Origin of the sequence: Marinomonas algicola, from assembly GCF_014805825.1 — a bacterium.
GTDB lineage: Bacteria > Pseudomonadota > Gammaproteobacteria > Pseudomonadales > Marinomonadaceae > Marinomonas > Marinomonas algicola.
The window spans coordinates 3344950-3575635 of the sequence record NZ_CP061941.1; the positions used below are offsets into that span (position 1 = coordinate 3344950).

Annotated in this window: 196 protein-coding genes, 4 tRNA genes and 3 rRNA genes; 64 read left to right on the forward strand and 139 right to left on the reverse strand. The window is 41.1% G+C overall.

Annotated elements, in window-relative coordinates; translation table 11 throughout:
* The first annotated feature begins 607 nt into the window (after positions 1-607).
* The 4 genes from IEZ33_RS15335 (at position 608) to IEZ33_RS15350 (ending at position 5386) form a co-directional block, all read left to right on the forward strand.
* Positions 608-1699 carry an ABC transporter ATP-binding protein gene (locus IEZ33_RS15335; protein ID WP_191600896.1) on the forward strand — a complete coding sequence of 364 codons (1092 nt, stop codon included), beginning with the start codon at positions 608-610 and terminating at the stop codon, positions 1697-1699.
* Between the two features lie 110 nt (positions 1700-1809).
* Positions 1810-2904, forward strand: coding sequence for an extracellular solute-binding protein (locus IEZ33_RS15340; RefSeq protein ID WP_240009553.1), 1095 nt, complete (start codon positions 1810-1812; stop codon positions 2902-2904).
* Positions 2905-2969: 65 nt separating this feature from the next.
* Positions 2970-4526, forward strand: coding sequence for an ABC transporter permease (locus IEZ33_RS15345; RefSeq protein ID WP_191600898.1), 1557 nt, complete (start codon positions 2970-2972; stop codon positions 4524-4526).
* Positions 4527-4531: 5 nt separating this feature from the next.
* The gene (locus tag IEZ33_RS15350; RefSeq protein ID WP_191600899.1) at positions 4532-5386 is read left to right on the forward strand and encodes an ABC transporter permease; all 855 of its coding nucleotides are present in this window, start codon (positions 4532-4534) and stop codon (positions 5384-5386) included.
* Between the two features lie 203 nt (positions 5387-5589).
* On the opposite strand, the gene IEZ33_RS15355 is transcribed toward IEZ33_RS15350, so the two are convergent.
* From IEZ33_RS15355 to IEZ33_RS15395, 9 genes are all read right to left on the reverse strand, one after another.
* A complete protein-coding gene (locus IEZ33_RS15355) occupies positions 5590-6357 on the reverse strand; it encodes a cobalamin biosynthesis protein (RefSeq protein WP_191600900.1) in 768 nt (255 codons plus the stop codon).
* 68 nt (positions 6358-6425) lie between these two features.
* On the reverse strand, positions 6426-7295 hold the full coding sequence (gene cobI / locus IEZ33_RS15360) for a precorrin-2 C(20)-methyltransferase (protein WP_420844864.1): 870 nt from the start codon (positions 7293-7295) through the stop codon (positions 6426-6428).
* Positions 7296-7304: 9 nt separating this feature from the next.
* Positions 7305-8651, reverse strand: a complete 1347-nt coding sequence (gene cbiE, locus IEZ33_RS15365) for a precorrin-6y C5,15-methyltransferase (decarboxylating) subunit CbiE (protein ID WP_240009554.1) — start codon at positions 8649-8651, stop codon at positions 7305-7307.
* Positions 8651-9292, reverse strand: a complete 642-nt coding sequence (locus IEZ33_RS15370; protein WP_191600901.1) for a precorrin-8X methylmutase — start codon at positions 9290-9292, stop codon at positions 8651-8653. The genes cbiE and IEZ33_RS15370 overlap by 1 nt, the downstream gene beginning before the upstream one ends.
* Positions 9289-10068: a precorrin-6A/cobalt-precorrin-6A reductase gene (locus IEZ33_RS15375; protein ID WP_191600902.1), complete on the reverse strand. Its 780-nt coding sequence runs from the start codon at positions 10066-10068 to the stop codon at positions 9289-9291. The genes IEZ33_RS15370 and IEZ33_RS15375 overlap by 4 nt, the downstream gene beginning before the upstream one ends.
* A gap of 166 nt (positions 10069-10234) precedes the next feature.
* Positions 10235-11365, reverse strand: coding sequence for a cobalt-precorrin-5B (C(1))-methyltransferase (locus IEZ33_RS15380; RefSeq protein ID WP_191600903.1), 1131 nt, complete (start codon positions 11363-11365; stop codon positions 10235-10237).
* A 12-nt stretch (positions 11366-11377) separates the two neighbouring features.
* Positions 11378-12715: a cobyrinic acid a,c-diamide synthase CobB gene (locus tag IEZ33_RS15385; protein ID WP_191600904.1), complete on the reverse strand. Its 1338-nt coding sequence runs from the start codon at positions 12713-12715 to the stop codon at positions 11378-11380.
* Positions 12716-12718: 3 nt separating this feature from the next.
* Positions 12719-14485 (reverse strand): ATP-binding protein, encoded by a 1767-nt coding sequence (locus IEZ33_RS15390; protein ID WP_191600905.1) that lies wholly within the window; start codon positions 14483-14485, stop codon positions 12719-12721.
* Between the two features lie 187 nt (positions 14486-14672).
* Entirely contained in the window at positions 14673-15359 is a 687-nt protein-coding gene (locus IEZ33_RS15395) for a nucleoside/nucleotide kinase family protein (RefSeq protein WP_191600906.1), read from the reverse strand.
* Between the two features lie 156 nt (positions 15360-15515).
* Between IEZ33_RS15395 and IEZ33_RS15400 the strand changes: the two genes are divergently transcribed.
* Both IEZ33_RS15400 and IEZ33_RS15405 read left to right on the forward strand, forming a co-directional pair.
* Positions 15516-17030, forward strand: a complete 1515-nt coding sequence (locus IEZ33_RS15400; protein WP_191600907.1) for an adenylyltransferase/cytidyltransferase family protein — start codon at positions 15516-15518, stop codon at positions 17028-17030.
* A 74-nt stretch (positions 17031-17104) separates the two neighbouring features.
* Complete coding sequence (locus tag IEZ33_RS15405; protein WP_191600908.1) at positions 17105-18058, forward strand: D-2-hydroxyacid dehydrogenase family protein; 954 nt, start codon at positions 17105-17107, stop codon at positions 18056-18058.
* Positions 18059-18145: 87 nt separating this feature from the next.
* Here IEZ33_RS15405 and IEZ33_RS15410 read toward each other — a convergent pair whose 3' ends face one another.
* The gene (locus tag IEZ33_RS15410; protein WP_191600909.1) at positions 18146-20425 is read right to left on the reverse strand and encodes a YgiQ family radical SAM protein; all 2280 of its coding nucleotides are present in this window, start codon (positions 20423-20425) and stop codon (positions 18146-18148) included.
* A 335-nt stretch (positions 20426-20760) separates the two neighbouring features.
* Between IEZ33_RS15410 and IEZ33_RS15415 the strand changes: the two genes are divergently transcribed.
* The 4 genes from IEZ33_RS15415 to rsmS all read left to right on the forward strand — a co-directional run bounded on the left by IEZ33_RS15415 (position 20761) and on the right by rsmS (position 23385).
* Positions 20761-21906: an iron-containing alcohol dehydrogenase gene (locus IEZ33_RS15415; protein ID WP_191600910.1), complete on the forward strand. Its 1146-nt coding sequence runs from the start codon at positions 20761-20763 to the stop codon at positions 21904-21906.
* Between the two features lie 184 nt (positions 21907-22090).
* Positions 22091-22660 carry a DJ-1/PfpI family protein gene (locus IEZ33_RS15420; RefSeq protein WP_191600911.1) on the forward strand — a complete coding sequence of 190 codons (570 nt, stop codon included), beginning with the start codon at positions 22091-22093 and terminating at the stop codon, positions 22658-22660.
* A gap of 163 nt (positions 22661-22823) precedes the next feature.
* On the forward strand, positions 22824-23192 hold the full coding sequence (locus tag IEZ33_RS15425) for a ribbon-helix-helix domain-containing protein (RefSeq protein ID WP_191600912.1): 369 nt from the start codon (positions 22824-22826) through the stop codon (positions 23190-23192).
* A gap of 28 nt (positions 23193-23220) precedes the next feature.
* The gene (gene rsmS, locus IEZ33_RS15430) at positions 23221-23385 is read left to right on the forward strand and encodes a pleiotropic regulatory protein RsmS (RefSeq protein ID WP_191600913.1); all 165 of its coding nucleotides are present in this window, start codon (positions 23221-23223) and stop codon (positions 23383-23385) included.
* A gap of 132 nt (positions 23386-23517) precedes the next feature.
* Here rsmS and der read toward each other — a convergent pair whose 3' ends face one another.
* The 18 genes from der to iscR all read right to left on the reverse strand — a co-directional run bounded on the left by der (position 23518) and on the right by iscR (position 40871).
* A complete protein-coding gene (der, locus tag IEZ33_RS15435) occupies positions 23518-24855 on the reverse strand; it encodes a ribosome biogenesis GTPase Der (RefSeq protein ID WP_191600914.1) in 1338 nt (445 codons plus the stop codon).
* 85 nt (positions 24856-24940) lie between these two features.
* A complete protein-coding gene (bamB, locus tag IEZ33_RS15440) occupies positions 24941-26077 on the reverse strand; it encodes an outer membrane protein assembly factor BamB (RefSeq protein WP_240009555.1) in 1137 nt (378 codons plus the stop codon).
* Positions 26077-26718, reverse strand: coding sequence for a YfgM family protein (locus IEZ33_RS15445; protein WP_191600915.1), 642 nt, complete (start codon positions 26716-26718; stop codon positions 26077-26079). Before IEZ33_RS15445 ends, bamB begins: the two co-directional genes overlap by 1 nt.
* 63 nt (positions 26719-26781) lie before the next feature.
* On the reverse strand, positions 26782-28056 hold the full coding sequence (gene hisS / locus IEZ33_RS15450; RefSeq protein WP_191600916.1) for a histidine--tRNA ligase: 1275 nt from the start codon (positions 28054-28056) through the stop codon (positions 26782-26784).
* Between the two features lie 11 nt (positions 28057-28067).
* Positions 28068-29180, reverse strand: a complete 1113-nt coding sequence (ispG, locus tag IEZ33_RS15455; protein ID WP_191600917.1) for a flavodoxin-dependent (E)-4-hydroxy-3-methylbut-2-enyl-diphosphate synthase — start codon at positions 29178-29180, stop codon at positions 28068-28070.
* Positions 29181-29188: 8 nt separating this feature from the next.
* Positions 29189-30208: a helix-turn-helix domain-containing protein gene (locus IEZ33_RS15460; protein WP_191600918.1), complete on the reverse strand. Its 1020-nt coding sequence runs from the start codon at positions 30206-30208 to the stop codon at positions 29189-29191.
* Positions 30208-30933, reverse strand: a complete 726-nt coding sequence (locus IEZ33_RS15465; protein WP_191600919.1) for a tetratricopeptide repeat protein — start codon at positions 30931-30933, stop codon at positions 30208-30210. The genes IEZ33_RS15460 and IEZ33_RS15465 overlap by 1 nt, the downstream gene beginning before the upstream one ends.
* 52 nt (positions 30934-30985) lie before the next feature.
* On the reverse strand, positions 30986-32101 hold the full coding sequence (rlmN, locus tag IEZ33_RS15470; protein WP_191600920.1) for a dual-specificity RNA methyltransferase RlmN: 1116 nt from the start codon (positions 32099-32101) through the stop codon (positions 30986-30988).
* Between the two features lie 145 nt (positions 32102-32246).
* Positions 32247-32654 (reverse strand): nucleoside-diphosphate kinase, encoded by a 408-nt coding sequence (gene ndk / locus IEZ33_RS15475; RefSeq protein WP_191600921.1) that lies wholly within the window; start codon positions 32652-32654, stop codon positions 32247-32249.
* A gap of 223 nt (positions 32655-32877) precedes the next feature.
* Positions 32878-34026: an IscS subfamily cysteine desulfurase gene (locus IEZ33_RS15480; protein ID WP_191600922.1), complete on the reverse strand. Its 1149-nt coding sequence runs from the start codon at positions 34024-34026 to the stop codon at positions 32878-32880.
* Positions 34027-34046: 20 nt separating this feature from the next.
* Positions 34047-34460 (reverse strand): SufE family protein, encoded by a 414-nt coding sequence (locus IEZ33_RS15485; protein WP_191600923.1) that lies wholly within the window; start codon positions 34458-34460, stop codon positions 34047-34049.
* Between the two features lie 158 nt (positions 34461-34618).
* Entirely contained in the window at positions 34619-35149 is a 531-nt protein-coding gene (gene sufT / locus IEZ33_RS15490; protein WP_191600924.1) for a putative Fe-S cluster assembly protein SufT, read from the reverse strand.
* 6 nt (positions 35150-35155) lie between these two features.
* Positions 35156-35518, reverse strand: a complete 363-nt coding sequence (locus IEZ33_RS15495) for a HesB/IscA family protein (protein ID WP_191600925.1) — start codon at positions 35516-35518, stop codon at positions 35156-35158.
* A gap of 9 nt (positions 35519-35527) precedes the next feature.
* On the reverse strand, positions 35528-36745 hold the full coding sequence (locus IEZ33_RS15500) for an aminotransferase class V-fold PLP-dependent enzyme (RefSeq protein WP_191600926.1): 1218 nt from the start codon (positions 36743-36745) through the stop codon (positions 35528-35530).
* A gap of 47 nt (positions 36746-36792) precedes the next feature.
* Positions 36793-38055, reverse strand: coding sequence for a Fe-S cluster assembly protein SufD (sufD, locus tag IEZ33_RS15505; protein WP_191600927.1), 1263 nt, complete (start codon positions 38053-38055; stop codon positions 36793-36795).
* Positions 38052-38825 carry a Fe-S cluster assembly ATPase SufC gene (gene sufC, locus IEZ33_RS15510; RefSeq protein WP_191603669.1) on the reverse strand — a complete coding sequence of 258 codons (774 nt, stop codon included), beginning with the start codon at positions 38823-38825 and terminating at the stop codon, positions 38052-38054. Before sufC ends, sufD begins: the two co-directional genes overlap by 4 nt.
* A 44-nt stretch (positions 38826-38869) precedes the next feature.
* Positions 38870-40306, reverse strand: a complete 1437-nt coding sequence (gene sufB / locus IEZ33_RS15515; RefSeq protein ID WP_191600928.1) for a Fe-S cluster assembly protein SufB — start codon at positions 40304-40306, stop codon at positions 38870-38872.
* Between the two features lie 70 nt (positions 40307-40376).
* Positions 40377-40871, reverse strand: a complete 495-nt coding sequence (gene iscR / locus IEZ33_RS15520; protein WP_191600929.1) for a Fe-S cluster assembly transcriptional regulator IscR — start codon at positions 40869-40871, stop codon at positions 40377-40379.
* Positions 40872-41216: 345 nt separating this feature from the next.
* Between iscR and IEZ33_RS15525 the strand changes: the two genes are divergently transcribed.
* On the forward strand, positions 41217-41753 hold the full coding sequence (locus tag IEZ33_RS15525; protein ID WP_191600930.1) for a hypothetical protein: 537 nt from the start codon (positions 41217-41219) through the stop codon (positions 41751-41753).
* A 62-nt stretch (positions 41754-41815) separates the two neighbouring features.
* On the opposite strand, the gene IEZ33_RS15530 is transcribed toward IEZ33_RS15525, so the two are convergent.
* Positions 41816-43834: an oxidoreductase gene (locus tag IEZ33_RS15530; RefSeq protein WP_191600931.1), complete on the reverse strand. Its 2019-nt coding sequence runs from the start codon at positions 43832-43834 to the stop codon at positions 41816-41818.
* Between the two features lie 116 nt (positions 43835-43950).
* Here IEZ33_RS15530 and IEZ33_RS15535 point away from each other — a divergent pair, with 116 nt between their 5' ends.
* Positions 43951-44571, forward strand: coding sequence for a TetR/AcrR family transcriptional regulator (locus tag IEZ33_RS15535; protein ID WP_191600932.1), 621 nt, complete (start codon positions 43951-43953; stop codon positions 44569-44571).
* Here the strand turns inward: IEZ33_RS15535 and IEZ33_RS15540 are convergent.
* Positions 44553-45431 (reverse strand): DMT family transporter, encoded by an 879-nt coding sequence (locus IEZ33_RS15540; protein ID WP_191600933.1) that lies wholly within the window; start codon positions 45429-45431, stop codon positions 44553-44555. The two genes, IEZ33_RS15535 and IEZ33_RS15540, sit on opposite strands and share 19 nt — an antisense overlap.
* A gap of 111 nt (positions 45432-45542) precedes the next feature.
* On the opposite strand from IEZ33_RS15540, the gene IEZ33_RS15545 reads away from it, so the two are divergent.
* Both IEZ33_RS15545 and IEZ33_RS15550 read left to right on the forward strand, forming a co-directional pair.
* Positions 45543-46496 carry a LysR family transcriptional regulator gene (locus tag IEZ33_RS15545; protein WP_191600934.1) on the forward strand — a complete coding sequence of 318 codons (954 nt, stop codon included), beginning with the start codon at positions 45543-45545 and terminating at the stop codon, positions 46494-46496.
* Positions 46497-46542: 46 nt separating this feature from the next.
* Positions 46543-47658: an MbnH family di-heme enzyme gene (locus IEZ33_RS15550; protein ID WP_191600935.1), complete on the forward strand. Its 1116-nt coding sequence runs from the start codon at positions 46543-46545 to the stop codon at positions 47656-47658.
* A gap of 1 nt (position 47659) precedes the next feature.
* Here IEZ33_RS15550 and IEZ33_RS15555 read toward each other — a convergent pair whose 3' ends face one another.
* The 14 genes from IEZ33_RS15555 to IEZ33_RS15620 all read right to left on the reverse strand — a co-directional run bounded on the left by IEZ33_RS15555 (position 47660) and on the right by IEZ33_RS15620 (position 63698).
* Positions 47660-48658 carry an oxidoreductase family protein gene (locus tag IEZ33_RS15555; protein WP_191600936.1) on the reverse strand — a complete coding sequence of 333 codons (999 nt, stop codon included), beginning with the start codon at positions 48656-48658 and terminating at the stop codon, positions 47660-47662.
* A 449-nt stretch (positions 48659-49107) separates the two neighbouring features.
* Positions 49108-50976 (reverse strand): Lnb N-terminal periplasmic domain-containing protein, encoded by a 1869-nt coding sequence (locus IEZ33_RS15560; protein ID WP_191600937.1) that lies wholly within the window; start codon positions 50974-50976, stop codon positions 49108-49110.
* A gap of 120 nt (positions 50977-51096) precedes the next feature.
* Positions 51097-51582 carry a DUF3015 domain-containing protein gene (locus IEZ33_RS15565; protein ID WP_191600938.1) on the reverse strand — a complete coding sequence of 162 codons (486 nt, stop codon included), beginning with the start codon at positions 51580-51582 and terminating at the stop codon, positions 51097-51099.
* A gap of 238 nt (positions 51583-51820) precedes the next feature.
* Positions 51821-51935 (reverse strand): 5S ribosomal RNA (gene rrf, locus IEZ33_RS15570).
* Positions 51936-52195: 260 nt separating this feature from the next.
* Positions 52196-55082 (reverse strand): 23S ribosomal RNA (locus IEZ33_RS15575).
* A gap of 374 nt (positions 55083-55456) precedes the next feature.
* Positions 55457-55532: transfer RNA gene (locus IEZ33_RS15580), tRNA-Ala, on the reverse strand.
* Positions 55533-55665: 133 nt separating this feature from the next.
* Positions 55666-55742 (reverse strand) — tRNA-Ile (locus IEZ33_RS15585).
* A gap of 96 nt (positions 55743-55838) precedes the next feature.
* Positions 55839-57376 (reverse strand): 16S ribosomal RNA (locus IEZ33_RS15590).
* The 16S, 23S and 5S rRNA genes sit together here with 2 tRNA genes alongside, the layout of an rRNA operon.
* A 295-nt stretch (positions 57377-57671) precedes the next feature.
* Complete coding sequence (locus IEZ33_RS15595; protein ID WP_191600939.1) at positions 57672-58277, reverse strand: protein-methionine-sulfoxide reductase heme-binding subunit MsrQ; 606 nt, start codon at positions 58275-58277, stop codon at positions 57672-57674.
* A gap of 18 nt (positions 58278-58295) precedes the next feature.
* A complete protein-coding gene (msrP, locus tag IEZ33_RS15600) occupies positions 58296-59282 on the reverse strand; it encodes a protein-methionine-sulfoxide reductase catalytic subunit MsrP (RefSeq protein WP_191600940.1) in 987 nt (328 codons plus the stop codon).
* 124 nt (positions 59283-59406) lie between these two features.
* Positions 59407-60177, reverse strand: coding sequence for a CDP-diacylglycerol--serine O-phosphatidyltransferase (gene pssA, locus IEZ33_RS15605; RefSeq protein WP_191600941.1), 771 nt, complete (start codon positions 60175-60177; stop codon positions 59407-59409).
* Between the two features lie 15 nt (positions 60178-60192).
* A complete protein-coding gene (gene hemL, locus IEZ33_RS15610) occupies positions 60193-61494 on the reverse strand; it encodes a glutamate-1-semialdehyde 2,1-aminomutase (protein ID WP_191600942.1) in 1302 nt (433 codons plus the stop codon).
* A 25-nt stretch (positions 61495-61519) separates the two neighbouring features.
* Entirely contained in the window at positions 61520-61942 is a 423-nt protein-coding gene (hemJ, locus tag IEZ33_RS15615; protein WP_191600943.1) for a protoporphyrinogen oxidase HemJ, read from the reverse strand.
* Positions 61943-61946: 4 nt separating this feature from the next.
* Complete coding sequence (locus IEZ33_RS15620) at positions 61947-63698, reverse strand: chloride channel protein (RefSeq protein WP_191600944.1); 1752 nt, start codon at positions 63696-63698, stop codon at positions 61947-61949.
* Between the two features lie 465 nt (positions 63699-64163).
* Here IEZ33_RS15620 and IEZ33_RS15625 point away from each other — a divergent pair, with 465 nt between their 5' ends.
* Positions 64164-65051, forward strand: a complete 888-nt coding sequence (locus tag IEZ33_RS15625; RefSeq protein WP_191600945.1) for a DMT family transporter — start codon at positions 64164-64166, stop codon at positions 65049-65051.
* Positions 65052-65100: 49 nt separating this feature from the next.
* Here IEZ33_RS15625 and IEZ33_RS15630 read toward each other — a convergent pair whose 3' ends face one another.
* Both IEZ33_RS15630 and IEZ33_RS15635 read right to left on the reverse strand, forming a co-directional pair.
* Positions 65101-65562, reverse strand: a complete 462-nt coding sequence (locus tag IEZ33_RS15630; RefSeq protein WP_191600946.1) for an Lrp/AsnC family transcriptional regulator — start codon at positions 65560-65562, stop codon at positions 65101-65103.
* Between the two features lie 39 nt (positions 65563-65601).
* Positions 65602-66030, reverse strand: a complete 429-nt coding sequence (locus IEZ33_RS15635; protein WP_191600947.1) for an Lrp/AsnC family transcriptional regulator — start codon at positions 66028-66030, stop codon at positions 65602-65604.
* A 141-nt stretch (positions 66031-66171) separates the two neighbouring features.
* Here IEZ33_RS15635 and yjeH point away from each other — a divergent pair, with 141 nt between their 5' ends.
* Positions 66172-67446 carry an L-methionine/branched-chain amino acid transporter gene (yjeH, locus tag IEZ33_RS15640; RefSeq protein ID WP_191600948.1) on the forward strand — a complete coding sequence of 425 codons (1275 nt, stop codon included), beginning with the start codon at positions 66172-66174 and terminating at the stop codon, positions 67444-67446.
* 62 nt (positions 67447-67508) lie between these two features.
* Entirely contained in the window at positions 67509-68021 is a 513-nt protein-coding gene (gene luxS / locus IEZ33_RS15645) for an S-ribosylhomocysteine lyase (protein WP_191600949.1), read from the forward strand.
* A 58-nt stretch (positions 68022-68079) separates the two neighbouring features.
* Here the strand turns inward: luxS and IEZ33_RS15650 are convergent, their stop codons facing one another.
* Positions 68080-68697 (reverse strand): UPF0149 family protein, encoded by a 618-nt coding sequence (locus IEZ33_RS15650; RefSeq protein ID WP_191600950.1) that lies wholly within the window; start codon positions 68695-68697, stop codon positions 68080-68082.
* Positions 68698-68791: 94 nt separating this feature from the next.
* On the opposite strand from IEZ33_RS15650, the gene IEZ33_RS15655 reads away from it, so the two are divergent.
* The 3 genes from IEZ33_RS15655 to IEZ33_RS15665 are packed head-to-tail and all read left to right on the forward strand — an operon-like array spanning position 68792 to position 72516.
* Entirely contained in the window at positions 68792-70972 is a 2181-nt protein-coding gene (locus IEZ33_RS15655; RefSeq protein ID WP_191600951.1) for a reprolysin-like metallopeptidase, read from the forward strand.
* 13 nt (positions 70973-70985) lie between these two features.
* On the forward strand, positions 70986-71615 hold the full coding sequence (locus IEZ33_RS15660; RefSeq protein ID WP_191600952.1) for a rhomboid family intramembrane serine protease: 630 nt from the start codon (positions 70986-70988) through the stop codon (positions 71613-71615).
* A gap of 40 nt (positions 71616-71655) precedes the next feature.
* Positions 71656-72516 carry a PA4780 family RIO1-like protein kinase gene (locus tag IEZ33_RS15665; protein WP_191600953.1) on the forward strand — a complete coding sequence of 287 codons (861 nt, stop codon included), beginning with the start codon at positions 71656-71658 and terminating at the stop codon, positions 72514-72516.
* A 90-nt stretch (positions 72517-72606) separates the two neighbouring features.
* Here IEZ33_RS15665 and nrtS read toward each other — a convergent pair whose 3' ends face one another.
* From nrtS to IEZ33_RS15695, 6 genes are all read right to left on the reverse strand, one after another.
* The gene (gene nrtS, locus IEZ33_RS15670; RefSeq protein ID WP_191600954.1) at positions 72607-72831 is read right to left on the reverse strand and encodes a nitrate/nitrite transporter NrtS; all 225 of its coding nucleotides are present in this window, start codon (positions 72829-72831) and stop codon (positions 72607-72609) included.
* A gap of 156 nt (positions 72832-72987) precedes the next feature.
* Positions 72988-74886 (reverse strand): DNA topoisomerase IV subunit B, encoded by a 1899-nt coding sequence (gene parE, locus IEZ33_RS15675; RefSeq protein WP_191600955.1) that lies wholly within the window; start codon positions 74884-74886, stop codon positions 72988-72990.
* Between the two features lie 70 nt (positions 74887-74956).
* A complete protein-coding gene (locus IEZ33_RS15680; protein ID WP_191600956.1) occupies positions 74957-75529 on the reverse strand; it encodes a YqiA/YcfP family alpha/beta fold hydrolase in 573 nt (190 codons plus the stop codon).
* Positions 75530-75550: 21 nt separating this feature from the next.
* Positions 75551-76006, reverse strand: a complete 456-nt coding sequence (locus IEZ33_RS15685) for a DUF1249 domain-containing protein (protein WP_191600957.1) — start codon at positions 76004-76006, stop codon at positions 75551-75553.
* A 52-nt stretch (positions 76007-76058) separates the two neighbouring features.
* Complete coding sequence (locus tag IEZ33_RS15690; RefSeq protein ID WP_191600958.1) at positions 76059-76706, reverse strand: NUDIX domain-containing protein; 648 nt, start codon at positions 76704-76706, stop codon at positions 76059-76061.
* Positions 76706-77539, reverse strand: coding sequence for an energy-coupling factor ABC transporter permease (locus IEZ33_RS15695; RefSeq protein ID WP_191600959.1), 834 nt, complete (start codon positions 77537-77539; stop codon positions 76706-76708). Before IEZ33_RS15695 ends, IEZ33_RS15690 begins: the two co-directional genes overlap by 1 nt.
* 130 nt (positions 77540-77669) lie before the next feature.
* On the opposite strand from IEZ33_RS15695, the gene IEZ33_RS15700 reads away from it, so the two are divergent.
* Entirely contained in the window at positions 77670-78224 is a 555-nt protein-coding gene (locus IEZ33_RS15700; protein ID WP_191600960.1) for a DNA-3-methyladenine glycosylase I, read from the forward strand.
* 48 nt (positions 78225-78272) lie between these two features.
* Here the strand turns inward: IEZ33_RS15700 and IEZ33_RS15705 are convergent, their stop codons facing one another.
* The 32 genes from IEZ33_RS15705 to IEZ33_RS15860 all read right to left on the reverse strand — a co-directional run bounded on the left by IEZ33_RS15705 (position 78273) and on the right by IEZ33_RS15860 (position 111463).
* Positions 78273-79583 carry an NAD(P)-binding protein gene (locus tag IEZ33_RS15705; protein ID WP_191600961.1) on the reverse strand — a complete coding sequence of 437 codons (1311 nt, stop codon included), beginning with the start codon at positions 79581-79583 and terminating at the stop codon, positions 78273-78275.
* A gap of 16 nt (positions 79584-79599) precedes the next feature.
* A complete protein-coding gene (locus tag IEZ33_RS15710; RefSeq protein WP_191600962.1) occupies positions 79600-80409 on the reverse strand; it encodes an SDR family oxidoreductase in 810 nt (269 codons plus the stop codon).
* The gene (locus tag IEZ33_RS15715) at positions 80393-81118 is read right to left on the reverse strand and encodes an acylneuraminate cytidylyltransferase family protein (protein WP_191600963.1); all 726 of its coding nucleotides are present in this window, start codon (positions 81116-81118) and stop codon (positions 80393-80395) included. Before IEZ33_RS15715 ends, IEZ33_RS15710 begins: the two co-directional genes overlap by 17 nt.
* Positions 81111-82085, reverse strand: a complete 975-nt coding sequence (locus tag IEZ33_RS15720) for a Gfo/Idh/MocA family protein (protein ID WP_191600964.1) — start codon at positions 82083-82085, stop codon at positions 81111-81113. The genes IEZ33_RS15715 and IEZ33_RS15720 overlap by 8 nt, the downstream gene beginning before the upstream one ends.
* A complete protein-coding gene (locus tag IEZ33_RS15725; RefSeq protein WP_191600965.1) occupies positions 82085-83137 on the reverse strand; it encodes a nucleotidyltransferase family protein in 1053 nt (350 codons plus the stop codon). The genes IEZ33_RS15720 and IEZ33_RS15725 overlap by 1 nt, the downstream gene beginning before the upstream one ends.
* 51 nt (positions 83138-83188) lie before the next feature.
* Complete coding sequence (locus IEZ33_RS15730) at positions 83189-83854, reverse strand: class I SAM-dependent methyltransferase (RefSeq protein WP_206696863.1); 666 nt, start codon at positions 83852-83854, stop codon at positions 83189-83191.
* 52 nt (positions 83855-83906) lie between these two features.
* Positions 83907-84917, reverse strand: a complete 1011-nt coding sequence (locus IEZ33_RS15735; protein ID WP_191600966.1) for a hypothetical protein — start codon at positions 84915-84917, stop codon at positions 83907-83909.
* Positions 84914-85936 carry an N-acetylneuraminate synthase gene (gene neuB, locus IEZ33_RS15740; protein ID WP_191600967.1) on the reverse strand — a complete coding sequence of 341 codons (1023 nt, stop codon included), beginning with the start codon at positions 85934-85936 and terminating at the stop codon, positions 84914-84916. The genes IEZ33_RS15735 and neuB overlap by 4 nt, the downstream gene beginning before the upstream one ends.
* A 22-nt stretch (positions 85937-85958) precedes the next feature.
* A complete protein-coding gene (neuC, locus tag IEZ33_RS15745) occupies positions 85959-87119 on the reverse strand; it encodes a UDP-N-acetylglucosamine 2-epimerase (RefSeq protein ID WP_191600968.1) in 1161 nt (386 codons plus the stop codon).
* 13 nt (positions 87120-87132) lie between these two features.
* Entirely contained in the window at positions 87133-88284 is a 1152-nt protein-coding gene (locus IEZ33_RS15750) for a LegC family aminotransferase (protein WP_191600969.1), read from the reverse strand.
* Positions 88281-89279: an NAD-dependent 4,6-dehydratase LegB gene (locus IEZ33_RS15755; protein ID WP_191600970.1), complete on the reverse strand. Its 999-nt coding sequence runs from the start codon at positions 89277-89279 to the stop codon at positions 88281-88283. Before IEZ33_RS15755 ends, IEZ33_RS15750 begins: the two co-directional genes overlap by 4 nt.
* Positions 89269-91422 (reverse strand): motility associated factor glycosyltransferase family protein, encoded by a 2154-nt coding sequence (locus tag IEZ33_RS15760; RefSeq protein ID WP_191600971.1) that lies wholly within the window; start codon positions 91420-91422, stop codon positions 89269-89271. Before IEZ33_RS15760 ends, IEZ33_RS15755 begins: the two co-directional genes overlap by 11 nt.
* Positions 91415-91726 carry a hypothetical protein gene (locus tag IEZ33_RS15765; protein ID WP_191600972.1) on the reverse strand — a complete coding sequence of 104 codons (312 nt, stop codon included), beginning with the start codon at positions 91724-91726 and terminating at the stop codon, positions 91415-91417. Before IEZ33_RS15765 ends, IEZ33_RS15760 begins: the two co-directional genes overlap by 8 nt.
* Positions 91723-92145 (reverse strand): flagellar export chaperone FliS, encoded by a 423-nt coding sequence (fliS, locus tag IEZ33_RS15770; RefSeq protein WP_191600973.1) that lies wholly within the window; start codon positions 92143-92145, stop codon positions 91723-91725. The genes IEZ33_RS15765 and fliS overlap by 4 nt, the downstream gene beginning before the upstream one ends.
* Positions 92146-92165: 20 nt before the next feature.
* A complete protein-coding gene (gene fliD / locus IEZ33_RS15775; RefSeq protein WP_191600974.1) occupies positions 92166-93527 on the reverse strand; it encodes a flagellar filament capping protein FliD in 1362 nt (453 codons plus the stop codon).
* Positions 93528-93578: 51 nt separating this feature from the next.
* A complete protein-coding gene (locus IEZ33_RS15780; protein ID WP_191600975.1) occupies positions 93579-94025 on the reverse strand; it encodes a flagellar protein FlaG in 447 nt (148 codons plus the stop codon).
* Positions 94026-94085: 60 nt separating this feature from the next.
* Complete coding sequence (locus tag IEZ33_RS15785) at positions 94086-95000, reverse strand: flagellin N-terminal helical domain-containing protein (protein ID WP_191600976.1); 915 nt, start codon at positions 94998-95000, stop codon at positions 94086-94088.
* Positions 95001-95523: 523 nt separating this feature from the next.
* Positions 95524-96441: a flagellin N-terminal helical domain-containing protein gene (locus IEZ33_RS15790; RefSeq protein ID WP_191600977.1), complete on the reverse strand. Its 918-nt coding sequence runs from the start codon at positions 96439-96441 to the stop codon at positions 95524-95526.
* Between the two features lie 246 nt (positions 96442-96687).
* The gene (locus IEZ33_RS15795) at positions 96688-98220 is read right to left on the reverse strand and encodes an HD-GYP domain-containing protein (RefSeq protein WP_191600978.1); all 1533 of its coding nucleotides are present in this window, start codon (positions 98218-98220) and stop codon (positions 96688-96690) included.
* An 8-nt stretch (positions 98221-98228) separates the two neighbouring features.
* Positions 98229-99449, reverse strand: a complete 1221-nt coding sequence (gene flgL / locus IEZ33_RS15800; RefSeq protein ID WP_191600979.1) for a flagellar hook-associated protein FlgL — start codon at positions 99447-99449, stop codon at positions 98229-98231.
* Positions 99450-99453: 4 nt separating this feature from the next.
* A complete protein-coding gene (gene flgK, locus IEZ33_RS15805) occupies positions 99454-101433 on the reverse strand; it encodes a flagellar hook-associated protein FlgK (protein ID WP_191600980.1) in 1980 nt (659 codons plus the stop codon).
* Between the two features lie 116 nt (positions 101434-101549).
* The gene (flgJ, locus tag IEZ33_RS15810; protein WP_191600981.1) at positions 101550-102551 is read right to left on the reverse strand and encodes a flagellar assembly peptidoglycan hydrolase FlgJ; all 1002 of its coding nucleotides are present in this window, start codon (positions 102549-102551) and stop codon (positions 101550-101552) included.
* A gap of 37 nt (positions 102552-102588) precedes the next feature.
* Positions 102589-103674, reverse strand: a complete 1086-nt coding sequence (locus tag IEZ33_RS15815) for a flagellar basal body P-ring protein FlgI (protein WP_191600982.1) — start codon at positions 103672-103674, stop codon at positions 102589-102591.
* A 54-nt stretch (positions 103675-103728) separates the two neighbouring features.
* Entirely contained in the window at positions 103729-104391 is a 663-nt protein-coding gene (gene flgH, locus IEZ33_RS15820) for a flagellar basal body L-ring protein FlgH (RefSeq protein WP_191600983.1), read from the reverse strand.
* A 19-nt stretch (positions 104392-104410) separates the two neighbouring features.
* Positions 104411-105196: a flagellar basal-body rod protein FlgG gene (gene flgG / locus IEZ33_RS15825; RefSeq protein ID WP_191600984.1), complete on the reverse strand. Its 786-nt coding sequence runs from the start codon at positions 105194-105196 to the stop codon at positions 104411-104413.
* Between the two features lie 67 nt (positions 105197-105263).
* Positions 105264-106007, reverse strand: a complete 744-nt coding sequence (gene flgF / locus IEZ33_RS15830; RefSeq protein ID WP_191600985.1) for a flagellar basal-body rod protein FlgF — start codon at positions 106005-106007, stop codon at positions 105264-105266.
* Positions 106008-106145: 138 nt separating this feature from the next.
* Positions 106146-107846, reverse strand: coding sequence for a flagellar hook protein FlgE (locus tag IEZ33_RS15835; RefSeq protein WP_191600986.1), 1701 nt, complete (start codon positions 107844-107846; stop codon positions 106146-106148).
* A gap of 12 nt (positions 107847-107858) precedes the next feature.
* Positions 107859-108551, reverse strand: a complete 693-nt coding sequence (locus IEZ33_RS15840; RefSeq protein ID WP_191600987.1) for a flagellar hook assembly protein FlgD — start codon at positions 108549-108551, stop codon at positions 107859-107861.
* 10 nt (positions 108552-108561) lie between these two features.
* The gene (gene flgC / locus IEZ33_RS15845) at positions 108562-109011 is read right to left on the reverse strand and encodes a flagellar basal body rod protein FlgC (protein ID WP_191600988.1); all 450 of its coding nucleotides are present in this window, start codon (positions 109009-109011) and stop codon (positions 108562-108564) included.
* 2 nt (positions 109012-109013) lie between these two features.
* Complete coding sequence (gene flgB, locus IEZ33_RS15850; RefSeq protein WP_191600989.1) at positions 109014-109418, reverse strand: flagellar basal body rod protein FlgB; 405 nt, start codon at positions 109416-109418, stop codon at positions 109014-109016.
* Between the two features lie 225 nt (positions 109419-109643).
* A complete protein-coding gene (locus IEZ33_RS15855) occupies positions 109644-110468 on the reverse strand; it encodes a CheR family methyltransferase (RefSeq protein ID WP_191600990.1) in 825 nt (274 codons plus the stop codon).
* A gap of 59 nt (positions 110469-110527) precedes the next feature.
* Positions 110528-111463 carry a chemotaxis protein CheV gene (locus IEZ33_RS15860; RefSeq protein ID WP_191600991.1) on the reverse strand — a complete coding sequence of 312 codons (936 nt, stop codon included), beginning with the start codon at positions 111461-111463 and terminating at the stop codon, positions 110528-110530.
* A gap of 145 nt (positions 111464-111608) precedes the next feature.
* Between IEZ33_RS15860 and flgA the strand changes: the two genes are divergently transcribed.
* The 4 genes from flgA to IEZ33_RS15880 all read left to right on the forward strand — a co-directional run bounded on the left by flgA (position 111609) and on the right by IEZ33_RS15880 (position 113478).
* On the forward strand, positions 111609-112304 hold the full coding sequence (gene flgA, locus IEZ33_RS15865; protein WP_191600992.1) for a flagellar basal body P-ring formation chaperone FlgA: 696 nt from the start codon (positions 111609-111611) through the stop codon (positions 112302-112304).
* A gap of 125 nt (positions 112305-112429) precedes the next feature.
* Positions 112430-112747: a flagellar biosynthesis anti-sigma factor FlgM gene (gene flgM / locus IEZ33_RS15870; protein ID WP_191600993.1), complete on the forward strand. Its 318-nt coding sequence runs from the start codon at positions 112430-112432 to the stop codon at positions 112745-112747.
* 36 nt (positions 112748-112783) lie between these two features.
* A complete protein-coding gene (locus tag IEZ33_RS15875; protein ID WP_191600994.1) occupies positions 112784-113260 on the forward strand; it encodes a flagella synthesis protein FlgN in 477 nt (158 codons plus the stop codon).
* Between the two features lie 142 nt (positions 113261-113402).
* A tRNA-Arg gene (locus tag IEZ33_RS15880) sits at positions 113403-113478 on the forward strand.
* Between the two features lie 428 nt (positions 113479-113906).
* On the opposite strand, the gene IEZ33_RS15885 is transcribed toward IEZ33_RS15880, so the two are convergent.
* Positions 113907-114473 carry a BON domain-containing protein gene (locus tag IEZ33_RS15885; RefSeq protein WP_191600995.1) on the reverse strand — a complete coding sequence of 189 codons (567 nt, stop codon included), beginning with the start codon at positions 114471-114473 and terminating at the stop codon, positions 113907-113909.
* Positions 114474-115032: 559 nt separating this feature from the next.
* Between IEZ33_RS15885 and IEZ33_RS15890 the strand changes: the two genes are divergently transcribed.
* The 7 genes from IEZ33_RS15890 (at position 115033) to IEZ33_RS15920 (ending at position 122161) form a co-directional block, all read left to right on the forward strand.
* Positions 115033-115614, forward strand: a complete 582-nt coding sequence (locus IEZ33_RS15890; protein WP_206696864.1) for a porin family protein — start codon at positions 115033-115035, stop codon at positions 115612-115614.
* 461 nt (positions 115615-116075) lie between these two features.
* The gene (locus tag IEZ33_RS15895; protein ID WP_191600997.1) at positions 116076-117044 is read left to right on the forward strand and encodes an endonuclease/exonuclease/phosphatase family protein; all 969 of its coding nucleotides are present in this window, start codon (positions 116076-116078) and stop codon (positions 117042-117044) included.
* Between the two features lie 293 nt (positions 117045-117337).
* A complete protein-coding gene (locus tag IEZ33_RS15900; RefSeq protein ID WP_191600998.1) occupies positions 117338-117907 on the forward strand; it encodes a DedA family protein in 570 nt (189 codons plus the stop codon).
* The gene (locus IEZ33_RS15905; RefSeq protein WP_240009556.1) at positions 117904-119028 is read left to right on the forward strand and encodes a D-alanine--D-alanine ligase; all 1125 of its coding nucleotides are present in this window, start codon (positions 117904-117906) and stop codon (positions 119026-119028) included. The genes IEZ33_RS15900 and IEZ33_RS15905 overlap by 4 nt, the downstream gene beginning before the upstream one ends.
* A 3-nt stretch (positions 119029-119031) precedes the next feature.
* Positions 119032-120849 carry a lysophospholipid acyltransferase family protein gene (locus IEZ33_RS15910; RefSeq protein WP_191600999.1) on the forward strand — a complete coding sequence of 606 codons (1818 nt, stop codon included), beginning with the start codon at positions 119032-119034 and terminating at the stop codon, positions 120847-120849.
* Positions 120846-121379, forward strand: a complete 534-nt coding sequence (locus IEZ33_RS15915) for a DinB family protein (protein WP_191601000.1) — start codon at positions 120846-120848, stop codon at positions 121377-121379. Before IEZ33_RS15910 ends, IEZ33_RS15915 begins: the two co-directional genes overlap by 4 nt.
* A 2-nt stretch (positions 121380-121381) precedes the next feature.
* Positions 121382-122161, forward strand: a complete 780-nt coding sequence (locus IEZ33_RS15920) for an NRDE family protein (protein WP_191601001.1) — start codon at positions 121382-121384, stop codon at positions 122159-122161.
* A 116-nt stretch (positions 122162-122277) separates the two neighbouring features.
* Here IEZ33_RS15920 and IEZ33_RS15925 read toward each other — a convergent pair whose 3' ends face one another.
* From IEZ33_RS15925 to IEZ33_RS15955, 7 genes are all read right to left on the reverse strand, one after another.
* A complete protein-coding gene (locus IEZ33_RS15925) occupies positions 122278-122685 on the reverse strand; it encodes an OsmC family protein (protein ID WP_191603672.1) in 408 nt (135 codons plus the stop codon).
* Positions 122686-122779: 94 nt separating this feature from the next.
* The gene (gene trpC / locus IEZ33_RS15930) at positions 122780-123595 is read right to left on the reverse strand and encodes an indole-3-glycerol phosphate synthase TrpC (RefSeq protein ID WP_191601002.1); all 816 of its coding nucleotides are present in this window, start codon (positions 123593-123595) and stop codon (positions 122780-122782) included.
* Positions 123596-123626: 31 nt separating this feature from the next.
* The gene (gene trpD / locus IEZ33_RS15935; protein ID WP_191601003.1) at positions 123627-124649 is read right to left on the reverse strand and encodes an anthranilate phosphoribosyltransferase; all 1023 of its coding nucleotides are present in this window, start codon (positions 124647-124649) and stop codon (positions 123627-123629) included.
* 126 nt (positions 124650-124775) lie between these two features.
* Complete coding sequence (locus tag IEZ33_RS15940; RefSeq protein ID WP_191601004.1) at positions 124776-126041, reverse strand: glycosyltransferase; 1266 nt, start codon at positions 126039-126041, stop codon at positions 124776-124778.
* Between the two features lie 42 nt (positions 126042-126083).
* On the reverse strand, positions 126084-126875 hold the full coding sequence (locus tag IEZ33_RS15945) for a SapC family protein (protein WP_191601005.1): 792 nt from the start codon (positions 126873-126875) through the stop codon (positions 126084-126086).
* A 51-nt stretch (positions 126876-126926) separates the two neighbouring features.
* On the reverse strand, positions 126927-128339 hold the full coding sequence (locus IEZ33_RS15950; protein WP_191601006.1) for a phosphomannomutase: 1413 nt from the start codon (positions 128337-128339) through the stop codon (positions 126927-126929).
* 24 nt (positions 128340-128363) lie between these two features.
* A complete protein-coding gene (locus tag IEZ33_RS15955; protein ID WP_191601007.1) occupies positions 128364-129929 on the reverse strand; it encodes a hypothetical protein in 1566 nt (521 codons plus the stop codon).
* A 133-nt stretch (positions 129930-130062) separates the two neighbouring features.
* On the opposite strand from IEZ33_RS15955, the gene IEZ33_RS15960 reads away from it, so the two are divergent.
* Positions 130063-131178 carry a hypothetical protein gene (locus IEZ33_RS15960; RefSeq protein ID WP_191601008.1) on the forward strand — a complete coding sequence of 372 codons (1116 nt, stop codon included), beginning with the start codon at positions 130063-130065 and terminating at the stop codon, positions 131176-131178.
* Positions 131179-131326: 148 nt separating this feature from the next.
* Here the strand turns inward: IEZ33_RS15960 and IEZ33_RS15965 are convergent, their stop codons facing one another.
* On the reverse strand, positions 131327-132307 hold the full coding sequence (locus tag IEZ33_RS15965) for an IS110 family RNA-guided transposase (RefSeq protein WP_191601009.1): 981 nt from the start codon (positions 132305-132307) through the stop codon (positions 131327-131329).
* Positions 132308-132443: 136 nt separating this feature from the next.
* Between IEZ33_RS15965 and IEZ33_RS15970 the strand changes: the two genes are divergently transcribed.
* Positions 132444-133636, forward strand: a protein-coding gene (locus tag IEZ33_RS15970; RefSeq protein WP_191601010.1) for an IS3 family transposase whose coding sequence is annotated in 2 segments (ribosomal slippage) — positions 132444-132749 and positions 132752-133636 — 1191 coding nt in all. Because the reading frame shifts where the segments join, the coding sequence is not laid out codon by codon here.
* Positions 133637-134022: 386 nt separating this feature from the next.
* Here the strand turns inward: IEZ33_RS15970 and IEZ33_RS15975 are convergent.
* From IEZ33_RS15975 to IEZ33_RS15995, 5 genes are all read right to left on the reverse strand, one after another.
* Positions 134023-135444, reverse strand: coding sequence for an MBL fold metallo-hydrolase RNA specificity domain-containing protein (locus IEZ33_RS15975; protein WP_191601011.1), 1422 nt, complete (start codon positions 135442-135444; stop codon positions 134023-134025).
* Between the two features lie 716 nt (positions 135445-136160).
* Positions 136161-136928: a 3'(2'),5'-bisphosphate nucleotidase CysQ gene (gene cysQ / locus IEZ33_RS15980; protein WP_191601012.1), complete on the reverse strand. Its 768-nt coding sequence runs from the start codon at positions 136926-136928 to the stop codon at positions 136161-136163.
* Between the two features lie 289 nt (positions 136929-137217).
* Positions 137218-139128 carry a sulfate adenylyltransferase subunit CysN gene (gene cysN / locus IEZ33_RS15985; RefSeq protein WP_191601013.1) on the reverse strand — a complete coding sequence of 637 codons (1911 nt, stop codon included), beginning with the start codon at positions 139126-139128 and terminating at the stop codon, positions 137218-137220.
* The gene (cysD, locus tag IEZ33_RS15990; protein ID WP_191601014.1) at positions 139128-140030 is read right to left on the reverse strand and encodes a sulfate adenylyltransferase subunit CysD; all 903 of its coding nucleotides are present in this window, start codon (positions 140028-140030) and stop codon (positions 139128-139130) included. The genes cysN and cysD overlap by 1 nt, the downstream gene beginning before the upstream one ends.
* 142 nt (positions 140031-140172) lie before the next feature.
* Complete coding sequence (locus IEZ33_RS15995) at positions 140173-140910, reverse strand: helix-turn-helix domain-containing protein (RefSeq protein ID WP_191601015.1); 738 nt, start codon at positions 140908-140910, stop codon at positions 140173-140175.
* Between the two features lie 223 nt (positions 140911-141133).
* On the opposite strand from IEZ33_RS15995, the gene IEZ33_RS16000 reads away from it, so the two are divergent.
* The 11 genes from IEZ33_RS16000 (at position 141134) to IEZ33_RS16050 (ending at position 159438) form a co-directional block, all read left to right on the forward strand.
* The gene (locus IEZ33_RS16000) at positions 141134-142879 is read left to right on the forward strand and encodes an SLC13 family permease (protein WP_240009557.1); all 1746 of its coding nucleotides are present in this window, start codon (positions 141134-141136) and stop codon (positions 142877-142879) included.
* A 284-nt stretch (positions 142880-143163) separates the two neighbouring features.
* Positions 143164-144396 carry a mannose-6-phosphate isomerase, class I gene (manA, locus tag IEZ33_RS16005; protein WP_191601016.1) on the forward strand — a complete coding sequence of 411 codons (1233 nt, stop codon included), beginning with the start codon at positions 143164-143166 and terminating at the stop codon, positions 144394-144396.
* A gap of 42 nt (positions 144397-144438) precedes the next feature.
* Positions 144439-145854: a mannose-1-phosphate guanylyltransferase/mannose-6-phosphate isomerase gene (locus tag IEZ33_RS16010; RefSeq protein WP_191601017.1), complete on the forward strand. Its 1416-nt coding sequence runs from the start codon at positions 144439-144441 to the stop codon at positions 145852-145854.
* 171 nt (positions 145855-146025) lie between these two features.
* Positions 146026-147681 (forward strand): hypothetical protein, encoded by a 1656-nt coding sequence (locus tag IEZ33_RS16015; protein ID WP_191601018.1) that lies wholly within the window; start codon positions 146026-146028, stop codon positions 147679-147681.
* A gap of 113 nt (positions 147682-147794) precedes the next feature.
* The gene (locus IEZ33_RS16020) at positions 147795-150857 is read left to right on the forward strand and encodes a PEP/pyruvate-binding domain-containing protein (protein WP_191601019.1); all 3063 of its coding nucleotides are present in this window, start codon (positions 147795-147797) and stop codon (positions 150855-150857) included.
* The gene (locus tag IEZ33_RS16025) at positions 150854-151501 is read left to right on the forward strand and encodes a gamma-glutamyl-gamma-aminobutyrate hydrolase family protein (protein WP_191601020.1); all 648 of its coding nucleotides are present in this window, start codon (positions 150854-150856) and stop codon (positions 151499-151501) included. The genes IEZ33_RS16020 and IEZ33_RS16025 overlap by 4 nt, the downstream gene beginning before the upstream one ends.
* The gene (locus IEZ33_RS16030; protein WP_191601021.1) at positions 151498-152274 is read left to right on the forward strand and encodes a phosphocholine cytidylyltransferase family protein; all 777 of its coding nucleotides are present in this window, start codon (positions 151498-151500) and stop codon (positions 152272-152274) included. Before IEZ33_RS16025 ends, IEZ33_RS16030 begins: the two co-directional genes overlap by 4 nt.
* 120 nt (positions 152275-152394) lie before the next feature.
* Positions 152395-153429 (forward strand): GDP-mannose 4,6-dehydratase, encoded by a 1035-nt coding sequence (gmd, locus tag IEZ33_RS16035; RefSeq protein WP_191601022.1) that lies wholly within the window; start codon positions 152395-152397, stop codon positions 153427-153429.
* Positions 153413-154315, forward strand: coding sequence for a GDP-mannose 4,6-dehydratase (locus tag IEZ33_RS16040; protein WP_206696865.1), 903 nt, complete (start codon positions 153413-153415; stop codon positions 154313-154315). The genes gmd (IEZ33_RS16035) and IEZ33_RS16040 overlap by 17 nt, the downstream gene beginning before the upstream one ends.
* Positions 154316-154414: 99 nt before the next feature.
* Entirely contained in the window at positions 154415-155275 is an 861-nt protein-coding gene (locus tag IEZ33_RS16045; protein WP_191601024.1) for a hypothetical protein, read from the forward strand.
* 455 nt (positions 155276-155730) lie between these two features.
* On the forward strand, positions 155731-159438 hold the full coding sequence (locus tag IEZ33_RS16050; RefSeq protein WP_191601025.1) for a glycosyltransferase family 4 protein: 3708 nt from the start codon (positions 155731-155733) through the stop codon (positions 159436-159438).
* Between the two features lie 73 nt (positions 159439-159511).
* On the opposite strand, the gene IEZ33_RS16055 is transcribed toward IEZ33_RS16050, so the two are convergent.
* The 16 genes from IEZ33_RS16055 to IEZ33_RS16130 all read right to left on the reverse strand — a co-directional run bounded on the left by IEZ33_RS16055 (position 159512) and on the right by IEZ33_RS16130 (position 183964).
* Entirely contained in the window at positions 159512-162283 is a 2772-nt protein-coding gene (locus tag IEZ33_RS16055) for a glycosyltransferase (RefSeq protein WP_191601026.1), read from the reverse strand.
* 271 nt (positions 162284-162554) lie between these two features.
* Positions 162555-163157: a class I SAM-dependent methyltransferase gene (locus IEZ33_RS16060; RefSeq protein WP_206696866.1), complete on the reverse strand. Its 603-nt coding sequence runs from the start codon at positions 163155-163157 to the stop codon at positions 162555-162557.
* Positions 163154-165778, reverse strand: coding sequence for a glycosyltransferase family 2 protein (locus IEZ33_RS16065; protein WP_191601027.1), 2625 nt, complete (start codon positions 165776-165778; stop codon positions 163154-163156). The genes IEZ33_RS16060 and IEZ33_RS16065 overlap by 4 nt, the downstream gene beginning before the upstream one ends.
* 1 nt (position 165779) lies before the next feature.
* Entirely contained in the window at positions 165780-168608 is a 2829-nt protein-coding gene (locus IEZ33_RS16070; protein WP_191601028.1) for a glycosyltransferase family 2 protein, read from the reverse strand.
* A gap of 562 nt (positions 168609-169170) precedes the next feature.
* The gene (locus tag IEZ33_RS16075; RefSeq protein ID WP_191601029.1) at positions 169171-170295 is read right to left on the reverse strand and encodes a DUF4214 domain-containing protein; all 1125 of its coding nucleotides are present in this window, start codon (positions 170293-170295) and stop codon (positions 169171-169173) included.
* Positions 170296-170720: 425 nt separating this feature from the next.
* Positions 170721-171839, reverse strand: a complete 1119-nt coding sequence (locus IEZ33_RS16080; protein WP_191601030.1) for a DUF4214 domain-containing protein — start codon at positions 171837-171839, stop codon at positions 170721-170723.
* A 120-nt stretch (positions 171840-171959) separates the two neighbouring features.
* Positions 171960-173225 carry a hypothetical protein gene (locus IEZ33_RS16085; RefSeq protein WP_191601031.1) on the reverse strand — a complete coding sequence of 422 codons (1266 nt, stop codon included), beginning with the start codon at positions 173223-173225 and terminating at the stop codon, positions 171960-171962.
* A gap of 332 nt (positions 173226-173557) precedes the next feature.
* Positions 173558-174073 (reverse strand): NAD-dependent epimerase/dehydratase family protein, encoded by a 516-nt coding sequence (locus IEZ33_RS20875; protein ID WP_191601032.1) that lies wholly within the window; start codon positions 174071-174073, stop codon positions 173558-173560.
* The gene (locus IEZ33_RS20880) at positions 174061-174522 is read right to left on the reverse strand and encodes an NAD-dependent epimerase/dehydratase family protein (RefSeq protein WP_191601033.1); all 462 of its coding nucleotides are present in this window, start codon (positions 174520-174522) and stop codon (positions 174061-174063) included. The genes IEZ33_RS20875 and IEZ33_RS20880 overlap by 13 nt, the downstream gene beginning before the upstream one ends.
* A gap of 69 nt (positions 174523-174591) precedes the next feature.
* Positions 174592-175623, reverse strand: a complete 1032-nt coding sequence (gmd, locus tag IEZ33_RS16100; protein WP_191601034.1) for a GDP-mannose 4,6-dehydratase — start codon at positions 175621-175623, stop codon at positions 174592-174594.
* On the reverse strand, positions 175620-178355 hold the full coding sequence (locus IEZ33_RS16105; RefSeq protein ID WP_191601035.1) for a glycosyltransferase family 4 protein: 2736 nt from the start codon (positions 178353-178355) through the stop codon (positions 175620-175622). Before IEZ33_RS16105 ends, gmd (IEZ33_RS16100) begins: the two co-directional genes overlap by 4 nt.
* On the reverse strand, positions 178355-179671 hold the full coding sequence (locus IEZ33_RS16110) for an ABC transporter ATP-binding protein (protein ID WP_240009558.1): 1317 nt from the start codon (positions 179669-179671) through the stop codon (positions 178355-178357). Before IEZ33_RS16110 ends, IEZ33_RS16105 begins: the two co-directional genes overlap by 1 nt.
* Entirely contained in the window at positions 179668-180462 is a 795-nt protein-coding gene (locus tag IEZ33_RS16115; protein ID WP_191601036.1) for an ABC transporter permease, read from the reverse strand. The genes IEZ33_RS16110 and IEZ33_RS16115 overlap by 4 nt, the downstream gene beginning before the upstream one ends.
* A 43-nt stretch (positions 180463-180505) precedes the next feature.
* The gene (locus tag IEZ33_RS16120; RefSeq protein WP_240009559.1) at positions 180506-181714 is read right to left on the reverse strand and encodes a glycosyltransferase; all 1209 of its coding nucleotides are present in this window, start codon (positions 181712-181714) and stop codon (positions 180506-180508) included.
* Entirely contained in the window at positions 181711-183198 is a 1488-nt protein-coding gene (locus IEZ33_RS16125; RefSeq protein WP_206696867.1) for a mannose-1-phosphate guanylyltransferase/mannose-6-phosphate isomerase, read from the reverse strand. The genes IEZ33_RS16120 and IEZ33_RS16125 overlap by 4 nt, the downstream gene beginning before the upstream one ends.
* A gap of 184 nt (positions 183199-183382) precedes the next feature.
* Complete coding sequence (locus tag IEZ33_RS16130; protein ID WP_191601037.1) at positions 183383-183964, reverse strand: anthranilate synthase component II; 582 nt, start codon at positions 183962-183964, stop codon at positions 183383-183385.
* Between the two features lie 460 nt (positions 183965-184424).
* Between IEZ33_RS16130 and IEZ33_RS16135 the strand changes: the two genes are divergently transcribed.
* From IEZ33_RS16135 to IEZ33_RS16145, 3 genes are all read left to right on the forward strand, one after another.
* Positions 184425-186137: a potassium/proton antiporter gene (locus IEZ33_RS16135; RefSeq protein WP_191601038.1), complete on the forward strand. Its 1713-nt coding sequence runs from the start codon at positions 184425-184427 to the stop codon at positions 186135-186137.
* Between the two features lie 437 nt (positions 186138-186574).
* Entirely contained in the window at positions 186575-187906 is a 1332-nt protein-coding gene (gene mgtE / locus IEZ33_RS16140) for a magnesium transporter (RefSeq protein WP_191601039.1), read from the forward strand.
* Positions 187907-187938: 32 nt separating this feature from the next.
* Positions 187939-189081 (forward strand): mechanosensitive ion channel family protein, encoded by a 1143-nt coding sequence (locus IEZ33_RS16145; protein WP_191601040.1) that lies wholly within the window; start codon positions 187939-187941, stop codon positions 189079-189081.
* 101 nt (positions 189082-189182) lie between these two features.
* Here IEZ33_RS16145 and IEZ33_RS16150 read toward each other — a convergent pair whose 3' ends face one another.
* The gene (locus IEZ33_RS16150; RefSeq protein ID WP_191601041.1) at positions 189183-189863 is read right to left on the reverse strand and encodes a phosphoglycolate phosphatase; all 681 of its coding nucleotides are present in this window, start codon (positions 189861-189863) and stop codon (positions 189183-189185) included.
* On the reverse strand, positions 189860-190534 hold the full coding sequence (gene rpe, locus IEZ33_RS16155; RefSeq protein WP_191601042.1) for a ribulose-phosphate 3-epimerase: 675 nt from the start codon (positions 190532-190534) through the stop codon (positions 189860-189862). The genes IEZ33_RS16150 and rpe overlap by 4 nt, the downstream gene beginning before the upstream one ends.
* Before the next feature lie 68 nt (positions 190535-190602).
* On the opposite strand from rpe, the gene IEZ33_RS16160 reads away from it, so the two are divergent.
* Positions 190603-191628 (forward strand): DUF3530 family protein, encoded by a 1026-nt coding sequence (locus IEZ33_RS16160; protein ID WP_191601043.1) that lies wholly within the window; start codon positions 190603-190605, stop codon positions 191626-191628.
* A 19-nt stretch (positions 191629-191647) separates the two neighbouring features.
* Here the strand turns inward: IEZ33_RS16160 and djlA are convergent, their stop codons facing one another.
* A complete protein-coding gene (gene djlA / locus IEZ33_RS16165) occupies positions 191648-192436 on the reverse strand; it encodes a co-chaperone DjlA (protein ID WP_191601044.1) in 789 nt (262 codons plus the stop codon).
* 93 nt (positions 192437-192529) lie between these two features.
* Here djlA and IEZ33_RS16170 point away from each other — a divergent pair, with 93 nt between their 5' ends.
* Genes IEZ33_RS16170 through IEZ33_RS20885 form a run of 8 tightly spaced genes read left to right on the forward strand, consistent with a single transcriptional unit; the run spans position 192530 to position 200530 of the window.
* Positions 192530-194812, forward strand: coding sequence for an LPS-assembly protein LptD (locus IEZ33_RS16170; protein ID WP_191601045.1), 2283 nt, complete (start codon positions 192530-192532; stop codon positions 194810-194812).
* Between the two features lie 2 nt (positions 194813-194814).
* The gene (locus tag IEZ33_RS16175) at positions 194815-196062 is read left to right on the forward strand and encodes a peptidylprolyl isomerase (RefSeq protein ID WP_191601046.1); all 1248 of its coding nucleotides are present in this window, start codon (positions 194815-194817) and stop codon (positions 196060-196062) included.
* A 39-nt stretch (positions 196063-196101) separates the two neighbouring features.
* The gene (gene pdxA, locus IEZ33_RS16180; protein ID WP_191601047.1) at positions 196102-197097 is read left to right on the forward strand and encodes a 4-hydroxythreonine-4-phosphate dehydrogenase PdxA; all 996 of its coding nucleotides are present in this window, start codon (positions 196102-196104) and stop codon (positions 197095-197097) included.
* Positions 197098-197895, forward strand: a complete 798-nt coding sequence (gene rsmA, locus IEZ33_RS16185) for a 16S rRNA (adenine(1518)-N(6)/adenine(1519)-N(6))-dimethyltransferase RsmA (RefSeq protein WP_191601048.1) — start codon at positions 197098-197100, stop codon at positions 197893-197895. It abuts the gene before it with no gap.
* 1 nt (position 197896) lies between these two features.
* A complete protein-coding gene (gene apaG / locus IEZ33_RS16190; RefSeq protein WP_191601049.1) occupies positions 197897-198268 on the forward strand; it encodes a Co2+/Mg2+ efflux protein ApaG in 372 nt (123 codons plus the stop codon).
* Positions 198269-198277: 9 nt separating this feature from the next.
* Positions 198278-199111 carry a symmetrical bis(5'-nucleosyl)-tetraphosphatase gene (locus tag IEZ33_RS16195; protein ID WP_191601050.1) on the forward strand — a complete coding sequence of 278 codons (834 nt, stop codon included), beginning with the start codon at positions 198278-198280 and terminating at the stop codon, positions 199109-199111.
* Positions 199101-199418 carry a thiosulfate sulfurtransferase GlpE gene (gene glpE, locus IEZ33_RS16200; RefSeq protein ID WP_191601051.1) on the forward strand — a complete coding sequence of 106 codons (318 nt, stop codon included), beginning with the start codon at positions 199101-199103 and terminating at the stop codon, positions 199416-199418. The genes IEZ33_RS16195 and glpE overlap by 11 nt, the downstream gene beginning before the upstream one ends.
* Positions 199419-199438: 20 nt before the next feature.
* Positions 199439-200530 carry a tRNA nucleotidyltransferase/poly(A) polymerase-related protein gene (locus IEZ33_RS20885; RefSeq protein WP_191601052.1) on the forward strand — a complete coding sequence of 364 codons (1092 nt, stop codon included), beginning with the start codon at positions 199439-199441 and terminating at the stop codon, positions 200528-200530.
* Between the two features lie 170 nt (positions 200531-200700).
* Here IEZ33_RS20885 and folB read toward each other — a convergent pair whose 3' ends face one another.
* Positions 200701-201054: a dihydroneopterin aldolase gene (gene folB / locus IEZ33_RS16210; RefSeq protein ID WP_191601053.1), complete on the reverse strand. Its 354-nt coding sequence runs from the start codon at positions 201052-201054 to the stop codon at positions 200701-200703.
* An 8-nt stretch (positions 201055-201062) separates the two neighbouring features.
* A complete protein-coding gene (gene tsaD, locus IEZ33_RS16215; protein WP_191601054.1) occupies positions 201063-202091 on the reverse strand; it encodes a tRNA (adenosine(37)-N6)-threonylcarbamoyltransferase complex transferase subunit TsaD in 1029 nt (342 codons plus the stop codon).
* 388 nt (positions 202092-202479) lie between these two features.
* On the opposite strand from tsaD, the gene rpsU reads away from it, so the two are divergent.
* From rpsU to IEZ33_RS16240, 5 genes are all read left to right on the forward strand, one after another.
* On the forward strand, positions 202480-202695 hold the full coding sequence (gene rpsU, locus IEZ33_RS16220; protein ID WP_191601055.1) for a 30S ribosomal protein S21: 216 nt from the start codon (positions 202480-202482) through the stop codon (positions 202693-202695).
* A gap of 154 nt (positions 202696-202849) precedes the next feature.
* Positions 202850-203296, forward strand: coding sequence for a GatB/YqeY domain-containing protein (locus tag IEZ33_RS16225; RefSeq protein WP_191601056.1), 447 nt, complete (start codon positions 202850-202852; stop codon positions 203294-203296).
* Between the two features lie 19 nt (positions 203297-203315).
* Entirely contained in the window at positions 203316-205319 is a 2004-nt protein-coding gene (dnaG, locus tag IEZ33_RS16230) for a DNA primase (RefSeq protein ID WP_191601057.1), read from the forward strand.
* A 111-nt stretch (positions 205320-205430) separates the two neighbouring features.
* Entirely contained in the window at positions 205431-207266 is a 1836-nt protein-coding gene (gene rpoD / locus IEZ33_RS16235; RefSeq protein WP_191601058.1) for an RNA polymerase sigma factor RpoD, read from the forward strand.
* A gap of 313 nt (positions 207267-207579) precedes the next feature.
* Positions 207580-208989, forward strand: coding sequence for a PhoH family protein (locus IEZ33_RS16240; RefSeq protein ID WP_191601059.1), 1410 nt, complete (start codon positions 207580-207582; stop codon positions 208987-208989).
* Positions 208990-209159: 170 nt separating this feature from the next.
* Here IEZ33_RS16240 and IEZ33_RS16245 read toward each other — a convergent pair whose 3' ends face one another.
* The 4 genes from IEZ33_RS16245 to IEZ33_RS16260 all read right to left on the reverse strand — a co-directional run bounded on the left by IEZ33_RS16245 (position 209160) and on the right by IEZ33_RS16260 (position 213479).
* Positions 209160-209789 carry a bifunctional 4-hydroxy-2-oxoglutarate aldolase/2-dehydro-3-deoxy-phosphogluconate aldolase gene (locus tag IEZ33_RS16245; protein ID WP_191601060.1) on the reverse strand — a complete coding sequence of 210 codons (630 nt, stop codon included), beginning with the start codon at positions 209787-209789 and terminating at the stop codon, positions 209160-209162.
* Between the two features lie 31 nt (positions 209790-209820).
* On the reverse strand, positions 209821-211299 hold the full coding sequence (gene zwf / locus IEZ33_RS16250) for a glucose-6-phosphate dehydrogenase (protein ID WP_191601061.1): 1479 nt from the start codon (positions 211297-211299) through the stop codon (positions 209821-209823).
* Between the two features lie 44 nt (positions 211300-211343).
* Positions 211344-212315 carry a glucokinase gene (gene glk / locus IEZ33_RS16255; protein ID WP_191601062.1) on the reverse strand — a complete coding sequence of 324 codons (972 nt, stop codon included), beginning with the start codon at positions 212313-212315 and terminating at the stop codon, positions 211344-211346.
* A gap of 99 nt (positions 212316-212414) precedes the next feature.
* Positions 212415-213479, reverse strand: a complete 1065-nt coding sequence (locus IEZ33_RS16260) for a diguanylate cyclase (RefSeq protein ID WP_191601063.1) — start codon at positions 213477-213479, stop codon at positions 212415-212417.
* Between the two features lie 308 nt (positions 213480-213787).
* Between IEZ33_RS16260 and IEZ33_RS16265 the strand changes: the two genes are divergently transcribed.
* Entirely contained in the window at positions 213788-214114 is a 327-nt protein-coding gene (locus tag IEZ33_RS16265; RefSeq protein WP_191601064.1) for a hypothetical protein, read from the forward strand.
* Between the two features lie 7 nt (positions 214115-214121).
* On the opposite strand, the gene IEZ33_RS16270 is transcribed toward IEZ33_RS16265, so the two are convergent.
* Positions 214122-215141 (reverse strand): DUF3080 family protein, encoded by a 1020-nt coding sequence (locus IEZ33_RS16270; protein WP_191601065.1) that lies wholly within the window; start codon positions 215139-215141, stop codon positions 214122-214124.
* 55 nt (positions 215142-215196) lie between these two features.
* On the opposite strand from IEZ33_RS16270, the gene IEZ33_RS16275 reads away from it, so the two are divergent.
* Complete coding sequence (locus tag IEZ33_RS16275) at positions 215197-215415, forward strand: VF530 family DNA-binding protein (protein WP_191601066.1); 219 nt, start codon at positions 215197-215199, stop codon at positions 215413-215415.
* Between the two features lie 143 nt (positions 215416-215558).
* On the opposite strand, the gene IEZ33_RS16280 is transcribed toward IEZ33_RS16275, so the two are convergent.
* The 14 genes from IEZ33_RS16280 to ftsH all read right to left on the reverse strand — a co-directional run bounded on the left by IEZ33_RS16280 (position 215559) and on the right by ftsH (position 230633).
* On the reverse strand, positions 215559-216155 hold the full coding sequence (locus tag IEZ33_RS16280; RefSeq protein ID WP_191601067.1) for an LPP20 family lipoprotein: 597 nt from the start codon (positions 216153-216155) through the stop codon (positions 215559-215561).
* Positions 216156-216285: 130 nt separating this feature from the next.
* On the reverse strand, positions 216286-218400 hold the full coding sequence (pnp, locus tag IEZ33_RS16285; protein WP_191601068.1) for a polyribonucleotide nucleotidyltransferase: 2115 nt from the start codon (positions 218398-218400) through the stop codon (positions 216286-216288).
* A gap of 184 nt (positions 218401-218584) precedes the next feature.
* Positions 218585-218854, reverse strand: a complete 270-nt coding sequence (gene rpsO / locus IEZ33_RS16290; RefSeq protein ID WP_191601069.1) for a 30S ribosomal protein S15 — start codon at positions 218852-218854, stop codon at positions 218585-218587.
* Positions 218855-218945: 91 nt separating this feature from the next.
* The gene (gene truB / locus IEZ33_RS16295) at positions 218946-219872 is read right to left on the reverse strand and encodes a tRNA pseudouridine(55) synthase TruB (RefSeq protein ID WP_191601070.1); all 927 of its coding nucleotides are present in this window, start codon (positions 219870-219872) and stop codon (positions 218946-218948) included.
* Positions 219873-219880: 8 nt separating this feature from the next.
* Positions 219881-220270, reverse strand: coding sequence for a 30S ribosome-binding factor RbfA (gene rbfA, locus IEZ33_RS16300; protein WP_191601071.1), 390 nt, complete (start codon positions 220268-220270; stop codon positions 219881-219883).
* 12 nt (positions 220271-220282) lie between these two features.
* On the reverse strand, positions 220283-222850 hold the full coding sequence (gene infB, locus IEZ33_RS16305) for a translation initiation factor IF-2 (protein WP_191601072.1): 2568 nt from the start codon (positions 222848-222850) through the stop codon (positions 220283-220285).
* Between the two features lie 23 nt (positions 222851-222873).
* Positions 222874-224364 (reverse strand): transcription termination factor NusA, encoded by a 1491-nt coding sequence (gene nusA / locus IEZ33_RS16310; RefSeq protein WP_191601073.1) that lies wholly within the window; start codon positions 224362-224364, stop codon positions 222874-222876.
* Between the two features lie 31 nt (positions 224365-224395).
* Entirely contained in the window at positions 224396-224857 is a 462-nt protein-coding gene (gene rimP / locus IEZ33_RS16315; RefSeq protein ID WP_191601074.1) for a ribosome maturation factor RimP, read from the reverse strand.
* A gap of 255 nt (positions 224858-225112) precedes the next feature.
* Positions 225113-225198: transfer RNA gene (locus IEZ33_RS16320), tRNA-Leu, on the reverse strand.
* A gap of 37 nt (positions 225199-225235) precedes the next feature.
* On the reverse strand, positions 225236-225598 hold the full coding sequence (secG, locus tag IEZ33_RS16325; protein ID WP_191601075.1) for a preprotein translocase subunit SecG: 363 nt from the start codon (positions 225596-225598) through the stop codon (positions 225236-225238).
* 4 nt (positions 225599-225602) lie between these two features.
* Positions 225603-226355, reverse strand: coding sequence for a triose-phosphate isomerase (gene tpiA / locus IEZ33_RS16330; RefSeq protein WP_191601076.1), 753 nt, complete (start codon positions 226353-226355; stop codon positions 225603-225605).
* A gap of 90 nt (positions 226356-226445) precedes the next feature.
* The gene (glmM, locus tag IEZ33_RS16335; RefSeq protein WP_191601077.1) at positions 226446-227786 is read right to left on the reverse strand and encodes a phosphoglucosamine mutase; all 1341 of its coding nucleotides are present in this window, start codon (positions 227784-227786) and stop codon (positions 226446-226448) included.
* A gap of 2 nt (positions 227787-227788) precedes the next feature.
* Positions 227789-228622 carry a dihydropteroate synthase gene (folP, locus tag IEZ33_RS16340; protein ID WP_191601078.1) on the reverse strand — a complete coding sequence of 278 codons (834 nt, stop codon included), beginning with the start codon at positions 228620-228622 and terminating at the stop codon, positions 227789-227791.
* A 22-nt stretch (positions 228623-228644) separates the two neighbouring features.
* Complete coding sequence (gene ftsH, locus IEZ33_RS16345; protein WP_420844865.1) at positions 228645-230633, reverse strand: ATP-dependent zinc metalloprotease FtsH; 1989 nt, start codon at positions 230631-230633, stop codon at positions 228645-228647.
* Between the last annotated feature and the right edge of the window lie 53 nt (positions 230634-230686).

A 230686-nucleotide genomic window follows, 5' to 3' on the forward strand; every position in this document is an offset into this window, starting at 1 on the left:
TACAATTACGTAATTTTAATAATATTAAAAATAACAAATGTGATTCATTATAAAAATACCAACCATGAAAATATAAAGGTCAAAAAAAATAATACAATTTATATAGTTTTATGTCATAAATTAATAAATAAATTTATCACTCACATACACCGTTTCTACTTATCTTTTCAAACCAACAAAACAAAACGCTGTTCATGTCCTTCTAATTTTCATTTTTTTATGTTTTTCGGCTTATTTCATGCCTGATTTGACTAAAAAAATGCTTTTCCCCTAAATTTTTCATCAACATAAATTTTTTATCGGGACCTAGAGCGCCTAAAAAAAAACCATTTAAAACTGATTTCAGATTATTCTTTATTACCGATAAAATCAGTCTCGATCCCTTTAATAATGCACTGTTTCATAGGAATTGATATTTCTTAAAATGATCTAAATAACGCTTTATTAACTATAATTACTTGATACTTAATATTTATTTACAGCATCTACCCGCCCTATAAGGTTAACTCGTAGACTTGAAATCAATTTTTCATAAGGTTAGTGTAAAAGGAGTATTACAAAGACATTCTTATTTAAAAATAGCAACTAGATAATCAGGAGAGAATCAGTGACAGGTTCAAATGATGATCGGTTTGTTGTATTTGACCGTGTTCAGAAAAGTTACGATGGCCGAAATCTTGTCGTTAAAGATCTTAATTTAGAAATAGCTAAAGGTGAGTTTCTTACTATGTTGGGGCCTTCTGGCTCAGGAAAAACAACCTGCTTAATGATGTTAGCGGGATTTGAAACAGCAACCCATGGAGACATTCTTTTAGATACACAACCCATTAACAATATCCCTCCTTACAAGCGAGGCATTGGCATGGTATTTCAGAACTATGCATTGTTTCCTCATATGACGGTTGGTGAAAATCTTGCCTTCCCACTATCAGTTCGAAAAATAGGTAAATCTGAACGAGAAGAGAAAGTAAAGCGAGCACTGGAAATGGTGCAAATGGGAGATTTTGCAAATCGCCGCCCTGCTCAGCTTTCAGGTGGTCAGCAGCAACGAATAGCCCTGGCAAGAGCTCTGGTTTTCAACCCTGAGTTAGTATTGATGGATGAGCCTTTGGGCGCTCTAGATAAACAATTAAGAGAGCACATGCAGTTTGAAATAAAACACCTACATGAACAGTTAGGTATCACCATTGTTTACGTCACCCACGATCAATCCGAGGCCCTTACCATGTCTGATCGCGTTGCGGTATTTGATGATGGTCGTATCCAACAGCTCGCCACGCCAGAGGAACTCTATGAACGACCACACAACTCGTTTGTGGCCCAGTTTATTGGAGAAAATAACCGGTTAATGGGGCATGTAGATAAATTTGACGGCGAAAGCAGTGTTATCACCCTAGATAGCGGAGAAAAAAGCAGCGCCTTAGCCGTAAATTGCGGTCAGGCTGGCTCTAGAACAATGCTGTCCATTCGCCCTGAGCGCATACGTATCGGTGACCAAGCGACGGAAAACGTAACCAACGCTAAAGTGCTTGAGCTTATTTATCTTGGTGATCATATCCGTTGTCGGATGGACGTTCATGGTGACAAACAGTTTATCGCAAAAATCCCAAACTCACCTGAAAGCCAAAGAGTTCATGTCGGTCAAAACATTAAAATAGGCTGGGCAGCCAGAGACTGCCGAGCACTCAATGCCGACTGACATAACCGTCATATCTATTAAAAAGTCATAAAAGAAATCCGCTTTCATACTCCCCAATTGAAGCGGCTGTCATTAAAAGATGGGGATAACAGAAGAGAGGAACTATGGAAATGTCAAAATCTCTAATGGTGGTAAGTACGGTAATGATGTTTACGGCAACAGCCGCTATCGCCAAAGACTTAACTATTGTGTCCTGGGGTGGTGCGTATTCGGCATCACAACAAAAAGCGTATCATGACCCTTACATGGTAGCTCATCCTGATATAAATATTATTAATGATGAAAGTTCCGCTGAAGCCGTCGCAAAATTGCGAGCCATGAATGAAGCCGGAAACGTAACTTGGGATCTAGTTGATGTTGTGGCATCAGATGCCTTACGTTTATGTGATGAAGGGCTCGCAATGGAACTTGATCATGATGATATCTTAGCAAAAGCACCTGATAATACTGAAGCATCTGATGATTTTGGCGACCTTATTGTTTCAGAGTGTTTTGTACCGCAAATCGTTTATTCAACTACCGTGGGCTACCGTACCGATTTAGTAGGCCGTACTCCACCAACAGATATTTGCGCCATCTTTGATACAAAAACGTACCCAGGTAAAAGAGCATTAGAAAAACGCCCCATTAATAATATGGAATGGGCTCTAATGTGTGATGGTGTTAAAAAGGAAGACATCTATTCTGTATTGGAAACAACCGAAGGCCAAGAGCGAGCATTAGCAAAACTAAATACAATTAAAGACGATGTGATTTGGTGGTCTGCTGGGGCGGATACACCACAACTGCTGGCGGATGGTGAAGTAGTGATGGGGTCCACATACAACGGGCGCCTATTTTCTGTTATAGAGGAACAAGGTCAGCCTGTCTCAATGCTTTGGGATGCACAAGTGTTTGATCTTGATGGTTGGATTATTCCCGCAGGCCTTCCAGAAGACCGATTAGAACGTGTTAAAGACTTTTTGTACTTTGCAACGGACACTCAACGATTAGCAGATCAAGCGAAATACATCTCCTATGGTCCTGCTCGCCAAAGCTCGGCACCATTGGTTGGCAAACATGCAGAACTAGGTATTGATATGGCACCTCATATGCCAACAGACCCTAATAACGCTAAAAATACCTTCCTCTATAACTATGAATTTTGGGCTGATTATCGCGATGATATCGATGCAAAATTTCAAGCATGGTTAGTAAGAAACTAAACCATTCCTTAATTGGGCACGCTTGCGTGCCCATGTCTTAACCCAAGAAGAAGCGATTATAGAATATGACTAAATCTGAATCTTCAACAACGCCTCTTTCCGCAGATGGCCAGCCTCTAGAGCAAAGCTTGCAACGCGCACTACGCCGGCAGAAATTAAGAGCGCTAATGCTGGTTTCACCTTTATTACTATTCGTTGCATTAACATTTATTGCCCCCATTGCTGATATGCTCTATCGTTCTGTTGATAATCGTATTGTCATGGAGACACTTCCTAGAACGGTTACTACCTTAACGGATTGGCAAGAAAGCGCAGGAAAAATACCTGGAGAGGAAACTTTTGACGCCTTATATTTTGATCTGTTTTTTGCCGCCGAGTATAAGATTCATACTCGGTTAGGTTCCCGCTTAAATTACCAACAAACAGGAATATCCTCACTATTTCGCAAAACTGGCCGCCGCGTAGGTCGTTTCGATACGGATGAAATTACGGATCAATTTATTAACTTAAACCTTCAATGGAAACAATCTGAGTTCTGGGTTGCATTAAGCCAAACCTCTGACTTCACTAAAAAGCTGCCATTGACAGCCTCTATTTGGACAGATTGGAAACAGCTGCTTATTCATGATGAAAAAGATGTTTCAAAAGAAAAACCAGAAGATGTACTTTATTACGCACTGTATTTAGATTTAATAAAGGCTGGGAATGAAAACCTTAGAGCCGACTTCTCTTGGTGGTCACAAACAGTGGCCGCCGCCAAAGGTTTCGAATCCATAAATATGATTGAACAATTCCAATCGGCAGACAAGGACTGGACTTCAAATGAAGTATGGGGGGCTATAAAACGCTTTTCCCCTGCCATAACAGATGGTTATTTCCTCAATGCATTAGACATGAAAAAAACCATCGATGGTGCTGAAGCAAAACCAGAAAATGTACAAATTTATAAGCTACTTTTTGTTCGAACGTTAGTGATGTCTATGGTCATTATGATCTCTTGTATCTTACTGGCTTATCCTTTGGCATATTTGCTGTGCAACTTATCCATGCGCAAAGCCAACTTAATTTTAATATTAGTCTTATTGCCGTTTTGGACATCATTATTAGTACGCACATCAGCATGGAAGGTTTTATTACAGCAACAGGGCGTCATTAACGATTTATTAATTTGGATGAATTTCATTGATGAAGCAAACCGATTAGTAATGATAAATAATCAGGTGGGTACTATCATTGCTATGACGCATATCTTGTTACCCTTCATGATACTGCCTATGTATTCAGTAATGAGAACCATTCCCCCGAGTTATGTTCGTGCAGCAAAATCCCTTGGTGCGACAAACTGGACAGCATTCTGGCGAGTATACTTTCCGCAGTCTGTACCAGGAATCGGTGCTGGGTCTATTCTAGTATTCATCATGGCGATTGGTTACTACATTACACCGGCAATTGTTGGTGGCACCTCAGGCATTATGATTTCCAATCGAATTGCTTACCATATTTCAAGCTCCCTTAACTGGGGATTGGCTTCTGCATTGGGTGCAATTTTATTGATTGTTGTGATGGTTCTATACTGGCTTTATGACAAATACGTCGGCATTGATAACTTAAAATTAGGATAATCATTATGAAAACACTACCGTCCTACGCCTCTACAAGGGAACGACTTTGGTACTATGGCTTTCGTGTGATTTGTGGGTTCATACTATTTTTTTTGGTAGCCCCTATCATGGTCATTATCCCGTTATCGTTCAACGCTCAAGATTTTTTTACCTTTACCAAGGAAATGTTGGCGTTTGAGCCTTCGGGGTATTCACTCAAGCACTATGAAGACTTTTTTACCAACAGTGATTGGACAAATGCAATATGGAATTCGGTTCGTATTGCGCCCATGGCAACACTCTTATCCGTCGGTTTGGGGACGCTAGCGGCCATTGGGCTAAGTCAACCACATGTTCCATTTAAGCGCTTAATAATGGCAATTCTCATCTCACCAATGATTGTGCCTCTGGTAATTTCAGCCGCTGGAATGTACTTCTTTTTTAGCCGTATCGGTTTACAAGGAACATACTGGGGGGTTGTGTTGGCGCACGCCGTCTTAGGAATTCCATTTGTCATTATTACAGTGACGGCAACATTAGTTGGTTTTGACCACTCCTTAACAAGAGCGGCAGCTAGCCTAGGTGCAAATCCAGTTGTAACTTTTTGGAAGGTACAAATGCCCTTGATTCTGCCGGGCGTAATTTCTGGCGGTTTATTCGCATTTATCACCTCTTTTGATGAAGTAGTGGTCGTGCTATTTGTTGGTTCTTCAGCTCAAAAAACGCTGCCATGGCAAATGTTCATAGGTTTAAGGGAACAAATCAGTCCAACTATTTTAGCCGTAGCTACCATTTTAGTTGCGCTATCTATTTTGCTGTTAACCGTCGTAGAGTTGCTTCGTCGACGCACAGAACGCTTAAGAGGCTTAACACCTGAGTGAGCCTTATAAACGGCTATAATCCATGCTCTTAGAGGAATAAAGGTTACCAATATAACTAGGCCAATCCTCTTAACATTAGATTTTGGCTTAGTCATAACCTATGCACTCGGCTGTTTAACCCATTTCTTTGTTAAACCTTTTATTCTGCCTGCGGCTGAACTCAATTATTGACTTATGAATAGTCTAGGAGTGTATGCTTTAAGCTATCGAGTAGCAGAAAAACTCCGTGCAATGGCACAAGTTGCTTTTGAGTTTTTCTGTTTTTTTACTATTAATTCTGGTGTTGTACCCAGCCTCTGCTGAGCACCATATAACGCCGCCGATTCCGCCACGCCATAAACCCCGACCACACTAAAGACATAATCAGAGCGACTACTAAGCAAATGCTCTACCTCTCTTAAAGAAAAAGTATCCCAGGTTATAAAGGTTTTTTGAAATTTTTCAGACAAGCGAATTAAATTCACCTCGTCCGCTTTAATCGAAATGCTGTGGATACTGTCAATTTGATCGATCGTTAAATTAGCCTTGGATAAACAGTCTAAAAGCAAGGTTTCTAAATGCTCTAATGGGCAATTACGCTCGCACCCCATACCAATCGTATAAACGGGCTGAACATAAGATTTTGCTGTCGTAATCACGCAGTAGGCGGAGAGTTTACCGCTGAGTTCTTTCGCCCAATTATTAGCGCCTCCCTCATGACCAGATAGTAATGGAATAACAAACTGTCCTTGTTCGTCCATTACCAATACCGGTGGGTCTTGAAATTTATTCTGTAAAACAGCCGCCAGTGTACGAACAACAATGCCAGTAGCACAGATGAAGATGAGTTTATCACCTTTTAAAAATGCGTCTTGTACTTGTTGTTTAAAAGGCTGAGGTTTAAACCATACGTAACCATCAACAAGCTTTTCATCAACGAGTTTATTTGCAAGCATTAAACCCGGCTCTGTTAGAGCAATAATTCGAATCATACCCGTCTACTTAGCCTAGTGAATAAGCGTCGTTATTCCATCTCAATCATTCGACTGAGCATTGAATTTTACACGGCTTCCTCAATTCTTTTCTGCATCGTTTTAGTCACTACAAACAAAGAAAAATATGGACCGGCGTCATCGGCTAGCATACTAACGTCTTTGCAAACTAATTCATTTTCACGACCAATGTATTCAAGGTATTGGGCCTCTTTAATACGACCTGTTGCGTGCAATAACGATAAGATACGTGATCGCTCACGACCTGCTTTCATAATAACCACGGAATCATGTTGCTTTAACGCTTGTTGAATTTGCTCGTCAGAATGTCGACCACTCACAACAGAAAAAGACTCTTTTAGCATGGTAAGAGGGCGCTTTAATGCGGATGCGGCGGCATGAATAGAAGACACGCCTGGCACTACTTCACATTCATAAATGGCTTCTAGACGTTCCATTAAATAAGCAAAGGAGCCATAAAACAAAGGATCGCCTTCACATAAAAACACCACATCTTGGCCTTTATCAAGCACTTTTCGAATTGCGAAGGCACCGGCATCATAAGCAAGATTGGCCGCGTCCCGATCCATCGACATAGGCATTATAATACCAATATGTTCTTGGTCATGTTTTACGGATTCAAAAGCTTCTGTCGCAATCTCTTTTGCCTGAGAAGCCCCTTCCGAATTAGTCAAATAACTCACAACCATGGTCGATTGAATATATTTTAACGCTTTTAAGGTAATAAGTTCAGGGTCACCAGGACCGACTCCAACACCAATAAAACGGCCCTTGGGGGTCTGCTTTTTATCAACATTCCCAATTGAATCTGATAGCGGCCAATCCAATTTAGTCTTTTCTATTTGGTCGATACCTAAACTGGCTTGTAAAGAAGCTATATCAGCTTGACTTAACTCAGATAAACACAACTCTGGCACAAAAATTCCTTATCGTTTACTAAATTTAAAAAGGGTTACAGGAAGCGAAGGTCGGTAAACACAATGATTAGCAAGCGTTTCTTCTTTGGCTATAGACAACTGTACAGAGAGCGCGTCACCTTGCCATTCACTTTCGCTCGCTTGATAAGAACGTATTCTTTGAGCAAAGTCCAATAAAATGCGTTTCGAGTTTTCCGTAACAGCCGTAGCAACCAATATTCCATTGGTCGGTAATCGTCTCCATGAAATAGTAAGAACCTCACTTAGAACCCCATCACTGCCGCCAATAAAGACTTTATTTGGATCCGGCAACGCCACTAAGCCATCGGGTGCTCTTGCAGGAACAATGGTCATATTCGATACACCAAAACGCTCTTTATTTGACTGTAAACAAGCTAACCGTTCTGTGTGATGTTCAATAGCATAAAGACACGCCGTGGTATTCCAATAACTAATTTCAACAGCAACACCACCGCAACCAGCACCGATATCCCAAACCGTATCATTTACGTCAACTTGCAAATACGACAGAATCGCCACCCGCACGTCGCGTTTCGTAATCATGCCTTTACCTTGCACTTTATCGGTAATAAATTGATCGTCTTCGATACCAATTGAAGAGGGGAAAAAGCTCTGCTGAGACGACGTTTCTAAGACAACAACATTTAGGGGAGAAAAATCCAGATTTTCTGGCTTTTGAGCGGCTGGTATTGATTCTTTTAAGGGCCAATCAACGAGTTCATTGATCGAAAAAGATCGTATTCTTTGAGAATCGTAACCGAGGTTTTCACACACCGTTATTAACGACTGATCCAAACCTGCACCATGGCATTCTTGAGCAATAGCAAAAGGATTACTTAGCGCATCCGTTAATATCACTAGGGTTCGATTCGGTTGTAAATAGCGCCTTATATTGAGTAACGGTCGCCCATGCAAGCTGATTACCGTCGTATCTTGCAATGATAAACCTAAAACATGACAAGCCACTTGTATACTGGATATAGCGGGGTAAAAGTGCAGTTGAGATAGGTTGAAACGCTGACGAAACCAACGCCCAATACCAAAATAAAGAGGGTCACCTGATGCCAATATAACTAAGCTTTGCACCCCCTCCTTAACTAAATCAGAGATGACCTGTAGAAGGTTTTTTAAGCTTGGCAATAAAGTAACTTGGGCGTCCGCCGTAAATCGAGCCACAGTTTCCAGCTGTCGTTCCGAACCTAATACACAATCCGCCTCTAATAGAGCCATTTGCGCTTTAGGGTCCAGTAGCGCTTCTTGATGCACACCTAAACCAAGAATGTGAATTTTTAGATTATGGCAGGCTAACCCTCTCTCTGTCATGATTGAAACCATTAATAGTATTCCCCAATATTACAACGCAATAAGGCGTTGCAAGTGGCCGACGTAACGGCACTGCCGCCCCAGCGTCCTAGCAAGGAAATACACTCAATGCCTAGGTCTTGATGCCGTTCCCATAGCGCCTCTTTCGACTCAGCCGCTCCCACAAAGCCAACAGGCATCCCAATTACTAACGCTGGTTTCGCCGAGCCTTGTTGAATCATTTCTAATAATCGAAATAACGCGGTTGGCGCATTACCAATAACCACGACACTGCCTTCTAAAGACGCTTGCCAGAGAGTCAAAGCCGCCATTGAGCGCGTTTCTCCTCTTCGCTTCGCCAGTGCAGGCGTTCTTGTATCATTGAGAAAACATAATGGTTCACGCTGAATCATACGCTTAGTGATGCCTTGTTTGACCATTTCAACATCGCATAGAATAGGGCAATTCTTTGCTAATGCGGCGCGTCCAGATTGACAGGCCTGTTGACTAAAACGCACCGCATCAACCACTTCTGGCAATCCCATACTGTGCACAATACGCAGGACCACTTGCTGTTCATCAAGGGAAAAATCCGATAATTTTGTCAATTCTCTAATTTGACGAAAGCTTTCTTTTTCAATAGTTTGAGGGTTCATTTCATAAGAAAAACTCATTGCTGGCTGGCTCCTACTATGGGCTTTTTAGAGACACTAAAAGCCTCAATACAAGCGCATACACAACTTTCGACATCATGAAATTCTCGCTCTGCAGGCAATAAAACCGGACGACGATGTAAATACACCGGCAACCCTTTATCTCGTGCAACGGCTAATTTAGCGTAGGTTGAATCACCCCCGCTATTTTTACTAATAATAGCGTCAATATTATAGTGCTCAATTAACGACAATTCTTGCTGATAATTAAAGGGTCCTATGGCTTTTAACCACGTCACGTTCCCCGGAATATCAAACTTTGGCGCTACCGCTGTACGCCAAAACATACGTTCTATATTCGCTAATTCAGCCCAATGCCAAAGTCGTTCGGAGTCAATTTGACCAGCACTTAACAGCGGTCTTTGGTGCCTTTTTAAAATATCTGATAGCTCAATATCACTTGCATACTCAGTCCAATTATCCCCAGGTATCGCTTCCCACTTAGGACGATTTAAACGCCAGTACGGTATATTGCGTTCTTTGGCTACCAACACCGCTTTATTGCTCATATTTTGTGCATAAGGGTGGGTGATATCCACAACCGCTTGCACATTATGCTTTTCTATGTAGTGAGATAAGCCTCCCCTTTTAGAGAATCCACCCACCAATAAAGAACAATCCACCTTTGGAACTCGAACCAATCCAGCTATACTGTAAATAACGTTCAACCCGGCTAGATGCAAGGCATCGGCTGTATAACGCGCATCGGCCGTACCGCCTAATAGTAAAATTTTCATCCAATTTTCCCGCAATACTTTAGCTGGTAAACACCCAAAAAATGTTTTAAACGGCCGCTTGAAATAACAACACGGCCAGCACGAACCACCCTATTTCTATTTAAATGACCAACAAAGCATTTTTACCTTCATTTCCTTTACTTTCTTAAGAGAGTAAAGCCTTTTCTTAATGGGATTCACACCGATAATAACCGACAAAATTACCTTTTCTGTCGATAGCAAACACCTCAATTTCCATATTTAGTGGGATCCAACGACGAGCAAAAGAAGCGGCTCTTTTACAGATTGCATCCCCAAGTGGAATATTAGAAGCCAAACAAAACGCCAACGCTTCCGTGGAGGTGTTCGCCGTTCGGACTTTCGCAGCCAAACTCGTTTCCGCCCCCAATGCCATCGCAAGTTCGGCTAATGCATTTAAATCAATACTTGATGCCCGGCTATTAAGATCCATATTACCAGCCGCTAACTTAGTCATTTTGCCAAAACCGCCACAAAAGCTAATTTTGCTCAATTGCGGTTGCAAGTCTTCTACTTTTTTCACATGTTTTAGTACCGCACCAACAAAATCCCCCATTTCAATCAGGGCCATCTCCGCCAGTCCATAATGGGTTTGAATAGCCGTTTCACTGGCATTCCCCGTCGTCGCCGCAATATGCACAAGGCCATTTGCTCTGGCAACATCAATACCTTGATGAATGGACGCAATATAAGCGGCACAAGAAAACGGCCTAACGATACCTGTCGTACCAAGAATGGATAGCCCACCCACAATTCCTAGACGAGGGTTCATCGTTTTCAAGGCCATTGTGTCACCGTTTTCAACACCAACAGCAACCAAGAACCCGCCTTTGTAGTGGTATTTCTTGGCAATAGATTCAAGGTGCTCTCGCATCATTTTTCTAGGGACAGGGTTGATTGCAGGCTCTCCAACCTCAAGCAACAAACCAGTTCGAGTAACAACCCCAACACCTTGAGCGGCCGAAAAATTCACTCCATCGCAGCCAGCCAAAGAAAGCTCAACAAAAATTCTGGCTCCATGAGTCACATCAGGATCATCGCCGGCGTCTTTAATAGTAGATGCCCTGACAATCACTCGATCACCAATGTCCTTTGTTTCTTGAACAGACTGAATATCCAATCGAACAATCGACCCTTTCGGTAAGAGCACCTCGACTTTTTGAACAGCCTTCCCTGTGAACAACTGAGTCGCGGCCGCGACACAACAAGCTGTCGCACAACATCCTGTGGTCAACCCCGTTCGTAACGTTTTCGGAGTATTGCTGCTCTCAGGCCACATAATAAACCATGACTAACACTCACGACCTTCGACAGTTGAAAACACTTTCCCTATCGCCTCTAAATTTGAAGGAAAATACAAATGTAAGTAGCTGGCGGTTAACCCCTTATTTTGAAATATCGGCTCTCCTGGAGCGGGGTGACGCTGACGTCTCCCATACCCTATGGGTTCAGGTGTATTTTCACTAAGAGAACGATGATGAGCGTGCGCCCTTACTTCTCCTTGAGGTAAACAAGCCGTTTGCATGCCTTGGCAACCCCGCTTACCTCGCATTGCGCCCTGCCCCTCTAAAATCCCTAACAGTGGAAACGTTTGACCATCCAGATCGGTTAAACTGTCTAAGCTATAAAGCAAGCCACCACATTCGGCTAAAATGGGTTTATTACGTTGATGGAAAGCTCGAATCTCCGACAATATAGAATGGTTTTCAGACAGGGCCTGAGCATGCAACTCTGGATAACCGCCTGGCAACCAAAGTGCATCAGCAGCAGGTAAATGTGTATCGTTTAAAGGAGAGAAAAAGACACATCGAGCACCCAATGACGTTAAAGCCAATACATTAGTATCATAAATAAAGCTAAAAGCCGCATCTTTGGCAATGGCAATTACTTTATTCGCTAGTAACGGTTCGACGGTCTCAGGTTTACGCTCAGTAGGGTAAAAAGCAATGGCATTTGGCCACTCTAACAACCCTGTATCTTGCGAGTTCTGTAACCATTGAGAGGCTTTATTGAAGCACTCTTCTAATTCACTCTTTACTTCATTCGCTTGCACTAAGCCCAAATGGCGCTCAGGTAAACGAATCTCTTCATCCCGTTTCAAACTCGACAATAACGGCAAACTTTCAGGCAAAGCATCCCGTATTAGTTCAGCATGACGCTCACTGCCACAACAATTAGCAATCAAGCCTGCAATCAAGACATCATCACGGTAGGTTGCTAATCCGTGGGCAATCGCCGCGGCTGTCTGAGCCATTCCTTTCACATCCATCACAATCACTAAGGGAATGCCAAAACGAGCCGCCAGATCCGCACTTGATGGTTCACCATCAAACATTCCCATAGCGCCTTCAACCAAAATCAAATCAGAGCATTGAGCCGCTTCGTATAAGGTGTTTTGACAGTATTCTTCACCGGCCATCCACATGTCTAATTGTTCAACGGGCTGCCCAGATGCTTGAGCAAGAATTTGTGGGTCAAGGTAGTCAGGACCCGTTTTAAAAACTCGAACAACCTTCCCTTGTTGTGAAAAATAACGAGCCAGTGCGGCGGTAATAGTGGTTTTTCCTTGATTTGACGCAGGCGCCGTTAAAAAAAGAGCTGGACAGTAAATTGGATCTGCAGATGACATGAACTAAGCCTCTAGTAAAAAATATTGAGCCCCTAGGCTGAGCGCTAACTGCTCAGCACGGCCACGTTTAACAGGAATCACTTCTGTATCCAGTACACTACAAGGTGATGGAAAACGCGTTGACGTGCCGTCTAAGGATACCCTACCGTCCGTCACTAAATACACATGACTTTGCAGTTCTGGTTGGTTTCGTTGCCATTGAATAAGTTGCTCACTGGCTTTTTTTATGGCTTCCGTTAATGGTGTCCCACCACCAGCATGGATGGTATTTAACTGCGTCAGGAGCTCTTTTGGTGCTCTCGTTTTTGGCAATAAAGAGACAACTTGGTTATTGCCAAACCCTAGAATCGCTATCTGCTCACGGCGTAAATAGGCTTGCTGTGCAATGGTTAAAATGGCCTCTTTACCGCGTTTTAGGAACGCCTGACCGACTGTGGAAGCCGAGGTATCTAATAAGATATAATGCAACATAGCGCGACCGAGCTTAGCCGGTTGATAACGTAATGTTTTAGGTGCCCATTGATGAGGACTATTGATCACGGTTTCAAACCAATCAATGGCGTTTCCTTGCCGTTTTGTATTGGCTCTTTGATGACCTAATGACACCCCCTTTTGTTTTCCCCCATTTCCTTTATCGTTACCCGCTCCCCCAACCCATTTTGATGATTTAAACATCGTCTCTAGTGGTTTTTTTTCTAATGTTTCACTCATAAAGGGTTGAGCTCCCATCGCCCCCCAGTTGCCTTCTTTTTGACTCTGGTTGGATTCCTCTTGCAATGGAGGTTTATGCGAACCAGCCGGTCGTCTAGCCGATGAGAGTGATGAGCCATTATCATTTGGGGGCGTATTTCTTGAGTGGTTGTCATCATTCTTAGGAGAAGATTTAGAAGGAGGCGGCGTTTGACGCCTATGAGCTAACACCAACGCTTCTACTTTTTCTATGTCTTGCAGCGCCACCTTTGCAGAACCACGCCATACGCAGTGAGCCATGGCCGCTCGAACCCATACAATGTCAGCTCGTACTCCATCTACCTGGGCCAAATGACAACGCTGTGCTATTTCCATACGCATCGCCTCGCTGCATTCCACTTTTGTTAGCTGTTTACGTGCCACTTGAATACTTTGCTTGAGGTTTTTTTGTTTGAAGCGAAAAGCCTCACAAAACGCGGCAGGATCATCATCAAACTTCTCTCGTAAACACACAATTTGCATACGCTCTTCAAGGGTATACTGATTCGTCAGCTGTACCATCAAACCAAATCGGTCTTGTAACTGCGGCCTTAGCTCTCCCTCATCAGGATTCATAGTGCCAACAAGTAAAAAGCGTGCTTCATGTTCGTGACTGATACCGTCTCTTTCTACATGGTTAACACCACTTGCCGCGACGTCTAAGAGTTGGTCAACGAGATTATCGGCCAATAAATTGACTTCATCCACGTATAAAACACCGCCATGAGCCTTACTAAGTAGACCGGGATGAAAAGCGACTTTTTTATCATTCAGCACTTGCTGTAAATCGAGAGTTCCTAATAATCGTTCTTCGCTGGCACCTAATGGCAGAGTCGTAAATGCCGCATCAATTCCATTATCATGTTGCGGTAAAATTCCTGCGACACCTCGTGCTAAAGTGGATTTAGCTGACCCTCTGGGGCCACTCACTAAGACACCACCGATCAAGGGGTTAATAGCCGATAAAATCAACGCTAGTTTAAATTGTTCTTGCCCAGCCACGGCGGAGAAAGGGAACTCTTTACGTACAGATACAGACATGATGAACCTTTTACATGGCAATTTTCATTGTTTGATGCGTCGCTACAACGCAAACACAATCATTCAGTCTCACAGTTTACCTGAGCTTCAAAAAATTACCGAATTAGATTATTCAAGGTTGGATCAATCGCTTTCATGCAAGTTAAAACAGGTGTGAGTAATATACCCGCCACGGCTAAGCAAGAAATCACAAAATAGGATGAATCAACCAATCGGCTTTTTCTTTCGTTTTTGCCACAATCTGAGCGTTTACCCCATCACTCTGATGGATTCTTTCCATCGCATCGCTATAACTCATTCCCCATGACTCAATATGACGTTGAGCCAATCGTTCAATTGATTCCTGCAAGGGAGTATCTAAAAACCAATGCTGATCAAATAGCGATTGAGAACCCTGCCAACCATGATCATTGTGCAATAAATACAGTCCTTCCACTAAAATAACCGGCACTCGTTGGGAGATAAGCACGGCCTCTTCGATAGGGTCTCCTATCTTATGATCAAAACTTGGGCTCAAAACATCCTTTTTTCGGTAGCCAGAGCGAATACGTTCAATAGATCGAATAAAGCCAATTGAGTCAAATGTCCAGGGTGCGCCTCGCCGAGCAAATGCCTCCTCAGCGTTTGGCATCGCACTTAATTGAGATTTTGTCAGATGGAAACCATCCATAGACAGACAAACGATAGAATTTGGTCTATACCTATTTACTTGAGAAACCAAGTACTCAGCAAGAGTACTTTTCCCCGATCCAGGCCCGCCGGTTAAGCCAATCAAGCTTCTTCTAGGCATGTTCGCAAGTGATTGCAATTTTTTAATGGCTTGTTGACTGTCTGCCGACTGAGCAAAGACATCTTTTATAGATGGATTAATCATAATACCTATAACTTATCAAACACGTTAAACACAAATCCATGGGGTTTCTAAATCAATCAATTATTAAAAATCATGGAGAATAGTACAAATATCTAGACTTCCTCCTATTAAGACGAATAAAGTTTATGTCAATTATTAATCATAGACACAAACGAAATGACGATTATAAATCAGCTTAAAAACGCCATATCACTTATCGAACAAGGAGAGCTTGATGCAGCAGAAGAAAAGCTGCAAGCGCTTACCAAACAACATCCAACGCACATTTTAACCCGTTTGTATTTGGCTCAGGTCGCTATTGCAAAAGGGGAAGGAGAGATTTATGTAGACGAGCTAAAATCTATCGTTGAGCACTACCCTCATATTGCGAACTCGCATTTTGTACTTGCCCAACAATACCGACAAAAAGGTAAGTTAGTAGATGCATCCGACGCATTCTACAACGCACTTATGGCAAAATGGAGTTCTGAAAATCACGACATTTATCATGAGCCGACCGAAGAAGATAAGTCAAACCCTTCTTACAACTCAGGTGAGGCTTTGGATTTAATGTGGGACGTGCTGGCCACGTTTCATAAAACGGGTGTCTATGCCTTCCCTACGGCTGGAACGTTGTTAGGACTCGAACGCACAGGAAAACTCCTGCCTAACGATAAAGACATTGATATTGGTATTGATTGGTTACAAATGCCAAAAGCCATAGAAGTAATTGAAGCAAATGGATGGACTGAAGCATCTAGATCCTATGATTTGATGAATCCACGCTGCTTTAAACACATCTCAGGCATTGTGATCGATTTATGTGGTTTTGGAACAGAGGATAAAAGTGGTCAAGCCATTTCTGGCCTTTGGATGAAAGAGGTGCCTTTCCATTGGAACCGCATTACTTATTTCCCATCAATACAACTTGAAGTTCGATCCTCACCTAAAGGTCCAATATATTATTTAAAAGAGCCAGAACCTTTTCTAGAATCGCTTTATGGGAAAGAATGGAAAGAAGAAGACCCATGGTTCGATACTATTATTTGCGCTAAGAATATGCCTGTCTTTTCTCCTCTCGCTCGCTGCTATGCTTACTCTCGTTTGTATGCTCATTGGGGAAGAAATCGCACCCAAAAATGCCTGCGCATTTTAGAGGTCTTAGTCGTAAAACAGCCAAATGATTCTTTTTTAAGTAAGTTATTATCGTACTTTCAACGTCGACTCGAAAAAGCATCTCTCAATAGTAATAACGCGAAAAATACCAAGGTATTGGCTTTAGGCTATTTCGATTTATTTCATATAGGTCACATGAACTATCTGCAGTACGCAAAGCGTCAAGGTAGCCACCTTACTGTCGGAATATCTCCAGATGAATTCAGTATAATAACCAAAGGCTATCAACCTATTCTAACGCAGTCAGAGCGCAGTCATTTCATTGATTCGTTGGACTTTGTTGATCAAGTCGTTTCAGTCAAAGCAAGAATGGATGACACAGATAACGCGGTAAAATGGATAAAAAGTCTGCAAGTTGATCTTGTCGTTTGTGGTGGTAACTGGCGTGACTCTCCCCGTTGGAATAAATTAGAATCGCGCTTAAATACCGTTGGCATTAATGTCATTTACTCGCCTGAAACAGCAGGCATTTCGAGTTCAGAACTGAAGAGAAGAGTGATTCAACAAATGCATTAAGTCAGATAAAGCAAAATTTATTCAGAAAAAATAGCTTTCCCAAGCATGATCAAATAAAAGAGAGAGGTTATGAAATGAAAATAGCGATATTAGACGATTATCAAGATGTGGTTAGAAGGCTAGATTGCTTTGCATTATTGGCTGATCATGACGTCTCTGTACTCACTCAGACTTACTCGGAAGAAGACTTAGTAAAGCAATTACATGATGTTGAGACAATCGTTTTAATTCGTGAAAGAACACAAATTACAGAATCGCTTCTTAGCCAACTTCCTAAGTTAAAGCTCATTAGCCAAACAGGAAAAGTAAGCAATCACATCGACGTTGACCTTTGCAATAGCTACGGTATTGAAGTACTTGAAGGAGTAGGGTCACCTGTTGCGCCATCCGAACTATGCTGGGCGCTTATCATGTCGGCTTCTCGCCATATTCCTTCTTATGTGGAGCATTTACAAAAAGGCCAGTGGCAGCAATCAGGAAACCTTGGATTAGGACGAACCCTGAATGGACTCACACTAGGTATTTGGGGGTATGGAAAAATAGGTCAAAGAATAGCTCAATACGCTAAAGCGTTTGGTATGCAGGTGTTAATATGGGGTAGTGCTAGATCAAGAGATAAAGCCATTGAAGACGGTTTCTCTGCCGCACCATCAAAACCAGCATTCTTTGCTACTTCAGATATCCTGACATTGCACTTACGCCTAAACGATGCTACCAGAAGCTGCGTCGCACTGTCTGACTTAGAGCAAATGAGACCGGATTCGTTATTGGTGAATACCAGCCGATCGGAGTTAATAGAAAAAGGCGCGCTCTTCAACGAATTAAGTAAACATCCTACAAAATGCGCCGCTGTTGATGTTTATGATGTAGAGCCAGCCACGCCTGAAACAGAGCCGTTAATGACTTTACCCAATGTACTTGCACTTCCTCATTTGGGTTATGTTGAGCACAACAGCTATCAGCTCTATTTTAAGATAGCTTTTGAAAATATTATCCATCATACCGCGTCTAATCATAAAATCAGTTAATACAGAATGGCGATACTCAGAAAAAAAAGGTCGACTAAGTGAGTTAAGAAGCTTAGTCGACTTTTTTATTGCACAAGAATGGGTATTCTAACCTGCTGTACGACGTTTAACCTTTGATTTAGGTTTAGGTTTTCTTTTCACTGTACTTGGCGTGCTATTGGCCTCGGCACTGGCAGACTTTTTCCTTGCTTCTGCTTCTTGCTTTCTTTTAGCACGTTCCCTCGCTTCGATATTTTCACGAGTTGGCCGGTTACTGGAATGAGATGCGCCTGTTTGTTGACCCGGCTTTGCTTTGACAGGTCGACGACCTTGCCTATTATCCGCTTCTTCAGCTGGAACAAGCTTATCTTTACCGTTGCCGATTAAATCATCTCTTCCCATTTCACGTAGTGTCTTGCGCAACGCGGGCCAGTTATTCGCATCATGATAACGTAAGAAGCCTTTTTGCGTCACTCGTTGAGCGGCCTCTTTTGTGTTGTGTACCATTTCACTCTTATAAGAAACAGGTTTCAACGGATTTTTGTTCGAGTGGTACATGGCCGTCGCCAATGACATCGGTGACGGATAAAACGTTTGCACCTGATCTGGCTTAAAATCATTTTTCTTTAACCAAAGAGCCAGATTCATCATGTCTTCATCATTGCTGCCTGGGTGCGCCGCAATAAAGTAAGGAATCAAATACTGTTTTTTACCGGCTTCCTTTGAGTACTTTTCAAACATACGCTTGAAGGTATCGTATGTTCCCATACCCGGTTTCATCATTTTAGAAAGCGTCTCTTTCTCAGAATGCTCTGGTGCAATCTTTAATAGCCCCCCAACGTGGTGAGTGACCAGTTCACGTACATATTCAGGGTCTTCTACCGCCAAGTCATAACGTAACCCAGATGCAATAGATACGGTATGTACACCTTCAACCGCTCGGGTTTTACGATAAAGTTCCGTCGTTGGACTATGATCTGTATTTAAATTCTCACAAATAACAGGATAAACACAGGATAGCTTACGACATGTGGCCTGTATCTCATCGTCTTTACAGTTCAAGGTGTACATATTAGACGTTGGACCACCAAGATCAGAAATATGCCCCGTAAATCCAGGCACTTTTGCCTTAATATCCTCTATCTCATTCAAAATAGATTCATGCGAACGACTTTGAATGACACGGCCCTCATGCTCTGTAATAGAACAGAAAGTACAACCACCAAAACACCCTCGCATAATGTTAATGGACGTTTTGATCATGTCATAAGCAGGAATGCGAGCTTTACCGTATTTAGGGTGAGGAATACGTGCATAAGGTAAATCAAATACCCCATCCATTTCCGGAGTTTCCAATGGGATTGGCGGCGGGTTCACCCAAATTTCTTTTTTGCCGTGCTTTTGAATCAACGCCCTAGCATTATGGGGATTCGATTCTAAATGTAAAATACGCGATGTATGGGCATAGAGAACGGGGTCTTTTGATACTTTTTCAAACGACGGCAAGCGCACATAAGTTTTCTCTGGATCTAATTTATTGCCTCGACGCAATGGCGCTGGAATCACTCGAATAGGCATAACATCCGATTCTTCTTCACCGTCTTGGCACTTTCCTTCCGGAATGTATTCATACGGGCTGTAAATCTTTTCAACCTTGCCAGGCCAATCCACACGAGTGGAGTCAATTTCGGTGTACCCACCAGGAGGTGTATTTCGAATAATGGTTGTACCACGAATAGCCGTTAATTCAGACATTTTTCGACCATTAGCAAGCGCGTGCGTCACCTCTACCATCGCTCGTTCCGCATTACCGTACAACAAAATATCGGCGGTTGAATCTATTAATACGGAACGTCGAACTTCATCACTCCAATAATCATATTGAGCAATGCGTCGCAAACTGGCTTCGATACCACCAATCATAACAGGTACTTTATTAAACGCTTCTTTACAACGTTGAGAATACACTATCACCGCACGATCGGGACGTTTACCACCCGCACCATAAGGTGTATAGGCATCGTCATTACGCACTTTCAAATCCGCGGTATAGCGGTTAATCATAGAATCCATGTTGCCAGCCGTGATACCAAAAAATAAATTCGGTTCGCCTAGACGCTTAAAATCTTCCGCACTGCGCCAATCCGGCTGATCAATAATACCAACTCGGTAGCCATGACGCTCTAATAAACGACCCATCACTGCCATCCCAAAGCTCGGGTGATCAACATAGGCATCACCCGTTACAATAATGACATCACAGCTATCCCAGCCTAATTGATCCATTTCTTCTCTTGAAGTCGGCAGAAAAGGCGACACACCGTAGCACTCAGCCCAGTATTGCGGGTATGAGAATAGGTCTGGGGCTGTTTTGTGTTTTTTTATCATGATTTTGCTCTTGATGGGCTTTGATACAAGCCGTAACAATCGATGTTTAGATTAGATTAGTACGGGCTATTATCCCAGAAAAACACTCAGGTATACAGCGTTCAACGATAAGATAAAAAAATAACCAGAGTTGGCTTTTTCCTGTAAAAAGCCTAATGGCCGATCTTAAAGTGTCCAACTTACACATTAGATGACGTATTCAATACTTCAATAATATGAAGAAAACCCCATTAAAAGACAATACATAAAGAGTTATGTACCATAATAAACCTTGTTTCCCATTGCTAAAGAGGTTTCTCTTTTTAATGAATAACTTAATTTAGGAGTTAGTGATAATGAATTTCAGCTATTCAAACAAGACCCAAATACAGTTTGGAGAAGACAGCATCGCCACTGTTAATACTTTAATTCCTACCGATAAGAAAATATTGGTTATTTACGGTGGAGGCTCAATCAAAAAAAATGGTGTCTATGATCAAGTTTGTACAGCCTTAAAAGATCATGCATGGGTAGAATTTTCTGGTGTTGAACCTAACCCAACGGTGGAAACCCTAGACAAAGCCGTAACCTTAGCACGCGATGAAAAAATTGATTTTATCCTCGCTGTTGGTGGTGGCTCAGTGATTGATGGCAGTAAATATGTAGCGGCCTCTATCGGCTATGATGGCGATGGCTGGGACATACTGACAGGTGACCATCAGGTAACTGACGCCATCCCACTTGGTGCTATTTTGACACTGCCGGCTACCGGTTCTGAATCCAACGCAGGGGCCGTTATTACCAAAAAAACAACCCAAGACAAATTGGCCTTTATGGACCCAAAAGTTCTACCTGTTTTTGCAGTACTGGATCCAAATGTCATAAAAACCTTACCTGAACGACAGTTGATTAATGGAATAGTGGATGCTTTTGTTCATGTCTGTGAACAGTATATAACGGTTAAAACGGATGCTTGGGTACAAGAAGGCTATGCGGAAGTATTGCTTCGTAACCTTGTTAAACTTGCTGAAAGCTATGATCAGAGAGACTCATCTGAGTGGCGTAGCAACTTAATGTGGACAGCGAATCAAGCCCTAAATGGGCTGATTGGAACGGGTGGTCCACAAGATTGGGCCACTCATATGATTGGGCACGAACTGACGGCTCATTATGGGGTTGATCATGCGCGAACCCTTGCTTTGGTACAACCCTCTCTGCTGCGCAACCAACTGGCCGTTAAGAAAGATAAACTAGAGCAAATGGGTACAAATGTCTTTGGCCTTCCAAAATCCGATACGCTGGCATTAGACGCCATAGATGCTATTGAATCCTTATATAACGCATTAGGCGTTGCGACGCATTTAAAAGACGCTGATATCAATGCTGATGAAGCTATCCCAGCGATTATCCGCTCTCTTGAAAAGCACGGTGGAGTAGCGTTAGGAGAGCATCAAGCGATTACTTTGGATGTGACTAAGGCCATTCTTAAAAGTGCCGCTTAATATCACCTATCCTTTTATAGAGCCAATGGCTTAACCCTAAAGGAAACGCCTTTTACTTGATAAAAGGCGTTTTTTTCTATTTTTACCCCATTTCGTTTCAATGTATTAATAGAGTAATACCTGCGCGCGCCTATTTGTTGCTACAAATAACCTCCGTACTGATTAACATGAATAGGACGAAACAATGAAAAATAAAAAAATCCTGATGATTACAGGTGATTTCACCGAAGATTATGAAACCATGGTGCCTTTCCAGGCCTTGCTCTCAAATGGTTATGACGTTGACGCTGTTTGCCCTGACAAAAAAGCAGGTGAAAGCATAAAAACAGCCATTCATGATTTTGAAGGAGATCAGACTTACACAGAAAAAGTAGGACATAACTTTGTGTTAAATGCTACTTTTGAAGAAATAGACCCTCTCAGCTATGATGCCTTAGTCATCCCAGGCGGTAGAGCCCCTGAGTATTTACGCTTAAACTCAACCGTTCTTGCGCATATTCGCCACTTTTTCGATGCCAATAAACCTGTTGCCGTCATTTGTCATGGCGCCCAACTACTCAGCGCCGCCGGTGTATTGGAAGGCCGAACCTGCTCTGCTTACCCAGCATGTCGTTACGAAGTCGAAGCCTCTCATGGTAAATACGCCGATATTCCTGTCGATCAAGCCATAACAGACGGTAACCTTGTTACGGCCCCGGCTTGGCCTGCACACCCAGCTTGGCTAGCTCAATTCTATACACTATTAGAAGAGTAAGGCGTCATTCATTCGATGAGCGATTCCATAAGGGCAATGAAGTCCTTAGACAAACCTTTTATATTTGTCAAAAGGACTTCATTGCCTTTACACTCGTCATAATCCAACGAATACGTTATCGATCGGCCAAGTCATCTCACTAACAACAATAAGAGGCGTCGACATGTGTAAACTGTTTATTAATGCAGACCCAGAACTATGGGGAAGTTCAACAAAGTCATTACGTATTGATGGCATGGTCACAAGCATTCGTCTTGAAAATTACTTTTGGACAATACTTGAAGAAATTGCTTCCCGAGATGACATGAATATACCACAAATGATCACTCGGCTTTATCATGAATCCATTGATGCAGGCCATGATTTAGGTAATTTCACTTCCTTTTTACGTGTCTGTGCCATGCGCTACCTATCTTTACAAAAAAGCGGTGATATCCCACTAAATCGGCATAAATCGATTAACTCACTTAATGCAGACGCCATTTTAAAAAGTGAATCTCAGCGTAAGGTAAGCTACCTTGCTAAGCATTAATCTAAGTATCTGGTAAAAAGAGACCCTTATGTCACTTGAAAACGCACCTAAACACATTCAACTTGCTGTTGATTTAATTGATCTTTTAGAAACGAATAATATTGATACTGAGGTGGCGATCCAGGCACTAGAAATTGTCTTAAAGGATTTCAAGCAAAAACACACATCGCCTCAGGGCATCGGTACTAACTGATGGAGATAAGAAAGCAAGCTAAGAATCTATAAAAAGCCACTCTTAGAATTAAGAGTGGCTTTGCACTGCCTAGTAGGCATAGATAGTCTAGTAGTAATAGGTCAAAGACTAGAATATCATCAAGGTATGACGTTACTTTTTAGTAGCAAATGGGTTGTCCGACGATTTAAATTCAAAAGAAATCGGGGTGCCCATGATATTCAGCACTTGGCGAAATTTGTTCTCTAAGAATTTTTTATAGCTTCCCGGTAGAGAGTCCGTTTGATTACCATGAACCACGATTCTTGGAGGATTAGACCCTCCTTGGTGGGCATAACGTAATTTAATACGTCGACCTCTAACCATAGGTGGTTGATGCTCTGCTACGGCGTCTTCAAGAATTCGAGTTAATCGATTCGTTGACCATTTCGCATAACAAGATTCATAAGTATCTTCAATCGTGTCATATAAATCGCCAACCGCCGTGCCATGAAGTGCAGATATATAGTGGACTTTAGCATAAGGAATAAAACCTAAGCGGCGTTCCACTTCTTTCTTGATGTGCTCTCGGTCATCTTTTTTCATGCCATCCCATTTATTAATAGCAATGACGACACCGCGACCAGCATCCAGCACATAGCCAATCATATGCAGATCCTGCTCAACCAAATCCTCTTGCGCATCAATAACAACAATAACGACGTTCGCGTCTTGAATGGCCTTAAGCGTTTTTACAATCGAGAATTTTTCAACGGCTTCTTTAATGTGCTTACGACGACGAACACCAGCCGTATCAATCAAGGTATATTCCTTATCGTAACGTGTATAAGGGATATAAACACTGTCTCTTGTTGTGCCCGGCATATCGAAGACCACAACACGATCTTCACCTAACATGCGGTTTACCAAAGTAGATTTGCCAACATTTGGACGGCCTACCACACCAATACGTATGCCTTTTGACTCAATATCGATTTGATCACGGGCTTCTTGAATGCGCTCAGCAAATGGTAACAACACTTTATCAACAAGGATATGTACGCCTTTACCATGGGAGGCCGCAATCGGATGCAAGTCGCCTAGACCCATCGAATAGAAATCAGCCAATGCAATATCTTCATTGATACCATCGGTTTTATTGACGACTAAATAAATGGGTTTATTGGAGCGACGCAAATGATCAGCAATCATTTCATCTGCCGGATTAAGACCATGACGACCATCGACCAAAAACAACACGGCATCCGCTTCTTCAATCGCTAATAATGATTGGCGAGCCATTTTTTCATCGATACCAACTTCATCACCACTAATACCACCAGTATCAATAACAATAAATTCATGTTCACCTACCTTGCCGTCACCGTATTTTCGGTCACGAGTCAAACCTGGGTAATCGGCTACTAGGGCATCACGAGAGCGAGTCATCTGATTAAACAAAGTCGACTTGCCAACATTGGGTCTACCAACCAATGCAATAACTGGGATCATTCTTTTACCTATAAAATATAAAAAGTGGCCACTGCTTTATTCATTAAGCAGTCGCCACTTAAAAATACCGTTTTCCTACTGACTTTTAGTAAGTAAGTGCGGTTACTTGTTCATTACGTGTAAGTATAAACAATTGTTGTCCATCCGACACCATTCTGCTACCCGGAGGTAAGTTAAGGTCGGCCACTTTTCTTGCTTCAACATTACCGTTTTTACTGTTTAACAAATGTACATATCCAGCTCTATCAATAACAGCAACGTATTCACCTAAAAAAGCAGGCGAACCTAAATCACGGCCTTTTAAAGAGTCATTAGTCCACAATTCTGCGCCATTAAGGGCATTCAAAGCAACGACATTGCTCTCTAAATCAACCGCGATCAACACATCATCTTTGATTGAAACACTTAACGCACTTGGAATACTGCGCTGCCACAACAAGCGACCGTTAGCTAAATTGACGGCGGTTACTGTGCCATTATAAGCCGTTGCATACACAATACCATTTTCAACGACTAAACGGCCATCAACATCGCTCAAACGTTCAATTTCATAACGCCCAGTCGGCTTGCGAACTTCATATGACCATTGCTCTGAGCCATTTAATAAGCTGAAAGCCTTTATTTTTCCATTAGAAAAGCCCGCAATAACCTTTCCATCTTGAATCAAAGGTGAACTGGTACCTCTAACCGTCAAGGCGGGTAAGTCTTCTTTGATCCGCCACAGCGTATCGCCCGTGTTAGCGCTTAATAAACTTAACCACCCATCGGCTGTTTGAACCGCTAGCTTATTAGAGGCGTAAGTCGGTTCTGATAAAATCTCAGAAGTCAGTACCTTTTTCCATAATACCTTTTGCTCAGATAGGGAAATCGACACAAGTTCCGCATTATACGTCCCTAAATAAACGGTATCGCCATTAAGAGCAACACCCGCACTCACATCTAGATCGGATTCAAATGACGCAATTCGACTACCGGAGCTTTTGCGTAATTTATACACTACACCTTTATTAGTCGTGAAGTAGAGGAAATCTCCATGAGGAACGAGAGTAAAACGTTCACTGGATTCTCCAAAGCCACCATTGACACCCTTTCGCCAGTCTGTGCGTAGGTCAACTTTATTAATCATCACTTCTGGCTCAGGCAGAGGTGGATAAGTTAATGCACATCCCTGTAAAAACAGAGAAAACATGGCCACACTTAAGATGAGTTTTTTAAACATCATTAGCTCTTCACCAAATCCTGCAATTTAATATTAAGTAGTGGATGTGACGTATTAGCAGATAAAGCGTTACTGGCCGCCTCATAGGCCACTCTCGCTTCATCTTTTTTACCAGAAGCCAGTAAAATATCGCCTTTTAGTTCTTGCTTTTGCACGGTAAATTCTTCGAACGATACTTTATTAACTTGCGCTAAAGCCGCATCCAATTCTTTACTCTCAAGCAATAGACGTGCAATTCTTAGATCTGCGATTGCATTCAAAGAAGCATCATCGGTCTTCTCTTGAGCTTGTTTTAATGCCGCAATAGCGTTTTCAAATTCTCCGTTTTCGGCCGCTATACGTGCTACATACAGCTGACCAAAAGCCGCATAACCCGTATCGGAATAATCATCAAGTAGTTGACCTGCGATAAAAGAAACCGTTTTTTGATTATTTTCAGTCGTTAAATCGGCGGCCGCTTGTACCATATTTTGATACAAAGCAGAGGCTTCAGTAACATGATTTTCTTGACTTTGAAACCAAGCTTGGGATCCAAAATAGCCTGCCACACCAATTGAGACAGCAAGCACCAAAGAGGTTCCATTCTTTTTCCACCAAGCCTTAAACGCTTCTATTTGTTCTTCTTCTGTTTTTAACTCTGACACAGTTGGCCCCTTATTATGCAATAAACCTATCTAAATACATTTATTTGTTATCTAGACTAATTATTAAACTTGTTGAGAAAGATAACTTGCCACTGAAGCTAAACTGCACTCAGTTTGCTCACCTGTGTTCATATCTTTAACCTGACAAATACCTTTTGCGTACTCATCTTCTCCTATAATTAGAGTAAATCGAGCACCGGACTTATCAGATTTTTTCATTTGGCTTTTAAAACTACCACCACCACAATGACGTAACACGGTCCATTGACTGTTGGCGTCTTTTAATTGTTCAGCTAATGTAAAGGAAGCAAGTTCAGCTTCATCGCCCACACTAACAATAAATGCATCCACTTTTACTTTCGCGTCTTCGGGAATTAGGTTTAATTCGTCTAATAATAAAACAAGTCGTTCAATCCCCATTGCGAAACCAACAGCCGGGGTCGTTTTCCCGCCTAACTGTTCTACCAAACCATCGTAGCGACCACCGGCACAAACAGTTGCTTGAGCACCAAGATGCGTTGTAACCCATTCAAATACCGTTTTCCCGTAATAATCCAATCCACGTACTAAGCTAGGATTAATCGTAAATGCTACGCCATTATTGGTTAATATACGTTGCAAACGCTCAAAGTGTAAACGGGACTCCTCATCGATAAAGTCATCTAAGCTTGGGGCATTACGCAATACAGCCTGAGTTCTTTCATCTTTAGAATCTAAAATTCGCAACGGGTTGGTGTCTAAACGACGCTGACTATCGGTATCTAATTGGTCTTTAAATTCTGATAAATAAGCCACCAGAGACGCTTTAAATGCTTCGCGGGCTGACGCGACACCAATGGTATTAAGCTGCAATTCGACATGTTCTAATAGGCCGAGTTTTTTCCAAAGTCTGGCCGACAGAATAATTAATTCCGCATCGATATCCGGCGTCGCCATACCAAAAGATTCAACACCTATTTGGTGAAACTGTCTATAACGCCCCTTTTGCGGCCTTTCATACCGGAACATAGGACCTGTGTACCACAGACGCTGTATCTGGTTAAATAACAATCCCGCTTGATCAGCCGCACGAACACAACTTGCCGTACCTTCTGGTCGCAAGGTCAAAGACTCACCATTACGATCATTAAAGGTATACATTTCTTTTTCAACGATGTCTGTTGTTTCACCAACGCCACGTTTAAATAGATCCGTGTTTTCAACAATAGGAAAACGAATTTGTTGGTAACCGTAGCCGTGAACCACTTCAGCTACCGTTCTTTCAAGATACTGCCAAACTGAAGACTGGCCAGGCAGAATATCATTCATCCCGCGAATAGCTTGTACTTTACGACTCAAGACTTTATTCCTTATACTTTTAAAATTAGATTCGCCGCTTCAGCTTCTTTTTTAGCTGCTTTTTCACGAATCATTTTTTCTAGTTCATCCACTAATTCTGGATTTTTTACTTTTGTTTCTGGTTTACCGTCAAGGTAAACTAAATTATTAGGCGTTCCGCCAGTTAATCCCAAATCCACTTCTTTGGCTTCACCTGGACCATTAACAATACATCCTATCACCGCAACATCCATTGGCACTGTGATATCTTCTAGACGCTCTTCTAACTGGTTCATGGTTTTAATGACATCAAAATTTTGACGCGAACAGCTTGGACAAGCAATAAAGTTAATCCCTCGACTACGGAGTTTTAAACTACGTAGCATATCCCAACCAACTTTGGCTTCTTGAACTGGATCAGCCGCTAAGGAAACCCTCAAGGTATCGCCAATACCGTCCATTAACAACAACCCAAGTCCAATCGATGACTTAACCGTTCCAGAACGCAATCCACCCGCTTCAGTAATACCAAGGTGCAGAGGATTATCAATTTGAGAGGCAATTTTCCGATAAGCGGCAACAGTCATAAAGATATCAGAGGCTTTCAAACTCAATTTGAAATTTTGAAAATCAAACGTATCAAAATACTCTATTTGCCTAAATGCAGACTCAACTAATGCATCAGGCGTTGGCTCGCCGTATTTTTTTTGCAAATCTTTTTCTAATGAGCCCGCATTAATCCCAATCCGAATAGGAATATTCTTATCACGAGCACAATCAACGACGGCACGCACACGGTCTTTGTTGCCAATGTTTCCTGGATTGATTCGCAAACAATCAACACCATATTCGGCTACTTTAAGCGCTATTTTATAGTCAAAATGAATATCAGCAACCAAAGGCGTCTTTACTTGATCACGTATATGCTTGAATGCCTCAGCCGCATCCATTGAAGGAATAGAAACCCGAACAATATCGGCACCTGCGTTTGCAATTGCACGAATTTGAGCAACAGTAGCATCAACATCACAGGTTTCCGTGTTAGTCATGCTTTGTACGCTTATCGGTGCATCACCACCAACAGGCACATTGCCAACCATTATTTGACGTGATTTGCGACGTTTAATAGGAGATTCAAAATGCATGATAGTCTCTACTTTAGCTCAAAACGAGCTAAATCTTTACGAATAAATGAAGTGAAATCAAAGGCCTTACCTTTATACAATAGCTCGCTCACACCCGGAGCATAGCCAAGAACAACACGATAAGACGATGAATCAGATAAGGTGAGTGTTGACCCGCCTTTTTTAATTCCGGAATATAAAATTTTTCCGGATGGGTTACGAACTTCAGTCCAACAGTCTAAATTAAATTTAATGACTAGGTCATCATTAAAATTAACGGGAGCCTCATCCGTTTGTGTGTCTACAGCGTCTTGAGTAACATCAGCTAATTCAGTATTTTTAGATAGGGATTGAGTCTCTAAAGCCACCGCGTCAACACTTACACCAGCATCTTTTAATAAGGCTTTTGTTTCAGCTGACAGCCCCGTAACAATGTCATTATCCTCTTTGACATCATTTACTTCAGAACGCTCTGTAACATCATTGTTAAAGGGTGCCTTTTCTTCGGAAGCATCAACAGCATCATTAAATTGGCTATCAGTAGAGGGTATTAATAATTCACCTTCCTCTGGGATAACAGCCGTTTCTGTCGGTAGTTGCTCTTCGATAACCGCATCTAGGCTCTCATCATCGGTACTCATTGTGGGCCACCAAAATACCAAAAATACTAAAACAGCAACAAGTACAACAGAGATCAATAACACAATCGGATCCGTTAAATGCGCTTGTTTTTTTACCTTATTAATTGGCTTAAGAACGGTTTTTTTACTTTCTTGCAGACTATCGAAATGCATTAAAAAACCAGCTTCATTTAAACCTAAAGCTCGCAGGTAGCTTTTTAGATATCCTCGAGCAAATACAGGACTTCTAAACATGTCGAAGCGGTTGTTTTCTAACGCTTGAATTTGACTTTGAGGGATTTTTAATTGATCAGATATCTGCCCTTGCGTTAAATTTAAATGTAATCTTCGCGTTTTTAGCTCATTACCTATATCAATTCCTGCGCCATCACCGTCAGTCAGGGCATCAGAAGAAAAATCAGTATTCATTATGTTTTGTACCTTGGTACTATGCAGGCAGAAGGCGGAGTTAAGGAAGATGAAGTAAGGTCAGTTTCACGCGCTAAAACATGCCGTGACAGACATTCATGTTCCTCGTTATACTCGATAATTTGAGTATAATTAGAGTTAGCCTGAATAATTTTGTTTAATTGACTCGCCTCAATATAATTACCCTGTATTAAAACAAGATTGAGCTCTGTCAGCAAACCTATATAGGGTAATTTTGCTATTTCTTTTGCTCTATTTATCAGTATGGTCGCCTTTTTTACATCATCTTTACTTATGAGGCAGCGAGCGTAATTTATTAAGGCACTTTGAGAGCCATTTAAGCTAATTTCAAGTGTTTTCTTAAATAGCCCACAGGCCTTTGTATATTCACCAACCCGAACCAAAGCAACACCAAGATTATTAAGTAAAAAAATATCTCTAGGGAAAGCTTCAAGGCTTTTTTCATGGTATTTAATCGTCTCATCTAAACGACTTGTTCGCATAAAATATAGGGACTTTATCCGGTGAAACTCTACTGTGGTCTTTTGATATCGACTCACTTTATCAAGATAAATTTCAGCTTGTCTTAGCTGGTTGCTAAGGATGTATTCCTGAGCTAATGAAAGCGCCACTCGGTTTTGTTCTTCTTGTACAGGCTGCATAGAACAACCGACTAAAAAATAATAAACCACTACCAATATCTGAATAACTAGATCACGCTTCATAAGACATCCTTGTCTTTAATCATAATTTTATCGTTAAATCACTAAATCGAGTTTAGGAATTCACTTCTCTAAGTTCAATATACTTTTGACTACGACGTGTTTTATCATGGAAATCACCGACCAGTTGCCCACAGGCCGCATCAATATCTTCACCTCGAGTTGTACGTACCGTTACTGTATAACCTTGATCCGCTAAAATTTTCTGGAAACGTCGAGTTTGGTTATTTGACGGTTTTTCATAGCCAGAGTTTGGAAATGGATTAAAAGGTATTAAATTAATCTTACACTCTAGGTTTTGTAATAAATCAGCCAATTCAAAAGCTTGCTGCTCTTGATCGTTTACGCCAGCCATCATAGTGTATTCTATAGTAATGTGGCGCTTATCAGGCAAGCTGTCCAAATAATGCTGGCACGCTTCTAGCAGCTCAGCAATTGGGTATTTTTTATTGATAGGTACAAGAACATCACGTAACGGATTATTTGGCGCATGCAAGGAGACAGCTAAAGAGACATCGGTACGTTTCGCCAACTCATAGATTTTAGGCACAACACCTGAGGTACTTAATGTCACTCTGCGTTTTGATAAGCCATAAGCGTTATCATCCATCATCAATACCATCGCATCGACAACAGGCTCAAAGTTCATCAAAGGCTCACCCATCCCCATCATCACCACATTAGTCACTCGGCGCGGACCATTAGGCTCCATAGGGCCAAATGATTTAATCGCGATCCAAACTTGACCAATGATTTCAGCGGGCGTTAAATTACGATTAAAGCCTTGTTTTCCGGTTGAACAAAAGCTGCAATCTAAAGAACATCCCACTTGAGACGACACACACAATGTGGCGCGGTCACCATCAGGAATCAGTACCGTTTCCACGCAATTGTTGCCCCCCCCTTCAGTCCGAATAATCCATTTTCGGGTTCCGTCTTGAGAAATATTTTGGCTAACAATCTCTGGCGCTCGAACTTCCGCAATATCTTGCAACTTGGCACGTAATGCCTTACTGACATCCGTCATGTCATCAAAGCTTTCTGCGCCTTTCTGGTGAATCCACTTCAGCACTTGAGTTGCACGAAACTTCTTTTCACCAATAGATTCAAAAAATTCCACCATCTTTTTTGGCGGTAAACCGAGCAGGTTCACCTTCTTTATTTCAGTCATAATCAATTCATCACATGTTCAAAATTACATTAAGTGTAAACGAAAAAAGCTTCTGAAAAGAGAATTCTTTTCAGAAGCTTCTAATAAGAAATGGACCAAGGTCCATTTCTTATATTTAGAACTAAATAAGATTAGCTCAGATCAATTACTTACCGAAGAAGTAAGCAATTTCACGAGTTGCAGATTCAACAGAATCAGAACCATGAACTGCGTTTGCATCGATAGATTCAGCGTAGTCTGCACGTAAAGTACCGGCAGCGGCTTCAGCAGGGTTCGTTGCACCCATCAATTCGCGGTGACGCAATACAGCACCTTCACCTTCAAGAACAGAAACAACAACAGGACCAGACGTCATGAATGCAACTAGATCTTTGTAGAAAGGACGCTCTTTGTGCTCAGCATAAAAACCACCAGCCAATTCGTCATCTAGTTGAATCATTTTTGCTTCAACAACCTTAAGACCAGAACGCTCGAAACGAGAGTAGATTTCACCGATTACGTTTTTTGCAACAGCATCTGGTTTAATGATAGAAAGAGTACGTTCCAACGCCATGTTAAACTCCAAAATAATATGTAAAGTAAGCGGTATTATTTTTCATAATCAGCTCATTGACTAAATAATCAAAAAATAACCCACTTAGACCAAAAAAAAGTTAAGCGCGTGGATTATACGCACCTATTTGTTAAAGTTGTATGCTTTTCAACAGATTCTTTAGATAAAATGCACGAGTCTCTTCGCATTCATACATTCATCGAACATTATTAGTCCGCTTTTTTTATTGGCGTAACCCTGAGACAGCTTTAATAATCAATTCAGCGGCCCGATCAATGTCATCTTCTGTGGTAAATCGACCAATAGAAATCCGCAAGGAGCTATGAGCTAACTCATCAGAAAGACCTATTGCCCGTAACACGTAAGAAGGCTCAAGGCTCGCTGAAGTACAAGCAGAACCAGAAGAAACGGCAATATCAGCAAGAGACATCAGTAAGAGTTCACCTTCCACTCCACCAAAACCGACATTCAACACCCCTGCGACTCTCTGAGACGGATGGCCATTAAGATGCACATCCGGTAATGTTTGAATTTTATCCCAAAGACGGTTTCTTAAGGGCAAAATATGGGCAAGATCACGCTGCATTTCAGATTTCGCCAGCGCAAATGACTCGCCCATTCCAACAATCTGATGCGTTGGTAACGTTCCTGAACGCATACCTCTTTCGTGGCCACCGCCGTGTATTTGAGCTTCAAGTTTCACTTTTGGAGTACGACGTACGTACAAAGCACCGACCCCCTTAGGACCATAGGTTTTATGAGAGGTCAAAGACATTAGATCTACCTGCATTTGATTTACATCAATTGCTAGCTTACCTGTCGATTGAGCGGCATCTACATGAAAAAAAGTACCATTTGCACGAGTAATCTGGCCAATTTTTTCTATCTCAGTCACCACACCAATTTCATTGTTAGCATGCATTAAAGAAACCAAAATCGTATCCTCTCTTAAGGCGGCTTTGACAGACTCTACAGAAATAATACCCATATTATCAGGTTGCAAGTAAGTGACTTCAAAACCCTCTTTTTCAAGCTGTTTACAAGGATCTAAAACCGCCTTATGTTCAATTTTAGATGTAATAATATGCTTGCCTTGCTTAGCATAAGCATGTGCCACGCCCTTTAACGCTAAATTATTGGCTTCAGTCGCTCCAGACGTCCAAACGATTTCTCTGGCGTCCGCCCCAATTAAGTCGGCCACCTGCTGACGGGCTTCTTCAACAGCCTCTTCTGCTCTCCAGCCAAAGACATGGGAGCGTGATGCGGGGTTAGCAAAGTTTCCATCCAAAGTCATGCACTCAGCCATGCTCTTTGCAACACGAGGATCAACAGGCGTGGTCGCTGAATAATCTAGATATACGGGCATTGCCATGTACTTTCTCCAGTTAGATGTTATGAATTAGCACTTCTTGCTATTGTTTGTATTTTCGCTACGATGGCTTTTAAACCATTTCCCCGGGTAGGGCTTAAGTGATTCTCAAGATCTAACTCGGCAAAGAAGCCATCAATGTCAAAAGCAACTATTTCTGAAGGTGTCTTTTTATCAAAAGCCACCATCACCAGAGCCAACAATCCCTTAACGATAATGGCATCACTGTCTACTTTAAAAGAAAGCACTTCGGCCTCTTTAGCAAAGTCAATCCAAACGCTACTTTGACAACCTCTAACCAAGCGGTCGTCCGTACGAAGACTCGGATCGAAAGGCGTCAACATTTTCCCAAGGTCAATGATGTATTTGTACCTATCTTCCCAATCATCAAAAAACTCTAAGTCTTCAATAATTTCTGCTTTCGTTGGTAAAGACATAACACCTCAGTATATAAATAAATGGTTATTTTCATATTTAAAAAAACGCTCAGCAACTGTTCAGAAAAAACACGCCAGACAAAAAGTAAGAAAGCCTCGATTGAAAACAAGCGAGGCTTAAATATAAGGATCTCTTAATCGTATTTTATAAACTACAGTTAGAAAAACAAACCCGCTTCGAGCTGAGCTTCTTCACTCATCATTTCTCGAGACCATGGGGGATCAAAAACCAATTCAACATCAACGTCAGAAACATTAGGCGCTTTGCCAACGCGATATTTTACATCACTTACGAGCACAGGACCCATACCACAACCTGGAGCCGTTAATGTCATCTTTACTGAGACAATGTTTGTTGAGTGATCTATATCAACTGAGTAAATCAAGCCAAGAGAAACCAAACTGATGGGTATCTCAGGATCATAGATAGAATCCAACGCCTGCCAAACTTGATCCTCTGAGACATCATCAGATTCAGTCTTTGTAAAACGCAACACCTCAGGCTCTTGCCCTATCGCCGCGGCATCCAAACCATCAATACGCAACATATTACCTTGCCAAGTGACAGTGTAGTTACCACCTAAAGCTTGATTAATAGTAATAAATTGCCCTTCTGGAATGATTGCAGGAATACCACTTGGCACTCTTCGGGCAGGACATTCGGTTTGAGTAACAACCATTTTTTGCATGCTGTATCAACTCACACTGAAGCTTTCGCCACAACCACATTCGGCTACAACGTTAGGGTTATTAAATTTAATCACATGATTAATGCCTTCTTGTACCAAATCAATTTCAGTACCCTTAATCAATTCTATCGCTTTAGCATCAACCGCGACAGTGACATCACCAAAGTGGAGTATTTGATCACTATCTTGAGTTTTTTCTACCATATCAAGCACATACGCAAACCCAGTACAACCACTTACTTTTGTACTCACGCGGATAACTTTCCCCATTTGAGAGGAAAGTTTTTTTGAAAAATACAACTCGGCTGCTGAAGTTAAGGAAACAGTTTGAGCTGAATCAACAGATGGATCAAATGTCGTTGCAGACATATTTTTCTCCTAAGCCAACATGGCTTTCACTTTACGTAACGCATCAAAAAACACATCAATTTCATCTAAGGTATTATAAATTGCAAAAGAAACTCGGGCCGTACCTGGAACGTTAAAACGGTTCATAAGGGGTTGCGCACAATGGTCTCCTGTACGAATAGCGATCCCTTGCTTATCCAATAAAAAACCAATATCCGCAGGATGACCAACATCTAAGACAAAACTTAACACCCCCACTTTATTCCTTGCATCACCGATAATCGTTAGACCGTCAAACTCGTTCGCTTTTTGAGTAGCGTAATCAATCAGTGCCTTCTCGTGCACTTGTAGAGATGGCAAGTCAAATGACGAAAACCAGCGAACCGCTTCACCAAACGCAATCGCATCGCCTACGTTGGGAGTACCCGCTTCCAAACGGAAAGGCAATGTATTCCAAGTTGCTTCAGAATAACTCACAGTAGAAATCATCTCTCCACCAGTTTGCCATACAGGCCACTCTTCCAGAACAGACTCTTTCCCCCATAAGACACCAACCCCCATAGGAGCATAAATTTTATGACCAGAAAAAGCATAAAAATCACACCCGATTGCTTGTACATCCACATCCCCGTGAGCAATTCCTTGAGCACCATCAACCAACACCAACGCATTAACTTCTTTTGCGGCTTTAGTCAGCTCAACAATAGGATTAATCGTTCCTAAGGCGTTAGACACATGTGGGAAAGCCACCAATTTCGTGCGAGCATTTAACATCTTGCGGTATTCGATCAAATCTAACTCGCCTTGATCATTAATAGGGACAATCTTAAGCACCGCAGACTTCCGTGCACAAGCTTGCTGCCAAGTCACTAAATTTGCATGATGCTCCATTGAAGTAACAATCACTTCATCGCCAGCAACCAGTAACTGAGACAATCCATTTGCAACAATATTAATGGATTCTGTTGTACCACTTGTCCAGATAACAGAATTACGCGATGGCGCGTTAATAAAAGTGGCAATGATATCTCTCGCCCCTTCAAAACGACGGGTCGCTTCATCCGCTAATTTATGAGCACCGCGATGCACATTGGAATTACAAGTAGAATAGTAATCAACCAATGCATCAATAACACATTGCGGTTTATGAGTTGTAGCAGCGTTATCAAGATACACCAAGGGCTTCCCATTTACCGTTCTAGTTAAAATAGGGAACTCTTTTCGAACAACCTGAACATCAAAACTCATATCTTTCTCACTAAATCAAAATTGACAACTGCGCGCCACTCAACAACTTATCGAGTGACTTCCATTTGAGCAAAACGGTTACGAATTTGAGGACGAATCCATTCAGACAACACTTGGTTTGGCATTTGATCAATCAATTCGTTAATAAAGCCAAAGTTCAACATAACCTGAGCTTTACGGCGCGATATACCTCGAGATTCAAGATAATACAAAGCATGCTTATCAATCTCAGCAACGGTTGCGCCATGAGCGCAACGCACATCATCCGCATAAATTTCTAATTCAGGCTTAGTATTTATTTCGGCCTTATCTGATAGCAACAAATTACGGTTATTTAACTCCGCTAAGGTTTTTTGTGCATGGCGATGAATATGAATACGGCCATTAAAAACCGCCTTTGCTCGATCAGCCACAATTCCACGGACATTTTCCAGCGTAGTGCAATTTGGCACAGCATGCTCCACTGTTGCATGTAAATCGAACAGCTCTTTACCATCTAATAGATAAAACGCATTCAATTTCGCATTAGCAAATTCACCGTCATAAATAATGTCAGTATCAACACGACTTAAGTCACTACCAAAACCAACAAGCGTACTATTTAAGTCTGCACGTTCACCCAGTTTAAAATGACAACCGCCGATGCTTATGGCCTTCTCTGTTTGTAACGCAAAACGATAATGCTCTAACTGTGCATCAGCACGAATATCGTACTCCACAAACCCCGTATTCAGGCTTTCAACATCACCTTGGTAATGCTCAGAAACCGTTAAACTGGCGCCTTTATTTAATTTTACAAACACTCGTGTATGGGATTCAGCGTGCAGGTTTACCAAGGAAGTAATTCGGATGGCTTGACAAACCGCAACCCCTTCAGCCACTTCAATACGCACAATATTTTGCGCCAGCACATCATTAACTAAACCGAATAAATGGCGCTCTGGTTTAATTTTTGAAAGCTCTTCCAAGCTCGATTGCTTAACGGCATCAGATGCCGCCGGCAAATAAGTAATCGTTAGACCGTCTGGCAGCTCATCCGTTAATGCATTGGCATCAAACACACCATTCCTAAACACTAAGTTTAGGCTGTCATAACCCTCAATCACATCAGGCATGTCTTGATTCGCCACCGCAACGGATGACAAAGTAGCACGTTCAAGAGACTTTAATGAAGTGTACTTCCACGCCTCGGTTTTACGCGTTGGCCAAGATGTATTTTTCAAAACAGCAAGTGATGCTGCCCTAATAGGAGATAACCAATCGCTGGTTGAGTTAGCACGAGCGATGGCATTGTCTAGCCATACACTCATAGCAAATCACCTTCCAGCTCATCTTTAGGTTCATTATGTATCCAAGCATAACCTTCCGCTTCCAACTCCTTCGCAAGAGAAGCATCACCGCTTTTTACAATTTTACCATCGGATAACACATGCACAAAGTCTGGTTTAATGTAATCTAAAAGGCGTTGATAATGGGTGACTATAATAAAGCTACGATCTGGTGAACGTTGGCTGTTTACCCCATTTGCGACCACTTGCATGGCATCAATATCCAAACCAGAATCCGTTTCGTCCAAAATGCATAATTTTGGCTTCAACAAAATCATTTGCATTAATTCGTTACGTTTTTTCTCGCCACCAGAGAAACCTTCATTCACTCCACGCTTTAAAAAGGCTAAAGGTAGGTTAACCTGCTTGCAGGCGTCCTTAGCTAATTTAAGAAATTCTGCAGAGGTGCATGCGTCTTCACCACGAGCCTCTCTTTGTGCGTCAACCGCTGCTTTTAAAAATTCGAGATTACTCACTCCTGGAATTTCAACAGGGTACTGGAAAGCTAAAAATAAACCTGCACGGGCTCTCTCTTCCGCCTCCATATCCAAAATTTCTACCCCGTCTAAGACGGCAGAACCCTTTTCTACTGTGTAACCATCACGGCCAGACAAGACGTAACCGGTTGTACTTTTACCCGCACCATTCGGTCCCATGATGGCATGAACTTCACCTGGCTTAACATCTAGATTCAGTCCCTTCAAAATGTTTTTTTCTTCAACACTGGCATGTAAATCAGTAATCGTAAGCATGCTTTTCTCTGTCGTTGGTGTGTTATTAGACATATTGGGGTTCCTCAACCTACTGAGCCTTCAAGGCTGATTTCAAGTAACTTGCCTGCTTCGACGGCAAATTCCATTGGTAATTCTTTAAATACTTCTTTACAGAAGCCATTTACAATCATGGAAACGGCCTTTTCGGGCTCGATTCCGCGCTGACGACACAAAAACATTTGCTCGTCACTTACTTTAGAGGTTGTCGCTTCATGCTCAACAATCGCCGATGGATTGCGACTTTCCACATAAGGAAAAGTATGAGCACCACATTGATCACCGATTAACAATGAATCGCACTGAGTAAAATTACGTGCACCTTGAGCACCCGGATTCATTCTCACCAAGCCTCGATAACTATTATTACTACGCCCAGCAGAGATACCTTTTGAAATAATCGTCGATTTGGTGTTTTTACCGATGTGTATCATTTTCGTCCCAGTATCGGCTTGCTGAGCACTTCGAGTTAATGCTACTGAGTAAAATTCACCAACACTGTTGTCACCCTTCAAAATACAACTTGGGTATTTCCACGTAACAGCCGAACCCGTTTCCACTTGAGTCCAAGAAATTTTTGCACTCTCATGACAAATCCCGCGTTTTGTGACAAAGTTGTATATTCCTCCTTTGCCATTTTCATCGCCCGGATACCAATTTTGGACAGTTGAATATTTAATTTCCGCATTGTCCAATGCAACCAACTCAACAACGGCCGCATGCAGCTGATTTTCATCTCGTTGAGGGGCCGTACAGCCTTCAAGGTAACTAACGTGACTGCCTTCATCGGCCACAATTAGCGTTCTTTCAAACTGCCCTGTATTTTGTTCATTAATTCGGAAATATGTAGAAAGCTCCATAGGGCAACGCGTACCTTTAGGAATGTACACAAATGAGCCATCCGTAAATACAGCGCAATTCAGAGCCGCAAAATAGTTATCTTTTGTTGGGACCACTGCACCCAGGTATTTCTTCACTAAATCAGGAAAACGATGCACAGCTTCCGAAATAGGGCAAAAAATCACGCCAGCGTCTTCTAGCTTTTCTCTAAAAGTGGTGACAACTGAAACCGAATCAAACACCGCATCAACAGCAATACCAGCAAGCATTTGTTGCTCTATTAGAGGAATCCCTAACTTTTCATAAGTCCGAATCAACTCAGGGTCAACCTCATCAAGCGATTTAGGTTTATCCTTCATACTTTTCGGAGCTGAATAATAAGAAATAGATTGGAAATCAATTTTCGAATAGTTTATGTGAGCCCAATCTGGTTCATCCATTTCTAACCAAACGCGAAACGCTTTTAAACGCCAATCAAGCATCCACTCTGGCTCACTTTTCATAGCCGAGATACGACGAATAATGTCTTCGTTTAACCCAGGCTCAAAGGTCTCTGATTCGATATCAGACACAAAACCCGCTTCATATTCCCGTTCGAGCGCTTTGTCAATTTGTTCAGTCATAACATAAAACCCACTTTTTTAAATAGAACAAAAAGGTGTGTTGCCTATTTCATTTCTACTTTTATAAAATCTAATTAATTATTGATGCATCAATCTTGTCTTTTAAAGACTCTTTCGAGTTTTTGTGCTGTTCATGATTCTGACGATCTGCAACAATGCGCACATCTTGCCTCAAAACCAATTGCTCTAAACTTATCTGACTTAAGAAATCGTGAATTTGATCGCTTAAGTCACACCATAAATGATGCGTCAGACACGTCGCACCAGATTGGCAGTCACTACGACCTTTACATCCAGTAGCGTCAACCGATTCATTTACAGCGTCTACAATTTGAGCGACAAAGATTTCTTGGTTTGGGCGACTTAGTTGATAGCCGCCACCAGGACCTCGAACACTCGTTACTAAGCTTTGCTTGCGTAATTTTGCAAACAATTGCTCTAAGTAAGAAAGAGAAATGCCTTGTCGCTGAGAAATATCAGATAGAGAGACTGGACCACTATTGGTATGCAATGCAAGATCAAGCATTGCTGTTACCGCATATCGGCCTTTTGTTGTCAGGCGCATAGTTCATCCGCTAAGCAATTTAATAGTCGTCTATTCAATCAAAACCTACTATTTTAGTCAAGTATATAACCAACTAAAACAGTAAGGTATGCGGCCAAAAAACCAAATGTCATTCTTATGTCTATTTTACGAGCTGACACCATAAAACAAAACCCCTTAAAAGACAGAAAACAAAGGAAGTCTTTAATTAAAATACTTGGCAAATTCCTCCTTAAAAAATATCCATCTACTATACTTACCGAATAACGATCGTTTTCGAACAAAGCAAGTTTCTTCTTTTGCATAAGCTTTGAATAATCACTCTGAATAATTAGTCCCTGACACCCAAATATGAAGGAACCCTCTATGGCCGATAAAAAAGCCAAAGCAAATACGGCTGATGACACCTTAAACCTAGAACCCAAAAAAGGTTTCTTAAAGCGTTTTAAGACGCTCTTCCTTATATTAGGTGCGACCTGTACCGTTCTATTCTCCATTGGCGCCTCAATAGGAGCCACCCTTTACCTCACTCAAGACAACACATCATCTCAATCTAAAGGCAGAGAAATGCAAGAAAAAATAGCTGAATTAGAAACGAGAATAGTCAAGCAGGACGCCTTATTAGCGACAGTCACAAGCAACACAGAAGAATTAAAAACTTATTTAAGGCACAGCAGTGCCAGCTCAATTAAAAATATAATGCTAAATCAAGAGAAAAACATTCAATCATTTTTAATCATATTAAAAGCCAGTCTAAGAGATTTATCCATTATTGTAGGAAGAGAAGCAGATGATTGGCAACGAGATTATGACACTCAGCTAACCATCGCCATACAGCAAAGCCAAAAAAGAGAGGAACTTTTAAAGCTATTGAAAACAGGCGAGCCACCAGCAAAACAATAAAGCACGATTGCCCATAAAATCGTCATGGGCAATCGCACATTAAACACTCTGCTGGTAAAGTGCTAGATTACCAAAGCTAGTTGAGTTCCTTGATGGATCGCTCTTTTCGCATCCAGCTCTTTTGCCTGATCCGCACCGCCAATCAAGTGATAGGTTTTTTCCAATCCATTCACCAATACGGTGTTGGGATGTTGTCCTGCACAAATAACAACATGATCAACGTCTAAAGTGCATTGTTCGCCATTTATTAATAGATGCAAACCGGCATCATCAATTTTTTGATATTCACACCCTGAGTGCATTTTCACTCCTTTTTTTAGTAAATTAGCACGGTGGATCCAACCTGTTGTTTTGCCTAATTTACCGCCTACTTTAGCGTCTTTACGCTGTAATAAAAATATTTCTCGACTTGGCTTTGTCATAATTACCTCTGACACAACACCGCCCCGAGCTTCCAGCGACATATCTACCCCCCACTCAGACATAAAAGCAGAAATATCCTGACTAGACGATGGGCCTTTATGCAACAGGACTTCACTCAGATCAAAGCCAATGCCACCAGCACCAATAACAGCGACTTTATCTCCTACTTTAGCGCCCTGCATAACCTCCAAATAACTCAGTACTTTTGGGTGAGAAATACCCTCAATATCCGGTGAATTAGGGACTATGCCTGTGGCTAATATGATCTCATCAAAGTCACTGTTATTAAGACTATCAAGAGTCACTTTAGTATTGAGAGATAAGGTCACGCCGGATAATTCAATTTGACGAGCGTAATACCGTAATGTCTCATAGAACTCTTCTTTTCCAGGAATACGTTTCGCGATATTAAATTGGCCACCAATCTCACTAGATGCATCAAACAAGGTCACATCATGACCACGATTTGCCGCATTAGTCGCAAAAGCCAATCCAGCGGGCCCTGCACCGACAACCGCGAGTTTTTTTCTCGTTTCTGTCGGCGTACTGATTAATTGGGTTTCATGGCAAGCCCTTGGGTTAACCAAACAGCTGGTAAGCTTTCCTGCAAAAACATGGTCTAAACAAGCCTGATTACAACCAATACATGTGTTAATTTCATCCGCTCTATTCTCTTGAGCTTTTATAACAAATTCAGGATCAGCTAAAAAAGGTCTGGCCATTGAGACCATATCAGCATCACCTCGAGCCAAAACTTCCTCAGCAACACTAGGCATATTAATACGATTCGATGTAATTAACGGCACCGATAAGGCTTTGCGCATTCTGGCGGTTACCCAAGTAAATGCCGCTCTTGGCACACTCGTCGCTATTGTCGGAATTCGTGCCTCATGCCACCCGATTCCAGTATTAATAATTGAAACGCCTGCCGATTCTATTTCTTTTCCTAAGGCCACTATTTCCTCGAAAGAGCTTCCCCCTTCCACCAAATCTAGCATGGATAAACGATAGATAATAATGAAGTTTTTACCCACTTTTTGACGCACACGACGAACAATTTCTACAGGAAAGCGAATGCGGTTCTCATACTCTCCTCCCCACGAATCCTGTCGATGATTCGTTCTTTGTGCAATAAATTGATTCAGCAAGTAGCCTTCTGACCCCATGATTTCAACTCCGTCATAGCCCGCTTCTTGAGCAAGCACGGCGCTATTTTCAAAGGATTGTATTTGACTTTCTATTCCTTCTTCCGTCAGTTCTTTTGGGGTAAAAGGATTAATAGGCGCTTTAATTGGTGACGGTGCAATCGCTTTTGGGTTATAGGCATAACGTCCAGTATGCAAGATTTGCATACAAATTTTACCGCCTTCTTGATGTACGGCTTGAGTAATCTTTTTATGATTCTCAACATCTTTAGATGACACCATTAAAGCCGCCGATGCATGCACTCCTCCTTCAGAGTTGGGTCCAATACCACCCGTTACAATGAGCCCAACGCCTCCACGAGCTCGCTCTGCGTAAAAAGCCGCCATACGCTCAAAACCTCCTTTCATCTCTTCTAATCCTAAATGCATAGAACCCATTAAGACGCGATTTTTTAACTGAGTAAAACCAAGGTCCAAGGGTTCAAAAAGATGAGGGTATTGGGAATGAGTCATAGGGCTAATCTCTTTTTATTTTAACGGATGACTTAAGTATAAAGAATCAAGTCTTGACACTGTCAAGATTAATGCGGAATTTTGACGCCGTCAAGATCAATTGATATATTTACTCAATGAAAAATATAAAAGCGACTTATCATCATGGCGATCTAAAGCAATCGCTCACTCTTGCCGCCACTCAACTTTTAAAAGAGGATGGTGTTGATGGACTCTCAATGCGTAAACTTGCAGATCGTGTTGGGGTTTCCAGAACAGCGCCTTATCATCACTTTAAGGATAAAACCGCATTACTGTGTTCAATTGCTGAGCAAGGTTTTCTATTACAAAATAAAAGTATTTCGGCATTTATCACCAACTTAGAACAAATTGACAGTTTGACGTTATTCAAAAATTACGTCTACACATACATACAATTTGCAGAAGAACACAGTGAAACCTACGATTTAATGTTCGGTCGTGATATTTGGAAAGCAGACAACATTACGGAATCATTAAAACAAGAATCAAAAAACAGTTTTAAACTGTGGGTTCAATGGGTTGAAATTTTACAAAAAGATCAGGTGTTATCTAAAATCGATCCTCCATTGCGGGTAGGACAGGCGACATGGGCAACACTCCATGGAATGTGCCGACTGCTTATAGATGGAATTTACCTTGAGAAGCAAGATCTTGAGGCAATGGCGGAAAGTGCCATTACCTTACTGACACAAAAGCATCATATTAATGTCTCTTGAGCTAACAATAAGCGTCTTTTCTTATTGTCCCTGTGACTAATATACGCTAATGGTGTAATAATAAAGAAGGCACCAATACCAACAAACAGATCCACATTTTCATCAAATAATAACCATCCAAGAATCATCGCAAAAATGAGTCCAGAGTATTCCGCACTAGCAATCTCACTGGAAGCCACGAAACGGTAAGCTAACAGGCAAGACATTCCATAAATAATCGAGCATATTGATGAGGCCATTGCAAAACGGACTAAAGACCAATTCCAATCCGCACCCTCAAACAATGCTAAACCGCCAGCAAAAGGCAAAGCACAAAGATGAGTTAGCAACATGCCATGAAATAAAGACTGTCCTTTAGGAAGCTTTCGAATCAGCAAACTACTTGCCGCCAGCCCAACAGCAAATAGCAAAGCACTGATCATCCCAATATTCATTACTGTCGGTCTCAAAATAATCAGAATCCCAATAAACCCTAACACCGCGGCAAAAATAATCGTACTAGATAACTTCTCCTTATACACTACAGCCGCTAGTAGGGTGATTAATAATGGAGCCGTATAGAATACGGCGTTAGCCGTCGCTAAAGGGAGCTTAGCTAAAGACATGACTAATAAGATTGTCGTTATGACCCAAAGACAGCCTCGGGTAAAATGCAGTTTCACACCTTCTAACGGATTTGACCAATCCACCTGCCCGATAAAGGGCAACAAGCAAAGCAACATGCAAACACAACGCATAAAAGTAAATTGAAAAATAGGGACATCAGCCCCCGCCATCTTGATGAAAGCATCGCAGAAGGTCGCGGCAAAATTGCCAAGTATTAATAATAATATTGCACTGCTTGCCGTTTTTCCTGACATACACCCCTCCACACCAATAAAATACGTATTGATGGAGAGTATAAAGCTCGAAAAACATAAAATATAATGATAAAAATACACTTACTATTAATTTTTTAGATACTAAGCCTTATGTCTTTACCCCCCCTGAAATCCTTGCCAATATTTGAAGCTGTTGCTCGATTAAACAGCTTTTCTAAAGCAGCAGAAGAACTCCATATAACTCAAAGCGCCATATCCCATCAAATTAAGATGTTAGAAAATTATCTGGGGGAAAGTTTGTTTATTAGACAAGGAAGACACCTTAGAATGACAGAGGAAGGAAAGGTGTACCTAGACAGTATTAGCACCTCCTTGGAACTCATTAGTCGCGCCAGTAACCAGATAAAAGGGCAAGAACAAACTCACATCCGCTTGGCATTATACAGTTCATTTGCGGTCTCATGGTTGATCCCTCGCTTAAATGATTTTAAAAGACTTTATCCACACTTAGACCTTTCTATTGAAATGACGCACTTTACACCTGAATTGTCCGATCGAGTTGCCGATTGTTTTATTACCACGGGAGAGCCGAAAAGAGGGTTTAGCTTTGATACTTTATATGAAGAACGCTTATTTCCAGCCTGTAGTCCGGCTCTCTTTGCTCAAATCCAAGCCGATTTAGGCACCAATGACATAAACAAAATTAAAACGCTATTAACAGATAACCCATTGCTTTTACTAAAATACCCTCTGATTACCACTCACAGTATATATAAAGGTTATACCATAGAGTGGAATTTATGGTTTCAAGAACAAGGTCTAGAACTCCCTAGTGACGTCAGATTACAAAAATTCAGTCACTTACTACTCGCCTATGAAGCCGCTAAGCACAATCAAGGAATTACACTTATTAATGACTACATGCTGAAAGCACCTTCGACTGAAGGCAGCTTAATTGCATTGCCCATACATTCCCTTAGGACTAATGATAAATTTAGTTTTGTTTACAAAACCAGTCGACGAAATGAATTAGGCATAATGCAGCTTAAGCAATGGATACAACAACAAAGTAAACACCTTCAGTGGCAACCTTATATAAAATAAAGAAACATGTTATAAATAAAATCGATAGACGAAAAGAGCATAATATATGGATTATTTTATAGCGTTTTATTCTCTACAACTCAAAAAAACCAATCTTATATTGTTTTTTGTTTTATTGACTGGCTGTTCTTTTGCTTTTTCTAAAGAATATGACTGGTCACTGCCTAAATGGCTTTCACCTCCGCTAGCACCGTTAGAGAATCCTATGAGCGATGAAAAAGTCGCATTAGGAAAACGACTTTTCTATGATGCAAACTTATCTGGACTTGGCTATATGTCTTGCTCCTCTTGCCATATTTTAGATAAAAGTTTCACAGATGAACGAGGAAAAGCGGTCGGAATAAAAGGTGATATCCATTTAAGAGGATCTATGCCTCTTATCAACTTAGCATATTTATCAACGCTAAATTGGGCTGACCCACATACAACTCAACTTGAGCAGCAAGCACTTATTCCTTTATTTGGTCATAATCCTATTATCGAAATGGCCGTTAAAGGTCACGAAGAAAACGTATTACTTTTCTTACAACGAGATCCCATTTACCCAAATATGTTCAAAAAAGCATTTGGAGAGAACTCCGATATTGATTTCTCTAATATCACCAAGGCTCTAGCTTCTTTTCAAAGAACCTTAATTTCTTACCAATCGCCTTTCGACCAATATTATTATGAAGGAGATAAAACCGCCTTATCGTCTGCAGCAATTAGAGGGCTTGATTTATTTTTAAGCGACCTAACGGGTTGCAGCTCTTGCCACACATTACCTCATTTCACAGACGCTACAGAAGGTGCGCTTTTCCATAATACAGGGCTATATAATATGGATGAAAAAGGAGCCTACCCGACCAACAACCAAGGACTTTACGAACACACAAAAGAACCGCACGACAAAGGTAAATTCCGCACTCCCACGTTACGAAACATTGCACTCACCGCACCCTATATGCACGACGGGTCAGTGCTAACGTTAGAAGACACAATTAAGAATTATATGGCGGGCAGTCGTGCAACATTACAAGGAAATCCATCTCCTTTACTTTCAAAAAAAATTAAACCTTTTACCCTCACACAGCAACAGCAAAACGATTTAATCACCTTTTTACAAAGTCTCACAGATCAACATTTTATTACCAATAATCAATTTGCCTCACCTTTTAAGTAGTTTATACACTCATGCGTAGGCCCTTCAACGCCATTTTTCGGCTAAACAAGGTATTTTTCTTGTGGCTAGGGGACCAGCCTAATATAAATCGGTGAAAATCAGCCCAGGCAACAGGAAACAAATCACACCATTCTTTTGCAACCGCTTCAGCCAAATCAGGCGACTCACCCAAGCTGATAATCGAGCCAGACAATGCCGTAAAATACAGATCGAGCAAATAGTCTAGATGCTGTTGAAGTGATTGCTCACTTAAGCAACTACCTAAAAAATACGCTAGATCTTGAACACCAACGCCCTTCCCAACATATTGAAAATCAACCGCTGATACAGTAGAACCGTCATCAGAAAAACAAAAATTAGCGACTTTTGCATCTCCATGCACAAGGGTTTGAAAACGTGCATTATCAAGCTTACTTGTTATCTGCAATGCGGCATTTTTAAACTCTCCTTCCGACATACTTTGCCATTCAGATTGACGAGTCGATAAATGCCAATAGGTCCCTTTCTCCCATAACCCTTGAGGCCAGTCTTTACTAGGCTTTTCCTGAATAAATCGGGCATGAAATGTCGCAAGCCAATGTAAGCAAGGTACGCACTCGAAAACGTTTAATTGCGAATGCCTTTTAGAGAAACCGGCGACATCCAAATCTTCGAGCAGAATATATACCTCGTTGTCTTGGGTACTCAGTACGCCATAACACTCAGCCACAACGCAGCTTGCTGTATCACAGTGCAAAGCCCAATTCTGGTACCAGTTTTTTTCAACTTGATAAGAATGAATTTTCCGATCAGTCGCTTGTTTCGAATCCCACCCTCGAGGGTGAGAGATATGCTCAGGTACAGAGATACGCTTTAGGATGACAGAAGGTATGCCCTCTACACCAGTAACCGAATATCGAACAATGGCTCCGCAGTCACTCCAGAGCGCTTGCAACACCTCAGAGAAAACCACAGAAGAGGCATTAAGTTGCCTTTTGATGTAAATTTCAGGGGTCATCATATTCGATTCACCAAATTAATAAACAGTAGCAAAGATCCTCTCTTTAAAATCGCATATTACGACTTTAACATTCGTCGACTCCCTTTCAAACTCACCTCGCCAACCAATCAACAGCTGAGGAAAGTCATCTATATGATTGCTGCTTTGCCTAGCAATTAAATTACGACGTGCCTTACTATTATAGATCAAGGGAGTACTTAGTCATCAGCTGTGATTTGATCATTTTAAGAGTGTCGGTTAATAACGTCATAGGACAGGTCAAATATAAGATTCTTATTGGCTCTACTATACAGCCTTGTTTGCACAGGCGCTTGGAGCAAAAAACTCTTAGCCGATGTTAATTTTGATGTACCTTAGAAAGCGTAATAGCAACAGTATGCAAAAAAGCCAATTCAGTATGATCATCATACAGAATTGGCGTCAGGCAATTAGAATAGATTTAAAGTGCATTAAAAGTAATGCAGAAGTGTTAGCTGAGTTGTCTTTTGCTCTAATGAATCTTGTTTCCTCTCTGCAAATTTTGCTCTTAACTGCCAATCATTACTAAGCAAATAGGACCACTCTATTTGAGCCACCTGACGATTTTTATTCGCAGCATTTGGATCATCTAAATACTCATAAGAAGCCATTACTCTATGTATTTCACCTGAATATAGCCACTGTAATTGTGGACCCATTTGAAGTTGATAATTGTCATTATAAAATGAACTTGTCGCAGCACTACCATTAATTAATAATGAAAATAAATGATTTCCTTTCTTATTTGTCACACCAGCACCGCCCTTTATTCTAAAAGTGAGCTTATCATCGATTGAAAAGTCCCTTATTAAAGACGCATTAATTTGCCACGATTTGGGTGTAATCAAAGCATTAGAAGGCGCTAGAGAACGAATATTAATAAAAGAAATATGCTCAACCCTTAAATCATCATTTTCGGTTATGCCTAAACTACCACTGAACATAGATAATTCAGCACCTTCAAGGTAGCCTCCTTTTGAATCTAATAAATCATGATAAGAAGGCCGATATTCAAGTTGAGAAAAATACTCACCTTCTGTTTGCCCTATTGTCAGCCCGAGTCGTTGGGTTTTATGACCTTCATCGTCTCGTACTTTTGGTATCACTGTCGGTAAAAAAACAGAAGATGGAGAGTATTTACTTCGTAATGACAACAGCTTAATTGATCGCATATTTAGATACGCGAGTTTAGATTTCTCTCGAGCAGAAAGATACCGACTGTATTGATAAGCCACCTCCAAAACCTGTGCTTGCTCTTCTTCATTAAAATCGGTCAAACCTTCTAAGGAAAGCGTCTCATTATTCACTAACTTTTTAACTTGGGCGATTTGGTCAGTATCTAACTGATTTAGCATCTGTTCCATTTGATTAACAACGGATGGACGATAACTGACGTCTTGTAGGGCATCTGCATTTTTTAACTCACGTACTGTGTCAGCAGGTATTGCCCAATAATTAAAGTTTTTAGTCGTATGTAAGCGATCACTACTGGCATCAATCATCGCCAATAATTGGTAGGAACAGTTTTCTGAGAAAAAATAATATTCCATATGGATATTACGAACTTCCCACACATGTCGAATAAACTGGTTTACTTCTTGTTGAGATAAATCTAATTTGTATTCCCAAATATCTCGACTTTCTAAAAAGTTATACTCTTTTACTTTTTCATAATATGGTGTCACCGATATGACACCTGGATAACCACCAGTTAACCCTTTGTAACTAAAAACTAACTGGTTATCTGCAGGATCAGCATTAGCGGCATAATTTACCGCGTAATCTAATAAGGGGATATCATTATCTTTCTTTTTAATTCGCAACAACGTGTGACCGTACATAGACGACGGGCTATTTAAATACGCGGCAGGAAATACTAGATAGACACTTTCTCCATTCAAACGGTTATACCATGACTGAAATTCGGGACAATCAAGATCTACTAACCCTAAACCAAGCCGTTGTTCTTTTAGCCAATTAAACCGTGCTGGATAAAGACATTGAGATGCATTGTTAGGATTGTCGCCTACAAAATGACTCTGAAAAGATTTTATCGTGGCCGACAATTCTGCTTTAGGATCCAACTTTCCCTGTGGAGATAAGAAAAAATGATCGTCATCTACTTGGCTTTCATTGGGTGCAATTATACCAATTTGATGATAATGCAAAAGATCTAGCCATGGGCTGCTTTTAGCTAACTCAGTGAGTTTGTTATCAAGAGTATCTAACTCCACATCATGTTCTTGAGCTGTCACGGACAAGCCATATAGCATCAAACATAAAAAAATAAATAAACGCATAGGTACTTACTTTTTAAAGAGGCGTACTTAATCTAAACAAAGTAACCTTCTTATAGATAAAAAAATGAGACTAACATCTAAAATAGACGCTAGCCTCATTTAAACGAGTACTAGTAGAAATTAACCTAGGTACTTAGTTAGTTCTTTAGTATTCGACATAACACCAATAACGCCTTCATACGCCGTTGTAGGTGTTACTTCAGCAGAAGCAAAAATTTGATCGAAATTCTGCTTCATTTGCGCATTAAACAATGCTTTATCTTCAGTTTGAACACCAATCAAAGAAGCCAGTGCGTTAAGAGTCTCACCTTCACCTTTAGCCATATCAACAGCTAGAGGCTCAAGATTTTCATTCATAAATACCGCAACACCATTTGCTAATGGGCCATTAGCATCTTCACAACCTAGTGTACCTGAAGTCATACCGAAAGTTTGGTTGCCAGATGTTCCATTTGTTGTTGCAGCTAAAACGTGCTCATACCAAACATCAGCATCTTTAAAAATAACTTCCGTACCTAGACCACAGCCAGCTGGACCATGACCACCGGCTGCAAATGATGTGGCTGACAAACCGGCTAGAACAGCTGATAATACTAATTTTTTCATATACATATCCTTTATATAGAGTTAAAAACTGACTCAAAAAAGCGAGCCAAGTAATACATTTAATTATAAGTACAGAAACCATGTACTCAACAATTATCCTTACTCATTAAAGAAATTTGAAAGAACAAACAATGTAAGCATAGTACTTATATTATTCGTGCTTATAGCTATAATTCTCTTTAAATTTCAGTCATAAAAAAACCCTGATGGCGTGAGCCATCAGGGCTTTCTAATTGAAACTTGACGACGACCTACTCTCACATGGCGAATGCCACACTACCATTGGCGATGACGCTTTTCACTTCTGAGTTCGGGATGGGATCAGGTGGTTCAACGTCTCTATGATCGTCAAGCAAACCGGTTGCGTTCGTTCTGAGTGCCTGTGTTAAGCCCTTAGGCTTAATCCAGCTTGTTCACTCACAACACGCCAGTACGTGCTTGAATCTTTAACAATGCGTTTTTGAAATAGCGATAACCAAGTATCAAACCAGCCACATCATCGCTGATGCGCGTCGTAATCTGTGTCTCTATGATCTTTTCATGATACGTTTGACCCTTCTCTTTTCGAGTTTTCTCAGTCTCTCTTTATCACTTAAAACCACTTTGGTGTTATATGGTCAAGCCTCACGAGCAATTAGTATTGGTTAGCTCAATGCCTCACAGCACTTACACACCCAACCTATCAACGTCGTAGTCTTCAACGGCTCTTTAGGGGACTTATGTCCCAGTGAGATCTCATCTTGAGGGAGGCTTCCCGCTTAGATGCTTTCAGCGGTTATCCCGTCCGAACATAGCTACCCGGCAATGCCACTGGCGTGACAACCGGAACACCAGAGGTTCGTCCACTCCGGTCCTCTCGTACTAGGAGCAGCTCCTCTCAAATCTCAAACGTCCACGGCAGATAGGGACCGAACTGTCTCACGACGTTCTAAACCCAGCTCGCGTACCACTTTAAATGGCGAACAGCCATACCCTTGGGACCGGCTTCAGCCCCAGGATGTGATGAGCCGACATCGAGGTGCCAAACACCGCCGTCGATGTGAACTCTTGGGCGGTATCAGCCTGTTATCCCCGGAGTACCTTTTATCCGTTGAGCGATGGCCCTTCCATACAGAACCACCGGATCACTAAGACCTACTTTCGTACCTGCTCGACGTGTCTGTCTCGCAGTTAAGCGCGCTTTTGCCTTTACACTCTTCGCATGATTTCCGACCATGCTGAGCACACCTTCGTGCTCCTCCGTTACTCTTTGGGAGGAGACCGCCCCAGTCAAACTACCCACCACACAGTGTCCTCGATCCCGATAAGGGACCTGAGTTAGAACCTCAAACATACCAGGGTGGTATTTCAAGTTTGGCTCCACTAGAACTGGCGTCCTAGTTTCAAAGCCTCCCACCTATCCTACACAAGTAGGTTCAAAGTTCACTGTGAAGCTATAGTAAAGGTTCACGGGGTCTTTCCGTCTAGCCGCGGATACACAGCATCTTCACTGCGATTTCAATTTCACTGAGTCTCGGGTGGAGACAGTGTGGCCATCGTTACGCCATTCGTGCAGGTCGGAACTTACCCGACAAGGAATTTCGCTACCTTAGGACCGTTATAGTTACGGCCGCCGTTTACTGGGGCTTCGATCAAGAGCTTCGCTTACGCTAACCCCATCAATTAACCTTCCAGCACCGGGCAGGCGTCACACCCTATACGTCCACTTTCGTGTTTGCAGAGTGCTGTGTTTTTAATAAACAGTCGCAGCCACCTGGTATCTTCGACCGATCAATGCTTACGGAGTAAATCCTTCACACTAACCGGCGCACCTTCTCCCGAAGTTACGGTGCCATTTTGCCTAGTTCCTTCACCCGAGTTCTCTCAAGCGCCTTGGTATTCTCTACCTGACCACCTGTGTCGGTTTGGGGTACGGTTCATGTATATCTGAAGCTTAGAAGTTTTTCCTGGAAGCATGGCATCAACTACTTCGTCCAAAAGAGGACTCGTCATCAGCTCTCGGTCTTAAGAAGGCCCGGATTTACCTAAGCCTTCAACCTACTACCTTAAACACGGACAACCATCGCCGTGCTAGCCTAGCCTTCTCCGTCTCTCCATCGCAATATACATAAGTACAGGAATATTAACCTGTTTCCCATCGACTACGCATTTCTGCCTCGCCTTAGGGGCCGACTCACCCTGCCCTGATTAGCATGGGACAGGAAACCTTGGTCTTCCGGCGGGGAGTTTTTCACTCCCCTTATCGTTACTCATGTCAACATTCGCACTTCTGATACCTCCAGCCTGCCTTACAGCTTGACCTTCAACGGCTTACAGAACGCTCCTCTACCATGCAAGATAAATCTTGCATCCGTAGCTTCGGTGTACAGTTTTAGCCCCGTTATATCTTCCGCGCAGGCCGACTCGACTAGTGAGCTATTACGCTTTCTTTAAAGGATGGCTGCTTCTAAGCCAACCTCCTAGCTGTCTAAGCCTTCCCACATCGTTTCCCACTTAACTGTAACTTTGGGACCTTAGCTGACGGTCTGGGTTGTTTCCCTTTCCACGACGGACGTTAGCACCCGCCGTGTGTCTCCCGTAATTGCACTCATCGGTATTCGGAGTTTGCATGGGGTTGGTAAGTCGGGATGACCCCCTAGCCCAAACAGTGCTCTACCCCCAATGGTGAGATACGAGGCGCTACCTAAATAGCTTTCGAGGAGAACCAGCTATCTCCGAGCTTGATTAGCCTTTCACTCCTATCCACAAGTCATCCCCGGACTTTTCAACGTACGTGGGTTCGGTCCTCCAGTTAGTGTTACCCAACCTTCAACCTGCTCATGGATAGATCGCCCGGTTTCGGGTCTATTCCCAGCAACTAAACGCCCTATTAAGACTCGGTTTCCCTACGGCTCCCCTAAATGGTTAACCTTGCTACTGAAAATAAGTCGTTGACCCATTATACAAAAGGTACGCAGTCACGGAACTAAGTCCGCTCCCACTGCTTGTACGTACACGGTTTCAGGTTCTATTTCACTCCCCTCGCCGGGGTTCTTTTCGCCTTTCCCTCACGGTACTGGTACACTATCGGTCAGTCAGGAGTATTTAGCCTTGGAGGATGGTCCCCCCATGTTCAGACAGGATACCACGTGTCCCGTCCTACTCGATTTCATTGATAAGGCGTTTTCGTATACGAGGCTTTCACTCTCTACGGCCAAGCTTTCCAGCTTGTTCTACTAACACCAAATCAACTTAAGGGCTAATCCCTTTTCGCTCGCCGCTACTTAGGGAATCTCGGTTGATTTCTTTTCCTTCGGGTACTTAGATGTTTCAGTTCCCCGAGTTCGCCTCATTAACCTATGTATTCAGTTAATGATACCCGCAAGCGGGTGGGTTTCCCCATTCGGAAATGTTCGGATCAAAGTTTGTTTATCAACTCCCCGAACCTTATCGCAGATTACCACGTCCTTCATCGCCTCTGACTGCCAAGGCATCCACCGTGCACGCTTGGTCACTTGACCATATAACCCAAAGTAGTTTTTTGATGCCTAACGCTTCTTAAAGAAGAGCCAGTATCAAAACAACACTTAGATCACATACCAACGATGCTTTTGTGTCATCACTGGATTTTACGATTTTAGAAAGTCATCCAGGTTATTCTCAATAAAGAGAAAGATGCTTTCCACCGGTTTGACGCTTGATTATCGTCTATTTCAAAAAGTTACATTGTTAAAGAGCAAGTTTAGTGCAAAGCACTAAGTCAGAAATTAACGCATAAGAATGCCTAAATAATTAACATGAATTATTTAGAGGTTAATGTCTTGCTTAAGGCTTTGACCAGATTGTTAGCAGCAGAATGAATACACTAGGACAGCGAATTCAGTTGAGTAAGTAATGGTGGAGCTATGCGGGATCGAACCGCAGACCTCCTGCGTGCAAAGCAGGCGCTCTCCCAGCTGAGCTATAGCCCCATTTATTACTCTATGTATTTGGTGAGTTAAAGAAGATACCTTCAACTTCATACCAGAACACCAAGAACAAGCTGTTTAACACCGACATTTAGCGAACTAAATGAAAACGTAAACCACACTGCTATTGATATATTGGTGGGTCTGGGCCGATTTGAACGGCCGACCTCACCCTTATCAGGGGTGCGCTCTAACCAACTGAGCTACAGACCCAAATACATAAGAATCAATTGATTCAATTTTCTGTGCTTCTCTATAAATTAGTCATCAGATAATTTGTGTGAACGCTCACCAGAGCTTCGTATCGTTTAAGGAGGTGATCCAGCCCCAGGTTCCCCTAGGGCTACCTTGTTACGACTTCACCCCAGTCATTGACCACTCCGTGGTAACCGCCCTCCTCGAAAGGTTAAGCTAGCTACTTCTGGAGCAATCAACTCCCATGGTGTGACGGGCGGTGTGTACAAGGCCCGGGAACGTATTCACCGTGACATTCTGATTCACGATTACTAGCGATTCCGACTTCATGGAGTCGAGTTGCAGACTCCAATCCGGACTACGACGCACTTTGTGGGATTCGCTTACTTTCGCAAGTTCGCCGCCCTCTGTATGCGCCATTGTAGCACGTGTGTAGCCCTACTCGTAAGGGCCATGATGACTTGACGTCGTCCCCACCTTCCTCCGGTTTGTCACCGGCAGTCTCCTTAAAGTTCCCACCCGAAGTGCTGGCAAATAAGGATAAGGGTTGCGCTCGTTACGGGACTTAACCCAACATTTCACAACACGAGCTGACGACAGCCATGCAGCACCTGTCTCAGAGTTCCCGAAGGCACTAAGCTATCTCTAGCGAATTCTCTGGATGTCAAGAGTAGGTAAGGTTCTTCGCGTTGCGTCGAATTAAACCACATGCTCCACCGCTTGTGCGGGCCCCCGTCAATTCATTTGAGTTTTAACCTTGCGGCCGTACTCCCCAGGCGGTCTACTTATTGCGTTAGCTTCGCCACTAAGTCATTACAACCCAACGGCTAGTAGACATCGTTTACGGCGTGGACTACCAGGGTATCTAATCCTGTTTGCTCCCCACGCTTTCGCACCTCAGTGTCAGTATCAATCCAGAGTGTCGCCTTCGCCACTGATGTTCCTTCCTATATCTACGCATTTCACCGCTACACAGGAAATTCCACACTCCTCTATCGTACTCTAGCCTGCCAGTATCGGGTGCCATTCCAAGGTTGAGCCCTGGGCTTTCACATCCGACTTAACAAACCACCTACGCGCGCTTTACGCCCAGTAATTCCGATTAACGCTTGCACCCTCTGTATTACCGCGGCTGCTGGCACAGAGTTAGCCGGTGCTTCTTCTGAGGGTAACGTCACAACTATTGAGTATTAATCAATAACCTTTCCTCCCCTCTGAAAGTGCTTTACAACCCTAAGGCCTTCTTCACACACGCGGCATGGCTGGATCAGGCTTGCGCCCATTGTCCAATATTCCCCACTGCTGCCTCCCGTAGGAGTCTGGGCCGTGTCTCAGTCCCAGTGTGGCTGATCATCCTCTCAGACCAGCTAGAGATCGTCGCCTTGGTGAGCCTTTACCTCACCAACAAGCTAATCTCACGCAGGCTCATCTAATAGCGAAAGGTCCGAAGATCCCCTCCTTTCCCCCGTAGGGCTTATGCGGTATTAGCATGCGTTTCCACATGTTGTCCCCCACTACTAGGCAGATTCCTACGCGTTACTCACCCGTCCGCCGCTCGACGCCTGTAGCAAGCTACATCGTTTCCGCTCGACTTGCATGTGTTAAGCCTGCCGCCAGCGTTCAATCTGAGCCATGATCAAACTCTTCAGTTTAAGATCTTGTGCTGATAAATCAGCTTGCTTACTCAAATTTAACTCTAACTAAACTTAAATGTTTGTTTGATAAATCAAACAAACAAGAACGAATTGAAAGTGTTTGGACTCTCGTAAGACTTCAAATTTTTCGAAGTCTCCAGCGAGCGCCCACACAAATTATCTGATTAACTATTTTAAAGAGCGTGCTGACCAAAGTAAGACAAAAAGAACACAGTGTTTTGTTTCTTCTTGCTGGGCAGTCACTCGTTGTTCTGAGTGGTTGTCCGTGTCAGCGAGGGCGTATAATAAGGATCTACAAATTTAGTGCAAGTCTTTTTTTAATTTTATTTAAAAAAACTTCTTTTAACCTGATTACCAGCGGAACAATCATAATCAAAGTTAGCCAGATTGCGATTTCAGGACTACTTTTCACTTGCCACCATAAATGAGCAATAACACATAAAGTAGCCAAGTAAAAAAATCGGTGTACTGTCTTCCACTTCTTTCCTAACTTTTTGATCATCCTCTTAGGGCTTGTAATAGCAAGCATTAACAGAATCAAAAAAGCGACCAACCCTACATATATATATGGTCTTTTCAAAACATCTTCACTAATCCAAAGCCAACTAAAACCCGCATGCAATACTAAATAGGCCAATAGATGCAATAAACTATACCCAAAAGCCGTCAGTCCAATGAAACGGCGATATCTAGACACTACCTTTAATCTGGGGTGTTTTACTAAAATAGATAGACTGAGAGTAATACTCATAAATATTGAAGCCCATATACCTGAAAGCGTCATAAATGGCTCTGCAGGGTCAGGAAAATAACGCCCAGAAAATAAAGAGTATAAAAGCCAAAGCAATGGCAAACAAAATACAATAACCACAATTGGTTTCTCTTTCCTATCCCACATACGCTACTCCAGTATTGATCAAAAGTTTTTCACTAAGTTCATACCAGAATACAAATCCGAGACCTCTTCGGCGTAACCATTAAACATTTGAGTTTCAATGACATTAGGAAATAAAATTCCTCCAGGTAAACGCCGCTCTTGCTTCTGGGTCCAACGAGGGTGATCAACGCCTGGGTTTACATTGGCATAAAAACCATATTCTTGAGGGGCCAACATATTCCAAGTTGTTTTTGGCATCTTTTCCACAAAACGAATCTTAACAATTGATTTTATGCTTTTAAAACCGTATTTCCACGGGACGACTAATCTTACTGGAGCACCATTTTGATTAGGTAAGACACTGCCGTACATACCAACAGATAAAAAAGCCAGCTTATTCATTGCTTCTTCGATCGTTAAGCCTTCACGATAAGGCCATTCAATACTCCCGCTTCGCTGGCCTGGCATTTGATTTGGGTCATGCAGGGTTTCAAAGTAAACATACTTAGCTTTTGAATTTGGTTTAAACTTTTGTAACACTGACGCCAAAGAGATACCAACCCAAGGAACAACCATTGACCAAGCTTCAACACATCTTAATCTATAAATTCTTTCTTCTAATTGATTTTCATTAATGATGTCTTCCAACGCAAAAGTACCTGTAATGTCAGCCTCTCCTTCAACGGTTATACTCCAAGGATCCGTTTTTAATAACGACGATTTTTCGGCTGGATCACCTTTTCCATAACCAAATTCATAAAAGTTATTGTAACTGGAGGCCACATCAAAAGGCGCAACCTTTTCCGATGCCCCATAAGGTGTTTCTATAATATTATTGAATGCCGAACTGATTGTGTTAGGGACAGGCAATCCATTACCAACTTCTTTCGCGAATAAAGAGGGTGATGCAACCCCAATCGCAGCAACGGTAGAGGCTTGAATAAACTGTCGTCTATTAAGGTAGGTAGATTGATCCGTTACTTCGTATTCCGCACAGTCTGATTTTTTTCTCGATTTAATTATCATGCCTTACTCCTCAGTAATAGTTAAGTAGACACAACAAAATCCAAAGGGTTCCGCCTAAGTCAAAAAAAAAGGGGACCTGCCAACTCAAAGCAAATCCCCCCGTTATCAATTACGATTCGCTTAACTATCTAAATGGTTTAAAAAATATACCTAGCAGGCCTGACAACCCATAAAAAACAAATACGGCCATCAGTACAATTGCAGGCTCTAGCGCAACAAGCACCAGCACCAAAACAGCACTCAGTAACACCACAAATGGAACACGACCTTTAAGATCCAAATCCTTGAAGCTGCGATACTTCACATTACTTACCATTAAGAGTCCAGTTACTGGAACTAAAAGTGCCATAATAGATGCGAGATCAGCACCCGCTATACCCACTTCATTTGCCGCCCAGATAACACCAGCAACAATTAATGCGGCCGCAGGACTTGGCAACCCAGTAAAGTAGCGTTTCTCTTCAACCCCAAGCATAGTATTAAAACGCGCCAATCTAAGAGCGGCGCCGACTGCGTAGATAAAAGCGGCTATCCAGCCAACCTTCCCTAACGGGGCCAAACACCAAGAAAACGCAACTAAGGCAGGAGCGATACCAAAAGACACCATATCGGATAGAGAATCATACTCAGCGCCGAACGCACTTTCAGTATGGGTTAAACGAGCAACCCGACCATCAAGGGTGTCTAAAATTCCAGCGATAAAAATAGCGGATGCGGCCTGAATAAAGTCACCATTCATAGCTGCAATAATTGAGTAAAAACCAGAAAATAAAGCCGCTGTTGTAAACAAATTAGGTAATAAATACACCCCTTTTCGTGGTTGTTTTCTGGTTGTCATATTCTCATCGGATTCAACTTCTACATCTGGAATAGGATCATTATCTTCAATTGACATTTAGAGCCTCTCTTCCTAATTTGAATTATTTAAAGATTTGATTTTCCGAAAAGCGCGTTCTGCAGCCGCTAGAGTAAAATCAATGTCTTCTTGGGTATGAGCCTGAGAAATAAATCCAGCTTCATAAGCCGCAGGGGCAAAATACACTCCCTCCTCAAGCATAAAATGGAAGAATTGCTTAAAGCGCTCAGTATCACAAGCCATCATTTCTTTAAATGAGGTAATAGCATTAGACTCAGTAAAAAAGAAACCGAACATGCCTCCTACACTGACGGCATGGAAAGGAATCCCTACTTGTCTTGCGGCTTCAATAAGACCGCTGACTAGAGCATTCGCTTTTTCTTCTAAAATAGAGTGAAAGTTTGGTTCACTGATGACATTCAACGCCGTCAAACCCGCTACCATAGCAATTGGATTGCCGGATAAAGTACCGGCTTGATATACAGGACCTAACGGCGCGATATGCTCCATTATTTCTCGCTTACCGCCGAAAGCACCAACAGGCATGCCAGCACCAATCACTTTACCAAGGGTAGTAAGGTCAGGAACAATACCAAACTTCTCTTGGGCTCCTCCTAACGCAACACGAAATCCAGTCATAACTTCATCAAAGATCAACACAGCACCACATGAATCACAAACGTCTCTTAATGTCTCAAGAAACCCTTCTATTGGCGGAATGCAGTTCATATTCCCAGCCACGGGTTCAACAATAATACAAGCTATTTCACGGCCTATGTCACTAAAGCACTGCTTCACTTCTTCAATATCATTGTACTGCAGAGTAATAGTATGTTTTGCAATATCAGCCGGAACGCCTGGCGAGTTCGGCACTCCTAATGTTAAAGCACCAGAACCCGCTTTAACTAATAATGAGTCTGAATGGCCATGGTAACAACCTTCAAACTTTACAATCTTATCTCTACCAGTAAAACCGCGAGCTAAACGAATAGCACTCATTGTGGCTTCAGTGCCAGAACTCACCATTCGAACCATATCCATTGAAGGAACCAGTTCACACACTTTTTCCGCCATAGTAATTTCAACTTCGGTTGGTGCACCAAAGCTTAAACCAAAATCCATTTGCTCTCTAATAGCGTCCAACACTTTTGGGTGAGAATGACCAATAATCATAGGTCCCCAAGAGCCTACATAATCGACATAACGGTTTTCATCTTCATCGTATACATAAGCACCCAGTGCTTTTTGGAAAAATATAGGTGTACCACCTACCCCTTTAAAGGCTCGTACCGGAGAATTAACGCCTCCAGGAATTCGATGTTGTGCTCTTTCAAATAATGTTTCAGATCGACTCATAAAAAATAACCACTACTCAATAATATTAAAACGGTCTAACAATAACCAAGATGACAACTGCTATTAGGATAATGACAGGAACTTCATTAAACCAGCGATAAAAAACATGACTTCTCGTATTTTGATCTAATGCAAACTTCTTTAATAGTCTGCCGCATGCGTGATGATACCCAAATAAAAAGAAAACCAGAGTTAACTTGGCATGGAACCAACCTGAGCTCATATAGTAACTAGGATTATAGGAAACCAACCAGATCCCCAGTACCAAGGTAGCTATTGCAGAAGGCGTCATAATGCCACGGTAGAGTTTACGCTCCATTACTTTGAAGCGCTCTTTACTAATAGAATCCTCACTGGATGCGTGATAAACAAAAAGACGCGGTAAATAAAATAATGCCGCAAACCAGCATATAACAGCAATCAAATGAAACGCTTTAACCCATAACATATGGCTATCTCTCTAACAGTGAATGATACAGTTTTGATTTCTCCACCAACTCTAATTGATGTGTCGTTGGTAATTGAATCAAAGCCTGTTCAATTTTATTTCGGTCAAACCACTTCAACATGGTTTCTAAAGAATCTGGAATTTCAATAACTTGAACACTCTGAAATTCAGTCATCCTCTTTAAATCAAGCAAAATAACATCGTCTTTTTGCATGATCCAAGGTTGAGGACCTAATTCTAATGTTTCAAATGCGTTTAGCAATTGATTCCGACGGACAATTTTGAATTTACCCTTGTCAGTCTTTACGGCTACATAGTCTACCATAGTTGATCGAAGATCTTGTATTTGTTCAATGTTAGAATAGGGTTCAATAAGCATTACGGGGGTAGACACTTTATCTATGGAGTGCTGCCGAAGGAAGCGTGTAGAAGAACTAAGTTGTGACTCTAGCCCCATGTAATGTAAACGCTCAACAAACAAAGACTGCTGCTTAAATAAAATACGAATCACTAAGCAAGACACAGCAATAACCATCATGGCGGGTAACATAACTTCTGGTCTATGAGTCATTTCCAGTATGGCAATAAGCGCCGTTAATGGTGCCTGAAAAGAAGCCGCCATCATGGCAGACATCCCAATTAAAGCAAAGAGAGGAATGGCCATATGAGGGGGCATTCCAGTATCAAATAATAACGCTACTTGAACACCCGCTAAACCACCAATAAAAAATGTTGGGCCTATCATTCCTCCTGGAACACCCAGTCCAATAGACAGCCCCGTCAGAAGCAGTTTAAGCAGTAGTACAATAAACAAAGGCGTTAATAGTGTTCCCCCATCCAATAGGAGAGACAAAGAGTCAAACCCTGTTCCTAATATTTCAGGGTATAACATCCCCAAGGTAGCCGTAATCAAACCAACAATCACAAAACGAACGGAGAAGTGCCAATGAGAAAACAGCCAAAAAATTCTTTGGATCCGATAAAAAGCAAAGGATAAAGTAACGACAAAAAGTGCCAATAAAGCACAAGCGAGATAGAGGTCAAAGGTAAAACTAGGCAAATCAATACTGTTAAAACTAAATATCAACATATCACCTAGTAACCACTTACTTACTAAAGTAGCCGCAACGGATGAGATCAAAACAGGCAAAACATAACTGAGTCGATATTCTAAAAGCACCACTTCAAGAGCGAATAAAACCCCGGCTAAAGGGGTTTGAAACAAGGCTGAGATAGCGCCCGCAATGCCACACGCAATTAACGCTTCAACACTCACAACAGGCAGCTTCACTTTACGCGCTAAAACGCTGCCGAATGTCGCCCCAATATGAACAGCTGGCCCTTCTTTACCGATAGACAAACCTCCGATTAGACAGATGGCGGCCGTTATAAACTGCACCACTGAATTCACAAATGGCAGATTTCCTTGATGGTTATTTAGCCTTTCAATAACAAAAACCACCCCAACTTTTTGGGAACTAGGTGAAAGAAAAAAAGTGACCAAGACAAGAAAAAAAGAAGCGAACAAAGGAAAAAGAAAACGCTCAATCGATGAAAGCGACTCAAACCCTTCAATATTACCACTCATAAAAAGAGTCGCGGGCAAATGAATAATCCAGTATAAGCCGCCCATTACCAAAGCACTTATCCCACCCAAAATCCCTCCCATTAAAGAAAGGGACAACAATGTGTTGTCAGAAACCAATGAAGATAAGAAAAAATCTTTTACATTAACTCGTCTCAGAAAACGCTCCATACTTTCAAAATGATAAGGTTTCGAGCACTATTCAAACAGTAAATTAGCCATTCCGCAAATATCTCTAAATAGGAATGCGTCTTTTACTATTCTTAAGAAAGGTGCGAATAAGTGTACTAAGCCTCAGTCTTTCAGAGAAATCGTCAAATAAGACACGATTCTGCAGGAAGGTTAATCCATTTCAAAGAGTCGTAACGAATCTGGCACAAATTTTCAGGTACAAGTAAGTGCATTCAAACAGGCCAAGCCGTTAGGTATCGTTCCCTCCCACAAAAAAAGACAAAGCGGCACGAAAACGGATAAAAAGCGCAAATTCTAGAACACTTTTTTTTCGAAAGTTAAGAAACCATAGAACCCTGTTTTCATAAGAAATTCTTCCTTTTTTACAGCGATTATCCCTTCTTCATTCGGTAATCGTTACATACAATTAATTAAATATTATCGTTAACTTTAGGACTCAAAACAATGTCAATTTCACATGTTATGCTCTGGTGTACCGCTATTATATGGGGCTTTGCCTTTGTGGCTCAAAGTGCGGGAATGGAAAGCTTAGGGCCTTACAGTTTTAATGCGGCACGCTTTACAATGGCTTCTTGCGCATTAATTCCCTTGCTGTTTCTTTTCCCAAGCAAACTGAATTACTCAATCAAAAAGCTCATCATTGTTGGCTCCATAGCAGGTGTTATTCTATTTATAGGGTCTAGCCTTCAACAAATTGGGCTCCAATACACGACAGCAGGTAATGCCGGTTTTATTACTAGCTTATACATAGTGCTTGTGCCAATTTTTGGATTACTACTTTCACAAAAAACCACCATGAAAGCCTGGGTTGGCATTGCCGTGGCGATCATTGGTTTTTATATTCTTACCATCGAGCCTGGATTCAAAATCAATTACGGCGATGCATTAGAATTTATTGGCGCTATGTTTTGGGCTACTCATGTGTTGGTAATTGGTTACTACTCTCGTCACTTACCCGCCATACCTCTATCCATTATCCAGTGTATTATTACGGCTATCTTATCGTTAATCGCGGCGACAACCTTAGAGAGCCATACTGTAGAAGACTTTAAAGCGGCTTGGCTACCGTTACTTTATGCAGGCGTTGCTTCTTCAAGTATTGCCTATACATTACAAATTATTGGCCAAAAGAAAGTGCCAGCGAGTATCAGTGCATTGATTTTATCAACCGAGTCGGTTTTTGCCGTGATAGGTGGGTGGCTGTTTATGGGAGAAGTACTGAGCTCGAAAGCCTACGTTGGGTGTATGTTTATATTGCTTGGTATGATAATAAGCCAATGGCCACAAAAAAAGAGTAACCGTCTCGATGCCGTGCAAGTAACACCCACTTAAAACAAGAGCGGGATAACCAAGAATGGCTAGGGTAACGTTATCGCCTATCCTAGCCGTCTGACATATCCGCTAATTTTTCAATATTATTAGGGATATTTTCATTAACTGGCATAGACAAAATCATTTTAGTGTTAGTGTCACTTAAATCAATTAGACGCTCTAATAATTGATCTAAAGTCGACATAGAAGTCACAGCAACCTTCAACACAAATGCATGCGGCCCGGTCACGTTATAGCATTCAATGACCTCATCAATTGACATAATTAGAGACTTAAATTCTCTTTCTTTTGTTCTATAGACTTCACATTCTATTAATGCCGTAATTGGAATACCAATTTTCTCTAAATTCAACTGAGGCTTATAACCTGTAATAACGCCTTTTTCTTCTAACTTCTTTATTCTTTCCGCTACAGCTGGAGCGGATAAATGCACTCTTTTTCCCAGCTCAGCATAGGAAATACGCGCATTTTCAGACAATGCTTTCAATAAACTAAGATTAATTTTATCCATCTATTTTCCTGTATAGCGCTATGTTGAAAAGACAATGTGTCATCGCTCAATTCTAGGAATCAGCACAGTATGTGTCATTACTTTTTGGATGTTAGGCAAATGATCGAAACTCTCTCTAATCGCATTTAAACGACTCATAGATTCAGCTTCAACAAACACCATTAAATCGACGTCACCACTAATTGAGTGCGCTAACTTAACTTCAGGAATCGCTGTTAAAGGCGCCAACAGTAAATCACATGATAAAGGAGAAAATGTCATCGCAAAATAAGCGCTCACTTTACTCTGAGAGTTATCAGCCACTTTGGCATGATAACCTGTAATGGTGCCACTCTCTTCAAGTCGTTTAAGTCGTTCAGCAACCGCAGACCTTGATAAATTAATTGATCGACCTATATCCGAAACAGACAAACGAGCATCATCAACCAATAATGCGACTATTTTTTGATCAAAACTATCCAATTTCATTTGAGTACACTATTTCCCTGCAAAATCACTTTTTAAAAGTCAATATCACGGAGAATTCCGTCACATTGATACGCGCTATCTGCCACTAAAAACCTTATCTTTATTACATTAGATTGACCTAGAAACAAGAGCCTAATCACCATGACTGAATTCATCAAAACACTAGGACCATGGCAAGGTATTGCCATGACAGTGACCACCTTTGTCGGAACAGGGTTAATGGTATTACCTGCCATGTCAGTTACCGAAGCCGGCGACTTTGCCTTTTACAGTTGGCTAATCACGGTGCTTATTATCGTCCCCATCGCCATTGTCTTTGCTTTATTGGGATCTCGATTCCCATCTTCCGGCGGTGCGTCACATTATATTGGTCAAGCCTTTGGAGAAACAGCAGAAAAAGCCGTTGGTTGGCTTTTTTTAAGCATATTATTAGTTGGTCCAGGCGTTGCCATAAAAGTATGCGCTTATTATTTAGCTATTGTGCTCAACGTATCGGGCGAATGGGTATTAAGCCTTAGTATACTCACCATTATTGGGTTATTACTATTTGGCATAGTCGGCATTCAAACTTCAGCAAAAATTCAAACCTTGATTGCAATCGTTATGATTATGGCCGTACTTTTGCTGGCATCTCAAGGGGATATTATCTCGTCCACTGAAACCATCCACACCCCTCTTTCTATTCCAGAATGGCAACAAGCCCTCTCAGCGGTAAGTGTTGTTTTCTGGTGTTTTCTTGGAATAGAAGTTATGGCACACATGGGAGCCGAATTTAAAAATCCAGCTAGAGATTTCCCCATTGCGATGTTAGGCGGCATCACACTGGTTGTATTAACCTACTTAACTCTGGTTCTGCTAATCAGTTGGCATCATACCTATGGCTCTGAGATGAAAGACAGCCAATCCATAGCAATATTAGTCGAAAAGCTCATGGGGCTAACGGCCAGTAAATGGTTCTCAGCGGGGGCTTTTTTAATTTCTTTTGCTAACACAGCTATTTATATATTGGGATTCGGCAGGATGGTACACGCGTTATCGAACAAAAACGCCATGCCCAGCTACTTTAAGAAACTAAATAAATACGGTTCCCCAGGTAGAAGCGTGGTACTCGTCTGTATTATTTGTTTATTCTCGACCTTGACAACAGAATTACTCAATTTTGAACTATACTGGATGATTGAAATGACAAACGGCACGTTTTTAGTTATCTACTCATTAGCGACTATAGCGTCATTAAAATTGTTTAAAGGTAAATTAAAAATCCTATCGTATTTATCCCTTATCTCTTGTTTAGTGATCGCTTTCCAAATTGGTTTAGGGATGCTATTTGCCGCCGCCGCAGTGACCCTTGCTTATTTTTGGGAACATTTTCAAGCAACTAAATTAACCTCAACCTCTATTAATGCCAAACTTTAGAGTACAATAGCCAACAGAGAATTTTGGTAACAATCCGTATTTACTTTTAAAGGAGCTCTTTTATGCCATTGCTAGACAGTTTTCGAGTAGACCATACACGCATGCACGCCCCAGCGGTCCGTGTTGCCAAATCAATGTCCACACCAAGTGGAGATCAGATTACGGTGTTCGACTTGCGCTTTTGTGTCCCAAACGAAGAAATTCTTTCTGAAAGAGGCATTCATACTTTGGAACATTTATTTGCTGGATTTATGCGTGACCACCTAAATGGCGACCAAGTCGAAATCATCGACATTTCACCAATGGGGTGCCGTACCGGCTTTTACATGAGCCTCATTGGTACACCATCTGAAGAAAAAGTAGCCAGTTCTTGGAAAGCCGCAATGGAAGATGTGCTGAATGTTGTTGCTAAAGAAGACATTCCAGAGTTAAACGAATACCAATGCGGTACTTATGAGATGCACTCTTTAGACGAAGCCAAAGACATTGCGAAAAACATCTTACAGAGAGATGTACAGGTTAACAGTAATGAAGAACTGTACTTGAGCGAAGAGTTTATTGCGCAACACAGTTAATACAGGCTTTAACAAAGCGACCTAAGATTAATCAACATCAGGTCGCTTCGTTTGCAACTTAATGAATCACTGGGTTCTCATCAAGCTCATTGGAAAATTGTATTTCTGGGTGACAGCTTTGAGCTAACCGAATAACACAAGGCTGAATATTGCCTTTCCAAAACTCAATCTCTTCTTTATTCATTGTTTCTAATTTTTTCCAGCCTTTCTCTGTACCAAATAAACGCATTGGAGCGAATACCTCATCGATGAAAGCTTTATCACTTTGGTAGTTGGCACCGGTTAATAATGCGCCTCTCATAAAACCAACGCACCATTCCTCTACCAACACTTCCGCACTGTCTCCACTGTCGTATTCCATAAAAACAGGTTGGCATTGCCCACTGACAATCGTATCCATCGTTTCAACATAAAGAATAAAAACCAAATGAAGGTATTCATCTTTCTGCTCTATTGACTCCCAATTAGGCTGATCTTCAGAAGTCCCCCAAATAGCAGGTAACCATTCTTCAGGCAAAAGCGTAGTCTGCCCACATGCCAATGATGTAAAAAAGCCGTCTAATTCAGAAACGCATGTAATGGACCGATCAGAACCATAATTAGATAAATAGAAATCCAATCGATCATATAAATCAGCTCCATCTAACTCATTCTCTGAAACTGGCCTATCTTTCATATAATACCCACTCAAATACTTTCAAGAACAACAAAAGTCCTTTACCCTACAGAAACAATTGACATTATAACACGCATTATTAAGGTTACCTTCAATGAAAACATGGATCGCATTGTTTACCTTCGCTCTATCTAGTATCGCATACGCTGAAAATTTCTGGACAGTCGAAACAAGCGAAAAGTTAAATAATTCACTTCAAAGTCAACCCAAAATACGGCAAACACCAGATAATCCAGAACAAGAAACGGTAATTAGCCCAACGCCCATCCCTTTAGAAACAACTGAAAATTCCGCGCTAACCGTAGATTTGAACGGTTTAAAAAGCCGTTTGCTATCGCTACAAGACGCAAACCGTGGTGAGTTTAAGGACATTGAATTACCGCTTCCCAATGGTACATTTGCTACCTACCGATTCACACTGTCTTCCATTGCAGCCAAAGAATTACTCGAAAAATACCCTAGCATGCAAGCCTTCAAAGGTGTCGATATCAACAACCCTAACAATACAGGCCGCTTTGATATTGCCAACCAAGGCTTTAGAGGCATGTTTAACCATAACGGTAAACGTATTTTTATTGACCCAATCGCTGAAAATAGCACTCGATACAGCAGCTATTTTTCCGATGATATTGGCCATATTAGAAAAAACTTTATCGATGAAATTCTTAAATCACAGCAAACCAATAAACCTACCCCTCAATTAAAGGGAAGTTCTTCTGACTCATTGAGAACATTTCGGCTCGCGATAACAGCTAGCTATCCCTATACGGAGTTTCATAGCTCTCAAGCCAGTAACTACTTCTCCGATCCGAAAACCGTCGCATTGGAAGAGATTCATACTTTAGTCAATAGGCTTAATGACGTTTTTCAAAATGATTTAAGCATTAAGCTAGAGCTTATTGGCAGACAAGATGAGTTAATTATCACTCAAGCAAGTAACGACCCCTTTCATGGGAACTCATTTTTAGACCTCAGCGTAAACCAAACCTTTATTGATAATACGGTAGGCAGCCAATCCTACGATATTGGGCACTTACTATCTACTCAAGCTGAGGCAGGTATTGCCGGACGAGCAAAGTTAGGCTCAGCATGCCAACAAGAAACCAAAGCCCAAGGTTTTACAGGAATTGATACACCTACATACGACAGTGAATTCTTTTCTTTTGTCGCCCACGAAATAGGCCATCAATTTAATGCAGAGCATACCTTCAGTAGCACAGGAACGGACTGCATTGACCAACTTAGTCTACATTCTGCTTATGAGCCCGGAAGTGGTTCAACTATTATGAGCTACGCGGGAAGCTGCGGTATAGATAATCTACAAAATGCCTCAGACAACTATTTTCATGCGCATTCCATTGAACAAATCACCAACTACATTACGTCTGGTAATGGTCAATGTGGGACAGTAACCACATCAAATAACGCTCATGCCTTTGTTGATGCGGGCCTTGACTTTGTGATTCCTGCAAACACACCATTTATGTTAAGAGGGACGGCCAACGACAGCGACAATGACTTACTCTCGTATACTTGGGAACAGTTAAATTTAGACTCAGGATTACCCCAATCTACCTCAGGCGATGGGCCTCTCTTTCGCTCATTTCCACCATCAAGCTCTTCCGTTCGCTATTTGCCTAAACTGACCAGCATTGCTAACAATACCCTCACGATTGGTGAATCTTATCCGACAACATCACGTACGCTAACGTTTAGAATAACCGCCAGACAAACCACTGCCGATCCCGCAAATGCAGCATTTGGTACATCTTACGATGATGTTGATGTTATCGTCGATGGGCAATCGGGACCGTTTAGAATCACCCAACCAAGTACGGATGTCGAATGGAAGCTTGGCGAAACCTATATGGTAACATGGGATGTCGCTAATACAGACTTAACACCTGTTATGTGTACCAATGTCGATCTATTACTGTCTTCGAGTAATGGCGAACGTTTTAGTGATGTATTTTTAGAAAAAAATACTCCCAACGATGGACAAACAACCATTCTTATCTCTTCGGATGAGTCACATAAAAATGCCCGCCTTATCATTCAATGCAACGACCAGCGCTTCTTCGCTATGTCACAAGCCAACATCAACTTAAATAAAGCCAGCACAGGCGAAGAAAAAGATCCCTTTAATTTTTCCAACACTAAGTCCGGCAGTGCATCCATTCTATTTCTTGTAGGCTTGGGGCTTATTTTTCGATTAAAAATACTCAACAAACAGAAACAAAACAAACGTCTCAGCGAATCAATTAATGTCAGATGAGAAACATCAGTACATGAAAAAATACATTAGCCCAAATAATACGCATTTTTTATTGCTTATTATCGGGCTAATTTTTTTGTTTATTCTGTGTGCGCCTTATTCTAATGAATGGAAAAGCGTACTGATTCTAAATCTCTCCAAACCGGAACAAGTTTGGCGGTTAATAACAGCTCACTTTACACACTGGTCATGGCCGCACCTCATCGTAAATGCATTTGGATTACTGTTGTTCCACCTTCTCTTCAAAAATGAAGTTGGCTCAAACCCAAGCGAAACAAACTCAACTAAAGAGCATCAAGCTCTTAATGTTAAATCCATCGTTACGGCGTTAATATTTATCCTCTTAATGTCTAATTTTTATATCTTTTTTGCGTATTCATACGAATTTTATCTTGGTTTTTCGAGTATCTTGTATGGTTTATATAGCTATTGTGCGGTACGCTGTTTAGCCGTAGACAAGGTAACAAATGGATTCATATTATTGGCCATTTTTTTACAAATTCAACCTTGGTTTGCGGTGTACAATTCAAGTACATTGATAGGATTAACAGTGGCCACTGACGTACATACAGCGGCCACAACAAGTGGACTGGTATTAGCTGGTTATCACACTGTAAAACAGTGTTTCACGAAACGCATATAAGCAATATAGTATTGTCTTAGATGTAAGGTATAAGGACCCCATGAAAGTACCAAATCGAATACAACCACTAGTGGAAGATGGACTAATAGACGAAGTTATTAGTCGCCTTATGAGTGGCAAAGAAGCCACTGTTTATGTTGTGCGTTGCGGCGATGAAATTCGTTGCGCTAAGGTATATAAAGACGCCGCTCAACGTAGTTTTAAAAATGCTGTGCAATATCAAGAAGGGAGAAAAGTAAAAAACAGTCGTCGTTCAAGAGCGATGGAGAAAGGTTCAAAATACGGTCGATCTCAGCAAGAAGCGGCCTGGCACAATACTGAAGTTGATGCATTGAAAAAGCTGTTAGAGGCTGGGGTACGAGTCCCTGAAACCTTTGGCTGCATTGATGGTGTTCTCATAATGGAACTGATTACTGACGAACAAGGCCATGTGGCTCCAAGGCTAGACGATGTCAGTATGGATGCCGAGCAAGCGATTGAAGATCATCATGTCATGATGCACTACATTGTAAAAATGCTCAGCGTTGGACTCATTCATGGTGATTTATCTGAATTTAATGTTTTAGTCGATGAGTACGGTCCTGTGATCATTGACCTTCCGCAAGTCGTTGATGCTTCTGGTAACAATAACGCTCAATGGATGCTTACCAGAGATGTCGATAAAATAACGGATTATTATGCTCAGTTTGCACCTGAACTAAAGCAAACTAAATACGCTAAGGAAATTTGGGCGTTATATCAATCAGGCGATTTAACTGCGGATTCAGAACTAACAGGCTTGTTTGTTGAAGATGAAACCAACGCCAATGTTGACGATGTTCTAGCTGAAATTCAAGCGGCGATCGCAGAGGAAGAATCTCGATTAGAGCGTATCAGAAGCGCAAATGAAGACGATGATTAAGTCATAAAAGCAATTGTCGTTCTCCCATATGAAGCCATAGCGAAAAATACGCTTCATATGGGAACCCACTTATCTTCTTTTCTCTTCTATCTATATTTTACCGCCCTTTAATGCCATTTGATTTTTTGCGGCACTGTAGCTCGAAACGCAAAAAGGCACTAAGTAATTCATAAAAAGATGCATCCAAGAAATAGAAGCCCCATCCCAAATAGCCGGCCCTTGATTAATTAGGTTCAGTACTGTCCCAACAAACAAAGATACTTTCAATGCCGCTAAAAGGTTTTGCTTTAACATCACTACCTTTAAAAATGTCATCCAACCCCTCAAGACAATAAGCGCATAAAAAATAGAACATACTATTTGTGTGTATCCACAGATTTGAAAAACACATTATCTTTCAAACACCATAACACTAAAATAACAGCTTATTCTTCAATAGAATCCATCACCTGCAAAAAAATAAATAACGAATTAATCGACAATGGCTAAGTTTCCATATGTCTCTAACCAAAATTTTCGGTCACTTGCACGTTTTTTAGACAGCAATTTATCAAGAAGTTCATTGGTATCTGGTAAATCTTCCATAGTGAGTTGAATAAGGCGACGCGTATCCGGCGCCATTGTCGTTTCTCTCAGCTGAGATGGGTTCATCTCGCCCAACCCCTTAAATCGCTGCACGTTTGGCGTTGAGCGTTTATGTTCCATGGCAATTTTATGTAGCGTGATGTCTTTCTCTTCTTCATCCAACGCGTAGTACACTTCTTTGGCTACATCGATACGATATAAAGGCGGCATCGCGACAAACACATGGCCCGCTTTGACCAAATAAGGAAAGTGTCTGACAAATAACGCACACAACAATGTGGCAATATGCAAACCATCCGAATCCGCATCGGCCAAGATACACACTTTGCCATAACGCAAAGAAGACAAATCATCAACACCAGGGTCAATCCCTAAAGCAACAGAAATATCATGTATTTCTTGAGACGCTAATACTTCAGAAGAGTCCACTTCCCATGAGTTTAGAATCTTCCCACGCAAGGGCATAATGGCTTGAAACTCTCTATCGCGTGCCTGCTTTGCCGAACCACCAGCGGAATCACCCTCGACTAGAAATAATTCGCCTCTAGACGAATCTTGACCAACACAGTCGGCCAACTTACCTGGCAAAGCGGGACCTTGAGTAATCTTTTTACGAACGACTTTTTTACTGGCACGCATGCGTTTTTGTGCACTGTTGATCACAATTTCAGCAATTTTTTGCCCATCATCCACATGCTTGTTTAACCACAAACTGAATGCATCTTTTACGGTGGCCGAAATAAAGGCAACAATTTGCCTGGAAGAAAGTCTTTCTTTGGTCTGACCTGAGAACTGCGGCTCTTGTAGCTTTGCCGATAAAACGTAACTGCATCGGTCCCAAACGTCTTCGGCTGTTAACTTAACACCACGTGGCAACAGGCTACGGAAGTCACAAAACTCTCGAATGGCCTCTAAGAGCCCTGTACGTAAACCATTAACATGGGTACCGCCTTGGGCTGTTGGAATAAGGTTAACGTAGCTTTCAGTAACCAGTTCACCACCCTCCGGTAGCCATTGAACCGCCCAATCAACACCCTGTGTTTTTTCCGTTACTCCACCAATAAAAGGCTCATCAGGCAACAAGACAAAACCGGCATTCGCCTGAGCTAAATAGTCTTTTAAACCATCTTGAAAAAACCACTCTTCTGTTTCTTTGGTACTGCCAGTTTGATCGACAAAAACAACATGTAGACCAGGACAGAGTACGGCCTTCGCCTTTAACAGGTGCTTCAGACGGCTAATAGAGTATTTACTTGAATCAAAGTATTTTGGATCGGCTTTGAACTGGACTTTAGTACCCGTATTTTTCTTTCCTACTGTGCCTACTTCAGCTAAATCGGAGGTCTTAAACCCGTCAGCAAAAGCAATATGGTGCAATTTTCCATCACGCTTTACCCATACGTCTAGTTGAGTTGAAAGTGCGTTAACGACAGATACCCCAACACCATGCAAACCACCGGAAAACTGATAATTATCTCCGGAAAATTTACCGCCAGCGTGCAGCTTGGTCAGAATAAGCTCAACGCCAGAAATCCCTTCTTCTGCGTGTATATCAACAGGCATACCACGCCCGTTATCCTCAACACTTAACATTCCGTCTTTTAGCAAAGTTATTTCTATACGGTCTGCATGCCCAGCAAGTGCTTCATCAACAGAGTTATCAATCACTTCCTGTGCTAAATGGTTAGGACGTGTTGTATCAGTGTACATTCCAGGGCGTTTTTGAACCGGTTCTAAACCGCTCAAAACTTCAATGGAATCCGCATTATAATTTTTAGCCGACATGGTTCTCTTCTTAAAAAATCAATTTGATAATAAATGAAATGAAATCAGTGTAGCATTCCAAAATAAGGCTCTATAGTAAATTTGAGAAGGTCAATAGAGTATTGATGTGACGTTCAAAATTCACAAAACTATGATTCCCTAAAGGTTCTAATGTTAAACGTACATCAGGGTACTTTTGAAGCGCTTTACGATAGTCTAATACCTCATCACCTTCTTGTAACATTAACCAATACCGTTCTTCACAGGTAGCAGGAGCATCCATTTTTTGCAATTGAGCAATATGCTCCGCTGTCAGTTGATATTCTTCTTGAGTGTAAGGATTGACTTGCTTACCTAAATAATCAACCAATAATTCATGTGCCGCTATAGCAGGGTTAACCAAGATCGCATTAATCGAATATTTTTCAGCAAGATAGCCTGCATAAAACCCTCCTAATGAACTGCCGATTAATGTAATCCCCTCTGATAAGTGTGACTCGATTAACCGACTCGATTGGGCAATGGCTTGGTCTGGCTCCCATGACAGTCTTGGCATTAAATAAGACTCAGACAATCCCAAACTATGGAGTCGATCATAAATACAACGTGATTTAAAGGAGTGCTCTGAACTATTAAAACCGTGTAAGTACATTAAATAAGGCATGTAACGTCCATAAGCTGATGACTAGGCGTATTGAAAGTCAAATGAATTAATACGCCTATGGCCATGTTTAAGACAAAGCGCTAACAAATCAGCCAACTGCTGATTAAGCCTAAATTTTTCATCTTTATGCAGCATAGCATCGTTAGGATAAGGATAGCTTCCCTGATATTGACGATGACCATCCGTAATTTCGGCTAAGCCCACATCATGATACAGTCGCACCGTCATACTTACTTTAGAATCAAACAATAATGCGGTTTCACCAAGATGACCAAACTCTAACTTTAGTTCGCTGGTATATTGACTCTCACTGACTAAAGCAAGGCTTAAGCGGCTTTCTTGACCGCCAGCAGAGTGAACTTCAAAAAGCCACTCGGCTTCCTCTTCTTGAGTACGCATAAGCTTACCGACTCGACGATAATTTAATTCGCCAAGCAGCTGTAAATTACTTAAATCAGGCACATAACTTTGCCGCATTAATCCTCTCTTTATCTCACTTGTTCATTACTGTCTACGTTCTAGTATAACGCTAAGCCAGCCACCTTGCCCGTAGATCTTCTTTATTCAGGGCTAACCACTGCAAACCCATAATCGTGCTAGCGTTGTCAATATTGGTTTTTAAGAGCCCAATGGCGTCGTCTGCAGAAAATAAGTGCAAACGTATGTCCTCATTTTCCCCTTGTAGGCCATACGATTTTTCTAAATCAACTAGGCTAGAATCAAATTCACCAACATACATTTTCAGGTATTCAACCAGCCCTCCAGGTGATGGAACAAAGTTCATCATCCACTCTAGTCGGTTTACTTGCACACCGGCTTCTTCAAATGACTCCCGACGAGCCACCTCATCATTCGATTCGCCTTCTTCAACCATTCCCGCCACCAATTCTAACAACCAAGGCGAGACATGCTTTACAGCACAGGCTCTGAACTGCTCAATTAAGAGCACCTTATCTTTAATGGGGTCATATAATAAAACGCAAACGGCATCCCCTCGAACCATCATTTCACGCTCAATGTGACCACTCCACCCACCATTGAAAAGACGGTGTTTTAAGGTGACTTTTTTCATTTTAAAAAAACCATTATACAAGGCTTCTTCTTGGATAATTTCAACATCTGAATGATCGTACTTTGGTGTAAAGTCAATAACCTTATCTTCTTTTAACTTAACCATTACTTATCCTTATCTTGTTTATGCGCATCTGATTTTTTCCATGAGGCTGGCGGCCTATAAGCCGCATCAGGGTCAACATCCTCTTCAGAGTTTGATTGCGTTTCATGTTTATCTAGATCCATTGAGTCAGGCAGCGATTCTTCGTCTAAAATCATTTCATTCGGTGGCGGCGCTTTAAAGAAACGTTCATCGTCGAAAGTCACGACCCATTGCGGATGCAAAATGCTAAACCCTGATATAAACATGCCATTAATCACCGCCTCAGGAATAATAAATAAAGGAAGAAAAGCGACGTACTCCCAGGTTTCTCGACCAAACTCAAACTGTCCCCCCAAAAGCAACAAGCCAACACCCACGCCACTTACCGCCAAGCAACCAAGTAAGCAGCCGACAAAACCAGTACCCATAATAAAAATAAAAGGATTGTTTGAATGGAAACTCTCAATAAAACGATGCCAACGCCACGTAACCAAGACAGGTAATGCACCACTTAATAAAAAATTTAATGCGATACTATCAAGCTGATCGACACCGAATAACACAAATCCAAGTTGCGCCACAAAAGCCGCCATCAAGGCAAGCGACCAACCAAACATTAAGGTAATGGTTGTCATGCCTAAAAAATGGATCGCGACCCCCAAACTTAAATCAATATTAATTAACCAAATCAAGGTTAAAGCAAGGCAAGCCGCTAAAAAACGATGCTGTAAACCTGTGTCTCCAACTAATACTTTCCATGGTTTATTGCGCCAGACTAAAACCGCCACGAGTATCATCAGCAAATCGGTAAACCAAAGCAGACCTAATGGAAAAAAATTACCAGTCAGATTCATAATAAACCCATCAAGTTAAAAGGATAAAAAGAATAGTCATAAGCCATCCATTTTTTGCTAATATCAAACGTTTACTAATTACGCTAAAACGCCGTATTTAGTTTAATCATGCATTAAAAAAGGTTCTTATATGTCAGTTCAACGCTGTGGTTGGTGTCTTGGTTCACCTGAATACATCGCTTACCATGATAATGAGTGGGGCAAAGCCGTATACGATGACCGTACTCTATTTGAGTTTATTGTACTAGAAAGTGCTCAAGCAGGCCTTAGCTGGATCACGATTTTGAAAAAAAGAGCCGGTTATGCCAAGGCGTTCCATAATTTTGATGCCGTCAAAGTCAGTCAAATGACAGAAGGTGATATCGAAAGATTGATGCAAGACACGAGTATTGTCAGAAACAAACTAAAAATCAAAGCAACCATTACCAATGCGCACGCATTTTTAAAAATCGCGGAGGAGTTTGGCAGCTTCAGCCGCTATTATTGGCAATACTCTCAAGGCCATCCCATTATAAATAGCTATCAGACCCTAGCAGATGTCCCCGCTGTTACCGATTTAGCTGAAAAAATCTCAAAAGACATGAAAAAAAGAGGGTTTAAATTTTTCGGCCCAACGATTTGCTATGCGTATATGCAAGCCACAGGAATGATGAATGACCATTTGGAAAGCTGCGTAGCAAAATAACCTTTAGACACACTTATACTCAGGCAAAAGGTAGGATTTTTTTATTTTTTAAAAGCGTTCCAAACCGTTAAAGAGATTAATTAATAAATCATTTGTAAAAAAAAGATCGCCCCTCGCTTTTCCACCTAGCAAAATACGACTATTTTTTTCTAAGTGTTGTCGATGTTTTGCTAAGTTTAATTGAAACTCATTCGTCAATATTGGAAATGACAATCCTAGATCAACTATTTTTGAGTACAAAATAGACGTATCCTCAGGAAAGGCTCCCGATTTGATTAAATGCTGAAGCACATGCGTTACCTCTTCCTTTGTTTCATCTGAAAACAGGACTTCACATGTGACTTTATACTCATCATTGCCTGACATATTAGAATAAAAAGTGGTTCTAAAAATATCATCATCTACATTATAACTATAAAAGTAGTGCAATTTAGTAAGCGGTTTCTTATCGAGCACTAAATGAAATAATTTCGTTCTTAAGAATTTTGGTCTATAAGCACTTTTATACTTCTCATCAAGCATATTAATTAAATATATGGCAGGTAGAGTCCATATTATTTTTCTAGCAACAACCTTCTCTTCCCTACCTAAATCAACACTAAATTCATCTCCTTGATCAACAACACTTAAAACCTGAGTGTCTTTATAAACAGACTGTTCACTTAACCCCTTTTCCAAGGATGTTATGACTTTTTCTATTCCACCCACTTTAGGGTAAAAACTTTTTATTCCAGTTAAATTGTACTTGGATGATTCAAACGCAATTCGTTGGTCTAATTCACTAATTCTTTTTATTTTTTGCGAAACGTCATTGTCAAAAAATTTCAATCGACTCACACCAAATAAAGCCCCAGCATTAGGCGCCAGCTCTAAAGAAGGTGTTTTGTATAGATGTTCTAAAACCGGTAAGGTTATTTTTTTAGAAAGAATATCGCCAAAAAGAAGACGGTGCTGATCAAAAAGGGTTGATGGTACTTTATCATGAGATATCGTATTTACTAATTCAAAAAAACCTTGGTACTTATCTCTTTCTGATAGAGCCGTATCCACATTGATAACCGGGCTTTTTTGATCTAATTTATGATAGTAGCAGCCAGCTTTTAAATATTCATACTGGTTCCAATGTTCTTTATCTAGAGCGCCTATAATTAAATTATCAATGTGTTCAACGCCGGTTTCAGTAATCAGATGCGTTCCGTAGTCAAAGTCATACCCACCATAGTTTTCAGTTTTTAATAGGCCACCTAATCTAGATTCTGATTCAACCAAAATATAGCTAGAACCTCTTTCTTCAAGAAGCCTGGCGGCCGCAATACCAACAATGCCTCCGCCGACAATTAAGTAGTCTACTTTTTTCATTTTATTTATCCATTAGTTACCAAGCCGTCCAACCACCATCAACGGCAATATCTTGACCATTGATATAGGCCCCTGCATCGCTTGCTAAAAGACAAACAACGCCAACCAAATCCTCTTCCCTTCCCATACGCCCCATAGGCACTTTCTTGTTATACCTTGCCATAAAGTCTTGCGGTTGCCCTCTTTCTATTCCCCCTGGAGTCACCGTATTCACTCTAAAATGACTGGGAGTAGCGGTAGCCAACCATCGAGTTAATTGCGCCAATCCTGCTTTACTAGCCGCATAAGCCGCAGGGTTTCCCAATTCAGTTCCTTCATATAGATCAAGGTTTGGACCAACTTGCCCGTAAATCGAACTAAAATGGATAATACTTGGTTGAGAACTCTCTTCTAATAACGGCATAAGCCCTTTTACTATCTGAAAAGGGGCGGTCATATTTACATCGACACATTGTCTCCAGGTTTCAACAGATTGTTGTTTAAAAGGTACTCCCCAGCCCTCTAGTTTATCTGTGCCAACAAAGGCAGCACATTGGATCAACACATCTAACACCTGAAGCTCTTCATTCATTTGAAGTAAAAAACGATCAATGCTGTTTGGTTTGGACAAATCCACTTCGTAACCACTTACACGCTGACTGCCTGACGCGTTTTGTAATAATTTTTCAACGGCGTCGTCTAAAGTAGATTGATTCCGATCAAGTAAAAAAACATTTGCACCAAGTTCTATCAAAGCTTGAGCAAGCCTAAAGCCAATGTGCCCAGCACCACCGGTAATCAGTACATTCCGTTTGGTCAGGTCAAATAAGTTAATCACAGATCTCATGATTTCGGTATTCCTCAAATAATAGCTGCGCTAATTTAAAATCAAACTCTGTATCAATATCGATTGCACTAATATGATCTACTTCCAATAAATCAACTTTACCGTCTAAAACACCTTGCCGATTCAAAATATAATCAAAATGACAAATATAACAGACTGTCGTCATATCATAAGTTACAGGAACGTCCTGTCGGCGAACAGCGGATGACGGCAAAACCACACCAAACTCCCCCTCCTTTTCTTGCTTAAGCATATTAAAATAAGGCGAGCGATTAGATTGCATGCCGGTGACTAAAATATCACTGTTATTTTCTGAAAATTGCTTTAATGCACGCTGAATATCGTCTTTGGTTCTAAGAGGAGATGTCGCAGGTAGTGACAGAAACACATCTTCTTTAGACGCCACCTCTTGTTCTATTAAATAACGTACGGCATGTTTCCACGCGTCCCATTCGGAAGCGGTATCGCTCGCCAGAACATCAGGACGGACAATAACATTGGCGCCATGATGCTTTGCTACAGTGGCAATTTTTGTTGAATCTGTGGATACCCAGATGGATTGAATACTGGGTAAACCTTGGGCGAGAGTGATAGACCATCCAATTAAGGGCTTACCCGCTAATTCACGGATGTTTTTATCAGGCACGCCTTTAGAGCCCCCACGAGCAAAAACAAATGCAAACACTTTAGGTTCTATTGGGCTAGTCATATAAGCGTTTTCCCTCTTTTGCTGATGCTTCTATCTTTTCAATCTGATATAAAACCTCTTTGGCCTGATGTAAATCACATGCATTCCAACGAGACGCACTCGTTGACTGAGTTAAATAGAGAATTTCGGCTTGTAAGGCCGATGAGGGTGTCATTAATTGCTTTTCCACTTTTGCACCGTGTGCTTCTATGGTAATGCTATTCTCAAGCCAATCAGCGTTAATACGCCCTTCTTCATATTCAATACATAAGGTACGAAAAGGCGTCTCTGAAACCATATCCATCATCATACTAAGACCGTAAGCCGAGTCACCTAACGCCATATCCCAATGAACGTATGCTTTGTCTTCTACCGGCAGAGAAAGCCACTTACCAGAGACCGTTTTGGCGAGTACGCTTGAAGGTTTGCCAAACAAGGCTAAAGCATAGTCTATCTCATGGCTTAATTCTCTCAAAACCCCACCACCTAATGATTTTATAGCGCTCACATCTTGCCGGAAATCCTCAGAATTACGCCAACTAGGTAAAGCCTGACCAACTCGAATTGACACCCCAATAATCGCGCCTAATTGAGCCTTATTGACAAGACGCTCAAGCTGTAAAAAAAGCGGTGTAAACCTCATATCGTAGCCAACAAAGACCGTTTTATTACCCACTTGAAAGTGAGTGGGGAGCAATGATGTTACAGCGTCACTTATGGGCTTTTCTATTAAAATGGACTGGACAGATTCTAAGGCCATAAAATATTCATACTGTTCAATATGGACACTCGCTGGACTCGCAATAATGACATAGTTTGGACGCCATTCCGCTGCCTTTTTAACATGAACAAACTGACAACAGACTCCAGTAATCTTGTGCGACACCTCTCTTCTCAGTAAGGCGACCTCTGCTGTCGGGTATAACGTCTTGATCGCAAGTAAATGCTGCTGACCAATACTCCCAAAACCCACAATTAAAAATTTCATTAAGAAAAGTGCTCAAGGATATCTGTCTGTGCCTGCTCAAAATCGCCTAATCGACCAATGTCTAACCAATATTCATGGATCGGAAACAGACTCACCTTTCGTTTTTCTTCAATAAGCTCATTTAACAGGTCTGGCATATCAAGAGGCTCATTCGGCTCCAAATCATTCACAACCTCTGGAGATAAAACGTAGATTCCAGCATTAACAAAATAATGTTCAACAGGCTTTTCAGTTATGCCGGTAATTTGGCTTCCTTTTGATTCAATAACGCCATATGGCACCTGCATACTGTATTCTCGAACACACATCGTCGCTTTTGATGCATTACTTTCGTGAAAAGCAAGCAAAGCACTAAAATCGACTTTGGTGAGAAGGTCACCATTCATCACAATTAAGGGTGCCTCGATTTTATTTTCAAGCAGACTCATTGCTCCAGCCGTACCCAAAGGAGATTCTTCTTCAATGTAAGTAATATTGACACCCCAAGCCGAACCATCTAAAAAATGTTCTTTTACTTGGGCGGACAAATAGTGAACGGATATATAAAACGTCTTAAAACCGCACTCAATAAAACTCAGTAAAATACTCTCAAGTAATGGACGTGGGCCAACCTTTAGTAAGGGCTTTGGGCAATTCTGAGTTAACGGGCGTAACCGAGTCCCAAAACCACCAGCCATTAAAAATACGGCCGATTCATGCGATGCTACTGGTGCAGTAGCGTGCATAAAAGTTTCAATACCAACCACTCGGCGGCTTAGATCCAAGATAGGCAGTGCTTGAATCTTTTCACGCCTCATCAATGCCAACATATCTTGTGTCGAGGTTCCAATTCCTGCAAAAATCGGGGTTTTACACATAACATAAGAAACGGGTCCATTCAGATCTACGTGAGATAATAAGGCTCTACGAATGTCGCCATCCGTTATCACGCCCAGCAAAGATCGATCTTGATCACACACTAAAGCTAACTTTGGAACGTTCTCATTAATGACCTTTATGGCATCTAAAATACTGTCTGAAGGAGACAAAATAACACGTTGATATTCTTCCATTGTTTTGCTCCAGTCATAATATTATTAACATAATAAAGCGCTTATACACAGCTACTTCTGCGCGGTTATTAACCATTCAAGCACCGGGTTATCTGTTCTATTGCCTCTGAGCACAATTTGATCTAATTCAATTAAAGACAAAGAACTCGGTAATAAATCTTGGATATCTTCTTCACTGGTATAACGAATATTACCAAGCCCTCCCATCGGACCTGTTGCCGCTTGGTAAAAGTTATAACCTATTTTCTTTCCCGTCCCATCACCTTCACCGCCAGTGGAAAAAGCTCTGCTGTAGAAAAGCCCTTTCGGCTTAAGCACCCGCGCCATTTCCGCATAAATACGTTTTGAGTGTTCAAAACTATTACAACTACATGCTTCTATATCAATTACAGCATCAAAGAAGTCATCATCATAAAACAACGAAGTGATGTCTCCTTGAGAGACATTTCCTTGCCAACCGTCGACCTCTTGATTCAATCTCTGCTGAGTTAATTCAACGCCTGTTAGAGAACCTTCAACACCATAAGCTTGAAACCCTTCACGAGCGATAAACCAAAGGTTTGCGCCAGTACCACTCCCTACTTCAAGAATTTTAATCGCCGATCGGTCTGGAGACTGATAGAAATTACGAGCAACGAAACGAATCAAATCCTCTCCTGGGTATTTCCCCCAAGGCCTTTCTTTAAAAATTGTGTCCCAATTGGTATCCCATGACATTGACATCACTCCTAACGCACCTTTAATTCTAAGTCATTGACCATCATATTCATTAGTTACGGTAAAAAATAACGCGATTAGGAAAAAATACAGCACTATTATTCTGCGACGCCTTCAAAAATTTATAGCGATCACGGTCTAATACATTGCTACCAATATAAAAGTCTAATGATACTTTTCCAATCGTTTGCTTAAATTGCAATAAAGGGTCATCAATATCTGTTGTTCTGCCGCCGCCTAGATGGAGAAAGTCATAATTAGACTCTTCAGAAAGCGTTTCTGAAACAGAGTGCAGTAATAAGTTTGTCGCGCCTAATTGCCGACCCAACGTTGTCGCGGCAGAAAGATGGTACTCGGCTAATCGCCCGGCCAACAAAAAACTACTCGCAGCAATAATAACGTCCCCCTCATGCACAAGAGCCAGCATGACTTTTTGACTCGTATTAAACAGTTCAAAAAAATACTCATCTGGGTATAAGTATTGCTCAGACGCTTCTAACTCAGACATTCGATTGTTGTAAACTTCAATAAAAGAAGCAATCTGCTCCACACTTGGGGATAAAGACAAGGTCACAGAACACCCTGCTTTCATGGCTTTTTTTATATAGCGAACCGATTTTGACCCGTGTTTTTTTATTGAATAATCACCAAGATCAACCGCACTGGTTAAGCGATTAAAAATCCGCTCACCTACAAAGCTTTTTTCATTCCCAATAAGAGGACTTAAACGTTCAAATTCAACTAGGGTATCGTTTGATTTTAGCCAATTGAAAAAGCGCTCAAAGCTCAATATTTTAAACGAATCATCGGCCGAAAACACAATGGGCCCTCCATAACCTCGAGCGCTTTCTGCATCAATAATGTTCAATTCCGGCGAGGTTATAAAATGCAGTGGACAGAAAAAAATTCCGTCCTGTGTTTTTCCACCAAAAAAAACCGCTTTTGCATTCGACTTATATCGTGCATCTAACAGGACAAACTCGGGATGATGATAGGGACTCTGTAGATCTAAGGGTAACTGACGGTAAATAAGTAGAGCCTCACTTAAAGTCAATTCTCTCATAAAGGCATCCAGTCATCTTCCGTCAAAATATCATCTTTAGTCCTATCTCTAGAAGCCGTTTGACCTTCAATATTGGGCCATTGCATTGGAGAAATACCGGCTTGACCGATTCTCTTCGCCATAATATTTTTGGATGAAAGCACGTCTCCTGCCCTTATATTTTCACAAACGACAAGATACTTACGTGCAATATGAAGGTTTTTGGCTTCGCTATTAGTTACCTGTTTAACGCTAGAGCCAAGTGCCGCCTCAATATTTCTGATGGCCGAAACCATAGCCGTTAATTCTTGAGGTTCCAATGACGCTTTATGATCAGGACCTTCCATGTCGCGGCTTATCGTAAAATGTTTTTCGATCACTTGAGCACCTAATGCCACAGCGGCAATAGGCACCTCAATCCCCTGAGTATGATCAGAATAACCTATATTCACATCAAAGCGCTCAGAAAAAGAGTGAAGCACATTCAAGTTAACGTCACACATCGGTGTTGGGTATTCAGTATTGCAGTGCAATAAAGTGACTTTTTCTATAACGGGTTGATACTGGTGAATCGTTGAGAGGGCTAACGCTATGTCTTCTTCAGTAGACATACCTGTTGACAAAATAATAGGGAGTCCTGTTGCAGCGACCGCTTTTAATAATTGAAAGTGGGTAATTTCACCAGAAGGGATTTTTAGACAATTTACCCCAAGCTTTAAGACTTCATCTAAACTAGGTAAATCAAAAGCCGTTGATAAATAACCTATTTTTTTTTCTTGGCAATAGGATGCAAGCGCCTGATGTTCCTTAAACGACAGCGTAAGGTTTGACAACATATCAAGCTGCGAACTTTCTTTACCAATGTTATCAACTTGATAATCGGCTTGTTGAGTGTTTTTTGTCACAGTAAGCTCTGGAACAAATGTTTGAAACTTAACGACATCGGCGCCAGCTTCTGATGCGGCATCGACAAGACGTTTAGCCATGTCCAATGAACCATTGTGGTTAACACCGGCTTCAGCAATGATAAGAACGCTCATTTTTGTCCCTTAAATCGAGTAATTATAAAGTGGGTAAGTTATAAAAAGTTTTTCGGCAGGAGTCAGGAAAAATTGAGTCGTTCTTCAAAATAGACATGATTTTATCTACGACAAAACCATCTCCATAGGGGTTATGCCAATTAATATTGTCTTTTGGTAGCGTTAATACCTCAGCAATCTTAGCGATGATGTCAGTCGTCACACAAGGCACATCGAATACGGTAGCACCTTGCATTCTGCCTTTTTGTCGATCACCAACATTAATCGTTAAGCACTGATACGCTGGCGCTTCATACAGACCGCTAGACGAATTACCGACCACTAAATCGGCATAAGTTAACGCAGAAATATACCGCTGAAAACCAAGACTAGCCGATAAAAACACACGACCAATATGCTGTTTTTGAAATGACTTTAAATGATCGATTAACGCCTGGTAGTCTTTATCGCAATTTGGGTACGTAATCAGTAAATTATGGGTATCCAAGACAGATTCAAGAGCGGTAAGCACCGCTTTCTGTTGAGCTAAAACATCTTTTTTTGACCAAGTTTCTGGGTGATAAGTAACCAATAAAAAAGGTTTACTATTCTCTGCCCACATTTTTTGAGTTAACACGTCATAGTCAATAATTTCAGTTCTTCTTGAGTGCTCCAGACCTAACTCTCCAACATTAAATACTCTGTCTGGGGATTCTCCCATTTGTATCACTCTTGTGCGAAATGACTCATTGGCAACAAAATGCCAATAGCTTAACTTGGTAACAGCGTGCCTCACTGCGTCATCAAGCGCACCTTCAGTCAACTCACCACCACTTAAATGAGCAATGGGAATATCTAGCATTAACGCGGTACTGGCCACACTCAAGAGTTCATAACGATCGCCTAATACGATCAATAAATCTGGAGACAAAGAGGGTAAAGATACAGACAATAGTTTGCTGAATTTTGATAATTGATCGGCAGGGTCAGCGGCATTCTCATCGGTTAAATAAGGCAGCATAGCGCTAACAGGAAAGCCGGACTGTTCAATCTCAGTCAGTGTATACCCCTGATTCTCACATAAATGGGAACCAGCAACGATCAATTGCACCTCAAATGACTTATCGATCATTAGCTGATGAATCAACCAATATAGCAAACCAAATTCAGATCTATTTGTGGTAACAATGCCTATTTTTTTCATATCACTACAAGGATTAAACAATAAGAGATGGGGAGCTTGGTAATGAGATAACCTGTTGAACGGCACTCTGTGAGTTCGATAAATCCCCTTTAAAACACGTTTCATACATTGGTAATGTATGATTTAAATTCCAAAGAGGCCTAACCATAAGCCCGTTATCATTGAGTTCTTGAATAAAGCTGTCTTTACGTTCCGGAGACACTTTAACCGATAACAACCAATGATTGCATTCATGCTCATATCTAGGAACCATAGGCGTCACGTCACTAAAGCGATGTAACAACTGAACCAAATCATTAAATAGCGCTCTTTTTTTTCGAATCTTATCATCTAGTGATGATAATTGACCGACTAATAACGCCGCATTTAAATTAGGCATTCGATAATTAAAACCCACTTGATCATGATAGAAAAAGCCGTCACCTGAGGTTTTCGCAGTGGTACTTAAATGTTTAATCAAATGCATTTTATTGGGATCTTTGGCGATAACCATACCGCCACCACCGCTGGTAATAATTTTATTGCCATTAAAACTAAACGCAGCCACATCCCCAAATAACCCAGTATGAGTCCCTTGAAGTTTTGTTCCCAAGCTTTCAGCACAATCTTCAATTAAAGGCAGGTCAAATTCTTTTGCGATTTGAGCGACTTCTTGAATATACCCTTGAAGCCCAAAAATATGAACATAAACAATCGCTTTAACCCTTTTCCCAGTAAACTTATTCACCCAGCATTGATTTTTACGCACGAGCACGTTTGATAAATGCTCTCGCAATTTTTGTGGACATACCCCTAATGACTCCGTCTCAACATCCACAAAATGAGGGTCAGCATTGCAGTAGCGGATAGCATTCGTAGTGGCAATAAAGGTCAATGAAGGCGTAACCACTTCATCGCCCTCAACAACACCAACACTCAATAACGCCAAATGCAGTGCTGATGTACCATTTACTGTAGCTATCGCGCCCGACGCGCCGACATAAGAGGCTATTTTATCTTCTGCCATAGACACATAGGCACCGACACTCGACACCCAACCAGAGTCCAAACAATCAAGAACAAGCTTTTTATCAAATTCAGAAATACTCGGTTCGTGCAGTGCGACAAGACCTTCAGGCTGTTTATGACGATAGAATTTAACGAGAGATTCAACAAGATGGCTCACAGGTTATAGATTCCAGTTTTATAACGAGAGAGATTTTCAGGCTTAACAAACCATGCCGATGTTTCAGCTAGTCCCTTCTTAAAACCCGATAAGCCTCCATAAGATGGCGACCAATCTAACAGCGCTTTTGCCTTCGCGTTTGTGGAAAATAAACGCTCCACTTCACTGCCTTCAGGCCTTAGCCTTTGATCATCAGTCACGATTTCTATTTCAGCACCCATTACTTCCGCGATAGCCAGTGCCGTATCCAAAATACTAATTTCAAAATTGGAACCCAGGTTTATTACTTCACCAATGGCATCGGCTGCGTTTATCGCTTTTTCAAAACCAGACACAGTATCTTTAACAAAATTAAAGTCTCTCGTTGGGTGTATCGCCCCTAACTTAATGTCTCTTTCACCGCTGGCAATTTGACCAATAATGGTCGGTATGACCGCTCTTGCGGACTGTCTTGGACCATAGGTATTGAATGGACGAATGGTGGTTACTGGCAACTCAAAAGAACTGTAAAAAGAATAGGCCAATTGATCCGCACCAATCTTAGAGGCGGAATAAGGAGACTGACCGACAATAGGATGACCCTCATCAATAGGAACATACTGAGCCGTCCCATACACCTCGCTAGTAGAAGTATGCACTACTCTAACGCCTAAATCGCGCGCGGCCTGTAAAACATTAAGCGTCCCTTTAATGTTAGTATCGATGTAAGTATCAGGCGAATGATAAGAGAAAGGGATGGCAATTAAAGCGGCGAGATGCAAAACAACGTCACAGCCTTTCATAGCAACACGTACACCATTAGGATCTCGGATATCACCAGAAACAACGTCTATTTGAGAAAGAATGTCATCCGAGACGGTATCCAACCAACCATAGCTATTGAAAGAGTTATAATAAACAAACGCTTTGACGGAATAACCTAATTTAATTAAGTGCTCTACAAGATGAGAACCAATAAACCCATCCGATCCAGTAACCAGTACTTTAGTGGACATGCTTATCACCCTCCTCTGATTCTGAGCTTTTTGGCTCTTCAAAAAGTTTCATGCCATCCCAATCATAGGTATCATGCCATCCAACAACATTTGAGTATCTTTCAACCATAGCATCCAAATATTCAACCCAAACCTCAATTATTTTTTTCCCATATTCAACCACTTCTGACTCATCATCATATTGATACACAACAGTAAGTAGAATGGCATTAATAGAGTTTAAACTGCCTATTAATAAATAATATAGATTGGTTTTACCTTTCCCCTGAGCTCTATAAGAGTTAACAAAATCCGTTTGTTTTTTTGAGACACTAGAGAAAGACCTTCTATCTGTATAATCCACGTCTAATATGTCTTTTAGCGATGAAACGACACTTTTAAACCCATCTAAATCGATGAAATCTTTCTCAGATACATCCAAAGGAGGAGCGTCAAAAAAATTATTGTATATATAGTCTAATGTTTCTTTTTTATGGATATTCGGATCTAACAAAAAGACGTCCTCTGGAGGAAGTGGCTTAATTTTGTCGAATTTAACACCATTTGAACAGTTATAATAATAGGCTTTTTTGTCTTTTATGATTTCCTTCATGAGTATATTAATCATATATCGACTTTGATCCATCAAGTTCGAACTAAAAACCTCACCGCCAAAATTTCCTTCTACTGTCACGCCTGAAGCAGTAGTATAATTTTGGATGGCTTCTACTTCATCTGAATCTTTAGAGTAATAAACACTGTGTTTAGAATGATGTAGACCTCCCTTAACATAGCCACCATCAATACCCATTAAATACACGTTTTTAAAACCAAAATAATAAGCATAAGATAACCCCAAATTACCTACCAGTGGGTTACATGCTTGCAATGCTTGGTATACAGAATCTCGGTCTAATTTTTCTTGAAAAGCCGAAGTCATTGCTTCACCAGTTTTTAAACCATATCCTGTTTTTTCAAAATAAGAAAAGTAATCTGGATGCATTACATTTACTGATAATGCTAAAATGTCTTTTAAATAATCAGCTGGCAAAAATTTAAACTTATCGGCTGAATGTTTAGTTCTTTCTACATCTAGTTGAATATCGGGTTTAATACCGTAACGATATAAGGTTGTTATCGTCGTTCCACAAGACATCAAAATAACTTTGTCACGATTCTCCTTGATGACATCAATACAATTATCAAGAGACGGTCCATTGCCAATAATAAAAACGGGTAAATTTTCAATTTTTCTTTTTATTTCTGGTGATATATTTTTATTACTTTTTAGAATAGGCGTTTTGTTTTTTAAATTAGTATAACCATGGCCTATCGAAAAAACACCATCATCAAAGAACCCCCAACCTCCAATTTGTTGATTGTAGTTTTTATGCATTTCCTCCATAGCCACATCAAGCTTCTTACTTTTATAATGAAGATATAAGAAAGTTTTAGACGCACTATAACGACCATTAACATCAACCTGAGAAATATAATCTCTTGGATAATCTAAAGGGTCACTTCCAACATTGATATTTAATGTTGACTTATTTTTATCCACCTTTAAAAATAATTTTTCCCAATCAAAAATAAATAACGATGCAAAAAAAAGTAATGGATCAGGTTCATAGAGGAAGTAGTGATTTGAATTTATTTTTGATATTAATTCATCTAAGTGATATCCAAGCCCAATACCAAAAACCATAAGGCTTGGAACAAATTCAGGAACATTCGTTAATAGTGTAAGGTTGTCTCTTGCATCTAAACTAACTTGTATTGCTTTATTTAAATACTCTGTCTGAATCTGATCCCGAGGATTTTTTTCCAAGCCGTAAACTATCTTAGTAAATGTAGGATGGCTCAAAAAAAATTCAACCTGTTTTTTCGAGTCTTTAACAGGATCATCTCCGTATAACGGAGCATTTTCTGAAGTGTGTAGAATATTTAAGTTTCCAGACTTAGATATAAAAAAGAGGTTCTGATTAAATTCAAAGTCTTTGAAGTCACTTAGAATATGAGGCATATACTTTTCAAATGCTTCCTTATTCTTTTTAAAACATTCATTCAAACTCTCATCTAGTACTATGGCTTGTTCTTTTAGTTCAGCTAGTTTTTGAACAGACCTTTCAGCTTCTGAAATTTTTTTTTCAATATCATTATTCATGATTTAAAGTATCCTTGTACTTGCCTAGAGCTTTACGACTTTTAATGCTGTAGGAAGTTTTTTCAAGAAGTTCATATTGTGACTTTTTCAAAGCAAGAGAGACACTTTCATTCTGCTCCAAAATTTTTTGCCAGAACTCTTTAGGCATTACATGAAAATCTATACTGTAGATCAAGTCATCTCTTTGCTTCACTAGCGTAACCAAATCATAAGCAAAATCAGATGGATCTTTTTTAGAAAGTATAACGGAGATAGCTTGAGCGTTTTGTATCAGTTCCTCCTTTATGTCATTGGAGGCCGTCATAGTGCAGATGAGCGCATGCTCGCCGCTTCTTGTTTATCCGACTCAGTAACCTGATCCCAAGCAGACTTTATCGTTAAAAGCAGAGATGAAACCTCATCTAATATAGACACATCCATTTGTCTACTCGCTTCACTGATACGAAAAATCATATATTCATATAAAGAATCTAAATTTTCAGATAACTCCGGATTAAACTCGGGCTCAAGTGCATCTCTCAAGGCATTAATAATTTCAGTTGCTTTCGTTAAACAAACTGACTTAGTCTCGAAGTCTTTGCGCTCAATCGCTCCTTTACCTTGAGCCAACCGCTCTAATGCACCTTGCATCAATAGCTGAATGACTCGATGAGGATCAGCTGAAGCCAAATCTGAGCGTAATGAGTCTTTTTGATAGGCTTGAATACCTTTTTTCGAATACATCAATGAACCTTTAATAATTTCTAATTATTACTTGTAAAACCAGGTAAATTCGCCAACTGTCCAGCTAAATACGTACTTTGAGCATTAAGAGAAGCCAAGGTAATATCCAAAGAGGTAAACTGCTTTCGAAGCGTTTCTTCGTATTGATCCATTCGATAATTAAACGCCTCTTGGCTTTCGGCCGTATCATCAATTTGTTCTTGGACCGTTTCAGTACGTTTATCGAAAATACCACCTGTTTGAGTATACGGTTCCAGCATACCTGAAACAACGGTAGCAAGGCCATCCTCACCAGCAAACATCTTAGCTAAATCATCATACCCAGAATCTAAGGATTCATTAAATTTAGTAGAATCAATTGACAGATTACCCTCATTATCCATTTCAATGCCAATATCAAAAATCGTTTCGAAATCACCTAGCCCATCAGACTGAGACATCAAGCTTCTGGATAATTGCGCTTCTAAGTTTCGTATAGAACTATCACCGTTTAACGCGGCACCAATCTGTGTAGCTTCATTAAATACGCTCAGCATTTGGTTATAATTACTCACAAAACCTTCAATTAATGATTTTACACCCTCTTTATCAGTCGAAATACTCGCTGACGCGGTTTCACCAGCACTCTCTTTTAGAGCGGTAATATCAACCCCAGAAATAACATTTTCAAACGTATTAGAATCACTTTCAATCGCGAGCCCATCCACAAAGATACGTGCTAACTTTGCTTCATCCCCTGCTTTTATTGTCATTCCAGTAGAGACAGCATCTAAAGAGGCATCATCATTTGTCACGACTAAATCATTACCTGCTCCGGTTACACTGGAAGTGAGCACTAAGCGAACATCAGACCCGGTATCAATAAGGTTAGCAGAAACACCATAATTGTTTTCATCATCATTGATCAACTCCCTTAGCTCTTCCAAAGTAGCCCCGGCTGGAACGGCAAGCGTAAAGCTATCATCAGCACCGGAAGTAAAAGTAAGGTTACCGCCACCAGCTGAAACGACGTCTGATGCAGAGGAAAAAGCAGATGCCGCCGATTCACTACGACTGCCCTGCGCTAGTTGATCGACTGAAATTTGATAACGGCCTGTAGAAGCTGAAGAGCCTGGAGAAACACTAATAATATCACCAATACTCGGTTGAGTAATGGAGGCCGTTCGATTTTGAAAGTCTTCTAAATCATTAAGACTGTCTACCGATGTTTTAAAAGCATCAACCCTTGAATTAATCGCCCCAACAGCAGATAGCTGAATATTTAAATCTTGGGTTTTACTACTAAAAGAAGATGTTTTTGCATCCCTTTCAGCACTGACAAGAGAACTAATTAAACCCTCTAAGTCAAGACCACTACCAATACCTTGAGCTGTTATAGTCATAATGCACCCCCGTCAAGTTTAAATATACCAAGAAAAAAATACTCTATAATATTACACCGAGCTATTGATTAATGCTCCTTTAAATTCACTCAACTGATCGACAAGCTCATCAATTCTTTCAGACATTTTCAAAAATTCTTCGGAAGGCATTTGCCTAACAACCTCTCCACTTTCTTGATCAATCACACGTACAATTCTTTGATTACTTTCTTCAGATACTTCAAATGAAAGCTGGACGTTCAATTGATTCATTTTTTGATTAGTAAGGCTTACATCTTCTTCTTGTATTTGTTCAATACTACTTCCACTAACAAGCGCTCCCTGCTCACTCCCTTGACTTAATCGCCCATCACTCGCATTTGTATCGGCCAGCTCAGTTACTTTTTTAGCATCCATTTCTTTTTTTGCTTGGAAATTTTGTAATAAACTAGCCTCACTATTACTTGAACTAGAGTTCAATAAGGGGGTTTTCAACAAATCATTTAAGCCAATAGCCATAATAACTTCCTCCTGAAACATAAAAGCTGAGGGACTCCTCAGCTTTTATCATATCAGAAATTAACCTAACAAAGACAAAGCGGTTTGAGGCCTTTGGTTTGCTTGGGATAAGATAGACGTACTCGCTTGCTGTAAAATCTGATTACGAGTCAACTCGGCTGTTTCCACAGCAAAATCCGTATCTCGTACACGAGATCGAGCGGCTGAGACGTTTTCAGAAATATTACTCAAGTTACGAATCGTAGAGCTAAAGCGGTTTTGAATCGCACCTAACTCAGAACGTTTCGCATCAACAACTGAAATCATCGCATCAATGGTTGAAATTAAGTCCTGAGCATTAGCGATACTTGTTAATGACAAGCTTGTTGTACTAACAGTAGATCCAACACCGGCCAGACCTGTTACGGCTGATGCCGCACCAGCAATACCCGACATGGTAAAACCACCATTAGCATTAATCGCTATTGAACCACCAGTATTTGTAGTGATTGTAGACATGGAAAAACTGATTGTTTGACCACCTTCTGCACCTACTTGAAAACGAGCAGAGTACGATCCATCCAACAGGTTTTGACCACCGAAAGAAGTTTGCTCTGCAACACGGTTAATTTCTAGGCGCAATTGATCAGCTTCTTGTTGAAGTGCCAAGCGGTCTTGATCATTGTTGGAATCATTTGATGCTTGAATAGACAGAGTTCGCATACGTTGCAACATATTTGTTGTTTCGTCTAATGCACCCTCCGCTGTTTGAGATAAAGATATACCATCATTTGCATTTCGTACCGCTTGATTCAGACCATTGATCTGAGACGTTAAACGGTTAGATATCTGAAGACCTGCTGCATCATCTGCCGCAGAGTTGATTCGAAAACCAGAAGATAAACGCTTGAAAGATGTATCTAGCGCATTTCCAGAATTGGATAATTGACGTTGCGCATTCAATGATGACGCATTTGTATTTACCATAACAGCCATAACAGCCTCCTAAGTATCGCCATGAAAGCCCGTTCCAAAAAACGGTACTTTTATAAAATACTGGTCAATATCGCCAAATATTAAACCAATAAAATAAACCTCTTATGAAGCTTTTCGGCCGAACCAGATAGAGCTTTAGCTAAAAATGAAAAAAACATCCCTTTTACGGCAAAAAAAAACCTTCAAGATGGCAATATAAATCCTTTTTCATATAAAAATCATAAAGATAAAACAATAATTAATTAGATTAATTATTTAAAAAAAACCACAAAACCTACCTAAACATACAATTTGAGAGTACATAAAAATCAAATAGGAAAATGGCATGGATAATGCTTACCTTTAGATGTGGGGCGCCAACCTCACAAAAAAAAACCAAGCACTGACATGCTTGGCATAAAACACTTCTAGGAGTAAGAAGCGAGAATTCGAATATCATCGCCAAACCTCTTGCCTCCGATATTCGAGAACTTTCCTTCAAGCGGCCTGATCAGCCGCTTTATTTTTAACTATTCTTTAAGAATTAACCCCCAAGTAAAGACAATGCCGCTTGTGGGCGCTGATTCGCTTGAGAAAGAATTGTAGTACTTGCTTGCTGCAAGATTTGGTTACGAGTCAATTCCGCTGTTTCTTGAGCAAAATCCGTATCTCTAATTCGAGAGCGAGCGGCCGATACATTTTCAGCGATATTCGATAAATTACGAATTGTAGAACTAAAGCGGTTTTGAATCGCACCCAATTCAGAACGTTTAGTATCCACGACAGAGATCATAGCATCAATCGTAGAAATTAGGTTTTCCGCATTAGCGATGCTCGTTAATGACAAGGTTGTTGTACTAACAGTAGAGCCAAGAGTCGTTAGACCTGTTACGGCTGATGCGGCACCAGCAATACCTGACATGGTAAAACCACCGTTAGCATTAATCGCTACTGCACCACCACTATTTGTAGTAATTGTAGACATAGAAAAACTGATTGTTTGACCACCATCTGCCCCCACTTGAAAGCGAGCAGCATAGGAACCATTCAGTAAATTTTGACCACCAAAAGTAGTTTGTTCAGCAACACGATTGATTTCTAAACGAAGTTGATCGGCTTCTTGCTGAATAGCCAATCTATCTTGGTCTGTGTTTGAATCATTCGATGCTTGAATGGCCAACGTTCGCATACGCTGTAACATGTTGGTCGTTTCATCAAGCGCCCCTTCAGCTGTCTGCGACAAGGAGATACCATCATTAGCATTTCGTACCGCTTGGTTCAAACCATTAATTTGGGAAGTCAAACGATCCGAAATTTGAAGGCCTGCCGCATCATCAGCCGCTGAGTTAATACGAAAGCCAGAAGACAATCTTTTGAAAGATGTATCTAATGAGTTACCTGAATTCATAAGCTGTCTTTGAGAGTTCAAAGAAGACATATTTGTGTTTACGTATAAAGCCATTTCATTTCTCCTAGAATCTGTTAACTAAAGCACAACCTTTTGATTTAATTAATTATTTGGTTGTTTGTGTCTTATTATAGTTATCGTCACCTAAGATTGGATCTTTAATGTTTTTTTAAGTTTTTTTTAAAAGTTTTAAAACCAGGCCTAACAAAAAAATGGAGGGGATATGTATCGTTCGAATAAGATAAAACTTTAGGTTTTTTTCTGTTTTTCGTGGGAATTTTCAATAATATTGCACTAGAGCTACAATAAATGATTTATAAACTGAATTTTATGAATCTGTGGGTCTGTTTCTTCTACTATAAACACATCCACTTGTTTTGAACTAGTTTGATCTACCGAAATATCCGTTACAGGAATAAATGCATTTTGTGACAAGCTAAAAACCTGTCGAACCAAGGCAGGTTGATTCTGTTTATTTAATGTAATAATAAAACCAATTCGATTATTAGATAACAAAACGCAAGCACCAACAGGATACTGCCCCATACTTTTAACAAACGTTTTCACTAACATTTTATCAAACGCCAAACCAGACTCTTTTAGCAAACGCTGACATGCCTTAACTGGCCCCATTGATGTTTTATGCTGCTGCTCAGACGTCATGGCATCATAAGCGTCAATAATAGCCGCCATTTTTCCATAAATAGAAATTTCACTATCTTGCTTACCTTTTGGGTAACCTGTGCCGTCAACCCTTTCATGATGATCATCAACCATCTGATAAATCAATTTAACCAAACCATCCGATTGCTTCACCGCACTCAGAGCAAAATCTATATGCTTACGAAATAAGTCAAATTCATTTGGTGTTAGCTTATCACTTTTTGACGCTAAGGCATCTGGCAAGCGAAAGCGCCCGATATCAAACAGAATCCCTCCCAAAGCGATAGCGGAAACATACCCATCAGACAAACCAATAACTCGTGAAAAATGAATACCTAATACAGCTGAACTCAGTAAATGCTCAGACAAATAAGAGGCAGGCGTTTTAACATGGCGCAATGCCAACAAAGCAAATGGATTTCTATCGTAAGAGGAAATTAATAATTGACAAAATTTTTGTAATGCCAGCACATCAAAAGCGGTTCCAACTTTCATAAACTGGGCTTGCTCAGAAACTAATTTTTTACCTTCAGTAAACAACTTGTTGGCAACAGTAATCTCTAAACTGAAATCCATTAATTTATTTTTTGCGGCTTGAGGAGATGTTTTTTTCTTCACACTTGAAAATACGACGTCTGGTGAGTCCACGTCTTTTAGACCAACATGCTCAACGGCTAACTCATCTATACGCCCATCTTTAAAAGCCAATATATAGTCTCGCGTGTGATCATTTAAAACACTTCGAAAATAACGAAATAAGCTACGCCCACTATTAGATAACATCCTTAAGTCGCAGGTATTATTACTATTTAGTTTTTTTAATCCTTTGATTGATTTACCGACAGAAAGCGAAAGGCATATCTGTAAAAAACGCTCCTCAGAATCATAAAGACGATCTTTATCAGACGACAGGACATCTCGATGCTCAAAGTTACTGATATAAGGCAACACCCCTTTATCAAGGGCCTCTTTTACCAAATCCAATGCCATTTGACGCTTAGCAATTAAAATCACCCGATGATGCTTACCATGCTCTTGAATTAAGTTAAGAACCCTTTTGCTTCGCCTAATTTCCACGCCAATTTGCAACGCATCTAATAGAAGATCCACATCGAAGTAATCAAATGAAATATCAACCCCGAAACAGACATCAACCTTAAATGCCACCATTTATAAACCTATAAGACGTTGAATAATGAAAGACTGGTCAAACGAGTAAACAACAACTGAGACGCACTAATCGCCGCTTCAGCTTGTGCCAATTCCGCCGATGCAGCACCGATATCCAATCCAGAAATATTAGATGAAGCGGATTGATTAGAGAGCTTATTTGTCGCTTGATAGGATTCAATTTGAGTAATGGTATTCAGTCCAGAACCAATATTTGATAATCCAGCCCCCATCGTACTTTGAGTACTGATCATGCTGACACTCGCGTCCCTTAAAGCCGACTGGCGAGCATTGTCATTTAAAGAAGGATCCTTTAATGCGTCAATTGCTTTTTGCATCTCATTTAACACATTATCGCGAACCGGAGGGTCTAAACTGATGTCTATCACAGAACCTGCCACGCCATCCATTGTTACTTCCATGCCAAATACACTAATAGGCTCACCTGAAGTATAATCCCCACTGGCTATCGCTGTGCCAACAGCATCTCGTAATGTAAAGCTATCTGGAGAACCTGCCGTTGTAGTCAATAAATACTGATTTAACGCTGGATTAATCGCATCATAATTATTTTTAACAAATAAATCATACGCACCTTGATCTCCAACCTTAAAATTCGACATAGTGGCTACACCAGAACTAACGACACTGGTAAACGTTCTTCTTGTAGGAACATCTTGAAAAAGTGATTTTCCTGATTCCGAAACCGGGATAGAGACCGTTTCAGCCAACTGCGCAAACTTTTTCCCTTCATTACCAAAATACTCATAACGCCCATTTGATTGAAGTTGAAAAGGTGGGCTTTTAGTGTCTGTACCTGAGAATAGATAGTCACCGTCTGAATTTTTTGAATTCATTAAATCTGCCGCGGTGTCTCTAATAGACGACAGTTCTTGAGCGATTGAATCAAGATCCGATTGGCTATTGGCCCCATTTTCAGATTGAATAACCAAACTTCGAGCTTTATCTAAGAGATCATTCAAACTTGTGAGTGCAACATGTTGGTACTCAAGACCATTCTTTGCAGAGGTACCATTAGACTTGTACTGATCCAAAAGTCTGTTGTTGGCTTCGTAGCGGAGCACCTGCCCAGCACCAACAGGATCATCACTTGCTTTAACAATACTGGATTGTTCAATAATTTTACGGTTTGTATCTAGGTATCGTTCGTTTGATCTTTCTAATCCTTCAGAAGATTGACGGTATATATAGTTATTGGTAATTCTCATCGCTCTACCTCACCGCACTTAACAATGCTTGGAATGTATCTCTTGCTGCCGTTATTACCTGCGCAGAAGCCGAATAGGACTGTTGGAATCGAACCAGTTTAACGGCTTCCTCATCCATACTAACGCCTGAAACCTCGTCTCGCCTATTCAAACTTTGCTGCAACACAATGTCACTTGAATCTAAATTTAATTTTAAAGACCGTGCCTCACTACCGACATTAGTCACGAGAGCGGTATAACTTTGTGTAAAAGATCGACCACCCTCAATCACGCCCTTATTCTGAAGCTCGGCTAATTTTAGACCGTTAAAGTTATCGCCTCGGCCCGCTGTATTAAACGCCATCGCAAAACTATCACCAGGTGTTGGGACAGATGAAATTGAAACATCGTAACCAGAAGCGGCCAATCCGGCTTGATCCAGTAGATTATTATAGTCGGTAACCCCAGAAACGGTGGCCAAAACATTCCCTCCACCATCTAGAACTTCGTATTCATCAGATAAGGTAAATCGAATAGACTGTGGTGCGGCAGGATCGAGCCCCCCACCAAACACAAAGCTTGAGGTTGCTGGGTCGGTATCCGTGATGTTAGATAAACTAATGTTTGCATCAGAAATATTCGCCGACGCGCTGGACACCGTAACAGGGGCATTTAACGCCAGCTGTTCACCCGACCCCATTGACACGTCAAGCCCTCGAGCGGCTCCGCTTGTGGGTGTAAATTGATAAAGGTCACCATTTTCAAAGGGAACAGTAGGGTCGGCCTGTAAGCGAACTTCTATTCCTAGCCCGGGAATCGATACATAGCCATCGGCAGAAGGAACCGCGGTGGCAAGATCGACACTGACCAACACCCCATTCGCCTTCCCATTAGCATCAAACCCTTTAACGTCAAACGTCGTCGCGGACGTCATGGTTAGATTATAAGTATCGGTTGTAATTTCACTCGATTTTCCCGCTTCAGGACGAACTTTAACACTATGGGACAAACTTGAGTTGTCGGCTTTTTGATTTATTTGAACAGCATCAAGTGAAAAAAGATTTTTACCGTATTCACCATTATAATCTAGGCCTAACTTATTTTGCTCATTCATAGTGTCGGCTAGAACAATGGCCTGTTGGCCTAAACGTCGATCCATTTCAGTCAGCATATCATTACGATAATCCATCAGCGCACCAAGCTGACCACCTAAAGAATCGTTATTCAATCCAATTTCATAGCGACCGAAATCCAAGGTTAAATCGTATTCGGTAGGATCAAGCTCATTAGGTGATAACTTCAACGTCTTAGTATCATCTTGTAATACCAAAGGTTGCCCATTTTTCAATTGAAGCTCCATCAAGCCATTACTATCATAAGACAGCTTAACCTCAATCATTTCACTAATGCTTCGCGCCAGCTCTTCCTGCTGGTCTCTTAACTCATTAGCAACACGCCCACCCACCGTTTCTTGAACCAATATCTTTTCATTTAAATTCGCGACTTGAGCCGATAACTGATTAATCTCGTCAATAACAGAATTAAGTTGATTATTCGCCAGCTGATTTTGATCTTCAACAAAACCTGCTAACTCATTGTATTGACTAACCATGTTATTAAAATTGTTAAACGCGCTGTCACGTGTTGCTAAATTCGTCGGATCGGCATTCACCGACTGCAAGGCTGAAAACATGTTATCAAGATACGTATTCAAGGATACCGACTGATCGCCTACAATTTCATCGGCTGTTGAGGCTAATTGATAAAACTTTTCATAATAATGGTTCAGAGAGGTATCCGCGCGAACTTGCTGGTTCAGGAACTGATCAACGACTCGCTCGGTATCTCGTACCTCGACCCCACCATTCAATGTGGAAGATAGAACCGTGGTTTGTCGATTAAAGCCAGCCGTATTAACGTTAGAGGTATTCTGCCCCGTCGTTGTAATGAGAGCATTACTGGCTTGAATACCAGATAATCCAATTGAATATAAGCTTGCAGCCATAATGACTTACCTCGATTTCACTTTGTCTTTTCCAGGCTAGGAACTTAGCAAGGATATTAAGTATATCGGTTAGGCATGCAAAAACTTGACCACTTTATAAAGAATATAAGAGAGACCTAAAGAAGTGTTTTAAACCATTTACTTGAGAGGATATTACCTATTTTTTGACTGTAGTTAGGGTCCGTCGCGTACCCACCTTTCTGCAAATAAGCGGCAAACATTGCCGCATTATCGCCTGCCATTAAGGCATCTTTATACCGCTCACTGTCTTGTAGAAAACGAGCGTAATCATTAAAGCTTTCAGAGAAGGAATTATAAGCTCGAAACGGGGCCTTCTGTTTTTTTGCAACGCCATCTTCATACTCAAGCGTTGTAACAACCGCTCGATCTCCTTGCCAGCGAGAGTCCGCCTTTATCCCAAACATATTAAAGCTTGCACTACCATCCGCTTTGGCAATAGGAAACTTTCCCCAACCTGTCTCCAGCGCGGCTTGAGCTAGAATAGCTTTAGGATCAACCCCAAGTTGCCTACCCGCCTCTTGAGCTAACGGCCAAAGGCGCTCAACAAAGGTTTCAGGGGAATCAAATATCACACTTTTAACCGGCACAGTATCCGCTTGAGATGCATCTAAAGCCCCAACTTTAACCGCCGTTGAGTCAACAGTTTTTGCCGATTCCGCTTTTTCTAACAGGCGCCTCCCTGCCTCTTGCGCCATCAACTGAATCTTTGCCAAGTCTTGTGAAGCAATACTTTGTAGCAATTTGGAGTCACCTTCTACATCACCTGTTGCAGCCGATAAAGAAGCACTACCACGGCCCTCGAATTGACGAATGAGAGCGTCCGCTAAACCCACACCACCGGAGGTCGACATTGATTGAGCCATTTGAGAATCTAACATGTCTTCGTATTGCCTAGTTTGATTACTGGAAAATAAATCTGTACCACCAATAACCTCATTAGCGCTGCGCATATTCTTCAACAACATACCAATAAAAATAGATTCAAACTCTTGAGCCACTCGCTTTAAAGCCGCATCAGGGTCTTTCTGAGCCTGCGTTTTTAAATTCGCTAAAGAGGAAAAGTCGCCATAAAACTCATTAGCATTAATTTTATTCATAACGTCCTCTCACTTGCGAATTCAAAAACATAAAACGCTATATTACAACAAGGTCTGCATTCAAAGCGCCCGCTTGTTTGAGACCCTCAAGTATCGCCATCACATCACCCGGTGCAGCACCGACCTGATTAACCGCTCTTATAATATCATTCAAAGAAGCCCCAGGATCAAAAAGAAACATATGACCACTATTTTCATCAACCGTAATTTCGGTGCGAGGAGCCAAGATTGTCTCGCCACCAGCCAACGCATTAGGCTGGCCGATTTCAGGATTTTCTTTAATGGTTACCGTTAAACTACCGTGCGTCACGGCCGCTGGCGTTACCGTCACGTTTTGACCAATAATAATGGTTCCTGTCCGTGAGTTAATGACTATTTTCGCTCTCTCCTTGCCCAGCTCAACCTCTAGATTTTCTAAAATGGACAAGAATGAAACCCTCTGGCTTGGGTCTCTTGGCGCCGATACCCGGATAGACGTTGCATCTAAGGTTTGCGCAATATTTGGTCCCAATAAATTATTAATACGATCGGCTACGTGTTTCGCCGTCGTAAAGTCGGGGCGATTCAAGTTGAAGGTTAATGTGTCACCTCGATTAAAACTATTCGGCACAACCCGCTCTACAGAAGCACCATTTGGAATACGGCCAACCGTAGGAATATTAATCGATAATCTAGAGCCATCGGCGCCTTGAGCACCTAAACCACCAACCACCAAGTTACCTTGGGCAATAGCATACACCTCACCATCCGCACCTTTTAATGTCGAAAGCAACAGAGTTCCCCCTCGCAAACTACTGGAATTACCAATAGACGATACAGTCACATCAATACTTTGACCGGGTTTTGCAAAAGCAGGCAAGGTAGCGGTTAAAGAAACAGCCGCCACATTATCTGAATTCGTTTGCACCCCTTCCGGCAAGGTTATGCCAAATTGGGACAACATACTGGCAAAACTTTGCTCTGTAAAAGCCGTATTATCACCCGTACCATTTAAACCAATGACCAAACCATAACCAAACAATTGGTTGTCACGAACACCTTCAACCGTAGTAATGTCTTTCAGCCTTTCAGCATAAGACACACTCGCCATCATCAGTAAAATCAGTATAGTTAACAGTTTCATAAGCTCAACCTGACAAAATAAAAAGCGTTCATAGCAAACCGTTCGACAAAAGCATCAAAACGGCATCCAACTTGAGTTAACAAATCGACTCAACCAACCCTGCTTACTGCCTTCTGAAAGTTCACCTGTACCGGAATACGCAATACGAGCATCCGCTAATCGAGTGGAACTTACTGTGTTTTCCGCACTGATATCAGACTCTCTAACCAGACCAGACACTCGAATGTACTCTTGACCACGGTTTAGGGTAATCCATTTTTCACCACGTATTGCCAGCAGACCATTTGGATAAATATCATACACGGTAACCGTAATACTACCGGATAAACTATTACTTTGATTGGCATCAGCACTGCCTGAAAAGTCACTGTTCGTACTGGGTAAATTTGTATCCAAACCAATCGGAATGCCTAATAAAGTAGGATTTGAAATAGTTGATGAGGACGACTTAGACACACTAGCATCATTTGACTTAGTAGACCGAGTACTTTCACTCAAGTTTATCGTCAGAATATCACCAATCCGTCTCGCCTTTTTGTCTCCAAAGAAAATATCCCCCATTCCCGCCTGATAAATACCGCCATCCGCGTTTCGGTTTGCTTGTATATTTTCTTGAATGACAGGCGCATAAAAAGGATCATCAGAGGTCGGGGTTGGCTCCACTACCGCACAGCCCGTTAACCAAACACCTAAAGCCGCCAATATAAACAATCTCATACTTTCACCTATTCACTTATTAGAGCTGCTGAGTAACAAAACCTAACATTGAATCCGCTGTAGAAATGACTTTAGAATTCATCTCATAGGCTCTTTGAGTCGTAATCATATTCACCAGCTCTTCGACCGAATTGACATTCGATGCCTCCAACATCCCCTGACGAAGTTCGCCAAGTGAATCTTCACCAGGAACACCAACAATAGGCGCGCCACTGGCATTTGTTTCCGCAAATAAGTTTTGCCCTAGCGCAGCCAGTCCAGAAGAGTTAATAAAACCGGCGATGTTAATAGCGCCCACTTCTTGGGTATCCGTTTCCCCAGCCCTAAGCACAGAAACGACACCATCGTCACCAATCGTGATTTCCACCACATCGGGATCGATTGTCACGGCAGGCTCAAGAGGCAAACCATTTGGTGTCACGATTTGACCATTGCTGCTCAATTGAAAACTACCGTCTCTTGTATAGCCAATAGAACCATCAGGTTGCAGCACTTGAAAAAAGCCGTCACCCTGAATAGCCACATCCAACTGCCTGTCCGTAACGTTGTAATCCCCCTCAGAAAAGTCCTTTTGAGTCGCCGTAACACGAACACCAGAACCAATTTGCAGACCTGAAGGAAGCTCATTATTCTGAGTACTCAAACCGCCAGGTTGCCTAACCGTATGGTACAAAAGGTCTTCAAATACAGCCCTGTCTTTTTTAAATCCAACAGTCGAAATGTTCGCTAAGTTATTTGAAACAACAGACAATTGCTTATCCATTGCGCTTAACCCAGTTTTACTAATCCAAAGAGCTGAATGCATACTTTCACCTATAAAAAATTCTTTTCAAAACAAACATCCGTTTGCCTTCTCATACTACAATCACTGTTTACGCATTACGCTGCAATATGCGTGCCGATGCATTTTCATTGTTCCTAACGGTGTCCATTACCTTAATATTTAACTCAAAGCGGCGAGACAGACTCATGATATGCGTCATCTCTTCGACAGCATTGACGTTACTGCTCTCTAAAAAGCCCGATATCACTTTCGCATTCGGGTTCTGCTCAAATGTCTGCCCCTCTTTACCGTAAATCAAGCCACTGTTACCCTTCTCTAATTGCTTAGTATCTGGATCAACGATTTTAAGTTGGTTAATAACAGCCGTTTCAGCCAAGCCAGCACCTTGTGGAATAATAGAAATGGTGCCATCGTCGCCAATGGTAATTTTATCGAGAGGAGGAAGGAAAATTGGACCGGCATTGCCCATGACTGGCAAACCTGTACCGGTCACCAGCTGACCAATAGACGTTATTTGCAAATCCCCTGCGCGGGTGTAAGCCTCACGGCCAAGCTCATCCTGTACCGTGATGAACCCCTTATCTTGCACAGCAATATCAAGGTCACGACTTGTTTGAATGAGATTGCCCGCTTCAAATCGGGTTCCAGGGTTTTCCGTCATAGCAAAAACGCGGGACGGAAAATGCTCACCGTTAATTTGCATTGAACGGGCTTGTTCAAAATCAGAACGAAAGCCGGTAGTACTGACATTAGCCAAGTTGTTTGCATGAATCGACTGAGCATGCATTGTCTGCTTGCCGCCGCTCATTGCTAAATAGAGTGCTCTATCCATTAGCCATACCCTCAAAATAAGAATCTAGCTAATACAATACAAAAAATATGCCAATAGGAATGAGCACAAAGAAATACAGAAACAACAGACGCACAAAAGCCCTCCCTATCATAAGGAAGGGCTTGGTATTTCAACCTATTAACGTAAGTTAATTATCGTCTGAGTAACCGTATTCTCTGTCTCTAAGGTTTTAGAGTTGGCTTGATAGTTTCTCTGAGCTTCAATCAAAGCAACCAGTTCAGAGGTTAAATCAACGTTGGACTCCTCAAGAGCGCCCCCACGAATACCACCTAACGTACCTGTATTCGCTCGGCCAATGTTTGCCACTCCGGAGCTTGAGCTTGCCACCCAAGCCGTATCACCAGCAGGACTCAACCCATCCGTATTATCAAATGTAGCCAATGCAATCTGACCTAAAACCGCCGTTTGTTGATTTGTATAGGTCGCCATCAAAAAGCCATCTTCATCAAAAGACACTCCTTGTAACTCACCAGCCGCAAAACCATCTTGCTCAAATCGGTCCGTACTGGTTAACGCGTATTGCGTTGTTCCAGTAAGATCCACAGGAATAGTCGCCGTTGGATCAGTTGGATCAAAACCAGTAATTGAAAGCTGAATAGGTGAAGAGATAGCAAAAGGAGGAAACCCTTCATACGTACCCGATAAATTACCCGCCGCATCAAATGTCACAACCGTATCTTCTGGTACAAAACGCGTCTCAGCCGCCGTAACCGGATCAGTAAACGTTTGCTTACCATCAACCGTCACTTTCAATTCGTACGTATTCGACTCACCTTGCTGAATAAAATAATAACCCACTGTGTGCTTCTCACCCAGTGTGTCATAAATATTCTTCGTATTACCGTAAGTATAGCTTGCTGGGTCGGCAGGATCGAAAGACTTCCTCGCCACATTCGTCGGCTCAATCACATTAGCAACCGTCAATGTATCAGCAATCGCAATACCATTTAAATTGCCTGCTAAGGCAAAATCAGCTTGAACCAAGTTAGTAATATCAGTGACTTCCGGCTCTCCCGCGCCTGAATAAAGAACCTGAGATCCTCCAGGTTGAATAACCCCAACTGAATCTCGATAACCATCGGCACCATTAAAAGTAATATGTTGATCGGCTAACCATTCGTTACCCGCATCATCAACAGGAGACCCATCAACGGTTGCATAAACCTGATACGTATTAGGCAGTTCAGATTTAGCATAAAAGTAAGTAACGATGTGATTTTGAGGAGGCACCTGCCCATCCGCCACCGTCTGTGTTTGAGTATAATTAAAGGTCTCAGGATCCGTTGGATCAAAAATAGCGTCTATGTAAGCAGGAACGTCTTCAGACTCCGAATCTAAGTTAGCCTGAATTGAAATGGCCGTTGTAGCTTGCGGCGCAATACGCTCAGTGGGCACAATTAGATTTTCAAGATTACCACCAATGATACCTTCAACGGCATTATAGCCTTGAACATTTGCGCCATCGTTCGTTACCAGATAACCTTCTTCATCTAATTTGAAGTCACCCGCTCGCGTAAACGCCTGAGTCCCCCCCACATCCAAAACAAAGAAGCCAGTTCCATCAACCGCTAAATCAAGGTTGCTCCCTGTATCAGAAATATTACCAGGAGCAAACTGCTGGGCCACATTATTCACACTGACACCAGAACCGATAGCATTACTACTACCTGCACCCAAGACGCTCGTATTATAAAGATCTCCGAACTCAACACGAGAGCGTTTAAAGCCAGTCGTATCGGAGTTTGCTATATTATTACCTGTAACACTCAAAAAATCCGCAGAAGCTTTGATGCCTGAAAGTGCTGTATTAAATCCCATAACGCCCTCCGATTAACCTACTATTTCCAATTCACCAGACAATTTTAATTTACCATGACCAGCAACATTAAGTTCGGTACCATTAGCACCATTAATTGTGACACCCTGAATCTTCGAAGGAAGCAAGGTAGATAACTCAACCACGTCACCCTCAAAGGTTTGTGAGGACGCAGAAAACTGATAATTGCCAGGTGGCAAAGGATTGCCATCTTTATCCATGCCATCCCATTTAAACTCATTCGACGATAAATCAAACTCATCAATGACACGGCCATTCGCATCAGAAACCGTCAGACGTGTCGATTTCGCATCCTCTGGAATACTGACCCTCACATCAATAAGGCCATTCTCAGAAAGCTCAGCCGACTTCTGCGAAACGAACACAGACTTTCCAACCAAGGTCGTCGCTCCCAAAGCTTGACTTGATGTTATTGAGGCCGCCATGTTTTCTAACCGTGAAGAAATTGTCCCAAGTTGCTCTACTTGATTAAACTGAGACATTTGCGCCACCATGTCATTGGTATCTTGCGGCGCCGTTGGGTCTTGATTTTTAAGCTGCTCAATATAGAGCGTCATAAAGACATCTTGATCCCCAATGCTCGCCTTTTCAACAGCCGTTTGAGAATCAATACCTGCAGACGCCTTAGCCTTATCAGTGCCATACTGGGCAATCAAACTGTTTAAACCATTATTTACTTCAGCCATACATCACCCCTTAAGATTGACCAAGCGTCAAGACTTTCTGCATCATACTTTTAGCAGAGTTCATGATCTCAACGTTTGTTTGAAAAGAGCGAGAAGCAGACATCATATCGGCCATTTCCTCTACAGGGTTTACGTTTGGATAAAACACAAAACCGCTTTCATTTGCCATAGGGTGATCAGGCTCATACCTTGGTTCTAAAGGCGCATCAGACTCAATAATCCCCTTAACTTGAACGCCGATGCCAGCTCCCATGCCATTATCGTTAACATTATTCCAACCATGCGCTTGCATCGATTGATCAAACATTTCAGCAAAAACAGGTTTGCGAGCGCGATAGGTTTGATCGGCAGAGCTTGAGACACTGTCAACATTCGCAATATTACTGGCAACCGTATTTAAACGAACACTTTGAGCGCTCATTGCCGAGCCAGCGATGGCAAAAATATTATTTAAAGACATACTTATTGCCCTCCTGATAGAGCTTTCTTCATACCACTAATCTTCCTATCCAAAAACAGGAAACTGGTATCAAACTGCAGTGAGTTTTGTGCAAACTCAGCCTGCTCTCTTTGCATATCAACCGTATTACCATCAATAGATGGTTGACTTGGCGTGCGATACAGTAATTCATCAGAATCAACAGCGGAAAAACCTGACGACTTTGAAAAATGCTTATCACTTGTCGCCGTCATAGATAATTGATTTCGAGTCGCGTCTTGCATCATAGACTCAAAGCTAATATCACGAGCTTTAAAGTTTGGCGTATCCGCATTAGCTATGTTATTTGCCAGAACGGCTGAACGAGCACTACGGTACAACAATGTTTTATCATGCCCAGCCAACGCGCCTTCAAATGTAATAGCCATATCGATAACCTTATTTATAACTTAATTCAATCTACTATTGATTAAGCAAAATGAATGCCAGAAAATAAAAACCATATATTTCAACAGGTTAGTTTTATTCTATTTTAAAAACGGCAAAAAGCGGCAACAGAGAGGCAGTAGGAAAAAGAAATGAAGCAGAAGATAAAAAACGGACAGAAACAGACAATTTAAGGGCTCAACACGTCACAAGAGAGCCCTTTTTGATCACTTAACTCGGTAGACAATACCAGGATGGCACTGAACAATTTCAAACAAAGATGAGAGCCCACTCAACGCCTCGGAACCACCTAAGAACAGATAACCACCAGGGTTAAGTGCTTTGTGCATTCTAGTGAGAATATCAAGTTTTAACTCGGCGGAAAAATAAATCAGTACATTACGACAAAATATCACATCAAACTTACCCAAACCCGCATAAGAATCGATTAAATTCAAATAACGAAAGTCCACTCTACTCTTTATAGGGGATTTGATTCTCCAAGAGCCACTGTCTAATTTATCAAAGTATCGCTTTTGCATACTTTCGTTTAGACCGCGAACAATGGCCAGACTGTCGTACTCAGCCTGTTTTGCGTGCTGTAAAATATTAGTACAAATATCTGTCGCAATAATTTTTTCGCCCGCTCTAAGCTTTCCAGGATTCATTGACTTGTATTCATCAATAACCATACTGATCGAATAAGCTTCTTGACCCGTTGAAGCCGCCGCTGACCAAATTCTAATTGGTCTATCCGACAACTCAGGTAATATTAATTTTTTCAGGATATCGAAGGGATGGGAATCTCGAAACCATAACGTTTCATTAGTCGTCATAGCATTAATAACTTCTTCTTTCAATTTGCTATTTCTTTCCAATAATGAAACCAGGTCTTCTAATTTAGCAATGCCTTCTCTTTCAATTAATTTTCCAAGCCTACTAGCAACCAAATATTGCTTATTGTCACTCAACATAATACCGCATACTTTTTCCAAGTATTGCCTAAACTTTATGTATCCCTGTGGCGTTATTACACTTGTACTACTTAACATTCTCACTCCCAAAAAGCATAAAACCAAACATAAATGCTATATGTTGACATACCTTTAAATTACTCATCTTCACCTTGAGCTTGGACAGTTTCAATTGCTAAACGAGCCAATTCATCAGGTTGGAATTTTGCCAAAAACCCATCTGCACCCACTTTTTTAACCATGGCCTCATTAAATACTCCACTCAGTGACGTATGTAATAGAATAAACAAATCACTTAATCGACTGTCGTTTCGTATTTGAGTGGTTAACGTATAACCATCCATTTCAGGCATTTCTATATCAGAAATCACCATAGAGAATTCTGTCGTAACATCACCGCCATCATCGGCAATATTTTGAAGGTATTCTAATGCTTCACGTCCATCGCATAAAACAGTGGTCGCAAAACCAACGTCTTCCATACAACGCTTAATCTGTTTACGGGCCACACTAGAGTCATCAACAATCAAAATATGATGCTGCTTAGCATTTTCTGTCACAGAATCCGTAACAATGCCAACAGAAATATCTTGTTTAGTGGGTGCGACTTCAGAAAGAATCTGCTCTACATCAATAATCTCAACCATATGCTTGTCGACTTGGCAGACAGCCGTCAGATAATTATCATGCAGTAAGCCTTTTGGTGGTGGCTGAATATCACTCCAGTTCATATTAACGATACGCTCAACACCTTTCACCAAGAAACCTTGAATCCGACGATTGTATTCAGTAATGATGACAAAACACTGACTGATGTTTTCAATAGGCCTATCACCTGTGGCCAAACCCAAATCCAATATAGGTATTGTTCCTCCACGAATGTGAGCGACCCCACGAACAACAGGGCTACTATGAGGCATTGTTGTTAGCTTTGGGCATTGCAGAACTTCTTTCACTTTAAAAACGTTAATGCCGTAAATTTGTTTTCCATTCAAGCGAAATAACAACAACTCCAGACGGTTCTCACCAACAAGTTGGGTACGCTGGTTAACTGTATCGAGAACTCCGGCCATAACTTTATCTCCTATGAACCTTAATGTGTCGCCAAGGCGAACCTCTAAAAGAATATGTAAATATCATCCAATCATAGAGTGATATTTGCTATTTTACTAATATCTTATGCAAACTTAGAGTCAAAACTGTGAGATATTTACCAATATGATCAAAAAAAAATCGTTTCTCGTCTTTATCATTTACAGTTTTGTCTCTGTTTCCCACGCAACGGATTTACAAACCTATATTGCTGACTTTATTGAACATAATGAAAAGCCTAGGTTGGCCGCACGTTATCCAAATGCCGACATTGATATTGAGTTAGAAAACAGAGCCGACTTCAGCTACTTACCCACCTGCATAGAAAACAACCTTTCTATAACCAATTCCCGACGTGATGCTCGAAAACGGACAACGTACACGGTTGAATGTACGTCCCCCGCTTGGAAGTTTTACGTCCCAGTTAATCAAAAAATACTCTTGGATGCTTATGTTGCTATCAGTCCTATTTCAAGAAAACAAACCATTAATCCAACTAACACCGACTTGATCAAAGTAGATATAACTGAACTGAGAGGCGATATTTATAATGAAAAAAACACACCTTTTGGCTTCATCGCGTCACGTAATATCAATATTAACACCGTTATAACAGACAAATTGACAGAGCTTCCAATTATTGTCAAAAAAGGCGCTCGAGTAATGATAAGAGCCCAAAGCAATACGATTAGTGTTAAAATGAACGGAGAATCACTCGAAAATGGCATTTTAGGACAACAGATTCGAGTAAAAAACATAAGTTCTGGTCGAATAGTGTACGGAAAAGTTGTATCGAGCAACGAGATTCTTGTAAACTATTGAAACGACAGTACGAGATAGCCTATCTAACAAAATGTTAGCGAGAATATTCGATAAAAATCTAAAGTTTCTCATTTAATGGTCGATAATTGCTTTAAGAGACAAATTTTCAGGGGCGGGACTAGGTTATGGCAATTAATATTGGTAATGGTTTAGGTAATCAGGCGAGCATTGGCAAAAATGATCGGTTACAAAAAACGACTGAATCGACCGACAACCAAACAGGGCAAACTGTATCAAGCAAAGAAACACTTGCAGAAGACACAGTGCAACTTAGTGGCGCGGCTCAGGTTTTAAAAGATCAAGAAGCGAAGATATCCAGTCTTCCAGTCATTGATATGGACAAAGTGGAACGAATTAAACAGGAAATTGCGTCTGGAGAGTACAAAATAGATACTCAGAAATTAGCAAGCAACATGCAACACATCGATGCTCTTTTTTCTTAATTAAAAATGTCTCTATTTAACGCTTAAGCTGATTATATGGTCCCTGTCGAACCAATTTTTGCTCGCAACAAAGAACTTTTAGTGTCATTGTCTGAACTATTAGACAATGAACGAGACGCCCTTGCTCAATTAGACCCAGATAAAATTTTAACACTCTCAAAACAAAAGAGCGTCATCCTAGATGAACTCGATGCATTAAACATCAAACGACATTCGTTGCTACTCAAATTTGGCATTATTGATCAGAAAAAAGCGGAAGAAGGCCAATTTAAAAAATGGCTACACACGAAATCATCCAATCCAAAATTAATTGACCTTGTTACTCAATGTGAAGTGTTACTAGAAAACTGTAAAGTTAAAAACCATAACAATGAGCAAGTTCTAAATATTTCGCAACAACGCAACAAAACGCTTCTAGAGATACTTAAAGGCACAGACAAAAAAAGTCGAGTTTACACAGCAAAAGGTGGCACAAACCCTGTAAGCAGTAAACACACGATAGGTCGAGCATAAACCTTTAGCAAGCAAACCCGTATTGTTGAAAAAAATTAAATTCTATTTTATTTGCCGTATATCGAAAAATAATGTATAAAATCAATCACTTCTTATGCAAGTAATCTAGAAGTCTCTACTGAGCTCAAAAAAAACAACATACGTCCTCATAGGTAAACAGGATATACCTGCCGCCTCCTAAGCGGCTATTCCAGGTTCGAGTCCTGGTGAGGACACCATCTTTATCAATACAGGCATGTACTTAATAAAACGTGTATACCTATTGAATGCGACTATTCTCAAATACTTAACTCTTTCACAACCGTCTAACCTAAAAGCCCCCCATCATGTCACTCGTATATGCACATCAAAACGTCGTTTTTTGACACCTTATACCAATATAAAAACACTTTTAGTAAAGCAAAAAGACTTCTTCACGGAAAACGTACACGACGTCTTCGATGCCGTTAAAAACATCGCACTGACCGATAAACCAGAAAAACTATCCTACATTTGAACTCAGCCGTAGCCCACATAGAATAGCGATATTTTGGTCGTTTAAAATTAGAAATTATATGTAGGATCGAATAATTTTATACATTTAAATTTTCATAAATTAAAAGGGACCGCGCCAAGCTAGGCGCGGGTAAACCCAATAATTAACCTATTAATTACTCGCGACTAAGTCTGTTACTTTTAATTTATTAACAACACTCGTTACATCGTTAGTATTTTTAGCCATAGTAAACGCAAGATCTCTTTCAGAATCTGATTCTACTTCACCAACAAGCGTTACAATTCCATTTTTAACTTCTACTTCTATATCTAACCCGCTCACTTGTGAATCAAATAAAAATTTTGATTTAACTACTGTTTCAATTTTTGAATCTTTAAGACTTTGCATCATCTTCGAATCTTCTTCATGTGTTTTTTCGTCAATGACAGTGAGCCTATTATCTACTTTAGTAACACCTTCAAGCGAAGCTACCAGTTCTTCTGCTAAGGCTTTATCTACAAAATTATTAACCTTACCAGTTAAAATAACAGTACCGTTTTTAACGTCGGTATTAATATCGAACGAATTTAAATTTCCATTAAAAAGCAGCGTTGATTCGGCTTTACCATCAATCCAGGCATCTTTAGCGCCACCTTCCCAAGTGTTCTCGGCATTAACATTTAAAGAAGTAGCCGTAATAGCCGTTGCCACAATCATTGAAAGAATTGATTTTTTCATAATGTATTCTCCTATTATTAAAATTCACTAAGGATATATCAAAATTGATGCCAACATTTAATTTTCATAAAAAACAACAAGTTATGAATTTTTATTATCATAATGACAACACACTACTGTAACTATTACCGGTGAACAGGTAATAGTTACACATAATAAAATCAACCTTTAACCCGCGGATTCGATGTGGTACATCCTATTTATAAAAAAATCCTATGTATTATGGAGAAATTCTATCCACTACTTTACCGGAGGTTTCTTTAAAACGAGTAAACCAAGTTATATTAATGAAATCTATTTTACTTTCCATTTCCGGTAAAAATCTATTATATCAACCACCACCAATTACTTACCTTAAACAAACTAAAATACAGCCTAATTAATAGGTAATTTTTTCACAGTCAATTATAAAATTTTCATAATGCACAAGAATTTGATTATTAATCAATCAAAAAACATCATTTAAAGGCGTTTTACCTTGGCATGGAATTTGATTATGAATATATATCTGGATAACAACATTCAGTGTAATTAATGACAAACAACAATGGAGCATGAAATGAAAAAATCATTATTGTTAGGAGCACTTATTACCGCTGGTTTTTTAAACTCTAACGTACAAGCACAAGAATATAATGCCGAAAATGACGCGAAAGGACTTTACATTGGCGCAGGCTATGGTTATTTACGAGCAGACGGTGACGATAATTTTGATGATAATAAAGAGGCCTATCAAGCCTTCTTAGGTTATGGGGCGAATCAGTACTTTGCTATTGAGGGTGGCTTTATTGATTTTGGTCACTACGGGAATGAGTTAGCTAACGCTGATACTAAAGGACTTACCTTAGGTATTAAGCTAGGTATGCCTGTATCAGACAACGTTAGCGTTTATGTTCGCGGTGGGCAGCTCTGGTACGAAACCGATTATTCTGTTCTTGGTGTTAGAGACGACATTGATGATGAAGGTTTGTTCGCTGGTCTTGGTGTTAGTTACCATATTAACAAAGATTTGACGGTTAAGTTAGACTACACTGTATATGACAATGATTTAAATGTAGATAGCGCAACAGATGATATTGATAATGCTGATTTTTCCACAGATTTGAAGCATGCATCTTTAGGGTTCGAATTTAAGTTTTAATAACGACAGTCAATGTGTTTTATCCAGCCTATGGACGTTATTATAGACAAAGGAATTAACCCTTTTTTATAAGAATACAGCTAGACACATTTTATTAATTGCAATTTAAATCATTTCTCTAAACACGTATTTTTTGGATTTGATTTTATAAACGGTTGCACATTTCTAATTAAAGCGAGAGTTTTGCTCAATAATGTTTTACAAAACTCTAAATGCTCAGAATCTAGTTTTGAATTTACTTGTGATGAAAAATTAGATACTGAGTCATTAATGTAACGGCGGAGTAATTACTTTTCTTTTACATACATTATGTGCAAGTCGTCAGTGAAGCTAAAAAATGTACAAGCCGGTAACGTGGGTATTGTATTTATTAACGAGTATCAAGAGCTTACGTTAGCGTTTCAGGAGCACTACATACTTGTTTCACTCCATTTTTATAGTCATCCTAAACAAGGGTAAAAATGTTAGACACTCTGTTAATCATCCTCACCGTCATTATGCTTACCGTAACTTTAGCGCCATTATTGCCATCTAATCACTGGCTTTGTCGAGTATGGGAGTTTCCTAGAGTACAAATTGCCATCATTAACGTATGTATATTAGTCGCTAGTTTTTTCCTCACTTCATCAACAACGCAAATAATGTTAGTTGCCATAAATGGCTTTGCTTCCCTTTATCAATTTTTTTGGATATTTCCGTATACCCCCTTTTGCCCTATTCAAGTACCGAAATCATCTGCAGCGAATCATGAACACGCCATAAAAATAATGACAAGTAATGTATTAATGACAAACCATTCAGCTGAAAAATTAATCTCATTAGTAAGGTTACATCAACCTGATGTCTTAGTGACGCTTGAAACAGATACATGGTGGCAGGACGCTCTTAGCCCTTTACATATTGACTATCCCTACAGAGTCAATCGTCCTCTAGATAATCTGTATGGTATTCATCTGTACAGTAAATATAAATTGGAAGATGTCGACGTGTTAGATCTGATTGAAGATAACGTGCCATCAATTCACTGCTATCTACGGTTAAAAGATGAAACAAAAGTAAAATGCCACTTTCTCCACCCAGCTCCGCCAAGCCCTACTGAAAATCAAAGTTCAAAACCAAGGGATAAAGAATTATTGTTAATAGCTAAAAAAGTAAGGGAGAAAACAGAGCCAACAATCGTAACAGGAGATTTAAATGATGTGGCCTGGTCGCCAACAACGAGAGCGTTTAGACGTATTAGCGGCCTAAAAGATCCTAGAATTGGTAGAGGAATGTTTAACACCTTCCATGCAGACTATTTTTTTATGCGCTGGCCCCTAGACCACATTTTTCATAGCGAACACTTTGTATTAGGTACAATAAAAAGAATGCCTTCAATTGACTCTGATCATTTCCCTTTACTTAGTGAGTTGATTTACATAAAAAAATAGTCACGCATCAAAACCACTGACATTATTTAAATTTTTAAGTAAATTCTTTCACGACGCTTAAAAAGAATAGCACAGAATAGGTAACGCTAACGAGCCAATGCGAGCACACAGTAAATAGAGCAAGTAAGTGTAAAAGAATTAACATTTGAGTAATAAAAAAATCAAGAACCTAGTTATCTATTCGAACGCTAGTGGGAACCCCCTCTATTTTAAAATATTTTAAATTCAATTGAACTTGCCGTCTTTTACTGTGTCTTAATTATTACAGTAGAAACAGACTTAGTTGAATTTTTATGTTCGATACCTTACTTAGTTGGTCCCACAATCCTTATGCGATTGCGTTAGGCATCATCTTAATATCATACCTATTAGAAGATGCGGCGATTGTGGGTGCGGCTCTTCTGTCTGTTGAAGGCACGCTCCCCATTCACATCGGTCTTTTAGCCGTTTTTATAGGCATCGCCTCCGGTGATATTGGCCTCTTTTACATTGGCCGTTACAGCCACAAATTTCATTGGGTACAACACAAGCTAGCGCATTCTAAAGTCATAAAAATCCAAACTAAACTGCAAAAAAATGCTTTTATAAATGTCTTTTTAATTCGTTTTTTACCAGGTTTACGTGGTACAGGCTATTTAGTTTGCGGGGCGTTTCATATCAAGCCCTTCACCTTCTTTATCTCTGTGGGTTTAGCCACCCTCTTATGGTCCATCATAATATATACATCCGTCTTTGCTTTAGGTGATGCTCTTTGGGTCGAGGGTTCCTTATGGCGCTGGGGATTGGCCCCAACTCTTATTATGGCCATCCTCTTAATAAACAAAATGATAAAAGTGTATTTTTTAAAGGAACAAACAATTTGAACATCCGAAAAGTAGCACTGCCAAAGGGTATAAATGAAGGAATGCCACCTCTAGAAGTAACAGATAAGCCGGTCTCCTTCTTTGAGTTCTGGCCTGCGTGGGCTATGTACACACCTGTGGCTCTTCAATGTCTTGTGCTTAGCCTAAAATACAAAAACATCGGCTTACCACTTATCGCCAACCCAAGAATCCCTCTAAGTGGCATGGTAGGTGAATCAAAAGCGGACATTCTTGACCAAGCCAATAAAGCCGTTCGCTGGTCTCTATGCGAATACATTACGTCAACAAAACAGGCTCTACTTGATGACGCAACAAACGCTAAAAACACCTTGTCAGCCTATCATAAAAAAGGCTTACAACTTCCAGCGGTTGCCAAACCAGATTTAGGTTGCCGTGGTGTAGGAGTGAGATTAATTGAAACCGAAACTCAGTTAACTGACTACATTAGCGCTTTTCCTAATGATGCCCGTTTTTTATTACAAGAAAAATCCAAATACCAGGCCGAAGCCGGTTTGTTTTACGTTCGTTATCCAGGTGAAAAAAAGGGAAAAATCACCTCTATAACGCTTAAATATACACCATGGGTCATCGGTGATGGCCGCCGCACATTAAAAGAACTAATCATGGCGGACCCTAGGGCCAGTCTATTATCTCATGTGTATTTGCCAAGACACAAAGCCAATCACGACAAAGTGATTGCTGATGGTGAAGCCTTTCGCATTGCGTTTGCAGGCAGTCATAGCGGCGGCAGCATTTTCAGAGATGGAAACCGCTACATCACACAAGAATTAACCGCATCGCTTGACGCATTTTTTAATGGTATGCCAGATTTCCATTATGGTCGTCTCGATGTGAAATTTAAGCACATTGATGAATTAGTGAAAGGAAAGAATTATCAGATACTAGAAATTAATGGTGCCAGTAGTGAGGCCACTCATATATGGGACAGCAAAACAAAACTTTCCGACGCGATCAAAGTGTTAATGCATCAATATCGAACTTTATATGAAATTGGCCATCTAAATCGTAAAGCTGGCTATAAAACCCCCTCATTATCCTCTTTGTATCGCGCTTGGCGAGAAGAGAAGAGCTGGGTAGTTAATTACCCATCAATGGATTAATTTATGAAAACAACCTCTGAATTCAGCCCTTTTCGATTACCAAGAACCACAACAGCGATGAAGTGGTTGGCACCCATACTAGAAAATATTACCGGACTCAAAAGACTGCACCAGCATTATTTACATCGTCCCGATAATACCGATACCTATGCCTTTTTAACGCATACATTGAATTCTTTGGGCATTCGATTTCACGCCACTGGCGAACCCTTAGAAAACATCCCTAAAACAGGACCACTGCTTATTGTTGCTAACCACCCTTTAGGGGGCGTTGAAGGGGTTATCTTAGCCAAGATGCTAATGCAGTATCGTCCCGATATTCAAGTAATGGCGAACTTGTTTTTAAAACGAATCCCTGAGTTAGACAATTTATTTATTGGCGTGGACGTATTTGAAACCAAAGAAGCACGTCGAACGAATATGAAAGCCATTAAAGACGCAGGACTACACCTCAGTTCTGGTGGCGCATTATTGGTTTTTCCAGCAGGAGAAGTGTCTACTTTTGATGAAGCAAATCAATTACAAGATAAAACATGGGGACGGCTTGTTGGTCGTCTAGCTCGATCAAGTAAAGCCAGTTGTTTACCTGTATTTATAGAAGGTCAAAACTCCCCTCTATTCTATAAAGCGGGAAACATACACCCTCGATTAAGAACCGTATTACTAGGTCGTGAGCTGCTTAATAAAAAGAATAAATCCATTGGTATTCGCTGCGGCTCAGTCATTGAACCCCATGAAATTAGCAAGATGGATAACGACCAAGATATAACCAACTACCTCCGTCTTAATACCTACCTTCTGGAACAGAACCAACCGACGTCTCAAACAAAAAAAATCCCCCCCGGCAAAGCCATGCCAGAAAGAGCAGTAACACCATTAATGGAAGACGTTTCATCCACCCTGCTAACCGCGGATATTGATGGGCTTTCACATGAAAACCGCTTAGTCGAGCAAAAACAATTTCAGGTGTTCATTGCAAGCGCCACAGAAATCCCTGTGATTTTGACCCAAATAGGCATTATACGAGAACGTAACTTTCGAGAAGTTGGAGAAGGCACAGGCAGAGCGATCGACCTAGATCAATTTGATGAAAGCTATTTACATCTATTTATTTGGGATAAAGAACAGAAACGTATTGCAGGAGCCTATAGGTTAGGGCTCGTTGATACGCTCACAAAAAATGCGGGGGTGCAGGGACTCTACAGTCGCACTTTATTTAAGTTTGATAATGATTTCCTAACGACTCAACCTAATGCCATAGAAATGGGTCGTTCTGTCATTGATAAACCTTACCAAAAAAGCTTATCACCCCTTATGCTTCTATGGAAAGGCATTGCCACTTTCGTCTCTCGTCACCCTCAATACACGACCTTGTTCGGTCCCGTGAGCATAAGCGGGGATTATAAAGAACTGACTCATCAGTTAATCGTCAGCTGTTTAACCGCTCATTTTTATGATACTGAAAGATCCGCTTTAGTCGAAGCAACGCACCCTGTCCCGCACGCTAATAAACCTTTTTGGTCTGTCAACCTACTCTCCGGGTTAGCCGACATACAGCTATTATCCAATATTGTCTCTCGACTTGAGAAAGGGGCGGCGGTACCGGTTTTAATACGTCAATACCTCTCTTTACAAGGACGCTTTATTAGCTTTAATGTGGATCCAGATTTTAATCAAACCGTCGATGGGCTTATTACGGTAGACCTTACAAAATTAACCCCAAGGGTTCTAGGAAAGTACATGGGTAGAGAAGCCGCCGAAACGTACCTACAGCATCACCAGGTAGAGGGTCACAGCTCTAACGGCCAGGAGGAAAAATGATACCGATTATCAGAGGTAATATAGAAACCATTAATCAGGCGCAAGATCTACTCGACTCGCTTGACGAAGAATCGTATTGCCATATTTGTTCACCTCATATGAGCAGCAGCATTGGTCAACATATTCGACATATCATCGACAACTACCTTGTGTTAGTAGAGGGCATGCCGAACAAACACATTGACTATAATGGCCGTCGACGAGGTGCAAAAGTAGAAACCTGCTTAGATACAGCCAAAGCTGAATTGAAGCAACTACAACACTGGTTACTCAGTGTAAACCAAGACTTTCTCGACTCATCAATAACCATTATCTCAGAAGTCTGCCTTCAGGAAGAGCAGTCTGAACGAATTAACTCCAACCTTCATAGGGAGCTTCTGTTCGTCGCCAGTCATTGCATTCATCATATGGCTTTAATCGGTGTCGCCGTTAAACTACAAAACAGAGAAACACCTAAATTTTTTGGCTTAGCACCTGCAACGGCCACTTATGTACGCCAACAAGAATTAATTAACGCGGTAAATTCATAGTAATGTGTACCATCAGTTGGCTCTACGAAAGCCATGGCTATCAGGTTTTTTTTAATCGTGATGAGCAGGTAAGTCGGGCAAAAGCAAAACCGCCTGAACCGTTCTCCTGCGATCATCAGAAAAGCACCTATCTCATGCCCATTGACCCTCAGGGTTTAGGCTCTTGGATGGGAGTGACTCAAAATGGCGTTACGGTCTGCTTACTGAACTTTTATCAAGGAGTCACACCAAAGGGGCCATTAGTGAGTCGCGGCCAACTAGTCAAACGCTTACTAGAACAAAGCACATTAGTAAGAATGCTGGATACATTGTCGCATTTGAATGTCTTGAGTTACGCGCCTTTTACTCTCTTACTCTTCTCTAGAGAACAAAAAGCCCCTTATGGCGTCTGCTGGGATGGTAAAACCCACCTCAAGAGGACAGAAGTGAAATCGCCCTTCACCTCCTCAGGAATCGACTTCCCTAGCGTCTCACAACATAGGCAAGACAGCTACCAAACGTTGTTAAAACAACATCAGGGCACGATAACGGCCAGCCTATTATTTGACTTTCACAGATCGCATTTGCCGAGTAAATCAATGAACTCCGTATGCATGCATAGGGAAGATGCTCAAACCGTCAGTTTAAGTCATGTTAGCGTTGAGCAAGATGACGTGGTGTACACATACTGGGATGGACCGCCTTGTGAACAACAAACAAAAATAGCTTCTACTTTAGCGCAACCATCATCAATAATATCAACCTATGGTCAGGTTAAATCAAACGAAAAGGTTGTGCTTTAGCGCAACAATTGTCAAGGAGATCAACATGTTGTCGGCCTGAAGACCGACCTACAGGACAACAAAATGTGCGTTTTGTCGGGATAAATCCCGACCTACATAAGTGAAATAGAAATATTTTATTCGACTTCGATTACGTCAAAACTATGGGTAATTTCAACACCACCACGTTCTAACATCAATGACGCAGAGCAGTATTCTTCTGCCGATAGCTTAACGGCACGCTCAACCATAGCCGGTTTCAATTTACGGCCTGTGACGACAAATTTTATATGAATTTTAGTAAATACAGCGGGAACAGAGTCGGATCGTTCGGCATCCACTTCTGCAACACAAGACACTACATCTTGACGCGCTTTTTGCAAAATTTTCACAACGTCATAGGAGGTACAACCGCCAAGGCCCGCTAAGATTAGCTCCATTGGGCGAGCGCCTTTTTCTTGGTTGCCGTCAATTTCAATTGAAAATCCAGAACCAGTTTGCGCTGTAAAATGCACATCTTCTTGCCAAGCAACACGTGTTTTCATCATCTACTCTCTTTTATTCAGTTTACAGTCTGTTCTGCAACAAATCTAAACAATCAGAACCAGACAGGCCATCATTCAATTAGCATCATATAACTTAAGCTTGAAACAGCTCAGCAAGTTTACTACCGGGTTCATCCGCTCGCATAAAGGCTTCGCCAACTAAAAAGGCATTCACATTTTTCGCCCTCATCGCAGCGACGTCTGCAGCAGTATGAATGCCACTTTCGGTCACAATAAAACGATCGTTAGGAATGCTATCCAGCAAGTCAAACGTATTGTTTAAGCTCAAATCAAAGGTGTGCAAATCGCGATTATTAATCCCCAAAAGCTCGCTGTTCGTGTATTTCAAAGCCAACTCAAGCTCTGCTCTATTATGCACTTCAACAAGCACATCCATACTGAGTTCACGTGCTAATTGATCTAGCTCAAATAACTCATCACCCGATAAGCAGGCGGCAATTAATAGCACACAATCGGCTCCAATCGCTCTGGCTTCGTATATTTGATAAGGGTTAACCATAAAGTCTTTGCGTATTACGGGTAAGCGACACGCATTACGCGCTTCCACTAAAAAATCTTCATGACCTTGGAAGAAGTCCTTATCCGTCAAAATAGACAAACAAGCAGCGCCGCCCTTTTCATAAGACGTGGCAATCTCCGCTGGTACAAAGTGTTCGCGTAGAACCCCTTTGCTTGGAGAGGCTTTTTTAATTTCAGCAATAACGCCAGACTGACCATTTTCTACTTTTGCTCGCAATGCGTTAGCAAAACCTCGAACAGGGTTTTCTTTATTGGCGATTAAGGCCGCCTCTTTAACCTTCTCAAGAGGCGCAGTACTCTTCCTCTCAGCAATCTCTTCGTGCTTTCGTGCAACAATTTTTTTTAATATCGTTGGTGTTTCAACTTGCATGACAAACCTTACCTATTTATTCGAAAACACTTTAAAAACAACGAGTAAAACTCGCAAGTGCGGACAATTTTTCGGTCGCTAAACCACCACCAATCACGTCTTCTGCCATCAAAACCCCTTCGGCGTATGAAGAAGCAATGCCAGAGACATAAATCGCGGCACCTGCATTTAACGCCACAATATCGCGCGCAGGATTCACTTTGCCTTTACCGGCCAATGCCTGCTTAACCAACACAAAACTCTCCTCTGCATCATTTACTTGCAACGGATCGATTGACTGACGAGGAATGCCATATTCTTCAGGAAGAATTTCATATTCAGTGACAACGCCATCTTTTAACTCGGCCACATAGGTTGGCTCGGCAATACTAATTTCATCCAACCCATCTTTAGAATGCACGACCATAGCATGGCGGCTACCTAACAGTTGCAACACTTCGGCCATTGGGCGAACCCATTGTTTATCAAACACACCTAACACTTGATTCTTTACATCGGCAGGGTTAGTTAATGGTCCTAGTAAGTTAAAAATGGTTCTTACAGCCATTTCCTTACGCGGGCCAATGGCATGTCGCATGGCCGCATGATGATTTGGCGCAAACATAAAACCTAAGCCAACTTCATCAATGGATCGGCTCACTTGCTCTGGGGTTAGGTTTAAATTAATGCCTGCAAACTCTAATAAATCAGCACTACCGGATTTAGATGAAATAGAACGATTACCGTGTTTTGCCACATGAGCACCCGCCGCCGCCGCGACAAAAGCGGTAGCGGTCGACACATTAAATAACTTACCGCCATCACCGCCTGTACCACAGGTATCAACAAGGTTTTCTTGTGTAATAATGACTTTATTCGACAGTTCTCGCATCACCTTGGCCGCGGCGGTAATTTCTTCGACTGTCTCCCCCTTCATCCGTAGGGCAATCAAAAATCCCCCTATTTGAGCCTGAGTCGCCCCACCTGTCATAATAATGCGCATCACATCACACATTTCATCTATTGTAAGATCTCTCTTATCAATGACAGCGGCAATGGCCGATTTAATGTCCATCAGGAACTCCTATTGAATTGAATCAAATAATAAATTACCGTCATTCTACACACCCACTTCCTTGCTGTCTTCACATAGAAAGCGCAGTCATTACGAATTCAAAAATCTAAGTAGAATAAGCGGTACTTATAAGACGGTATTCTCAAATAAAGAAAGTTGTTTTGGTAAACAGACTCGAGTTAAATCAAATTGCTGCTGTACCGTTTGACGAGCGCTTACTCTTATAGGTTCGATGACATCAGGATGAGACAGTACCCAGTGAATAGCGTCAGAGAGTGCCTTAGAATCAAAAAAATCGACCAAAAAACCATTCTTCCCGTCAAGAATAACGTCTTCCACCGGTTCCGTTCGCGAGGCAATCACTGGAGCCCCACAACTCATGGCTTCCAACATTGACCAAGAAAGCACAAAAGGGTAAGTCAAATACACATGCGCTCGACTGAGTTGCAATGCAGCAAGATAAACCTCGTAAGACACAGCACCTAAAAAATGCACTCGTAGAGGGTCCAACTGATGTCCGATTTCGTTCAAGAAAAGCTGCCTCCAACTTGTTCCTTCTGGTGGTTGCGCACCGTATCCTCCAGTGTCACTGCCAATAATTAAAATATGTGCATCAGGGTGGAGAGCTAAAACATCGGGTAAAGCTCGCATAAAAGTATGAAAACCTCGATAAGGCTCCAAACAGCGGTTAACAAAGGTGATGACTTTATGAGTTCTGTTTAATAAGGGGCCGTTTTGGCCTAATTGAATGGAAACATTATCATTAAAGCAACAAACGTCGGTATCAATACCTTCATGAATCACGTTAATTTTTGGCCACGCCCATTCAGGGTGTACACGCTTTTGGAATGGCGTTGCACTGACGGCCACATCCACATGCTGTAGCATCCACAGAGGCCATAAATTTTTCAACTCTGCCTTATGAACTTGCTCTATAGCCGTAGGAAATTCAGGGTCAAAACTCACATCGGTTTGTGGTGCACAGTAATAATATTCAAACCACCCAATAACCTTGGCCGATGGATAAATCGTCCGGACACTTTGCATATCGCCCCAACCGGTATGCCCAACAACCAGATCCGGCTCCCACCCCTGATGCTTCCAAGCCATTAAAATTGTACTAGCCGCACGAGCACGCACAATTTTACTGTTGATGTCCATTAACCATGGATCAAGCTGAGTGGAATGGGACGATGGTTTTGCCTGCTCAATTATAATTGGCTGGGTAACGAGCCTTTGAACCGCTACGGGGTCGGCAAAGGTTACCCCTCTGACATCAGCACCACAGGTGACAACCGCTGGCAACATATGTTTGAACTGAGCGGGTAAATTGGGGTGCATAAACAGCACTTTTTTCCCCACTAACCCGGCATAAGGAGCGCCATTCAGCATAGGTTCATTCCATCTTCAGCCATTCCTAAACGAGATAACACATTAAAACTGAAAGGTTTCATCTTCATCTTCACCAAAAACTGCATCAATTGTTGCATTTTTGAACAGGTTTTTCTTCTCGTTAATGTTTCGATACTGAATGCCTAGAAACTCCACACAATGCTCTGAAAACATTTGCCCATAAATCAATGCCATAGAGCCATTCGCAACCAGGGTTTTTAATTGCTCTGGCGCCAGTTCATACAAAGCAGCTTCATCAATATGAAATAAACCCTGTATTTTTTTAGCGGTATCAACATCACCCGATTGTACATAAAGATCCCAAGGTACGATCAAATTCATGGAGTCCAACAACTCGATCAGCTCTTTTGTTTGCCGCAAGCCTTTATCGAACATTTTAACCAGGTCTAATCGTTGAGACATGGCTTCGGTCATCTCGCCCTGATCATCAAATAATCGATGATCACCTTCTTCAAAAGAGGCATTAAAATATGAACCTTGCTGCACACATAAAGCCGTTTGATCACTGTCGACTATCGGCATCATGCAGAAAGGAAAACAGCGATAATACAAGGGTAGATAGCGACCAACCCATCTACCACTGTCATTCACATACAAGTTATAACCCGCGTGTAAAGATTGAATGGCAACCAAACTAAATGCACTCTCTGGAGTGCTTTTTACAAAGGCTAACGTCATGTCTTTTAGCATCATAACTTCTGGAATAACCACGGGCACCAAGGACTCGGTCGACGCAAAAAGGTAAGAATCTGGGTCTTTCCAACCCGCATCTCGATGAGTAACTGGGCTTACAGGCGTAACGTTATCAAACATATTAACTCCATAATGTCGTTTCCATAATCTAATCTTCTTGGTCTCAGCGACTTAACTGTAATGAGCTAACTGAGCCATAACAAAGCAAAGTAAAGTATCCGCTTTTTCAGCGGTACTGGATTCGATATAACAACGTAATTCAGGGGCATTTCCAGAGGGGCGAATATGCACAACGTCTTGATTTTTTAACGTTAGACGTAACCCATCTAACGTATTTACCGAGTGTAACTCAGCCGTCAATGACAAGTCTGTAATCGCTATTTTAGGCGCCGCTACCCACTTAGCCAAGACGGCACTCACTCTTTTTAAATCAATATTTTGCAGGCGATCGCTTGCGGTATAACGAGTAGAAAAAAGGTTAACCAGATGAGACAAAGCCGTCTTTTCTAGGTGTGCTTTTGCCAACACAGCCAAAGCTGGCAAGATGGCATCTCGAGTAGGTAAAGCCGCCAAAGGGGTTCCCCCTAACCTCAACCCATCACCACATAGAAAACCGCCATTCGCTTCATACCCGGCTATTCCTGTGGTTGTTTGAGCTAAGGTTTCCATACCCGCAATCACATAAGGCGAGCCGATGCGCGTCCTTTCTACCAGCTTAAAACCAACCGAATCAACAGCAGAATTGGCATTAATAGGTAATGCTACGGCCGTCGCCGCAACGGCTTTTGCACATAAAACACCCAACACATCGCCTTTTAACCAAATCCCTTTCTCATCCGATAATAAAGGCCGGTCACCATCACCGTCCGTCGAAAAAATAGCATCCAGTTGGTATTCTTTTATCCAACCTAAGGCTTTTTCTTTATCGACATCCGAAACCGCCTCTGTATCAATAGGCACGAAAGTATCAGAACGGCCTAATGAAATAACCGTCGCCCCAAGCGCTTCAAAAATAGCACGGTTAAGATCTCGTCCAGCCGCCGAATGCTCATAGACACCAATACGAAAACCAGAAAACAGCGTATTAGAAAACGCGCCAGTATAACGTTGTAAATACCGCTCTTTTGCCTCAGGCCTTTCGTGCAATTCGGCTAAAGAAAACTCAGGTAAAGTCGCTTCATCCGCCATAATCGCCAATTCATCCGCTTTGGTAATTTCTCCATCAGGTCGATAAAACTTGATACCATTACGATCAAATGGAATATGGCTACCAGTAATCATAATCGCTGGTACGTCATCGGCCATAGATTGCAAAGCCAAAGCCGGCGTGGGTAAGACCCCATAAAAATGCACGTCATAGCCTAAGGATTCAAGCGCTCCAGCACAGGCTTGCGCCATAAATAAACTTGAAGGACGGCGATCCATCGCTAAAGCAACCCGTTTAAATTTATAATCGCCGGCCATGGCATGTATAAAAGCAACCGTAAACGCCGCACAAACTTCTTTGGTAAATTGTGTATTTAAGCCTCTCGCACCACTGGTACCAAAGGCGATACCGCTTTCTTTAATCACATTTTTAATCATGCTTCACTGCACCTTTTGTCGCTTTTATTCATAATATACAGAGTAGAGACTCAGCTGACGAATCAGATAAATACAGGCATCTGAACCAGGATCTAAACGTATGCGGCCGGTAAATTCCGGGTCATCAATTACAAAAGATAATGACTGCTCACCTTCAAGCACATCAATATTGAGCATTTTTTCAGGTGAAAATATCGGATATTGAGTGGTTGTGTAATAGAGCTGTACACAACCCGAAACAGGCACTTGTATCGACAACCAAACCCAACACGCCGTGTTAGACGAATTCCCATCCATTGCAATCAATTCAAAAAAAGGATCATTGCCGATCGATTCAACGACTAGCCCGCCTCCCAACGAAGAACGACTGCCAATATCTTCACTCCAATCCTTTACCGAAAACGGATAAGTATTCCCATCAAGCGTTAATGTAGGAGTCAAAAACACCCTTAATAACCCACATAATTGCAACTCCAAATCGGTCAATTTACCGACACTTAATGATCGCAACCACTCAATCGCCAGTGCATTACGCACAACGCGCTGCACCTTAGAAGCATTATCAATCAATGCCCACTCAGACTTTAAAAATGATTCTAATATAAGCAACAAGACTTGAGGGTTCTGTTGCCACAAAAAAGTCAGTATCTTCTTAATAGCCATCGTACAAAGCGCTTGATCTGCGTCTCCCATTCCGTTGGATGTCGAACGAATCGCATGCTGACCAATTGCGGGAGGTTCTGTCGTCCAAAACGTTTTCCAGAAACGTTCAAAAGCGACTCCGTAGCTCTGTTGTATTTTATGGATGCGCTCTTCATTCAATACCAAACCCGAGCTTGAATATTCAACAGAATATTGGGCTAATAAAGCGTTTATTTGATACTTAAAGCCATCCGATGTAGGAAGAGCACTAAAAGAATTCAACAAAGCACGGAAAGCAAATGCATCTGGGCTTAAGGAAGGGTTTACCACTTTATTTGGTCGTGTCAGTTGGCTTAAATCGACCGTGACACCAATGAGCTGTAAAAAATCAGCATAAATGCCTTCGCCCCCAAATTGCGTTTTGTCATACCAACGAACAGACAAGTTTCCTGATTCGACAAACTGAGCCGCGTGTGACAGAACATCCAGATAATAACAGTCCTCAATAATGTGAGCTAAATTCTCATCATTGACGAGAAAACCATGATTTTTCACCGCTTGATTTAACGAGCTGTCCACTAATTGCACCAGATCACGGGCATAACAAATAACTAAAAAATCATAGCCAGTAAAAAATTCAAAAAAACCTTGGGGATCTTGCTTAAAAGTATAAAACAAGGACTCTGAAGAAATCACGACGGTTGTTTCGTTCAATGCACTAATTGCCTGATCGAAGGCACGTCTGTCTTGGCTAGACATCCATTTCAATAACAGTTCCGCATTACCACCAGAAGTTTGGTAGGATTGAGTAAAACCGTCATACCAAGGAAAAACAATGCCTTTACTCTTAAAGTACGCCTCATTGAGAGCAAACAAAGCCTGAATGGCACTGCTCCCTGTTTTAGGCATACCAATGTGAATGATTAACTTTTTAGACGGCAACCCCATTCGAATACAACCTATTCCTTGAATTTATCATTATACTATTACGCTATAGCACTGAGAAAAAGCGTAAACCTAACAAAGTAATGCTATTCGCTCACCGACACCCTAACGGATTACACATTTAAAAGACAACGACATGACCACACCACAGATTACTCAATACCAAGCAGGCCATCACCATATTTATATAGAAGAAATAGACGACTACTCACCCTTTCTCGTCGTTTTTGCGCCAATGGATCGTCTAATCGCCAAAACAAATACCTTATGGGGCGTTGAGTTTATCAAAAAATCCGCTTTGAAGTGCAACCTTATCGCCATCGGAGCGATCGACGAAGAGACTTGGTACCGCTGTCCTATACTACATCAAGCACTCAAAGAAATAGGTGGACGCATAAAACACCGAACCGTCATTGGTTATGGGTGGTGCATGGGTGGGTATGCCGTGTCCGCTTTTTCAGACATACTTCACATGAACGCGATGCTATTAATCAACCCTATTTCGACACTTAATGACGCGCTTGCCCCTTTTGAAACCACCCCAGCCTACCAAAAATACAAACAACTTGACTGGCACGGAGACTTTCACGATGGTGCAGACAACAATACACCAGGCTATGTTATTTACGACCGGTTAAGCCAAAAAGACAAGCGACACGCCAATCGTTACCCCCACTTAAAAAAGCTCAATTTCACAGGATGTGGGCACGATATTGTGCCGTTAATACAGGCCGACATGATACGTTTCTCCCTTGCTTCATTAATCAAGCACGGCCAGATAAACGAACACATTTTCAACCGCAAGGCACGTAACCGCCGAAAAATACAGGCGTGCTATATTCACTTGCTTACCTACGCCACACAGAAAAATAAAACCAAAGCCATAGAGATCATTGAAAAACACCGTCAATATCTAAACGACCCCACCGCGGTATGGGGGCATTTAGACAGTGTTGATAACGGCATGATTAGCGGCTGGTGTATGCATAAAGACATTCCTTGTAGCAGCCTTAATATCACCATTGAAATGGATGGCGACATAGTTCATACAATGACCGCAAACGACTATCGACAAGATTTAAAAGACAACAATATGGGTAATGGTTTTCACGGTTTTCATTGGAAAATACCTTTAACGTTTCAAGACAAGAAACAACACATGGTGGTTATTTATGTTGAAACAAAGGGCCATAGAGTCCCCTTAATAGGGTGCCCTAAACTCTTTACTCAAGGTGCTGAATGCCACGAATAATCACAAAATAAAAAAATGCCCTACTGTAATTTTTTATTATAAGAACTTACAGTCGAACTAGAAACATTGAGATTTAGTCCGACAAGAGATTGATATTATCGGCAATTGTTGCAGCCTGTAGATACCATCTCTCCCAACTACCCGCAACTTAATTTTTTAGCTGTGGGTAGTATTCATTTTGATGATGAATAACACCAAAACAAATTTGTACAAGCTTTCGCATAGCGGCACCTAAAGCCTGCATTTTAGTCTTTCCATTTGCCAATAATCGTTCATATTGGCTTTTAATATCTGGGTTGTGTCTTATGGCAACAATGGCTGCCATATAAAGTTTTGCTCTGACTTTTGCGGGGCCTCTTTTACTTAATCTGCTTCGACCTTTCCATATACCTGACTCTTGAATTTTAGGAATAAGACCAAGAAAAGCCGACACTTGCCCAGCAGATTTAAATCGATCACTATGAATAATGCTGACCATTATGCGTGATAACACAGGTCCAATTGCTGGTATGCTACAAAGTAGTTCTTGGTTCTTTTTTAGATGAGGATGGCGATTAATGTGATCGTCAATATCCTGCTCTAGCCTTAATTTTTCATCTTTTAAATGCTTCATCATTAAGCCTAGAGACTCAATAATACGTTCAGATTCCAGGCTAACCTGAGCTTTCTCTAAGCGATTGAACTCTCTTTGATAATCCATTTCAAGTGCTTGTAGGCGAGAAATTAAAGATCTTAACTCTTTGATTTCTAATGGTTCAGGTTTCCATGCGTCAGGATTCATTGCCTGCCCAAATAAGGCTAGAGCCAAACTGTCTTTAGCATCTGTTTTATGTTGATGGCCTAAGCTCTTTGCAAACTCCTTCGCTCTAGCTGGGTTTACTATGCAAACGATAAAGCCTTGTTGGTGAAGTGAATACGCAACGGCTTCGTGATAAACACCTGTCGCTTCTAATACGACTCTTATATCAGACGCATCTGCCTGAATTTGGTCTAATAGCCAACGCCCTAAACGCTGATGCTCATCAGGCGTATTTTTAAATACCTTTGTTTTCACTTTATTGAGTTGAGGGTCTTTTAGCCACAAGCAATCTAATTTATGTTTACTGATATCTATTCCAATATTATTCATCTTTTATTACCCTTGTTCATGCGGCGTCACTAATCAATAGGCACCTGGATACCATTCAATATAACAAGATGAAGAACCCGGGAGTGCTCTTCCCCCGTTTTAGTAGACACCTCCTCACTACATTGAGGAGGCTTAAATGCCCAAGTATACCCAACCTAGAAAAACATGGTTTTACCCTGTTAGTTTCAAAATCAAAGCAGTAGAACTAAGCTTACGAGACGATATCATGTCAAAGGAGGTTGCTGAGGCGCTTGATATTCACCCGTTAATGCTTAGTCGTTGGAGAAAAGAATACCGAGATGGTAAGTTTTTAACGACGTCGCGCTATCAAGACCGCAATGAAATCATGAGTAAAGTCCCTACCAAAAAAGAGTTGGATAGTATCCAAAAGCTTAAAAAAGAAAATGAGCGCCTTAAGCAGGAGAACGATCTTCTAAAAAAGTGGCAACGGTATCTGGCGGAAGTACATCAGAGCGATTTGGATTCATCCAAAAGTTCGGGCAAGCCTTAGGCGTCAAATACCTATGTTCATGGCTTAATGTTTCACGCAGTGGTTATTATGCTTGGTTAAAACGACCAATATCAGCACATGAGATATCTGATACAGAGCTACTGTCTAAAATTCAGAGAGTATTTAATGCTAACCATCAAACCTATGGTAGCCCCAGAGTGTTTCATGCGCTTAAACGGCAAGGCATTTGTACGAGTAGAAAACGCGTTGCTCGATTAATGCGAGAAAGCGGCTTGAGAGCGAGAGCATTAAAGACATATAGCAAACCTGCGAAAGTAAAGTTCTTCTACAAAGAAATAGAGAATAAACGTAAAAATGAAGACAAACCAACCACCATAAATCAACAATGGTCAGGGGATGTGACTTACTTAAAAGTTGGGGTTAAGTGGCATTATTTGGCGGTTGTTATCGACTTGTACTCGCGTCGAATTATCGGCTGGGCGTTTGGTAAAAATAAGACAACGGAACTCACTCTCAAAGCGCTTAGACTTGCCATCAAGAAAAGGCAACCAACAGACTCAGTGCTATTTCATACTGACAGAGGAGCAGAGTACCGTGCGCATGTGGTTCAAGCATTTTTGTCTAGGCATAACATTAAAGCAAGTATGAATAGACCTGGATGTTGTACTGACAACGCAGAAGTAGAGTCGTTTTTCCATTCACTTAAAGCAGATTTAATACGAGGTAATAAGTTCGAAACGAGTCATAAATTATATTCCAAATTAAAGACTTATCTAAATTATTTTTACAATAGACAGAGATTACATTCGAGTTTAGGATATAAAACGCCAGCTGAATTTGAATTAGCAAAAAATTGAAACGTGGACGGTGTCCATTTTATCGGGTGAAGATCAGAGCGTAATCTACAGGACAGCATTTAGTGCTAAGGTCGCGCACGGCTTCACCGGATTCTTAGAGCCTCTATTAGCTAAACAGAAACTCTAGGAGAGATACAAGGTCGCGGCTTTAGCCCGACAACAAGGTGATATCCTTGACAGTTGTTGCGGCCTGTAGGTCGCGGCTTTAGCCCGACAACAAGGTGATATCCTTGACAGTTGTTGCGCTAAAGCACAACCTACTTTTCGCTTTTTTATACCCCGACAACGAGGTGATATCCTTGACGATTGTTGCGCTAAAGCACAACCTACTTTTCATTTGCTTTACCCCTACAATCCGCGTATTTAACTCAAATATTGTCAGCCTACTATCGACCTATTTCTATGTCACATTCAGGCAGAAGAGTGTGATAAAGGCGCTTTAGCTCCTTCTTAGCATTATCATCACCATGCACAATACGGATATGCGTCGGCTGATGGCGCATACGTTTAACAAAATTCAATAAATCCTTTTGGTCTGCATGGGCACTGTAACCACCAAGAGTATGAATTTGGGCATTAATATCAATACGCTCACCATCTAATAGCACATAACCACCGCGAGGACCGAAGGTTTGAATATCTCTCCCGGGCGTACCTTTCGCCTGGTAACCGACAAATAAAATGTCCGTTCGTTTATCTGGTAACAACGCCTTTAAATAATTCTGTATACGACCACCAGCACACATCCCGCTCGCTGCTATAACGATAGCCGCTCGTCCAGTACGTTTTAAATAATCCACGGTTTGCAAATGTGCTTCATGGCTGTCTATGGTTAACAAAGAATCAAAGCTTAAAGGGTGACGTCCGGATTTCACTTTTCGTTTCGCTTCAGCATCCCACAATGCTCTCAAGCTTTGATAACTGTCAGTGAATTTCGATGCCAGGGGTGAATCAACAATAATATCTAAGTATTCCCAAATTCGCTTGCTGGGCTCTTTATTACCCGAAGACAGCTTCTTATCCTTGCTACCCACTTGATAAATAACCTCTTCAATTTCATATAACAGCTCCTGTGTCCGACCGATTGAAAAAGCAGGTATCAGAACCGTTCCACCATCCTGTAACGCTTTCTCAATCGTTTGCTGCAAAACTTGACGACGCTGTTTACGCGATTCGTGTATACGGTCGCCATAAGTACTTTCAATCACCAGGGTATCCGCTCGATATGGGGATTTAGGCGAAGGCAACAATGGAGAGTAAGGCGCCCCTAAGTCACCAGAAAAAACAACCCTGTGCTGTTTATTAAGATCCACTTCAATATAAGCCGATCCAAGAATGTGACCCGCTACCTGAAACTTCGCCCGCACATTTTCCAGTCCTTTAACATCAAACCACTGCTTATAAGGAATCGCCACCAACAATGAACGTAAGCGAGCCATCAACTTACGAATAAGACGTTTATCGCGCGTCACACCCACTTTAATGGCATCTTCCAACACCAGCGGCAATAAATGTGCTGTCGCCTCCGTCGCATAAATAGGTCCATCAAACCCAGCGGCTAATAAATAAGGTATTCGACCAACATGATCGATATGACAATGAGTCACCAATAACGCCTGTACAGAGTCTATAGGAAAGTCTATTTGCTTCTGGAAAACACCTGCAGCACTCTCTGATTCACGATCAAACGACTCAGCCCCTTGAAACAAGCCACAATCGACCAGTAACGACCCACCAGCATCCAACTTCAATTCATGGCAGGACCCCGTCACACCATCTACGGCCCCATGATGTACAATCTCAAACATCCTTGATCTCCCTTAAAAAATAGATCGAGACTTATCTCAATCAATATCTATCCATCACACACAACATCGTCCTGTCACGGCTTTAGCCCGACAACGCATTGATATCCTTCACGATTGTTACGACGTGTAGGTCGTGGCTTTAGCCCGACAATACGTTTTTTACTCCTACAATTCGTTGAAATGATTGACAATTGTTGCGCTAAAGCACAACCTACTTTTCGTTTGCTTTACCCCGACAATACATTGATATCCTTCACAATTGTTGCGACGTGTAGGTCGTGGCTTTAGCCCGACAATACGTTTTTTACCCATACAATTCGTTGAAATGATTGACAATTGTTGCGCTAAAGCACAACCTACTTTTCGCTTGCTTATACCCCGACAACGCATTGATATCCTTCACGATTGTTGCGACGTGTAGGTCGTGGCTTTAGCCCGACAATACGTTTTTCACCCATACAATTCGTTGAAATGATTGACAATTGTTGTGCTAAAGCACAACCTACTTTTCGTTTTCTTTAGTCCGAATCAAATATTATAAGTCGGGGTTTATACCGACAACTCATTGATATTATTGACAATTGTTGCGACGTGTAGGTCGCGGCTTTAGCCCGACAATACGTTTTTTACCCATACAATTCGTTGAAATAATTGACAATTGTTGCGCTAAAGCACAACCTACTTTTCGCTAGACAATCCGCACATTTACACTCAATTTAGTTCTTCGGATTACGCACTATAAAAAATGGGTTTAATACTTCCTTAGTATTCCCATAGCTTAATGGCTGACCATCAATAGTGACCACCTCTCCTTGCGCTTCTAACACAACAGCGTGTGCCGCGGCGGTATCCCATAGCGACGTCAACCCAAAGCGAGGATATAGATCCGCTACACCTTCCGCCACCAAACAAAGCTTCAACGAGCTTCCCATTGGGATCATTTCATATTCACCCAGAGATGCTAACCAGTCCGTCGTTTCTTGGCTCGCATGAGAACGGCTACCGACTACGTTCCAAGGTCGTGAACTATCATAATGAGAAACAGTGATCTTCTCCGCCACCGCCGAACCAACTTGCTTATACGCCCCCTCACCTTTACAGGCATAGTACAAGGTATCCAACACAGGAGCGTAAACAACACCCAGCACTGGCACACCATCACGTATCAACGCAATATTCACAGTAAACTCACCGTTACGCTTAATAAACTCTTTTGTGCCATCTAGAGGGTCAACTAGCCAGTATTCACCTTGATCATTGGCCCCTGAAAAATCTTCCGTTGCTTCTTCTGACAATATTGGAATACTAGGCGTTAGAGATTGTAACGCAGTCACAATAACCTCGTTCGCCGCCTGATCCGCTTCCGTTAATGGAGACTCATCCGCTTTAAAATCAATTTGGAAATCTTTTTTATAGATCTCCATAATAACCTTACCCGCCTCGATAGAAATTTTCCTAGCTTCAAATAACAAATTTCTTAACATACAACAAAGTTCCTATGTAGGTCGCGGCTTTAGCCCGACAACGCATTTATAACCAACAACACCTTGATATAATTGGCAATTGTTACGGCCTGTAGGTCGCGGCTTTAGCCCGACAACGAGTTGATATCATTGACAATTGTTGCGCTAAAGCACAACCTACTTTAGCTCGATAACACGCACATTTAAATCAAATATTGTAGGCGTGTAGGTCGCGGCTTTAGCCCGACAACGAGGTGATATCCTTAACAATTGTTGCGCTAAACACAACCTACTTACCGATTTCATTTTTTTAATCTAAACCAATTTTTCCCGATTCCAGTAAAACGCTAATCACCTTATCAGCCGCTTCGTCAGCGGATAAGTCATCCGTATTCACTCGCACTTCCGGTGAGGTTGGTTTTTCATAAGCCGAATCAATACCGGTAAAGTTTTTCAATTCACCGCGGCGGGCTTTTTTGTATAAACCTTTAGGATCTCTCGATTCTGCCACTTCAAGAGAGGTATCTATAAAGACTTCTAAAAATTCCCCTTCTTCCAACATAGCGCGAGCCATCGCACGCTCGGAACTGAAAGGAGAAATAAACGCACTGATGACCACCAAGCCAGCATCCACCATCAGTTTACCGACTTCAGCCACGCGGCGAATATTCTCCACCCGGTCCCCATCGGTAAAACCAAGGTCTTTATTTAAACCATGCCGCACATTGTCGCCATCCAGTAAGTAAGTATGCACTCCCATGGCATAAAGCTTTTTCTCTACCAAGTTTGCGATAGTAGACTTTCCAGAACCGGACAATCCAGTCATCCAAAGCAAGCAAGGTTTATGTGCTTTTAAGGTCGATCGCGCTGCTTTATTGATATCCACATGCTGCATATGAATATTTTGGCTGCGGCGTAATGTAAAATTAATCATGCCTGCGGCAACCGTATTATTATTCATACGGTCAATTAGAATAAAGCCACCTGTGTCATGGTTTTTTTCATAAGGATCAAACGCTATAGGCTGATGTAAATTCACATTACAAACAGCAATACTATTAAGCTCCAGTTTCTTAGCTGGAAAATGCTCCATTGTATTTACATTTACTTGATGTCGAATCTCAGTCACTGTAGCACTTAGCACCTGAGTGCCAATTTTCATTAAATAAGGACGACCTGGTAACATAGGTTCATCACTCATCCAAACTAAATTAACTTGAAATTGCTGACCCGTTTGCGCCGGTAAATCAATACTTGAAATAACATCTCCACGAGACACATCAATTTCGTCTTTTAATATTAAAGTAACGGATTGACCTGCAACGGCCTCTGTGAGGTTGCCATCGAACGTATAAATAGATTCTACTGTGCTGGTCTGCCCTGAGGGTTGCACACGTATTGAATCACCCACTTTTATTATCCCGCTGGCAATACTTCCAGAGAAACCACGAAAATCTAAGTTAGGACGATTTACCCATTGAATAGGCAAACGAAACGGTTGAGTTTGAAGGTAAGATTCGTTTACTTCGACCGTTTCAAGAAAGCCCATTAAGGTAGAGCCATTATACCAAGGCGTGTTTTCACTTGGCACCGTAATGTTGTCACCTTTTAGTGCTGACATTGGAATAAATACAATTTCTTCAAATCCCAACGCTTTAGCAAAGTCACGGTATTCATCGCAAATTCGAGCAAATACTTTTTGCGAGTAATCCACTAAATCCATCTTATTTACAGCGACGACAATTTTACGAATACCAATTAACGACATCAAAAAACTGTGACGACGAGTCTGAGTAACAATGCCGTGGCGAGCATCCACCATTAAAATAGCGGCATCTGCAGTAGAGGCGCCGGTAATCATATTACGGGTGTATTGCTCATGCCCAGGCGTATCCGCAACAATAAATTTACGCTTATCTGTTGAGAAAAAACGATAAGCAACATCAATCGTAATACCTTGCTCACGCTCTGCCGCTAAACCATCTACTAAAAGTGCGAAGTCAATCTCATCACCTTGTGTGCCATATTTTTTAGAATCGGTTTCAATAGCCGCTAGTTGATCTTCAAAAAGCATTTTTGAATCAAATAATAGACGTCCAATTAACGTACTCTTACCATCATCAACACTGCCACAAGTAATAAAACGCAAGAGACTCTTGTTTTCATGTAACGCTAAATACTGATCTATGTCCGTTGCAATCAAGTCTGAAACATTTGACATTAGAAATACCCCTCTTGCTTTTTCTTCTCCATAGACGCCGCAGAATCATGGTCTATTACTCGGCCCTGTCTTTCAGATGTTTTGGTCAATAACATTTCTTGAATAATATCAGGCAAACTGGTTGCCGTTGACTCAACTGCGCCAGTTAAGGGATAACAACCTAACGTTCTAAAGCGCACTGATTTTATCATTGGCACTTCACCTTTTTGCAATGGCATTCGTTCATCATCTACCATAATCAGCGTTCCATTTCGTTCAACAACAGGACGCGGAGCAGAATGGTATAAGGGGACAATTGGTATATTTTCTAAATGGATATATTGCCAAATATCTAATTCCGTCCAATTAGATAGAGGAAAAACGCGGATACTTTCGTCATTATTTTTACGAGTATTATAAAGCTTCCAAAGTTCAGGTCTTTGCGCTTTTGGATCCCAACGGTGTTCTGCAGTACGGAATGAGAAAATACGCTCCTTCGCTCTGGACTTTTCTTCATCGCGTCGAGCGCCTCCAAAGGCGACATCGAATCCATGCTCATCAAGCGCTTGTTTTAACCCCTCTGTTTTCATAATGTCAGTATGCAACGCGGAGCCATGAGTAAAGGGATTAATATCTTTTTCAACGCCTTCAGGATTAACATGAACAATTAAATCCAAATCATGTTTTTTCACCAACTCATCCCTGAACTTGTACATTTCTTGGAACTTCCAACGAGTATCCACATGCAATAATGGAAAGGGTAACTTAGAAGGTGCAAACGCTTTCATCGCTAAATACAGCATCACGGCACTGTCTTTACCAATCGAATACAACATGACAGGATTTTTCGCCTCGGCGACCACCTCCCTCATAATGTGTATACTTTCCGACTCTAAACGCTGTAAATGCGTCAATGACGACATAACTTACTCCTTCCAATCCGTAGCGTAGGGATCCCCCTGCGACTAGCTCAATAGATTACATATTTAATAACAGCCAATTAGCAACATACTCTTTGGCTAATGTTTGAGTTAAAACACCCTGTTTTAAATCACTTTTTATCGATCATTTTTCAGGCAGCGCTCTTGATACAACAAGATGTAACGGCTGATGAATATCTTCACGCATGGCCCACTGATTGACTGTATCAGCTCGCCTTAGATCGACCCCAGCAAGAATCAAGGTAATGGGTATATTCACCTCGGCTAACAACAAACTTAAACAATGAATCAACCAAGACTCTGTCGGCCAAGTATTTGAGGCACTCCACATTAGCTTCCGCTTAGGTGACTGAAAAACCAATTGAGTTTTTTTACCCTCTGTTGTGCCAAGAGTAAAACAATGGCCTAAAAAGATACGTCTTTCCTTCGTTAACGTAAAAGAGTCAGATTCCATCAAACGTTTAAGCGCGGGCTTAGAAATAAAGTCCTCGATTTGGTAACTATCTGGCATCATACCTAAGCGAGCTAACAAATGCGTTGCCGCTCTCTCAGAAACGGCTAGCCCATATTCATCTTGAATAAACTTAGTAACACGAGCCCGTGTCCATAAAAAAGGCTGATCTGAAAGCATGGCTTTTCTCACATATTCAACCTGTTCATCATCCAATATAGAGCCAGTACCTTTGACACGACCACGAACTTTTCCTTCTAATGCCTCCCAACCACCAGATAAAAATAACTTATGGGCGTTAATCACAGTAGGCGCACTCAGCCCTGTAAATTGGCAAACATTTGCAACCGTCTCACCTTTTAAACGAAGTTTAACCGCCGTTACTTTGGCTTGATATCGTTTTGCTGGCATAAATTATTTTACTCAACTAAAAAATATAAACTTATATAAAACAAAAACTTAAAAACCAAATCTCATTTTTTGAAAAACTTATTATAGACAGTGTATTAAAAAATGTTTCAAAATACCAATTCTAGATTGTTTTATAAACAAACGAATCCGTTATCAATAAATACTTCCTTATAAAGACACTAGATAAAACACGACTTGAATCTCACAAAAAAGGAAAGAAAAGTTGGATAGCTTTGGAATGGACTGGTTGGTGCTAATCAGTATTGGCATACTACTTATTGTGATTGTCAGTGGGCGAATGAAGCCTGCGACCGCCTTCTCTTCTTTAGCGGTAATTTACCTCACTTGTAACCTGGTCACGCTACCGACTTTCCTAAATAGCTTTACTAACCCTGCGCTCGCTACGCTTGTGCTACTGCTTATATTGTCACTCGTCTTCGAAAGAGCAAATTTACTTGAAAAGCTCGCCTCAAAATTGCTCCGTGGAGGTGAGAAATTTGCGTTAATAAAACTATTAATCACAACCAGCACCCTCAGTGCTTTTTTAAACAACACCGCCGTGGTTTCAACTCTTTTAAGTCACGTCGCTAAGCAAACATCCATTAGCCCATCAAGGCTACTGATTCCACTGTCTTACGCCTCTATTTTGGGCGGGATAACGACACTTATTGGCACCTCAACAAACCTAGTCGTTAACTCCTTTATGATTAATGCGGGCCTACCTGAACTCACCTTATTTCAGTTCAGCCAAGTGGGCATCCCTATCGCGATTATTAGCTTGATTGCGCTTTATTTTGCCGCTCGCCTGTTACCTAAAAGCAATGAAACAGAGCAACAAGAAAATCAGAATCAATATTTTTTAACCGCAAAAGTCGAACCGAACTCGCCATTAATTAATAAAACCATTGAAGCAAATAAATTACGTAACCTAGAAGGACTTTACCTTGTTGAAATAGAACGCAACAACACTCTCATAAGCCCTGTTGCCCCCAATGAAAGAATACAACAAAATGATTTATTAATGTTTTCGGGAGAAATTAGTAAAGCAAGTGCATTACAAAACTTTGAAGGATTAACCATTGGTGACCAGAAAGTCACTCAAGTATTTAACAACAATTTAGTGGAAGTTATTATCTCCAATCAATCCGAATTAGCCGGAAAAACGCTTCAATCTGTGGACTTTAGAACCATGTTCAACGCTGCCGTGATTGGCATACGACGAGGAGACAAAAAACTAAAAGGCCAATTAGGACGCATCCCTTTAAAAGTCGGCGACAGTTTATTAATAACGGCTGGCGCTAACTTCAAAAACCACCGAAACCTGGATCGTAACTTTCACATACTGACAAAAGACCACTATCAACCACAAATAAATACCCTTGTCAGCAGCATGGCGGTTCTCGGTTTTATCGGGGTTTTAATCTTATCCCTAATGCAAATATTGCCATTATTCACCGGGTTACTCTTACTTCTAGGAATACTTATAGGGAGTAAGGTATTGAGCCTAAGTGAAGTACGCAGACGCTTTCCTTTTGAGCACATTGTTATCATAGGGTCTGCGCTTATTATCGCCCAAGGATTGCAACAGTCAGGCGCTGCGCATCATATAACCCATCTAATGCGTTACCTTTTAGAAGGAAGAGATGTTTACTTTACCTTGATCATTCTGTATTTGATGACATGGGGACTCACTGAGATTATCACCAACAATGCTGCCGCGGCGTTGTCCTTCCCAATTGCACTGTCTATTGCTCAGAGCCTTCAATTAGACCCCTTTCCCTTTATCATGACCGTCGCTTTTGCCGCAAGCGCCTGCTTTTTAATTCCTTTTGGCTACCAAACCCATTTAATGGTGTATTCTGCGGGGCGCTATACCATCAAACACTTTTTAAAAGTGGGTAGCATTATTTCTTTGGTTTATTTCCTATGCACAATAAATTTGGTTTATTTTGTGTATATTTCACCATAAAAAACACGAAAGAATTTTAGGAACGGATTAAAATAAAATTTTCAATAATTATAACTATTCATCTATTTGATAGTTGATAGTTGATAAAAAAGCGCCTCTCCCCTTGTTTAGTAGAAAAAAAGAGATAAAATGACACTTACTTTCGATAATAAGTTAGAAGAATCTGACAAAAAGACCCACTTAGTGATGGCTTTACCACTTTTTCTAACCATTGAAAGGTTACTAAACACTACTTAAGAGGGGTAAAGGATGTTTCTTCCTAGAGTAAAATGGGTTGTTTTTTGATGAGTATTTATTTATTAAACAACCCAATCATTCATAATAACTGGGGATGCGCTACATCTGTAGTTGAACTGTTTGGCTATAAAAACCCAGATAAAAAGCCTCTCGCTGAGGTTTGGATGGGTGCCCACCCAAAAGCACCGTCAAAACTAATTTTTAATGATAGCGAAACAGAGCTACACACCTATATTAATCACGACCCTGTCAAAGTACTAGGGCAACGATGCTCAGATAAATTCAACAACAGGTTGCCTTTTTTATTTAAAATTTTATCTGCAAGCTCCCCTTTATCGATACAAAGCCACCCTAAAAAAGATCAAGCACTAGCAGGTTGGAAAAAAGAAAATTCTCTCAATATTCCTTTAAACGCCCCCCATAGAAATTATAAAGATGATAACCACAAACCAGAGCTTGTGTTTGCAGTTACAGAGTTTCACGCACTCAATGGCTTTAGAAGTTTTAGTGAAATCATAGATATTTTTGAGCGAGTTAAAGGCCCTATTCTATCACCGTTAGTTGATCGATTTTCAAACAATGTCACATCTAAAGGTCTACGGTTATTTTATGAAGCCCTAATGACCCACTCAGGAAAGACTATTTTGATCGCTGAAGTGATACGCAATATTCACATGGCAATAAGAGAACAACAAGATAAAAGGCGACTCCAAGCATATAGGCTTGTACTTGAATTAATAGAATCGTATCCAGATGACATTGGTGTTTTAAGCCCTCTTTTAATCAATTATGTCATTTTACAACCGGGCGATGTCATGTTTATTAATTCAGGGACCTTACACTCTTACCTAAAAGGCACAGCTCTTGAATTAATGGCTAATTCAGATAATGTTTTACGAGGAGGACTAACACCCAAGCACATAGACATTACTGAATTATTGAACACTACCGTTTTCGAACCAATTGCATTTAACAGCATAAAAATACGCCCTCAAATCGAGAATAATCACAACGAATTGATTTTTCATACAGAAGCAGAAGACTTTCAGTTTAGAACGATCAAAGTGGAAAACCAAGACATTATTATACCAGTATCATCCGCTGAGATTTTATTCGTACTTTCTGGTGAAATTAGTATCAAAAGAAAATCAAAAAAAGCAGACCACAACAATAAGCATTTAATCGTTAGAGCTGGAGAAAGCTGTTTTATTTCAGCAGAAAATAAATACTATATATTAAATGGCCAAGCAAAAGTTGCTCGTGCAGTCACTCCCTTGTAGCTCAAGCAGTCCACTTTATAAAAGAACTAATAGGATAAAGCAATGATTTTACCTGTAATAATGTCTGGAGGCAGTGGCTCTCGGCTATGGCCCTTATCACGAAAACAACACCCTAAACAGTTTCTTTCTCTCGTTGGTGAAAACACCATGCTACAAGAAACTATATTGCGTTTGAACGGGTTAGAAACCCTTTCACCTTCGATCATTTGTAACAAAAACCATCGTTTTATCGTCGCAGAACAACTAAACGAAATTGACGCATTAGGCGGTGATATATTACTAGAACCTCAGGGACGCAATACAGCCCCAGCAGTGGCATTAGCCGCATTAAAAGCCATTAAAAAAGGCGCTGATCCACTATTGCTAGTATTGGCAGCAGACCATGTCATTACAGATGTAAACGCTTTTCATCTGGCGATTGCACAAGCTCAAAAATGTGCAGAAAAAGGACGACTAGTGACCTTTGGTATCGTACCGAATAAGCCCGAAACAGGTTATGGCTATATACTCAGTGGCCAGCAGATAGAAGGTAGTGATTGCTTATTAGTGGAAGAATTTGTAGAAAAACCAAATTTAAAAACAGCAACCATCTATGTCGAGTCCGGAAAATATTTTTGGAACAGCGGCATGTTTTTATTTAAAGCCAGTGTATATATACAAGAGCTTGAAAAATACCAACCAGATATTCTAACAGCTTGCAAAGCCTCTATAAAAAATGCAGTAACCGACTCCGAGTTTATCCGTGTCGATGCAGAATCCTTTTTGCCATGCCCAGACGACTCAATAGACTATGCCATTATGGAGAAAACGGAGCATGCCGCTATGATACCTTTAAATGCAGGCTGGAGCGATGTCGGTTCCTGGTCATCTATATGGGAGGTAAAAACAAAAGACGCAAATAACAATGTAAACCGAGGTGACGTTAAAAGCATCGATACCAATAACTGTTTAATTGACGCACGAGATAAATTGGTTGCCACTATTGGCATCAGTAATTTGATTATAGTAGAAACCAGCGACGCCGTCCTTGTTGCAGACCAATCTCGGGTACAAGATGTCAAAAAAATAGTAGAAGAACTTAACAGAGAAAAACGCTTAGAGTCAGTACAACACAGAACCATTTATCGCCCTTGGGGGCATATCAACCTCTTACAACGTGGTAAGCGTTATAAGTCTAAACAAATAACCATGAAGCCACATGCACGCTTATCACTACAGATGCACTATCATCGTGCTGAACATTGGATTGTGGTGTCGGGCACGGCAAAAGTACGTTGCGACGATAAAGAATCGTTAATAACCGAAAACCAATCAACCTATATTCCTATTGGCGCTGTGCATTCAATAGAAAACCCTGGCAGTATTCCATTAGTAATGATTGAAGTACAAACTGGCTCTTACATAGCCAAAGACGACATAGTGCGCCTAGAAGATTTATACGGTTTTGATAAAGACTAAGCTCTAACTCGTCAAATACGAATAGGCATTTACAACTAATTGATACTGTTTTTATTGCATATCTCTTACCTAGGTTTTATTTATAATTAATACAAAAGAAATCAAAGTGTTTTAAAAGCTATAGTTGATATCGTTTCATATTTGGCTTTTTTAAATTAAAGGGGAATTAACTTGTCACTAGATAATTACAGAATACTGATCAAAGGAATGTATGCTATTTTACTCTTCAGACTGCCAAGCTCGAAAGAAGTAGAATCTCATGTAAGTAATGGGCCGGCCAATGAAAGCATAAATAATTTTATTAGCCGAAAAGCCATGTCAATAATTTCCTCTTCAGAAAAAACGAAGAAAGCAAATAAAAACCCGTTTCAATATTTTGACATAATGAATAAAGCGGATTTGAAAGATCTTAACCACTTGCTAGATCAGTATCTTGATAAAACAAATGATGCAGAGAATTTCTTTTATGTAGAAGTAAAAGCGTTATTAGGTGAAGTCGAAGTTGATCAGGCATGTGAAATCTATGCTCAACTAAGCCAAGTGAAAAACAACAATATTTCACAGATAAGTAAGGCTCGTTTAATTAAATATAAAAGCAAAAATGAAGATGAGTTTTCATTAGAGAAAAGGAAGTTTATTCAACAATATGAAAAAAAAATGAGTTCAGCAGAACTTTTTCAGAAAGAACAAGATATGACTGAAAGCGCAGTGACCCTTTCTCAGTTGAGAAGATTTAGGAGCGATATGCTAAGGAGCTCGGATGTAATGTCTGATGCACTTGGTGATTACATTATAGACAGCTATGAGAAGCATACTTCCAAAGAACTGATTGATATTTTTAGTTCGGCGTTGATTCTTAAAAATTTTTCTAAATTAGATATTGAAATATTAGCAGACTATTTAAAGAAAATATTAGAATTAAAAATAACAAAACAAACTGACTCGAAAATCAATCTTCCTGTAATTATTACAGGAGGTTTTTTATTCTCTGGCTCAAGCGCAATTTATGATTATTTTAGAACCTTCTCTGGCGTCTCAGTTATAGAAATGGGGCAGAAAGAAGTCGAGAATCCATTGGTTGGAGCTTATTATAGAGCAACTAAAGCTAACACAGATAGACAGAGTGTATTAGATTTTTACTTAAAGTACCTTCTTAATCTCTTTACTCCAAAAAATCATGATCATTTAAATTTAAAGCGACCAACTTTTAGTTTTTTCGAACGTTCTAGATTTGGACTCTCACCTATAGATTTAAGCACCTATATAGAACACTTAGATGTGTTGATATCAGGAGTGCTGAGTAACGAGATTACCGTACAAAGGCAGGCTTTATCGTTATTTTTAAAAGGCTTTTCCTCTAGTATTAACAATCAACCAGAATTTTTACTCCTTAACCAATCCCCTTCAATAATGGGTATACAAGCAATTAATGCTTTACCTTTAGACTCTAAATGTGTCGTAGTTTATCGTGACCCGAGAGATCAATTTGTCGATCAAGTTAACCATGGCGCTTTGAACTTTGGAAAATATCGAGATGTTAATGGCTTTATTGAAAAATTTAGGGCAGATAGACTAAGTTACCTTGCAAAAAAAGAGAACGAGTGCAACTCATACCACTTTGTAGAAACCTATTTTGAAGATTTTATTCTTTCTGAATCAGAGCGTAGACGTGTATGTAATGAACTGAATCTTAGCTTTGAGAACAGTACGCGCTTCTTTAACCCGGAAGTATCGAAAAAAAATATCGGTATCTATAAAGACTGGCATAATCAGAGTGATATATTGGCGATTGAATCAGAACTAAAAGACTATTTTTGGGGTTCTTGAAGACTGTTTTGATGTTACGCTAAATCGATGGTTTTTATAAAAGTGAATTAATAGCTTTTCTATAGGGAATATTTTATTTGGAAAAGTTTAATGAAATAGTTTTGAGGATTTTAATGAATAATTTAGTCATATTAGGTGCAGGAAAACCCTTAGTTGGTGACAGTAATCCCGCCATTAGAAAAGCGTCTTACAATATAAAGGTTACCGATTGGATTCTGCATACGACCGCTTTTTTGGTTGATAAAGTAACCTTTGTGGCGGGGTATCAGGTTGAAGAGATTGTAGACAAATACCCAGATTTCACCTATGTGACTAACCATAATTGGCATAACACAGGAGCAGCAGAATCTCTACTTTTAGCCTGTGGAGATATTAATGGAGAGGTTTATGTTTCATACGGTGACATTGTTTACCGTAAGAGCTTAGTAAAAAAAATAGCCACCTCTGATGCGGATGTGAGTGTGGCAATCGATAAAAAATGGAAACAGAGATATGCCAATAGAACCGCTGAAGATATAGAAATATGTGAAAAAGTATGTCTAACTGAGGAAAAAGTACATCGATTAGGTAGCGATATTCCAGTAGAAATGGCGAGTGCTGAATTTATTGGCTTCCTGAAATTTAGCCCTCAAGTGATAGAGTATCTTAAAAACTGCCGTCCAGAGTTACCAAAGGACATTACCAAACTGCATTTAAGTGGTTTAATAGAGTTTTTAAGAATGAAAGGCTTTGATATACAAGTATTTGATGCGGCAGGAGATTGGGCTGAACTTAATGAGCCAGCAGATTTAGCTCATTTTGTTATGGGGACTAAAGCGCAAACCTTGAAACGCCTTCAAAGCGTAGTCCATAAGAGCCGTATTGAAGATCAGGTAAGCTTTACCGTATCTGAATGGCGTGTGGCGGCGACTCAGATTACGCAAAAAATACAAGAAGCCTTCAATGATAACCGGTTAGTCGTTCGTAGCAGCGCTTTGTCTGAAGATGGTTTTTCTAGTGCGAATGCTGGTGCTTATACCAGTGTGCTTAGAGTCGATTGCTCTCAGCTTTCCGCCATCCAACACGCCGTAGAGGAAGTGATTTCTTCTTATCCCGACAATAATCCAGCCAATCAAGTATTGGTTCAGCCAATGGTAAATGATGTTGTTGCAAGCGGCGTCGCGTTCACTCGTACTTTAGATCATGGAGCGCCCTATTATGTGATTAATTATGACGATGTGACTCGCAGCACTGAATCTATTACGAGTGGGGCCAGCCGTGAACACAAGACCTTGTTAATGCATCGAAATAGTCTTCATTTGTTAGATGCTGTGCCCGATGTAGTTAAAAATTTAATTCCAGCAATGGCTGAAATTGAATCTTTGCTTGACTTTGACTCCTTAGACATTGAATTTGCAATCAGCCAAAAAGGCCGTGTTCATATACTTCAGGTACGACCGATTGCGGTATTGCATGAACTAAAAGAAGAGGATGACTCCAATATTCAGGAAATGCTTGCTCATGCAGTCGCAAGGTTCGAGGATCTGCAAACAAGTACACCGTTTGTTGTTGGCAAATCGGCTTATTTTGGCGTAATGCCTGATTGGAATCCGGCCGAAATCATAGGTACCAAACCTAGCAGGATGTCCATTAGTTTATATAAAGAACTCATCATGGATTCAAATTGGGCGACACAGCGAGCTGAATACGGTTATCGAGACGTTCGACCTCAGCCCCTACTAACCTCTTTTGCGGGCCACCCCTATGTGGACATTCGAGCCAGTTTTAACTCTTTTGTTCCAGCAAATTTAGGTGATTCACTGGCTACTCGACTAGTGGACTTTTACCTCAAGCACTTGGCAGAAAACCCTCATTTGCACGATAAAGTGGAGTTTGATGTAGTGCCTACTTGCTATGGTCTGGATTTTGATAGATGGAAAACGCGCTTAACTGAAAAAGGTGGTTTCAGCCTTGATGATATCAGTCAACTTGAGAATGGATTGAAGAGCATTACACGCAATGCCTTTAAACGCACGACTAACGATTTGTCGTCGATTTCTATACTTAAAGATCGTTTTGAGAAAATAAGTACGTCCAATTTACCTCCTCTTAATAAAGCCCTCGTATTACTTGAAGATTGCAAGCGATATGGTACTTTAGTTTTTGCCCATTTAGCCCGTAGTGCGTTTGTTGCTGTGACCCTACTTAAGTCAGCTGTTAACCGTAATATTATTACTCAGGCGGCGGCGGATAGCTTCCTTGGCTCTATTCGTACTGTGACACATCAATTTACAGAAAATGCGACAGACACAGCGCTTGGCAATATGTCTTGGGAAGACTTTGTCACAAAATACGGTCATTTACGACCAGGAACCTATGATATTTCTTCTCCATGTTACCGAGATGACCCTGAGCACTTCTTAGTTCCAATCGTCGAGCGTGCCAAACAATCACCTCAATCCTCTCATGTGTTAGATAGTCAGCAGTGGGATAGGGTTAAAGCAGATTTTCTTCAGGCTTTAGTAGATGAAGAATTGGTGAGTTCATCAAATTCTATTGAACAATTTATGCGTGATGCTATTGAAGGACGAGAGTATGCAAAGTTTATATTCAGCCGTAACCTTTCAGCGGCACTCGACTGTTTGGTCGTTTACGGCGAATCTCTAGGTTTGTCAAGGGACGATCTATCCTATATAGATATCGCTGACTTAATGCATTGCCAATCGGGTACTGGACTACTGACCAATGATGGAGCTCAAGAGCTGAAACGCCTTGCGGAACTAGGTAAAGCCACCCACAAATTAACCAGTACAATTGAATTACCACCACTAATTACCCAATCATCAGATTTCTGTGTTTTTCTTTACCCTAATACAGAAGCCAATTTTGTTGGTTCAGGTAAGATAAGAAGTGAGTGTGTAGATCTACAATTGAGTACGGAGGCTAATGCTCTCAACCTTAGTGGTAAAATTGCGCTTATTCCGCAAGCTGATCCAGGCTATGATTGGCTATTTGGTCAGAATATTGCTGGTTTAATAACCATGTATGGAGGGGCGAACTCTCACATGGCAATCCGTTCGGCGGAGTTTGGGCTGCCAGCGGCCATTGGTGTTGGAGAAACAAAATATGCCAGCCTTGCTTTGGCTCAAGTGCTTGAACTAGATGCAGGTAATCGACGTATTCAGGTGATTCGATGAGTAAACGTATTGGCATTACCCAACGTGTAGAGGTCACTGCTTCTTATGGAGAACGACGAGACTGTTTGGATCAACAATGGTTTCTACTCTTAGAGTCGTTAGGGTTTTTACCCGTTCCAGTCCCTAATAGTTTAATGGATGTATCTGCTTGGTGCCGATCCATGCAATTAGATGGATTTATTTTATCCGGAGGGAATGACTTGTCTCATTTACCAGGCGCAGCAAATTGTGCTCCAGATCGTGATCGTACAGAAAGCGCTCTTCTAGACTATGCTAGCCTAGAATGCTTACCCATATTAGGTGTCTGTCGTGGAATGCAGTTTATCAATCATTATATGGGAGGCTCTTTATCTGCCGTTACTCAACACGCAGGTACTCGACACTTAGTTGAACCTATCGGTCACTCAGAAGTATTTAATGCCTATGCAGGACAAGCCGTTAATAGTTTTCATAATTGGGGAATTCCAAGCGGAAAATTGGGGAATAATTTGGTTTCTGAGATAGTTTCTCCAACTAAGGAGATTGAAGCTTACAGTCATGAAACCTTACCTTGGATAGGTATAATGTGGCACCCAGAGCGAGAGCAACCTTTTAGTAAATTAGACACAGCCCTTTTAACTAATCTATTTCGGAGTTTAGAGTGAAAGTAATTATCCTAGCCGCTGGTATGGGGTCACGACTTAGACCTTATACCAATGATATACCTAAATGTATGGTGCCTCTTGCAGGTAAGCCTATGTTGCACCGTCAATTAGAAGTGCTTCGTAATGCAGGCCTAAATGATATAACCATAGTCGGTGGTTACAAATATGAGTGCTTAAAGGGAAATAACACTCAGGTTGTATTTAATCAAAAATACGATATAACCAATATGGTTTATACTCTTTTCTGTGTCCAAGAACAGATGGTAAATGGTGAAGATATTTTGATTACCTATGGTGATATTGTATTTGAGCCTGAGGTTTTAAATAAGGTGCTCGACACTGAAGGTGATGTGGTCTTAGGTGCGGACCTTTTTTGGCGTCGACTTTGGGAAATGCGTATGGATAACCCTTTATCCGATGCAGAAACCTTCAAAATGAAAGACACCAATCAAGTAATAGAACTGGGTAAGAAGCCAGATAGCTATGATGACGCTCAAGCGCAATATATGGGTATAATTAAAATCAATGCTAAATGCGTAGAGGCTCTAAAAGCGGTTTATAATCAAATGGATCAAAATGCCACCTATGATGGCCAAGATTTTAATAATATGTATATGACCAGTTTTATCCAGCATTTGATTGATATTGGCTGGGAAGTAAAAGCGGCCTTGGTAAAAAACGGTTGGATTGAAATTGATACAAATGATGAGCTAGACATTTATAATTCACACTATAACTCAGGGGCATTAGACTCTATTGTTAGACTTACATAAAATATAACCATTTATTTGGTTTAAGTAGAGTGTCTAACTTTAAAGTAGCCAGCTTTAATTAAAAATATTAATCGTGTGCTAAAACAATGCTTTATAAAGCAATATTAAAAGGGAAAAAATGTGAAAACTGCAGTTATTACAGGTATTACAGGTCAAGATGCAGCTTATTTAGCTGAGTTATTATTAGAAAAAGGCTACACGGTGTATGGTACATATCGCCGTACAAGTTCAGTAAATTTCTGGCGTATAGAAGAGTTAGGGATAGAAAAAAATCCAAACTTACACCTAGTAGAATATGATTTAACAGACTTATCTTCATCTATTAGATTACTACAAACGACGGAGGCGACTGAAGTATATAACCTCGCTGCTCAAAGCTTTGTTGGTGTTTCGTTCGATCAGCCACTAACAACCGCTGAAATTACGGCTATTGGCCCTGTAAATCTTTTAGAAGCTATTCGTATCGTCAACCCTAAAATCAAATTTTATCAAGCTTCAACCTCTGAAATGTTTGGCAAAGTTCAAGCAATCCCTCAAATCGAAACAACGCCATTTTATCCAAGAAGCCCTTATGGTGTAGCCAAGTTGTATGCTCACTGGATGGTTATCAACTATCGTGAGTCCTATGATATTTTCGCTACTAGCGGTATATTATTTAATCATGAATCTCCCTTACGCGGCCAAGAATTTGTGACTCGTAAAATTACTGACAGTGTGGCTAAAATTAAGTTAGGCAAGCTAGAAACTTTAGAACTTGGTAATATGGATGCAAAACGGGATTGGGGTTATGCGAAAGATTATGTTGAAGGTATGTGGCGTATGCTACAAGCAGATAAGCCAGACACCTATGTCCTCGCAACAAACCGTACTGAAACAGTCCGCGATTTCGTTACTATGTCATTTAAAGCAGCCAACATTGAATTAGAGTGGTCTGGTAGTGAAGAAAATGAAATCGCAAAAAATGCTAAAACAGGTGCAATAGTAGTTAAAATAAACCCTAAATTTTACCGTCCAGCGGAAGTTGAATTATTGATAGGTAACCCTGAAAAAGCACAAAAAGAGCTAGGATGGACCCCTACAACAACACTTGAAGAGCTTTGCTCTATGATGGTAGAGGCTGACTTACGGAGAAATGAAATTGGATTCTCATTTTAACAAACGAGTTCTAATTACTGGAATTGGCGGCTTTACAGGCCGTCACTTAAAAAAGCATCTTGAAAGGCAAGGAATGAAGGTATACGGCACCACCTATACATCGTCTTCTATGGAAGATACATTCCCTGCAAATATCACAGATGCAACCAGTATGGTTGATGTAATTAATAAAGTAGGTCCTGACTATATTATTCATTTAGCGGCTATTTCATTTGTTGGGCACGGAGATGCCGCAGAGTTTTACCGTGTGAATGTAATCGGGACCGAAAATTTACTACAAAGTATTCTTAAATCTAACGCTAAAATTAAAAAAATAATTATCGCGAGTAGCGCTAATATTTATGGTAACAGTAATGTTGATCTAATTTCAGAAACATTACCACCTGAACCTGTAAATCATTATGCATGCAGCAAAATGGCTATGGAAAAAATAGTCTCTAATTATTACAGTAAGTTGCCAATAATTATCACTCGCCCATTTAATTACACGGGTATAGGACAAGCTGAACATTTTTTAGTGCCTAAAATTGTTTCTCATTTCAAACAGCAGAAAAAAGAGATCGAGCTTGGTAACTTAGATGTTTACCGAGATTTTTCTTCTGTTGACTTTATAGTTGACGCTTACTGTAAACTATTAGGTTCTGATGCTAGTGGCCAAATATTTAATGTTTGCAGTGGTAGTAGCTACTCGTTGAAACAAATAATTGAACTACTTGAAACGCTCGCTGGTTACAAAATTAATGTTACAATCAACCCTAAATTTGTACGTGCCGATGAAGTAAAAAGAATTGCAGGAGATAATGGTAAATTATTGAATTTATTTCCAGAACTTAAAGTAGTTGAGCTAGTGGATATATTAAAAAAAATGTTGCATAAATGCAATTAAAAATAATATTTTCAAGATAAAACTAGACTTAATAAAACCTAAACCTATGCACTTAATTTAATATAAAAGATAAAAATTTATCTATTTTTGGGAGATTTTATGTTAACAGAAAATGACGTTATCCAAGCTTATTTGAATTTATTCGATAGAGAACCTGAGAATTCAGAAGTAATTACTAAATGGATGAATATATGTAAGGATAATCAAACATTGAATAAAGCACTTATGTCATCTAAAGAATATAGAAAAAAAACGCCTAAAACCATAACATTTCATTTCGGCTTTCATAAAACAGGCACTACCTCCATTCAAACTTGGCTGGAACTAAATAAAAGACATATATTAAATAATGCTTATGTTTATAACCTTCACAATGGTAGTTCTAACCCTCTTAAATTCGCATGTAATAATTTTGAGCTGGGGAATGGTCAATTAAAAGCCATTGATAATGTCTGTTCGATAATGAAAGATCAGATTGATAGCTTTAGACAAAATAATATAATTTACACTGATGAAACTACTCTAGGTTTACCTCTTGGATTTTCAACTCGTAATAAAGACTATACACAATCTGATGTTTATCCAATATCGCCAATACTTTTAGATCAAATATTGAGCAACTTCACTGAATATAAAGTAAATGTTATTGTAATGGTTCGGCAATATGATAACTGGTTGAAAAGCATATGGAATCAAATGTTTAAACAGTCTAGCTTTGATGGAGGGTTTGATGACTTTAAAAAAGAATTTATGAGAGAAAGAAATTTAGACACGGTATCGAGTGAATTAAAATCTATTTCAAATAAATTTTCAAATGTAACCTTCTATTCACTTCAATTTGAAAAAGAATTCGAAACAAATGATGTGAAAGATTTTAATTTTTTTAAAATATGTCAAATCCCTAGTGAAGTTCTAAGTAAATGCACAACCTCATTGACAGTGGAAAATAAATCAATATAACGTATATTGTTTTTATATATCGAACATTATATTTTAAATATCTTATTATAATGCACAATACATAAATTTAATAAAAAATAAAAAATAAAAAATAAAAAATAAAAAATAAAAAATAAATTATTTAATCTTTCTGTAATAGTTCAATGAAAATTAGAATTTATTTTCGATAGAAAATTAATAATCTTCTACTTTTTTAGACATTTTTAATGGACATGATTTATTATGTAATAATATCAACTAATTATTGCCCAATAAAATTTATAAAATTCAAGCGGCAACCACTAAATGAAAACAGATATTTTTCTATGTTTGATATTAAAATTCTCGAATTAAATTCAAGTTAAATAATTTAGATATTCCATACACCTATAATAATCGTATTAAAAACACACTAATTAGAGTTGGTATTTTCAAATTTTCCTTTTTAAATAGAATTAATAAAGTTGGAACATCATATGAGAATCTGGGTAGATGGACAGTGTTTTCAAACGTCAAGTAATATTCGCGGAATTGGTCGATATGTTATCGATTTTATACGAGAATTATCTATTAACGATATTGAAATTATTATTTCATTAAATGGATCTATACAACAAGAAGCAATTTCAGCCTGTAATTACTTAAAGGGATGTATTCCTAATATTATAGTAAAAATATGGTATGGCACTACCCATAGCCCAGAAAGTATTGCAGGGTATACACTAGAAAGAATGTTGGATGAAGAAATACTTACTGCACATGTTAATGCTATAAAACCTGATATTGCATTGTCAGCAAGCCCATTTGAGGGGGTTTCAGATCACACGTCTCCCTTTATTAAAGTAAAAAATTTAGTCAATATTAAAACCATTTGTATTTTCTATGATGCAATTCCTTATCGCTTTCCCGATACTTATTTACAAAATTTAAATACTAAAAAATCTTACTTACGTCGGCTTGATGAGCTTGAAAATTTTGACACAGTACTTTGTATTTCAGATTTTACAAAAAATGAATATATAGATATTTTTAATAAAACTAACTGCACGACAATTTCAGCAGGCATATCAAATGAGTTTAATCAGCTCATTAATGAGTGGGTTTACGACGAAAATTCTATAGGAGCATTATTAAACCGTTATATTGTGTATGTAGGCGGATTAGATTGGCGTAAAAATATACCTTGTTTAATAGAGGCTATGGCTCATTTACCAGAATGCCAATCAGGGAAATTAAAGATAATACTTGTAGGAAGCTTTTCTGACATTCATATTCAACCTCTTAGAGATATTTTTGATGGTTATAATATCCCTCAAGAGTGTTTGGTGACGACAGGCTATATCGAAGATAACGAGCTAATTGACATATATAAAAATGCATTAGTTGCTGTGCAACCTTCTCGTATGGAAGGGTTTGGATTAGGAGCTTTAGAAGCAATGGCTTGCGGGACACCTTTTATATCTGCATTCGGTGGTGCTGTCGCTGAGGTGGTACAAAATGAAGAGCAAATGTTTGATCCAGATTCATCTGATAGCCTTACTAAATTGCTCAAAAAGCTAATATCAGATGATACGTTTAGAGGTGAAATAATTGAGCATGGTTATCTACGTACAAAAGAGTTTTCGTGGGAAAAAACAGCTGCTATTACGATGCGTGAGTTTAAGGTATTGGTTAAAGATAAACTTGATACAAGCATTAAATCAGAAAATACGTTGTCTGTAGTTGAAGATGCTCCTCGCTTAATTATGGATGTTACGTCAACAGCTCAAAGCCCTATATTATCTGGCATACAGCGTGTAATGCATAATATATCAAATGCAATGCTGGATCAAAATAAGACTTCAGACACAAAAGTGGTGTTAAGTTACAGCCAAAATACAAAAGATTGGTATCAATTAACAAACTTAAATAAAGAGTCTGTTGAGCTAAGCCCATTTAATAGAATTACATATAACCAAAATGATTCATATTTATTATTGGATAGCTCTTGGACCTTTCTTGAAGGGCAAGGACAGCGATTAACCGATGCGTTAGTTATGGGGCAGGAAGTAGTGCATGGAGTTTACGATATAGGACCTTTAACCATGTCGGCCATGACCTCTGAAGGCATGCCGCCTGCTTTTAGACGTTGGATTGAATTTATTCTCGGGTATTCAACCGGAATTGTTTGTATTTCAAAAGCGGTTGCCGATGAAATGTATCAGTTAATACAAGATATAAAATTACCCCGCCCAATGAAAATTGGTTACTTTAGACTCGGAGCTGATTTCTCTGATGCAAAGCCTGATGTTACTGAGCTTAATTTTATTAAAACCCGCCCAACTTTTTTAATGGTAGGTACCATAGAACCCCGGAAAGGGCAATATTATGGCTTGAAAGCGTTTGAGCAACTTTGGGATCGTGGAGTTGATGTTAATTTAATTATTATTGGTAAAGCAGGCTGGGACACTAAAATGTTCCAACTTGCTCTTGAACATCATCCCCAAAAGGATAAACGATTATTTTGGTGTGAAGGAGTATCCGATGCAGGATTAGCTGCAGCTTACGATGAAGCTGATGCACTTATTATGACCTCTTATCTTGAAGGGTTTGGTTTGCCCGTTGTTGAGGCCGGCTTACAGAATACTCCAGTTATATTGTCTGATCTTCCTGTATTCCGTGAAGTTGGCAAAGGGACCCCAAAAGCGAGTTACTTCATTCCGGGCTCCATTAACGGTTTAGCGCAGGCCGTAGAAAAATTTCTTAACGAAGAACTAGAAATTGATTTCAGAGATGTTGATGTTAAATGGCCTACATGGGGAGAAAGCGCCCTTGAGTTAAAAGAAGTGGTTCTTAATAATAATTGGTATAAATATTATGAACCAGAACAGGTATTCCCTAATGTACAGCTTAATGATATTGGCAAGGTAACATTAGTTAGAAAGCTATCTGAACATGAAACTCAGCATAAGTTAACGATAATCGAAGGACCTTTTTTATCAGATGATGGTAGTCATTTACGTATAGCTGTAGCAGTTAAAAATAACAGCAATACCTTATGGTCTAGTAATATTGGTGTGTCTGATAGTCTTGGTATCAATTTAAGTTATCATTTATATGATAAAGGCGGTGACTGTATATTTTATGATAACCCGCGTACGGTGATTCCTTTTGTATTACCACCAGGTCAAGAAATTATAATGCCAATTAGAATAAACTCTGACTGTCTTACAAAAGGCGTTTATTCAGCAGGAATTGAATTAGTACAAGAGGATGTACGCTGGTTTGGTAATGAGCAAAAAATTAAGTTGACTAAGCCCTTTGTTGAAAATAATGACATTGTGGAACTGGTACCAGGAAAAGAAACAAAGGTACCTCAATTAATTTATTTCAGAGGGCCATTCGGAAACTCTTTAAACACAGAGCAATATTTTCTTTTTTCTGTTATTAATTCAGATAAATATACCTTACATTATGACCATGACTCAATGAGTCAATTTTCTTACGCATTAATTGATGCTGAAGGCAATAAAACGCAAAAAGGTGTTTGGTCTGTTAGCCATTTTGATTTTATAGAAGCGTACAATTCAGGTTTTATTAGCTTATTTACGGATACTCAGCATATTCAGAATTCAAAATTCCTGTCTATTACCTTTAAAGAACACACTTGGAATTTTGACCTAGAAACAAAAGCAATAAAACACATTAAATCTCAGAGTAAAATACACCATAAAGCGAATAACTTTCACTGGATAGAAAAACTGGTTGGGAAAGAGTTAAGAAAAAAAGAAATACTTCATTCCTTTTCCCCAAACAGCCCTCTCACGATGAGAGGTTTTAATGCAATAGAGGAGTCACATGTATGGATGGCAGACATATCAGGTGAAATCGATATTAACTCGCTTGTTGATAAAAATACTATAATAACTCAGATCAAAGTTGTTTGTTCACCATTACCTAGTGCCTTAGACACTATTGAGCTCCGCTTATCTATAGGAGATACATTACTTAACAAAATCCCCTTATCCAATGACTTTATGGAGTACAATTTTGATATTGACATAGATAACTTTAAAAATATTGTAAACAATAACTATCGAATTAAATTTTCTACAAATCATCACTACAAAGAAGAGAATGGAGAACGGATGTTGTCCATTTGTTTTGCAAACATATCACTTAATATTTTAGAGTTAATCGACTGATTAAAGTTGATACCCTTTTTTGTTTGTAACAAAGAAGGGTATCAAGCAAAAATAATATCTATTCACGTCTCTATTATTTTTTTGAATAAATCCCAACACTGGAAAATATTTTTTTAAATACTTGTTTACCATGTAAAAATGAATAATTCATATCTACTAATAATTGACTATTTTCAGAAAATTTATGCCATAAAACGTGGTCATCGTATAATTTAATAATTGAATCGACCCACTCTTCTGGTGAATGTGCAATAAGAGTACTGATACCATGAGTTAAGCCCGTACCTTCTGCCGCCACATTCGTTAATACTGTCGGTAAATGATAAGCCATTGACTCTAATACTTTACCTTTTATCCCTGCTCCAGAAAGTAAAGGGGCAACAAACACTCGATGGTTATGATATACATCATCTAAGGATTCAGAGAAACCAACCATCCTAATATTTTCAGCTGTACACTCTTTATATTCTATTGGCATCTTACTACCATAGACATAAAGTATAATATCAGGTCGCTTTTTCTCAAGTAGAGGCATTATTTCGTCATTCAAAAACTCAACAGCTTCCCGGTTAGGAAGGTGATTAAATCCACCAAGGAAGGCAATGCCATGACGCTCTAAAAAATCTTTTCCTTTATTTTTTTCTTCAAGCACCCAAGGGGTAATATGAAGTTTATCTGATTCTGAAATATGACTTGTTATGACAGCATGTTCAGTAGCGTTATAACAAAGAATGGCATCTACCTTTTGACATACGGATAACTCTTCCTCTCGAGTTTTTAGCGAATTATCAAGAAGCTCTTTATTATCTTTTTTCTTTAAGGCTAATCTCATCTCTCTCAAAAAGTGTAGATCCGAATTATTAAAAATAATTTTCGCTCTGGAATTTTTACGAATATAGTCAATGTAATCTTTAGCAATATGATAACGTGTAATATAAACAGCATTAAATTCATTAAGACGTCTTTCCAGCACCTGATTAACACTTAAATAGAAGGGTGTATAAAGGACCTCTATACCCATTTTTTGGAGATGGGCAGTATGCGCACCTAAATGTGCCAAATTAGCAGGGACAAAAGTCACTTTAAAACCTAATGACTGCATTAATTTCATTTCTTGAATGGCGGCATAACTGCCTGCATCTTGATTTTGTATAGGCGTTGCATAATCGATAACGAGTATGCGTTGATCTGCATGACGGTCTTTTTTAAGAGGCAATAAGTCATGATGCGGGATGCCGTTATCGCAATACTCAGAAAACCACTTTTCACAAAAAAGACTTGCATTTATAGCTTGGTATTTTTTTAACCCCTCAGAAATATCTTTTCCATGAGACAGCCCTTCGAAGTGAATGACTTCTGAATGAGGTACATAAACCACTTTATACCCAAAAGATCTCACTTTAAATGAAAGATCCGTATCTTCATAATAGCAAGGACTAAATTCATCACTAAATAGACCAACTTCTTCCCAAACAGATTTTTTAATACATAAAGCCGCTCCTGTTATATAATCTACTTCCCTAGAATAATTATATTCAGGCAAAAGAGCATTTTGATTTCGCCCGACATTCCAAGGATCGCCATTCCCCCAGATAATTCCACCAGCCTCTTGTAAAGTGCCATCCGAGTTAAGTAATTTTGACCCCGTTATTGCTATTGATTGATCTTCATCATGTTTATTAATCAGCTCATCAATCCAAAAAGAAGTTACTTCTGTATCATTATTGAGAAAAATAATATATTCCCCTTTAGCGTATTTACTAGCTTCATTACAATTTTTTAAAAAACGTAAATTCACAGAAGTTCGCGACACTATCAAGTTTTCAATAATTGATTCGGCTTCGGAGGTTAAATCAGTAGAGCAGTCATCCGCTAAAATTACTTCATATGGTGTTTTGTTAAAGGCTAAAGCTATGGATGCGATACAATGATAGGTTAGCGCAAATTTATTAAAAGCGGGGATAATAATTGAAACTTTTGGAAAAGCCGTTTTTGGTAGTATAATTTTAGAGAATTCCGTTCTACCTTCATATCCTTCAACAACTACTGTGTGATATGTAAGAATATTCTGAATATCTGAATATCTTTTATTATTAACCATTGCTTCTAATTGATAATTTAATGATTCATATCTTGTGCTAGATTGCTTTGAAAGAGATAGTATTCTAGGGGTTCTGAAGCTATCTTTTAGGTAAGTCCATGGAGTCTTAATTGGTTTAATATTAACTATTAGTGTCGCAATAATTTGTGTCATTCCTTTAACTGAAACCTTAATAAGGTGATCATTTCCATCATGAAAATGAATTGGTAGTTTAAATTCAACTTTACTGTATTTTTTATGATCACTTAAGAAAATTTCACTTATTATCTCATCAAAAGAATAGATGCAAACTATATTATTGCTGAGGTTCTTATTAGAAACAACATTAAAAAGTATATATCCATTTTCTTCACGAAAATCATCAACACAAAAATTTTGGCTCACACTAGAATATTCATAACTTCCATTCTCTATTGTTTGCCTCGTAGTAGCTTCTACAATACTATAGCTAATTACGTCTTTATTATTATTTGGTAGCTCTTCTATATCAATTTTAAATGCATGATTACCCTTACCAATATTAGCATTAAGCAAGTCTTCCCTATAGCCATTCGCTAAACCGGCGCCAACTAATCGACCATCAGCAATTAAGTTTATATTTAAAGGTTCAATATTACTTGGATCATATGCCCAGCCATAGGCAATTCCAGCTTCAATCAAATCAATAGAACCATGTAAAGTTCTTTTTATGTTTAATAAAGCATTTTCAGCTTTAACTTTTGATGTCTCTTGTTCACTTGACATTTTATATTTCCATAATGAATCAATTAATCAACTTAAATGTGACTTTTAAATTTGATAAACACTTAAAAAAGCAAGAATAAAAAATATAATATAGTAATTTTAATTAACATAAACCTTAACCGTGATAAGGTATATCTCTTTCATACTAGTACATTATTATAAAGAAATGGCTGTATATCGAGAAAACTGGATATTCTATTTTCCACTAAAATAACACCATCAAAATCCTGTGAGAAGTTTGTTTTAGAGTTCAATATTAACTAAATTAGTTTTATTTCTTCACCGCATAGCCCCATAAATTGGCATGCTCATCGGTCATGACTCTTACTTCTTGAAAGCCTGCTAGGGTAAGTGCTTCAGCAAGGCTATTTTTATCAAAGCCACATTTGTGGGCCATAAACTGATTACCCTTTTCTATGGCGCCTTGGTGCCCAAATAATACGTCTATTGGACGAATTGGGCCCATTGGGGATTGGTACATCACTTCCATTAATTTACCTTCTGCCACCCATTCGGCAACGACTTGTATGTCCGGTAAAGTGACTAAAAAGAAGCCACCTGGCTTTAAGGTATTGAGTATTTGCTTTAATGCGGTGTCTACTTGATGCAGGTTGAGGTGTTCCAAGTTATGAGAGGAGTAAATGGCGTCAACACTGTTGGTTTTTACATGAGATAAATCAGTGATGTCGGCCACTATGTCTGGCTCTAGACTTGGGTCGATGTCGAGACGAACTTGATGCCAGCCATGCCCCTGAAAGCACTCCGGTAGACGAATATTGTTTTTGTCACCGCAACCCACATTCAAGAAAATCTTATCAGAACGGTCGACCAGTGTCGGTTGTAGGATGGCTAAATCAGCGGCGCTCATTGTCATAATGTGTCTTCCTGAGAGTGGTCTAGAGTCGTTAACGTTTGATCATGGGAAATTAACCCAGGTAATCGATTGGTTCTGGCTTGTACAGGCCGAGGGGGTAACGCCAATGCGGTAAAAGGTGCATTGGCCAGATTAAGCGATAAATTCGGGTTATAGGCCGGGTCATTATTTAACACATGATGCCAGCGCTGTCTTAAATTGTGCATTTCCCTTTGGGCCCGGGCGGCTTTTTCAGGTACATCGTCTTTGCCTCGGGTCGCGGACTCGGCGTGTATTAATGTCGCTTCGGGCGTCCAAACGACGGCTTTATCAAGTGCTCGTACTTTTAAACATAAGTCTACATCGTTAAAGCCAACAGGGAAGTCTCGTTCATTTAGGCCTCCCACACGCCAATAATCTTCCCGACGAATCAAAAGACACGCGGCGGTTACCATAGAAAACCGTTGAGTAAGCTGATTATTGTTTAAATAGCCAAGATCTTCGTCGGTTAACTGGTTGCCGACGTGCCCTGCTAAACCATCAAATTGGCCGCCAATCACTCCGCCATGCTGCACCATATTATTCGGCCACAAGAGCTTAGCACCTACTATGCCTGTGTCTTGACGCATCAACAAGGCGACCATATTACACAGCCATTCTGGGTGGAGAATTTCAATGTCATTGTTCACCAGACCGATGACGTCACTGGTACTGTGTTGTACACCATAATTATTGATACTGGCATAGTTGAATGGATAGAGATAATCCAGCACGTCAACGTGTGCCGTTCCTCGGCCTATTTTTTGCTTGCCCTGCGCCGTCACATGCTCAAAGTACTCTAAGGTTTCTGCTTTCTGTGATTGGTTGTTCAAGATAATAAGACGAACGTGGCCGGGATAATCGGTCAGTTCAAAAAAAGTATCGATGCATTTTTTCAACAGGCTCAATGCATCGCGTGTCGGTATCACTAACGTGACGTCAGGCCAGGTGTCTAATTGACGTTGTAATCGTAATCGCTGCGGGGTCTTTTCATCTTGGCTTAATGTGGCCATGGCGTCATATTGCATTAAATATTCTTGTCTGGCCAAAAACTCACTTGCACTAATGGCTTTATTTAAGCCGCTGTCATGACGATGAAGTCCAATTTGCGGGAGATGAACCACATCTTGGCTATTGATGGATTTAGCGGCTTTTGTTTCACCTACCTGAACTTCATCCGCATGACTTAGTTCGGCTTTTAGTTCAGCTTTTAGTTCAGCTAAAGCCATAACCAAAGCATAGCTGAGCTGCTCGGGCGCGTTAGGCAACCGAACCAAGCTATGCTGTATTAAATCACTTGAGGCAATGCATAAGGTGGCATTTAAGTAGTTCTGACACCAGAGGCGATCTATATCAAATGCAGGGAGAAAAGCCGGTAATCGTGGTGACTGATGTGGGTTTATCACGGCATCATCATTCGGGTAATCGGCAAGGTAATCAAAATCCGTATAATAGAGCTTGGCTCGATGCGCCTCCATTGCATGACGTATTTGATTCAGTGCCTCTTCCGCAATATGATCTTGGCTCTGTATTTGAGCGATCCAATCACAAGCCTCGGCGGCTTGCTGTAACGTCTCTTGATACGCGTCACCTGAAAGCACTTCCGTCACACTAAAGTGCTGTACGGCAAATGCATCTGAAGCGGACAAAAGTGCTTTTGCTTCAGACGTTGGCTCTCCCAACCAGATCACCCCAAGTGTTGGGCCAGTCGACGCTATTTTTTTCACTTGTTGACTGGATGGCTTTTTCTTAGCTTGGAGGCTTTTTTGTGTTGGCTTAGTCTTGTTGCTAGGCATTTTCGTCTGACTGGAAAAGGTTTCCAACCACAAAGGGTAGTCGTCAAAGCGAACGCTGGGCTGAATCACACGTTCACTGTATTGTGCTACTTTTAATACTAAAGGGGCCAATTTTTCGGTTTCAAACAGGTTTGTTTGCAAGAGGCTCGACAGCCCTTTTGGCCACTCTTGAATGGTAAGTGGACTGCCCTGCAACACTCTGCCTTTGCTATCAAGCACACTCAAGGTATGGCTTTTCCCATCAGCTAAACTCAGGGGCAAATCAAGAGAAAAACCCGCTTCTACATATTTTCCATGAATCGCTTGCCAACGAGTTGGTTTCGCTCTCGCGATTAACCTGTGACCTTCGTACACTAAAATATCTAATGGCTGATCTGGCTCTTGATCGTCCACCAGCCAACCATGCAAACACAGACCAGGTTGCCAAAGCACACGTGAGCTTTCTGTTGTATGAGATGTATCTTGCGGCAACACAGACAAAGACAAACGATGCAAAACGTTTTCCTCGTCATTCGCTAGGGAAATGGACAGTTCATCAACGCCTTTAATAAGGTCGTCATTGAGCATTGTACGAAAACCGTGACATCCATCACCAGGAGACAAAGGGTGAAATTGATCCGCTATGGCTAACCCCACCTGTTTACCGCCTGCTATCACAGAGACAACCCACCTTTTTCCAGGCTTTTCTTCGCTGTGTACCCAGCCTTGTATCAGGTTACTGGAAAAGTTGGTGATGCGCCCTACCGGCGGCACATCGTCCTGATTGGTTAGGTTATTCACTTTTTGAGAGTCCATCGTTGACGTCATTCTAGTTGTCTGCTGTGTTTATCGGGTTGTTTATTCGGGTTGCACCTGAGCGCGTGCTGTTCACATCAGCGCTATTTGCATTCGATCGTTGCACATCCGCAGTATTGGCGTTGATTAGCGTCTTCTCGTTGGCCCATCCATAAGTAAGTTGCTGTAAATTCGTTAGCCAAAACACATTATCCTCTTTTAGCTGATGTAGCATTATGAACCCTCTTTCCATGCTTGCCATACCCTCTCCTTTCATAGCAACGGCCGAGTGATCCATACTATCACACCTATCTAGACAATCTTGACTGATCAGCCAAGGTAAATTGCGCTTCTCATCCAGCAATCGCGCTTCTTGAAGTGTGGCCGGCAAGGTATCTAACAATAAAACCCCATCCAAAGGAAAATGCTGACAGTAGAAATCGACTCTTTCATCGTGTCGACTTAGAGAAAAAGGCATGGGAAAGACCTTCGCCGTTGCAAAAATCGCAGCGTTACTTACTGTAGGGTAACGAGTTGGCATCAAGTAAACAGGGGCTGCTTGCGCCGCCAGCTGATTCGCTAAGTGAATAAATTCGGTTGAAGCAAAGGCCTCTTCCTGCCCGACAACCGCCAAAATAACCGAGTGCTTTTCGGCTTGCCAAGCTTGCCACTTTTGCGGAGCATGATTAAGCAGCGTATCAAGGTCGGCTGCCTCTTCCTTTTCTGCCGTATTTGCTTTTTCTGCTGCATTAAGCACCATCGAATGCGGTGTCGCAGCAACAGAGACACTCGGTACTGTACTTTGCCACCAACGCTTCAAAGAATACGTATCCGCATAAAGTGTAAACACACCCAGCTTCTGTAAGTCTTGCTGCAACAGGTTTATTTGATCAGGGAGCGTGTATTGAATACGCCACGCATGAGGCGCTCTTCCCGCCAGCGTCACCTGATATGAGTTAATACGGGCCAATATGAAAGTATGACCCTGGAAGCGATTCGCTTCTATATCCGTTAAAAACCGCTCGGCCAAGGCTAACGAATGGCAAATTCTTAGCTCGCTTTGCTGAGTTGGATTAATCCTAGTATGGGCCTGTTCGTGCAGCCATACTCGACGAAGGCGATTACGTCCGTGCTTCATGGGGTCACGACGTAAGCAGGTTTTGAAGTTTTTTGTGGAATCCGGGTAGCGTTTTTCAATAATATTTAGATTTTGCATCACCCTAAAGCGTTTTTCTTCACCAAAAGAAAGCCCTCCTTGGTGAGCCACCACAGTGTTCATCGCCCCTAGGTGAAGCCACCCTTTTGACGCCGCGCGATAGCTCCAATCACTCTCTTCTCCGTATCCTCTTCTCAACATGGGATCCAGCCCTCCGACATCGGCTAATGCATCACGTGTCATGTAGAAACAAAAGCCACACCCGGTATCAAGAGGCACACTCATATCTTGAGCGTTCGCAATCGAAGCGGCACGGTCTAACTGGGCTAATTGTTCAGGGGTGAGTGCTTTGGCTGGGTCGCAAGGGGCCAGCAGACTCATTAATTCACCATTATTAGTAAAAGGCGTAACTGAAGCTACCTTCTCCGTGGAGTAAGCCACCTTTTGCAATCTATCAAGCCAGTCTCCATGCACTAACGTGTCTGAGTTCAGTAAGACGACGTCACCTTTGGCAACGCTTAAACCATGATTTACACTGCCAATAAATCCCATATTATGCGCATGATGCCGTAGCGTGATGTGCCCTTCATCGGCCAGCGCCTGCAATGCGTCCACCAACTCAAACTCAGGACTGGCATCATTAATTACCAGAATACGCTGCGGGGTTTTATTCGCCGAATGACACGCTAAAACACTTTGAACACAGGCCAAGGTCATTTCTTTATTGGCGTATACGGGAATAATGACATCAACCGCTGAGCCGATTTTGTTCGTCACATCGCCGATCACTTGCGTTTTATTGGAAGCGTTTTTCTTCGAAACATTTTTTGTTAACTTGGTTTTATTGGAAAAATCCGAAGACAATGCATTAGATACCGCTTTCTCATCTTTCCTCTGATACATTGGTGGCGTTGTTGGCATCCAGATTAAGGGACAACCGACCAACACATCCACTTGCTGACGACCGGCCCTAACCACCCCAACTTGAACCGTTTGATAATCCATTTCTTGTTGTGCAAAAATCACTTCAACTTTAAGAATAGACCACTCTGCATCCTGATAAAGCAGCTCACTGGGGGTTAGCAACATTTGCTTTCCCCCCGTTGCAATGACTAACTGGGGTGTCGCTTGTGATGATTTAACAGCGATCCAACCAATTAATTTATCCCCTTGCTGAGTAACGGCCCCCAATTCTGGTAGATAACCCTCAGGAAGTAGCCTAATCACCGTTAAAATGGATTGTATTTTCGTTAGTTCGGGTAGATGCCAATGGAGCATTTTTTTAGCTAATTGCTCATTTTCGGCTGACTCACTCACTAATAATGCCAAAAAATATTGCTGAAATGCCTCAAATTCAGTTGGAGTCGTTCGATACCATTCCGCAGCTACTGGTCGATAAGCATCTGCAAGCGCTGATTTATCGCTATTCGACTCCACCGATGACAAACGTAATTGATTCGAAAGTAAAGTCGTTAACAGCTGTATTGGAATAGGGCCCGAATCACGCAAAGACAAACTCATCAATGCCGCAAGTGCATACTTAGGATCGTTCTTCTTAGAAGCCATCAAACCGATCCACAAGAGACTTTCGTTTAACAAATCTTCATTCGTTAATCCACCTTGAATCAGCGCCAAAAGCTCGTCGTATTTTTCCTCAGAAAAAAGCGTCCCTAATGACTTTTTGTATTGCTCGTACGTAATCGGCAAAGAAAATCCCTAATACAATCAGCTTTATGAATAATCAGCTAAATACATGAACTCGTTAACCAAAACTCTATAACGCAGTATGGAAAACGCTCTAATCTAGATGTTCCTACTCTAATGGAAAAGAAGTAAATTAAAAAAATACCGTACTGTCAAGCAACACAGTATTCTCATCTCATGAAATAAGTGAATTTTAAATAAGATATACCGCATTGTCGGGATAAATCAAATAAAAGTAGGTCGGTCTTCAGGCCGACATTCTTCGCGTATATGCGTTTGTTGTCGGGCTAAAGCAAACAAAAAGTAGGTTGTGCTTTAGCGCAACAATTGTCAAGGATATCGATGCGTTGTCGGGATAAATCCCGGCCTTCAGGCCGACATTCTTGGCGTATATGCGTTTGTTGTCGGGCTAAAGCCGCGACCTACAGGCCGTAACAATTGTCAATTATATCGATGCGTTGTCGGGATAAATCCCGGCCTATGATTTTAGAAGAGATACATAAAAAAATACCGCACTGAAAAACAGTACGGTATTTTGATTACTAAGTATCGCTACAGATTTTGATTAGACCATGAAGTCCCAATCTGTTTCAGATACAGATTTCGTTTCAAACTCATCAGACTCAACAAACGCCTGAGCAACGATGTCTAGAGAAGCACCGTTTTCTAGTTCGCCTGTCCAGTAAGCTTTGTCTTCTGCTGTCGCATCACGGTTAAGCAGTTGCGTATACAGTAAGTCAACCGCTTTTTCACGATCAGCGGCTACTGTCATGTCTAGGTAAGCCATGTTTGCACCGCTTTCTTCACTGGTTAGCATCCATTTCACTGCGCCACCCAAAGATAGACCGTTGTCTACTTGGTCTGCCCAGTATTGAAGACCATCAAGATCCGCTTGACCGTCTTTACGACCTGCCGAGCTGCTGAACATTTGTTTGTACAGCGTTACCAAGGCTTTCACGTCAGCACTTTGCTCAACCGCAACGGCGCCGTCGGCGAATGTTAGGGATTCAGCGTTAACCACTTGCGTTACATCGCCAGTCGCATTGTTTGTTACGGTTGTTTGCGCACCTGTTTGACTCACAGTGTAATCCGCTTGGTTGCCAGTGAACATCACCGCATCCGCACCTGAACCACCGTATACCGAATCGTTCCCTGCGCCGCCTTGGATAGAATCGGAACCGATGCCACCCGCTAGGTAGTCATCACCACCGCTTGATGCGATTGTGTCGTTACCTTCACCGCCTTGCACTGTTGTGTTCTTATCACCATTCACTGTGAATTTATCCGCACCAGAGGTACCAACAATCACACGCTCAACGGTATTAAAGATAACATCAACACCAGTATTACCATTAAAGATAAACGCCTGGCCTTTAGTGGAGCCTTCTTCTGCAGCAATGATCACTGGACCAGTAATGCCGGTGAAAAGAGCAGGATCAATGAAGATGACATCGTTTTCTGGGTTCGTTGTAACACGCGTGACTTCAACACCTTGTGGATTTACTATCGCATCTACCGAACCCACCCTTAGAAGCGTTGTGGCAACGTTTACTACTGGAGAAAGTGTCGAAACTCCTGGCGTTCCTGGATTACTAGACGCCACCAAATTGGTGATCGCCTGCCCCACTCCCTCACCGTAGGTTTGAACTACCGAAGACGTTAATTCTTCTTGGGTTGTATTATAACTCATATTTATCCCTGCCCATGTCTAGGTTAAGTTATTCAAAGTAATCAAATAAGCTGTCTATAAATCATACCACAATCAATCGATTTTCCCACTCATTTAATGGTTACCTATTTAACAGCCACTACATAACTGTCTAAATCACTGACGAGCAAGCAATGCCTAAAATAATAGTCAAAAAAAACCACACTGAAACATAGCGCGGTTTTTGGATTACATAGCGCTAATAACACGACCAGTGAGCATGGCTTTTTGTCGGGACTACACATAAAGGTCGGTCTTCAGGCCGACAGCCTTAGAGTATATTCGTATTTCGTCGGGATAAATCCCGCTCTACGATTCTATATTTACCTTAGAAGCGATACACAAAAAAATACCGTACTGAAAAACAGTACGGTATTTTGATTACAGAATATCGTTACAGAGATTGATTAGACCATGAAGTCCCAGTCTGCATCAGCCACTGTCTTCGTTGCGAACTCATCAGACTCAACAAAAGCCTGAGCAACAACGTCTAGAGACACGCCGTTTTCAAGTTCGCCAGTCCAGTAAGCTTTGCCATCTGCATCCGCATCACGGTTAAGCAATTGCGTGTACAGCAAGTCAACTGCTGTATCACGGTCAGCTGCAACAGTCATGTCTAGGTAAGCCATGTTTGCGCCACTTTCCGCACTTGTTAGCATCCATTTCACTGCGCCACCCAAAGATAGACCGTTGTCTACTTGGTCTGCCCAGTATTGAAGACCATCAAGATCCGCTTGACCGTCTTTACGACCTGCCGAGCTGCTGAACATTTGTTTGTACAAAGTAACAAGTGCTTTCACATCAGCACTTTGCTCAACCGCAACGGCGCCATCTGCGAACGTTAGGGATTCAGCGTTAACCACTTGTGTTACATCGCCAGTCGCTTTGTTTGTTACTGTTGTTTGTGCACCCGTTTGAGTCACAGTGTAATCTGCTTGGTTGCCAGTGAACATCACCGCATCCGCACCTGAACCACCGTATACCGAATCGTTACCTGCGCCGCCTTGGATAGAATCGGAACCGATGCCACCCGCTAGGTAATCGTTACCACCACTTGATGTGATTGTGTCGTTACCTTCACCGCCTTGTACTGTTGTGTTCTTATCACCATTTACTGTGAATTTATCAGAACCAGAGGTACCAACGATCACACGTTCAACGGTATTAAAGGTAACATCAACACCTTGACCACCATTAAAGACAAACGCCTGACCTTTAGTGGAGCCTTCTTCTGCGGCAATGGTCAATGGACCAGTGCCTAGGAGAGCAGCAGGATCGATGATGATGACATCGTCTTCTTGTTTCGTTGTGATGCGCGTTTCAGTAACACCTTGTGGGTTTACAGATCTTGTCACCGTACCCAAATCTTCAGGCGTTACAGCGACGTGTATCACTGGCGTAGGTGCCGGGCCTGTAGGGTCCGTAGGTGGCAGTACAACCAAATCGGAGACCGCCTTGGCAACTACCTCACCGTAGGTTTGCTCTAAAGAAGCGTTTAGCTCTTCTTGAGTTGAATTATAGCTCATATTTATTCCTTCCCATGCATAGGTTTAAGCTTAGAACTCAAATCCGTATTTTGCGCTTAAAACAAAACACGAATATCAGATCCAATATCTGATTCTTTTAACAGAATTCACTACCCCAATCTAATCCTTAGAGTGAATGCGGGTTCTTCCTTCATCTGTCCAAACTGAATAACTTGTTCCATACGGATTGACTGAGTCATATGGTTTTTCAGGCTTGTATAACGCCTCTGTCTCATCCGATTTCATTAAGGTATTTTCTGATCTTAATACGTCCTTACGTTTTTTTTCTATTGCAAAACGCATACCTATCAAATAATTTTGATCTGTATTACTTTGAATAATTTTATTTTGTGATAACGCGACCACCTGACCATCAGAGAAGGCCAGTTCACCTATCACGTCATAATCGGCCGCATTGTCTCCCTGTAAAATAACGGCAAACTCTGTCATTTTAGCGGCTTGCTGTACGTGACCTATAAAGTCTCCCGCTGAGGCTTGAAAAACTTGGCCAGCGGATTTACAGTGCACTCGAATATCCAAACCTTTAGGCTGGTTAATCCAGTTGAATTTCACCGCTTCTAGGCGCGCTTTACCTTGAGGATGCGCTAGCCACTCACCCGCTTTTACTGTTACGTCACCTAGATTTTCAATATGCCCAGTCACTGTCATTGGCACTGTTTGAGCCCGGCTCCCATTCCTAGCGGTTTGGGTTCGGCTAACCTTGCCAGAAACGGCCGCACCGACTTGTGCTTCTGTATTCTGCCAAACGCTCTGCGGTTGAGAATCAGGTTGTTGCATCGCACTGGATTGTTGCACCGCACTTTGCTGAACGCGATATTGTTGAGCATTAGGCGATTGACTGGACTTATTGGAAGAAGTAAAAGACGGTATATTTAATTTGGCTAATTTATCTGTATAAGAGGTTTCAGAGTGAGTATACCCACTTTCATTATCGCTCAATGGCGTCGACTTTTTCGCCAAGGCTTCTTTGACAAAATTTAAGGCTGACATACTTACTGGATTATCTGCTGTTTTCGCGTTTTTCGTTTCATCAAGAGATTCTATCTTCCAGCGGACATGCACTTGATTTTCCATACGTTTTGGAATGTATTTACTGACAGACAATACGGCTTCACCACCAGAGATTTTAATGACCAGATAATCGCTTGGTTTGGACAATATTGGTTTATTAGCGTGGCAGGTAAATTCTATTTCGCCGGACAGCTCAATAGGTGCTTGACTAATTAGTAGCGGAACCTGTAAATCAGAGGTATCAAAAGAGTTTGACTCTATGGACACATAGCGTAAAACGTAGAGCCCTGATTTTAGGGTAACCATTTTGGTTCCCACGGTAATCGCTTGATTTATATCAACATTAGTTTGCATTCATTATTCCCAATAAAAAAATCGTCCTACTTAGCATTGATTTATTTCAAACAACGCAACTCAATCATTCTTTGCGTATTTTTTCACTTAAATTGTACACATAATACCCTAAGAGGATTAGCCTAATCTATTATTATTGCAATTTATGTACAAAAACTTACTAATTCTATTAAGAAATGCAAGTCTAAAACTAAAGAAAGTCTTTTTGATTTGGATGACATTTACCTAAAATTCGCATTTCAATTGTCGAATTCACCCCAAAAGAGGTGATCCTCATAGTGGCTATTTGCCTAGAGCTTTATTTTCCTAGAGCTTTGATTGCGAAGGTGGTTTTAATTGTGTGTATCGTTATCCAATGTGTAGCTGTCCAGCATCCATCTAAGCGTCTCTTGCAAACGGTACTGAGTTTGATATTCAACATCCTGAATCAACTTACGATTATCTCCCCACAAGGACATAATTTCATTGTCTCGGAGCAAATCAGAGCGAACAATAAACTCTGGAGAATGCTGAGTTAGCTCTGTGAGTAGGCTTAATATCTCTCTTAGAGAGGTTGCGCGTCCGTTAGACACGTTATAAATAGACATGGTATTGGTTTTTTTAGCAATTCGATATTTTCCACTATAAAGAGACATCAGGCGTTCCACAGCAGAGCAAACATCCCTAACATCACTAAAATCACGACTCACATCCATGTTCCCCAAAGGTATTATGTGTTTTTTTTCTGCATAGTGATGAATGAGTTTTGGTACTAAAAAAACATCGCGTTGTCCTGGCCCAATAATATTAAAGAAACGCGTTATCACCAAAGGCAAGTCCTTTGCAAAGTCGTTCGCTAAGGATTCCATTGCAAACTTTGATTTTCCATACTCATTTTTAGGCTTTGGCTCACCGATTCATTGATGCAGCCAATGGCATTCTCCCCGTAGACAATGCCACTGCTTGCAAGCAACACGGCTTGTATTTTATCTGGCTGATGTGCCTGTAACGCACACAATAAATTCTCTGTCGCATCCACATTGGCGGCACTTAAGTCTTCCCATGTGGGGTGATTTACAAATGAAATGCCCGCCAAATGAATAACAAAGTCTGGCGACACCTGCTTAACTCGCTCCGAGGTTAGTGCGCGATCCATTAAATCTAGACGATAATATTCATCCATAAACACATCACACTCATTCCTTTTTGCCACACCGACGACGTAATACCCTTTTATTCTTAATAAAGGAATTAAATGCTTTGCTAAAAAGCCCGTTGCACCCGTTACTAAAACGACCTTTCCTTTATTATTAACCATAAAAATATATGCGAGTAAATTGGTGGGAATAGCGGCCTTTAACCGTCAACATACGTCCGGTCTCATTCATTAGAATGACGCCCCTACTTTTACTCTCTGCAAATCGGCTTCTACCATAATACGACATAATGTTTCTAAGTCTGTCTTTGCTTGCCAGCCAAGATCCTTTAATGCTTTTGTCGGATCACCAATTAATAACTCTACTTCAGCAGGACGATAATAGTCTGGGTTGATCTCTACTCTTAAAGCCCCACTTTTTTTATCGTACGCTTTTTCCTGCTCATCTTTTCCTCTCCATTCAAGATCCACACCAATGGATTGAAATGCCAGAGTAGCAAAATCTCTTACCGTCACAGTGCGCCCGGTTGCTAATACATAATTATCTGGAGTAGATTGCTGCAACATTTGCCACATACCTTGCACATACTCTTTTGCAAACCCCCAATCTCGCTTCGCATCCAAATTACCTAACTGAATGCATTCTTGCTCACCTAGCGCAATTCTCGCAACGGCATCGGTGATTTTTCGAGTAACAAACTCTTTTCCGCGCAAAGGAGACTCATGATTAAAAAGTATGCCACTGCTGGCAAACACACCGTAGGATTCTTGATAATTTACCGTCATCCAGTGGGCATACAGCTTAGCAATACCATAAGGGCTGCGTGGGTAAAAAGGCGTTTCTTCAGTCTGAGGGACTTGCACTACCTTACCAAACATTTCTGAAGTGGACGCTTGATAAAAACGCACACTTGGGTCCACAATACGAATGGCCTCTAATAAATGAACCGCGCCTTTTCCCGTAATGTCGAGCGTTGCAATTGGTTGATCGAAAGAAACACCGACGTAACTTTGTGCGGCTAGATTGTATACTTCTCTTGGTTTGATTTGCTGAATCAAACGCATGCTGGCCGATGGGTCTGTTAAATCGTATTCCACCAGTTTTAATTTAGGATGATCCAATATACCCAGCTCTTGCATTCGCCAGAAATTAACCGAACTGCTACGCCGATACGTTCCGTATACTTGATACCCTAGATCCAATAAATACTGTGCCAAATAGGCCCCATCTTGTCCGGTTATTCCCGTTACTATTGCCTTCATAGTGTTTTTTCTTCCACTAAATTCATTATTTCATTTTTCATGCTATTCAATTGTTTCTCTACCATCCCTGCCGTAAATAAAGACGTGTGCCGATTCGCTATTATTGGCCAGCTGTGTTGTTGCAGCCATTTTCCACGTTCAATTAATAAGGCATCAAACGCATTGGAGGAAGCTCGCTCAGCAAACTCTTTTAAAAAATGATGAATGGGTTCCGCACCATAACCGGCAAGTGAATGCGTCACCTCTCTAACCTCATCAAATATTGGTGCCGGGGTCGTTGCTACATGCTCGCAACTGATTATGGCATTACGTACTGCGCCACTGCATGACTCTAACGTGAACTGATAAGGCAAAATCAAGACATTGCATTCAGACAATAACGATTCACAGTCATTGATCGGTAAGAAGTCGGTGTACCAGTCCACTTTTTCCTGCAGCCCCAATTGCTTTATCAAGCTTTCACAGCGTTCTTTTTCATAAAAAGATGTGCCATCAGGACGAACAGCATTCACAAGACGCAACCGACTGTGCTCAGGAATAGAGTGTCGATCCAGTGCCATTGAAAAGCCTTTGATTAAAATGTCTACCCCTTTATGCGGCAGTAAGAAACCAAAACTCCCCACAATAAAATCCTCAGAAGGGGAATATGGCATGTGACGGCTTGTTGTCTGGCTATTTTTTATTGGAGACATAGGCGCTTTCACACCATGAGGCATCAATAGCACGTTATCGGTTAAACCAAGACGTTTTAGGGTATTTAAATCATCAACCGCGTGCACCAATATTCTGTCAAATAAGCTTAAGCAGGTTACCGCTGACTGCAGGCTGTTGTTATCATAAGACAGTAACGGTCGCGTTGTGTGCAATGTGATATAGACCAACTTCCCTTGCTGCCGCTGATAGGCAATGCCATTCGCCACCTTTTGAGTCAAACCATAAAAAGCGAAATGGTGCTGCAACCAAATCACGTCACCTCTAATGTCTTGACTTAATAAGTCAGGACCATCACCACCATAGACCCAACTGTCGACAAAAGATAACCGTCCATCCAATTCATTTTCAATAAAGCGCCTTTTCAAAGGATGATGGATACAGATTTTTGCACTATTAGGAGACAACCCTGCTATAAGAGAGTGACTATACTCCGCGATTCCACACTCTTCTCCCCAAGTTGAAAACAAATCCACCTGCAAATTACAGGCTCTTTTTTGATCCACCTTGTTTATCTTTATTTTTTGAAATTGCTGAATATTCCAGATAGATAATAAGAGCTTTTGGGTGGCATTCTTTTCAAAAAAGACCGTTTGCACACTTTGGTGTAAGTTATGCGCTTTTTCCTGCAAAGAAACATCACTCACTTTTATCTTTTCAGCCACCAATTGCAAGGTGTTCGCCAACTTAGGAACACTGACTTCCGTCCAGACCGAACGACCATCGTTAACGTGGGTATCTGCATTAGCAAAACGAAAATCCAACAGATAGGCATTCTCTTCATCCACAAAATCCATGTGAGCGCCATATCCAGTAACAATTAAGGCTTTTTTATACACCCCCGCTTCGATTGCCGGTAAATTTAATCCTTCTCCTCTCGTTGGCAACACCACCGCATCCGCCTGTTGATACAAAAGCGCCATTTCGGCTGCACTCATATCTTGCTCAATGATCTGGATCCGCGCTTGTAAATGAGGACGAACATACTGCTGCAACCAGCTTTTGATTTGATTATGAGGGTTGGGAAATGTTTTGATGACTAAATAAAGCGTTTCATCTTCTGCCGCCGCTTGATCAAAAGCCTCTAATAGTAAATCCACTCCTTTTCTTGGAAAACATGACGAGACATGTAGAAACGTCACCTTATCCTTACCCACTTGCGGCAATTCATCTGCAACGCTGGTGAAGGTATCGCCTTCTTTCGCTGCCGTATCCAAAGCCTCAGATACTTGAGGGTAAGCCTCTAAAGGCAAAGGTGTCACTTCAATTGGCAGAACACAACCACTATCAATCAGGGCTTTTTTGACAAACCAAGTGGTCACTAGAACACCATCATATTGCTCATTCAATTGATCAATAATGGCTTGAGCCACCTTTGATTCTTCCCAAAAAAACAAGGCAATCGAGGTTTTATCCTCTTTTTTCGGCGTTATAAGTGGATAATGATGATAAATTGATACCTCAGCACCGTCGCTAACCGTACTATGAATTGGCTTATTTAAACGTCGATTTAACCGCTCTACTTCATCTATCCCTTTTGGCGTATCAAACACCTTTGGCGCCATCTCCCCTTCATAAGGTTGAATGCGCCAATCTACAGAAGGGGTCTCTAGCAAACAGCGATTAATTATATGACGGTTTACTGAAGCCAAGCTGTAACTGCCATTAAAGTGGCCAGTTAAGACAACCTTTTGAATGTCTCGCTCAACTCGCTCTAACCGCTCAGGCGTAACCTGTAAGTCGTCATAGTGTGAACGCACTGGACAGGGGGTTACAGCTAATAGATTTTGATAATCTTCTGCGTTTCCAGGGTCTCTTTTAATAGGCGTAATATTTTGCGGCACAGAAGCCAGTAAACGCTGTAACCTGTGCTTTACAAAAGGTAAGTGATTTAAGATTTTTAAGGCAAAGACTCGTAACCAAGGGATCCCCATCAGTTTTCTAATTAAAGCAACCATTGCTTTCCTAACCGTTTGTGTGATCAGACCTAAAACAAGACGACTTTGTTTTAATAACGGCATTAGTTTGCGTCTCCAGCCACAGGATTAATGGGTTGTTTTTGCGGGGTGCATTCTTGTTCAAAAGCGTTTGAATTATGATTTATTTCTTTAGACACAATCTTTTGATTAATAGCTGGCATTAAATAATTGGTTCCAATAAAAAAAGGCTCGTGCGCATTATTTACTTCAAACACAAGCGCATAATCTAGCCAATGATAATTGGCGTCTAAATGCGTGTCACTTGCATGTAGAGAGATCGATACATTATAGCTTCCCGCTCCTAAATTCGCGGCAAAGGTGGCGTCAATTTCCAGCGTCTGTCCTTTAACGAGTTCAAGCAAAGGTTGCTGTAAATGATGCGTATTGGTACCAAAAATTGTCTGACCAATACGATCCTTGATCATATACCCTACCACTAATTCAGGTAGGTCTTCATGTATATCAAGCTGAATTCTCATGGTAACCATCTGACCAACTAAGAGGTTGCCTACTGGTTGCCCTTGACTGTCTAGCATGGACACTTGCTTCACTTTCGCTTCACCGGTACCAGAACTGGTTTGTACCACCCCATTATCAAGCTGCGTTATTTCTACTGCGCTATTTTTTCTACTGGATAACGTTGCATTGTAATAATCCATTACTAGATCTGGCGATCCGTCTTGAACCACACCCCCTTGGTCAAGCAAAATGACACGATCGCATAAGCGAAGTATGGCCTCTTTATCGTGTGACACAATTAACAAAGAGGTGCCTTCTTTTTGGATTTTTCGAATACGGTCGAAGCTTTTATGCTGAAAATAGGCATCACCTACGGATAATGCTTCGTCAATAATTAATAAATCTGGGCGGAACGCCGTTGCTACAGAAAAAGCCACGCGCATTTGCATACCACTGGAATACACCCTCATAGGTTGATCAAAATAATCCCCAATCTCGGCAAAGGCTTCAATTTTTGGCATGATTTTTAAAATTTCATCATGCTGCTGACCCATTAAGGTGGCAGAGTGGTACGCATTTTGACGTCCTGTTAATTCATTATTAAAGCCCATGCCTAACTCAAGGATAGCAGCAACACTGCCATTGACAGAAATGGTACCAGCGGTTGGCTTTAATGTACCGACAATCAGCTTTAATAAGGTGCTTTTACCTGCGCCATTTTCTCCGACCAAGCCAACGGCCTCACCTTTTTGCATAGAGAAATTAATGTCACTTAAAATAGACGTTTTTTGCTTTGGCTGAGCGCCCGTTAACCAGCTAATAATCCGCCTTATTTCTGTACCGTAGTCTAAATAGGCTTTGCCCACCTGTTTCACTTCTAACAAGTATTTCATCGTCATAACACATCCATCATTTCAGCGTTTGCACGGCGGTATAGCAACACACCAATCACAGACAGAAAAACGGATAGAAAAAAAACAACCAGCAAAGACCCTACATCCGGCGTTGATTGATAAGCCAGTACTTGATGAAAACCATCTACTATATGATAAAGCGGATTCAATGGTAGCAACATTTGAATGCTTTCAGGCACAACATGGGCGGGGTAAACAATGGGGGTAAACCAAAACAGCAACTGTAAAACAATACTCATTAGTTGCCCTAAGTCCCTTATAAAGACATTTAATGTACCTAATATCATACCAACACTCAAAGCAAACATTAAGGTAATAAGGGTAAGTATAGGCAACCAAAGCAGGCTCAACCAATGCAAATGAGACAATAAAGCAAAGGCAATTAACGCAACCACCAATAGTATACTGTAGCCGATTACACTGGTTCCTAGCACAATGATTGGCAGCGTAATTTTAGGGAAATTGATTTTTTTTATTTGATTGCTGTATTCAATAAATACCCCGAGACAACGTTGCACAATATCCGTGAAGAGCGTCCAAGCCAACATACCTGAAATCAAATAAATAGCGTAGGCAAATTGACTGTCGATGCCGGGTAACTTAGAACTGAGGACCGCCGACAAGATCAAGGTGTAAATCAATACCATCGCCAAGGGGTGAATCAACATCCATAGACCACCTAGAAGGCTACGACTAAATCGAGTGGTTAAATCATTGCGGATGGATGAAACAATAAAGTGTCGCCATTGCCATAAATTTTTAAATAACGCTAACATTAGGTAAAAGCCTTTCTCATAAATTCGTTTTCATCCAATAGGATTAACTACGCGCGTTATTAAACGCGTTCCAACGAGTTGCCATCTTTTCTAATAGGTTATCAATAAAGGTTTGCTCAGAAAATCGTTGAGCATTCTCAACACAGGCATCACTATCCCATTCTCGTGCCTCGAATCGATTGATCGCTTCAATAATAGACTCCACACTTGCTTCGTTAAAAAATAAGCCTGTCTTGTTGTCTAAAATTGTTTCCGTTAACGCACCTCGACCAAATGCGATCACCGGCGTTCCTACCGATTGCGCTTCAATAGGCAGTATGCCAAAGTCCTCTTCAGCCGCAAAAATCAGCGCCTGAGCATTGGCTAAATACTGATACAAAATGACATCGCCCTGATAACCTAAATAACAAATGTTAGCCTTTTTCTCTTCATCTAATTGATTTATCTGAGTTTCTAAACGTGCTTTTTCTGGACCATCGCCGATAATTATAAGTTTGCGATTTCCCATTACAGCCAGTGCTTCTGCAATAAGCGGTATGCGTTTATATGGAACCAATCTAGATGCCGCAATGTAATACCCGTCTTTTTCTAAGAAAGGCACAAAATGCTGATTCACTGTGTCTGTGGCAACCGGAGGATAAACAACATCACTAGAGCGGCGATAGCATTTATCAATACGGCGACCAATATACTTAGAAATAGCAATGATATGATCCGGCCTTAAGCTACTTTGACTGTCCCATTTACGAATGCGATGCAGGCTATAACGCATCAGCCATTCAGATAGTTTATTCGGGTTACTCTGCTGTAAATACTCATGCTGCAAATCCCACGCATAACGCATTGGAGAGTAACAATAACTAATATGAAGGGTATCTGGTCCAGTAATTACGCCTTTGGCGACAGCGTGACTCGACGAAATAACCAGATCAAATTTCGATAAATCAAATTGTTCCACCGCAAATGGCATTAATGGTAGATAATGACGGTAATATTTTTTTGCGAATGGCAATTTTTGAATCAAAGACGTGTGTAAGATTTTTCCAACAAGCGGCTTTGGCAAAGCATCCCCAAAAGCATTGACCATGGTAAACACTTCAGCATGGGGCCAAATGAGCAGCATTTGTTCTAAGACTTTTTCCGCGCCCGACCAAGAGACTAACCAGTCATGAACAATGGCCACTTTTAAGGTATCTGAGGTTACCTGCATTATTTTGTCCGTACCGCCATCGTTGGCATTAAGTTTTATCATTGACGCCCATACTTGTCATCAAAACGAACGATATCGTCTTCTCCCAAGTACTCACCACTTTGGACTTCAATTACAATTAAATCTGTTTTTCCTGGATTTTCAAGACGGTGCTTATGTCCTGCGGAGATAAAAGTAGACTCATTTGGACTGAGAAAAAACGCATTTTCATTATTAATGACTTTTGCACACCCCCCTACGACCACCCAGTGCTCACTTCGATGATGATGCATTTGTAATGAGAGACTGCAACTAGGCTTAACGATAATACGCTTAATCTTAAAACTCTCACCTTCTTCTAAAACAGTATAATTCCCCCACGGTCGATAGACTGTTTGGTGCGTGATATGAGTATCTCGACCTTGTTTATCAAGCTCTAATACTATTTTCTTTACATCCTGCTCAGCACTTTTATGGGCAACTAATACCGCATCACCAGTATTAACGATTATTAAATCATCAATACCTAGCGTAGCCGTTAGCTGCCCTGGACTATACACATTAGTATTACGAGTTTTGAGAGCAATCACATCTCCATACAAATGATTACCTTCCGTATCTTGAGGCATCAAGTCACTTAACGCACTCCAAGAACCGATATCACTCCAGCCTATATCGCAGGGAACAACCGACACTTTGTTTGATTTTTCCAGCAAAGCATAATCAATTGATACGTCTTCAACTTTTGCGAACGCGTTAGAAGACAATTCAACTTGTGTTGTTGTCGCGTTTTCAGTAATCGATGATTCTTTAAACGTCGATTTTATTTGTGACAATAAACTCGGTGAAACCGTCTCTACTTCTTGTAATAAAACACCAGCTGTGAAGCAAAAAATGCCTGCATTCCAATAATAATCGCCACTTTCAACATAAGATTGAGCAGTAGCTAAATTGGGGTTTTCCACAAAACGCTCTACTCGAAAGGCCGATGGTCCAGCAACACATTCCGATTTAATGGATTCTTCTTTACTGGAATGAATGTACCCATAACCTGTTTCAGGGTATTCGGGGTGAATACCAAACGTCACTAATTGACCTTCCAAAGCAACATCATAAGCCAGCTTAACGGCTTCTGAAAAAGCGTTTTCGTTTGCAATTAAATGATCTGCAGGCATTACCAACATAACCACATCAGGGCCATGTTTTAGAAACAGTTGATAGGCCGCAGCAACAACCGCAGGAGCGGTATTACGACCAAAAGGCTCTAGTAGATAATGCAGATTTAACGCATTACTGAGTAATCCTTTTGATTGCATTTTGATGATTTCGTCCTTGGTATGAAAGTAAAGATCTCGATTAGTTACTATCATCAATTCATTCGCGCCAGACACCGAAAGTGATCGTTTCAATGTTTTCGCCATCAGCGTATCCCCGTCAGGCAACGCAATAAAAGGCTTAGGATGCTGTTTACGAGATACAGGCCATAATCGACTGCCAACGCCACCAGATAAAATAACGGGCACCAAAGGTATTATTGAGTTATCCATAATTCGACATTTAACCTAGTTATAACCTGATAGGAAACAAGTATCGACTTTAGTCACTACGATTTTATCGGCTATGGAACTCCCAACACATCGACGCGCAATAACATAAAGACAGATTAAAGCTAGCGATATTAACACATTTTAAAATAATGGCTTACAAAAAATTCGAACTTACTTTACGGTGTTACTTTCTCGCTAAAAAGTTTGCCAAGAGGGCATGCCCTGATTGAGTTAATATGGATTCCGGATGAAATTGCACGCCTTCGACCTGTAAAGACGTATGTCGAAGCCCCATAATTTCATCCATATTTCCTGAGTCATCTTGTGTCCAAGCCGTAATTTCTAAACAATCTGGTAATGTCTGCTGATCAACCACTAAAGAATGATAACGTGTTGCAATATGGGGGTTCGGTAGACCGGTAAATACAGAGCGGCCATTATGATAAACCTGAGAGGTTTTCCCATGCATGACTTGTTTTGCCCGAATCACATTTCCACCAAACACTTGGCCAATACTTTGATGACCTAAACAGATACCTAAAATAGGAATTTTGCCAGCAAAATGTTGAATCGCGGCGAGTGAAATTCCGGCTTCATTTGGCGTGCAAGGCCCTGGAGAAATAACCAAATGCGTAGGAGCAAGTGCGCTTATTTCCTCGACTGTAATTTCATCATTTCGATAAATCACAACCTCTTTACCCAGCTCACGAAGATACTGAACCAGGTTATAGGTAAAAGAGTCATAATTGTCGATCATCAGTAACATGGAGCCATGGCCTTATTTCTAGTGTGAATTCTTTTATGAAGCAGGATCATACCTATAGATTTTACAAATAAAACTAAACTGCGTACTTTTTTTCATTTTTTAAGCAAAAAATCATTTTAAAACCAGTACACTTTCAAAGGTATTAACATACTTAATAATGACTCTATTTTATGATTGAGCTAAGAAGCCTATTCTAAAATGACTTATCGAAAGTGCCTAGTTAAACACAAACCGCTATACTGGTTTAAAATAATAAGAGGCATCAAATAAAACACTGAGGTTGAAAAAATCCGCCTCATGAGAGCGCTAAAGCCCGGTATAAGTACTGATTCGTCATTGAAAATCTCTAAAATGCCCCTATTTATCAAGATATTAGCGGGGTAAGGAATGCTTTCCTACATGGCAAACTCCATGCTATTAGAGATTCTTATCCCACTGTGTTTTTATTAAAGGACTTTGCATGTTTGCCATTGATCATCAGATCTTAATTGCCGCTGTACTCTTATTTGCCGGAGTCATTTCCAGTAAACTTTCCCCCCGTATTGGTTTGCCCGTATTGGTTATTTTCCTTGGGATCGGGATGTTAGCGGGGGAAGATGGTATTGGCCGAATTCAGTTTGATGATGTGCAAACCGCCCATGCATTAGGAACATTAGCCCTGGCGGTGATTCTCTTTGATGGCGGCCTGCAAACGTCTCTTTCTTCAATCAAGCTAGTATGGAAACCCGCTAGTGCATTAGCCACCATCGGCGTTGCCATTACCGCTGGTATTACCGGCACCGCCGCGGCGTATATTCTAGATCTCCCATTGCTTATTGGCTTTTTGCTTGGCGCCATCGTTGGCTCAACAGATGCCGCCGCAGTCTTCACTATTTTGCGCGGGGCCGGCATTCATTTAAGTCCTCGCTTGAAATCCACTCTGGAAATTGAAAGTGCGTCCAACGACCCAATGGCGATTTTCCTCACTATTGGTATTTTACAGATCATCACTATGGATAATGCCCCTAGTTTTGAACTGGCATTGCTTTTTGTCCAGCAAATGGGGATAGGTAGCCTAGTGGGCCTGGCCATTGGCTATCCAGCATTAAAGCTAATTAATAAGATCACCTTACAAGCACCAGGGCTGTATCCGGTTATGGTGGCCGCATGTGGCTTGCTGTCTTTCGGTGTGGCCGCCACATTAGGAGGCAGCGGTTTCTTAGCCATCTTTATTTCTGGGGTGATTATTGGCAATGGCCGCTTTGTGTATCAACGCGCCACTTTCCTATTTCACGACGGCCTCGCGTGGCTCTGCCAAATCAGTATGTTTGTTATGCTCGGATTACTCGTTACTCCGTCTTCACTGATTCATGTCTGGAAAGAAGGGTTATTAATAGCGTTAGTCTTGGTATTTGTTGCTAGGCCGCTTGCCGTTGCACCTCTGCTTTCTCTTTTTGGTTTTAATAAACGAGAGATAGGTTTGGTTGCTTGGGTTGGCTTACGTGGCTCAGTGCCTATTATTTTGGCCATCTTCCCTTTGTTGTTTGGACTTCCTGAGGCCCCGCTTCTTTTTAATGTCGTATTTTTCGTGGTGCTAATTTCAGCCACGTTACAAGGCTCAACACTGCCTTGGATGGCAAGAAAATTAGGCTTAATTGAAGCGCCACCCGCCACGCCTTCAGTTACTTTAGAAATGGCCGCTCTAGCCGAGGTGGATGCTGACATAGTGAGATATACCCTAGGAGAAAACTCAAAAGTATCCAATTTGACTGTTTTTCAGCTGGCACTTCCCGAAGGCGCCGTTGTCGCCATGATCGTTAGGCAAGACGATGTATTTCCACCAAGGGGTTCAACAAAACTGCTGCCTGAAGACCATTTATTTATCGTGCTTAAGCCTGGATTACGTGATTATGTCGATTGCATCTTTTCTACTATCGAGCCAAATCTTGCAACAGACTTGCCTAACGGCACCTTATTTTTAAAAGGTTCTTCTACTCTTGAAGATATCGCTAGAGCCTATGGGATTCGAATTGGCGCAGTTGATAACAGCAAACTTTCTGCTTTTCTAAAACAAGAGATGCCCGTCTTAGAAGTGGGTCGTCAATACAAAGCAAAAGAGGGTGTTTTCACTATTACCTCTCTGCAAGGCTTAGAGATAGGAACCGTTAGCTTTACAAGATTAGAGCAAAATTAACCGTTTCTTCCCCCTCTTAGCCTTTGGTCGATATGAATTTCTCCCCCATGATATTTGAAGGAGTAGGAGGCGCTCACAACCCGAGAGTCATTTGTATCACTCATAATTAGCTCGACACAGCTGTAGGTTATCAGTAAATCTATATTTAAGTGAATTACGTTTCTAAAGACATCCAATAACCGTAGACTTTTATTTAGAAGAATTTCATTATGCAGACCTAATTTTGTCACTTCATTTTCATAAGGTATCGGTAACATAGTGACGTCGTCTCTCGACAAAAAACAGGTTCAGTCGCTTCGATAAAGTGATAATATTTCTTTTAATACAATATCTTATTTAGGCGTTCAGGTTGCACTGACGACTCTCGTCATAATAACCTGTAGAGAAGAGATGCGGAGCAAAGCGTTTTTATTATAAACAAATGAGGAGCACACACCATGCAAAATAATGTTGCCGAATTGGTCGATACCCTCATTGTAGAAGACCTATCTGAAAAAGACATTAACCGAGCCTTATCTGATTTAGAGCCGGAAGAGGTTGCGCTTGCTTTAGAGTCCTTACCACTTGACCAACGGATGCAAGTTTGGGACACCATCAAAGAGGAGGAGCGTCTCGATATTTTTGTTGAGTTACGAGGAGAGGCCCGAGCTCTGATTTTAAGAGAGCTTGATGAAGAGAGAATTGATTTACTCTTTAAAGACATGGAAGCCGAAGACCTCCTTGAAATTGACGACTCTCTGCCTGATCGATTGGTTGATATTGCGCTAAAGCGCATGAACAAGAAACAACAAGAATACTATCAACAAGCCAACACCTATGATGATGATGAGGTGGGTCACTGGATTAACCACGATATTTTAATTGCGTCACAGAACATCAAGGTCTCCGAAGCGTTACGCTTACTCAAAAAAGAAGTATCAGAATACAGTGATGTTATCTATTTAGTGAACCGAACAGGTCGGTGGGTCGGTTGCGTGAAATTCCACAGCTTAATTGCTGCGCAGCCCCACGTACCAATTTCAGAGCTAATGATAGAGGATTACCCTTCGCTTCTTGCCGCCACAGATGTCGTAAAAAGTGCGGACGCCGTTGAACGCTCTGGGCATATTGCTCTGCCTGTACTGGATGATAATCAGACCTTACTTGGGCGCTTTGACATTGGTTCGGCGATGGAGATTTTACGAGAAACGTCTGAAGGTCAGTTAATGTCTACAGCTGGTTTGAACGAAGAGTCTGACCTTTTTGCCCCTGTAAAACGCAGTGCTCGAACTCGTGGTTTATGGCTCGGTATCAATTTATTAACGGCTTTCTTGGCGTCTGCTTTCATCGGTATTTTTGAGGCCACATTACAACAAGTAGTCGCACTTGCTGTTCTTATGCCTGTTGTGGCGTCTATGGGAGGTATCGCCGGAAGCCAGACATTAACGCTTATTGTACGTGGTCTCGCCTTAGGTCAAATAACCCGTAGCAACTTATTTTCATTGTTAGACAAAGAGTTACGTGTTGGTGGTTTAAATGGATTTGTTTGGGCTATTGTCATTGGTATCATTTCCGCTTGGTGGTTTGAAAGTTTTGCCCTAGGATGCGTCATCGGGATGGCGATTGTTGTGAATATTATTATGGCGGCACTGTCAGGTGTGCTGATTCCGGTACTATTAGACAAGCTCAAATTAGACCCTGCTTTGTCTGGTTCCGTGATACTTACCACCGTCACTGATATTGTTGGTTTTGTTGCCTTCCTAGGCTTAGGAACCTTGTTTTTAATCTAAGATAAATCGCGTTAATTATTGAAGGTAATAAAATGACTTGGGATACCTTACAAGAACTGGTTGGTTTAGGGCAGAGTCAAGTAAACTGGATTACCAAAATCTTTTTTATTGTCTCTGTTACCCTAATTTTAAACTTTATCATTAATCGATTATTTCTTCGTATCGACAAACAATTAGAACGCACTAAGACCTATTGGGACAACGCCATTCTGAATGCCGCGCATAAGCCTTTCACATCGGCCATTTGGCTCATTGGCTTTGCACTTGCGTTTGAGATTTCCGAAAAAGAATTAGCCCCACAGATGGTTACTGTCATTGATAACATCAGGCAAGTGGGTGTCATTGCTCTTATTACCTGGTTTATTACTCGTTTAGTTAAAAACAGCGAATACATTCTGGTTTCTCCAGAAAAAATGAAACAGCCAATGGATCTGACGACGGCATCAGCCATTAGTAAACTCTTGCGTGCTTCCATTGCAATCACCAGCTTATTGGTTATTTTACAGACTCTTGGCTACAGTGTTTCTGGCGTATTGGCGTTTGGTGGTGTTGGTGGTATTGCCGTGGGTTTTGCTGCAAAGGATCTATTAGCCAATTTTTTTGGCGGCTTAATGGTGTATTTGGATCGTCCATTTTCAGTAGGTGATTGGGTACGCTCTCCAGACAAAGAAATTGAAGGTACTGTCGAGAATATTGGCTGGAGACAAACTCGCATTCGAACGTTTGATAAGCGCCCTCTTTATGTACCTAACTCTACTTTTTCAGTGATTTCTGTTGAGAACCCATCTCGCATGACACATCGTCGTATATACGAAACCATTGGAATTCGTTATGACGACGCCAGTCACATCGCCAAAATTATTGAACACGTAAGAACCATGTTAGAAGAACATGATGAAATTGATGAGAAACAAACGCTGATTGTTAATTTCAATAAATTTGGCCCTTCGTCTCTGGACTTCTTTATTTACACCTTTACGAAAACCGTTAACTGGGTGCACTACCACAAGGTAAAACAAGATGTTTTATTACGTGTTATGAACATCATTACTGATCATGGCGCTGAGATTGCTTACCCAACACAAACTTTGCATATAGCACAGCAAGAAGACATGCTGTTGTCACAAGAGAGCGAAACGAAAGCGAACGAAGAGGCATCGATTCATAAAGCTTAATAGCGACAAATGACTATCACGATTGCGGCGATTCAATGCAAAAGCACCGTACCACAAACGCAGTAACACGGTGCCGATCAAATGGTTAAGGAGGGTCTGGTTTAAATGAGTAGCTCAGTCAAATCATCTGCAACCAGATCAGCGCCCAAGGAGAGCAAATCAATTCCTTGATTATAGCCATAGGTTAGCAACATGCTTTTGAAACCTGCTGCCGTTGCCGCCCTGTGATCGGTAATGGAATCGCCTATCATAAGACAGTTTTTAGGGTCGGCCTCAACCGTTTCACAACAATGCAATAATGGCATAGGTGAAGGTTTCTTTTCTTCTAAGGTATCACCACCAAGCTGCCAAGAAAAATACTCACTGATTGCAAAGTGCTCTAATATTGGCTGGACAAATACACTGGGTTTGTTCGTGACCAGAGCCATTGGGATGCCTGCACGTTTAAAGGCTTTTAACAGTTGCACCACATTAGGGTATAACGTGGTTTTTTCTGTTAAGTGGTCACGATAATACAATAAGAAATCTCGATAACAATTCTCGGCCAACTCGTTGGGAAGATCGGCCCACTGCATAGCTTGCTCTATCAATTTTGCGGCACCAAATCCAACCCATGTACGCACTCGGTCTTCACCAGCCGGATTTGCCCCCGCTTGCAGCAAGGCGTGATCGACCGCTTGAGCCAAGTCAGGCACACTGTCTATTAACGTTCCATCAAGGTCTAGACAGACAAGTTCAGGCCAATCGTCAAACCATTCATTTAGTTTATTCGGCACTCTCATGCGCGCACCGTTTTTAAAGAGGATCGCATGGAATCGATGGCCTGTTTGTAATCTGGCTTACCAAAAATTGCTGATCCAGCGACAAAGGTATCGGCTCCTGCCGCAGCGATCTCAGCTATATTGTCTTGCGTTACACCACCATCAACCTCTAGACGAATGTTGTAACCACTTGCGTCAATCAATGCTCTCGCTTCTTTTAGTTTTTCCAAGGTTTCTGGAATAAACTTTTGACCACCAAACCCTGGGTTAACCGACATCAACATGACAATGTCTAGCTTATCCATAACATGTTTCATATGATGCAGAGGCGTTGCAGGATTAAACACTAGACCGGCTTTACAGCCAGCGTCGCGTATTAATTGCAATGAGCGGTCGATGTGTTCAGACGCTTCAGGGTGAAAGGTAATATAACTTGCTCCTGCAGCCAAAAAGTCCGTTATCATGCTATCAACTGGCTTTACCATAAGATGAACATCGATCTCTGCGGTTACCCCATGCTTACGAAGCGCTTTACAGACCATAGGTCCAATCGTTAAATTGGGTACGTAATGATTATCCATTACATCAAAATGAATAATGTCCGCCCCTGCGGCTAATACTTGGTCAACTTCGTCACCAAGTCGAGCAAAATCGGCGGCCAAAATAGAAGGCGCGATAAAAAAATCGTTCATAGTAAACTCCGTGATCAGATTGGGCTAAAATTATCCATATTCTAACAAGGCAAGTAAGATAAGTATTTATGATAGCGATTAAAAAACGTGGCTTTTTCCAGTTAATCACCTTTGCTACGGGTCTGATTCTTTCTTTGACGACTCTAGCGGCTGAAGATGATGAAACCGAAACACCACCCGCTCAGAGTGCCGCAACCGGTGGTACTCGTGAGGCGATTGATCTTGCCAGCCCACAGGCGCAGCGAATTAACGCCTTAATTGCGTCAATTTCAATCAACAGAGCGCATGAAATCGAAACCATTGAATCTCCTAACGATGCGTTTTTAGGCCTTTTTCGAGAGTCGACAACAGGAGACCCACAAGGCTGCATACTTTTACTACACGGTAATAATGAACACCCTGATTGGCCACAAGTCATCAGCCCCATCCGCAACAGTTTGATTGATAACAGTTGGTGCACCTTATCTATCGAAATACCCGATACCACAAAGCGTTTTGAGCTGCCTTCTTTACCAAACAGAGAGAACGCCACTGGAAACTCAGACGAAAATACAAGCACACAACCCCAGGAGGGAGAAAAAACACTGCCTAATGAAGAGATTGTTTTTAACCGAATTGAGCTAGCTAGGCAACATTTACAAGAAAAAGGTTACAACCGATTGGTTTTTCTGGGGCATGGCTCAGGTGGCGCATACGCATTAAAGTATGCGGTCGATAACGCTATATCAGGCAGTGCGCTACTGTTAATTGAGCCTGTTTCTCCGACGCCTTTTAGCGATTATGAAATTGCAGAGTTAATCGAGGTGGTCCGTTTACCCGTATTGGATTATTATTTTGACACGCACGATAAAAACAATCGATTTGCGCAATATCGATTATCAGCATCTAAAAAAAGAGTCTCAAAATCAGATGCTTACATACAAATAAAAGCGCCGAAAAACAGGCGCTATGGCGCACTCGGAGAAAAGCGACTGACGCAACGAGTTTGGGGTTTTTTGAAACAGAATACCCATCAATCAGATCAAACGAGACCTTTACCAAAGGTGAATAAAAGCCTCTTTAGTGAAGACCCTTTACAAGATGAAGGAGTGTAAAGGGTCCGATCGACTGTGATTATTTGCGGGCTTTTTTAATAAGCTCATACGCCGATTGAATTTCTTGTGTACGCTGTTTAGCCAGCGTCAGCATCTCTTCAGGTAACCCTTGAGCGGCCAGTTTGTCAGGATGGTTTTTACTCATTAATTTACGGTAGGCTTTTTTAATTTCCGCATCCGTCATATCCGCTGTTACGCCCAATGCTTCATAAGCCGACTTCAACAAATCGGTATCGCTTGTTTGGCCATTCGCTCGTCCTTGATTAAATTGCGCTTGCTGTTTAATTTGAATATGTAAAGCTTCAAATTCCGCCACACTAATCCCTAAATGAGCACAGACTTGTGATACAAACGATTTTTCTTCTACGCTGAAGTGGCCGTCAGCATATGAGCAAACCAATAAAACCTCGATAAGCTGTCGAGTCAAAACACTATTCGGCCCCATAATTTGTTGGAAGTGATTCAACACCCCTACTAAATCAAAGTTAGCCGATCTACCTTCATTAAATAACCGTTTTGCTTCCTGTTGAGCCAAGGAAGACAATCCCATTCTTTGCATAATGGCTTCTGCAATTTGAATCTCTGATGAAGAGACATGACCATCCACTTTGGCCAGTCTACCCATTAACAAGAACAGTGTCTGAAAGAAGACGGATTGCTGTTGTTTAAGGTTTTCTCTACTGGCTCTTGTATGAAATATCATAGGACGACGTGTACGATCAGCCGTATGGCCAATGATTAAACCTCCAATCAAACCAAAAACACCAAGCCATAAATACCCTATTACAGCGCCAACTATTTTCCACATGCGAAATTTTCTCCAGTAATCGGTAGCCCACATAGGCTTGGTTAGATTATCATTTAGTTATTTATTAACCCCAATAAGGGAATTACACCATTAATGGGCTATCTACCGCAAAATATTAGTATACCGTGCATCAGTCGATTTATTCCCGCTTGTGCGTTAATTTTTCAAGGTCTTTTCATTATCCCTCATGTTAATGGTGCTGAATGGGACTGGTTGCCAACAGAGGCATTAACTCAAGAACAAAGATCCACCGTCAAGCAATATTGCCGAGGCCAATATATTGATGCTTGGCAAAGCAGTCACAACGGCAATACAAACTTAAGTGCAGATCTAATCTATAAGACACCGGATGGCACTTTATATTTAGAGGGTGCGGCCGAACTTATCCAGCCTCAACAGTCATTAAAAGCAGAAAACATCCTAGGTAAAAAAGGCGTATATTACCAAGCCGAAGGTGACGTAGAGCTACGCTCAAAAGGCCAACTGATTCGCAGCCAGAAAACCTTTTTGGCGGACCCTGAAACCAATTTAGAGACACGCTTTGAGAAAGCCCGTTTTTTACGTCATAGCTCTGGTTCGCACGGGCAAGCTGAGCGCTTAATTAAAGACTCTGAGGGCGTTATTTTCATTGAAGAAGGTTTCTACACGACCTGCGAGCCAAATAGTGGCAGCTGGAAACTGTTCGGATCGTCTATCGTACTGAACCCCAATACGGGGTTTGGTACAGCAAAGCATGTGCAAATTAAGGTAAGTGACTTCCCTATTTTCTATATACCTTGGTTACGCTTTCCTCTAGACAATGAGCGGCATACTGGTTTTTTATTTCCAGACTTCAGTTACTCAAACAGTAAAGGCATTGGATTTTCTGCGCCCTTCTATTGGAATATTGCACCTAACTACGATGCGACAATCACGCCCCACTTTATTGAAAATGAAGGTGAAGGCCTCGATATTGAGCTTCGACACTTATCGAGAAACGGCTTAACACAATACGAAGAAAGTGACTTTTTTCATCAAAAAGACGGCCGTCAAACGGCCCGAAAATTGACTTCAACACAAACAATCAATGATCAATTTACGGCGGGTATTATTCTAGAACAAGTCAATGCCGACAACGACTTTCCATCTCAAACCAGCATTAATTTATCGGATAAAGATAATTATCAAAGACAAGCATACGTTAACTTCAATGAAGGAAACCTCACAGCAACTGCGGCTATAAAAACCTATCAAACACCACTTGATAGCATTGATCAACCCTTTGAATGGCGTCCTAGGTTCGATACCTCCTATCGCTATTCAAATACCCTGTTAGACTATAAACCAACGGCGCAATACACGGATTTTTACGACCCAGATGAAAACCAAACTGACGGCCAACGGTTTGCGTTAAATCAATCGATCGCTCTTAACTTTCAGAATCAGTGGGGCTCCTTGTCACCAGGAATGTTACAACAGTTTCGTGCTTACGATTTGAATCGCTATGACGGTCGTTCAAATAGCTCGGAAGGAATCAATCACATTTCACATTATGTGGATGCAAACATGGCCTTTGATCGGCGCTTTATTGTCGATAACAAAAACTGGACTCAAACTCTTGAACCTAAAATAAGTTATTTAAACGCACCCTTTAAAAACCAGGATAATCTGCCTAATTTTGATACCAGTGAGCCTGTTTTACTCTATGACAATGCCTTTTCTCATAAGCGTTTTAGTGGTAATGATAGAGTGGGAGATACAGAACAAGTTACACTAGGGCTTGAAAGCTATGTTTTTGACTCAAATAATCAGGAACGATGGGGATTTAAATTAGGCCAGATTTTATATTTAGCAGACAGAGAAATTGATGTCGATGGCTCATCAACCAGTGATATCAACAAAAATAACACCAGTTCCCTTTTAAGTGCAATTTCTTATAAAGAGGCTAACAGCTTAAGTATCACAGCGAATGTAAACTATGACCCAAACATTAACTTATTGGATCTTGGGCAGCTTTCTATGCAATTGAGATCGGACAGTGGGGTTGTTGTAAAAAGCAGTTATTTAAAAACAGTCGATAAAAAGACCCGTGATACCGATTTAGAACAACTGGATTTCCAGACTATTGTTCCTTTAGATGATAATTGGCATTTTCTTTATCAACACACTTATGACTGGGTGGAACATGAAGACACTAAGAAAGTAGCGGGCTTTGGCTTTGAAAACTGCTGTTTAAAGCTTTCATTTAGCTACCAGCTCACTAGAGATGACGATAATCAATTTGATGAAGGCATCTATTTACAATTTATTTTACGCAGTTTAAGTGGCGTTGGCAGTGCTAGTAGCACTGATAATATCGCCTCTGAGTACTGGAACGATGGAAAAACCGGATATTAAACATGAAAAAAATACTCCCTATTTTAGGCACTTTACTCTTTTTAACGCCTTTTCAAACAAGTTTTGCGGCACCTCAAAAAATTGATGGTATTGCCGCCATCGTTAACTCTGAAGCGATCTTAGAAAGTGATATCGAAACTCGCTTTCGCATTATTAGAGAAAGAGTACCAAACGGTATTTATAATGCCGACATTCGCCGACAAATACTCACGTCAATGATTGATGAGTATGTGCAATCTAATTATGCCAACAGAGCCGGGATTCGCGTTAGCCCAGCCGATGTTGACCGTGCCATACTTAGCGTGGCCAGTAAAATGAGAACGGATTTAGTCGGTTTTAAACAAGCTTTGCAACAACAAGGCATAGAATACAACCGTTATCGTACTCAAATTGAAAACGAAATATTAATGACTAATATCAAAAGACAAGTCATCAAAGAACGCATTACCATTACAGACCTTGAAATTGATGACTTCCTTAACTCCCCAGAAAGTTTGGCGCAGTCAAAAGACGAAGTGCATCTGAGACATTTATTGGTGCGTTCAAAAGACACCGTTAAGGCGGAAGAAAAAATCAAAGAGATTGCGTCTGTCATTCAAACTGAAGAGGATTTTATCCGTTTGGCCATTAGTCAATCAGATGGCTCGGCGGCCGTTCAAGGTGGCGATTTAGGATGGCGACCTACCAATGAACTGCCGTCATTATTTGTCAGAGCCCTTTCTACTGGATACGGTCCCTTTTATGGCCCAATTCAAAGTAATGCGGGATTTCATTTATTATGGGTAGTCGATAAAAGAGTCTCTGATGTTGAATTGCAAAAACAAACGAAAGCAAGGCACATTCTGATTAAGCCCAACGCCATTCGCAGTGTCAGCCAGGCCCAAGAGTTTGCAGAGAACTTATATAGACGCCTAGAAAAAGGTGAAGATTTTGCGACCCTAGCAAAAGAATACAGTGAAGATGAAGGCTCCGCGCTAAAAGGTGGTGACCTAGACTGGGTCGCTCCTGGAGCAATGGTACCGCCATTCGAACAAACCATGAATCAAACGTTTGTTGGTCGGTTCAGCCGTCCTTTTCGCACTAACTTCGGCTGGCATATCGTTCAAGTTGACGGTCGCCGTAGTGCTGATGTAAGTGATAAAGTCAAAAAAGAGAATGCGGAACGTGCTCTTATCGCTCAAAAACAAGACCTAGTATTAAGTAATTGGCTTGATGAATTAAAAAGTCAGGCATTTATCGACATAAAATAATGCACACACTTTGTACGAGTACTTAATAGGGTCTTTTAGATGACATTACCGATTATTGCGATTACTTCTGGCGAACCTGCTGGTATCGGCCCTGATATTATCCTCAGTGGCTTACAAAAAACCTTCATGGGAAGGCTCATCGTCTTGGCGGACCCAGATTTGTTGGAGGCCAGAGCAAAGCAGCTTGGTCTCAATGCGAACATACAGGTAGTTGAAGATGTAACGACTTTACCTAAGCATTCCGGTGGCCATATATATGTACAACGCATACCACTGAAAAAGACTGTTACCCCAGGGGTACTGGATGTTACTAATGCCCCTTATGTACTAGAAACACTCAAAGTCGCGGGAGAAGGCTGCATTAATGGAAAGTTCGACGCTATCGTCACGCCTCCAGTTCACAAGGGTATTCTCTGTGAAACGGGAGTGCATTTCAGTGGTCATACCGAGTTTTTTCAACAATTAACCCAATCTGATCAAGTGGTCATGATGCTCGCAACACCGTCATTGCGGGTCGCACTGGCAACGACACATTTACCGTTAAGAGACGTTGCCGATGCCATTACACAAGACAGTTTAACGCAAGTAATTCATGCACTGCATACAGAACTGGTTGAGAAATTTGCATTAGCTAACCCAAAAATCTTAGTCTGTGGTCTGAATCCTCATGCAGGTGAAGAGGGGCATTTAGGACATGAAGAAATTGAAATCATTACACCGACATTAGAACGCCTCCGTAAAGAAGGCATGGATTTAGTTGGCCCATTACCCGCTGACACCTTGTTTACGCCAAAGCATTTAGAGAGTTGCGACTGCGTTCTTGCAATGTATCACGACCAAGGATTACCTGTGTTAAAATACCAAGGGTTTGGTAATGCCGTAAACATTACATTGGGGTTACCCATTATACGAACCTCCGTTGATCATGGAACAGCACTCGATCTTGCTGGCAGCGGAAACGCAAATCATGGCAGCTTAGAAGTTGCTATTAATTACGCCATTGATATGGCCAATAACTCAAAAAAAGTTTCCTAAATGAGCAAACCACAAGCACATAAAGCAAGAAAACGATTCGGACAAAACTTCCTACATGATTATGGCGTCATTCGCAGGATTGTTGCCTGTATCGCGCCAAAAGAAGGCCAAAGACTGGTCGAAATTGGGCCTGGTAAAGGCGCGTTAACAGAAGGCATTATCAGTGTTACCAAAGAAATGGACGTGGTGGAATTAGACCGCGACTTAATACCGATATTGAAAGTGAATCTGTTTCGTTTTCCTGACCTTAGAGTACATGAAGCGGATGCCATGAAGTTTGATTTTTCTTCATTGGCGGCGGACGGCCCTATTCGTGTTGTAGGCAATCTGCCTTATAACATTTCGACTCCCCTTATTTTCCACTTATTAAGCCAAGCTAATGTCATTGAAGACATGCATTTTATGCTGCAAAAAGAGGTCGTGGACCGCTTAGCCGCCAGACCAGGTGATAGTTTATATGGCCGCCTAAGTGTTATGACGCAATATTATTGCCAAGTTGAAGCGCTTTTTATTGTCGGCCCAGAATCGTTTGACCCACCGCCAAAAGTGGACTCTGCGATCGTGAGAATGACGCCATATAAAGATTTACCTCACTTTGCCAATAACATCGAACTCCTTGAAACCACAGTAAGAACCGGTTTTCAACAACGTAGAAAAACGCTGAGAAACAATTTCAAGGGCGTCTTAGACGATCAAGATTTTGACACTCTGAACATTGATCCTACACTTAGGCCAGAACGATTGGACGTTGGTGATTATGTTCGTATTTGCAACCATTTAGAACAAAAAGGACTGTAGAATGACCCACAAGGTTACTGTCGATGTCGTTTCGAACTACATAGAAGAGCAGTCTTTACCTGAAGATTTACGTTTTGTATTTGCTTATCACATCACTATAAAAAACCAAGGTCAGCAAGCCGCGAAGCTGCTCTCAAGACATTGGATTATTACCGATGGTAATGAACAAGTACAAGAAGTAAAAGGCCCGGGGGTTGTTGGAGAAACGCCTTTATTACAACCAGGTGAGAGCTTCCAATACAGCAGCGGCGCTATTTTGAATACTATGGTAGGCACAATGCAGGGCCGCTACCAAATGATCTCTGATGACGGCACAGAGTTTTTAGCGGAAATACCTCCATTTACTCTTGCGGTACCGAATCAAGTACATTAAGAGGTATTTATGGCGACCTACGCAATTGGCGATTTACAAGGGTGTTTGACTCCTTTACTGACATTGTTAGACACGATTCAGTTCCAACCAGAGCATGATGAGCTATGGTTCGCTGGCGATCTAATTAATCGTGGCTCGGAATCGCTAGAAACCTTACGCTTTATCCATTCTCTGGGTGATAAAGCAAAAGTTATTCTGGGTAACCATGACTTACACCTTTTAGCCTTGTCCCGCGGCTTTGGACGACTTAAAAAAAGTGACACATTAAAAGAGATTCTAAATGCACCAGACAGGGATCAACTTCTTAGTTGGTTGCAAGCTCAACCACTTTGCTATTACGATAAATCGTTTCATGCCATTATGTCTCACGCAGGCATTCCACCCTGTTGGAACTTAGAGGAAACCCTGCAATACGCTCAAGAGGTTGAAGCCGTCCTACAAAGTGATCAGGCCGATGAATTCTTTGCTATTATGTATGGCAACAAGCCAGAGAAATGGGACGAGTCATTAACCGGAATGACGCGTTTAAGAGCCATTGTTAATTACCTTACGCGTATGCGTTTCTGTAAGCCATCAGGAAAGCTCGACTTGAAGTCGAAAGAAGGTCCATTAACCGCCTTAAAAAACTATGCACCTTGGTTTACCTATCCTTCAAAGTTGCCAAAAGAGTGCCATGTTATATTTGGTCATTGGGCCGCTCTTGAAGGTAAAGTAGATCACCCCAATATACATGCTTTAGATACAGGTTGCGTTTGGGGCGGAAGCTTAACAGCGATTCGCCTTGATGATTGGCAACTTTTTAGCACGCCATGCTCAATTAAAGGACCCAGTAATGACTTATAAGTGCATCGATATTAACGACGCCCTCCCCCTTATTGAAAACAACGCTTTAATTGTTGATATTCGAGATAATATCAGCTTCCAATCAGGCCACATGAACAATGCATTCAATCTGAATAATGATAACATTGGTGCTTACATCGCCGAGTCCGATAAATCATTGCCTCTTATTGTATGCTGCTATCATGGCAACAGCAGTAAAAATGCGGCGGCCTTCTTGGCTGACCAGGGCTTCAAAGAAGTGTACTCTTTAAACGGTGGCTTTGGTCAATGGAGTGCCGTATTCCCAGATCAGTGCTCACAAGATTAACCTTTAGTAAAGATAACTTCATGCCTAAAAGAACGGTGTTTTTAGTTGGCGGAGCGGTCCGTGATGAGCTTCTTGGCCTCAATGTTGTGGACAAAGACTGGCTTGTTACAGGCACTACTCCAGAAGCGTTATTAACCCAAGGTTATACTCAAGTCGGCAAGCAATTCCCCGTTTTTCTCCATCCTAAAACAAAAGAAGAGTACGCGCTTGCTCGCACAGAGAAAAAACAAGGCCAAGGTTATACGGGTTTTATTTGTGATTTTTCAGCTGATATATCATTAGAAGAGGATTTATTAAGGCGAGACCTCACCATCAATGCCATTGCTAAAGATGAGTTAGGGGAAATACACGATCCATTTAATGGCCGGCAAGATTTAGCTAACAAGGTCTTCCGCCATGTTTCGGATGCCTTTATAGAAGACCCTTTGCGAGTGCTGCGTATCGCACGATTTGCGGCGCGATTTGCCTCTTTTGGTTTTACGATAGCGCCTGAGACACTGGCTTTAATGCGGCAAATCAGTCAATCCGGCGAGTTACTAAGCTTGTCGGCTGAGCGTATCTGGAAAGAGCTAGACAAATCACTGCAAACGGCTCACCCCGAGTGTTTTTTTAACGTATTACAAGAGTGCGATGCCTTAGATATTCTTTTTCCTGAGTTGACTTGGCCTGTTGCTTTAACAGCATGGCCGCACTTCACACAGTCAACCGCACCTCAAAAATGGGCTTACTTGTGCTCTGAATCCGCTGCAGAACCCTTAAAAGCATTGCAAAAAAGAGCCAAAGTCCCTAACCAATTTGCCAATTTGGCACAGCAAGTATGTGAATTTGTCAGTCAAAACACCTTACCTTTAAGCCCACAAAAGTGGGAAGCGTGGCTCGCTCAAGTTGGCGCCGTTAAACGACCCCAGCCTTACAAACTGTTAGTGGAAGTATTATCCAGTATAACAGAAACCGATTTACAACTTTGGCTACAACTTCGAGAACAAGTAGCCTCTGTTGGTAGCAGCACTTTTATCAAGCAGGGATTTGTTGGCGAGGCGTTAGGTAAAGCGATTCAATTAGCCAAACAAAACAGTCTTTTGGAATCAATAAACCCGCTCGTTAAACATTAATCATTGAGCGGGTTTATTCAAGTGGAGGTCTTTTCACTCGATCACGAGTGAAGCCAAGACGAGGTAAAATAGACAAGAAAACGGAGTTTATGGATTATAAATAAGCCATTCGAACCTATTTTTAAAAAGTGTCGGTAAGCACAGTCGTCAAAACAACGGTCTCCAATGCCTTATTTCTGACGGTAAATTTTCACTCCTACTGCACTTGCTGTAGGAACCGCCCCTGGTTTTCTTAACGCCATAGACATGGCGTTTATCTCAAACACTTGCATCAACTCGGCACACAAGCGCTCCGCCAAGGTTTCAATCAATTCAAATACATTGTTTGTGCAAAACGCCGTTATAAAATTCGAGATCGCCTCATAATCCAGCGTTTTACTTAAATCGTCGTTCACTGCGGGTACACGATTGTCGTGTTCCATCTCTAAATCAAAGAATAGAATCTGTTTTATTTCTTTTTCCCAATCATAAACCCCGATAACGGCTTCGACTTTTAAACCTTCAATAAATACTGTGTCTTTCATAGCGTTTCCTAGATAGCGGGTAAATCAGATAGAGGCCAGCGAGCTCGTATGGTTAAGCTTAAAGGAGACGATTGACCGGCCTGTAAACGCTGAGCGCCAGCGTACGCAATCATGGCGCCGTTATCAGTACAAAACTCAGGTCGAGCGTAAAAAACACCCGAATTCATTTTTGCTAACTGAGATTCGAGCTTATCACGTAGTCGTACATTGGCACTCACGCCTCCAGCAATAACCAGTTGTGTAAGCGATTCTTGCTCAAGTGCTCGACGACACTTAATAACTAAGGTATCCACAACAGCTTGCTCAAAGGCAAGTGCTGCGTCGGCTTTAAATTGCTCGTCACAAGCCTCTTTATCTTGCGCCGCATGCACCGCCGTCAAAAAAGCCGTTTTTAATCCACTAAAACTGAAATCTAAACCCGGTCTGTCTGTCATAGGACGCGGAAATTTTAAGCCAGAATCGGCTCTCCCCAACTTAGCCAGGGCCGCTATATGTGGCCCACCAGGATAAGGCATACCAATCATTTTGGCGGCTTTATCGAACGCTTCACCGGCCGCATCATCAAGGGACTGCCCCAATAGTTTATATTGGCCTATTCCATCTACTCGAACAAGTTGTGTGTGTCCCCCAGAGACGAGTAAAGCCACGAATGGCATTTTAGGCTGGCGCTCTTCTAACATAGGAGCCAACAAGTGACCCTCCATATGATGCACACCTAACGAAGGAATATTCAAAGCATACGCTAATGAACGACCGATGGTAGCGCCAGCCATTAATGCCCCTGCCAAACCAGGACCACTGGTAAAGGCAATGCCTTCTAGTTCTTTCTTTGTGATACCCGCCTCAAGTAAAACCTCATCAATTAACGGTAAGGTTTTTCTTATATGATCGCGTGAAGCCAGTTCAGGAACCACACCACCGTATTCAGCGTGTTTCTCAATTTGAGAATAGATTTTATGGGATAGCAGTCCTTTATCTGTATCGTAAATAGCAATCCCTGTTTCATCACAAGAGGTTTCTAAACCTAGCACTATCATTTATTTTAATCTCTTAGGAAAACGTTAGCCTTATTGTATACGAAAACGACCAAAAATAAGCGAGCTTGAAATGACTTATCCGATATGTTTGAGCTTTTCAGTAGACTTATTTGGCTTAGGGCTCTATAATGCCGCACGTTTAAAATTATGAATTAAAAGGCAGGTGATTTTTCTTTGTTCCGAAACGGATTCGGACGACTCTATAGATAGACATGAAACAGAACTCTCTTACATTTATTACCGTAATTGAGTCTACACATTAAGAGTAAAAGATCGCTTTGATCACAGAGTGCTCTTATTTTTTGAAAGCACCACAAAATACAGGTATGATGCCCGTGTTTTTGTGATCACAAAAATTCATAACATTAATTATTTATAAGGTACATACATGCCAGCTGTTAAAGTTAAAGATAACGAACCGTTCGACATCGCTCTACGTCGTTTCAAACGCTCTTGTGAAAAAGCAGGTGTTCTTGCTGAAGTTCGTCGTCGTGAATGCTACGAAAAACCAACTACTCTTCGCAAACGCGCTGCTGCGGCGGCCGTTAAACGTCACGCGAAGAAAGTTTCTCGTGAGCAACGTAAATTCCAACGTTTGTACTAGGATTGCTAAACTCTAGCTCAATTCATTTTGAATACTAGAAGTATCCACAAGCGTTTGTTTATTTTGATCGCTTTGAAATAAACAGAGAAAACGGCCAGTATTTTTTACTTGCCGTTTTTTTTGTTTTAGACCTACTACAATAAAGGAGCTCCCCATGTCTGCATTAAAGCAAAACGTATCCGATCAATTAAAAGTGGCGATGCGTGCCAAAGAAAAAGCTCGTGTCGCCCTGATTCGCACCATTATGTCTGAATTTAAAAAAATAGAAGTGGACGAGCGAGTAGAAGTCGACGATGCTCGTGCTTTAGTCGTTCTAGACAAAATGGTAAAACAACGTAAAGATTCTGTGCAGCAGTTTACTGATGGTGGACGTGACGACCTTGCCGCAATAGAACAAGCTGAGATGGAGATTATTCGTGAATTTTTACCTCAACCTCTTACCGATGATGAAGTTGAAAGCATAGTGAAAGCGGCCGTTGATGAAACAGGCTCCACTAGCATGCAACAAATGGGCGCCGTTATGGCCATTGTAAAACCTCAAGTACAAGGCCGAGCCGATGTCGCTCAAGTCAGCAAATTGGTTAAAAAACTATTAGGTTAATCACTCAAGAGTATTCTTTATGGCGGGACGTATACCAGATCAATTTATTGACGAACTTTTAGCTCGAACCGATATTACTGATGTGGTGGCGTCTCGCATAACATTAAAGAAAACCGGGCAAAATTACAGCGCTTTATGCCCTTTTCATAACGAAAAATCCCCCTCATTTAGCTTAAACCCAAACAAACAATTTTATTACTGCTTCGGCTGCGGCGCAGGGGGAAATGCCATTTCCTTTTTAATGGAGCATGATCACCTCGATTTTGTTGAATCCATTGAAGTATTGGCCAAAGAAGCTGGCTTAGAAGTCCCCCGAGAACAAGGCGCACCAGATCGCTATGAACAGAATGCTGGCTTATTAAAAGTACTGACCGAGAGCGCCACCTTCTTCCAAAACCAGTTGATTACTCATCCGGATAAAGCCAGAGCCAAAAGCTACCTCTCTGAAAACCGTGGCCTTTCTGGACAAATAGCCAAGGTATTTGGTCTAGGCTTTGCGCCATCGGGCTGGGATAATTTGATCAAAGGTCTCGACCAAAAAGCCGAAACACAAGAGCATCTATTTCAAGCTGGCATGCTGATTGAAAAGAAAGATCAAGCGGGGCATTTTTACGATCGTTTTCGCGATAGGATCATGTTCCCTATTCGAGATTCTCGCGGCAGAGTTATTGCTTTTGGTGGCCGCGCCTTTGGCGATGAAAAACCTAAGTATTTAAACTCACCAGAAACCCCAGTATTCCATAAAAGCCAAGAACTTTATGGTTTATATGAAGCCAAGCAAAATACACTTAACCTTGATCATATTATTGTGGTTGAAGGCTATATGGATGTCATTGTGTTGGCCCAACACGGCGTAACCAACTCTGTCGCAACCCTGGGAACCTCGGTAAACAGCCAACACATTCAAAAGCTCTTTAAATTAGTTAATAAAATCACTCTCTGCTTTGATGGGGATAAAGCCGGAAGGTCTGCGGCCATAAGAGGATTGGAAGCCAGCTTAAGCGTGATGCAGGACAGCAAACAAGTTCGTTTTCTCTTTTTACCTGAGGGTGAAGACCCTGACTCGCTGATTAGAAAGGAAGGAAAAGACGCTTTTCTCGACCGCCTAGAAGACTCCTCCTCAATGGCGCATGTCTTATTTGATCACGCTCGTAAGGAAGTTACCCTCGCGGACGAAGAAGGTGAGGCTCAGTTCGCTCAGAATGCAATGAAGTACATTCAAAGCATGCCAGATTGCACCCTAAAATCTATTTTAATCAAACAACTTACCGAGCAATCAGGAATCAATGCCGAATCACTTGCTATTACAAGCACGAAGCCGAAATACATCACCGCACAATCTGACCCAAACACAGCCCACTCGGAGCACTATCATAATGACACGCCTCCCGAGTACGATGAACCAGTGGGCTATTATGATGATATAGCTTACGAACCTTACCTCCCCCCCGCCCGTGAAGACAGCGGATATTTTAAGAAGAGCACAAAACAAAACACGTTTAATAATAAAAAAGGCTTCAATGGTAAGCCATTTGGTAAAAAGTCGTCAGTCGATAGTGACCACTTTACTTTTCCGAAAATGTCCTCTTTAACGCCGCTGTCACAAATAGACAACGCCACCCTTTGCCTCTTACTGCACCCCCATGTGGCAAAAGAAATTGATGTATCAGATCCGTTACTACGTCAGCCAGACCCAAAGATACAGCTCTTCAGTAAAGTATGGCGTTACTTCAGTAAGTATCCCGATAAAAATACAGGGAATTTACTCGGAAATTGGCACGGTAATGAAAATTATAATGCTATTTTATTTTTATTAAACCACCCTGACGCACACACAAAGTCTAAAATTAGCAATGTAAAACAAGAAGTTATAGATTTTGTCGACAGAATGGAAGAAAGACTAGGCAGAAATGCCAGTAGCCAAAGGTTGAAAAATCAAGGAAACGAAACCATAAAGGATAATGATAGTCGTACAGAGCTCCGTCAATGGATGGAGCAAATGCGCAAAAAAAAGCGCCCTTAACAACCAATTTCTTTATATTTAGCATGAAGAAATCTAGATAAGGTCGTTTGTTTTTGCTATAATGCGCGGCTTGCTATTTTCCCAAACGTATTTCAAACGATAGGTTGTCGAATGCCAGACACTCAACAGTCACGTCTCAAAGAGCTGATCGCTAAAGGTAAAGAACAGGGCTATTTAACCTTTTCCGAAGTTAATGATCACCTTCCTGATGACCTTTCTGACCCAGAACAGGTTGAAGAAATCATTGCCATGATCAATGACATGGGCATTGTGGTTTCTGAATATGCTCCTGATAAAGATAGCCTTATCATGGAAGAAGGTGATTCTACAGATGAAGCGGCGGCTGAAGAAGCGGCTGCCGCACTGGCCGCCGTTGAAGGCGATGTTACTCGCACAACAGACCCTGTCCGCATGTACATGCGCGAAATGGGGACAGTTGAACTGCTTACCCGAGCAGGAGAAATAGCCATTGCGAAGCGTATCGAAGAAGGTACTCGCGAAGTAATGTCGTCCGTTTCATACTACCCCGGTGCCGTCGATGTTCTACTTGATGCCTATGCAAAAGTTCAAGAAGAAGAAGGTCGTCTAAGCGATATATTTAGTGGTTTCATTGATGGTGACGGCGAAGAGCCGATTTTTGATGAGCCCGCTGTAGAAGAAGTTGAGCTCGAATCTGACGATGACGCTGTTGACGATGAAGATTCAGATGACGACGATGAAGAAGAGACAGAAAGCGGTCCAGATCCAGAAGAGACAGCACGTCGATTCAATGAAATTGAACGTGTTTATGCGGAACTAAACGTCTTACTTGAGACTCGCAACCGTCAAGACCCTCTAGTAAAAGAAAAGCAAGAAGAATTAAGCATCAACTTTGCACCCATCAAACTTGTGCCAAAAATGTTTGATGAACTTGTGCATCGTGTACGCTCACGCATGGACAAAGTACGAGACCAAGAGCGTAGTATCATGCACGTTTGCGTTCGTAAATCGCACATGCCAAGAACAGAGTTTTTAAAACGTTTTCCTGGTAACGAAACCAATACCGAATGGCTGGCTGAGCAAATCAATTCCGGTGCTCGCTACTCTGAAGGTCTGGTGGAAAATGAAGCTGAGTTTATGCGCAGTCAACGCAAACTCCGCAATATCGAAAAAGACAGCGGGTTAAGCATCGCTGAGCTAAAAGAAATCAATCGTCGTATTTCTATCGGTGAGACTCGTGCTCGTCGTGCAAAAAAAGAAATGGTTGAAGCCAACTTACGTTTGGTTATTTCGATTGCTAAAAAATACACTAACCGTGGCTTACAATTCTTAGATCTAATCCAAGAAGGTAACATTGGTTTGATGAAAGCCGTTGATAAATTTGAATACCGTCGCGGTTATAAGTTCTCTACTTACGCTACTTGGTGGATTCGACAAGCCATCACGCGCTCCATAGCAGACCAAGCTAGAACAATACGTATCCCCGTTCATATGATTGAAACAATCAATAAGCTGAACCGTATTTCTCGCCAAATGCTGCAAGAGATGGGGCGTGAAGCCACACCTGAAGAGCTTGCTGTTCGCATGGATATGCCTGAAGACAAAATTCGCAAGGTATTAAAAATCGCGAAAGAACCTATTTCAATGGAAACCCCTATTGGTGATGATGAAGACTCTCACTTAGGCGACTTTATTGAAGACGATGGGGCTGAATCTCCGATTGACACGGCCACCATTGAAGGTCTACGTGAAGCAACTACGTCAGTACTTTCAGGCTTAACCGCTCGTGAAGCAAAAGTGCTTAGAATGCGTTTTGGTATCGATATGAATACCGATCACACATTGGAAGAAGTTGGTAAACAATTTGATGTAACACGAGAACGTATTCGTCAAATTGAAGCGAAAGCACTTCGCAAACTCCGCCACCCTAGCCGCTCTGAACATTTACGCAGCTTCCTTGACGAATAGTCAAACTGGGCAATCTGTCTACTATAAAAACCGCCTCATGGCGGTTTTTTTTGCTCATCCAGTTGCTCCTACTATCATACATTCAGTCTATAAATTACAAATAAATAACAAACATTTTTACGCTTTTTACAAAACTGTCATAAACTTATTTCATATTAAATAAGCAAAGTGGTTGAGAGATCCGCTCTCGCCTGACGGCGGCTTTTATCGAGTTACATAATATGAAGGTCCATTAATTATCTAGAAAAGCACTTGTATTTAACCAGTCTTAGAGGTTGATCAATAAGAGCAACTTCTACAAGGGAGACGCATTATGGAAAAAATATACGTACTTGATACCAATGTTTTACTGCACGATCCGCTTGCGATATTTGCTTTTGGCGAACACAAAGTGGTTATCCCTATGACAGTATTAGAAGAGCTTGATGTCATCAAAGATCGTCGTGATAAAGACGTCAGTAGAGAAGCAAGAGTGGCGATTAATACCATTGACAGAATTGTTGGTCATGCCGCCCCCAAAGAGCTTCTGGAAGGCGTCCCTATTAATACTCACCCAAATACCACAAACGCTACAAACACCACACTACAAAGCCTTGGCAACCTAGCCATTTACCCTGATCAACAAATTGCTAAAATTGATAATGTGCCTTTTTTAAACAGCAATCACGACCATGCAAACGACAATCGTATTATTAATGTGGCTTTGAGCCTACAAGCCACTCAGCCAAGAGATAATGTCTGCTTGGTAACCAAAGACATCAACATGAGAATTAAAGCCAAAGGATCAGGCCTAGAGCGCGTTGAAGACTATCGAAAAGATAAGGTGCTCGACGATGTTGATCTTCTAAGCAAAGGTTATACTCATTTTTCTGGCAGCTTTTGGGACAGCATAGAAAAGGTTAAAACAGAGCAACATGGTAGGCACACTATCCACCTAATCCCAAAATATGCTATCGATCCATTCTACCCAAATATGTTCATTATCGACGATATGGACTTTGTCGGCTTTATTTGCAACATTGATGATAAACACATCTACCTTCTTGATATAAATAAACAAAGCTTAATGCATCAAAGCTTTTGGGGAATCCATCCGCGAAATCTAGAACAGGCGATGGCCTTCTATCTCCTGCGCCATGAAAACTCAGACTTAATGATTATGACAGGACCAGCAGGATCAGGAAAAACACTATTGGCTTTAGCTTACGCACTGCAAGTTACCATGGAGGAAAAACGGTTTAACAAAATCATTGTCGCTCGCTCTACACCGCCTATGGCGGAGGACATTGGCTTTCTACCAGGCACGGAAGAAGAGAAAATGGCGCCTTGGTTAGCCGCATTTGATGATAATTTAGAGATTTTGCATGGTGCAGATGAGCACTCATTCAGCAGCATTGATTATGTAAAACAGAAAGCCAATATTCAATTCAAGTCGTTAAACTTTATGAGGGGCAGGTCTTTTAATAACGCACTTATAATCATTGATGAAGCCCAAGGGCTCACACAATTTCAATTAAAATCCATTGTTACTCGTGTCGGCACAAACTCTCGAATTATTGTCCTAGGCAATCTAGCCCAAATAGATAATAAATACATAAATCCATTAACATCAGGGCTGACGTACTTAGTTGAAAAATGCAAAGTCTTTAATTACGCCAGTGTTATGCATGTCAATGGCATTGAAAGGAGCCGTTTAGCAGAATTTGCAGAAGAAAACCTGTAAGCTTATAAGAACACCTAAAACCATATAATGAAAAACCTCTGGGCGAATTCGCTCCAGAGGTTTATCTAGCAACATGACATTTAGATGGCCAGCATTAGGGCGTACTAACAATTCTAGATATCACTCACACGATTAGATAGCACTCGCTGATTTAGATAGTACTAACCGATTTAGATAGTACTCACCGATTTTGCTAACGCTGTAATTTCATCCCATTTCTGCGCTTTTACTAAATCTTTTGGTACGATCCAAGATCCACCAACACACAACACATTAGGTAACGCTAAATAATCACGAAAGTTTTTTTCACCAATGCCGCCAGTTGGGCAAAAACGAATATCAGGCAACGGGCCACCAAAGGCTTGTAACGCTTTGATACCACCGTTTACTTCAGCAGGGAAAAACTTAAAATGATCGTACCCATACTCCATACCCAATAAAATATCAGAGATAGTTGCTACAGCGGGTAAGTAAGGTACAGGGTATTCTTTACCCACTGCCAGCAAGTCAGCGGTCATACCTGGGCTAATAATAAACTGAGAGCCTGCTTCAATCGCTTTTATATATTGCTCACGACTGCATACTGTTCCCGCGCCCACAATGGCCTCAGGAACCTCTTTACGTAACGCGGTAATTGCCTCTAAAGCGGCGTCTGTACGCAACGTCACTTCCAATACTGGAACCCCTCCAGCCACTAACGCCTTTCCCAGTTGAACTGCTTCATCAACACTGTCTACCACAATCACAGGAACAACGGCTGTCGCGGTCATTACCTGTTCAGAAGTTAAATAAGTCGCCATATCATGATCCTAATAAGATGAGTTTGAGTGTTTAATAATCATGCCAATTTCTACCGTCTTTTATTGGCAGTGCCATCGATGCCGCAGGACCCCAAGAACCAGAAGCATACTCTTTTGGACGCTCGCTGGTTTGTCTCCAAGCCTCCATAATGCCATCCACCCATTTCCATGCGGCCTCTACTTCGTCGTAACGCATAAACAAAGTGGCATCATTGCGCATTACATCCAATAGCAAACGCTCATAAGCCTCTGGGCTACGCTTATTATTAAACGCTTCCGTTAGACTCAAGTTTAAATCTACAGGCTGAAGATTCATACCTTCACTTGCACCTGGCACCTTATTCATCACTGTTAAGGAAATTTTTTCTTCAGGTTGAAGACGAATAATTAGCTGATTTCTTTGTAGCTGACGGTTACTCTCATCACTAAAAATACTGTGTGGTACAGCTTTATACTGAATCACAATTTCAGAATAACGCTGCCCCAAACGCTTTCCTGTTCTTAAATAAAAGGGTACACCAGCCCAACGCCAGTTATCAATATCCGCTCTCAATGCGACAAAGGTCTCTGTACGGGACTCCGGTACACTGCCTTCTTCATCGAAGTATCCTTGTACCGATTTACCGTTAACAACACCTTTTGCATATTGACCACGTACCGTTTTGTTATAGGCATTGGCTCCAGAAATGGGTCTTAATGCTTTTAATACCTTAATTTTTTCATCACGAACCGAATCAGAATCCATTCGGCTAGGAGGCTCCATCGCCACTAAGCACAACAGTTGAATGAGGTGGTTTTGCACCATGTCTCGCAAAGCGCCAGCTTTATCGTAATAACCCCAGCGGCCTTCAACGCCAACCGTTTCCGAAACCGTAATTTGAATATTATCAATATGAGCACTGTCCCATAAAGGCTCAAACAAAGTATTGCCAAAACGAATAGCGAGTAGGTTTTGTACCGTTTCTTTACCTAAATAATGGTCAATACGGAACACTTGCGGCTCACTGAAATTCTGCATTACTTCAGTATTGATCGCTCTTGAAGAAATTAAATCCCTTCCAAGCGGCTTCTCTAATACCACACGCATACGTTCTTGATTCAAGCCATGCGTGGCCAAAGATGAACAAATTGAGCCAAATAAATCCGGTGATGTCGCCAAATAAAACACCACATCGCGATCACTATCGCCTACACCCTTATCATTAAATCGGGCAAAATCAGATGATTCCTGAGCATCAACAGAGACATAATTTAAGCGCTCTTTGAATCGAGACCAAGTCTCTTCATCATTAATACTTGAAGGAACGAACTCATCCAAGGCAGAACGAACTTTTATTTGATACTCTTCATCTGATATATCACGTCGAGATGCCCCAATAATTCTCGTAGTAGGAGCCAACAACCCATCCATATCAAGGTGATATAAAGCTGGCAACAATTTACGCATGGCCAAATCACCGCCACCCCCAAAAATTACTACGTCGCAGGCTTTCAAACTGGACTTATTCATTATGTTCTCCAAAAAATTAAGCGTTTACGACAACCCTATTCTTTCTATGACGGCTCAGCAGCCAAATAAGAGGCATAATTTGCGCACCCTATCAAACCTGGGTGCTCAGCCGTTACCACAAAGGTAGGTATTTTACCGACAAAATCAGACATACGCCCTTTATCTCTCATTGCTTGACGAAATCCGCTGAAGCCAAATAGCTCTATATACCTTGGGATAATACCCCCTACAATAAATACACCACCTCGTGATTCAACAGACAAAACCAAATCACCAACAACACGGCCTAGGTACACAAAAAACTGCTCTAATGCCGCCAGAGCAAGAGGGTCTTCTTTTTTACTCGCCTCCCCGATTTCTTCTGCGGTTAAGCGGATGTTTTGGCCATTTTGTTTCGCTAAAGCCTCATAAATATTTTCTAGCCCCATCCCGGATAGCACTCTTTCTGCCGATACTCGACGATGACGTTTGCGTAAAAAGTTCAAAATAAAATCTTCTTGAGGAGTGCAACTTGCCACATCAACATGCCCACCCTCTCCAGGTAAAACAATGTTCGCGTTTTGTTGCGGTACAACACAGGCCACTCCTAAACCAGTGCCCGGCCCAATAACCCAAGCAGGTGCACTTTTATCGATATCATCACCTGTGCCTACCTGAATATAATCTTTAGGCGTTAGCACTTCCATTGCATGTCCCATCGCATCGTAGTCATTCAAGAGAGCAACCCGCCTGTTTGCACCAAAGAAAGAGTCAACCTCTTCTTTAGTAAAGGTCCATGGGTTATTTGAAAACTGAATCACTTTTTGATTAACAGGCCCTGCGATCGCCAATACAACCACTGATATTTCACTTTCGGACAAAGAGGCGGTTGCTAAATATTTTGCCGCGGCCTCAAAAAAAGAAGCAAACTCTTTACAAGCAAACACGACAATTTCTTGGGGCTGATAGGTATTTAAGGGGACAAGTGCAAAACGGGCATTAGTTCCGCCTAAATCCGCAAGTAATGCATGGGACATAATAAGACCTTGAATAATTTAATGAAATTTTACAACAAACAAGACACCAAAAACACTCTTAATTTCTCTTTAAGGCGTATTTTTGTAATAAAATTACAGTCATCGTATTTTATTTAAAAATTTAAGAACTTTGGTAGGAACACTTCTTTTTCTATTATTTTTATAACTATAGAGGCGTTCGTCAGCCAGTTTCAGCAGTTGCTTATATGAACCAGGGTTATCTGAGTTCACACTGGCACCACCAAAACTAATGGTAATAGGAACCAGGTTTGTTTTGTAGCGTAGAGGATTAGACTGTAAATAATCGTGCAAGGTATTAGCGACCTCCAAAGCATGCTCTATGCTTTTACCGGGCAAAACAAAAACGAATTCATCACCAGCAAAGCGAAAGGCTAAGCCTTGCTTTTGCACGTACTTTAACATTCTTCTAGCAATGTACTCCAAAACTTCATCGCCGCAGTTGTGCCCTAATGTATCGTTAATGGCCTTAAAAGCATCACAATCGATAAAAACAGCGGTCAGGTCACGACCCGTTTGCTTAGAACGCGTAAACTCCCTTTCTAGCATCAGCTCTAGTTGACGACGATTAAGTAAGCCGGTAAGAGAGTCACGCGTTGCTAAATATTCTAATTTTTCCCTTGCGGTAACATTACTTAGGCAAATAGAGATTTTAATCGCTAATTGATCAAGTAAAAACGTATCTTTTGTTGCCGGATTGTAACGATCAACATTCGCATCGGCCTGACAAAACAATCCAACCAAAGCACCTTCGATAGTTAAAGGAGAGATGGCTACAGAGCTAACGATATCGCGGTAAGAAGCAGGAATAATTTCCCTACACGCTTGAATATTTTCATTAATAAGAACGGTTTTATTACCCGCTTTGATGATGTCAATCATGGCACTTCGTCGAGTAAATAAGACCCTATCCTTTAGGTCTGTGGTTTTTTCTAAACTTTCTATTAAATGAGACAAGGGTGCTTCATTAATTAAATTAACCCATACATAAGGTACATTAAATTGCTTTTGCACTTCTTTCGTCAACGTTGAAACAAACTGATCACAGCGCCCAATAGATAGAATACAACGCTCAATTTCAAAAAACTTAAGCGCAATACGCTCATTCTCTCTCACGTTTTCTATCAATTGCTGTATATCATGCATGTATTTAAATCCACGGTTACGAAAGGTAGAAATTGAAACGATCGCATCTACATTAGCGATGATCTTACATCGCTATTACCAGCCCATCTATCATTTATAGACTACATAATGCCTAAAAGCAGTAAAACCTTCCACTGTCATTCACTTAAAAAGTATGACACTTATTAAAGCATAATTTTCATACAAAGCCTGTTAATACTATTCGTTCAATTACGCTCTATGCGAATCTAATCACTCACGTCGAAAACATTAAAGAAATTAGCGGTTTACTCGATAACATAGTTATATCAATTAATTATGTTGGCCCAATGGATATTAGAAACATTGTCGAAACCCAGATAACCCATTCTACCCAAAAGGGTAAAGCGGTATCTGGCAACCCGCAATTTGCTCTATTAATGAGTCTTTTTTCACAACCTGGGCCGACGTTACAAAACACACCTGACAACTTATCTCATCACGAGGTTCATGCCATTAACAGACCGATTCGTTTCTCACACACTATCACCTCTAACCCCAGTGCAAATATTGCGTTACTAAAAGCCTTAGGGGAAGAACCCTTAGCTCAAGGTTTGAGTGAAGCTTACGATGCGGTTAAAAGCATTGAATCATTGCTACCGCCAACTCAAGCCTAAAAATAGCTTATTTATACGTTAATTCACATTCATTAAATAATGTATTCCATGCAAGAGCATGCCTTTTAGACGCCGTTTGATATTTCACCCATACAGAGTTTTTTTCAGTCATTGACCACTGACCAAGAAAGCGATTAAAAGCAACGGGTAAGGGTTGAGTTTTATTTCTAAGCTCATCTAATACGGGTAAAACATTGAATGCGACGGCATTTATTCTAGCAATGTAAGGCTGTATTTTTTCAATATAGTGAACTTTAAATTGCTGTTTTAAGAAGAGGATGGGCTTATCGCAGAACGTATCATCGGTGTTAATCTCTTCTAATGAAGTAGATATAAGGTTTAAATTCTCTGTGACCAAGGATAAGGTTTTCAGTAATTTACCCGCGTATTCACTTTCATAAATAATTTGAAAGTGCCCTTCTAGCGTTTCTGATTTTAATTGAGGCACTCGTTCTAAATTCTCTACTATATTTAACAAATAGGACAATGAATGTTGCAGAGATAAAAAAGAGGATTGATCTGGGGACATGGAAATTACCCCATTAGAAAGACTAAAGAAGGCGCCACTTTCTTTGCCCGCCCATAAACTGTTGGCGAAAGCATTCACTAATTCTGCTTTTTTTACATCACGTATGGAAAATAACTCACTCCTAAGAGTGTCTGACTCTATTTGACAGTGATCAATTGCTTGAATTAAATTCAGTTCATAAAGAAACCGCTGGCTATCCGGCATAACTTTACCCAGAATGCTGTTTCTCTGACCCACCAATGAACCGATACGGCATTGTTGTAACGATAAAAAATCCAAAATACTAATATCAAACTCCGTCAACTCTATTTTTCTTTCTCGTAACGGTGGAAGAGGAATCAGTTGTATTTTTTCACTTGATGGTTGAGAATCAAACCAGACTGATCGATTTAAACTCTTTTTATACTCGTCGAAACTGTGCTGAACTGAGTTTTGGTTCCCACACCCAAAAAGAAATAACGCACACACAAACACACATTTTTTATATAATTTTGTCACACTAAAAAACGCCTTTTTAGAGAGTGTAAAATTAACAGATCAAATAGAGACTTATATGGCACAAGATAACAACCCATTACATGGAATAAAACTAGAGCAAATTCTGCTGGAGCTTGAAGAGGCTCTGGGCTGGGAAGAAATGGCAATTAGAGTGCCTATTAACTGTTTTCAAAAAGACCCTAGCATAAAGTCTAGCTTAACATTTCTACGCCGTACTCAATGGGCAAGAGATAAAGTAGAGACCCTGTACTTAAACACCCTAGTAAATAAGTAATTTTCACTCACTTTAATCGAAAAAGAGTAAGCCATAGTGTGGCTTACTCTTTCAATAATGTAACGACGTTAGTCTAGGGAAGGTGCGAATAACAGGCTTTTATCCACATGCGAAGGCAAGAGGACGACTTATTGGCACCTTCTCTAATAGGATGTACGACGTTTAGCGATTTCTTCCGCTAATTCATCAAAGCTTTTTTCAGCTTGGAATTTTTGAAATAAAGCCTGTTCATTGTTCATTGAGGTCCTAAGCAATGCTTTTGAAATTGACTCAACACCAGCAGGGTCTAGTCCAACTAAAACAACAATACCACCCGTTGGGGTTGGCATTTGACGAATAATTTTCGAGCCAATGAGTGTTTGATCGGTAATTTGTTTCGTTACAGCTGTATTCACACGATCAATGGTTTCAGAATCCCCTGCACCGGTCGTTTCAGCGTATTGTTTGATCATATTTTCTATGTCTAGACTTAACACTTGTGCCAATTCCACTCGCGCGGCAGTAGACGCCATCTGCTTCATAAAGTTAGGCCCAGCCGCTGATTTATCGCTGTATCCTACAGCGGATAACTCGACACCTTCAATTGGCGCACCGCACACCCAGACAGGCGCTTCTACATTTGAACCGTCAGCGAATAGACATTCTGCAACAGACATATTTTCGGGTGTTGCACTGCATCCAGCTAAAACCAGAGCGCCACAAAATACTGTCGCTATAGTCGCCTTTATATTTTTAGCCATTGATTCTTCTCCTAAAAAACAACCTAAAATTATTAAATGACACACAATTATTATGCAAGATTAACAGTCATTTACAAAAAAGGCACCAATACATTGTATTGGTGCCTTTTATATTCGTTAAAAAAAGCGCTTATTCTGCCGCAGCAAAAGCGATTTTTTCTTCTTCTGTTACATCTTTCATAGACAATTTGATGCGACCACGTGCATCAACATCCAGCACTTTAACAATGACTTCTTGGCCTTCTTTCAAAAAGTCTGACACAGCGCGAATACGCTCATCAGCGATCTGAGAAATATGAACCAAACCGTCTTTGCCTGGTAAGATGTTTACAAATGCACCAAACTCAGCCAAGCGAGCCACCGTGCCTTTATAAATTTTATCTACTTCAGCTTCAGCCGTAATTTCATAAATACGAACTAGAGCGGCATCAGATGACGCTTTATCCGCCGCAAAAATACGCACAGTACCATCATCATCTAGATCGATAGACGCACCCGTTAATTCAGTGATAGAGCGAATTGTGGCTCCACCTTTACCAATAACATCGCGAATTTTTTCAGGATCAATCTTGATACTGGCCATAGAAGGCGCATTTGGAGACACTTCAGGGCGAGCATAACCAATCACGGTTGCCATTTCACGAAGAATGTGAACACGTGCATCGCGCGCTTGGCTTAATGCGATGTCCATAATTTCTTCGTTAATGCCTTCGATTTTAATGTCCATTTGAAGTGCCGTAATACCTTCAGAAGTACCGGCCACTTTAAAGTCCATATCACCAAGATGATCTTCATCGCCTAGGATATCAGTTAGTACAGCAAAGCCATCTTCTTCTTTAATTAGACCCATTGCGATACCCGCAACCGGTGCTTTAAGAGGAACACCTGCGTCCATCATAGACAAACTTGCACCACAAACAGAAGCCATTGAACTGGAGCCATTTGATTCTGTAATTTCAGAAACAATACGGATTGTGTATGGGAATTCGTCTTCACTTGGCAATACCGCCTGAACACCACGACGCGCTAAACGACCATGGCCAATTTCACGACGGCCAACACCACCCATACGACCACATTCACCAACAGAATATGGAGGGAAGTTGTAGTGCAACATAAAGCTGTCTTTACTTTCGCCAGTCAAACCGTCCGTCATTTGTGAATCACGACTTGTACCGAGTGTACAAGTGGCAATAGCTTGTGTTTCACCACGAGTAAACAAAGCAGAACCGTGAGTTTTGCTTAATAAGCCAACTTCTACATTAATTGGGCGAACTGTTTTATTGTCACGACCATCGATACGAGGTTGACCATCGATAACACGACGGCGAACAGTACGTTTTTCCAATTTGGCAAAAGCGCCTGTTACATCCGCTTCTGTCAACTCACCTTCTTCGGTAACCATCGCGGCAACAGCGGCATCACGCACTTCACCTAACTTAGTGTAGCGCGCCATTTTTTCGCTAATGCCATACGCTTCTTCAACTTGTGCGGCATAACCTGTTTCTAATGCTTCTTTTAAAGAAACGTTTACCGCATCCGCTTCCCATTCCCAACGAGGCTTACCCGCTTCAGCGGCAAATTCAGCCACCGCCGAAATAGCGACTTGCATTTCTTTATGGGCAAAAAGAACCGCACCTAGCATTTCATCTTCAGTTAATTCTTGTGCTTCAGATTCAACCATTAAGACCGCGTCTTTAGTACCAGCCACAACCATGTCTAGTAAAGAAGAATCTAAATCACTGTAGCTTGGGTTTAAGATGTAACCTGATTCATCATTAAAACCAACACGTGCCGCACCAATCGGTCCATTAAATGGAATACCCGATATTGTTAGTGCCGCCGACGTTGCAATCATGGCCGCGATATCCGCATCTAAGTTCGTGTTTGTTGACATAACAGTACAAACAACTTGAACTTCATTCATGAACCCTTTAGGGAACAATGGACGAATTGGACGGTCGATCAAACGAGAAGTTAACGTTTCTTTTTCAGAAGGACGGCCTTCACGCTTTAAAAAACCACCAGGGATTTTACCTACAGCGTAAGCACGTTCTTGGTAGTGAACGGATAATGGAAAAAAATCTTGACCCGCTTTTGCTGATTTCGCACCGACAACAGTAGCAAGTACTTGTGCATCACCAATAGTACAAAGAACAGCACCCGTTGCTTGACGTGCAATTCGACCTGTTTCTAAAACAACAGTATCGTTACCAAATTGAAAAGTTTTTGTCGTAATACTCACATATATTCCTTTTAAAAATTTAAATGGATTGATCCCAAAGACAATCTTTTTAAGCCAGTACTCAAATTATTTCTTTTATCGTGTTGAACTCTTTTTGGCCCAACAAAAAACAATATGAAGTACAGGCTGCCCTCTGGGAGGTCAATAAAGAAAGGCCATAGTAAACTATGGCCTTTATAAAGTCTTAGCGACGTAGACCTAGTTTTTTAATCAAACCAGTGTAACGTGCTGCATCTTTACGTTTTAGGTAATCCAACAACTTACGACGTTGGTTTACCATACGGATTAAACCGCGACGAGAATGATGGTCATGGATATGAGATTTGAAGTGACCTTGTAGGCCTTCAATGTTCTTAGTCAATAACGCAACTTGAACTTCTGGTGAACCAGTATCGCCTTCAGCCACTTGAAACTCTTTTACCAATGCTGCTTTTGCTTCTGCAGTCAAAGCCATAATCTTATCTCCAATTATAATATGCTATTAATAATATAGGATGTCCGAGCATATTTTCAGCCACCCTAAGTGTTGGATTATATCACTATGTTTAGGTCAATTCACTTGTATTAATCAAACGATGGGGCTTAATTAAACCCCCTTTAATTGAGCCTAAACCAAGAAAGCGCTTATCTACTTCTGAAAATAAACGAATCAAATCAAGATCTAAAAATACATGGTCAACGGATACGGCTCGACCAAATAAGATATCGCGAGTCTGTGACTCTGATAAAGACATCGCCGGTAAATAATCAACGGCCGAGTCCATTGGCAAAAGACACTCATCCAAAGCCTCTTCACCACCTGTCTCAAGCAATGATTCAAATGCATCCAAAGACATCATCCTTTCTGGAGAGTAGGATGCAGAGGAAACTCTATGCAGAGAATCTAAATGTCCGCCACACCCTAGGGCCTCACCAATGTCTTCCCCAATGGTTCTAATGTATGTTCCTTTGGAACACGAAATATCCAAAGTCAAGGAGTCATCCGTTCGCTCTAGCACCGTTAAATTACTAATATGAACGGAACGTCGCTTACGCTCAATAACAATGCCCTGCCGTGCGTATTCATACAAAGGTTTGCCTTCATGCTTTAAAGCCGAATACATTGGAGGGATTTGCTCTATGTCACCACGAAAACGGTCCAGTAGTATTTCAAGATCATTATCAGAAATGGATGGCACAGGCTCTTGTGTCAGAATATCACCTTCTTTGTCGCCCGTTGTTGTACGAACACCTAAAGAAATGCGAGTCTGATAGCGTTTATTGGAATCCAATAAAAATTGAGAAAACTTAGTTGCCTCACCAAAGCAAAGCGGCAACATACCAGTGGCTAGAGGGTCTAGCGCACCAGTATGACCTGCTTTTTCGGCTCGAAATAAACGCCGAATACGTTGTAATGCTTGGTTTGAACTAAGTCCTAAAGGTTTGTTTAATAGCACAATGCCATTAACAGTACGCCACTTAGTTTTTGCCATTAACGACCTTATTTATCATCACTGTCTAGGTGCGAATTATCAGCACGAACGGCTTCATCAATCAGAGCTGACATACGTGCACCATTCAACACACTATTATCATAATGAAAACGCAAGTGTGGCATAATTCGTAGTTTTACTTCTTGAGATAAACGACGACGCAAAAAGTTTTTAGCACTGTCCAAGGCAACTTGGTTTTCGGCTAACTTTTCTGGTTTATCGTCCATCCCCAAGACGGTGTAATAAATATCAGCATAGCCTAAATCTTTTGCGACCCTAACTTCATTAATAGTTACTAAACCCAGTCTTGGATCTTTTACTTCGAATTGGATGATAGAAGCCAGCTCCTTTTGGAGCTGGTCACCAATCCGACTAGTACGACTAAATTCGCCTGCCATGATCTAATCCTATTAAAGTGTACGAGCCACTTCGATGGTTTCAAAGACTTCGATTTTGTCGCCTTCTTTAACATCGTTGTAGTTCTTAACACCGATACCACATTCCATACCTTGACGAACGTCATTTACAGCGTCTTTAAAGCGACGCAAGGATTCAAGTTCACCTTCATAAATCACAACGTTGTCACGTAATACTCGGATTTGCTTGCTACGATAAACCGTTCCATCAAGAACCATACAGCCAGCAATCAAACCGAATTTAGGTGAGCGGAATACGTCACGAACTTCAGCTGTACCCAAGATCTCTTCGCGTAAATCAGGAGATAACATACCTGAAAGTGCTGATCTAACATCGTCAATGATGTTATAGATAATGCTGTAGTAACGAAGATCTACGCTTTCACGTTCGATGAATTGCTTCGCCGATGAGTCAGCACGCACATTAAAGCCGAAGATAACCGCATCAGACGCTAATGCTAATGAAGCGTCAGTTTCAGTAATACCACCCACACCATTAGAAATAATGTTTACGCGTACTTCGTCTGTACTTAGGTCATTCAAAGATTTGATCAAGGCTTCTAAAGAGCCACGAACATCCGCTTTGATAACCACATTCAATGTACGAACTTCATCTTTACCCATTTCTGAGAATAAGTTTTCAAGTTTCGCAGAGTGTTGGCGAGCAAAGCGTATTTCACGGTATTTACCTTGGCGGAAGTTAGCCACTTCACGAGCTTTACGCTCATCCGCAACAACAATAAATTCTTCACCCGCTTCAGGCGTGCCATCTAGGCCAAGAATCTCTACAGGAATCGATGGTCCAGCTTCTGAAATTGGCTTACCATTTTCATCTAGCAAGGCACGTACACGACCCATTTGTAGACCGGCAAGGACAATATCCCCTTTACGTAAAGTACCGTTTTGAACCAATAAAGTAGCCACTGAACCGCGACCTCGATCAAGACGTGACTCAACAACAACACCTTTACCAGGAGAACTTGGCACAGCCATCAATTCCAACACTTCAGATTCAAGCAATACGGCTTCTAAAAGCGCCTCAATGCCTTCACCTGTTTTAGCCGATACACCAATAAATTGAATGTTGCCGCCCCACTCTTCAGGAACGACTTCTTTCGCTACCAATTCGTTTTTAACGCGATCAATGTCTGCACCGTCTTTATCTATCTTAGTGATAGCCACAACCATTGGAACGCCAGCCGCTTTAGCATGCTGAATCGCTTCTTCAGTTTGAGGCATTACACCGTCATCGGCCGCACACACAAGAATAACGATATCCGTCGCTTTCGCACCACGTGCACGCATGGCCGTAAAGGCTGCGTGTCCAGGAGTATCCAAGAAACTGATCATGCCATGTGGCGTTTCAACATGGTAAGCACCAATATGCTGCGTAATACCACCCGATTCACCCGCTGCAACACGCGTTGTACGAATGTAATCAAGTAGAGACGTTTTACCATGGTCAACATGGCCCATAACCGTCACAACTGGCGCACGTTTAATGGATTCACCTTCATAATCAATCGCTTCAATCATGTCGTTTTCGACAGCATTTTCATCGATGTATTTTACTTTATGGCCCATTTCTTCAATAACAAGAGTGGCGGTATCGCGATCGATTGTTTGGTTAATAGTCGCCATAGCGCCCATTTTAAACATGATTTTAATAACTTCAGCGCCTTTTACAGACATTTTCTCTGCCAGGTCAGCCACAGTAATACTTTCAGGAATGGCGACTTCATGAATCATTGGAGCCGTAGGTTTTTGGAAACCATGTTCTTGTTTCGTAGGTTTCTTGCGTTTCAGCTTACCGCGACGACCAAATTCGTCATCACCAGATAAATTGATTTTATTTGAACGCTTGTTGTCTGAGTTGTAGCGTCCTTTTGGCTTATTATCTTGTTTAGCAGCGCCTTTTTTACCTTTAGAAGCCGAATCATTGTCACCGGTTGGCGCGCTTACTTTTTTCGATGCTGGCTTAGGTTTTTTAACTGTTTCCACGGGCTCGTCCGCTCCTATTTTGGAGATGTACGTCTCCGGTGCATTACTTACTTCAGATTGAGATACCGCTTTTTGGGTTTCTAATCTCGCTTTTTCTTCTGCTTCAGCTTTTTCTTTAGCTGCCGCTGCTTTTCTTTCAGTTTCCGCTTTTTCTGCCGCCGCTTTTTCCGCTTGCAACTCCGCTTCTTTACGAGCGGCTTCTTCCGCTAAAAGACGATCTTCTTCCGCTTTACGCTTCTCTAACAACTCTTGCTGCAGATCTTCATCACCATCGTTACGTTTAACATAGGTGCGTTTCTTACGAACTTCAACATTAACGGTTTTATTGTCACCGCCTTTCAGAGTGCTGGTCTTTTTTCGCTGCAATGTAATACGCGTAGACCCTTCATTTTGCTCACCATGTGAACGTTTTAAATGATTCAATAATACCTGTTTTTCAGCTTCAGATACTTCTTGCTCTCCACCAGAATGAGGAAGACCAGCTTCCTTCATCTGAGTAAGAAGCTTCTCGACTGGCGTATTGACCAATTCGGATAGTAATTTTACGGTTTGAACTGTCATTAAGTTCCCCCTTTCCACTCAGATTATTCGGATTCAGCAAACCAAGGTGCACGTGCTGTCATTATTAGTGCCGAGGCGCGCTCTTCACTCATTTCTTCAATGTCAATCAAGTCATCAACAGATTGCTCCGCCAAATCTTCCATCGTGATTACACCTTTTGATGCCAAGACAAGCGCTAAGTGATTGTCCATCCCTTCCATTTCTAAAAGGTCAGCGGCTGGTTTTGCTTCATCCAACTGTTCTTCCGCTTGAAGAGCGATATTTAATAGAGCTTCTTTTGCACGCGTACGCAATTCATTAACAAGATCTTCGTCAAAATCATCGATATCCAACATCTCTTCCATTGGCACATACGCAATTTCTTCTAACGTGGCAAAGCCTTCATTCGCTAATTGCTCAGCTAAATCATCATCAATATCTAAGTGCTGAACAAAAAGATCAATCAACTTATTAGATTCTTCTTGCTGCTTAGCAACAGCGTCTTCGCTCGTCATGACATTTAACGTCCAACCAGTTAAAGCGGATGCCAAACGCACATTTTGCCCATTACGGCCAATAGCTTGAGCTAAATTATCGGCATTAACAGCCACGTCCATAGAGTGTGTATCTTCATCAATAACGATAGAATCCACTTCAGCTGGCGCCATTGCATTAATAACCAATTGAGCCGGATTATCATCCCACAAAACGATATCTACACGCTCGCCATTCATCTCATTTGATACCGCTTGTACACGTGCTCCACGCATGCCTACACAAGCACCAATTGGATCAATTCTGCGGTCGTTAGTTTTAACCGCAATTTTTGCGCGTAAACCTGGATCACGAGCCGCACCACGAATTTCGATTACTTCTTCAGAAATTTCCGGTACTTCTAAGCGAAAAAGCTCAATTAGAAAAGAAGAGTGGTTACGAGTTAATACTAATTGAGCACCACGACCTTCGTCGCGAATTTCAAGAAGCAACGCACGAATTCTATCGTTAATACGGAATGTCTCACGCCCAATTAATTGATCTTTTGGAATAACGGCTTCAGCGTTTTCACCTAAATCAACAATTAAACTGTCACGTGTTACTTTCTTAACTTGACCGTGGACAAGACGACCCACTTTCTCAGCATAACGAGCAACCATTTTTGCACGTTCAGCTTCTCGAACTTTCTGGACGATTACCTGCTTTGCAGTTTGTGCGGCTATGCGACCAAATGATTCAGACTCAATCTCTTCTTCGTAGAATTCTCCAATTAAAATAGGAAGATTACGTTCTTCCATATCATCAATTGTTAATTCATTTACTGGATCGGAGTAATCTTCGTCAGCCACAATCGACCATTGACGGAATGTTTTATAGTCGCCAGTACGCTGATCGATTGAAACTCGAATCAATACTTCCTCTGTAAAACGGCGCTTTGCCGCACTTGCCAGGGCGATTTCAACCGCTTCAAAAATGACTTGCTTAGGCACATCTTTTTCATTTGAAACAGCTTCAACAACCAAAAGAATTTCTTTACTCATTCCTTTTAGCCTCTCTTAAAAAAGTTAAATATTAAAATTGTGGAACCAAATTTGCTTTTTCAATCAAATCGATCGGCAAAAGGTATTCTTCTTGATCAACACGAACGACCACATCATCATTTTCAAGGGACGTTAACTGCCCTTTAAATTTACGGCGCCCATCAAATGGAACGCGTAAACGAAGCGAAATAATGGATCCAATGTATTTTTCATATTGACTTAAATTAAACAGAGGTCGGTCCAACCCAGGTGAAGAAACCTCTAGGTTATATTCACCTGTTATCGGGTCTTCAACATCTAAAATAGAGCTAACTTGACGACTTACTTTTGCACAATCATCAACGCCGATGCCACTCTCAAGATCTGTTTCAATAAAAATCCTCAATACGGAATCTTTACCTTGAGCAAGGTATTCCATCCCCCAAAACTCATACCCCAAGCCTTCAACAACTGGGCGAATCAGATCTTCTAACACGGTATATTTTCCAGACAATCACTTTCTCCGAAAACCAACTAAATTCAGAAACAAAAAACGGGCTCTAGGCCCATTTATTCATAGTATAGATAATAAAAAACCCCATATAGGGGCTCTTAATTCGAAGGTTAATCGTAAAATCCCCCTTCGTCATAAATATAAATAAACCACAAAGATTATTCATTGCAATTTACTTAGCTAGCAAACCTGAACAAATCAGATTTAACAAATAATCTTGTGCGGTATTATACACAAAATATACAACTTTACAAATGGTACCGATGGCCGGACTCGAACCGGCACAGCCTTAGGCCACCACCCCCTCAAGGTGGCGTGTCTACCAATTCCACCACATCGGCACAATAACCTTATTAACAACCAAGGTTTTCACTAATACTAATTTACAGCGGGTAAATCAGTATTTTCATTCGCTTGATTTGTCTCAAGCTGAGGAATATCGACAGAACCTGTATCTTCAACAGCCGCAGGAAGAAAGTCAACAGCGCCTGAAATATTATTTGCTTTCTCACTTGCAACAAAAGCCAGAGCAAAGCTAGTCAAAAAGAAAACCAAGGCAATCAGCGCCGTTAAACGACCAAAGAAACTGCCACCACCATGACTACCAAACACGGTTTGAGACGCACCACTACCGCCACCAAAAGACGCTCCAGCATCCGCACCCTTACCTTGCTGAAGAAGCACAAGAGCAACAATCGCAATAGCAGCCAATACGTGAACAATTAAAATTATGTTTTCCATTATATCAACCTGCGGATTTAATAATACCAACAAACTCTTCAACTATGAGAGATGCTCCACCAACTAATGCACCATCAATATCAGGCATTGAGAACAGCTCTTCACTGTTGTTGGCTTTAACACTTCCACCATAGAGAATTTGAACTTTTTCAGCTATCTCAGCATTCTGAGTTGCTATATGTTTTCTTACAAACTCATGCACATCTTGAGCCTGTTGAGCCGTAGCCGATAACCCTGTACCAATAGCCCATACAGGTTCGTAAGCAACGACTACTTTTGCAAAACTGGAAACACCAATTTCATTTAAAACGGCATTAATTTGATTTGCGCACACGACCAAGGTCTGCTCTGCTTGTCTCTCTTCAAGAGATTCACCAATACATAAAATAGGTGTCAAACCTGACTCAAGTATCGCTTTCGTTTTTTCAGCAACAACGTGATCCGTTTCACCATAATAAGTACGTCTTTCAGAATGCCCTACCAAGACATACTCTACAGATAAATCCTTCAACATAGTGAGTGATGTTTCACCTGTATAAGCTCCGGATAAATACTGAGAAGCATTTTGTGCCGCTAACGATACGCCAGTACCTTTAACTAAACCACTAACTTGAGATAAATAAGTAAATGGCGGCGCAACAATCACAAGAGCGTTTTCTGACTCAATTTCTGCAAGCACTCCATCCAAAAGCCGTTCATTAGTCTCTAATGAACCGTTCATCTTCCAGTTTCCTGCTACAATTTTTTTACGAGTCATATCTACACCCTTAAATTTGAGGCGCTCATTTTAAGGAAAGGAGCGCTGAGTTTCAAGCATTAGTTAACAGCTTTTCAAAATGAAACGCGCTCAATCGTCTAAATCGACCACTTTATCTACTTCGCCTGCCAGATAGGTAATCAACTCATCGACAACAGTAGAATCTCTTCCTTCTACCATAACCCTAATTAAAGGCTCAGTCCCTGAGGCTCTCAACAAAACGCGCCCTAAACCATTTAGCTTTTCATTTGCAACGGCGATGGCCTTTTGTAAAGCCGGAACTTCGGTCGGTTCAAAGCGTTTCTTAACGCGAATATTTTTCAGTTTTTGAGGGAATTTTGTCAAACCAGCCAACAGCTCATCCAACCCCTTCTCTTCTTCCACCATAGCCTGAAGCACTTGTAACGCGGCGACAATACCGTCTCCAGTTGTCGTAATGGAGCGACAAACGATATGACCTGACGGCTCTCCACCCAAACTCCAACCATGCTGAGTAAGCTTCTCATTCACATAACGATCGCCAACCGCAGCACGACTAAAACCAATCCCTTCTTTAGAAAAAGCCAGTTCGAGACCAAAATTGCTCATTAACGTCCCAACAACCCCTCCGCTAAAACGACCTGTTTTCATTAAATGCGTCGCTATAATGAAAAGAATGTCGTCACCATCACGAACGTTACCAAACTTATCCACCAAGATCAGTCGGTCTCCGTCCCCATCAAGTGCAATACCGATATCAGCCTTCTCAGAAAGCACTTTTGCCTGCATTAATTCAGGTTTGGTCGCACCACTGTGCTCGTTAATATTAAAACCATCAGGTGTAACACCTAGAGGAATAACATCAGCACCAAGCTCATTAAAAACGCGAGGGGCAACATGATAGGTAGCGCCATCCGCGCAATCAACAACGATTTTTAGGCCCACTAACTTCAGACCTATTGGAAAGGTGCCTTTGCAATACTCAATGTAACGACCAGCGGCATCATCAATGCGTTTCGCACGACCAATTAGGCTTGATTCCACTACCTCCAATGGTTGATCAAGATAATATTCAATCAACTCTTCCAACTCATCAGAGAGCTTAGTCCCTTCAGAGGAAAAAAATTTAAAGCCATTATCTGTATGGGGGTTATGAGAGGCACTAATAACAATCCCCGCGCTGGCTCGAAACGTCCTGGTCAAATAAGCGATTGCTGGCGTCGGCATTGGCCCCACTAAGCGAACATCGACTCCGGCCGCAACAATGCCAGATTCAAGAGCGGATTCAAACATGTAGCCCGAAATTCGAGTATCCTTACCGATTAAAATTTTCTTACCTTGGTCTTTGAAAACTTTCCCTGCGGCCCAACCCAACTTTAAAATGAACTCGGGGGTAATTGCACCTTCACCTACACGACCTCGAATGCCGTCCGTACCAAAATATTTACGCATAGTTAACACTCTTGTTTAATTCGAGACATCATGGTTAGTAACTCTACATGAGACTTAACGTCATGAACCCTAAAAATACAGGCACCTCTTTCAAAAGAAGAAGCATGAACACCTAAAGAGCCAAATAGCCGCTCATCAACCGAACGGCCTAATACGTCACCAATCAAGGTTTTACGCGATGCACCAACCAAGACAGGGAAATTAAGACTCGCCAATTTATGAAGCTGATTCAGCAACATCAAATTGTGGTTTTTTGTCTTTCCAAATCCGATACCCGGATCCAAAATAATGTTATTCGACAGAACACCAGACTCAATGCATTCCGCCGCCCGCCTTTCTAAATACCCAAAAACATCCTCGACAACCGATGCGTAGTTCGGGTTTTCCTGCATGGTATTAGGTGCGCCCTGCATGTGCATCAAACAAACAGGTAACTGAGTCTTTGCTGCCGCTTGAAGTGCGCCCTCTTTAGACAATGCCCTAACATCATTAATCAACCCAGCACCAACCGCTGCGCCTTCTAGGATGACTTGAGATTGGCTAGTATCAATCGATACAACCACATCAAAACGCTGTTTAATCGCCTCTACCACAGGGATGACACGATCAACCTCTTCTAATTCACTCACGGCAGCGGCGCCTGGTCGAGTAGACTCACCACCAACATCGATGAGAGTCGCCCCATCCATAATCATGGATTCAACGTGCTTCAGAGCCGTATCCAAATTTACGTAGAGCCCGCCATCGGAAAATGAATCTGGAGTAACATTTAGAATCCCCATAATATGAGGAAGGGATAAGTCTAACGACTTATCCCCAAAGCGCATTTCTGACATGCAACAACCTAGTTCTTTTTAATTAACGATCCTTTGGAGCATCGTGTTCATTTAGATTCGCCACATTTGGTGACGCACCATTATCCATATTAGTCTCATTAGGCTGAACGTCTTCGCTCTTAGGTTTTTCGTTCACAGATTCCCCTCCGTTACCAGAATCCTTATCTATCGGATCAGACCAACCTTCTGGTGGCGATGGTTTTTTACCTTCCATAATCTCTTTAATCTGCTTAGCATCAATCGTTTCGTACTGCATAAGCGCCTCAGCCATCACATCAAGCTTGGCCCTATTATCAACTAATATTTGAGTCGATTTTGCATAACAACGACTAATAATATCCTGTACTTCAGCGTCAATAATTTTTCCAGTTTCAGGCGAAAAGTAATTTGCCTTACTGCCAGTAGGTGCGGCAACAAAACCACCGCTATTATCATCTTCTTCGTAAGCAAATGGCCCTAACGCTTCAGACAACCCCCATTTCGTCACCATGTTTCTAGCAATACTGGTCGCACGTTCAATATCATTTGACGCGCCGGTTGAAACACCGTCAAAACCGTGAATCATCTCTTCAGCAATACGACCACCGTATAAACTACATACTTGGCTTTCTAATCCACGCTTACTGATACTGTACTTGTCTTCCTCTGGCAAATACATAGTCACCCCTAACGCGCGACCACGTGGAATAATCGTCACTTTATAGACGGGATCATGTTCTGGCATCAGATAACCAATTATAGCGTGACCCGCTTCGTGGTAGGCCGTGTTTAGTTTATCTTCTTCCTTCATCACCATGGTTTTACGCTCAGCGCCCATAAGGATTTTATCCTTGGCAAGCTCAAGCATTTCCATATTTACTACGCGACGATTGGATCTAGCCGCAAACAATGCCGCTTCATTTACTAGGTTCGCTAATTCAGCACCCGAAAAACCAGGCGTACCACGAGCAATATTCTTTGGTTCAACATCATCATCACAAGGCACCTTGCGCAAATGCACTTTCAAAATTTGCTCACGGCCGCGAATATCCGGTAAACCTACTTGAACTTGACGGTCAAAACGGCCTGGACGCAACAAGGCTGGATCCAACACATCTGGGCGGTTAGTTGCCGCAATAACGATGATTCCTTCATTACCCTCAAAACCGTCCATTTCCACCAACAATTGGTTTAGCGTTTGCTCACGCTCGTCATTACCACCACCCATTCCAGAGCCACGATTACGACCCACAGCATCGATCTCATCAATAAAAATAATGCAAGGAGCGTGTTTTTTTGCTTGTTCAAACATGTCTCTCACTCGAGAGGCACCAACACCAACAAACATTTCGACAAAATCTGAGCCAGAAATAGTAAAGAATGGCACTTTTGCCTCACCAGCAATGGCTTTAGCAAGCAAAGTTTTACCCGTACCAGGAGGTCCACACATCAAAATACCGCGAGGAATTTTACCACCCAAACGCTGGAACTTACTTGGCTCACGCAAAAAGTCCACCAATTCTTTGGTATCTTCTTTAGCTTCATCACAACCTGCCACATCAGCAAAGGTTGTTTTAATTTGATCTTCAGGTAGCAAGCGAGCTTTTGATTTGCCAAACGCCATTGGACCACCTTTGCCGCCCCCACCACCTTGCATTTGGCGCATAAAGAACATAAAAATCGCCAAAATAATGAGTATTGGAAAACTGGCTACAAGAAGCTGGGACCAAATACTTTGCTGTTCAGGCATGCGCCCTTCAACAACAACGTTATTACTCAATAAGTCATCCATTATTTTTGGGTCAGCCGCGGCTGGACGAACGGTTTCAAACGTATCACCGCTCGTACGGCTACCGCTAATGGTATAACCATCCACAACCACTTTGGCTATACGACCATCATGAACTTCTTTCACAAACTCAGAATAAGTTATGCGATTCGTATCGGGTGTAGAATTAAAGTTGTTAAACACAGTCAGTAGCACAGCCGCTATAACCAACCACAACAGTATATTTTTAAGCATATCGTTCAAGAGAACACCTCTTAACGGTTAGAATCAAACCCTGATTTACTCAGGGCCACATT

What these genes read in the sequence shown, in the direction of transcription:
- IEZ33_RS15340 (WP_240009553.1), top strand. Translation starts at nt 1,810, where the DNA reads ATGTCAAAATCTCTAATGGTGGTAAGTACGGTAATGATGTTTACGGCA.
- yjeH (WP_191600948.1), top strand. Translation starts at nt 66,172, where the DNA reads ATGACTGAATTCATCAAAACACTAGGACCATGGCAAGGTATTGCCATG.
- IEZ33_RS15630 (WP_191600946.1), bottom strand. Translation starts at nt 65,562, where the DNA reads ATGGATAAAATTAATCTTAGTTTATTGAAAGCATTGTCTGAAAATGCG.
- trpC (WP_191601002.1), bottom strand. Translation starts at nt 123,595, where the DNA reads ATGCAAGTTGAAACACCAACGATATTAAAAAAAATTGTTGCACGAAAG.
- IEZ33_RS15545 (WP_191600934.1), top strand. Translation starts at nt 45,543, where the DNA reads ATGTCTTTACCCCCCCTGAAATCCTTGCCAATATTTGAAGCTGTTGCT.
- IEZ33_RS16245 (WP_191601060.1), bottom strand. Translation starts at nt 209,789, where the DNA reads ATGGCGACTTATTTAACTTCTGAACAGGTAATGACCGCGACAGCCGTT.
- IEZ33_RS15720 (WP_191600964.1), bottom strand. Translation starts at nt 82,085, where the DNA reads ATGAAATTTTTAATTGTGGGTTTTGGGAGTATTGGTCAGCAGCATTTA.
- IEZ33_RS15950 (WP_191601006.1), bottom strand. Translation starts at nt 128,339, where the DNA reads ATGATTAAAAATGTGATTAAAGAAAGCGGTATCGCCTTTGGTACCAGT.
- IEZ33_RS15975 (WP_191601011.1), bottom strand. Translation starts at nt 135,444, where the DNA reads ATGTTTGAGATTGTACATCATGGGGCCGTAGATGGTGTGACGGGGTCC.
- IEZ33_RS15945 (WP_191601005.1), bottom strand. Translation starts at nt 126,875, where the DNA reads ATGTTTGATAACGTTACGCCTGTAAGCCCAGTTACTCATCGAGATGCG.
- IEZ33_RS16160 (WP_191601043.1), top strand. Translation starts at nt 190,603, where the DNA reads ATGATAGCGATTAAAAAACGTGGCTTTTTCCAGTTAATCACCTTTGCT.
- IEZ33_RS15860 (WP_191600991.1), bottom strand. Translation starts at nt 111,463, where the DNA reads ATGGCCGGAGTTCTCGATACAGTTAACCAGCGTACCCAACTTGTTGGT.
- IEZ33_RS16145 (WP_191601040.1), top strand. Translation starts at nt 187,939, where the DNA reads ATGACTTGGGATACCTTACAAGAACTGGTTGGTTTAGGGCAGAGTCAA.
- IEZ33_RS15855 (WP_191600990.1), bottom strand. Translation starts at nt 110,468, where the DNA reads ATGTTAAGTAGTACAAGTGTAATAACGCCACAGGGATACATAAAGTTT.
- rpsU (WP_191601055.1), top strand. Translation starts at nt 202,480, where the DNA reads ATGCCAGCTGTTAAAGTTAAAGATAACGAACCGTTCGACATCGCTCTA.
- IEZ33_RS15700 (WP_191600960.1), top strand. Translation starts at nt 77,670, where the DNA reads ATGTCAGTTCAACGCTGTGGTTGGTGTCTTGGTTCACCTGAATACATC.
- IEZ33_RS15795 (WP_191600978.1), bottom strand. Translation starts at nt 98,220, where the DNA reads ATGGTGGCATTTAAGGTTGATGTCTGTTTCGGGGTTGATATTTCATTT.
- IEZ33_RS16050 (WP_191601025.1), top strand. Translation starts at nt 155,731, where the DNA reads ATGAGAATCTGGGTAGATGGACAGTGTTTTCAAACGTCAAGTAATATT.
- IEZ33_RS15370 (WP_191600901.1), bottom strand. Translation starts at nt 9,292, where the DNA reads ATGAGTTTTTCTTATGAAATGAACCCTCAAACTATTGAAAAAGAAAGC.
- secG (WP_191601075.1), bottom strand. Translation starts at nt 225,598, where the DNA reads ATGGAAAACATAATTTTAATTGTTCACGTATTGGCTGCTATTGCGATT.
- flgL (WP_191600979.1), bottom strand. Translation starts at nt 99,449, where the DNA reads ATGAGAATTACCAATAACTATATATACCGTCAATCTTCTGAAGGATTA.
- IEZ33_RS15815 (WP_191600982.1), bottom strand. Translation starts at nt 103,674, where the DNA reads ATGAAACTGTTAACTATACTGATTTTACTGATGATGGCGAGTGTGTCT.
- fliD (WP_191600974.1), bottom strand. Translation starts at nt 93,527, where the DNA reads ATGACTATAACAGCTCAAGGTATTGGTAGTGGTCTTGACTTAGAGGGT.
- IEZ33_RS15755 (WP_191600970.1), bottom strand. Translation starts at nt 89,279, where the DNA reads ATGTCCACTAAAGTACTGGTTACTGGATCGGATGGGTTTATTGGTTCT.
- rsmA (WP_191601048.1), top strand. Translation starts at nt 197,098, where the DNA reads ATGAGCAAACCACAAGCACATAAAGCAAGAAAACGATTCGGACAAAAC.
- luxS (WP_191600949.1), top strand. Translation starts at nt 67,509, where the DNA reads ATGCCATTGCTAGACAGTTTTCGAGTAGACCATACACGCATGCACGCC.
- glpE (WP_191601051.1), top strand. Translation starts at nt 199,101, where the DNA reads ATGACTTATAAGTGCATCGATATTAACGACGCCCTCCCCCTTATTGAA.
- IEZ33_RS15480 (WP_191600922.1), bottom strand. Translation starts at nt 34,026, where the DNA reads ATGGCAATGCCCGTATATCTAGATTATTCAGCGACCACGCCTGTTGAT.
- IEZ33_RS15940 (WP_191601004.1), bottom strand. Translation starts at nt 126,041, where the DNA reads ATGCTGAATGGCGCTCCTTATGCCGGGTTAGTGGGGAAAAAAGTGCTG.
- truB (WP_191601070.1), bottom strand. Translation starts at nt 219,872, where the DNA reads ATGGCAAAAACTAAGTGGCGTACTGTTAATGGCATTGTGCTATTAAAC.
- IEZ33_RS15695 (WP_191600959.1), bottom strand. Translation starts at nt 77,539, where the DNA reads ATGAATCTGACTGGTAATTTTTTTCCATTAGGTCTGCTTTGGTTTACC.
- IEZ33_RS15635 (WP_191600947.1), bottom strand. Translation starts at nt 66,030, where the DNA reads ATGAAATTGGATAGTTTTGATCAAAAAATAGTCGCATTATTGGTTGAT.
- IEZ33_RS15790 (WP_191600977.1), bottom strand. Translation starts at nt 96,441, where the DNA reads ATGGCTTTATACGTAAACACAAATATGTCTTCTTTGAACTCTCAAAGA.
- IEZ33_RS16020 (WP_191601019.1), top strand. Translation starts at nt 147,795, where the DNA reads ATGAATAATTTAGTCATATTAGGTGCAGGAAAACCCTTAGTTGGTGAC.
- IEZ33_RS15685 (WP_191600957.1), bottom strand. Translation starts at nt 76,006, where the DNA reads ATGCGGCAAAGTTATGTGCCTGATTTAAGTAATTTACAGCTGCTTGGC.
- IEZ33_RS15420 (WP_191600911.1), top strand. Translation starts at nt 22,091, where the DNA reads ATGAAAAATAAAAAAATCCTGATGATTACAGGTGATTTCACCGAAGAT.
- IEZ33_RS15680 (WP_191600956.1), bottom strand. Translation starts at nt 75,529, where the DNA reads ATGCCTTATTTAATGTACTTACACGGTTTTAATAGTTCAGAGCACTCC.
- rpoD (WP_191601058.1), top strand. Translation starts at nt 205,431, where the DNA reads ATGCCAGACACTCAACAGTCACGTCTCAAAGAGCTGATCGCTAAAGGT.
- flgH (WP_191600983.1), bottom strand. Translation starts at nt 104,391, where the DNA reads ATGAGATTGTTTATATTGGCGGCTTTAGGTGTTTGGTTAACGGGCTGT.
- sufD (WP_191600927.1), bottom strand. Translation starts at nt 38,055, where the DNA reads ATGAGTGTATGGCTAGACAATGCCATCGCTCGTGCTAACTCAACCAGC.
- rpe (WP_191601042.1), bottom strand. Translation starts at nt 190,534, where the DNA reads ATGAACGATTTTTTTATCGCGCCTTCTATTTTGGCCGCCGATTTTGCT.
- IEZ33_RS15530 (WP_191600931.1), bottom strand. Translation starts at nt 43,834, where the DNA reads ATGACTCATTCCCAATACCCTCATCTTTTTGAACCCTTGGACCTTGGT.
- IEZ33_RS15540 (WP_191600933.1), bottom strand. Translation starts at nt 45,431, where the DNA reads ATGTCAGGAAAAACGGCAAGCAGTGCAATATTATTATTAATACTTGGC.
- IEZ33_RS15965 (WP_191601009.1), bottom strand. Translation starts at nt 132,307, where the DNA reads ATGAATAATATTGGAATAGATATCAGTAAACATAAATTAGATTGCTTG.
- IEZ33_RS15405 (WP_191600908.1), top strand. Translation starts at nt 17,105, where the DNA reads ATGAAAATAGCGATATTAGACGATTATCAAGATGTGGTTAGAAGGCTA.
- IEZ33_RS20880 (WP_191601033.1), bottom strand. Translation starts at nt 174,522, where the DNA reads ATGGTTAATAATAAAGGAAAGGTCGTTTTAGTAACGGGTGCAACGGGC.
- IEZ33_RS15760 (WP_191600971.1), bottom strand. Translation starts at nt 91,422, where the DNA reads ATGAATAATGATATTGAAAAAAAAATTTCAGAAGCTGAAAGGTCTGTT.
- msrP (WP_191600940.1), bottom strand. Translation starts at nt 59,282, where the DNA reads ATGATAATTAAATCGAGAAAAAAATCAGACTGTGCGGAATACGAAGTA.
- IEZ33_RS16265 (WP_191601064.1), top strand. Translation starts at nt 213,788, where the DNA reads ATGGATATTAGAAACATTGTCGAAACCCAGATAACCCATTCTACCCAA.
- IEZ33_RS15495 (WP_191600925.1), bottom strand. Translation starts at nt 35,518, where the DNA reads ATGTCTGCAACGACATTTGATCCATCTGTTGATTCAGCTCAAACTGTT.
- IEZ33_RS15395 (WP_191600906.1), bottom strand. Translation starts at nt 15,359, where the DNA reads ATGATTAATCCATCTATAAAAGATGTCTTTGCTCAGTCGGCAGACAGT.
- IEZ33_RS15500 (WP_191600926.1), bottom strand. Translation starts at nt 36,745, where the DNA reads ATGAGTTTTGATGTTCAGGTTGTTCGAAAAGAGTTCCCTATTTTAACT.
- rlmN (WP_191600920.1), bottom strand. Translation starts at nt 32,101, where the DNA reads ATGACTGAAATAAAGAAGGTGAACCTGCTCGGTTTACCGCCAAAAAAG.
- pssA (WP_191600941.1), bottom strand. Translation starts at nt 60,177, where the DNA reads ATGTCAATTGAAGATAATGATCCTATTCCAGATGTAGAAGTTGAATCC.
- IEZ33_RS16125 (WP_206696867.1), bottom strand. Translation starts at nt 183,198, where the DNA reads ATGGATAACTCAATAATACCTTTGGTGCCCGTTATTTTATCTGGTGGC.
- IEZ33_RS15355 (WP_191600900.1), bottom strand. Translation starts at nt 6,357, where the DNA reads ATGATTCGAATTATTGCTCTAACAGAGCCGGGTTTAATGCTTGCAAAT.
- cysQ (WP_191601012.1), bottom strand. Translation starts at nt 136,928, where the DNA reads ATGTTAAGAAATTTGTTATTTGAAGCTAGGAAAATTTCTATCGAGGCG.
- IEZ33_RS15375 (WP_191600902.1), bottom strand. Translation starts at nt 10,068, where the DNA reads ATGAAAATTTTACTATTAGGCGGTACGGCCGATGCGCGTTATACAGCC.
- nrtS (WP_191600954.1), bottom strand. Translation starts at nt 72,831, where the DNA reads ATGACATTTTTAAAGGTAGTGATGTTAAAGCAAAACCTTTTAGCGGCA.
- IEZ33_RS16045 (WP_191601024.1), top strand. Translation starts at nt 154,415, where the DNA reads ATGTTAACAGAAAATGACGTTATCCAAGCTTATTTGAATTTATTCGAT.
- IEZ33_RS15525 (WP_191600930.1), top strand. Translation starts at nt 41,217, where the DNA reads ATGGCCGATAAAAAAGCCAAAGCAAATACGGCTGATGACACCTTAAAC.
- IEZ33_RS15705 (WP_191600961.1), bottom strand. Translation starts at nt 79,583, where the DNA reads ATGAAAAAAGTAGACTACTTAATTGTCGGCGGAGGCATTGTTGGTATT.
- IEZ33_RS16175 (WP_191601046.1), top strand. Translation starts at nt 194,815, where the DNA reads ATGAAAAAAATACTCCCTATTTTAGGCACTTTACTCTTTTTAACGCCT.
- rbfA (WP_191601071.1), bottom strand. Translation starts at nt 220,270, where the DNA reads ATGGCAGGCGAATTTAGTCGTACTAGTCGGATTGGTGACCAGCTCCAA.
- IEZ33_RS15915 (WP_191601000.1), top strand. Translation starts at nt 120,846, where the DNA reads ATGATACCGATTATCAGAGGTAATATAGAAACCATTAATCAGGCGCAA.
- IEZ33_RS16225 (WP_191601056.1), top strand. Translation starts at nt 202,850, where the DNA reads ATGTCTGCATTAAAGCAAAACGTATCCGATCAATTAAAAGTGGCGATG.
- flgJ (WP_191600981.1), bottom strand. Translation starts at nt 102,551, where the DNA reads ATGAATAAAATTAATGCTAATGAGTTTTATGGCGACTTTTCCTCTTTA.
- flgM (WP_191600993.1), top strand. Translation starts at nt 112,430, where the DNA reads ATGGCAATTAATATTGGTAATGGTTTAGGTAATCAGGCGAGCATTGGC.
- IEZ33_RS15625 (WP_191600945.1), top strand. Translation starts at nt 64,164, where the DNA reads ATGTCAATTTCACATGTTATGCTCTGGTGTACCGCTATTATATGGGGC.
- IEZ33_RS15660 (WP_191600952.1), top strand. Translation starts at nt 70,986, where the DNA reads ATGAAAAAATACATTAGCCCAAATAATACGCATTTTTTATTGCTTATT.
- sufC (WP_191603669.1), bottom strand. Translation starts at nt 38,825, where the DNA reads ATGCTTACGATTACTGATTTACATGCCAGTGTTGAAGAAAAAAACATT.
- IEZ33_RS16075 (WP_191601029.1), bottom strand. Translation starts at nt 170,295, where the DNA reads ATGAGTTATAATACAACCCAAGAAGAATTAACGTCTTCGGTAGTTCAA.
- tsaD (WP_191601054.1), bottom strand. Translation starts at nt 202,091, where the DNA reads ATGATAGTGCTAGGTTTAGAAACCTCTTGTGATGAAACAGGGATTGCT.
- IEZ33_RS15550 (WP_191600935.1), top strand. Translation starts at nt 46,543, where the DNA reads ATGGATTATTTTATAGCGTTTTATTCTCTACAACTCAAAAAAACCAAT.
- IEZ33_RS15735 (WP_191600966.1), bottom strand. Translation starts at nt 84,917, where the DNA reads ATGAGAGAATTGACTTTAAGTGAGGCTCTACTTATTTACCGTCAGTTA.
- IEZ33_RS15535 (WP_191600932.1), top strand. Translation starts at nt 43,951, where the DNA reads ATGAAAAATATAAAAGCGACTTATCATCATGGCGATCTAAAGCAATCG.
- IEZ33_RS15910 (WP_191600999.1), top strand. Translation starts at nt 119,032, where the DNA reads ATGAAAACAACCTCTGAATTCAGCCCTTTTCGATTACCAAGAACCACA.
- IEZ33_RS15890 (WP_206696864.1), top strand. Translation starts at nt 115,033, where the DNA reads ATGAAAAAATCATTATTGTTAGGAGCACTTATTACCGCTGGTTTTTTA.
- IEZ33_RS15650 (WP_191600950.1), bottom strand. Translation starts at nt 68,697, where the DNA reads ATGAAAGATAGGCCAGTTTCAGAGAATGAGTTAGATGGAGCTGATTTA.
- IEZ33_RS16260 (WP_191601063.1), bottom strand. Translation starts at nt 213,479, where the DNA reads ATGCATGATATACAGCAATTGATAGAAAACGTGAGAGAGAATGAGCGT.
- IEZ33_RS16195 (WP_191601050.1), top strand. Translation starts at nt 198,278, where the DNA reads ATGGCGACCTACGCAATTGGCGATTTACAAGGGTGTTTGACTCCTTTA.
- bamB (WP_240009555.1), bottom strand. Translation starts at nt 26,077, where the DNA reads ATGATGTTTAAAAAACTCATCTTAAGTGTGGCCATGTTTTCTCTGTTT.
- ndk (WP_191600921.1), bottom strand. Translation starts at nt 32,654, where the DNA reads ATGGCGTTGGAACGTACTCTTTCTATCATTAAACCAGATGCTGTTGCA.
- cbiE (WP_240009554.1), bottom strand. Translation starts at nt 8,651, where the DNA reads ATGGTTTCAATCATGACAGAGAGAGGGTTAGCCTGCCATAATCTAAAA.
- folB (WP_191601053.1), bottom strand. Translation starts at nt 201,054, where the DNA reads ATGAAAGACACAGTATTTATTGAAGGTTTAAAAGTCGAAGCCGTTATC.
- IEZ33_RS15415 (WP_191600910.1), top strand. Translation starts at nt 20,761, where the DNA reads ATGAATTTCAGCTATTCAAACAAGACCCAAATACAGTTTGGAGAAGAC.
- trpD (WP_191601003.1), bottom strand. Translation starts at nt 124,649, where the DNA reads ATGGACATTAAATCGGCCATTGCCGCTGTCATTGATAAGAGAGATCTT.
- glk (WP_191601062.1), bottom strand. Translation starts at nt 212,315, where the DNA reads ATGTCCCATGCATTACTTGCGGATTTAGGCGGAACTAATGCCCGTTTT.
- fliS (WP_191600973.1), bottom strand. Translation starts at nt 92,145, where the DNA reads ATGTATTCGAAAAAAGGTATTCAAGCCTATCAAAAAGACTCATTACGC.
- IEZ33_RS16010 (WP_191601017.1), top strand. Translation starts at nt 144,439, where the DNA reads ATGATTTTACCTGTAATAATGTCTGGAGGCAGTGGCTCTCGGCTATGG.
- parE (WP_191600955.1), bottom strand. Translation starts at nt 74,886, where the DNA reads ATGTCGGCTAAAAATTATAATGCGGATTCCATTGAAGTTTTGAGCGGT.
- IEZ33_RS15465 (WP_191600919.1), bottom strand. Translation starts at nt 30,933, where the DNA reads ATGAAGCGTGATCTAGTTATTCAGATATTGGTAGTGGTTTATTATTTT.
- flgG (WP_191600984.1), bottom strand. Translation starts at nt 105,196, where the DNA reads ATGCATTCAGCTCTTTGGATTAGTAAAACTGGGTTAAGCGCAATGGAT.
- neuC (WP_191600968.1), bottom strand. Translation starts at nt 87,119, where the DNA reads ATGAAAAAAATAGGCATTGTTACCACAAATAGATCTGAATTTGGTTTG.
- IEZ33_RS15920 (WP_191601001.1), top strand. Translation starts at nt 121,382, where the DNA reads ATGTGTACCATCAGTTGGCTCTACGAAAGCCATGGCTATCAGGTTTTT.
- IEZ33_RS15485 (WP_191600923.1), bottom strand. Translation starts at nt 34,460, where the DNA reads ATGTCTTTACCAACGAAAGCAGAAATTATTGAAGACTTAGAGTTTTTT.
- IEZ33_RS15620 (WP_191600944.1), bottom strand. Translation starts at nt 63,698, where the DNA reads ATGGAGCGTTTTCTGAGACGAGTTAATGTAAAAGATTTTTTCTTATCT.
- pdxA (WP_191601047.1), top strand. Translation starts at nt 196,102, where the DNA reads ATGACATTACCGATTATTGCGATTACTTCTGGCGAACCTGCTGGTATC.
- IEZ33_RS16055 (WP_191601026.1), bottom strand. Translation starts at nt 162,283, where the DNA reads ATGTCAAGTGAACAAGAGACATCAAAAGTTAAAGCTGAAAATGCTTTA.
- cysN (WP_191601013.1), bottom strand. Translation starts at nt 139,128, where the DNA reads ATGTCAAATGTTTCAGACTTGATTGCAACGGACATAGATCAGTATTTA.
- rsmS (WP_191600913.1), top strand. Translation starts at nt 23,221, where the DNA reads ATGTCACTTGAAAACGCACCTAAACACATTCAACTTGCTGTTGATTTA.
- IEZ33_RS15595 (WP_191600939.1), bottom strand. Translation starts at nt 58,277, where the DNA reads ATGTGGGATAGGAAAGAGAAACCAATTGTGGTTATTGTATTTTGTTTG.
- IEZ33_RS15665 (WP_191600953.1), top strand. Translation starts at nt 71,656, where the DNA reads ATGAAAGTACCAAATCGAATACAACCACTAGTGGAAGATGGACTAATA.
- IEZ33_RS15840 (WP_191600987.1), bottom strand. Translation starts at nt 108,551, where the DNA reads ATGGCTGAAGTAAATAATGGTTTAAACAGTTTGATTGCCCAGTATGGC.
- hemJ (WP_191600943.1), bottom strand. Translation starts at nt 61,942, where the DNA reads ATGTTATGGGTTAAAGCGTTTCATTTGATTGCTGTTATATGCTGGTTT.
- flgC (WP_191600988.1), bottom strand. Translation starts at nt 109,011, where the DNA reads ATGTCTTTAAATAATATTTTTGCCATCGCTGGCTCGGCAATGAGCGCT.
- IEZ33_RS15785 (WP_191600976.1), bottom strand. Translation starts at nt 95,000, where the DNA reads ATGGCTGTTATGGTAAATACAAATGCGTCATCATTGAATGCGCAACGT.
- IEZ33_RS16240 (WP_191601059.1), top strand. Translation starts at nt 207,580, where the DNA reads ATGGAAAAAATATACGTACTTGATACCAATGTTTTACTGCACGATCCG.
- flgA (WP_191600992.1), top strand. Translation starts at nt 111,609, where the DNA reads ATGATCAAAAAAAAATCGTTTCTCGTCTTTATCATTTACAGTTTTGTC.
- IEZ33_RS15885 (WP_191600995.1), bottom strand. Translation starts at nt 114,473, where the DNA reads ATGAAAAAATCAATTCTTTCAATGATTGTGGCAACGGCTATTACGGCT.
- IEZ33_RS15710 (WP_191600962.1), bottom strand. Translation starts at nt 80,409, where the DNA reads ATGAGATCTGTGATTAACTTATTTGACCTGACCAAACGGAATGTACTG.
- IEZ33_RS16115 (WP_191601036.1), bottom strand. Translation starts at nt 180,462, where the DNA reads ATGTTAGCGTTATTTAAAAATTTATGGCAATGGCGACACTTTATTGTT.
- mgtE (WP_191601039.1), top strand. Translation starts at nt 186,575, where the DNA reads ATGCAAAATAATGTTGCCGAATTGGTCGATACCCTCATTGTAGAAGAC.
- IEZ33_RS15380 (WP_191600903.1), bottom strand. Translation starts at nt 11,365, where the DNA reads ATGTGGCCTGAGAGCAGCAATACTCCGAAAACGTTACGAACGGGGTTG.
- IEZ33_RS15875 (WP_191600994.1), top strand. Translation starts at nt 112,784, where the DNA reads ATGGTCCCTGTCGAACCAATTTTTGCTCGCAACAAAGAACTTTTAGTG.
- IEZ33_RS20885 (WP_191601052.1), top strand. Translation starts at nt 199,439, where the DNA reads ATGCCTAAAAGAACGGTGTTTTTAGTTGGCGGAGCGGTCCGTGATGAG.
- IEZ33_RS15385 (WP_191600904.1), bottom strand. Translation starts at nt 12,715, where the DNA reads ATGTCATCTGCAGATCCAATTTACTGTCCAGCTCTTTTTTTAACGGCG.
- djlA (WP_191601044.1), bottom strand. Translation starts at nt 192,436, where the DNA reads ATGTGGAAAATAGTTGGCGCTGTAATAGGGTATTTATGGCTTGGTGTT.
- zwf (WP_191601061.1), bottom strand. Translation starts at nt 211,299, where the DNA reads ATGAATAAGTCCAGTTTGAAAGCCTGCGACGTAGTAATTTTTGGGGGT.
- IEZ33_RS16120 (WP_240009559.1), bottom strand. Translation starts at nt 181,714, where the DNA reads ATGATAAAACTTAATGCCAACGATGGCGGTACGGACAAAATAATGCAG.
- IEZ33_RS15460 (WP_191600918.1), bottom strand. Translation starts at nt 30,208, where the DNA reads ATGAATACTGATTTTTCTTCTGATGCCCTGACTGACGGTGATGGCGCA.
- IEZ33_RS15730 (WP_206696863.1), bottom strand. Translation starts at nt 83,854, where the DNA reads ATGTCATGGGATACCAATTGGGACACAATTTTTAAAGAAAGGCCTTGG.
- IEZ33_RS15780 (WP_191600975.1), bottom strand. Translation starts at nt 94,025, where the DNA reads ATGGCTATTGGCTTAAATGATTTGTTGAAAACCCCCTTATTGAACTCT.
- IEZ33_RS15995 (WP_191601015.1), bottom strand. Translation starts at nt 140,910, where the DNA reads ATGCCAGCAAAACGATATCAAGCCAAAGTAACGGCGGTTAAACTTCGT.
- gmd (WP_191601034.1), bottom strand. Translation starts at nt 175,623, where the DNA reads ATGAAGGCAATAGTAACGGGAATAACCGGACAAGATGGGGCCTATTTG.
- infB (WP_191601072.1), bottom strand. Translation starts at nt 222,850, where the DNA reads ATGACAGTTCAAACCGTAAAATTACTATCCGAATTGGTCAATACGCCA.
- IEZ33_RS15715 (WP_191600963.1), bottom strand. Translation starts at nt 81,118, where the DNA reads ATGACTAGCCCAATAGAACCTAAAGTGTTTGCATTTGTTTTTGCTCGT.
- IEZ33_RS16135 (WP_191601038.1), top strand. Translation starts at nt 184,425, where the DNA reads ATGTTTGCCATTGATCATCAGATCTTAATTGCCGCTGTACTCTTATTT.
- IEZ33_RS15565 (WP_191600938.1), bottom strand. Translation starts at nt 51,582, where the DNA reads ATGAAAAAATTAGTATTATCAGCTGTTCTAGCCGGTTTGTCAGCCACA.
- IEZ33_RS16280 (WP_191601067.1), bottom strand. Translation starts at nt 216,155, where the DNA reads ATGGCTAAAAATATAAAGGCGACTATAGCGACAGTATTTTGTGGCGCT.
- sufT (WP_191600924.1), bottom strand. Translation starts at nt 35,149, where the DNA reads ATGCAAAAAATGGTTGTTACTCAAACCGAATGTCCTGCCCGAAGAGTG.
- flgB (WP_191600989.1), bottom strand. Translation starts at nt 109,418, where the DNA reads ATGGCTATTACATTTGAAGGCGCGTTGGCTGGGCATGATAAAACATTG.
- sufB (WP_191600928.1), bottom strand. Translation starts at nt 40,306, where the DNA reads ATGACTGAACAAATTGACAAAGCGCTCGAACGGGAATATGAAGCGGGT.
- dnaG (WP_191601057.1), top strand. Translation starts at nt 203,316, where the DNA reads ATGGCGGGACGTATACCAGATCAATTTATTGACGAACTTTTAGCTCGA.
- IEZ33_RS15390 (WP_191600905.1), bottom strand. Translation starts at nt 14,485, where the DNA reads ATGTCTGTATCTGTACGTAAAGAGTTCCCTTTCTCCGCCGTGGCTGGG.
- IEZ33_RS15690 (WP_191600958.1), bottom strand. Translation starts at nt 76,706, where the DNA reads ATGGTTAAGTTAAAAGAAGATAAGGTTATTGACTTTACACCAAAGTAC.
- IEZ33_RS16105 (WP_191601035.1), bottom strand. Translation starts at nt 178,355, where the DNA reads ATGCCGTTATTAAAACAAAGTCGTCTTGTTTTAGGTCTGATCACACAA.
- IEZ33_RS15835 (WP_191600986.1), bottom strand. Translation starts at nt 107,846, where the DNA reads ATGGGATTTAATACAGCACTTTCAGGCATCAAAGCTTCTGCGGATTTT.
- iscR (WP_191600929.1), bottom strand. Translation starts at nt 40,871, where the DNA reads ATGCGCCTGACAACAAAAGGCCGATATGCGGTAACAGCAATGCTTGAT.
- IEZ33_RS16170 (WP_191601045.1), top strand. Translation starts at nt 192,530, where the DNA reads ATGGGCTATCTACCGCAAAATATTAGTATACCGTGCATCAGTCGATTT.
- IEZ33_RS15555 (WP_191600936.1), bottom strand. Translation starts at nt 48,658, where the DNA reads ATGATGACCCCTGAAATTTACATCAAAAGGCAACTTAATGCCTCTTCT.
- IEZ33_RS15655 (WP_191600951.1), top strand. Translation starts at nt 68,792, where the DNA reads ATGAAAACATGGATCGCATTGTTTACCTTCGCTCTATCTAGTATCGCA.
- neuB (WP_191600967.1), bottom strand. Translation starts at nt 85,936, where the DNA reads ATGAGCGTTCTTATCATTGCTGAAGCCGGTGTTAACCACAATGGTTCA.
- IEZ33_RS15400 (WP_191600907.1), top strand. Translation starts at nt 15,516, where the DNA reads ATGACGATTATAAATCAGCTTAAAAACGCCATATCACTTATCGAACAA.
- IEZ33_RS16025 (WP_191601020.1), top strand. Translation starts at nt 150,854, where the DNA reads ATGAGTAAACGTATTGGCATTACCCAACGTGTAGAGGTCACTGCTTCT.
- der (WP_191600914.1), bottom strand. Translation starts at nt 24,855, where the DNA reads ATGATCCCAGTTATTGCATTGGTTGGTAGACCCAATGTTGGCAAGTCG.
- IEZ33_RS16085 (WP_191601031.1), bottom strand. Translation starts at nt 173,225, where the DNA reads ATGCAAACTAATGTTGATATAAATCAAGCGATTACCGTGGGAACCAAA.
- manA (WP_191601016.1), top strand. Translation starts at nt 143,164, where the DNA reads ATGAGTATTTATTTATTAAACAACCCAATCATTCATAATAACTGGGGA.
- IEZ33_RS15895 (WP_191600997.1), top strand. Translation starts at nt 116,076, where the DNA reads ATGTTAGACACTCTGTTAATCATCCTCACCGTCATTATGCTTACCGTA.
- hemL (WP_191600942.1), bottom strand. Translation starts at nt 61,494, where the DNA reads ATGAGTCGATCTGAAACATTATTTGAAAGAGCACAACATCGAATTCCT.
- IEZ33_RS16080 (WP_191601030.1), bottom strand. Translation starts at nt 171,839, where the DNA reads ATGAGCTATAATTCAACTCAAGAAGAGCTAAACGCTTCTTTAGAGCAA.
- IEZ33_RS15955 (WP_191601007.1), bottom strand. Translation starts at nt 129,929, where the DNA reads ATGGGGTTGCCGTCTAAAAAGTTAATCATTCACATTGGTATGCCTAAA.
- cysD (WP_191601014.1), bottom strand. Translation starts at nt 140,030, where the DNA reads ATGTCGTCATTGACGCATTTACAGCGTTTAGAGTCGGAAAGTATACAC.
- nusA (WP_191601073.1), bottom strand. Translation starts at nt 224,364, where the DNA reads ATGAGTAAAGAAATTCTTTTGGTTGTTGAAGCTGTTTCAAATGAAAAA.
- IEZ33_RS15765 (WP_191600972.1), bottom strand. Translation starts at nt 91,726, where the DNA reads ATGACGGCCTCCAATGACATAAAGGAGGAACTGATACAAAACGCTCAA.
- apaG (WP_191601049.1), top strand. Translation starts at nt 197,897, where the DNA reads ATGACCCACAAGGTTACTGTCGATGTCGTTTCGAACTACATAGAAGAG.
- IEZ33_RS15960 (WP_191601008.1), top strand. Translation starts at nt 130,063, where the DNA reads ATGACCACACCACAGATTACTCAATACCAAGCAGGCCATCACCATATT.
- IEZ33_RS15900 (WP_191600998.1), top strand. Translation starts at nt 117,338, where the DNA reads ATGTTCGATACCTTACTTAGTTGGTCCCACAATCCTTATGCGATTGCG.
- IEZ33_RS15350 (WP_191600899.1), top strand. Translation starts at nt 4,532, where the DNA reads ATGAAAACACTACCGTCCTACGCCTCTACAAGGGAACGACTTTGGTAC.
- IEZ33_RS15725 (WP_191600965.1), bottom strand. Translation starts at nt 83,137, where the DNA reads ATGGAAGAATATCAACGTGTTATTTTGTCTCCTTCAGACAGTATTTTA.
- IEZ33_RS16110 (WP_240009558.1), bottom strand. Translation starts at nt 179,671, where the DNA reads ATGACGATGAAATACTTGTTAGAAGTGAAACAGGTGGGCAAAGCCTAT.
- IEZ33_RS15560 (WP_191600937.1), bottom strand. Translation starts at nt 50,976, where the DNA reads ATGCGTTTATTTATTTTTTTATGTTTGATGCTATATGGCTTGTCCGTG.
- IEZ33_RS16065 (WP_191601027.1), bottom strand. Translation starts at nt 165,778, where the DNA reads ATGACGTCAACGATGGACTCTCAAAAAGTGAATAACCTAACCAATCAG.
- IEZ33_RS16150 (WP_191601041.1), bottom strand. Translation starts at nt 189,863, where the DNA reads ATGAGAGTGCCGAATAAACTAAATGAATGGTTTGACGATTGGCCTGAA.
- folP (WP_191601078.1), bottom strand. Translation starts at nt 228,622, where the DNA reads ATGTCAGAAATGCGCTTTGGGGATAAGTCGTTAGACTTATCCCTTCCT.
- IEZ33_RS16060 (WP_206696866.1), bottom strand. Translation starts at nt 163,157, where the DNA reads ATGACAATGAGCGCCGCTGATTTAGCCATCCTACAACCGACACTGGTC.
- IEZ33_RS16275 (WP_191601066.1), top strand. Translation starts at nt 215,197, where the DNA reads ATGGCACAAGATAACAACCCATTACATGGAATAAAACTAGAGCAAATT.
- rpsO (WP_191601069.1), bottom strand. Translation starts at nt 218,854, where the DNA reads ATGGCTTTGACTGCAGAAGCAAAAGCAGCATTGGTAAAAGAGTTTCAA.
- IEZ33_RS15925 (WP_191603672.1), bottom strand. Translation starts at nt 122,685, where the DNA reads ATGAAAACACGTGTTGCTTGGCAAGAAGATGTGCATTTTACAGCGCAA.
- tpiA (WP_191601076.1), bottom strand. Translation starts at nt 226,355, where the DNA reads ATGACTCGTAAAAAAATTGTAGCAGGAAACTGGAAGATGAACGGTTCA.
- ispG (WP_191600917.1), bottom strand. Translation starts at nt 29,180, where the DNA reads ATGCATTTTGAATCTCCTATTAAACGTCGCAAATCACGTCAAATAATG.
- flgF (WP_191600985.1), bottom strand. Translation starts at nt 106,007, where the DNA reads ATGGATAGAGCACTCTATTTAGCAATGAGCGGCGGCAAGCAGACAATG.
- IEZ33_RS20875 (WP_191601032.1), bottom strand. Translation starts at nt 174,073, where the DNA reads ATGGAATCCTTAGCGAACGACTTTGCAAAGGACTTGCCTTTGGTGATA.
- flgK (WP_191600980.1), bottom strand. Translation starts at nt 101,433, where the DNA reads ATGGCTGCAAGCTTATATTCAATTGGATTATCTGGTATTCAAGCCAGT.
- IEZ33_RS16130 (WP_191601037.1), bottom strand. Translation starts at nt 183,964, where the DNA reads ATGTTACTGATGATCGACAATTATGACTCTTTTACCTATAACCTGGTT.
- glmM (WP_191601077.1), bottom strand. Translation starts at nt 227,786, where the DNA reads ATGCGTAAATATTTTGGTACGGACGGCATTCGAGGTCGTGTAGGTGAA.
- IEZ33_RS15345 (WP_191600898.1), top strand. Translation starts at nt 2,970, where the DNA reads ATGACTAAATCTGAATCTTCAACAACGCCTCTTTCCGCAGATGGCCAG.
- IEZ33_RS15425 (WP_191600912.1), top strand. Translation starts at nt 22,824, where the DNA reads ATGTGTAAACTGTTTATTAATGCAGACCCAGAACTATGGGGAAGTTCA.
- IEZ33_RS15410 (WP_191600909.1), bottom strand. Translation starts at nt 20,425, where the DNA reads ATGATAAAAAAACACAAAACAGCCCCAGACCTATTCTCATACCCGCAA.